We start from the raw sequence: 203,087 nt of genomic DNA on the forward strand, positions 1-203,087 counted from the left end.
GGTCGACGACCTGTGCCTGCACGCTCATGTCGAGCGCCGATGTCGGCTCATCCAGCATGACGAAACGCGGGTTGAGCACCATGGCACGGGCGATCGCGACACGCTGGCGCTGGCCGCCGGAAAACTCGTGCGGATAGCGGTTGCGGGTCGCCGGATCGAGGCCGACCTCCTTCAGCACGGCGGCCACCTTGTCGTCGCGCTGGTCGGCCGAGAGCTTCGGCTCGTGGATCTTCAGGCCTTCCTCGATGATCTCGGCGATCGACATGCGCGGGCTGAGCGAGCCGAACGGGTCCTGGAAGACGATCTGCAGTTCACGCCTGAGCGGCCTCATAGCGTTGAAGGTGAGCTGGTTGATGTCGCGCCCGTTGAACTGGATGGTTCCGGTCGAGGAGATCATGCGCGCCAGCGCCAGGCCGAGCGTCGTCTTGCCCGACCCGGACTCGCCGACCACGCCCAGCGTCTGGCCGGCGCGCACGGTGACATCGATGCCGTCGACCGCCTTCACATGATCGACGGTGCGGCGAAAGAAGCCCTGTTTGATCGGAAACCAGACCTTGATGTCCTTGCCCGTCATCACCGCCTTGGCGCCGGCATTGGCGGTCGGCGGCTTGCCCTTTGGCTCGGCAGCCAGGAGGTGACGCGTATAGGGGTGCTGGGGATTGGCGAAGATGTCCTTGGTCGGCCCCGTCTCGACGATCTTGCCCTTGGTCATCACGCAGACCCGGTCGGCGATCTTGCGCACGATGCCGAGATCATGGGTGATGAACAGCATCGACATGCCCTTGCGGCTCTTGAGGCCGGCCAGCAGTTCGAGGATCTGCGCCTGGACGGTGACGTCGAGCGCCGTCGTCGGCTCGTCGGCGATCAGGAGTTCCGGTTCGTTGGCCAGCGCCATGGCGATCATGACGCGCTGGCGCTGGCCGCCGGACAATTGGTGCGGATAGGCGTCGAGCCGCTTCTGCGGATCGCGGATGCCGACCTCGTTGAGCAGCGCAAGCGTGCGCGCCTTGGCCGGGCGGTCGGCCATGCCCTGGTGCAGTTTCAGGATCTCGACGATCTGCTGCTCGATCGTATGCAGCGGATTGAGCGAGGTCATCGGTTCCTGGAAGATCATGGTGATCTTGTTGCCGCGCACCTGGCGCAACTGCCTCTCGGTCATCGCCAGCAGGTCGGCGCCCTGGAACAGGATCTTGCCCGAGGGATGGCTAGCGCTAGGATAGGGCAGCAGCTTCAGCACCGACAGCGCCGAGACCGACTTGCCGGAGCCGGATTCGCCGACCAGCGCCACCGTCTCGCCCTTGGCGATATCGAAGGAGATATGGTCGACGGCGACGGACTGGCCGCCGCCCTGGCTGAAGGCGACGCTGAGGTCCTGTACGCTGAGCAGGGGAGCACTCATCCCTCGATTTCCGCGATCGCTTTGTCCAGGGCGGGAATCTCCGGTCGCATGATCGAAATTTCCGCTGTCATTTGAGGCGGAACGAGTCGATCCGGCGCGAGAGAATAGGCATCTTTCAACCTGGTGTCTGCAGTCAGGAATTGCGTGCAGCCGAAGTGCATGGCCGTGGCAAGATGGATCGCATCCGGCAGCCTAAGAGAGACGAATTTCGAACGAAGCTGTGCCGCGTGCCACAGAACCTCGCGAGTTACCTTTCCAACTGAGACAAAGGCGTTGCCAATCGAAATATTGTCATAGAGCTCGACAAGCGACTCGTTGCCTTTTTTCAGAGGGTCAACAATCAACTCCGCCAGCACGATCTCGCTTGTCGCGAGGAAAGGCTTCTGTCTACCCTCGTTCAGTGAAATGAGCTGAAGCAGCTTTTTTGCGAGTGCATCATTGTTTTCAAAAGCGTAGATGAAAATGTTCGTATCGATATAAAGCCGGAAGGCGGCCATCAATCCTCCCACTCATCACGGAGGGCACGAACGCGTGCGACAGCCTCTTCGAGGCTCGTTCCCGGCGCGCTGGCCTGAGCATTTTGCATAAGTTCAAGCAATTGTTCGCGGCCGAGAGGCCTTTTGGCTTCCTCTTCTATAGTAACCGTGACCGAGGCACCCAAGGCTATACCCGATCGCAATTCATCGGGGAGTTTCGATGCCGGATAATGCTCAAGGATGACCTTACTCATAGCGAGGTCCTCTCATGGGTGTGCGGCGTGGCTGCCATTTGTGATGCGCTGGTCACAGCCACCAATCGTTTCGCCAATTGACGCATACGGCCACTTTTATGCGAATTGCCACACCGAGAATATAACATTCCGAATGCCAGTTTGCCCCTCATTTGAACGTCTTGCGCGGATCGAAGGCGTCGCGCGTCGCCTCGCCGGCGAAGACCAGCAGCGACAGCATCAGCGAGATGACGACGAAACCGGAAATGCCGAGCCACGGCGCGTTGAGGTTGCGCTGTGCCTGTTTCAGTAGTTCGCCGAGCGAGGCCGAGCCGGGCGGCAGACCGAAGCCGAGATAGTCGAGCGAGGTCAGCGTCGAGATCGAGCCCGAGAGCAGGAAGGGCAGGAAAGTCAATGTCGCCACCATGGCATTGGGCAGCAGATGCCGGAACATGATGGTGCGGTTGGGCACGCCGAGGGCCCGCGCCGCGTTCACATATTCGAAGTTGCGGGCGCGCAGGAACTCGGCCCGCACCACGCCGACCAGCGCCACCCAGGAGAACAGCAGCATCAGGCCGAGCAGGATGAAGAAGCCCGGCGGCAGAATGGCGGCGATTATGAGCAGCAGATAGAGCACGGGTATGGCCGACCAGATTTCGATGAAGCGTTGGAACAGCAGATCCGTCCAGCCGCCGAAATAGCCCTGCACGGCACCGGCTCCGACGCCGATCAAGGCCGACCCTGCGGTCAGGATCAGGCCGAACAGCACCGAAATGCGGAAACCGTAAATGACGCGCGCCAACACGTCGCGCGCCTGGTCGTCGGTGCCCAGCCAGTTCCAGTTGCCGACGATGCAGGCAGGATCATCAGCCCCTTTCGGATACTGGTTGCAGCGCGTCTTGGCGTCATATTGCCACGAAGGTCTGGCGGGCGCGGCTTCGGGAATGGCGTTGTTGACGGTCTGGTAGGAGTAGCGGATCGGCGGCCAGACCATCCAGCCATTGGCGTTGATCTCGTCCTGGATCACCGGATCGCGATAGTCGGTGACGGCGTAGAAGCCGCCGAACTTTTCTTCCGGATAGGCCACCAGCACCGGAAACAGGATTTCGCCCTTGTAGGAGGCGATGATCGGTTTGTCGTTGGCGATGAATTCAGCAAACAGCGACAGCACGAACAGGATCAGGAAAATCCACAACGACCAGAAGCCGCGCCGGTTGGCCTTGAAATTCTGCAAGCGGCGCTTGTTGAGCGGCGACAGAAACGGCCGTGGGATCCGCACCGGCACCGCGCCGGCAGTAACGCTTGCCTCCGACATCAGACGTCTCTCCGCTCGAAATCGATGCGCGGATCGACCCAGGTGTAGATGAGGTCGGACAGCAATCCGATGAACAGTCCAAGAAGCGAGAAGATGTAGAGGTTGGCGAACACCACCGGATAGTCACGCTCGACCACCGACCTGAAGCCGAGCAGACCAAGGCCGTCGAGCGAAAAGATGTTCTCGATCAGCAGCGACCCGGTGAAGAAGGCCGAGATGAAGGCGCCGGGAAAACCGGCGATGACGATCAGCATGGCATTGCGGAACACGTGGCCGTAAAGCACCTGCCTTTCCGACAGGCCCTTGGCGCGCGCGGTCACCACATACTGCTTGCGGATTTCCTCCAGGAACGAGTTCTTGGTGAGCAGCGTCGTCGTGGCGAAGGCCGACAGCACCAGCGCCGTCAGCGGCAGGGTCATGTGCCAGAAATAGTCGACGATCTTGCCCGGCCATGACAATTGATCCCAATTGTCCGAGACGATGCCGCGCAGCGGGAACCAGTCCCAGAAGGATCCGCCGGCAAATAGCACCATCAACAGGATGCCGAACAGGAAGCCTGGAATGGCATAGCCGACAATGACGACGCCGCTGGTCCAGACGTCGAACGGGCTGCCGTCCTTGACCGCCTTGCGAATGCCGAGCGGGATTGAGATCAGGTAGGACAGCAGCGTTATCCAAAGTCCGATCGAAATCGAAACGGGCATTTTCTCAAGGATCAGGTTGAGCACCGAAATATCGCGGAAATAGCTGTTGCCGAAGTCGAAACGGGCATAGTTCCAGAGCATCATGCCGAAGCGCTCGAGCGGCGGCTTGTCGAAGCCGAACTGCTTCTCGAGCTTCTTGATGAATTCTGGATCGAGCCCCTGGGCGCCGCGATATTTCGAGCCGACGTCGCCTGCGGCGTCGAAATTGGAACCGCCCGCATCGCCGCCACCGCCGCCGAGGCGGTCGCTGCCGCCCTGGTTGGTCAGCTTGGCGATGACCTGTTCGACCGGGCCGCCCGGCGCGAACTGGATGACGGCGAAGGAGATCGCCATGATGCCGAACAGGGTCGGGATCATCAAAAGGATGCGGCGCAGGATATAGGCGCCCATCAGGCTTCCTGCCCTCTTTGGACTGATATCTCAGCCTTTGCCAATTTTTGCCGCCTTGCCTTTATCGACCCACCACAGCGCCTCCACCGGAAAACCGAAATCGGGCTTCTGCTCGGGAAAGCCGAACATGTCCCAATAGGCGCTTCGGTGATTCGCCAGGAACCAACTAGGAATCCAATCGCACCGCGCGCGCAAGACCCGGTCGAGCGCCCGCATCGCGACCGTCAGGCTTTCACGGTCCTTGGCTGCCCCAATCGCGTCGATCAGCGTGTCTATAGCGGGGTTTGAAACGCCTGGCAGGTTGCGCGAACCGGAAAGGTTGGCGGTTCTGGAGTGGAAGAAGACTTCGAGATCGTCGCGCGTCGGCGTGGCGCTGAACGAGAAAGCGGCCGACAGAAGATCGAAATCGAATGTCGCCTGTCTCGCCTGGTATTGCGCCGAATCCACCAGCCGGATCGTGGCATCGATGCCGATCGCCTTCATGTTGGCGACCCAGGGCGAATAGACCTGCACGAAGGTATCGTCGTCGACCATGAATTCCGCCGAAAGCCTGCCGCCCTTGTCGTTGACGACGAAATCGCCCGTCCGCTTCCAGCCCGCCGCGTTGAGAAGCTTTGCCGCCTGGCCAAGCAGCTTGCGGTCGCGGCCGGAGCCGTCGGACGCGGGCTGCGTCACCGCCTCGCCGAAGACTTCGGCTGGAAGCTGGCTGCGCAACGGCTCCAGCAGGGCCAACTCCTGCGGCGATGGCAGGCCTTCGGCACGGAAGTCGGATTTCTCGAAGCAGGATTGCGAACGCTCGTAGGAGCCGTAGAAGAAATTGCGCCGCGTCCATTCGAAATCGAAGCAGAGCGCGATCGCCTGGCGCACGCGCGGATCGCGAAACTGTTCGCGCCGCTGGTTGACCGCCGTTCCCTGCATCGTCGGCCGCTTTTCGGCGGGGAATTCGTGCTTGACGACCTTGCCGGCGGTCAGGGCTGGAAAGTCGTAGGCGGTCGCCCAGACGCGCGAGGTGAATTCCTCGCGATAGGTGATTTCGCCTTTCTTGAAGGCTTCGAAACCGGCCGTGCGGTTCTGGTAGAACTCGATGCGGATGCGGTCGAAATTGTTCTGCCCGCGATTGACCGGGAGGTCGCGGCCCCAATAGTCCGCCACCCGGTCATATTCGATCCAGGCGCCGGCGGAGAAGCGCCCGACCTTGTAGGCGCCAGAGCCGAGCGGCGGGTACAACTGCGAGGAGTCGAACGGATTGGCCGTGTAGAAGGCCTTCGACAGGATCGGGAATTCCACGACATTGAGCACGGTGCGGGCCGATTGCTTGCCGGAAAAGGTAAGCCGCAGCGTGCGGTCGTCGACGGCGACGGCATCGACCATATGGGTCAGCGACAATGACAGGTCGGGGTGGCCCTTGTCCTTGTAGAGCTTGAAGGTGAAGGCTGCGTCCTGCGCCGTCAGCGGCGTGCCGTCATGGAAACGCGCTTCGGGGCGAAGCGAGAAGGTGAAGGCGTTGCGGTCGTCGGACAGCGTCACGCCGTCGGCGATCTGGCCATAGACGGCGTCGGGTTCGTCGAGCGCGCGCACCATCAGCCCGTCGAAGCACATCTCCATGCGCGGCGGCGCATCACCCTTGTCGACGAAGGAGTTCAGCGTGTTGAAGGTCTGCGTATCCTGGTTGTAGCCCCAGTTCGGCGGCGCGAAGTTGAAGATCCCACCAGCCGGTGCTTCGACATTGACATAGTCGAAATGGGTGAAATCCGGTTTGTATTTTAGATCGCCGAAGGCGGAGAGCCCATGCAGTTTGATGCCTGTCGCGATGTCGGCGAAGGCTTTTGCGGGCAACAGAGCCGCGGCAGCGGCAGCCGCGCCAAGCGCGAGAAAGTCGCGACGGGGAAGAGCCGCCATCAATTGCCGCCCTTGTATTTGGCCGCCAGCGCCTTCTCCTTGTCGAGGTCGATCCACCACGAATCGATATCGGCACCGACATAGGCGGGCTGCTTGTCGGGGAACTTGAACTTGTCCCAATAGGCCAGCCAAACCGCGGACCGATGGTATTGCGGCACCACGTAGAAGTTCCACAGCAGGACACGGTCGAGCGCATGGGTGGCGGCGACGAGATCATCGCGGTCGGTGGCGAAGATGATGCGGTCGATCAGCGCGTCGACGGTAGGATCCTTGATGCCCATCAGATTGCGCGAACCAGGTGCGTCGGCGGCCTTCGAGCTCCAGAAATCGCGCTGCTCGTTGCCGGGTGAGTCCGACTGGCCGAACAGGCCCGTGACGACATCGAAATCGAAGTTGTTGACGCGGTTGATGTATTGCGTCTGATCGATGATGCGCAGCGAGGCATCGACACCGATCTTGCGCAGATTGGCGATGTAGGGACTGGCGATCACCTGGTCGGTTTCATTCCAGCCGAGGATCTCGAACTTGAACGGCGCGCCTGTCTTGGTGTTGACCATCTTGCCGCCCTTGATGACCCAGCCGGCCTTGGCGAAGAGATCGACCGCCTGCTTCAGATACTTTCGCTCCGCTTGCGGGGAGTCGTAGACGGGCAACTTGAATTCCTGCGTGAAGAGTTCCGGCGGCAACTTGTCGCGATATTTTTCCAGGATTTCCAGTTCCTTGCCCTGCGGCAAGCCGCTGGATGCCAGTTCGGTCCCCTGGAAATAGCTTGATGTGCGGGTATTGAAGCCGAAGAACAAGGTGCGATTCATGCTCTCGAAATCGAACGGGATAGTCAGTGCCTCCCGGACCAGCCGGTCCTGGAACAAAGGCCGCCGCTGGTTGAGGACAAAGCCCTGCATCGGTTGTGGCGACTGGGTTGGAAAATCCTTCTTGATGACGTCGCCGGCCTGGATGGCTGGGAAATTGTAGGCCGTCGCCCATTTGCGGGAGCTGTATTCCCGGTTGATATCTTCCAGGCCGCCCTTGGTGAAGGCAAGCCAGGCGGCATTGTCGTCGAGGATGTAGGTGTATCGGCGCGTGTCGAAATTCTCGCGGCCGATCTTCACCGGCAGTTTGGCGCCCCAATAGTCCGGCACGCGCTGCCAGACGATTTCCGAGCCCGGCTTGAAGCTGGCGATCTTGTAGGCCGCCGAGCCGAGCGGGATTTCCAGAGTCGGCTTGGTGACGTCGCGCTTCTTGCCGTTGGCATCCGTGCCTTCCCACCAGTGCTTCGGCAGTACCGCGAGATCGCCGATGATCTTCGGCAGCTCGCGGTTACCCTTCTGGTTGAAATGGAACTCGACCTCGTAGTCGGAGACCGCGACCGCATCGGTGACGTTCTCGAAATAACGACTGTATTGCGGGCTGTTCGCCTTCAGCACCTGGAACGACCAGATCACGTCGTCGACGGTGATCGGCTGGCCGTCATGCCATTTCGCGCGCGGGTCGAGCCTGTAGGTCGCCGAGGAATAGTCGGCCGGATATTTATAGGCGTCTGCGATCAGCGGATGGCTGGTGCTGCCTTCATCGGTCGCCTGCTCCATCAGCGTGTCGTAGAGCAGGCCGCCACCGAATCCCACCAGGCCGGCCGCTGGCGATCCCTGGACGATATAGGGGTTGAAGCTGTCATAGGTGCCGAGCAGCACCGAATTCAACGTGCCACCCTTGGGCGCGGTGGGGTTGACGTAGTCATAGTGCTGGAAGTTGTCGCCGTATTTGGATTGGCCGATCAGCGACGAGGTGGTCCGCCACTCGTCGGCCCGGGTCGTCTGCAACCCCGCCGCCATCAGGGCCGCCGACAGCAGCGCCTTGAGAAACGTTCGGCCAACCGTCATGCACCATCCTCTTCGCGATACGTGCCAGATCATCCAGAAGGGCGATCCTAGATGATTTGGCGCGCGTGAAAACCGCAATCGCCCGGCTCTGTCGCCGCACCAGGTGTTATCTCAACAAAAAAGCCGGGCTGAACCCGGCTTTTTCAAGATCATGAGATGATATTTTGGTTATTTGGCCGGCGCCGGTGCCGCCGGTGCAGGTGCCGCGGGAGCGGCCGGCTTGGCCGGTGCGGCGCCATCAGCCGGCTTTGCCGGAGCGGCTCCGCTGGCTGGCTTGGCGGGCGCGGAAGCGTCCGCGGCGGCACCGGGTGCCGGCAGCGGCTTGGGATTGTCCGACAGCGTGCGCAGATAGGCGATGACGTTGGCGCGGTCCTCGTCCTTGGGCAGGCCGGCGAAACCCATGGCCGTGCCCTTCACGAATTTTTTCGGCGAGGTGATGAAGTGGTTGATGTTGTCGTAGGTCCACTTTTCGGTGCCGCCCTTGGAGAATTCCTTCATGCCGGCCGAATAGGCGAAGCCTTCATGTTCGGCGACCGGACGGTCGACGACGTCCCACAGATCGGGGCCGACCTTGTTCGGCCCGCCCTTTTCGCCGGAATGGCAGGCCTGGCATTTCTTGAAGACGGCAGCGCCCGCTTCGACATTGGCGGTCTGCAGCAGGTCGGCGATTGGCTTGGCCTCCGCGGCCGGGGCGGCAGCGCCGCCTTCGGTGGGCTCCGCGGCCTCGATGGCGAAGCCTGGCTTTTCCGGAGCCGGCGAGGCAAACAGCGCGTCCGAGACCAGGCCGACCGAGAAGACGACGAAAATGGTTCCGAGCAATCCGGCGAGCAGTTTGTTGACTTCGTTGGAATCCATACGCCCCTTGCTCCCTTTTCCGGCGGACTGATCCGTCCACTCCGTCCGTCGGTATCGAGACCCGCCCTCCAGAGCCGGTCAAATCGCGCGGAAACTAGGTCTTTTGCTCGGGCGTTGCAACACCTATAAGGGTGCTTCCAGTGAGACCTTTTGCCACTTTTCCCCTCCTCTTTTCGAACGCCTTGCCATAGCGATGTCTACCTTGATCCTGATACCGGCCCGCATGGCCTCGACCCGCCTGCCGGGCAAGCCGCTGGCCGATATCGCCGGCGCCCCGATGATCGTCCACGTCGCCCGCCGCGCGGCCGAGGCCAGCCTTGGCCGCGTGGTGGTAGCGACCGACACGCGAAGTGTCGCCGAAGCGGTGCGCGCGCATGGTTTCGAGGCCGTGATGACACGCGTCGATCACGAATCCGGCTCCGATCGCATCCACGAGGCGCTGGTCGAACTTGATCCCCGGCTCGAGGTCGAAACGATCGTCAATGTGCAGGGCGACCTGCCGACCATCGATCCCGGCATCATCGCCGCCTCGCTTTGGCCTTTCGAGGACGCGGCCGTGGATATCGCCACGCTCTGCGTCGAGATCGTCCGCGAGGAGGAAAAGACCAATTCCAACGTCGTCAAGGTCGTCGGTTCGCCTCTGTCCGCCACGAGGCTAAGGGCGCTGTATTTCACCCGCGCCACCGCGCCATGGGGCGAGGGGCCGCTTTATCACCATATCGGCCTCTACGCCTATCGGCGTTCCGCGCTTGAGCGCTTCGTGTCACTGAAGCCATCGCCGCTCGAGCGCCGCGAGCGGCTGGAGCAGTTGCGGGCGCTGGAAGCCGGCATGCGTATCGACGCCGAGGTCGTCCAGTCGCTGCCGCTTGGCGTCGACACGCCGCAAGACCTTGAGCGCGCCCGAACCATCCTTTCAAACTGATCCCTCCGAACAGAGACACTGTGAATCGAGATCTGGGCATGCCTGAAAAGACCAACAGAATATCCTTCCAGGGCGAGCCGGGCGCCAATTCCGACACCGCCTGCCGCAACGTCTATCCCTCGATGGAGCCGTTGCCATGCCCGACCTTCGAGGACGCGTTCAACGCGGTCGAGACTGGCAAGGCCGATCTCGCCATGATCCCGATCGAGAACACCATCGCCGGACGCGTTGCCGACATCCATCACCTGCTGCCGGAATCGAGGCTTCACATCGTCGGCGAATATTTCCTGCCGATCCATTTCCAGCTGATGGTGCTGCCCGGCGTCAAACGCGACGAGATCAAGACCGTGCACAGCCATATCCACGCGCTTGGCCAGTGCCGCAAATACATCCGCAAGAACGGCTGGAAGGCGGTCGTCGCTGGCGACACGGCGGGCGCCGCCAAGATGGTCTCCGAGGTCAAGGACCGCACCATGGCCGCGCTGTCGCCGGCGCTGGCGGCGACGCTCTACGGGCTCGATATCATCGAGGAGAATGTCGAGGACACCGATTCCAACGTCACCCGCTTCGTCGTCCTGACCAAGAACAAGCAGTGGGCCGAGCGCCCGTCACCCGACGTCAGGATGATGACGACCTTCATGTTCCGCGTCCGCAACGTGCCGGCCGCGCTTTACAAGGCGATGGGTGGCTTCGCCACCAACGGCATCAACATGACCAAGCTGGAGAGCTACCAGCTGGGCGCATTCACGGCGACGCTGTTCTATGCCGACATCGAGGGCCATCCCGACGATCCGCTGGTCAAGCTGGCGCTGGACGAGCTTCGCTTCTTTTCACGCGAGGTGCGGATTCTGGGTGTCTATCCGGCCAGCCAGTCGCGCGAGCAGTGGAAAGTGGCCGATTAAATCACCGCGCCCAGTGGCACGTAGTCGATCTCGAGAAATTTCTCGACCTCCGGCACCCAGCGGTCACGCACGAAGGCGACATGGTCGGGATGATCGTTGTATCTGGTGTAGGCGGCCTGGTCGGCGAACTCCATCGAGAAGCCGAACCGATAGTCATTCTTGGGGCTCACCTGCCGCAACTGTTCGAAATCGGTGACGCCCCGGATCGCCGAGAGGATTTTCCTGGCGTCGACCAGAAAGCACTTTTCCTCCAGCGAGTGCGGCGCATGCTTCAGCGTGAAGACGACGGTGTGGCGGATCATTTGCCTCTCCTGCACTGACTTTCAGTATTCGCTATGCGCTGTCGACCCAGGCGCGGATGAGGTGATGCGCGATGGCTCCTTTCGGCGGCGTGATCAGGTTGCCAGGATGCTCGCGGGCGAGCATCGAGCGCACTTCGTCGCGCAAGAACCAGCGGCAGTCTTCCAGTTCGTTGAGATCGGCCTGGATGTCTTCGTTGAGCGGCTCGCCGAAACAGCCGATCATCAGTGAATAGGGGAACGGCCAAGGCTGGCTGGCATGATAGACGACGCGGCCGAGCCGGATGCCGGCCTCCTCAAGCGTTTCGCGGCGCACCGCCGCCTCGATCGTCTCGCCCGGCTCGATGAACCCGGCAAGCGCCGAATACATGCCCGGCGCGAAGTGCCGGCCACGCCCGAGCAGGCATTTCTCCCGCGTCGCCGTCAGCATGATCGCCACCGGGTCGGTGCGAGGGAAATGCTCGGTGCCGCAATTCGGGCAATGCCGTTTGTAGCCGCCCGCCCGCATCTGCGATTGGGTGCCGCATTTGCTGCAGAAGCGATGGCTGGCATGCCAGGCGAGCAGGGCGGCTCCTTGCGCCATTGCCCCGGCCGCCGCCTCGTCGATCAGCCCCTGCATATAGACCGACCGGTAGTCGATCGCCTTGACTGTCTCGGACAGCTGTTCGTCGTCGATGCCCGCCGGTACGGCAAGCACTGGTCCCTGTCCGGAAAAACCGAGCAGCACGCTTTGGTCGAAGAAGGGCGTGAAAGGCTGGCTTTCGGCGACGCCGAACCAGGGATCAAAACCGCTGCCATTGCCGGATTTCAGGTACAGCCGGCCGCCATTCATCAAAAGCAGCCGCGCCGTCGGATCCGCGAGAGCCCTGTCGACCGAATCGTCGGCGCGTTTCTCGGATTGCCGGTCGATCGTGTTGCCGGCAAAGCCGACAAACTGGCTCGGCTCGCGCATCGGCGCGTCAAACAGGCGGAAGCTCATGGGGACTCTGGTGCTCTGGGATGGACACGGGAAGGCTTATAGCGCCGCCCTTATCGTTTCGGCAAACCGGCGCAGATCGGACCGTTGATACGGCTCGCGCAGGCCGTGGCCCCACACCGGGCCGGGCCAGCCGGGATCGCCTTCAGACCGTGCAATGACATGGATGTGCAGCTGGCGCACGATATTGCCGAGCGCGCCGGTGTTGATCTTGGTGCAGCCGGTCACCTTCTTCAGCGCCTGTGCCACCATGTTGGTCTCGAAGGTCAGCATCGCCTGGTCGAGTGGCGTCATGTCGTGGATCTCCTCCGCACCCGGCCTTTGCGGCACTAGAACCAGCCATGGCCAGCGGCGATCGTTCATGATCCGCAATTCGCACAGCCCAAGCCACATCAACTGCTCGCTGTCCGCTTCCAGCCGGGCGTCCAGTGTGAATCCGGCCTTCAGGCCCGGCAACATCGGCGTTTCCCTTGCTTTTCTTGGTTTCCTCGGACTCGTGGACGCTAGAGCGCTGGCACGGGGGCCGCAAGCGAATCATTGTTTTCCTCACGGTTTGGTGCGTCAAATCTCATGCGCACTTGCATTTCATCGCGCAATTGCCGATATGGACAGCGGGAGGTTGGTGGTGGACGATCCACTCGCCAACCGGGTCAGGTCCGGAAGGAAGCAGCCCTAACGAGCCCGGAACGGGTCATTGTTCCAGCCTCCCGCCTCTTCGCCTTTCTCCCGCGACATTGACGGCGCCAAGCCGTACGGGCGAAACTATGCGCAGGAATCGACCGCGTTGAGACGCGGCCCTTGGAGCTTTACGGGCGAATGAGCGAAGCCGGAAATTCGGGAGCGGACAAGGCCGGCGCCTATCGCGTGCTGGCGCGCAAATACCGTCCTTCGAACTTCTCCGAGCTGATCGGCCAGGAGCCGATGGTCCGCACCCTCACCAACGCCTTTGCCACCGGCCGCATCGCCCAGGCCTGGATGCTGACCGGCGTACGCGGTGTCGGCAAGACGACGACGGCGCGTATCCTGGCCCGCGCCTTGAACTACAAGACTTCAACCGTGGACCAGCCTTCGGTCGACCTTTCGGTGCCCGGCGAGCACTGCCAGGCGATCATGGAAGGCCGTCATGTCGACGTCATCGAGATGGACGCAGCCTCGCACACCGGCATCGACGACATCAGGGACATCATCGAGCGCGTGCGCTACGCCCCGGTTTCGGCTCGCTACAAGGTCTACATCATCGACGAAGTGCACATGCTGTCCACGCAGGCCTTCAACGGCCTGTTGAAGACGCTGGAAGAACCGCCGCCGCACGTCAAATTCATCTTCGCCACCACCGAGATCCGCAAGGTTCCGATCACCGTCCTCTCGCGCTGCCAGCGGTTTGATCTGAGGCGCATCGATGCCGGTGCGCTGGTCGCGCATCTCTCCTCGATCGCGGCCAAGGAAGGCATTTCGGTCGACGACGACGCGCTGGCGATGATCGCGCGCGCCGCCGAGGGTTCGGCCCGCGATTCGCTCTCCATCCTCGACCAGGCGATCGCCCATGGCGCCGGCTCCGTCAGCGCCGAGGCCGTGCGCGCCATGCTCGGCCTGGCCGACCGCGCCCGCATCGTCGATCTGTTCGAACATGTGATGAAAGGTGATGTGGCGGCCGCACTTGGCGAATTCCGCGCCCAATACGACACCGGCGCCGACCCGGCTGCCGTGCTGACCGATCTTGCCGAATTCAACCACCTCGTCACGAGGCTGCGTTTCGTGCCGACCGCCATGGACGACGCATCGCTGTCGCAGGACGAACGCCAGCGTGGCGCCGATTTCGCCAGGGCGCTGTCGGTCAGGGTGCTGTCGCGGACCTGGCAGATGCTGCTCAAGGGCATTCCCGAAGTGCAGTCCTCCAACCGGCCCGTCAGCGCCGCCGAAATGGTGCTGATCCGTCTGGCGCACGCCGCCGACCTGCCGACGCTGGACGAGGCGTTGCGATCGCTCGAAGGGGGAGCACCGGTTCAAAACGGTGCGCCGCGCCCAAATGGAGCGCCCGCCAGTCCCGGCAATGGCGGCGGCAGTGGGGCTAGTGCGGTGGCCCAGACGCGCATGCCTGGCGGATCAGGCGGCGCGCAGACCATGCGGCTGGTCGAGGCCACGCCCGCGCCGGCCGCCTTCGTCGCGCCTCCGCAGCTGGCGCCGGAGACGCAGCCGGTACCCTTGAAATCGCTGGCCGACATTATCGCCCTTGCCGATGCGCAGCGCGACATCGCCTTCAAGGTGCTGCTCAAGAGCTGCATTCGTCTCGTGCGCATCGAGCCCGGCCGCATCGATGTCGGCCTGACCAGCGACGCGCCCAAGATGCTGCTCAACGACCTGACGACGAAGCTGCGCGCCTGGACCGGCCGCAACTGGCTGGTGTCGCTATCGAAGGAAGAAGGTGGCCAGACGCTGGCCGAGATGGAATCGACGAAGCGCGAAAACGCCTTCCTCGATGCCAGGAGCGATCCGACCGTCGCCGCTATCCTGGCGCGCTTTCCCGGCGCCAAGATCATCGACGTGCGCATTCCCGACGTGCCGGAGGTCGACGAGACCGAGGCCGAAGTGCCGGTTGAACCGCCGGCAGATGACGACGAGACCTGACAAATCAAGACAAGGATCGGACCATGAAAGATCTTCTCGGCCTGATGGGCAAGGCGAAGGAAATGCAGGCCAAGTTCCAGGCCATGCAGGATGAGATCGCCACGGTCGAATCCGTCGGCCAGGCCGGCGGCGGCCTGGTCAGCGTGACGCTGAGCGGAAAGTTCGAGATGAAGTCGCTGAAGATCGACCCGTCTCTGTTCAAGGAGGACGAGGTCGAGATCCTCGAGGATCTGATTCTCGCCGCCCACAATGACGCCAAGGCCAAGGTCGAGCAGATCATGCAGGAAAAGACCAAGGCGCTGACCGCCGGCCTGCCGATCCCGCCGGGAATGAAACTGCCCTTCTAGCCTGCGGCGGCGATGGCCCATGATCGACGAGCCGTCCGAACGACTGATCGAGCAGCGTATCCGCAACAGGATCTACGAGATCCTGGAAATCCTGGCCGATTGCGATGCCGGCGTCGATATTGTCGGCATCAAGGGCTACTTCAATCTGTTCGAGGATTTCGTGCACCGTCCGTCGATCGAGGCCGGCAGATCGGCGCTTTCGAGGGAGGAGCGCGCGATCGTGCTGGAGATCGCCGAATTCCTCGAGGCGGCTTCCGAGACAAATCCCGATTTCACCAAGGCCGAGTTCATCGACAGCGACTGGCCGGGAAAGATCGCGCCGACGGCCAGGAATGCGCGGGCACTGTTCCTCAGGCGTGGCCTGTTTTCGGAGAATGTCGAGGAGATCGAGCCGGGTCAACCGGCCCCGATTGCGGCGGGGCGATAAAAGCGATTCCGTAACGCGTTTCCATCCGGAATTGCGGCGAAATCAAGAGAGGGCGGTCATCGCATTTATGAAACGACGGCTCGATCTATCTGGAAAGCCACGAAATTGTGCCAATTTGGCAACAGTGCTTCATTAATAACGTTTTAGCCATCATTTTGCCCGAAAGTGTCTCATTCTTGCCGCAGCCTGGGGGCGGGCATCGAAGTGAGAGGGTTACCTGTTGATAGCCATGCGATGGAAGGCGCCGCTATTGCTCGGCGTCGTTACGTCTCCCCTGTTCTTGGCCGCTTGCAGTCAGACCACGTCGCACGGCATGTCCGTTGCGAGCCTGACCGACGCCATCACGCCAAGTTTCCTGAGCTCGCGGTCTTACAGCCACACGCCGAAGGAAAAGGAATGCCTGGAAAGGGCGATGTTCTTCGAATCCAACCGCTCGAGCCGTGACGGCATGATCGCCGTCGGCACCGTGGTCATGAACCGGCTGCGCTCCGGCCAGCACGGAAACACAATCTGCGAAGTGGTGGGCGAGCCCGGGCAGTTCGCCCCAGGTGTCATGACCAGGCCGATGAACTCGCGGGCGATGCCCGATGTCGAGGAAGCCGCCGCCGCCGTGCTCAAGGGCGAGCGCAAGGCCAAGCTCAAGAACACGATGTATTTCCACACCGCCGGCCTGCGCTTCCCCTACAACAACATGCATTACACCATGGTCGCCGGCGGCAATGCCTTCTACGAAAAGCGCGGCCGCAACTGGCAGCCGCTGCCCGATGAGCCGATGGTGGCCTCGGCTGAACAGCAGCAGCGCGCGCCTGCGGCGCCCGTGCTTATGGCATCCGCGGAACCGGTGGTCAGGACGATTGTCCATGCCGATCCGGCCAAGCAGGCTGGCGTAACCACCGCGCGCTCGACCCAGGCAACCGCCGTACCCGCGGGCGCCGTACCCGCGGAGCAGACCTATGTGACGGCCGCCGTGGCGCCAGCGGCAAAGTCCGCGCGCGTTGCGGTGAAGCCGACACTGGTGGCGATGCAGGAGCCGATGGAAGAGCCGGATGCTGCCCGTTTCGGCGGCGTCTTGAACACAAGGGTCATCTCCTCGGTCCAGAGCGCGCCGCAGGAAGCGGCGATGGGATTCCAGTCGACGCCTGAGAACACCGATGCCATTGGCGCGATGATCGTCAGCCAGGGTCGGCCGCTCGAAGAGAATTGATCCGCGTCCTGACCCGCAATGGCAGGTCATGCGCGAATGCGGGCTGTTTCAAAGCGCTCTAAAAAATCCTAGATCAGAGCGATGTCGAAGCGAATCGCCGGTCCCGAGATCGAACGCCTGATCCAGCTCCTGGCCAAGGTGCCGGGGCTTGGTCCCCGTTCGGCCAGGCGTGCCGCCCTTCATCTGATCAAGAAGAAGGAGCAACTCCTGTCGCCGCTCGCCGCGGCCATGGGCGAGGCGGCCGACAAGGTGCGCATCTGCTCCACCTGCGGCAATGTCGACACGTCGGACCCTTGCATGATCTGCACCGACCCGCGCCGTGATGCCGCCACCCTCATCGTTGTCGAGGACGTCTCGGATCTCTGGGCGCTGGAGCGGGCGGCGGCGATGAACGTGCGCTACCATGTGCTCGGCGGCACGCTGTCCCCGCTCGACGGCATCGGTCCCGATCAGCTCAACATCCGCTCGCTGGTCGACCGTGTCGCCGGCGGCGATGTGAAGGAAATCATCCTCGCCGTCAACGCGACCGTGGAGGGCCAGACCACCGCGCACTACCTCACCGATCAGTTGTCCGGCTTCGACATCAAGGTGACGCGGCTGGCGCATGGCGTGCCGGTCGGCGGCGAGCTCGACTATCTCGACGAAGGCACGCTGGCCGCCGCGCTGCGCTCGCGGACGGCGTTTTGACAAGATTGGCAGGAAGTGCGCGCAATGGCCGTCACAAATCCTTCGACACCTGTGCCAAGTACCCCCCTCTGTCCTGCCGGACATCTCCCCCTCAAGGGGAGAGATTGGCACTTTCGCGGGCAGCCCATTCCTGTGGATTTTGATAGCTGGCGAAAGCGGTGGCGACGTCTGATCTCCCCCCTTGAGGGGGAGATGTCCGGCAGGACAGAGGGGGGCGCCATAGAGCGCGTCCATCGCAGATTCAGCTTTGTATTCTTTCTGGCCGCACTCGTTGGGCTGTTCCTTGCTCTCCCCGCCTCCGCCGCATACGTCGACGACCAGTTCCAGGCCTGGCTCCAAACCGACCTCTGGCCCGAAGCCAAGTCCAAAGGCATCTCGAAAAAAACCTTCGACGCTGCCTTCCTCGGCGTGAAGCCGAACCTCAAGCTGCCGGACCTCGTCATGCCCGGCGAAAAGCCTGCGACGCCGCAGAAGCAGCATCAGGCCGAGTTCGGTGCGCCTGCCAACTATTTCGCCGAGAAGATCGTCCGTGCCGTCACCTTGGGCGGGCGCACACGCGAGAGCGCCAATTCAAGAGTGCTCGGGCTGATCGAGAAGCGCTACGGCGTTCCCGGCGAGATCGTCCTGGCCATCTGGGGCCGCGAGACCGGCTTCGGCGCGGCGAAGATGCCTTATGACGCCTTCGAGGTGCTGGGCACCAAGGCATTCATGTCGACGAGGAAGGATTTCTTCCGCACCGAGCTGCTTGCGGCGCTGGAAATCGTCCAGCGCGGGCTGGCCCCGGTCAACGCCATGAAGTCATCCTGGGCCGGTGCGCTCGGCCAGCCGCAATTCATGCCGACCTCTTTCCTCAAGCATGCCGTGGATTTCGACGGCGATGGCAGACCCGACATCTGGAATTCGACGCCCGACGTGCTCGCCTCGATCGCCAACTATCTCGTCCACTATGGCTGGGTGCGGGGACGCGGCTGGGGTTTCGAGGTGACGGTGCCAGAGAGCGTCTCCTGCTCGCTGGAAGGGCCGGACCAGGGCAAGAAGATCTCGCAATGGGCCGCCATGGGCATCAAACGTGTCGATGGAAAGCCGTTTCCGGCGAGCGAATTGAAGGCGGAGGGTTTCCTGCTGATGCCGGCTGGCCGCAGCGGCCCAGCCTTCATCGCCACCCCCAATTTCTATGTGCTCAAGGAATACAACACCAGCGACCTTTACGCGCTGTTCATCGGCCACGGCGCTGACCGGATTGCCCATGGCGATCAGAATTTTTCCAGCAGTTGGGGGCCGGTCGGCGATCTCCACCGTTCCGACATCGCCGCCCTGCAACGGGCGCTGGAAGCCAAAGGCTATGACGTTGGCAGCGCCGACGGCCTGCCGGGCTTCAAGACCCGACGCTCGATTGGCAAGTGGCAGACCGAGAACGGCGAGCCTGCGACCTGCTTTCCAGACGCCGGCCTGGTCGCCGCGCTGAAATAACCCAAAAAAGTAGGGGATTTGTCCCGTTTGCCAGCCCCGATTGGCCTGCGTGTGCGTCGACGCGCCGCTCGCCATTCCGGTTGAATGAGCCGTCGCGTAAAATCCTCGTCGCCCGCCCGGAGCGCCGGATATGCTGTTGACCAATTGGACAAAAACCACGACGGTAAGTGGTCGAGGGGCTGTTGCCGGCCCCGAAAAGAACACCGCAATCCTGAGCCGGGAACTCAGGTCAACAAAACAGGGAACAATCACCATGATGATGGAAAAGTTTGCTCTACGATCCCGCATCCTGCTTGCGGGCGCGGCCATGTCGGCTCTCCTTCTGGCCGGAGCGCCGGCCGGGGCGGTCACGCCCGCCGACACACTGGTCGAGGGTTTCGCGATCGACGACATCATCTCCATGGATCCGGGCGAGGCGTTCGAGTTGTCGACCGCCGAAGTCACCGGCAACACCTATGATCTGCTGGTTCGCCTCGACCTCAGCGACACCTCCAAAGTCAAGCCCGATCTTGCCGAAAGCTGGGCCGTCTCCGACGACGGCCTGACCTACACCTTCAAACTCAAGCCCGGCCTGAAATTCGCCTCGGGCAATCCGATCACGGCTGCCGACGTCGCCTACTCGTTCGAGCGCGTTGTCAAGCTGGACAAGAGCCCAGCCTTCATCATCGAACAGTTCGGCATCAGCGGCGACAACGTCGCCGACAAGGCCAAGGCCGTCGACAACACCACCTTCCAGTTTACCGTCGACAAGGCCTATGCGCCGAGCTTCGTGCTGAACTGCCTGTCGGCGACCGTCGCATCGGTCGTCGATAGCAAGCTGGTCAAGGAGCACGTCGTCAAGGCCGCGCCCACCGCCGACTACAAATGGGACAATGACTTCGGCAACGCCTGGCTGAAGACCGGCTATGCCGGTTCCGGCGCCTACAAGCTGCGTGAATGGCGCGCCAACGAAGCCGTCGTCATGGAGCGCAATGACAATTATCACGGCGAAAAGGCCAAGCTCGCCCGCGTCATCTATCGCAACATGAAGGAAAGCTCGGCGCAGCGCCTGGCGCTCGAGGCCGGCGACATCGACGTTGCCCGCAATCTCGAACCGAACGACCTCGACGCCATTGCCAAGAAGGCCGATCTCACCACCAACAGCGCGCCGAAGGGCACGGTCTTCTACATCAGCCTCAACCAGAAGAACCCGAACCTGGCCAAGCCCGAGGTTCGCCAGGCCTTCAAATATCTGGTCGACTATGACGCGCTGAGCTCGACCATCCTCAAGGGCATCGGCGAGATCCACCAGACCTTCCTGCCCAAGGGCGATCTTGGCGCTCTCGACGAAAACCCCTTCAAGCTCGACGTCGCCAAGGCCAAGGAACTGCTGGCGAAGGCAGGTCTGCCAGACGGCTTCAGCGTGACCATGGATGTGCGTACCGGCCAACCGACCACGGGCATGGCGGAATCGATCCAGCAGACGCTCGGACAGGCCGGCATCAAGCTGGAGATCATCCCCGGCGACGGCAAGCAGACGCTGACCAAGTATCGCGCCCGCAACCACGACATCTATATCGGCCAGTGGGGACAGGACTATTTCGATCCGAATTCCAACGCCCAGACCTTCGCCTCGAACCCGGACAATTCGGATGCCGGCAAGTCGCACACACTGGCCTGGCGCAACGCCTGGGACATTCCGGACCTGACCAAGCAGACCGAAGCGGCTCTGCTGGAGAAGGACTCGGCCAAGCGCGCCGCGCTGTACCAGGACCTCGAGAAGAAGGTACTCGACACCAGCCCCTTCGTCCTCATCCACCAGCAACTGGAAGTGGCTGGCTTGCGCAAGAACCTCAAGGGTTTCGCGCTCGGCCCGAGCTTCGACACCAACTTCGTGGGGCGGGTTTCCAAGGAATAGCGCCCGCGGGACACGCCGCATGAGCGCGGTTGAAAGCCAGGGGAAGGCGGGGCGCGGCAGCGCCCGCGCCTTTGCCATTCTCTCCTCGATCGGCCGGTTCCTGGTCATCGCGGTGACGACCTATCTTGGTCTTCTCGCGGTCACCTTCTTCATCGGCCGCGTCATCCCGATCGACCCGGTGCTGGCCGTGCTCGGCGACCGCGCGCCGGCAAACGTGGTCGAGCGCACGCGCCGCGAGATGGGCCTCGACCTGCCGCTGATCGAACAGTTTTATATCTATGTCAGGAGTGCGCTGAACGGGGATTTCGGCACCTCGGTGCTGACCACCAACCCTGTCATGACCGACATCCGCCGCGCTCTTCCGGCAACGACGGAACTGGCCACGCTCGGAACGCTGATCGGCGCGCTGTTTGGCGTGCCGCTCGGCGTGCTGGCGGCCGTCAGGCGCGGCAGCCTCATTGATCAGGTCGTGCGCGTCATCGGCCTGATCGGCTATTCCGTGCCGATCTTCTGGCTCGGGCTTCTGGGGCTGGTGCTGTTCTACGCCAAGCTGCAATGGGTGGCTTTTCCGGCGCGGCTCGACGTCGTCTACGAATACACCTTCACGCCCGTCACCGGTTTCTACCTGCTCGACTCGGCGATGCAGGGCCAGTGGGATGTCTTTTGGGACGCCTTCCGCCACATCATCCTGCCGGCCTCGCTGCTCGGCTATTTCTCGCTCGCCTATATCAGCCGCATGACGCGCTCGTTCATGCTCAACGAACTTGCTCAGGAATATGTCGTCGCCGCGCGCGCCAAGGGCCTGTCGGAACGCCGCATCATCTGGGCCCACGCGCTGCGCAATGCCGCCGTGCCGATGGTCACCGTGATCGCGCTGTCCTATGCCGGCCTGCTCGAAGGTTCGGTGCTGACCGAGACCGTCTTCTCCTGGCCGGGCATCGGGCTTTACATCACCAACTCGCTGCAGAATGCCGACATGAACGCCGTGCTTGGCGGCACCATCGTCATCGGCTCGGTGTTCATCGGCATCAATCTTTTGTCAGACCTGCTCTATCGTTTGCTCGATCCGAGGACGAAATCCGCATGAGCGCCGAGGCGATCCAGAGCCGTCGCGACTGGCTGCTCAGCGAGCGGCCGGCCTCCCGCATCCAGGCAAGGTTCGGCCGCGCCTATGTCGCATGGCGGCGCTTTTCCGCCAATCGGCTGGCCTTTGTCGGCCTGCTGATCATCATCGCGCTGCTGGTCATTGCCGCTCTTGCCGGCGTGCTGGCGCCCTATTCGCCGACTGTCGGCGACCTGAAGAACGCGCGGCTGCTGGCGCCGAGCGCGCAGCACTGGTTCGGCACCGACGACCTTGGCCGCGACATCTATTCGCGCATCCTCTACGGCTCGCGCTGGACGCTCTATGTGGTCATTCTGGTCGCCATCATCGCCGCCCCGATCGGTCTTCTCGTCGGCACCGTCGCCGGCTATGCCGGCGGCTGGACCGATGCCATCCTGATGCGCATCACCGATATCTTCCTCGCTTTCCCCAAGCTGATCCTGGCGCTGGCCTTTGTCGCCGCCCTCGGCCCCGGCATCGAGAATGCGGTGCTTGCCATCGCCATCACGTCCTGGCCACCCTATGCGCGCATCGCGCGTGCCGAAACGCTGACCGTGCGCAACTCCGACTACATCAAGGCGGTGCAGCTGATGGGCGCGTCGCCCGCCCGCATCGTGCTGCGCCACATCATGCCGCTCTGCATCTCCTCGCTGATCATTCGTGTGACGCTCGATATGGCCGGCATCATCCTCACCGCCGCCGGCCTCGGCTTCCTCGGCCTCGGCGCGCAGCCGCCGCTGCCCGAATGGGGCACCATGATCGCCTCGGGCCGCCGCTTCGTGCTCGACCAATGGTGGGTGGCCGGCGCGCCGGGCTTCGCGATCCTCATCGTCAGCCTCGGCTTCAACCTGCTTGGCGATGGCCTGCGCGACGCGCTCGATCCCCGCAGCGGTGACCAATGAGCGCCCTTCTCGACGTCGAGGACCTGCGCGTCACCTTCCCGACCCGCACTGGGCTGATCGAGGCGGTGCGTGGCGTTTCATTCTCGCTTGGCCGCGAACGCCTCGGCATCGTCGGCGAGTCCGGCTCGGGCAAGTCGCAGACGGGCCGCGCCATCATGGGCCTGACGCCGCCGCAGGCCCGGATATCGGCCGGCAAATTGGCCTTCGACGGCATCGACCTGCTCGGCATCTCGCCGCGCGAACGCCGGGCGCTACGAGGCAACCGCATCGCCATGATCCTGCAGGATCCGAAATATTCGCTCGATCCGGTGATGAGCATCGGCCGCCAGATTGTCGAGACGCTGCGCACGCACGAGAAGGTCTCCAAGGCCGAGGCGCGCGAGCGGGCGCTGGCCATGCTGGAGGCCGTACAGATCCGTGACCCCAAACGCGTTTTCGACCTGCATCCGCACGAAGTCTCCGGCGGCATGGGCCAGCGCGCCATGATCGCCATGATGCTGATCGCCGGACCCGAACTGATGATCGCCGACGAGCCGACTTCGGCGCTCGACGTCACCGTGCAACTCGACGTGCTCAACATCCTCGATAAGCTGGTCAGCGAGCGCGGCATGGGGCTGATCTTCATCTCGCACGATCTGCGCCTGGTCTCGTCTTTCTGCGACCGCGTCGTCGTGATGTATGCCGGCAAGGTGGTCGAGCAGTTGAAGGCCTCGGAGCTGCGTGAGGCCCAGCATCCCTATACGCGCGGCCTGCTCAATTGCATGCCGCGGATCGGCTTCGAGCGCCATCCCTTGCCGGTGCTCGACCGCAAGCCGGAGTGGGCGGCATGACGTCAGCGATTGCCGTCGACAGGCTGGAGGTGATCTTCGACCGCTTTCGCGCGCTGAAGGGCGTCAGCCTGGAGGTCAGGGAAGGAGAGTCCTATGGGCTTGTCGGCGAAAGCGGCTCCGGCAAGTCGACATTGCTAAGAGCGATTGCCGGCCTCGCACCGGTCTCCTCCGGCAGCATCGCCGTCAACGGCAAGACGCTCGGCGCGCGCCGCGACAAGGCCTTCTACCGCGAGGTGCAGATGGTCTTTCAGGATCCGTACGGCTCGTTGCATCCGCGCCAGACCGTCGATCGCCTGCTGCAGGAGCCGCTTGCCATCCACGGCTTCGCCGATGGCGAGAAGCGCATCGAACGCGCGCTGGACGAAGTCGGGCTCGGCAACGGTTTTCGCTTCCGCTACGCGCACCAACTCTCGGGCGGCCAACGCCAACGTGTCGCCATTGCCCGCGCGCTGATCCTCGAACCCTCGATCCTGCTGCTCGACGAGCCGACCTCGGCGCTCGACGCCTCGGTACAGGCCGAAGTGCTGAACCTGCTCGAAGAGGTGCGACGGCGGCGCAAGCTCACCTTCCTGATGGTCAGCCACGACCTCGCCATCATCACCCATATGTGCGAGCGGCTGATGGTGATGCAGAACGGCGAGGCGGTGGAGACGCTGACCGCCAGCCAGTTGATCGGCCACCGCGTGAATGCGGACTATACGCGGAATTTGCTCAGGGCCAGCGAGGGGTTTGTGCGGGCCTGACGTTCTCGCTGACGCCGAGTTCCCGCCTTAGACTGCTCCACCTTCGGGCACCGTTTCCCCTTGTACGCCGTTGCTTTCGGGCTCACGCTTCGGCTCCTTGATGCGGAACCACGTCACATAAAGCGCCGGCAGGAACAGCAGCGTGATCGCGGTACCCGCGATGATGCCGCCCATCATGGCGTAGGCCATCGGACCCCAGAACACTTCGCGCGCGATCGGGATCAGCGCCAGGCTGGCCGCGGCCGCGGTCAGCGCGATCGGCCGCATGCGGTGCTCGGTGGCTTCGATGACGGCCGTCCACCGGTCCTTGCCCTCGGTCACGAGGTCCTCGATCTGCACGATTAGGATGACCGAGTTGCGGATCAGGATGCCGATCAGCGCCAGAACGCCGAGGATGGCGACGAAGCCGAGCGGCGCGCCGCTCGGCACCAGTGCCGCCACCACGCCGATCAGGCCCAGCGGCGCCACCGCCACCACCAGGAACAGGCGCTGGAAGCTCTGCAACTGGACCATCAGGATCGTCGCCATCACGAACAGCATCAACGGCACAACCGCCGCGATCGGTCCCTGGCTCTTGGCGCTTTCCTCGACCGAGCCCGCCGTTTCGACCGAGTAACCCGGCGGCAGCTTGGTGATGAAGGCGTCGACCGACGGCTTGAGTTCGTTGACCACGGTTGCCGGCAACGCGTCGCCGACCAGGCCGGCGCGCACCGTGATGGTCGGGATGCGGTCGCGCCGCCACACCGTCGGCTGCTCGAGCTCGTAGCGGAAGTTGGCGACCGCCGCGAGCGGGATCGCCTCGCCGGTGCTGGTCGGCAGCTGCATGTTCTGCAATGTCTCGATCGAGCCACGCTCGGCCTCGCGTGATCGTGCCACGACATTGATCAGGTAGGTGGCGTCGCGCACCTGGGTGATCGTGGCGCCGCCGACCGTGCTGTTCAGCGCGCTGGCGATGTCGGAAGAGGTGATGCCGAGCTGGCGCGCCTTGTCCTGCAGCACGTCGACCCTCAGCACACGCTGCGGTTCGTTCCAGTCGAAGGTCGGCGCGGCGAGCTTCGGATTGACCGAGATGAGGCCGGCGAAGTGTTGCGCCAGTTCTCGCACCGTCTGGATGTCGGGTCCGCCGACGCGGTACTGGACAGGACGGCCGACCGGCGGTCCGAGTTCGAGCAGCTTGACGAAGGCGTCGGTGCCGACGAATTCCTCGCGCAGCAGCTTCTCCAGCGCGGCCTTGACCCGGTTGCGGGCTTCGATGCTCTTGGTGACGATCACGGTCTGGCCGAAATAGGGGTTGCCCGGCTGCACGTCATAGGCCAGCACGAAGCGCACCGCGCCCTGGCCGATATAGGACGAGAAATGGTCGATGTCTGGATTGCCGACCAGCGCCCGCTGCTCGAACCGCTCCATCTGGTCGCGCGTATCGGCGATCGACGCGTTCTGCGGCAGGTTCCAGTCGACGACCAGCTCCGGCCGGTCGGATGGCGGGAAGAACTGCTGCTGGACGAGACCGAAACCGGCGATCGAAGCGGCGAAGAGAAGCACCGTGACGATGATGGTCAGCCAGTGGCGGCGCACCGAGCCGACAAGGACCCTTCGAAACAGCGACGTGAGGCGGCCGGGCTTGTCGTGGTGCTTGGCCTTCATCGTCGCCGGCAGGATGGTGACGCCAAGCAGTGGCGCAAACAGCACCGCCACGATCCATGACACCAGCAGCGACACGGCGATGACGACGAACAGCGTGAAGGTATATTCGCCGGCTGCGCTGTTGTTGAGGCCGATCGGGATGAAGCCGGCGACCGTGACCAGCGTGCCGGTCAGCATCGGGAAGGCGGTCGAGGTGTAGACATAGGTCGCCGCCTTGCGCAGATTATCGCCGATCTCCAGCCGCGCCACCATCATCTCGACCGCGATCATCGCGTCGTCCACCAGCAGCCCAAGCGCGATGATCAGCGCACCCAGCGAAATGCGCTGCAGCGATATGCCGAGATATTCCATGACGGTGAAGGTGATGGCCAGCACCAGGGGGATCGACAGCGCCACCACGAAGCCGGCGCGCATGCCGAGGCTGATGAACGACACCGCGAGCACGATGGCGACCGCCTCGAACAGCGCGCGGGTGAACCCTGAAACCGCTTCCTCGACGATGACAGGCTGGTCGGCAACCAGATGCACGCCGACGCCGACCGGCAGGTCGGCCAGCACCTTGTTCATCTCCTCATGCAGCGCCTCGCCGAATTGCAGCAGGTTGGCGTTGGGCTTCATGCCGATGGCGAGCCCGATCGCGTCCTGGCCATTGAACCGGAACAGCGCCGTCGGCGGATCGACATAGCCACGTGTGATTGTGGCTACGTCGCTCAGGCGGAAGAAGCGGTCGTTGACGCGCAGGTTGATGGCGCGCAGGCTCTCCTCCGAAGTGAACTGGCCGCCGACGCGCACGCTGATGCGCTCCGGGCCGGACTGGATGACACCGGATGGCGTGATTGCGTTCTGCGCCTGCAGGCTTGCCACGATCGCCTGCTGGTTGAGGCCGAGCGCCGCGATCTGGCGGGTCGAGAATTCGAGATAGATCGCCTCGTCTTGCGCGCCGACCAGGTCGACCTTGCCGGCATTGGGCACGGTCAGGATTCTGGTCCTGACATCCTCGACATAATCGCGCAGCTGGCGCGGCGTCAGCCCATCTGACGTGAAGGCGTAGATGTTGCCGTAGACGTCGCCGAAGCGGTCGTTGAAGAATGGTCCCTGCACGCCTTGCGGAAACTGGTTCCGGATGTCGTTGACCATGTTGCGCACCTGCAGCCAGGTCGGCACGACGTCGCGCGCCCTGGTGGTCGGCTTCAGGTTGACGAAGATGACGGTCTGGCCGGCTGTGGTGACCGATTTGGTGTAGTCGAGGCTGTCGAGCTCCTCGAGCTTCTTCTCGATGCGGTCGGTCACCTGCCGCACGGTCTCGTTGACCGAGGCGCCTGGCCAGTTGGCCTGGACGATCATCGTCTTTATGGTGAAGGCCGGGTCTTCCTCGCGGCCGAGATTGAGATAGGAAAATACGCCGGCCACCACGAAGACCAGCATGAAGTACCAGACCAGCGAGCGGTGGTTGAGCGCCCAGTCGGAGAGATTGAAGCCCTTCATGAGGCCCCTCCCTTGGGCACTTTCACTTTCTGACCTTCGCTCAGGCTGTGGACACCCGCGGTGACGACACGCATGCCGGCTTCAAGCCCCTCGGCCACGGTGAAGGCGCCGCCATTCTTCGATGCGAGCTTGATGTCGCGCGCGCTCACGCTCGATGTCTGCGGATCGACGATCCACACTTTCTCGGCGCCGTCCTTTTCGAGCAGCGCCGACATGGGCAGTTCGATCGTCGGCGCCACCTTGGTTACGCGGGTTGCGGTTACCGTCGAGCCGAGCCGGAAGGCCTGCGGCGGGTCAGTCAGCGTCAGCCGCACGCGCCGGGTGCGGGTCGAGCCCTCGGCCTGTGGCGCGATCTCGCGCAGCTTGGCCTCCGTCTGGATCGTCGGCAGCGATTGCAGGATGACCTGGAATGGCGTGCCGGCGGAGAGATCGCCGGTCAACTGGTCGGGAATATCGACCACCGCTTCGCGCAGGTCCGAGCGCGCCACGGTGACGACCGTCTGCCCGGGTGAAACCGTCTGGCCGACCTCCGCGCCGACTGCGGTGACGACGCCGTCGAAATCCGAGAACAGCCTGGCATAGCCAAGCTGCTCCTGCGACTTGGCCAGCGAAGCCTTGGCCCGTTCGACACTGGCCTCGGCCGCTTTCCTTGCCTGCTGCGCGGCATCGAAGACGGACTGCGAGGTGTTGGCCGAGGCAAGCAGCTGGCGCTGGCGCTCCTCGCTGGCGGCGGCGTTGGCGAACTGCGCCTCGGCGTTGGAGAGCTCCGCCTTGGCCGCTTGCACCGCTAGCTCCAGCGCGGTCGGGTCGAGCGCGGCGATCGTCGTGCCCTTGGTGACGATGTCGCCGACCTTGACGTCGCGCGAGACAACCCGGCCAAGCAGCCGGAAGGCCAGGTCGGCGCTGACCTGTGGCTCGACCGAGCCGGCGAAGCCGAAGGTCTGGGTGGTGCGCGGCTCGATCACGACCGACAGCACCGGCCGGATGATCTCCGGCGGCTTTTCGTCCGACTTCGAGCAGGCGCCAAGCGCGCCCAGCGCAAACAGGCCAAGCAGGATGCGTACCAGCCGGTTCATTGGCCCGCTCCCGCTATCTCGATCGTCTGGCCAGGACTGAGCAACTGCCCGCCCGCGGTGACGACGCTTTGGCCTTCATTCAGTCCCTTGGCGATCACGACGGTACCGGAATCGAAAGCCAGCACCTCGACGGGCGTCGTCGCAACCGCCTTGGTCAAAGGATCGACGATCCACACCGCAGGCTTGCCGGCGCTGGATGTCAGCGCTTGCCAGGGCAACAGGATCACCTTCGCGGGCTTGGCGCTGACCGAGCCGATGACGGCCGCGCCCAGGGGCATGCCTGTGGGCGTATCGGGAATGCCGACCTTGACGCGGATCGAACCGGACGCCTGGTCGACCGCCGGCGAGATTTCACGCACCTTGCCTGTTGCCCTCACCTGGGGATCGGACAACAGCGTGATCGTCACCGCGGGAGAGGTCGGCGTCCTGGCGACCAGCGTCTCCTGCACGTTGAACACGGCGTCCCGGTCGCCGTCCTCGGCCACGGTGAAGACTGTCTGCGCCGCTTGCACCACCTGGCCGGTCTCGATCTGGCGGGCGGTGATCACGCCGGCGGCCCCTGCCTTGAGTTCGGTGAAGGAAAGGTTCTGCTGCGCATTGGCGAACGCGCTCTGCGCCGCATCGACGCTGCCTTGCGCCACCGTCAGCGCCTGGTCGGCGGTGTCAAAATCGCGTCTGGTGGTGAAGCCCTGGGCAAGCAGCGTCTTCTGCCGCGCGAATGTGGCGGCGGCCTGTGTCAGTTGTGCTTGTGCCGCGTCAAGATCGGCCTGCGCGGAGCGCAGATCGGATTCTTGTTCCTGCGGATCGATGCGGGCAAGCACCGCGCTCTGGTCGACATGCTGGCCGACATCGACAAGCCGCTCGGCGACGCGGCCGCCGACCCTGAACGACAGATTGTTCAGCGAGCGCGCCGCGATCACGCCCGTCAGCGTGGTTCTCGGCGCATAGTCGGCGAGTGCCACCGTCTCGGTGCGCACCATGATCGGCAGCTTTTTCGCCCCGGCCTCCTGCTTCTGGCAGCCGGTCAGCAGCAGGGCGACCATACAGGCGAAAAGCGCCGAGGCGACTGGAAAAGACAAAAGGCTGGAGGTTTTGACCGATGGCGGCGAGACGGAGGATGTCGCGTTCCTGCTCATGGGCTCCCCTCGACCGCGGACCGCTCGCTGACGCTCGCGGATATCTGGAGGATAATCGATCGCCGGAAAAAGGAAACCGGTCTTGCCTGCCTATCGCCCGACTGGTTAAGGGCAGGCACCCGCCGGCCGCAGGCCCAATTGCCTGCCGGTGGTGCCGACTTGAGGAAAACGTGAAATAAGGTCAGAAGACATCTGACCAAACGAGAACGGGCGCCGGCCCGATGAGGGATATTATGAAGAATTCAGCCATTTCCGAACGCAGGAACCAGTCGATTTCACGCGGCATCGGCATGACCACGCAGATCTATGCCGACCGGGCTGAAAATTCGGAGATCTGGGATGTCGAGGGCCGCCGCTACATCGACTTCTCCTCCGGCATCGCCGTGGTCAATACCGGCCACCGCCATCCCAAGGTGATCGAGGCTGTCAAGGCACAGCTCGACCGCTTCACCCATACCTGCCATCAGGTGGTGCCCTATGAAAGCTACGTGCGGCTGGCCGAACGCCTGAACGCCATGCTGCCCGGCAAGTTCGAGAAGAAGACCATCTTCATCACCACCGGCGCCGAGGCGGTCGAGAACGCCATCAAGATCGCCCGCAACGCCGCCGGCCGCCAGGCCGTCATTGCCTTTGGTGGCGGCTTCCACGGCCGCACCTTCATGGGCATGGCGCTGACCGGCAAGGTCGTTCCCTACAAGGTCGGGTTCGGCGCCATGCCGGGCGACGTCTACCACGTGCCGTTCCCGGTGCAGCTGCATGGCGTCTCGGTCGCCGACTCGCTTGCCGCGCTCGATAGACTGTTCAAGGCGGATGTCGATCCGGCCCGCGTCGCCGCGATCATCATCGAGCCCGTTCAGGGCGAGGGCGGCTTCTACGATGCGCCGCGTGAGCTCATGACGGCGCTGCGCAAGCTCTGCGATCAGCACGGCATGCTGCTCATCGCCGACGAGGTGCAGACCGGGTTTGCTCGCACCGGCAAGATGTTCGCGATGGACCACCACGAGGTCGCCGCAGACATCACCACCATGGCCAAGAGCCTGGCCGGCGGCTTTCCGCTGGCGGCGGTCACCGGCCGCGCCGAGATCATGGATGCGCCCGGCCCTGGTGGGCTCGGCGGCACCTATGGCGGAAGCCCGATTGGCGTCGCCGCCGCGCATGCGGTTCTCGATGTGATCGAGGACGAAAAGCTGTGCGACCGCGCCAACACGCTGGGTGCGCGGCTGAAGCAGCGCCTCCAGTCGATCCGCGACGACGTGCCCGAGATTGTCGACATCCGCGGCCTCGGCTTCATGAACGCGGTCGAGTTCAACGACGTCAAGAAGGGCCTGCCCTCGGCCGAGATCGCCAACGCCGTCCGGCTGAAGGCGCTCGACAAGGGACTGATCCTGCTGACCTGCGGCGTCTATGGCAACGTCATCCGCTTCCTGGCGCCGATCACCATTCAGGACGAAGTCATGAACGAGGCGCTCGACATTCTGGAAAGCTCGATCCGCGAAGCCTGCGCCGCCTGACCACTTTACCTCCCCCTCGTGGGGAGGTCGGACCGAAGGTCCGGGTGGGGGGCTTGGCGCCGACCCCCACCCCGCTGCTTCGCAGCGACCCTTCCCCGCAAGCGGGAGGGTAAGGGCGTCTAGCCCGCAGCCCTTGCCGGCTCATCCTGCTGAAACGCGGCCAGTGCTGCCTTTAGCCCTTCGGGGCCCATGGCCACCGTTTCCCGCGTCGGTGAGAAGCCGGCGCCGAGCATCTTGCGGCCGAGCATGTGGTCGCCCGGCCGATTGACGGATTCGATGCCGAGCAGCCGGTCCCCGGCGTAATGGTAGATCGAAAACTTGTTGTCGGGCAGGTCGCCCAGCACGACATGGCTGTCGCCGCCGGCGGTCAGCCCGACCATCTGCAGCTTCATGTCGCCAATGTCGGACCAGAACCATGGCACCGCGGAATAGGCATCGGCATGGCCTGATATGGTGCGCGCGGCAAGGCGTGCCTGGTCGGTGGCGTTCTGCACCGACTCCAACCGCACGTCGCCGCCGGTGAACCAGTGCCGGTAGGAGGCGGCGTCGCCGATTGCGAGGATTTCAGGCACCGAGCTGCGCATCTGTTGGTCGACGCGGATGCCGTTGGCCACGACGAGGCCGGCTGCCTGCGCCAGTTCGACATTCGGCACGGCGCCGATGCCGACGATGACCATGCGCGCCGGCAGCCTTTCGCCTGTTGAGGTGATCGCGGCCACGACATGACCGTTTTCGCCTTCCAGCCGGGCAATCGAGGTGCCGGTCAGGATGCGCACGCCGGTCGCTTCCAGCCGTTGGCGGACATGGCTCGCCACGGCGGGCGCCACGGCGCGTCCAAGCAGCCGGTCGACCGTTTCGACAACCGTCACCGTGCGGCCGGCCGCCCGCAGCGTCGCGGCAATCTCCAGCCCGATGAAACCGCCGCCGAGGATGACGACATCTTCGCTCTGTGCGCTCAACTCCCGGATCAGCCGCGCATCGGCCAGCGAGCGCAGCGACAAAACGCCGGAGAGGTCCGAGCCTGGCAGCGGCAGGGCGCGCGGGCGCGACCCGGTCGCCAGGATCAGATGGTCGAAGGCAAGCGAGCCGCCACCGGCGATGTCGAGGCTGCGGCGACCGGAATCGATGCGCTCAATCCGGATTCCCGGCCGGTAATCGATGGCGCTGCCAGTATAGAAGGCCTCGCCGCGCAGGGGCTGCGGCTTGGCTTCCGCGTCCTTGATAAAGGTCTTCGACAGTGGCGGCTTGTGGTAGGGCAGTTCGTTCTCGTCACCGACGAGGATCACCGGCCCGTCATAGCCGTCCTCACGCAGGCTTGCCGCCGCTTGCACGCCAGCATGACCCGCGCCCACAATGACCACACTGTTCTTCATCGCATTCCCATCCCGATTTTGATCCTAGGACGTCTCGCCAAGTGGCAATTGTCTGGCGCCGCCGCAAGAGAGCTTTTGCGGGTCGCACCGGGAATGGCGGCTGTCAATCGCACAGTTCGTCGAGAAAACCGGTGAAGGCAGCGGATAAAGTTGACTATCATAGTTTAGAATAATTCTAAACTATTGTTTCGATTGGATTTTCCAGCAATTTTGGTTGACTTCCGCTGGCGTCGAAGCTTTAAGGGATCTCGCGCATTGGCGCATCCCTTTGATGTCTGGGCCTTGAACCCGTTCGATTGGAGGCATTTTGGTGTCTTTCTTCCCTGAGCCGCGCGGCAGCGCGGCATATCCTGCGGCCGGTGGCATGCACACGGCCTGGTGCCGGCTGCCACGCGCGCCGTCTGCGGAATTCCCGAGAGACTGGAGAGCGATGATGACAGCACGATATGGCGGCAGGCTCGCGGCGATTGGTGCCACGGCCTTGCTGACGGCGGCGGTGTTCGTGCTGCCCGCGAAGGCGGAAACCGACCTCAAGGCGGTCATCAAGACTTACGCGGATATCGGGCTTGCCAAATATGAGGATTCCCTGATCACCGCGCAGGCGCTCGACAAGGCGATCGACGCCTTGCTTGCCAAGCCGTCGGCCGAAACGCTCAACGCCGCCCGCGACGCCTGGAAGGCGGCCCGCGTGCTCTATCCGCAGACCGAGGTCTACCGCTTCGGCAACAAGATCGTCGACGACTGGGAAGGCGGGGTGAATTCCTGGCCGCTGGACGAAGGCCTGATCGACTACGTTGCCAAGAGCTACGGCACGGAATCGGACGCGAATTCGCTCTATACGGCCAATGTAATCGCCAACAAGGAAATCGAGATCAACGGCAAGAAGGTCGATGCCTCGACGCTTTCGCCGGAATTCCTCTCCGGCACCTTGCAACAAGCTGGCGGCATCGAGGCCAACGTCGCCACCGGCTATCACGCCATCGAGTTCCTGCTCTGGGGCCAGGATATGCACGGCACCGGTCCGGGCGCCGGCGAGCGTCCCTATACGGATTACGACTCAAGAACTGCACCGGCGGCAATTGCGCCCGCCGCGCACAGTACCTGAAATCGGCAACTGACCTTCTGGTCTCCGACCTGCAGAAGATGGTCAACGACTGGAAGGAAGACGGCGCCGCGCGCAAGAACCTCGTCGATGGCGGGCCGAACACCGCGATCTCGATCATCTTCACCGGCATGGGCTCGCTGTCCTACGGTGAACTGGCCGGCGAACGCATGAAGCTCGGCCTGCTGCTGCATGATCCGGAAGAGGAGCAAGACTGCTTCTCCGACAACACATACAACTCCCATCTTTACGACGCCGTCGGTATCCGCGCCGCCTATCACGCCAGCTATATCCGCCTCGATGGCACCGTCGTTTCGGGGCCCTCGGTGTCCGATATGGTGAAGGCAGTCGACCCGGCGATCGACAAGGAACTGTCGGGGAAGCTCGAAGTCACCGTCGCCAGGATGGAAGCGATCAAGGCGCGGGCCGAGGCCGGCGAAGCCTATGACCAGCAGATCGCCGAGGGCAATGCGCAAGGCAATGCCACCGTTCAGGCGGCGATCGACGCATTGATCGACCAGACCAAATCGATCGAGCGCGCCGTCGGCTCGCTGAAGCTCAACGCCATCGCCTTCGAGGGTTCCGACAGCCTCGACGCGCCGGACAAGGTGTTCAAGTAAGGCCAGAAGCCTGCTCAGGAGCCGGGCGACCGGCTTCGGAATGAGGAGGCCCCGGCAGTAAGAAATGCCAGGCGGCGCGGGAGCCGCCGCCAGCCATCCGAGCCAAGTAATGCTGATCTGCCATTGCAACATCATCACCGAAACGGAGATCGAGCAGGCCATCGTCGGGCTGCTTGACAAGGACCCCTGGCAACTCATCGTGCCGGCAAAGGTCTACCACGCCATGCAGAAGCGCGGGCGTTGCTGCGGCTGCTTCCCAAATGTGGTCGAAACGATCATTCGGGTCACCGAAAATTACCACGGCCGCTCGGAGGCGGGCGGCGTGGATGTCGTTTCACATCTGGATCGTGTCAGAGGTCTGCGCGTCCAATACGGGAGCAGAAGCCATGAAAGGCGAACCGCGGATCATCGAGCGGCTTAACGAGGCTCTGTTCCCCTTGAGACGCAACTCGGTCTGCTGCCCTCGATCGGCGAAGAGGAGTACCGGCAGCACAACCCCCCGGCGGGCGAGGCGGAATAAGGATATGCGGAAATGCGGCGCCCCATAGCTGTCTTGCGCCGCTTGTGGCGGGCTGAACGTCCGCTGCCCGTTCGGATAACGCCGCGCTCATCGGCTGGTCGGCGTTGCATCATCGCCATGCTGGCGCTTACCTCTTCCGCAATGGCTGGCGACCTTCCCGCCGGCCTTCCCACCGCGCGTACCGACCTCAGCGCGAAAGACCAGGCGCGTGTCACCGCCGTCACCAGGGCGACGACGGATTTCTCCAGACCCGAGCCGTTCGAGCTGATGCAAGGTGGCGCCGGCACGTCCGAGAAAGACGTCAGCCGCGAATCCTTCTCGCAATCCTCGGCCAACATCACCTTCGAGGAAGAGGGGACCTTCAAGCTCGGAAACGCCCTGTTCCGCAAGAACTGGGTGTCGTCGCCATCCTCGACGCAGGCGTCGGACGGGCTTGGGCCCCTGTTCAACGAACGGGCCTGCCAGAATTGTCATCTGAAGGATGGTCGCGGCCGCCCGCCGCAAGGTGACGCCGGCACCACCTCGATGTTCCTGCGGCTGGCCCGCGAGGCAAGCAGCGCGGAAGAGAAGGCGGCTATCGCCGACCATCAGTTGCCCAACTTCCCCGATCCGGTTTACGGCACGCAGTTGCAGGAGCTGGCGGTGCCTGGCCTGCACGGCGAAGGCCGGATGCATGTCGACTATCAGGAACGTAAGGTAGAACTGACGGATGGCACGGTGGTTTCCCTGCGCAACCCCAGTTACTCCGTCACCGATCTTGCCTATGGGTCTCTCGATCCGCGCACCACGCTGTCGCCGCGCCTGACCCCGCCTATGATCGGCCTTGGGCTGATCGAGCAAATCGCGCCGACCGACATCCTTGCCCATGCCGATCCGGAGGACCGCGATGGTGACGGCATCTCCGGCAGGCCGAACATCGTCCGCGATAACCCGAGCGGTGAGTTGAGGCTTGGCCGTTTCGGCTGGAAGGCGCAGACAGCATCGATCCGCCAGCAGGCGGCGGATGCTTTTTCCGGCGACATCGGCATTTCGACGCCGGAAGAACCGAAGCATTGGGGCGACTGCACCGCCGCGCAGGCAAAATGCCTCGCCATGCCCAACGGCGTGCAGGACCGCCTCGGCCCGGTCGAGGCGCCGTCGCCGGTGATGGATCTCGTCACCTTCTATTCACAGAACCTGGCCGTGCCGGCACGCCGCGATCTCGCCGCGCCTGATGTGCTCGCAGGAAAAAAGGTCTTTTACGAGATCGGCTGCGTTGCTTGCCACACGCCGAAATTCGTCACCCGCCGCGACGCGCCAAACAAGGCGCAGGCCTTCCAGCTGATCTGGCCCTATTCCGATTTCCTGCTGCACGATATGGGGCCTGACCTTGCCGACGGCCAGGCTGTGGGCGACGCGACCGGCAACGAGTGGCGCACCCCGCCGCTGTGGGGTATCGGCCTGACCGAGATCGTCAACGGCAATTCCTTCTTTCTGCACGATGGCCGTGCCCGCAGCCAGACCGAGGCGATCCTGTGGCATGGCGGTGAGGGCCAGAAGGCGCGCGACCGCTTTGCCGCCGCCGGCGCTGCCGAGCGCGATGCATTGCTTAAATTCCTGGAGTCACTCTGATGCTGAAGCGTTCCGCGCTGCTTCTTGTTCTTCCCCTGGCCTTGCTGGATACTTTCCCCGCGTCGGCGGCCGTGAAGGCCTCCGACGTCATCCGGCGCGCGATCGACGGCTTTGTCCGCCCGGCCTATGCCGGTCTCCATGAGCACACGGAAGCCCTGGCGAAAGCGATGTACAAGCTCTGTGAGGCACCTTCGCAAGGGGAGCTCGATGCGGCGCGTGCCGAGTTTTCGGCCACGGTCTATGCCTGGTCGTCGGCCGAGATCATCGGTTTTGGGCCGATCAAGGAGAACAACCGCCTGGAGCGCATGCTGTTCTGGCCGGACCGCAAGAGTATTGGCCTGAAGCAGGTGCAGGCGGCCTTGTCGGACAAGGACGCTACCGCCACCGATCCGGCACAACTGGCCGGCAAGAGCGTTGCCATGCAGGGCCTGGGTGCGCTGGAATTCGTGCTTTACGGGGATGGCGCCGATGCGCTTACGGGCAAGGACGAGCCCTATCGCTGCGCCTATGGCGCGGCGATTGCCGGCAATGTCGAAACCATGGCAGGCGAGGTGAGCGCGGCCTGGAACAAGCCGGACGGCTTTGCAATGCTCTGGGCCAATCCGGGACCGCAAAACGCACTTTACCGCGACGGCAACGAAGCAGTGACTGAGCTGGTCGGGGTCTTCATCAAAGAGTTGGAGATGGTTCGCGATGTCCGCCTGAAGGGCTTCCTTGGAGCCGGGCCCGGGACGGACAAGCCGAAACAGGCGATCTACTGGCGTTCGCAAAACACTGCCAATTCGCTGGCCGGAAATCTCACCGGCATCGATGCGCTGTTCCAAGTCTCGAAGCTGGGCGATGCGCTGCCGTCCGATGCGCGCTGGATGGCGGAGTCAATCCATATCCAGCTGGTCAACGGCGTCACCACCGCGAAGTCCATCCAGGGTCCGATCGACAAGGCGCTCGCCGATCCGGCGCAGCGCGAAAAACTCGAGCATTTCGCGCTGATCACCTCCAGCCTGTCGCCCCTGATCGGCGCCAGGCTGACCGCCGAATTCGGCCTGACTGCAGGTTTTTCGTCGTTGGATGGAGATTGAGCGTGAGCCGGAAAATGGCGTGGGCATTTGGCGATAGGCGCAGCGGCTGCGACGCGTGGCCGGTATTTGCGAATCTCCGTCTTTGGAGATTGGTCGAAACGCTAGTCGCTTCGTCATCCTGGGGCGGAGCAAGGAGCGAAGCGACGCGGCGCAGACCCCGGGATCCATGCCGCGACTTCAGGGCGTTGCAACGGTTCGGCTTTCTGCTCCGCTGCGTTCTTCGGCTGAAATCACGGCATGGATCCTTGGGTCTTCGCGACGGAGCTTCGCTCCTGCTTCGCCCAAGCATGACGAATTCTGAAAGGCTTCGGCCAACCTCGGATGGCTGCGATAATCCGCTCGAGCGATCGGTGGGAACTGAATGCCAACTTCGACCTCCGGACATGGCGATGAGCGAGCCTCTAACCGTTGGGATGGTGTCATGAGAACATCCCTCATGGATCGCCGTGATTTCCTGAGGGCCGCGGGCATTGGCTTTGCCGCCGCGATGGCACCGTCGGCCTGGGCAAAAACGCTGGCGGCGGGTGCCGTCTTCGCCACCGCCTTCCTCAAGCGCGACGGCGGTTTTGGTGCTGCCGTCCTGTCGGAGGCCGGCAAGGTGCTGCATGCGATCGACCTGCCCGATCGCGGCCACGACGTCACCTTCGATCCCGTATCCAGGCGTTCGGTGGTTTTCGCCCGCCAGCCGGGCACTTTCGCCGTCGTTTTCGATCACACCGGGCACGATGCTCCGCTGACAATCGCCAGCATCCCCGGCCGGCATTTCTTCGGCCATGGCGTGTTCTCGCCCGACGGCGCGCTGCTCTACGCCACGGAGAATGATTTCGACAACGCTGCAGGCGTGGTCGGCATCTATGATGCGCGGGCGAAATTCAGCCGCGTCGGGGAGTTCCCGACCTACGGCATGGGGCCGCACGAGCTTCTGCTGCTGGGCGATGGCAGGACGATCGCGGTCGCCAATGGCGGCATCGAGACCCATCCCGATTATGGCCGTGCCGAGCTCAACATCGGGACCATGAAGCCGTGCTATGTGCTTGTCGACCGCGTCTCTGGTGACCTCATCGAAAAGCACGAACTGCCGGCGGCGCTGCATCAGCTGTCGATCCGCCACATGGACACCGACCAGACCGGCACCGTCTGGTTCGGCTGCCAATACAGGGGGCCGGGCACCGATCGTCCGGCGTTGGTCGGCCGCGCCACGCGCGGCAAGGATCTGCAGTTGCTCGACATGCCGGGGGATGTGCTGTCCGGCTTTCGCAACTATATCGGCTCGGTCGCCGCCAACGATTCAGCCGGCACCGTTGCCGTCTCGTCGCCGGAAGGCAATTCGCTTGTGGTGATCGATGCGGCGAGCGGTCGGGTCGTCTCGACCAGCGTGCTGGTCGAGGTCTGCGGCCTGGCGCCTGACGGATCGGGCTTCATGGCCACCACGGGCGCTGGCGAGATCATCGAGGGCAGCGGCGCGAAGCGATCGAAACCGGACTATGTCTGGGACAACCACATGCTGCGCATCGAACAGGTCTGATAGCGCGCTGGCAGAACCGAAGCCGTTTAACAAATTGTGCTTGCGGTGGCGCGCCTTGGCGGGCACAGGGAAGTGGTTCTCGGAACCGGTCGCTTCATGAAATTGCTTGCCATCGACTGTGCCGCCAGCCTCTGCGCCGCCTGCGTCTACGACGCGGCGGCAGAGGAGGAACTCGGCCGCTCGGTGCTCGATCTCGGCAAGGGCCATGCCGAACACCTGATGGCGGTCATCGCCGAGGCGATGAAGGCGGGTGCGACTGACTACGCCGGCCTTGGCGCCATCGCCATCTCCGTCGGTCCCGGTTCCTTCACCGGCCTTCGCGTCGGTGTTTCGACAGCGCGCGGGTTGGCGCTGGCGCTCAAGGTGCCCGCGATCGGCGTGACGACGCTCGAGGCGCTGGCGGCCGAAGCGGCAGCGGCATTTCCCGGCCGCGCCGTGCTGGCGGCGCTCGATGCCGGCCGTGAGGAGATCCATGCCGCATTGTACGATAAAATGTCAGCTTTGACTTACGGCCCCGCGGTGACCACGCTGGCGGAAGCCACGGCCCTGGCGGTCGAAAATGCTGCCGTGCTTGCCGGCACCGCGGCGGCGCACATCGCCGCTTCAGCCGGGCGCGCTTTCGACATCGGGCCACGGATGGCCACCGCCGACATTGTCACCTACGCCCGTCTTGCCGTCGCCAAAGGCGAGAGCGAAAGGCCAAAACCGCTTTACCTGCGCGGCGCCGATGCCAAGCCGCAGGCCGGATTTATTCTTTCAAGGCAAGAAAAATAGAATGCGCATACCTTTTCTCCAGCCGCGTCGCCGGGACTATGCACTCGAGCCACTCAGGATCACCGACAGTCCCGCGATCTCGCTGCTGCACCGCGAGGATTTCGTCCGCCCGTGGACCGATGGCGAGTTCGCTGCCTTGCTCGAACAGGACACCGTGTTCGGCTACGCCGCGCGCGAAACCGGGCAGGGCGCCAAGCCGCCGGTGGGCTTCGTGCTGGCAAGGCTGGCAGCCGGCGAGGGCGAGATTTTGACCGTCGCCGTGGCGCGATCGCATCGCCGCCAGGGGCTGGGCTGGCAGCTGATGGACGCGGTGCTACGCGAACTGCACGCCCAGCGCGCCGAAGCGCTGTTCCTGGAGGTCGACGAGACCAATGTCGCCGCGATCGCCCTCTATCGGCGGCTCGGCTTCCGCGAAGTCGGCAAGCGCCCGGATTACTACAAGGCGCCCGGGCACGGGCCGACCGGGGCGCTTGTCATGCGCCGCGATCTTCGCTAGCCAGAGGCCGCATGACCCCGAAAATCGGATCCGATTTCGGAAGGATCATGCGCCAAGATTAAGGTGTTGCAGCGTCCTTTGCGCGTCCAGGAGGACGCGCGGCACTGTAATGGTAAGGCCAAGGACGCATGATCGGAAAAATCAGGGTTTTCCTGGCGCTGGGCCTCGTCGTTGCCGGTTCGCTGGTGCTGGTGCCGTTGCAGATACTGTCGATGAAAACCGGCTGGTGGCCGGAAACCGTCGTCCTCAAAATATGGCACAGGCTGATCGTCCGGGCGCTCGGCATGCGCATCCATGTCAAGGGGACGCTGTCGGCCAAGCGCCCCTTGCTGGTTGCCGCGAACCACATCTCCTGGACCGACATCATGGTGCTGGGCTCTTTTGCCGATGTGAAGTTCATCGCCAGGGCCGACATGGAAGGCTGGCCGCTGATCGGCATGCTGTCGAAACTGCAGCGCACCGTCTTCATCGAGCGCGAACGCAAGCGTTCCTCGGGCGACCAGGCCAGCGAGATCGCCGGCCGCATGGCCAAGGGCGACGTCATGGTGCTGTTCGCCGAGGGTTCGACCGGTGACGGCAATGTCGTCCTGCCGTTCAAGAGCACGCTGTTCGGGGCCGCCTCGATGGCGATTTCGGAGGGTGCTGCCGAGCAGGTATTCATCCAGCCGGTGGCGATCGTCTATACGCGCCTGCATGGCGTGCCGCTCGGCCGCCGGCACCGCCCGATCGCGGCCTGGATCGGCGACGAGGATTTGATGCCGCACCTCAAGGTGCTGATGGCCGAAGGCGCCCTCGATGTAGAGGTGCATTTCGGCGAAGCGATTGCCTTTTCCAAGGGCTCGAACCGCAAGGAAACGGCGAAGCTGATGGAAAGCCAGGTGCGTGAGATGATGCAGGCGTCACTCGCCGATCCGCGCCCGAGCCGCTAGCCCGGCACGCTCCTGCGGGCGCATACCGAGAATCGTCTGTTTTTTGTCACGGAAAGGCGTTAGAAGCCGCCGGATGGACTTGAACACGATTGAAAGCGACGACATCGGCACTGTCGCCGGAGAGCCGGCAGCGCGCGCCACGGCAGCGAAGAAGGTCTTCATCAAGACCTATGGCTGCCAGATGAACGTCTATGACTCACAGCGCATGAGCGACGCGCTGGCCGCCGACGGCTACACCGCGACCGATGCCATCGGCGAGGCTGACCTCGTGCTGCTCAACACCTGCCATATCAGGGAGAAGGCGGCCGAAAAGGTCTATTCCGAGCTCGGCCGCATCCGTGACATGAAGGCGGCGCGCGCCGATGCCGGCCGCGAATTGCTGATCGGCGTCGCCGGCTGCGTGGCGCAGGCCGAGGGCGCCGAGATCATCAGGCGCTCTCCGGCTGTCGATCTGGTCATCGGTCCGCAGACCTATCACCGCTTGCCGGACGTGCTGGCGAGAGTCCGTGGCGGCGAGAAGATCGTCGAGACCGAATATGCCATCGAGGACAAGTTCGAGCATCTGCCGCAACCCAGGCGCGCCGAGGTCATCAAGCGCGGCGTCACCGCCTTCCTCACCGTGCAGGAAGGCTGCGACAAGTTCTGCACCTTCTGCGTCGTGCCCTACACCAGAGGGTCCGAAGTATCGCGGCCGGTCGTGCAGATCGTCGCTGAGGCCGAGCGGCTCGCGGAGGCCGGTGTGCGCGAGGTGACGCTGCTTGGCCAGAACGTCAATGCCTGGCATGGCCAAGGCGAAAATGCCGAGGAATGGGGTCTTGGTCGGCTGCTGTTCCGGCTGGCCGAAATCCCCGGCCTTGCGCGGCTGCGCTACACCACCAGTCATCCGCGCGACATGGACGACGAGCTGATTGCCGCCCACCGCGACCTGCCGTCGCTGATGCCCTATCTGCATCTGCCGGTGCAGTCGGGATCCGACCGTATCCTCAAGGCGATGAACCGCAGGCACACGGCCAAGGATTATCTGGCGTTGCTTGATCGCATCCGTGCCGCGCGGCCGGATATCGCACTATCTGGCGACTTCATCGTCGGCTTCCCCGGTGAAACGGACGCCGATTTCGAAGCGACCATGGAATTGGTGCGCCAGGTGAACTACGCCTCGGCCTTTTCCTTCAAATATTCGCCACGCCCTGGCACGCCGGGCGCCGATATGCCCGGTCATGTGCCGGAATCGGTCAAGGACGAACGCCTGCAGCTCCTGCAGGCTCTGCTTTTGAAACAACAGCAGGATTTCGGCTCGAGCCTGGTCGGCAGCACCATCGACACGCTGATCGAGAAGCCTGGCCGGCAGGCCGGCCAGAAGGTCGGCCGCTCGCCTTGGCTACAGCCGGTTATTGTTGATGAAAAGGCCGGCGAAATCGGTGACATTATCCAGGTACGAATCACGAAGACGGGCTACAATAGCCTGTTCGCCGAATTGGCCTGATGGTCTCGGCAGATGAGGAGAGACGGTTGAGCGCAGCGGAGCTGAAGAATCTGCCCCCGGTACCGGCATCTGGGGCTTCTGACATGGCGCACATCGTTCTGACTTTCGACAACAACAAGCTTGCCAGCGCCCTTTACGGTCAGTTCGACGAGAACCTCGCCCGGCTCGAGCAGAAGCTCGGCGTCGACATACGCTCGCGCGGCAACCAGCTGACCATCAAGGGGTCTGCTTCGGCCGCCGAACAAGCGCGCCGCGCCTTGGACAATCTCTACGGGATTCTGCAGAAAGGCGTCGATATCAGTCAGTCCGATGTCGACGGCGCCGTGCGCATGGCGGTGGCCGCCGACGATCAGCTCACGCTGCCGACGCTGGAGCGCAAGGGCAAGGTTTCAGCTGCCCAGATATCCACCCGCAAGAAGACGATCTACGCCCGCTCGCTCACCCAGGACGCCTATATGCGGGCCTTGGAGCGGTCGGAACTGGTGTTCGGCATCGGTCCGGCCGGCACCGGCAAGACCTATCTGGCGGTGGCGCATGCGGCGATGCTGCTCGAACGCGGCATGGTCGAGCGTATCGTGCTGTCGCGCCCCGCGGTCGAGGCCGGCGAGCGGCTGGGCTTCCTGCCCGGCGACATGAAGGAGAAGGTCGATCCCTATCTGCGGCCGCTCTATGACGCGCTCTACGACATGATGCCCGCCGACAAGGTCGAACGTGCCATTGCGGCGGAAGTGATCGAGATCGCGCCGCTCGCCTTCATGCGCGGCCGCACGCTGGCGCATGCCGCGGTCATCCTCGACGAGGCGCAGAACACCACGCCGATGCAGATGAAAATGTTCCTGACGCGTCTTGGCGAAAATTCGCGCATGATCGTGACGGGCGATCCGACCCAGATCGACCTGCCGCCGAACACCAAGTCCGGCCTGGTCGAGGCGCTCAGGATCCTTGACGGCGTGACGGGTATGGTGACGGTGCGCTTCAACGAGGGTGACGTCGTCCGGCATCCGCTGGTCGCCGAGATCGTCAAGGCCTATGACCGGGACGGCAAGCTCGCGCGCGGCATGGGGACCGAAGGCTGATTTGACCGCATGACCGAGCCCGAAAGGCCTGATGGGATAGGCCTGCTCCTTCCCGTCGACATCGATCTGATGGTCGAGGCGGGAAACTGGCCTGGAGAGGCGGTGCTTTTGCAGCTTGTCGACAAAGCCGCCGCGGCCGCTTTCGCCGAAACCGGCGCTGCAGGACATTCCGAACTGAGCGTCGTTTTTTCCGACGACGCCCATATCCGCACGCTGAACGCCGGCTGGCGCGGCAAGGACAAGCCGACCAACGTCTTGTCTTTCCCGGCTTTTCCGCATGCGAAAGGCGCTCCGCTGCCGCCGATGTTGGGCGACATTGTGCTCGCCGCCGAGACGGTGGCGCGCGAGGCGGCACTGGAAGACAAGCCCCTGGAGAACCATATCTCCCATCTCGTCATCCATGGCCTGTTGCATTTGCTGGGCTACGATCACGAGACCGACGCCGAGGCCGAGGAGATGGAAGCTCTCGAACGTACAGCGCTCGCAAGGCTTGCCATTCCCGATCCCTACGCGTAACTACATCTGACAATTGACCGGACGACGATGAACGACAAACCAGAGACTGCCGCCCGCCCCGACGCCGGCAGTGCCGCCAAGGCTTCCGATACGTCGGAAGAGGGATCAAGTCCGAGTACCGTTACCCCTGGTGTTGCCAACACCGGCAGTGTTGCCAGCGAGTCTTCGCCTGCCGGCCCCTCCCTGTTCGAGCGTGTTTTGGGCCTGTTCCGGCAACGCAACGGAACCAGCCTGCGTGAGGAAATCGCCGGCGCGCTTGCCGAGACAGCCAGCGATGCCGAATCCTTCTCGCCTGGCGAGCGCGCCATGCTCAACAACATCCTGCGGTTGCGTGAAGTGCGCGTCGAGGACGTCATGGTGCCCCGCGCCGATATCGAGGCCGTCGAAATCACCACGACGCTTGGCGACCTCCTGGGCACCTTCGAACAATCCGGCCACTCCCGCATGCCGGTCTATTCCGAGACGCTCGACGATCCGCGCGGCATGGTCCATATCCGCGACGTGCTGGCGCACATCACCAAGCTCGCGCGCGTCAAGAAGGGACGCACGACCAGGAAGACGCCGGCCGCCACGCAGCTTGATCTTGCCCATGTCGACCTCGCGCGCACCATTGGCGAGCTCAACCTGATCCGCCCGGTTTTGTTCGTGCCGCCATCGATGCTTGCCTCCGACCTGATGGGCCGCATGCAGACGACGCGCACGCAGATGGCACTGGTCATCGACGAATATGGCGGCACGGACGGCCTTGTCTCGCTCGAGGACATTGTCGAGATGGTCGTTGGCGATATCGAGGACGAGCATGACGATGACGAGCCGATGATCACCCAGGCCGGCGACGGCGTGTTCGTCGTCGACGGCAAGGCCGAGATCGACGACGTCGCCAAGATGATCGGCGGCGATTTCGCCGCTGGCGAACATGGCGAATATGTCGACACCATCGGCGGCATGATCTTCAACACGCTCGGCCGCGTGCCGGCGCGCGGTGAGGTGGTGCAGGCCATCCCGGGCTTCGAGTTCCATGTGCTCGATGCCGATCCGCGCCGCGTCAAGCGCGTGCGCATCGTGCAGAGCCAGAAGGGCGAACGCCGCCGGCGTGCCGCGGCGCGCACCGAACAGGCCTGAGCCGCTCGCTCGCCGATGACGATTGAGGATCCGTTCAAGCACGCGAGCCTGGGGTCCGGTGTCTTCTACAGGGACCCGCTGGAGGGACCCTGTTGCCGCGCTGGCGTGGCTGGAAGCGGCGTTCGGCTTCGAGCGCAGCATGGTGGTCAGTGACGCCGAGGGAAAGCTCGTCCATTCCGAGATGCGGTTCGGCGATTGCTACATCATCGTCGATTCTGAATGGGCTGATTATGTCGCCAGCCCGGCTGCGGTCTCCGGCAAGAACACGCAGTCGGTCTATGTCAGGCTGAAGGACGGCCTCGAAGCGCATTGTGAGCAGGCGCGGGCGGCCGGTGCGGTAACAATCCAGGAGCCGACGGATCAGTTCTATGGCGAGCGCCAGTATCGGGCCCGCGATCCCGAGGGTCACGTATGGACCTTCACGCAGGCGATCCGTTCCGTTTCCCGCGAAGAGGCCGAACACCTGGGCGGCCTGCGGATCGAGGGTTGGCATCGATAGAGCGGCGGTCGGGGCATCGCGGCCGTCGGCGTTTGGAGTGCAAGCCGCGGCCTGATAAATCTGGCGTCCTGATTCGCGCGACTCGGAAGTATGCATGGTGCGCCTTGCTGGCCGGATAATTCTGCTTTGGGGTTGGCGGCGCGCGCTCGTTGCCTTTCTTGCCGGAGCGCTGGCGGTGCTCGGCCAGGCGCCATACGATTTCTTCGCCGCCTGCTTTATTTCGTTTCCGTTGCTGGTCTGGCTGCTCGACGGCGCAACCGGCGAAGCCTCCGGCAGCCTGTTCCGGCGCCTGCGGCCGGCTTTCGCCGTCGGCTGGTGGTTCGGCTTTGGCTATTTCCTCGCCGGCCTCTGGTGGGTCGGCTCGGCGCTGCTGGTCGAGGCCGACAGCTTTGCCTGGGCGCTTCCCTTCGCCGTAATCGGCATTCCCTTCGCGCTCGCCTTTTTCTATGGCTTTGCGACGATGGTCGCCCGGCTTCTATGGAGCAGCGATGTCGGCCGCATCGCCGCTCTTGCCTTCGGCTTCGGGCTGACGGAATGGCTGCGCGGCTTCCTGTTCACCGGCTTCCCCTGGAATGCGATCGGCTATGCGGCGATGCCCGTGCCCCTTCTGATGCAGAGCGTCTCGGTGACCGGCATGATCGGCATGAACGCTCTTGCCGTGTTCCTCTTTTCCCTGCCTGCATTGCTGGCGGCGCGCCGGCATCTTCGCCTCGGTGCAGCCCTGTTTGTGCTGCTTGCCGCCGCCCATGTCGGCTTCGGCTATGTCAGGCTTGCCGCTCCTGAAAAGCCGGCTGAGCGCAGCCTGGATGTCCGCATCGTCCAGCCGGCGGTGGACCTGTCGGAAAAGTGGAACGCCTCGGTGCGTGACCGCATCTTCGCCACCCTGTTAGGCCTGTCCGCCAAGGCACCGGACGCCGGTCACGGAAAGCCGCAGCTGATCCTGTGGCCGGAAACCTCGGTGCCGTTCCTCTTCACCGAGCGGCCTGATGCGTTGACGGCGCTGGGCGATATGCTGGCCGATGGCCAGATGCTGATTGCCGGCGTCGTTCGCGAGGAGGGCGGCTCGGCGGCCAGCCCTGACAGCCGCTATTACAATTCCGTGGTGGCGATCAACGACAAGGGCGAAATCGCTGACGCCGTCGACAAGGTCCATCTGGTGCCGTTCGGTGAATACCTGCCTTTTGCCGATCTGTTCGGCCGTTTCGGTATCGACCAGCTCGTCGCCGGGCCGATGACGTTCACGGCCGGCAACGAGCGCCACGCAATCACGCTTCCGGGCGGCATCCATGCCCTGCCATTTATTTGTTATGAGGTGATCTTTCCCGACCTCGTGGCGGTTGACGCTACGTCAGCGCAGCTTATTGTGAACGTTACCAATGATGCGTGGTTTGGCGACACGCCGGGCCCATACCAGCATTTCCGGCAGGCTCAGATTCGCGCAGTGGAGAACGGATTGCCCTTGCTGCGCGCTGCCAATAACGGCATCTCGGCCGTCGTCGATCGACACGGACGCGTCGTCGACGCGCTGGCGATCGACGCGCGCGGAGCCATCGATGTGAAGGTGCCGATTTCCGAACAGACGGTCGTTTCCTCAGGCCAGCGACGCATTAACGGAATGCTGATTATGTTGCTGTTTGCGCTGGTGGGGGCCCTGTTGAATGTAAGGCAAAGGCTACGGGTGAATTGACAGTTGGCACATTAGAAACTCATACTGTACCGCCTGAAAATTTCTCGAAGCCAGTGGATCGTTCTGTTGGGGCAGTTCGCCTCCGGCTTTCTTTGGGCAGGAAAAAAACACGAAGCCGAAAAAATTCGGCGAGGAAAAAATGACAGAAGAAAACAAGAAGAAACCGAATCCGATCGACATCCATGTTGGAAGCCGGGTTCGGCTCCGCCGCAACATGCTCGGAATGAGCCAGGAAAAGCTGGGCGAAAATCTCGGCATCACATTTCAACAGATCCAGAAATATGAAAAGGGCACCAATCGCGTCGGCGCCAGCCGCCTGCAGGCGATTGCCTCGATACTCGGCGTGCCCGTCGCCTTCTTTTTCGAGGATGCGCCGGGTCAGGAGTCCGCGGCCAACCGCGGCTTTGCCGAGGATGCCTCGATGGCTTTTGCCGTCGAATTCTGCGGCAGCCCGGAAGGCCTTCAGCTCAACCGCGCCTTTGTCAAGATCGCCGATGTCAAGGTGCGCCGCAGGATCATCGACTTGGTGAAATCGCTCGCGGCGGACGATCTCGACTGATCCGCGATGCGCTTCGAACCGGCGGCAACCAGCCGCCGGTGGCACAAGATGTCGGCGTCGACATTCATGCCAGAACGGCGGCAACGCTTGACGAGCGGCGCTCTGCCCCGCTAACACGTGGCGCGCCAAAATCGGCAGCCCGCCGATCGTTTTCAAGAGGGGACACCCGTGACGCGGCAGAACTACTTCTTTACCTCGGAATCCGTTGCCGAGGGCCATCCCGACAAAGTCTGTGACCGGATCTCCGACGAGATCGTCGATCTGGTCTATCGTGAAGCCAAGAAGACCGGCATGGACCCATGGAAAGTCCGCGTTGCCTGCGAGACCCTGGCGACCACCAACCGCGTCGTCATCGCCGGTGAGGTGCGCGTCCCCGAGACGCTGCTGAAGAAGGACAAGGCCGGTAACATCCTCAAGGACGCGGCGGGGCACCCTGTCGTGAACCCGGCGAAATTCAAATCCGTCGCCCGCAAGGCGATCCGTGAGATAGGCTATGAGCAGGCAGGCTTCCACTGGAAGACGGCCAAGATCGAGGTCCTGCTGCACGGCCAGTCGCCGGACATCGGCCAGGGCGTCGACAACGCCGCCGACCGCCAGGGCGAGGAAGGTGCCGGCGACCAGGGCATTATGTTCGGTTATGCCTGCCGCGAGACGCCGGACCTGATGCCGGCGCCGATCTACTACAGCCACAAGATCCTCGAACTGCTGGCCGCCGCCCGTCACGAAAACAACGGCGAGGCGGGCAAGCTCGGACCGGATGCCAAGAGCCAGGTCACCGTCCGCTACATCGATGGCAAGGCGGCCGAGGCGACGCAGATCGTCCTGTCGACTCAGCATCTCGACTCGACCTGGGACTCCAAGAAGGTCCGCAAGGTCGTGGAACCCTACGTCCGCGAGGCGCTTGGCGACCTCAAGATCGCCGACGATTGCATGTGGTACATCAACCCGACCGGCAAGTTCGTCATCGGCGGGCCAGACGGCGATGCGGGCCTCACCGGCCGCAAGATCATCGTCGACACCTATGGTGGCGCGGCACCTCACGGCGGCGGCGCCTTCTCCGGTAAGGACACCACCAAGGTCGATCGTTCGGCCGCATATGCGGCGCGTTACCTCGCCAAGAATGTCGTGGCGGCGAAGCTGGCCGACCGCTGCACCATCCAGCTTTCCTATGCCATAGGTGTCGCCCAGCCGCTGTCGGTCTATGTCGACCTCCACGGCACCGGCAAGGTCGACGAGGCAAAGCTCGAAGACGTGCTGCGCAGCGTGATGGATCTGTCGCCGTCGGGCATCCGCCGCCACCTGGACCTCAACAAGCCGATTTACGCCAAGACGTCGTCCTACGGTCATTTCGGCCGCAAGGCCGGCCGTGATGGGTCTTTCTCCTGGGAGAAGACCGACCTCGCCAAGGCGCTCAAGGATGCCGTCGCGGCCTGAGCGCCACGACGACCCTGCGCCCAACCAGATGAGCCCGCAAGACAGGCCAAGCCGTACGACCGAAGCCTTTTTCGGTCGTCGGCGCGGCAAGCCCGTTCGCCCGCAGCAGGCCGCGGCCCTGGAAAGCGGCCTTGGCGCCTATCGGCTCGATCTGGCGACCGCGGCGCCGCCGGATCTGCGCACTCTGTTTGAAGCTGACGTTTCGGCCGTGCGGCTCGAAATCGGCTTTGGCGGTGGCGAACATCTCCTGCATCGCGCCGTCGAGGCGCCGACGATCGGCTTCATCGGCGTCGAGCCCTTCGTCAACGGCATGGCCAAGATGATGATGGCGGTCCGGGAAAGGCCGCTTGCCAATCTCAGGGTCTATGACGACGACGCCACGCAATTGCTCGACTGGCTGCCCTCGGCCTCGCTGGACGGCATTGATCTTCTTTATCCCGACCCCTGGCCGAAGAAGAAGCACTGGAAGCGGCGCTTCGTCAGCCAGGTCAATCTCGACCGTTTCGCGCGTGTCCTGAAGCCGGGTTCGAAATTCCGCTTCGCGTCCGATATCGACACCTATGTGAACTGGACCTTGCTGCATTGCCGGGCGCACGGCGCCTTCGCATGGCAGGCCGCGGAAGCGGCGGACTGGCATCGCCCTTACGATGGCTGGCCAGGCACCCGTTACGAGGCGAAGGCCATTCGCGAGGGCCGGCCGCCCGCCTATCTGACTTTCGTCAGGACGTGAGCCTTCCGGCAGGCTCAGATGCGGCCGATTCGGTCGAACACGGCCGGATCCAGCCAAGCTTGGGCAGGTCGTCCGCGCGCGGCTTGCGGCCGGCTTCCACGGCGCGATGCGGCGACGGCGCTGCCGAACGTTGTGAAGAGATCGCCCAAGGCGGAAAATATTCTGCGGTTGCTCATGATCTTGTCCTTTCGCGCGGCAATTCTGTTCGTGTCGTGGCTAACAGATAGGAGCATCCTGTCGGCGCTCACAGGGATTGCCGCATGGGGGCCATGCGTCTGAAGCAGCGCGGACGCCGTCTGGGCTTTTGCCGCCCCGGCACAGCGGACTTGAAACGCCGGCCCGGATCGTCTATATCAGCTTCAAATTCTTGGTCGGTATGACGAAGAGTGGGTCCACCCGGTCCCGCTCTTTTTTATTACCTGCCGATAGGTTCGAAAAGAACGACAGGGATTAGATGACTGCAACGGCAAGCGAAGGTGACGACCGCATCATCCGCGAAAGCGGCATCGATGCGCGCATCGCGCTGATCATCCAGCCCGTACTGCGCGGCATCGGGTTTCGCCTGGTGCGCGTGCGCCTGTCCGGTCAGAACGGGCTGACGCTGCAGATCATGGCCGAGCGCGAGGACGGCACCATGACCGTCGAGGATTGCGAGGCGGTCAGCCGCGCGGTGTCGCCGGCGCTCGACGTCGACGATCCGATCGAGAAGGCGTATCATCTGGAAGTCTCTTCTCCCGGCATCGACCGGCCGCTGGTCCGCAAGTCGGATTTCACGGCGTGGACTGGCCACCTGGTGAAGATGGAGACGTCGGTCGTCGTCGCCGACCGCAAGCGCTTCAAGGGCAAGATCGCCGAGGCCGGCGAAAATGACGTGCTGATCGAGCGCGACAAGGCGGCCTATGGCGAGGAGCCGACGGTGCGCGTGCCTTATGATGCGATCGCGGAGGCGCGCCTGATCCTGACCGACGACCTCATCCGCGATGCCTTGTCGAAGGACAACAGGGCGCGCAAGGAAGCCAAAAAACGCCGCGGCGAGCCGGACGACGACGTGCCGGAGGGTGCGGAAACGGACGCCACGGAAGAACACGAACAGGAAAGTTGATTGAGCTGCCGGACCCGAAAGTCCGGCAAACAGGCTCGGGAGAAAGAACATGGTTGTAAGCGCCAACAGACTTGAACTGCTGCAGATTGCCGACGCGGTCGCGCGTGAAAAGTCGATCGACAAGTCGATCGTCATCGCCGCCATGGCCGATGCGATCCAGAAGGCGGCGCGTTCGCGGTACGGCCAGGAGACCAACATCCGTGCCGACATCAACCCGAACACCGGCGAGATGAAGCTGCAGCGGCTGATGGAAGTGGTCGAAAAGGTCGACGATTATGCCACGCAGATCGCCATTTCCTCTGCCCGGGAGCGCAATCCCGACGCTCAGCTCGGCGATTTCATCGCCGAACAGCTGCCGCCGATGGATTTCGGCCGCATCGCCGCCCAGTCCGCCAAGCAGGTCATCGTGCAGAAGGTGCGCGAGGCTGAACGCGACCGCCAGTACGACGAATACAAGGACCGCATCGGCGAGATCGTCAACGGCACCGTCAAGCGCGTCGAATATGGCAATGTCATCGTCGATCTCGGCCGTGGCGAGGCGATCATCCGCCGTGACGAACTGATCCCGCGCGAGAACTACAAGTATGGCGACCGCGTCCGTGCCTACGTCTACGACGTGCGCCGCGAGCAGCGCGGCCCGCAGATATTCCTGTCGCGCACCCATCCGCAGTTCATGGCCAAGCTCTTCACCATGGAAGTGCCGGAAATCTATGACGGCATCATCGAGATCAAGTCGGTCGCCCGTGACCCGGGCTCACGCGCCAAGATCGCCGTCATCTCGCGCGACAGCTCGATCGATCCGGTCGGTGCCTGCGTCGGTATGCGCGGCAGCCGCGTCCAGGCGGTCGTCGGCGAATTGCAGGGCGAGAAGATCGACATCATTCCGTGGTCGCCCTCGGCCGCTTCCTTCATCGTCAACGCGCTGCAGCCGGCCGAAGTCGCCAAGGTGGTTCTCGACGAGGATGCCGAGCGCATCGAGGTTGTGGTGCCGGACGATCAGCTGTCGCTGGCCATCGGCCGTCGCGGCCAGAACGTGCGCCTTGCCTCGCAGCTCACCGGCTGGGACATCGACATCCTGACCGAGCAGGAAGAGAGCGAGCGGCGGCAGAAGGAATTCGTCGAGCGCTCGGCGCTGTTCATGGAAGCCCTCGACGTCGACGAAATGGTCGGCCAGGTGCTTGCCTCGGAAGGCTTCACCAGCGTCGAGGAAGTGGCCTACGTCGATTCCGGCGAAATCTCCTCGATCGATGGCTTCGACGAGGACACCGCTTCGGAAATCCAGACCCGCGCCCGCGAATATCTGGAGAAGATCGAGGCCCAGCATGACGAGAAGCGCAAGGCGCTGGGTGTTAAGGACGAGCTGCGCGAAATCCCCGGCATCACCACCGCCATGATGGTGACGCTTGGCGAAGACGGCGTGAAGACGATCGAGGATTTCGCCGGCTATGCCGCCGACGACCTGACCGGCTGGAAGGAACGCAAGGACGGCGAAACCAAGGTGTACCCCGGCGTGCTGGCCAATCACGGCGTTTCGCGCGCCGACGCCGAGCAGATGGTGCTCGCCGCCCGTCTTAAGGCCGGCTGGATTTCCGAGGACGAGCTTGCGGCCGACGAAGCATCGGCTGACGAAGCCGTTGGTGCGTGAGGTGAAACCGCATCGCACAGAACCCGCCCCTGGACGAGATGAACGATCGCACCTGCATCGTCACCCGCAAGCAGGCCGAACCGGATGATCTGATCCGGTTCGTCGTCGGCCCGGATTCGGCCGTCGTTCCCGATCTCAAGAGAAATCTGCCCGGCCGTGGTTGCTGGGTGAGTGCTGACCGCCTACATGTCGACAAGGCGGCGGCCAAAAACCTTTTTGCCCGCGCCTTCAAGGCACAGGTGGTTGTGCCGCCCGATCTGGGCGGCATGGTCGACGGGTTGCTCTCCAAATCCGCGCTGGGTATGCTGGGTCTCGCCCGCAAGGCAGGCGCGATAGCGCTGGGCGCCACCAAGGTCGAGAGCGCGGTGCGCGGCGGGCTGGCGCTTTTTGTGCTTCACGCGACCGAAGCGTCCGACGATGGTGTGCGCAAGATCAGCCAGGCGCGGCGGGCGACCGTCCATATTGGCGGCCCCTCCATCCTTGCCTACAAACTTTTCTCCGAGGCCGAGTTGAGCTTGGCATTGGGGGGTACAAATGTGATACATGCTGCCGTCCTCGCGGGAGACGCGGGTAAGGCGGTCCAGAAGCGCATGGTTGCGCTCGACCGGTATCGGGGCGGTACCCCGGACGATCTGGCAATGCTTGCGGCCGTTGCTGACGAAGATGAGGCCGCAGAGGATATGGAATGAGCGATACGAAATCGGGCGACGACAAGACGTTGAGTGTTACGCCGAAGAAGACCTTGACGCTGAAGCGCCCCGGCATGGAACAGGGCACCGTGCGCCAGAACTTCTCGCATGGCCGTACCAAGTCGGTCGTGGTCGAGACCAAGAAGCGCAAGTTCTCGCTGCCCGGTGACAGGCCGGAGCCGGTAGCCGCTGCCCCTGCGCCTGTTTTCACGCCGAAGCCGCCGGTAGCGGCTGCCGCGCCCGTCGTGCAGGAAGCGCCCAAGGCGCCGCCGCCCCCGCCGCCTCCGGTCGAGCGCAGCGGCATGGTGCTGAACGAATTGTCGCGCAGTGAAATGGAAGCGCGCCGCAGGGCACTCGAAGGCTCGAAGGTTCGCGAAGTCGAGGACCGCCAGCGCGCCGCCGAGGAGGCCAAGCGCCGCGCCGAGGAAGAAGAGCGCCGCAAGCGTGAGCGCGAGGAATCCGCGCGTCGGCAGGCCGAGGAGGAAGCGCGCCTGCAGGCCGAAGCCGAATCCCGCCGCCGCGCCGAGGAAGAGGCACGCCGCCGCGCGCCGCAGGCCGCCGAACTGGCGACATCGGACGAAGAGGAAGAGGTCAAGCCGAAGCGGGCTGGCGCCGGGGCGCCGGTACGCCGCCCGGTCACGCCCGAAGTGGCGCGTCCGGCCAAGCCGACCAAGGGCGAGGAAGACCGTCGCCGCGGCAAGCTGACGCTGAATTCCGCGCTTTCCGACGAGGATGCGCGGGCCCGTTCGCTGTCGTCGATGCGTCGCCGTCAGGAGAAGTTCAAGCGCGCGATGCACAATGAACCGCGCGAGAAAGTCATGCGCGAAGTGATCTTGCCCGAGACCATCACCATCCAGGAACTGGCGCAGCGCATGTCCGAACGTGCGGTCGATGTCGTCAAGTTCTTCATGAAGCAGGGCCAGATCCTGAAGCCGGGCGACGTCATCGACGCCGACACGGCCGAGCTGGTCGCCACCGAATTCGGCCACACGGTCCGCCGCGTCGCCGAGTCCGACATCGAGGAAGGCCTGTTCAACATCGCCGATCGTCCGGAAGACCTGGTGCCGCGTCCGCCGGTCGTGACCATCATGGGTCACGTCGACCACGGCAAGACCTCGCTGCTGGATGCGATCCGCAACGCCAATGTCGTGTCCGGCGAGGCCGGCGGCATCACCCAGCATATCGGCGCCTATCAGGTCGAGAAGAACGGTCAGAAGATCACCTTCATCGACACGCCCGGCCACGCCGCCTTCACGGCGATGCGCGCCCGCGGCGCCCAGGCCACCGACATTGCCATTCTCGTGGTGGCTGCCGACGACAGCGTGATGCCGCAGACGATCGAATCGATCAGCCATGCCAAGGCGGCCAACGTTCCGATCATCGTGGCGATCAACAAGATCGACAAGCACGATGCCGATCCGCAGAAGGTGCGCTCCGAACTGCTGCGCCACGAGGTGTTCGTGGAATCGATGGGCGGTGAAGTGCTTGACGTCGAAGTGTCGGCGACCAAGGGCACCAATCTCGACAAACTGCTCGAAGCGATCCTGCTGCAGGCCGAAATCCTCGACCTGAAGGCCAATCCGGACAGGACCGCCGAGGGCGTCGTCATCGAGGCCCAGCTCGACAAGGGCCGCGGCCCCGTCGCCACAGTGCTGGTGCAGACCGGCACGCTGATGCCGGGCGACATTCTCGTCGCCGGCAACGAATGGGGCCGGGTGCGCGCGCTGGTCAACGATCGTGGCGAACAGATCAAGGAAGCGCCGCCGGCGATGCCGGTCGAGGTGCTCGGCCTTCAGGGCACGCCGCAGGCTGGTGACCGCTTCGCGGTCGTCAACAACGAGGCTCGCGCCCGCGAGATCACCGAATACCGCCAGCGTCTGGCGCGCGAGAAGGCGGTTGCCAAGCATGCCGGTCAGCGCGGCTCGCTCGAACAGATGATGTCGCAGTTGCAGACGAGCGGGCTGAAGGAATTCCCGCTGGTCATCAAGGGCGACGTTCAGGGTTCGATCGAGGCGATCAATGCCGCGCTGGACAAGCTCGGCACCGATGAGGTGCGTGCGCGCATCGTCCACGCCGGCGCCGGCGCCATCACCGAAAGCGACGTTTCCCTGGCGGAGACTTCGGGCGCGGCAATCATCGGCTTCAACGTCCGTGCCAATGTGCAGGCGCGTGCCGCGGCCGCGGCCGCGGGCATCGAGATCCGGTACTACTCGATCATCTACAACCTCGTGGATGATGTGAAAGCGGCTCTGTCGGGCCTGCTGTCGCCGGAGCGTCGCGAAACCTTCATCGGCAATGCCGAGATCCTCGAGATCTTCGACATCACCAAGGTCGGCAAGATCGCCGGCTGCCGTGTCACCGAAGGCAAGGTCGAGCGCGGCGCGGGCGTGCGCCTGATCCGCGACAATGTCGTCATCCACGAAGGCACGCTGAAGACGCTGAAGCGCTTCAAGGACGAGGTTGCGGAAGTCCCCGTCGGCCAGGAGTGCGGCATGGCCTTCCAGAACTACGAGGACATGCGCGTCGGCGACATCATCGAGTGCTTCCGCGTCGAGATGGTGACCCGGACACTCTGAGTTCGAGTGACTTGTCGGTATTGGGCGGTGGTCGTAAGACCGCCGCCCAAAGCCTGTTGAGAACTGTTTGAGACATGCGGCACGGTCCCATCCCGCGCCTCACGCTTTCAGGATTGAGAAAAATGCCCCGTTCCACCACATCCGGTCCATCCCAGCGCATGCTGCGCGTTGGCGAGCAGGTGCGCCATGCGCTTTCCGAAACCCTGCAGCGCGGCGAGATCATCGACCCGTTGATTGAAAACTCGGTCGTTTCGGTCTCCGAAGTGCGCATGTCGCCCGATCTCAAGATCGCCACGGCCTTTGTATCCCCGCTCGGTGCAAAGGATGCCGGCGCCGTCATCGAAGCGCTCAACAAGCATGCGAAATTCGTCCGCGGCCGTGTCTCCGGCGCGCTCAGGCAAATGAAATACATGCCGGAGTTCCGCTTCCGGCTGGACACATCCTTCGACAATTTCGCCAGGATCAACGACCTGCTGAAGTCGCCCGAAGTGGCGCGCGATCTCGACGCGGACGAAGCCAAGGACAAGACCAAAGACGACAGGGACAGCGAATAATGGGGCGTCGCGGCAAGAAGAAGGGCCGTCCGGTCTCCGGCTGGGTGGTACTGGACAAGCCGGTCGGCATGGGATCGACAGAGGCTGTGTCCAAGATCAAATGGCTGTTCCAGGCCGAAAAGGCCGGCCACGCCGGCACGCTCGACCCGCTGGCTTCCGGCATGCTGCCGATCGCGCTCGGTGAAGCCACCAAGACCGTGCCTTACGTGCAGGACGGCGCCAAGATTTATCGCTTCACCGTCGCCTGGGGCGATGAGCGCTCCACCGACGATCTTGAAGGGCCGGTGACGAAGAGCTCTGACCTGCGTCCGACCGAAGCCGAGGTGCGGGCCCTGCTGCCGAAATACACCGGCGTCATCATGCAGACGCCGCCGCAATTCTCGGCCGTCAAGATCGCCGGCGAACGCGCCTACGACCTCGCCCGCGAAGGCGAGACGGTCGACATCCCCCCGCGCGAGATCGAGATCGGGCGTCTCGACGTCGTCGAGCACGGCGCCGATTACACGGTTTTCGAGGTCGAATGCGGCAAGGGCACCTATGTGCGTTCGCTGGCGCGTGACATGGGCCGCGACCTCGGCTGCTTCGGCCATGTTTCCGACCTGCGCCGGGTCGAGGTCGAGCCGTTCACGCCGCAGGATTTCGTTACCATCGCCGAACTTGAGGCGGCGCGCTTCGGCGCGCAAGGTGAAGACAAGTCAGGCTCGGACGACGGCGGCGACGCCCCGGACGCGCCGATCGACTTCGACGCGATCGATGCGCTTCTTGTCGATACGTCAGCGGCTCTCGATTGCCTGCCGCAGATCGCCATCAGCGATGACGCCGCGACCAAGATCCGTCTCGGCAACCCGATCATCATTCGTGGCCGCGATGCGCCGGTGGAGGCTGAAGAAGCCTGCGCGACGGCACGCGGCAAGCTGGTTGCCATCGGCGCGATCGAACAGGGCATGTTCAAGCCCAAGCGGGTCTTTGCCGGCTGATGGCTCTCGTCTAACTTCGGTTGGACTTTAAGATCGGGGGGCACATGGCAAAGGCCGAGGCGGTGAAAAAGCGGGCGCCGGTGAAGACGCGGCGGCCGCCGGTCGGCGCCTCGCCGGGCACGCTGATCGCCGATCCGGCGGCGCGGCGATCCGAACTGCGGCTGACCCTGATCTCGCCGCAGAAATTCAAGACCATCGACAATGCCAGCATCGACGACGTCGAGGCCAATTGCCACAAATGGCCGGTGATCTGGCTCGACTGCACTGGTCTCGCCAACATCCAGCTGATCGAGGAGATCGGCCGCATCTTCAGTCTGCACCCGCTGGCGCTGGAGGACGTCGTCAACACCGGCCAGCGGCCGAAGGTCGACTTCTTCGAGGATCATGTTTTCGTCGTCGTGCGCATGATCGACGATATCACCGCGCATCGCTACGAACAGATCGCTGTGTTCCTCGGCGAGAACTTCGTCGTCACTTTCCAGGAGCGCGAGGGAGATCCGTTCGATCCGGTGCGCAAGCGCATCGAGAGTTCGGCACCCAATCGGTTGCGCACGCGCGGCGCCGACTATCTGGCCTATGCGCTGATCGACGCCATTGTTGACAGCTATTTCCCGCCGATCGAGGCGGCCGGCGACCTGGTCGACGGCATCGAGGACCAGATGCTGCATTCGACGCACAAGCACCAGATGCGGCAGCTGCACGAATTGCGGCGCGACGCCAATGTGCTGAAGGGCATGCTTTGGCCGATGCGCGATGCCCTGGCGACGCTGATCCGCAACGACGTGGCCTGTGTCAGAGCCGAGACCAAGGTCTTCCTCAACGACACGCTCGACCATTCGCTAAGGCTGATCGAACTGGTCGAAACCCAGCGCGACATGCTGACCGGACTGATCGAGATGCATCTGTCGCTGAGCCAGGCGCGCACCAACGACGTCATCAGCTATCTGACCATCGTCTCGGTCATCTTCATGCCGCTCACATTCCTGGTTGGCGTCTGGGGCATGAACTTCGATCCCGGGAGTTCGCCCTGGAACATGCCGGAACTGAAGGCCTATTACGGCTATCCCGCGTCATTGCTGTTCATGGCTGTTATCGCGCTCGGGCTGATTGCTTTCTTCAAATGGAAGAAATGGCTTTAACCGCGATAAAACTTGGCATCTGGAGCTGAAAAGCCGGCTTCGTGAATTGGGCTGGTGTTTTGCCGGGAATTGCACTATATGCGCCGCAGCATAGCGCTAGGACGCTTTGCTTGCACCGGCCCCTGCTGGACGACATCCCGGCTGAGGGCGACCCGTTTCCTCGAACAGATAAGGAAAAACACGATGTCGATTACTGCCGAGCGCAAGAAGGAATTGATGGGTGAATTCGCTACCGCCAAGGGCGATACCGGGTCTCCGGAAGTCCAGGTGGCCATCCTTTCCGAGCGCATCAAGAACCTGACCGACCATTTCAAGGACCACAAGAAGGATAACCATTCCCGACGTGGTCTGCTCGCTCTCGTGTCCCAGCGCCGCAGCCTGCTTGATTATCTCAAGCGCAAGGACGACGCGCGCTACCAGATACTGATCGAGAAGCTCGGTCTGCGCCGTTGACGAATTGACCGGCGGGCTCCCACAGGGAGTCCGCCGGTCGCGCATTTGAGCATCGGGCCAACCCGAACTCGAATGCAGGACTGGAGCGCCGCGCAGCCCATCTGGATGCCGGACGGACGCTCCGAAAAGCTGAATTTGCGCATGACGCGTTCCGTAAGCCGTGGTTTTCGGGGTCATGCGCAGGCCAGTCGATCGATTGGCCATATCCGGCTTCGAGCGCGCAGAGGGCCACTCGAAGTCACCCATGGACGGTCATGGGGCAGGATTGCAGGACGCTCGTATGGCCACTGTGCCAGTCAAACCCGAGCTTCCCGTTGTCTTGCCCGTGGCTGCCCGAGAAAGGAAGCCAGAGGAAAGGGCACCCGCGCACGATGAAACGGCGCGGCCCTTCCTCATACAAAGGACAAGACATGTTCAATCAACACAAAGTGGAAATCGAATGGGGCGGCCGCCCGCTCATCCTCGAAACCGGCAAGATCGCGCGCCAGGCTGACGGTGCCGTGCTTGCCACTTATGGCGAGACCGTGGTTCTCGCCACCGTCGTTTCGATGAAGGAGCCCAAGCCCGGCCTCGATTTCTTTCCGCTGACCGTCAACTACCAGGAAAAGACCTATGCCGCCGGCAAGATCCCGGGCGGCTATTTCAAGCGCGAAGGCCGTCCGAGCGAGAAGGAAACGCTGGTTTCCCGCCTCATCGACCGCCCGATCCGGCCGCTTTTCGCCGACGGCTACAAGAACGACACCCAGATCGTCGTCACCGTCGTCCAGCACGATCTCGAAAATGACCCGGACATCCTGTCGATCGTCGCCACCTCGGCCGCGCTGACCCTGTCGGGCGTTCCCTTCATGGGCCCGATCGGCGGCGCCCGCGTCGGCTACATCAACGGCGAATATGTTCTCAACCCGCACATCGACGAGATGGAGGAATCCAAGCTCGACCTCGTCGTCGCCGGCACCACCGATGCCGTGCTGATGGTCGAATCCGAAGCCAAGGAACTTTCCGAAGAGCTGATGCTCGGCGCCGTGATGTTCGGCCAGAAGGGCTTCCAGCCAGTGATCGATGCCATCATCAAGCTGGCCGAAGTCGCCGCCAAGGATCCGCGCGACTTCACCGCGCCGGATTATTCCGAGCTCGAAGGCGAGATGCTGAAGATCGTCGGCGACGAGCTTCGCGACGCCTACAAAATCACTGACAAGCAGAAGCGCTATGCCGCCGTCGACGCCGTCAAGGCGAAGGTCAAGGCCGCATTTGCTCCGGCCGAGGGCGAGGAGCCCAGATACGCTTCCGAGCAGATCGGTTCCGTGTTCAAGGAACTCCAGGCCAAGGTCGTGCGCTGGAACATCCTCGACACCAGCTCGCGCATCGACGGCCGTGACCTGAAGACGGTCCGCAAGATCGTCTCCGAAGTCGGCGTCCTGCCGCGCACCCATGGTTCGGCGCTGTTCACCCGCGGCGAGACCCAGGCGCTGGTCGTTGCCACGCTCGGCACCGGCGAGGACGAGCAGTATGTCGATTCGCTGACCGGCATGTACAAGGAGAAGTTCCTCCTTCACTACAACTTCCCTCCCTACTCCGTCGGTGAGACCGGCCGCATGGGTTCGCCGGGCCGCCGCGAAATCGGCCACGGCAAGCTCGCCTGGCGCGCCATCCGCCCGATGCTGCCCAGCGCTGACCAGTTCCCTTACACGCTGCGCGTCGTCTCGGAGATCACCGAGTCCAACGGTTCCTCATCGATGGCCACTGTCTGCGGCACCTCGCTGGCGCTGATGGATGCCGGCGTGCCGCTGGCCAAGCCTGTTGCCGGTATCGCCATGGGCCTGATCAAGGAAGGCGAGCGCTTCGCCGTGCTGTCGGACATCCTGGGCGACGAGGATCACCTCGGCGACATGGACTTCAAGGTCGCCGGCACCGCCAACGGCATCACCTCGCTGCAGATGGACATCAAGATCGATGGCATCACCGAGGAGATCATGCAGATCGCCCTCGGCCAAGCCAAGGACGGTCGCCTGCATATCCTCGGCGAAATGGCCCATGCGCTGTCCGGCGCACGCGCCGAGCTCGGCGAGTTCGCGCCGCGCATCGAGGTCATGCACATCCCGACCGACAAGATCCGTGACGTCATCGGCTCCGGCGGCAAGGTCATCCGCGAGATCGTTGAGAAGACCGGCGCCAAGATCAACATCGAGGACGACGGCACGGTCAAGATCGCTTCCTCTAACGCCAAGGAGATCGAGGCGGCGAAGAAGTGGATCCACACCATCGTCGCCGAGCCGGAAGTCGGCGAAATCTACGAAGGCACGGTCGTCAAGACCGCCGACTTCGGCGCCTTCGTCAACTTCTTTGGCCCGCGTGACGGTCTCGTCCACATCTCGCAGCTCGCCAATGAGCGCGTCGCCAAGACCTCCGACGTCGTCAAGGAAGGCGACAAGGTCTGGGTCAAGCTGATGGGCTTCGACGAGCGCGGCAAGGTTCGCCTGTCGATGAAGGTCGTCGACCAGGCGACTGGCAAGGAAATCGTGCGCGAGAAGAAGGCCGAAGGCGAAGAAGACGCCGCCTGAGCGATCTGACAACGAAATCGAAGCGGGCGCGGCTGTTGTCGCGCCCGTTTTCGTTTGCAGCAATTCCAGGAAAGGTGCGAAGCGGATTTCCGTCCGGAATTGCGCAAGACACCAAAGGGCAGGGGGACATGTCTGCTGAGGCGCTGAAGACGCTTTTCCATCCGTTCGAGGCCGAGGCTCTTGCCTTGCCAGGCAAGGGCGAACGCGTCCTTTTCCTCGGCGCCGAGCCCGGCCTGCGCTTGCCTCAGGGCTTCGCCGCCACGCTACACCTCGTACAAGGCTTCCGGCCCTATTTCTGTGCACTGCAGGCGGCTGGCTTCGCGGTCACGCCGCAACCGGCGGATGATGGTTTTGAAGCCGCGCTGGTGATCGCCGGCCGCCATCGCGGCCAGAACGAACTGCGCGTCGCGGAGGCTCTCCAGCGCTTGGCGCCGGGCGGGTTGATCGTCATTGCCGGTGGCAAGGATGATGGCATTGCCAGCCTGCGCAAGCGCATCGACGAGCTTGTACCGCTCGGCGGCCATATGCCGAAATATCACGGCATCGCTTTCTGGCTGCGCCGGCCGATGGACATGCAGGCTGTCATCGCCTTACGCGCCGCCAATCCCGCCTTGCTGGTCGAGGACCGGTTCCGCACCGCACCAGGTATGTTCTCCTTCGACCGCGTCGACGCGGGTTCGAAACTGCTGGTCGACAACCTGCCTGGTGATCTGCGTGGCAGCGCGGCCGATTTCTGCGCCGGCTGGGGCTATGTGGCGGCTGAGATGGCTGCCCGCTCGCCAGGCCTGTCGGCTCTCGATCTCTACGAGGCCGATTTTGACGCGCTGGAGGCGGCCAAGGGCAACCTCGGCAACACCTTGGCGCTGGGCTTCTTCTGGACGGATCTGCTCGCGGAGACTGTCGAGCGCCGCTATGACGTCATCGCCATGAACCCGCCCTTTCACCGCAGCCGTGCCGCGGAGCCGGAGATCGGCGCCGGCATGATCCGTGCCGCAGCCAAGGCGTTGAAGCCCGGCGGCAGGCTGTTCATGGTCGCCAACCGCCAGCTTCCCTACGAGCCCGTGCTGTCGGCCGCCTTTGCCAGCCACGCCGAGCTTGCCCGCGACGGTATGTTCAAGGTGTTTTCCGCTCGGCGCTGATATAAGCGGGCGCCCTCAATGCAGAGTGGCGACGCGCCGCATGTCCTCGCCGGCGTGCCCATCGACGACCCCGACCTTCAGCGGCGCCGGCCGCCCGAACAGGTAGCCTTGCACGACTTCGCAGCCTGCCGCCCGCAGCAGCGTTGCCTGGCTCTCGGTCTCGACGCCTTCGGCGATGATGCTGACGCCGAGCGCACGCGAAAGCCCGACAATGGTCGAGACGACGGCGCCGGAACTGGAATCAGTATCGATGCGGCTGACGAAGGAACGATCGATCTTCAGCTTGCCGAACGAGAAGTCGATCAGGTAGCTGAGGTTCGAATAGCCTGTGCCGAAATCGTCGACGGCCACGGATATGCCCATCTCGGCAAGCTCTTTCAGGATGGCGGCCGCGCGGTCACGGTCCTGCATCATCGCCGTCTCGGTGACTTCCAGTTCCAGCCGTGACGGCTTGATGCCGGTGGTCCTCATCGTGTCGCGCACGATGCCGACGAAGTCCTTGGTCATGAACTGGACCGGCGAGATGTTGACAGCCACGAAGCAGTCGTCCGGCAAATGGCTGGCGTCACTGCAGGCCTTGCGCAGAACCCATTCGCCGATCGGGTTGATCATCCCCGTCTCCTCGGCGATCTGGATGAACTCCATCGGCGGGATCATGCCACGCTCTGGATGGTTCCAGCGGATCAGCGCCTCATAGCCGACGATGCGGCCGGTCGGCAGATCGAGTTGCGGCTGATAGTGCAGGTCGAAGTCTCCGCGTTCGAAGGCGGTGTGCAGTTCGGATTCGACCCATTGGCGATAGTCGGCCACCCGCCCCATCTCGCTGTTGAAGACCGACCAGTTGCCGACGCCGCTGGCGCGCGCGTTCTGCAGCGCAAGGTTGGAGCGGCGCAGGATGAGGACCGGGTCGATGCCATCCTTGGGCATGGCCACGATACCCACCGAAAGGCCCACGGATTGCTGATGGCTGCTGAGTTCATAGGGCTCCATCATCTCGTCGATGAGCCTCTCGAGCATGCTTTCCATCGTTCCCTGGATTTGGTGATCCTGAAGCAGCACGGCGAACTCGCCGGCACCAATGCGCCCGATCACTGTGCGCGCGGGAACACAGGTTTTCAGCCGCTTGGTGAAGGCGCGTATCAACTCGTCGCCCTGGGTGTAGCCGATCGCGTCGTTGATCTGCTTGAACCGGTCGATGTCGATGTCGATCAGGAACACCGGTTCTCCGGTCCGGCGCGTGGTGCATGCCGCCTCGGCGATCTTGCCGACCATCGCCGGGCGGGCCAGCAACCCGGTCAGCTTGTCGAAATGGGTCTCGTTGAAGACGAAATCCGCCGATTCATCGATGCCGGCGAAGAAAGACATTGCCGCCACCGATGCCGCCAGCGCGCAAAGCGCGGCCGTGATCGCGACCATCATGTCCACCGACATGCCGGCAAACCCGTTGCCGAGACCGTGCTTCAGGCCCCAGATGCCGAGGATGAAACTGCCGATACCCGAACTTGCTATCGTGAGCAGTCGGAACACCGGTGTTCGCTTCGGGTTGCTGACAGCAGGCATTGAAAGGTCCCCAGATTGCGGGACTCTATAGCGGGAGCCTTCTTAAAATGGCTTTCCGCGAATGCATCCAATTTTACCGGAGAGGACTATTTCTTTCCTGGAATGAAGCGATTTCCAAACGCCGGGATACATGTCGCGCAAAACGGGTGGCCGCAATCCGCTCCTCAGCCATCCGTCTGCTTCAATTCGTCCAGCGTCGGCATCGAGACGATGTGATAGCCGGAATCGACATAGTGGATTTCGCCGGTGACCCCGGAGGCGAGGTCGGAGAGGAGATAAAGCGCCGACCCGCCGACCTCGTCGATGGTCACGGTACGGCGCAGCGGCGAGTTGCGCTGCTGGTAGGAGAACATGTGGCGGGCGTCCGAAATGCCGGCGCCGGCGAGTGTGCGCACCGGTCCCGCCGAGATGCCGTTCACCCGGATGCCGCGCGGGCCGTAGTCGTTGGCGAGATAACGCACGCTGGCCTCGAGCCCGGCCTTGGCGACGCCCATCACGTTGTAGTTCGGCATGACGCGGACCGAACCGGCATAGGTCAGCGTGATCATCGAGCCGCCATCCTTCATCAGCGGCGCGGCATTGCGGGCCACCTCGGTGAAGGAATAGCAGGAGATCACCATGGTGCGGATGAAATTGTCCCGGCTGGTGTCGGCGTAAAGGCCTTTCAGCTCATTCTTGTCGGAAAAGCCGATAGCATGGACGACGAAGTCCAGCCCGCCCCAGGCCTTGCCAAGCGTCTCGAAAGTTTCGGCGACCGAAGCGCTGTCCTCGACGTCGCAGGGAACGACCAGTGAGGCGCCGAGCTTGTCGGCGAGCGGTTTGACCCGGCGGCCGAAGGCCTCACCCTGGTAGGTGAACGCCAGTTCCGCCCCATGTTCGGACAATTTCCTGGCGATGCCCCAGGCGATCGAATGATCGTTGGCGACCCCCATGACAAGCCCGCGCTTGCCCTTCATCAATCCGTCCATGGCCGCCAATCCTTCTACAAAAACCAGGCCTTATGCGGAATAGCGCTGGAAAACGAGCGTTGCGTTGGTGCCACCGAAGCCGAAGGAATTTGACAGGACGGTGTCGATCTTGGCGTCGTCGATGCGCTTGCGCACGATCGGCATGCCCTCGAATTCAGGATCAAGCGTCTCGATATGGGCGCTTTCGCCGATGAAGCCGCCCTGCATCATCAGGATCGAATAGATGGATTCCTGCACGCCGGCCGCGCCCAGCGAATGGCCGGTCAGTGATTTCGTCGAGGTGATGAACGGCATCTTCTCGCCGAACACCTCGCGGATCGCGCCCATTTCCTTGGAATCCCCCACTGGCGTCGAGGTGCCATGGGTGTTGATGTAATCGACCGGCTCGGTAACCGTCGACAGGGCCTGCCGCATGCAGCGGATAGCACCTTCGCCCGAAGGCGCGACCATGTCGTAGCCGTCCGAGGTCGCGCCGTAGCCGACGATCTCGGCGTAGATCTTGGCGCCGCGCGCCTTGGCATGCTCCAGTTCTTCCAGCACCAGCACGCCGGCGCCGCCGGCAATGACGAAGCCGTCGCGATTGGCGTCGTAGGCGCGGGAAGCGGTCGATGCCCGGTCATTGAACTTCGACGACATGGCGCCCATGGCATCGAACAGGTCCGACATCGTCCAGTCGAGATCCTCGTGACCGCCGGCAAAGACCATGTCCTGCTTGCCCCACTGGATCAGCTCATAGCCATTGCCGATGCAATGCGCCGAGGTCGAGCAGGCCGACGAGATCGAATAGTTGACGCCATGGATCTTGAACCACGTGGCCAAGGTGGCCGAGGCCGTCGACGACATCGCCTTCGGCACCGCGAAGGGGCCGATGCGCTTGGGGCTGCCGTTCTTGAGCGTGGTTTCGGCCGCTTCGACGATGGTGCGGGTGGAGGGGCCGCCCGAGCCCATGACGATGCCGGTGCGCTCATTGGTGATGTCGCTTTCGCTCAAGCCGGCATCCGCGATCGCCTGGTCCATGGCGACGTGGTTCCAGGCCGCGCCCTGCGACAGGAAGCGCATCGCGCGGCGATCGATCATGGCGGACGGGTCGAGTGTCGGCGCACCCCAGACCTGGCAGCGGAAGCCATGCTCGGCGAAGGAATCGGAAAAGCTGATCCCGGATCTGGCGTCATGCAGCGAGGTCTGCACCTCGTTGGCGTTGTTGCCGATCGACGACACGATGCCGAGGCCTGTGACTACGACACGTCTCATTCGCAACTCCTTCCAGGGATGCCGGCCAAAGGGCGGGCCAGGGCTGCGGTCAAGCGACCGCCGACTGCTTGGACAAACCGACCTTCAGGTCCGTCGCCGCATATATGGGCTCGCCATCCGCCTTCATCCAGCCATCGGCGATGCCCAGCACGAGCCGGCCGCGCATCACGCGCTTGAAATCCACGCCATACTCGACCTTCTTGACCGATGGCGTGACCATGCCCTTGAACTTTACCTCGCCGGTCGACAGCGCCATTCCCTTGCCGGGTTCGCCGAGCCAGCCGAGATAGAAACCCGTCAATTGCCACAAAGCGTCGAGGCCGAGGCATCCCGGCATGATCGGATTGCCGATGAAATGGCAGGCAAAGAACCACAGGTCCGGCTTGATGTCGAATTCGGCGCGGATGAAGCCCTTGTCGAAGGCGCCGCCGGTCTCACTGACTTCGGTGATGCGGTCGAACATCAGCATCGGCGGGTAGGGCAACTGGGCATTGCCCTCTCCGAACAGCTCGCCGCGGGCGCAGGCCAGCAATTCTTCGTAGTCGTAGCTGGATTTCGAACCCGCCATCAATCTCGTCCCCATATCGTCCGGGCGATAGCGCGCCCTTGTCGTTGGTGTCCTAACACAATCTGTTTCAGGCCGGAAACCGGCGCTTGCGCTTAACCCGCCAGTCTGCCCGGGTCAATGCGCGCTATTGATCGCATTCGGACGACAGAATATATGTCAACAGGGGTCCGGTTTCGGCAGACATTCATTTTTTTGCCATTCTGGGCGTGCCTTGAGGCGGGACAGTGAGCTTGGAAGACCAGATGGACCGGGGCTGCCGGAAGGAAAATGTCGCTGTGGACAAGCGCGTACGGGAAGCGGGGCTGAGGCCGACGCGCCAACGCATAGCGCTGGCCAACCTGCTTTTTGCCAAGGGCGACCGTCATCTCTCGGCCGAGGAACTGCATGAGGAGGCGCTGGCCGCCGGCGTGCCGGTGTCGCTGGCCACCGTCTACAACGCACTCCACCAGTTCACCCAGGCGGGGCTGCTGCGCATCCTCGCCGTCGAGGGCGCCAAGACCTATTTCGACACCAACACCTCCGACCACCATCATTTCTACATCGAAGGCGAAAACCGGATTTTCGACATCGCCAACGGCCCGGTGACGGTCACCAACCTGCCGGACCCGCCCGAGGGTATGGAAATCGCCAATGTCGACATCGTCGTGAGGCTGCGCGCCAAGCGCCAGGAATGACAGGCGAGGGCCAGACTAGTCGGCCCGGCCCGAATAATCGGCCCGGCCAGAATAATCGGCCCGGCCAGAATAATCTGCCTGGGGTGAAACCGCTCGACCTGATAGTCCGGCTCGAATGAGCTGTCGTGACCATGGCCGCTGTCGTCTTCTACGGTTCAACAGGGGTTTCCTGGTGGCTCTTCGGATTGCTCATCCTGGCGCCGGACCTGTCGATGTTGGGCTATCTCGGTGGCCCGCGCAACGGTGCCATCGCCTACAACGCCCTGCACATCGTGATCGTACCGGTGCTGCTGTTGCTCGCTGGTCGCCTGGCCGGCAATGCGACGGCAATCGCGGTCGCACTGATCTGGATCGCTCACATCGCCATCGACCGTGCGCTTGGCTATGGCCTCAAGCTGTCAACCGGTTTCCAGGACACCCATCTCGGCCGTATCGGGCGTAAACGCGAGACGCTCAGTCCTTGACCCGCTCGCCTGGATAGGCGCCCCACACCGCGGACTGGGAGAGCCAGCCGGTATGGCCGGCGAGCGTCATTTCGCACCACTGGCCGTCGCAGGCCTTGATCGTGCCCATGACGCCCGGCTCGACGATGGCCACCACCCTGGCATCCTTGTCGGGGCTCTTGAGAAGATTGACTTGGGCACCCTTGCCGCGCTGCCAGGGCGCGATGATGGCGGTGCGTCGGCCTGAGAGCAGCGATTGGTTGATCCAGCCTTCCGAACCGTCCGCATCGCGCACGCGGCGCCACGTATCGAACTCCTGGATGATCTCCATAGGCAGCCCGGCCTTCAGGTACATCCAGTCGACCGAATAGTTGGCACCCGGCCCGACGCGCGAGTTGACGCGGCCGGATTTGAGACTGACGAATCGCGGCAGTGGCAGGCCGCTCGGTCCGAGCGTGACGGCGCTCTGGGCCGGTGCCGCCGCGCTTTGCGCCGTGGCAAGCGGAGAATAAAGGAGAGCGCCGAGAAATGCTGCGCTGAGGGTCAGGCGAAGCGACGCGAAACCAGACACTTTCGTTCCTTTCGGTGCCGGCCCGGCGGCTGCGGCGCCCCTTTTTCTTTGTCTTCGGCGGCACCGCTTGTTACATGGGTAAATCGGCTACCGCGACCGGCTTTCAGTTTCGCCGGTCTTGGTTAAAGAGGTCTCAACGAGGGAAACAATGGTAGGCAAAAAGAAGCCTCTCGTGGTCATCACGCGAAAGCTGCCCGACCCGGTCGAGACCCGCATGCGCGAGTTGTTCGATGCAAGGCTGAATGTCGAGGACAGGCCGATGACGCAGCCAGAGCTGGTTGCCGCGGTCAAGGAAGCCGACGTGCTGGTGCCGACCGTGACCGACCAGATCGACGCGGCGCTGATCGCCCAGGCCGGCGACAACCTCAAGCTGATCGCCAATTTCGGCAATGGCGTCGACAAGATCGACGTGGCGGCGGCGGCCAAGAGGGGCATTACCGTCACCAACACGCCCAATGTGCTCACGGAAGATACCGCCGACATGACCATGGCGCTGATGCTGGCGGTGCCACGCCGGCTCGCGGAAGGCGCCAACGTGCTGACCGGAGACAAGAAATGGGCCGGCTGGTCGCCGACCTGGATGCTTGGCCGGCGCATCTGGGGCAAGCGGCTCGGCATTGTCGGCATGGGCCGCATCGGCACGGCCGTTGCCCGGCGGGCCAAGGCCTTCGGCCTTTCCATCCACTATCACAATCGCCATCGCGTGCTGCCGGCGGTCGAGGACGGGCTGGAGGCGACCTATTGGGAAAGCCTCGACCAGATGCTGGCCCGCATGGATATCATCTCGGTCAACTGTCCGTCGACGCCCGCGACCTTTCACCTCTTGTCGGCGCGGCGACTGGCGTTGCTGCAGCCCACGGCCTATGTCGTCAACACCGCGCGCGGCGACATCATCGATGAAGAAGCGCTGGTCAAGCTGATCCAGGACGGCAAGATCGCCGGCGCCGGCCTCGACGTCTACGAGCACGAGCCGGCCCTGAACGGCAAGCTGCTCAAGCTCGCCGCCAAGGGCAAGGTCGTGCTCTTGCCGCATATGGGCTCGGCGACGCTCGAGGGCCGCATCGACATGGGCGAGAAGGTCATCATCAATATCAGGGCCTTCGTTGACGGGCATCGTCCGCCGGACCGCGTACTGCCGCTCAGGACCTGACGGCTCGCCTTCCTTCAAGTGAAAGCCAAGGCTTATGAAATGGTTTTGCGCATGGTGATCGAGGTCGGCCTGGCGTAGCCTTCATGCGCCGTCTGTTCGGTCTCGTGGGAGCCGAGGCAGGCGAAGGCGGCATGGTTCGTGATGAGTTCGATCCGTGTCTGAAGTTCCAGCGCCGCCTTGCCGCGGTCGAGCGCAAGACATTCGACTGCCCGCATCAGTTGCCGGCCAATGCCTTGGCCCTGCCAGTCCGGTGCGACGGCGAGCTTGTCGACATAAAAGTCGTCCTCCCGTTCGAGAGCAAAGACGCAGCCGACGATGCTGCCGTCGTTGAGGGCCACGAAGCCGGCCTCCCGCCGAGCCTTGTCACGCAATGTGTCGACGGTGAGCAAATGGGCCGAGGATGGCGGGTCGATGACGCCGTCCATGGAGGCGAAGGCCTGCATGATCAGGGCAAGCACATCAGCCCAGCGGTCGAAATCGGCGGGGATGCGGGTGATGGAGAAGGGCACGGTCTGCTTCAAGGTCAGCGCCTGGTGTAGCGGATCGTTTCGAAGCGCGCGGCGAGCGCGTCGTAGAGCAGCAGCCGGCCGACCAGCGGCTCGCCGATGCCGGCGATCAGCTTGATCGCCTCCATCGCCTGCAGCGTGCCGACGACGCCCGTCAGCGCGCCGAGCACCCCGGCCTCGGCGCAGGACGGCACCAGACCCGGCGGCGGGGCTTCGGGAAAGAGGTCGCGGTAGCTCGGGTTCGGCTTGCCATCCTTGCCGTCCTCGAATGGCTTCAGCACCGTCACCGAACCGTCGAAGCGTCCGACAGCGGCATGCACCAGCGGTTTTCTTTCGCTCGCGCAGGCGTCGGCCACCGTATAGCGGGTTTCGAAATTGTCGGAACCGTCGACGACGATGTCATAGCGGGCGACGAGGGCAGGGGCATTCTCCGCCGTCAGCCGGAATGTGTGCGTCTCGACCGTGGTGTTGGGATTGATGCGGATGATCGCCGCCTTGGCGCTATCGGTTTTCAGCATGCCGACCGTATCGGTGCCGTGGATGACCTGACGCTGCAGATTGGAGAGCGACACCGTGTCGTCGTCGACAATGCCGAGCGTGCCGACGCCGGCCGCGGCAAGATATTCGAGCACCGGCGCCCCCAGCCCGCCCGCGCCGATCACCAGGACACGCGCTTGCTTGAGCTTCTGCTGGCCCGCGCCGCCGACCTCGGGCAGCACGATGTGGCGGGCATAACGTTCTATCTCGTCGGCGGTGAGCACAGTGGTCATATCAGGACCATATCGTGGCCGAAAAACCTTGTCAGGTCTTCATGCATGTCGCCCAAAAGTGTCGAGCGGTTTTGGGATGCCGACATGCATGCAACAAGATCGCGTCGCCCAAAAGTGTCGAGCGGCTTTGGGGTGCCGACATGCGTGCGACCTAGACGGTTGACCTTACCTTGCCGTGGTCGACCGTCAGGAACTGTGCCCTGCCCTGCAGGCTGGAAAACAGCGCCGCATCGGTTCCCGTCATGAAAGCCTGGCAGTTCAATTCCTCCAGGATCGAGGATAGCGCCGCCCGCCGTCCGCCGTCGAGATGCGCGGCGATCTCGTCAAGCAGCAGGATCGGCGTCATGCCGGACATTTCGCCGGTCAGCCTTGCATGCGACAGGACGATGCCGACCAGCAGTGCCTTCTGCTCACCGGTCGAGCAGAGCTCTGCCGGCATCGCCTTGGGCCGGTGCCGGACAACGAGATCCGAACGGTGCGGCCCCTCGAGCGTGCGCCCGGCGGCGCGGTCGCGGTCGCGGCCCTCCATGAGTGCCCGCCGGAACCGCTCCTCGACATCGACCGCCGGCGCGCTTGCGATCTCGGCCTCCAAATCGCCCGCGAGGCCGATGTCGGCCTGCGGGAACGGTCCCGCGTCGGGCAGCCTGTCGATCATGGCGGCCAGCAGGCGCACTATCTCGGCGCGCGCCGCGGCGATCGCCACCCCGGTTTCGGCCATCTGGGTCTCGATCGCGTCGAACCAGCGGTCGTCGCGCGAGCCTTCGGTCAGCAGACGGTTACGGCCGCGCATCGCCTTCTCGTAGTCGAGGGCGCGCTGGCCGTGGCCAGGGTCGATCGCCAGCACCAGCCGGTCGAGAAAGCGCCGGCGATCCGCCGCCGGTCCGGTGAACAGCGCATCCATGGCGGGCGTCAGCCAAACGACGCGCAGCCATTCCAGCATGTCCTCGGCCGATCGCGCGTTGGCGCCGTTGATCCGCACCCGCCTGCCGCCCTCGCTCTCGCCGCCGGAAATGCCGGTGCCGATCTCGATCTGGCCGCCAGGTCCGTCGAGCCGGGCGTGCAGCGCAAAACCGCCGTCGCCGCCCTCGCGCGCGACATCCGCGTAAGGAGCGCGGCGCAGGCCGCGTCCCGGCGTCAGAAAGGAGATGGCTTCGAGAAGGTTGGTCTTGCCGGCGCCGTTGTCACCAGAAAAGACCACAAGGCCGGGGGCGAGATCGATCGCCAGCGCCGCATAATTGCGAAAGTTAGTAAGTATTAGCTTACTTATATGGGTTTGTACCGGCAACCGCTATCCGCCTGTAGAAGTCGCCATCATTCTCGCTGCCGGCTGCGGCGGAGCCGCCTGACGACAGGTGCCGGCTATACGCGCATCGGCATCAGCACGTAGAGCGCGGTCTCGTCGGCCATGTCGTGGATCAGCGTCGGCGAACCGGCGTCGGCCAGCATGAATTTGGCTTCCGTGCCGGTCAGCTGCGCGGCGACGTCGAGCAGGTATTTGGCGTTGAAGCCGATCTCGATCGGGTCCGCCGAATAGTCGGCGGCCAGTTCCTCGGTGGCGCTGCCGGAATCCGGGTTGTTGACGGCGAGCGTCACCTGGCCTTCGCTGATCGAAAGCTTCACCGCGCGGCCCCGTTCGGAGGAAATGGTCGAGACGCGATCGACCGCGGCGGCAAAGCTCTGGCGGTCGAGGATCAGCTTCTTGTCGTTGCCGGTCGGAATGACGCGCTGATAATCGGGGAAGGTGCCGTCGATCAGCTTCGAGGTCAGGACCACGCTGCCGATGGTGAAGCGGATCTTGGTGTCCGACAGTTCGGTGGTCACGGCGATATCCGGATCGTCGACCAGCTTCTGCAGCTCACTGACCGTCTTGCGCGGAATGATGATCCCCGGCATGCCCTCGGAACCCGCCGGTGCGTCGATCTCGGCACGGGCCAGGCGGTGGCCGTCTGTGGCCACGGAGCGCAGCTTGAGCTTGCCGCCGACCTCATGTGTGTGCAGGTAGATGCCGTTGAGATAGTAGCGCGTCTCTTCGGTGGAAATGGCGAACTGCGTCTTCTCGATCAGCCCCTTCAGGGCGACCGAGTCGAGCCGGAAGATATGCGAGAAGGAGCCGGCCGAAAGCTCCGGGAAGTCGGATTGCGGCAGGCACTGCAGGCGGAAGCTCGAGCGGCCCGACGTCACCGTCATGGCGTTGCCGTCCTCATCCGTCTTCAGCATCACCTCGGCGCCGTCGGAGAGTTTGCGCACGATGTCATAGAGAAGGTGGGCCGGAACCGTCGTCGCCCCGCCGCGCTCCACCTTGGCCGGCGTCGCTTCCGTCACCTCCAGGTCTAGGTCGGTGGCTTTCATTTCGAGGCTGGCCCCCTCGGCGCTGAGCAGCACGTTGGACAGGATCGGTATTGTGTTGCGCCGTTCGACCACGCGGTGGACGTGGTTGAGCGACTTCAGGAGATTTGACCGTTCCAGGATAACACGCATGACGAAACAGGCTCGCTTGAAAGGATGAGCGGGTCTCCGGCTGGCGGCGCCCCGCGAAAGGTCTGAACAGGCTCAGAATCTGCGTAAACTGACAGGAAAAAGCCAGCAAACGCAAGCCCGCGCCACCGGTTCAGGCCGGCTGCACAGGCTTTCTGGGGATAAAGGGCGCGAAGTCCGCCGGCCGATGCGGCGAATCCGGAATCCGGATCGTCTCCCGGCAAGGCCGTGGGCCCATTTCGGGTTCACGGCCGGGCAGGCAAGCCATTGAATTCCAGAACCGTTCTGGCTTGCCTGTCGCGGTACCGGTCAGGCCTGGTCGTTGATCAGGCGCCGCAGCAGTTCTAGTTCCTGTGCCAGCGTGTTGTCGGCGCCAGAAAGGTCTTCGATCTTGCGCACGGCATGCAGCACCGTGGTGTGGTCGCGGCCGCCGAAGCGCCGCCCGATTTCGGGCAAGGAGCGCGGCGTCATCACCTTCGACAGATACATGGCTACCTGCCTGGGCTTGACGATCGTGCGCGTGCGCCGGTTGGACAAAAGTTCCGTCTTCGACACGTTGTAGTGGCGCGCCACGATGCGCTGGATGTCCTCGATGCGAACCCGCTTCGGCTCGCCCGTGCGATAAATGTGGCCGAGGATCTCGTCGATGCGGTCGATGGTGATCTGCGGCTCGAACGACTGGCGAAACAGCAGCTGATTGAACGCACCCTCGAGTTCGCGGCCGCTGCCGGTCACGGTGCGGGCGACGTGATTGAGGATTTCATCGGAAATGTCGAGCGACGCGTCGTCGGTCCTGGCCGTGGCCAGGCGCAGTTTGAGCATGCCGAGGCGCATGGCGAAATCGGGCGCCGACATTTCGAGCGCGACGCCGCCATTGAGGCGCGAACGCACCCGCGGCTCCAGCGATTCCAGCTCCGACGGTGGCCGGTCCGCGGCGACGACGACTTGCTTGGCGCTGTCGAGCAGCATGTTGATCAAGTGGCAGAACTCATGCTGGATCGACTTGCCCTGCAGGAACTGCATGTCGTCGATGATCAGGAGATCGATGTCGCGCAGCTGCTCCTTGAGCGTCAGCGCATTGTTGTCACGGATCGCCGTGGCGAAGCGCCACATGAAATATTCGGCGGTGAGATAGACGACGCGGGACTTGGGATTCTGCTTCAGCGATTCCGCCGCGATGGCCTGCAGGAGGTGCGTCTTGCCGAGCCCGACGGTCGCGTGCAGGAATAGCGGATTGAAGCGCACCGCGCTCGACTGCGATTCCGCTACGGCCTTGGCGGCAGCGAACGCCACCCGGTTCGACGGTCCTTCGATGAAGGAGCCAAAAGTGTAGCGCGGATCAAGCGGCGACCCCAGCACATTGTGGCGGAACTCGTTCTCGGCCGAAGCGCCCGGCCGCGGCACCGGAGGCCGCTCCACCCTGCCTGGGCTCACGGTGCCGGCGGCCAGCGCCGTCTGCGTCTGCCGCGTCATCTTGCGCGCCGGCGCCAATTCCGGTTCGACATGGCTGCGCCCCTGGCGGGTGGCCGTGCGGACGACGATCTCGATCTTGAGGACTTCGGGATCCTCCTGCTTCCACAGTTCGGAGATGAGGTCGTGATAATGACCGTTGATCCACGAGCGCAGGAACGCGGTGGGCACCGAGATGCGGACGATGCCCTTGGAAGCCTCCGCGACCTTCATGCGGCCGAACCAGCTCGAATAGACTTCAGCCCCCAGACGCGCCTTCAACTGGGTCTTGACCCGGTCGAATTTCTGTTCCGCGTCGCTGGAGACCACCATCTCGTTTGCTCCGATCAAAGTTCCAGGAAATAGGAGGTCGCCCGTAAGCTCCCTTTCGATGCCGCTCTGCATGATCGAGTTCCTTGCCTTTCTGTACCTGTTTTTCCGCTGGGGATGCGCCTCCTGCATCCTTTGCCAGCGACTGTATCTTCGCTACGAAGCTCCTTGCCGCCGCCGGCAATGAACGTCGCCCATTATCCGGGGAACCGGTGCCGGCCCATGGAAGCCAGTCCGCGTTGGGTATTTCAGGGCAACACAACACCGTCCGGCGAAAGAGCGCCGGCGCGCTGTCTACCTGCCATGTCTAGTTACGCCAGTCCCCTACCGTATCGAAAAAGAGCAAACCAAACCGTCCGCGGACTTGATCCGCGTCGCAAATCCCGCCAATTTAAGCTGGCCCGATTCAGGCTGGGTTAAGGGCTCAGGACCCCGTCCCTTTCGATGGATGGACATTACCGAAATCGCTGTGGATAGGGCAAGGCCACGTCTAACGGATTTTTAAGGAATCTGGTTACCTCGGGCAGGTTCAGGCGCCATGCTGCGGCGGTATGTTTTAACAAAGCCATTGTGATTCAAACCCTTTTCCCGCGAATATGAAAAAGCCGGGCCGGTTTGAAATTTTCTGAAATAATTCGCTTGACAGCCAGTTGTCCTCCCGTCCCCTCGGCGTGCTGTGGACAAGTTGTGGATGACTACCGCTAATTGATTGAAAAATATTGGTTATTTATGCTGACCAAGGATTTTGCAGCCTGCACTTTTCAAGCATGTCGACCATCAGTAGGCATGCATGTGCCGGCAAAGCATTTCGAACCTTGGACTCCGTATTGGACGCCATTTCTCAGTATTCTTTTTAAGTACTTGCCGGCAAACGAAAAAACCCGGCACGATCGGCCGGGTTTTAAAGAAGATCAGCCTGGAAAGTCGATTCAGGCCGACAGCACCTTGAGGCGCTGGGCCAGCCGCGACACCTTGCGGGACGCGGTATTCTTGTGGATCACGCCCTTGGTCGCGGCGCGCATCAATTCCGGCTCGGCGGCCTTGAAAGCGGCCTGGGCGGCTGCCTTGTCGCCGGAGGCGAGTGCCTCCTCGACCTGGCGGATATAGGTGCGAACGCGCGACCGGCGGTTCTTGTTGATCGCCGCGCGGCGGGCGATCTTACGCGTTGCCTTTTTGGCCGAGGATGTGTTGGCCATGATGCCTCTCTTCTGATCTGGTCGGCGCACGCGGCATGCCGCAGGGCGCAAAAAACAAACGGGCAGCCACGGGGCCGCCTCGGTTGGTGCGGCTTATAGTTCAGCTTTTCCGGCGCGTCAACGCTGCCCGGCGTTCTTTTTGGCCGGCGTCACAGGGTTTCGGCCCCGGCCGCCGATGCCCTACCGGTTGGTGAAATTCGGCTTCCGCTTTTCGGCGAAGGCCGCCATGCCTTCCTTCTGGTCTTCGAGCGCGAAAAGCGAGTGGAACAGGCGGCGTTCGAACCGCAATCCCTCGGCAAGCGTCGTTTCATAGGCACGGTTGACAGCTTCCTTCGCCATCATCACCGACGGCAGCGAGAAATCAGCGATCTTGGCAGCCGCCTTGACGGCCGCCTCGACAAGCTCGCCCGCGGGCACGACCCGCGATACCAGGCCCGAGCGCTCGGCTTCCGCCGCATCCATCATCCGCCCGGTCAGGCACATGTCCATGGCCTTCGACTTACCGATGAACCGGGTCAATCGTTGCGACCCGCCCATGCCGGGAATGACGCCGAGCGTGATTTCGGGCTGGCCGAATTTGGCCGTATCGGCGGCGATGATGAAATCGCACATCATCGCGAGTTCGCACCCCCCTCCCAGCGCATAGCCGGCCACCGCCGCGATAATTGGCTTTCGCGCCCGCGTGAATTCTTCCCAGCCAGCGAAGAAGTCCTGGCTGTAAGCGTCCACGTAGGAGATCGCCTGCATCTCCTTGATGTCGGCACCGGCGGCAAAGGCCTTGTCGGAGCCGGTAACAACCATGGCGCCGATCCCGGGATCGGCGCTGAAACCGTTTACGGCTGCGACGAGTTCATTGAGGATTTGGGAATTCAGCGCGTTGAGCGCCTGCGGCCGGTTCAGCGTGATCAGCCCGACCTTGCCGCGCGTCTCGGTGATGATCGTCTCATAGGCCATGGCTGCTTCTCCTCGCTCGACTCCGGTCTAACTCAGCTCTGACACGTCCGGCAATAGAAGGTCGAGCGTCCGCTCTGCACGATGCGCTCGATGTGGCCGCCGCAGCCAGGCTTGGGGCAAGGCTCTCCCTCGCGGTCGTAAACGGCGAAGGAGTGCTGGAAATAGCCCAGCGACCCGTCGGCGTGCACATAGTCACGCAGCGATGACCCGCCGGCGGCGATGGCGTCTGATATGACCGAGCGGATCGCCCCGGCGAGACGTTCGCTCTGTTCCTTCGCCTTCTTGCCGGGCTTGGCGATGGTGCCCGCCTCGCGCAGGGGCGACAGGCCGGCACGCCACAGCGCCTCCGAGACATAAATATTGCCAAGCCCCGCGATCAGCCTCTGGTCGAGAAGCGCTGCCTTGAGCGGCGATCTGCGGCCTTTCAGCAGCGAGGCGAGCAGCACGCCGTCCAGCGCATTGCCCGTGGGCTCGACGCCCAGTCCGGCCAGCATGGGATGCGTCTCCGGCAGCCCTTCTGAAAACAACATGAAACCGAAGCGGCGCGGGTCGTTGAAGATCACTCGTGACCGAGTGCCGACGGCCGATTCGACGTGGAAGACGACATGGTCGTGCACCGTGCTTTTCGAGCGTTCGTGGTGGAACACGCCCGGCATCTCGCTGTCGTCGTCGGTCTCGATACGAAAGGAGCCCGACATGCCGAGATGGCAGATCAGCACCGGACCATCCTGCATATGCATGGTCAGGTACTTCGCCCGGCGGCCGAGCGCGGTAATCGTTCGGCCAGCCAGCCGTTCCGAGAACCGTTCGGGAAACGGAAACCGGAGATCCGGCCGCCGCGCCTCGACCTGGGCCAGATGGGCGCCTTCGAGAACCGGCTGCAGGCCGCGCCGGACCGTCTCGACTTCGGGCAATTCAGGCATGGCCGCCAATCGTCGCGTGGAAAGAAGTGCCGTGGGGGCCGCGCGCCAGTCCGAGATGTTCGGCGACGGTCTCGCCGATATCGGCGAAGGTTGCCCTCAGCCCTATGTCGCCGCCTTTCAGATCCGGCCCGGTGCCGATCACGGGAATGCGTTCGCGCGTGTGGTCGGTGCCCCGCCAGGTCGGATCGTTGCCGTGATCGGCCGTCAGGATGAGAAGGTCGCCTTGCCGCAGCCTTGCGAATGCCTCCGGCAGCCGCAGGTCGAAGGCCTCGAGCGCGGCGGCATAGCCGGCGACATCGCGGCGATGGCCGAACTCGGTGTCGAAATCGACGAAATTGGCGAAGACGAGATCGCCGTCGCCGGCGTCGTCCATTGCGCCCAGAGCCTTGTCGAACATGGCCATGTTGCCGGCGGCCTTGCGCACTTCCGAAATCCCGCAATGGGCGAAGATGTCGCCGATCTTGCCGACGGCGATGACGCGGCTTCCCCGCGCCGTCAATCTATCGAGCAGTGTCGGCTCCGGCGGCGGCACGGCGTAGTCGTGACGGTTGTAGGTTCGAGCGAAGGTTGTGGTCGTCTCGCCGACGAACGGCCGTGCGATCACGCGGCCGATCCTCAATGGGTCAACCAGTCGGCGCACCACCTGACAGAATTCATAAAGCCGCTCCAGCCCGAAATGGACTTCATGCGCGGCGACCTGCAGGACCGAATCGATCGACGTGTAGCAGATCGGCTTGCCGGTGCGGATGTGCTCCTCGCCGAACCGCTCGATGATCTCGGTGCCCGGCGCATGGCAGTTGCCGAGAATGCCAGGCACCTTGCCCTCGCGGATCATCGCCTCGGTCAGATCGGCGGGGAAGGCGGGAACGGTATCCGGGAAATAGCCCCAGTCGAAGCGGACCGGCAGGCCCGCGACCTCCCAGTGACCGGAAGGGGTGTCCTTGCCGCTCGAAACCTCTTGCGCCGCGCCATGGAAGGCATTGGCGAGCACATCCGTTCCGAAATGGGCAAAACCCAGTCCTGTCGCCGTCTCGGCCGCCTTGCCAAGCCCGAGCGATGCCATGTTGGGAACAAACAACGGGCCCTGACGAAGCCCTTCACGATCGGCGCGGCCTTCCGCGCAAGCTTCGGCGATGTGCGCGAGGGTGTTGGCGCCGGCGTCGCCATAGCGCTCGGCGTCGGCCGCGCCGCCAATGCCGAAAGAATCCAGGACGAAGAGGAAAGCGCGCGCCATCGGATCATTGTTGCCAGTGTGGACGACCAGACATAGGGTTCCACGGCGGCATTGGCAAATCGGAAACCGAACGGCAACGGCTTGGCGCGATAATCCGGTGCATGTCGCCCAACAGTGCGCAGCGGTTTTGGGGGAACGACATGGACAGCAAGAGTGCATGTCGCCCAAAAGTGTGCGGCGGTTTTGGGGTGACGACATGCACCGATACGAGAGATGGCACCGATACAAGAGATGAATGTCGCGGCGCTGCGGGCACGGGTCGTCAATCAAACAGAACGCGGGGCAGTCTTGCCATGAAGGCTGCGCTGAGGACCTGGGCTACCCTCATGGTCGTGCACGGCATGTTGTGGTGCGGGCAGGCGCGGGCCGACTGGCGCGATGATATCGGCACGTTTCGCATCGGCATTGTCGCCGAGCCTAATGGCGGCAACACCGTTCCGGGTCTGGCGCAGTTGACGCAAGCCTTTACCAATGCGTTGGGCATGAAGGTGGAGTTCGTCGTTGCCCGCGACTATGCCTCGCTGATCGAGGCGCAGGCCAATGCCCGGATCGAATACGCCATCTATTCGGCGACCGCCTATGCCACTGCGCAGCAACGCTGCGCATGCGTCGAGCCGCTCGTGGCTCCGGTCGATTCCGACGGTGCGGCGGGCATCCGCTCCGTGTTGCTGACCAGGGATGGCAAGCTGCCTGGCCTGGCTGATATGGAGACCCATCGGATCGTCATGCCGCCGCCTGACAGTGTCGGGGGCTCGTTTTTGCCGCTGGCAGGGCTGGCCGCCGAGCATGTCAAGGTTGCCGAAGATGCACCGTTTCTGATCCACGCGGATTCAGCGTCGGCGGCGGAAATGATACTCGTCGACGGCAAGGCCGACGCCATGTTCGGCTGGGTCAGGGCCGCGGCCGATGGCCAGCCGCAACTATCTGGTGGCACGCGGGCAAGGCTTGAGGCGGCCGGCCTTTCGGCATCCGCTCTCCAGGTCGTGTGGATATCGGGCCCTGCTGAGATACGGTCCCCACACCGTGCGCAGCGATCTCGACCCGGAAGCCAAGCGGCGGCTGACCGTGTTCCTCACCAACCTCAAATCGACGACGCCGGATGTCTACGATCTCCTGGAAACGAAGCACTCTGGTGGTTTTTTGACCGTGGCTCCAAAGGATTATGCGACGGCGGAAGCCATCGTGCGGATGGTCTCGCCCGATGGTGGGCAGCGGTAAAAGCCCCAGCGGTTCAGTGTCTGATGGAATCGCTGAGCCGCTCCAAGCCCTTGTTTTTATGCAATTTCGGACGAAAGGCACATCGCGTGATGTCCCTGGAATTGCTCTAGCAGTCGCTGCAAGGGATCGTCAGGCTTCTGCGGGGGCGCAGATAGTAAGTCTCGCCCATCGATATGCCGTTGGCGAGGGCGGCGGTCAATCCAAGCTTCTGTTGAGTGTCCGCGGTCCAGCTGATGATCGGCTGGTAGCCCAGTGTGCTGTCGACGCGGATCAGGAAGGTACCGGCCACGTTGAGCGTTGTCGGAACCGTTGCGGCCGAGCCTGCTGCGGCGCCGACGCTGTTGACGCCGTTGGCCACCTTGCGTGACCACGCCACCAGCACTTTGGGCGGCGTGTCGGTGGTGACCTGGATTGCGGTGATGGTGATGTTTGGCGTCGAGCGGTTGTAGGGCTGAATGGTCGACGTGCCGATTTGCATGATGGCGTCGAGATCCGCCTTCACGATGGTCGGCTGTTGCGTGACGAGATCGGCCACCATGCTGCCGATACGGCTGACCTTCTTGCTGGTCTCGATAGCCTGCGAAGCCTCCATGGTCATGAAATACAGGATCAGCAGGATAGGCACGATCAGGGCAAACTCGACCGCCGCCACGCCGCGGCGATTGCACCAGAACCCAACCGTCTTGCTCCAGATCCCTGCAGTTTCCAGATGTGCCCCCGCACGCATCATACCATTGCCCTTTTTCTTGTCGGTGCTTCCGAACTCAATTGAACGGCTCGTTCTGCCAGGTCACCGACGCAAAATGCAGCGTCCTGCCGCCACTCAGATTGGCCATCGACTTGGCCATCAGATCGGTCATGACAGGCCATTTGTAGAAGACCCGCAGCATGTTCTTCGATTCCGCCGGCCCCGGGGAGTTCACGAATGTCTGGGAACTGGTGCCTTGCATCAGCACGACATCACCGTTCTGGATCTTGAAGCCAGCCTGGGCCGCGTCGGCGAAAGTCGAATACTGGCGAAGATCTACGAGCAGCTGTTGTGGGCAATCCGTGGAGACGATGATTTCCAGTTTGTTGCAGATCAGGGTCGTCAAATTGTTCCCGGCGACATCGGCCGGCCGCAACTGGCCGGTGCGCAGCTGGCGGGCAACATCGTCGGTGATGTTGGCCATCACCTCCTGCCCGGCGAATGAGATGCAGCTCTCGAGGATGGCGAACACCAGGAGAGCGAAAGGCAATGCAAGCAGCGCGAATTCCAGGGCAGTGCTGCCGCGCCGGTCGCGAACGAAGCGCCTGAAAGGCCGGGCGCGCGCCGTCTTGCGTTGATCCGTCGAACCGATTGCCTTGCCCATACCTGTTCCTGCCATCCCTGGACGGTCGCGACAGGGGTACTAACGCAAACCGATTGAGGTCCGGTTTGAATGATCATTAAAGTCGGCGCGGGCGTCTTAACCGGGCGGTAACCCGGCCGCCGGTCTGCCGCGCAGCCTATTTGCTGACGCTCATTTCAGCCTCGGAGGATTTTTCCGCCTCGCTCTTGTAGGAGCTTTCGCAATAGGGCGTGCAAGACATGGTCTGGACCTCGGCACGTCGATAAATGCGGACAGACGAGGCTGCCTGCCGCACGACGGTAACCTGCGCGTCGACGATCGGGCTACCTTCCTGGTCGAGCACGACGAGATTGGTGACGCCGAAACCCTTGCCTGTGAGCACGATCGTGGAGGCGTCCTGGACGGAGGCATCGGCGATTGCCGGGTTGCCGACGACGACCGTGTCGGCGGGGCGCGACAATTTGACGATCTTGGCCTGGTTCATGGTGACCTCGATACCGGCGCCGGCCCTGGCCGGCGTGATCAAACTCGCGGTCGCAAGGAGCACGGCAATCAGGATTGAAGGTCTCGGCAAGGCCATTATGGCGCTCCACGCAGGCGGACTGTTCAACGGAACATGAACGAGATTGGTGAACCAACGGTTAAGTCGACCGCCGCCGACCGTTGTCGCGGTCGGCATCGCTGCTCGCGTGGCCAGGTCCAGGCGCCGGGCCGCGAGCTTCGCCAAGCCCTTGCCTTCTGCGGCGTTGGCCTGGGAAATGGTGCTTTAGCCGGCGCTTAGTGCGGAGTTAACCACGCACTATGTTCGATCCGGGAAAGGAATCGGTAAGGCTGTTTATTAAGCCGATCGAAAGAGCTTCTCCCTAGATTGGCAGCATCCGATCAACCATCACAGAAGTTGACGGAAGTGCTGTAACACGTGGAGTAGGAGCTCTCGAATGTCTAATCTCATTGCACGTTTCGTGAAGGACGAATCCGGCGCGACCGCTATCGAATATGGTCTGATCGCCGCTCTCATCGCACTCGCCATCATCACCGGCGCTGGCGCGCTCGGCAATGCCATCAACGCCAAGTTCACCTCGATCGGAACCACCCTGAACTCCAGCGGCAGCTGATCGGCTTATTGCTGAACGTTCAGATCGTGTTCTGGACAGGGGCCGCCAAGTGGTGGCCCCTGTTTTGCGTTGCGTGTTCATGTCGCGGCTGACGACGGTCGTGTTTGCATTGCGGGCCTCGTCAATTGCAGGCCTCATCAATCGTTAATCGATCCATTCTAGATTGAGCCCCTGGACAATAGGCATAGCGCCGATGCTTGAAGCCCTGATCTTCGTCGTATTTCCGTTCTGCATGCTGTTTGCCGCGATCTCCGACATGCTGTCGATGACGATCGCCAATCGCGTGCCGGTGCTGCTTGTCGTCGTCTTCGCGCTGGTTGCGCCGCTGACGGGCATGGAATGGGCAGCCTTTGGTTGGCATTTCGCCGCCGGGGCCTTGGTTCTGGCCGTGACGTTCGGTTTGTTCGCGATGGGTGGCATGGGTGGAGGAGACGCCAAACTGCTCGCCGCTACGGCCGTGTGGATGGGGCTCAACGTGCATCTCGTTGAATACCTTGTCGTCTCGACATTCATTGGCGGCCTCTTGACGCTCGCCATCCTACTTTACCGGAAGTCGCCGCTGGCGGTATTTACCGGCCGCAATCCATTCCTGCGCCACTTCGCGGAAGAGTCAGCGGGGGTTCCTTATGGGATCGCGCTCGGCCTGGGCGGATTGCTGACCTATCCGGATTCGCCTTTGATGGTGTGGGCGCTGGCAAGGCTGGCCGGCTGAACACGATCTAATTTCCCCATTCCCTACCGCGTTGTCCGACCTGGCTTTGAAGGAAACCGGCCGATACTTGCACGCAAGGCGACGCAATCCATCTAATTTATGTAAACCTTAAATTAATCACGATCGTAAGCATTACATTAACCTTGTTTTGACGATTGCCGCTGCAAAGTCCGGCTTGGCTAGGTTTGCCAAGGCGAGGTTCGGACAAAATGCCAGCATCCCGACTGATTATTCTAAGCGTGGCGGTGGCCGCGGCGGGTGGCGCTGGTTATGTCGCGAAAAACATGGTCGCTGCGCCGCCGCCCCAGATCGTCGTCGAATCCGGTCCCAAGGCCCCTGCCGTACCTCTGCAGGATGTGCTTGTGCTGTCGGGCGATGTCGCGATGGGCAGCGCGCTCGGGAACAATATCACCTGGCAATCCTGGCCGGCTGACGGCATCAACGCCAATTTCATCACCAAGGCCACCGCCCCCGACGCCCTCGAGAAACTGAAAGGGTCGATAGCCCGCGTGACGATGTACGCGGGCGAGCCCGTGCGGCGTTCCAAGCTGATCGGCGAGGGGCAGAGCTTCATGTCGTCGATCCTGCCTTCCGGGATGCGGGCGGTCGCCACGACCATATCGGCTGACACTTCGGCTGGCGGCTTCATCCTTCCAAACGATTTCGTCGACGTGATCATGACCCGCAAAGCGGATGCCAGCAGCGGCAGCACCGGTTTCAACACCGAAACCATCCTCAAGAACATCCGCGTCCTGGCAATCGACCAGACCATCCAGGAGGACGAAGAAGGCAAGAAGACCAGGGTGGGCCAGACCGCCACGCTGGAGCTGACCCCCCGGCAGGCGGAAATCATCACCGTTGCCCAGCAGATGGCCGATCGCCTGACCCTGGCGTTGCGGTCGATCACGGACACCCAGGAGAAGAATCCGGGCGAGGCCGACTATCTCGTTTCTGGCAATGGCCGCAGAGGAACAGTGAGGCTGATCAAGTCGGGTGAAGTTTCCGAAGTAGGGGCAAGGAAATGAGGCTAAGCGGTAAACTCCCGGCAATCATAGCCGCGGCATTCGGCCTGCTGCTCGTCGGAATGAATGTTCAGGGCGTCGTCGAGGCGAAGAGTACGCGGGTATCGGCTACGACGGCCGCCCAGCGCGTGAAGCTTGGCCTCAACAAATCGGTCGTCATCGACCTGCCGAGCGATGCCTATGACATCCTTGTCGCCAACCCGACAGTTGCCGATGCCGTAACCCGGACCGCGAGGCGGATCTACCTGTTCGGCAAGGCGGTCGGCGAGACCAACATCTTCGTCTTCGGTCCGAATGGCGAACAGATCGCCAGCCTGGACCTGGCGGTCGAACGCGACGTCGCCGGGCTGGAGGACTACATCAAGCGCTTCCTTCCGACTTCGGCCATCAAGGTGGAATTGCTGAATGACAACGTCATCTTGACCGGGACGGTCGACACGCCGCTGGACGCCAAACGGGCGGTCGACCTGGCGACGATCTTCGTCTCGGGCGGTGAAGCGACGACAGGACAGTATTCGCAGACCGCGGCCGGCGGCTCGGCCCAGAGCGGTGTCGACATCAACAACCCGGACCAGGAGCGCCGTACCTCGAAGATCGTCAATCTCTTGCAGATCATCGGTGACGACCAGGTCACGCTGAAGGTGACGGTCGCCGAAGTGAGCCGGTCCGTGATGAAGCAGCTCGGCGTCAATATGGTCGGCAGCGGCGGCAGCAACGGCATCAGCTACGGCGCGCTCAGTGATCCTTTCGCTGGTCTCGGCAAGCCGCTATCAAACGCGGGCTTCAATATCAGCACGTCGGGGCTGCAAGCCTATATCAACGCGATGGAGCAGTCCGGGGTCATGAAGACCCTGGCCGAGCCGACCTTGACCGCCGTGTCCGGGGAGAAGGCGACCTTCAAGGTCGGCGGCGAATACAACATGGTGAGCGGGGTCAGCGCCAACGTATCCACCGACAATCAGACCGGTCTGAAGACCTATACCGTCGATAAGATCGAGTATGGCATCGGCCTGGAGTTCCAGCCGGTGGTTCTGTCGCCCGGTCGCATAAGCCTGAAAGTCAGAACCTCGGTTTCCGAACCGACAACCGAGGGGTCCGTATCGTCATCCACGGACAATAGGAGTATCGGCATGAATGCCTTGTCACTGCGCAAGCGTCTTGCGGATACGACCGTTGAACTGCCCTCGGGCGGCTCCATGATGATCGCCGGCCTGGTTCGCGACGACGTCAGGCAAGCCGTCACTGGGTTGCCTGGACTGACAAAGATCCCGGTGCTCGGCGCGCTTTTCCGCAGCAGGGACTTCGTGCGCAACGAGACCGAGCTCGTCATCATCATCACGCCCTATCTGGCACGGCCGGTTGCACGCAACGAGCTCGCCAAGCCGGACGACAATTTCAACGCGGCCAGCGATGGTGCCGCTATGTTCCTTGGCAAGGTCAATCGCGTCTACGGCACCATGCAGACCGACAGGCCCAACGGCCGCTATCACGGCGTTGTCGGCTTCATCTACAAGTGAATGAGGAAGCGGACATGTCTCAGTCAGCGTTGAAGACAACGACCACCAAGACGACGAGCACCAGCCGTTCGCGCCTGCGGGTCCTCCCGTTCCTGGCAGTTGCGGCGACGGCCTTGCTGGCCGGTTGCGCCCAGCGCGACAGCGTCACTGTCGGTGCCATTCCGGATGACTATCGCACCAACCATCCGATCGTCATCGCGGAGAAGAATCAAAAGATCGACCTTCCCGTCGGCGCTGGCGACCGCGGCATGACCGGTTCGCAGCGCGATACGCTTCTGGGTTTCCTCGACGGCTATGACAAGAGTGCCGCACCGACGCTGACGATCCAGATTCCCCGCGGATCGGCCAACGAGGTTGCCGCGACGGCGGCCGGTCGTGATTTCGCCAGGCTCGCGATCGCCAGTGGCGTCAAGCGCAACCGGATCGTCGTGGTCGCCTACCAGGCCGGATCGAGCGAAATATCCGCTCCGGTTCGCGTCGCCTATATCTCGGTAAAAGCCCAGACCGACAAATGCGGACGCTGGCCCGATGACCTGGTCGAGACGTCGGAAAACAAGCACTACGCCGACTTCGGTTGCTCCTACCAGAACAATCTCGCCGCTCAGATGGCCAACCCGGCCGACCTGATTGGTCCGCGCAAGCAGACCACAATCGACGCGGAAAATCGTGGCGCGGTGATCGACGTTTATCGCAACAGGGGCATTTCGGGTGAATTCCTCGGCAATTCGGAAGTGACCTACTGAGCCGCCCTCGGGAAAAAGAAGCCAGCGAAAGAACGGGCCACGGAAAGAGCATGACCATGAGCAACCTTGCCTATGACGCCACCGTGGACGGCGGCGATACCTCGCCGCAGGACATCGCCGCGATGCAGGCGTTGCGGCCGGTTCCGCGCATTTCGATCCAGGCATTCTGCGAGACGGAGGGCGTTGCCAATCCGGTCGAGCGTGCCGGCGAGGATCGCCGCATGGCCAAGGCACATCTCAAGGTCCATATGGGCGGCATTCCCACCGCCATCGAATTCTATCAGTCGGCGCCCACGCCGAACCTGATCCTGCTGGAGTCGCGCAGCGAACCCAAGCAACTGCTGGAACAGCTCGCCCAGCTTTCGGAATACTGCGACCCGACCTCGAAAGTGGTGGTGATCGGTCATTACAACGACGTCGGTCTCTATCGTGAGCTCATCCGGTCCGGCATCTCGGAATATGTCATCGCTCCGGTGTCGATGGCCGATATCGTCAGTGTCGTCTCGTCGATCTTCGTCGATCCGGAGGCCGAGCCGCTCGGCCGCTCGATTGCCTTTGTCGGCGCCAAGGGTGGCGTCGGCTCGTCCACGATCGCCCATAACGTGGCCTGGGCAATGTCTTCGCTGTTCAAATCCGAGGTCGTCGTTGCCGACCTCGACCTCGCCTTCGGCACGGCCAACATCAATTTCGATCAGGATCCGGCACAGGGCATCGCCGAAGCGGTGTTCTCGCCCGAACGCATCGATGAGGTCTATCTGGACAGGCTGCTGACCCAGTGCGCCGAACACCTGTCGCTGCTCGCGGCGCCCTCGACGCTGGAACGCGTCTACGACTTCGACCCCGATGCCTTTGCTCAGCTTGTCGATACCGCGCTCCGCAGCGTGCCGCTCCTGGTGCTGGACGTTCCCCATGTCTGGACGGGCTGGGCCAAGAACACGCTGGTCAAGGCCGACGAGATCGTCATCACGGCGACGCCGGAACTGGCCAATCTGCGCAACACCAAGAACCTGCTCGACATGCTCAAGCGGCTGCGCCCCAACGACCCTCCGCCGAAGCTGATCATCAATCAGGCCGGTGTTCCCAAGCGTCCGGAGATTTCGCCGTCCGATTTCGCCGAGCCGCTCGGCCTCACGCCGATGTCGGTCATCGGCTTCGATCCGGTGCTGTTCGGCAATGCAGCCAACAACGGGCGTATGCTCGGCGAGATGGATGCCAAGAACCAGGTCGTCGCCACCATCAACGAAATTGCCCATGTGCTGACAGGGCGCAGCGAAATCAGGACGAAAAAGAAGGCTGGCCTCGGTAGCCTCCTCGGCAAGCTCTCGCGCAACAAGAAGTGACGCTTTTGGGACCGGTAGTCGATCATGTTTGGTAAAAGAGGCAACGACGACGGCAACCGGTTCAAGCCGGAATTCCGCCAGCCGGCACCGGCGCCGGTCACGCCGGCGGCCGCGGGTTCGGCGGACACGGCGGTGCTTGCCCGGCCCGCGGCGGCGCCTCCGCCGAGCGCCCCTGTCGCGCCGCCGGCCCGCCGGGCGGTCGATGCGCCGCCCATCGCGCCAGAGCAGAAGCGAGGCCCGCGCGAAAAGAGCGAAACCTACTACGACACCAAGAGCCAGGTTTTCTCGGCCCTCATCGACACGATCGACCTGTCGCAGCTCGCCAAGCTCGACCCCGAAAGCGCGCGCGAGGAAATCCGCGACATCGTCAACGACATCATCGCGATCAAGAATTTCGCGATGTCGATCGCCGAGCAGGAGGAACTGCTCGAGGACATCTGCAACGACGTGCTTGGCTATGGGCCGCTCGAGCCGCTGCTCGCCCGCGACGACATCGCCGACATCATGGTCAACGGGTCCAAGAACGTCTACATCGAAGTCAATGGCAAGGTCGAACAGACCAGCATCCGCTTTCGCGACAACCAGCAGCTTCTCAACATCTGCCAGCGCATCGTCAGCCAGGTCGGCCGCCGTGTCGATGAATCCAGCCCGATCTGCGACGCCCGTCTTCCCGACGGCTCCCGCGTCAATGTCATCGCACCGCCGCTTGCCATCGATGGCACCGCGCTCACAATCCGCAAATTCAAGAAAGACAAGCTGACGCTCGATCAGCTGGTGAAGTTCGGTGCCATTTCGCCGCAAGGCGCCGAAGTTCTCAAGATCATCGGCCGCGTCCGCTGCAACATCGTCATTTCGGGCGGCACCGGCTCCGGCAAGACGACACTGCTCAACTGCCTGACCAACTACATCGACCGCGAGGAGCGCGTCATCACCTGCGAGGACTCGGCCGAACTGCAACTCCAGCAGCCGCATGTCGTGCGCCTGGAAACCCGTCCGCCCAATCTCGAAGGCGAGGGCGAGGTGACGATGCGCGACCTGGTCAAGAACTGCCTGCGCATGCGGCCGGAGCGCATCATCGTCGGCGAAGTGCGCGGACCCGAAGTGTTCGACCTGCTGCAGGCCATGAACACCGGTCATGACGGCTCGATGGGAACGATCCACTCGAACAGCCCGCGCGAATGCCTGAACCGTATCGAATCCATGATCGCCATGGGCGGTTATTCGCTGCCGCAGAAAACCGTGCGCGAAATCGTCGTCGGCTCGATCGACGTGATCATCCAGGCGGCGCGTCTGCGCGATGGGTCGCGGCGCATCACCCACATCACCGAAGTGATCGGCATGGAAGGCGACGTCATCATCACCCAGGACATCGTTCTCTACAACATCAAGGGCGAGGACGCCAACGGCAGGCTGCTGGGCGAGCACGTCTCGACCGGCATCGGCCGCCCGCATTTCTGGGATCGGGCGCGATATTACGGCGAGGAGCAGCGTCTCGCCAATGCGCTCGAGGCGATGGAGAAACGTGCTGACTGACGCATCCGCAGGCGTGAAGGTTCTGGTCGATGTTTGGAATTGACGGCACCGTATTGGCGTTTGTCGTGCTCGCCGGCTTCAGCGCCGGCGCGGTCGCCTATGCATTCCTGTTCAAACGGATCAGCAACGAGAAACAGGCCGGCAAGCGGCTGGAAACGATCAAGGCCGCCGAGACCGACCGCTCCATCGTCAAGGCCACGCGCGACCGCGCGACGGATGCGGCCAAGCGCCGTAAATCCGTGCAGGATTCGCTGAAGGAGCTCGACGAGAAGCAAAAATTCAAGGACAACGCCGTCAAGAAGCCGCCGCTCAAAGTACAGATTCGGCAGGCCGGGATGAAGGTTACGGTCGAGCGTTTCTATATCTATTCCGTGATATGCGGCCTCGCGCTGACTATTGTCGCTTTCATGCTTGGAGCGCCGCTGCTGGTCCTGCCCGGTGTGCTGATGGCTGGTGCGTTCGGCCTGCCGCGTTGGTTCGTCTCGTTTCGCCGTGCGCGCCGGGTCAAGGCATTCCTCAACGAATTTCCGAACGCGCTCGACATCATCGTGCGCGCGGTCAAGTCGGGCCTGCCGCTGAACGATGCCATACGCCTGATCGCCAACGAATCCCCCGAGCCTGTGAAGGCAGAGTTTCGCCGTATCGTCGATTCACAGCAGATGGGCCTGTCGATCCCCGATGCGACCTTGCGCATGCCCGAAACCATGCCATGCACCGAGGCGGGTTTCTTCGGCATCGTGATCCAGATACAGTCACAGGCCGGCGGCAATCTCTCCGAAGCTCTGGGCAATCTTTCGCGCGTGCTGCGCGATCGCAAGAAAATGAAGGCCAAGGTCCAGGCGCTGTCCATGGAGGCGAAGGCTTCCGCCGCGATCATCGGCGCACTGCCTTTCATCGTCTCCTTTCTCGTCTATCTCTCCAGCCCCAACTACCTGATGCCGCTGTTCACCACCAGCATTGGCAATCTGATCCTCGGCGTTTCAGGCGTCTGGATGTCGATTGGCATCTTCGTGATGCGCAAGATGATGAATTTTGAAGTCTAGGGCCGCGGCATGAGCGAACAAGTCGTCAAGTCACTGACGGATCCCAGCCTTCTGATCGCGCTGCTGGTCGGCATCGCTGTGTTCGCGACCGTGTTTACGCTGCTGCCGGCCTTGGGCGGAAACCAGCTCAAGGCGCGTATGAAATCGGTGGCGCTGGAGCGCGATGAGCTTCGCGCCAAGCAGCGCGCGCGGCTTGCGAGCGAGGCCGATCGCCGCCGCAAGGGCCTGCGCGAGCAACAGTCGATCGGCATGCGCAACATTGTCGACCGGCTCGATTTGCGGCGCGCTTTGGCCGACGAAAGCACCTTGCAGAAGCTCAAGGTCGCCGGCTTTCGTGGGCAGAATCCGCTGACGCGGTTTCTTTTCTTCCGTCTCGTGCTCCCTTTTGTCGGCTTCGCGCTGGCTCTGGTCTACATGTTCATACTCGGGGGATTGCCGGACAAGCCATTGGTGGTCCGGCTGTTCGTCTGCGTGCTCGTTGCCTATGGCGGCTTCTACACACCAGTGCTCTACGTCAACAACCGCGCCACCAAGCGCAAGCAGTCGATCCAGTTGGCATGGCCTGATGCGCTCGACCTTATGCTGATCTGCGTGGAATCAGGCATGTCGGTGGAAGCAGCGCTGCGCAAGGTGGCCGACGAGATCGGCGCGCAGTCGGTGCCGCTGGCGGAAGAGTTCATCCTGACCAACGCCGAGCTTTCCTACCTGCAGGAACGCAAGCAGGCCTACGAGAATCTCGCAAGCCGGACCGGCCTGGAATCGGTCAAGTCTGTGTCGCAGGCGCTCGTCCAGGCCGAGCGCTACGGCACGCCGGTGGCGCACGCGCTGCGCGTGCTTGCCGCTGAAAGCCGCGACATGCGCATGAACGCCGCCGAGAAAAAGGCCGCGGCCTTGCCGCCCAAGCTCACCGTGCCGATGATCCTGTTCTTCCTGCCGGTGCTTTTCGCCATTATTCTTGGCCCTGCCGGCATCCAGGTCAGCCAGCGCGGCATCTTCGGCGATCAGCACAAGTCCAGTAGCCAGTGACGTATCCGCTCGGACAGGACGATGGCCGCGCGGCGTGCAGCGCGGCGATCTTCCTGTCCAGCATGGTTCGGTGATTGGCCGCCGCGTACTTGCAGCGCCGCCTTGTCGTCATGGGACTTGCGCAAATTCGCAAAATAAAGAGATGAGGCGGCTCGGCGTTTCCGTGAAAACGATGAATCGTTGAGCAATTCTAGATCTAGTTGGTCGCGGCTTTCGCCTTGTCCTGATCCTTGAGCTGGCTCCAGGCATTCTGCTGGGCCAGCATCTGCCTGAGATAGGCGACATTGGCCTGCGCCTGTTCGGGCGAGAGTTCCTGCGAGGCGATCTTCTCGGCTTCGTCGAAACGGCCTTGCAGGCCCACGACCAACGCCAGGTTTTGGCGCACACGGCTGTCGGCATTAGGCTGCTGGGCGGCCGAACGCATATAGGTCTCGGCGGTGCGCAGATCCCCTTCCAGCACGTAGGACATGCCGAGATTGGAGAGAACCGAGGGTTCGTTCGGCTTGAGTTCGAGGGCCTTGCGGTAAAGCTGGCGCGCCTCGTCCTTCTGGCCGGTCTGATCGAGGATGGCCGCCTCCGCCGACACCAGCTTCCAGTCGGGATACTCGGGCGTCTGTGCGCGACGCACGGCGTCGAGCGCCGCCTCGAACTGACCATTGGCGGCGAGCGCCTTGCCATAGGCGGCGAGCACGTCGCGGTCCTTGGGGTAGGCGATCGCCAGCTTGCGCATCACGGCAAGCGACTGGTCGGCATCGCCGTCCATCTGCAGCGCGGCCGCGAAGTTGGTCGCTATACGCTTGTCGTTGGGGTTTCTGGCGTAGGACTGGCCAAGTGCGGCGGTGGCATTATGCAATTCTCCAGCCGACATGGACTCCAGCGGCTTGCCACTGGTGCGGCTGATCGAGCCAGTCGTGAGCTTGCTGGTTCCGCAACCGGCGACGCCCGCCGCGAGCGCCAGCATGAGGGCGGTGGTGACAAGCCGTTTTGCCCTTGCATTCACTGTGCGGTTGGTCGGCATCGGCACCTAAGCCTCCATTCATACGCGTAGCCATCGCGTGGCCATCTTCCCTCCCGCAGAAATATTCTGTTAACCCTAACGGAGAGTTAAAAACCGCCGACTCGGGACCTGAGCTCGGCATGGGAGAAGATCGAATGCCTGTTGAACTCGTCGAGAAGAAACTGGATGGCGCGTTGCCGGTGCATCTGGTCGCTCGTGATGGCCTGGAAGCCGCGGGCCTTGCGCCATCCGCGATTGCCTGGGCCAGGGCCAATGGATTTTCGGGTGAAGCAGGCAGGACGCTGGCCGTGCCCGGCGAAAACGGCGCACTTGCCGGCGCCTTGTTCGGTGTTGGCGATGGAGAGGGCGCGCTCGCTCTCGGCGCGCTGTCGAAGACCCTGCCGGAGGGGGACTGGCATTTCGCCTCGGCGCCCGCCGAGCCGGAACTCGCGGCAATCGCGTTGGCACTCGGCGGTTATGTTTTTGCCCGCTACGGCAAGAAACCGGGCAAGGCGCTGCGCTTTGACGTGCCGGCCGGTGTCGACGCGGCTCGCGTGCGCCGCATCGCCGACGGCGTCTTCCTGACGCGCGACCTGGTCAACACGCCGACCAGCGACATGGGACCGGACGACTTGGAGAAGGCGGTGCGGACCCTGGCCGGGACCCACAAGGCCGAAGTCTCGGTCATCAAGGGCGACGACCTGCTCGCGCGGAATTTCCCGATGATCCATGCCGTCGGCCGTGCCTCGACCGGCGCGCCGCGTCTGATCGACATGACATGGGGGCAACAGGGCGCGCCGAAGGTGACGCTGGTTGGTAAAGGCGTCTGTTTTGACACTGGCGGCCTCGATATCAAGCCGTCCTCCGGCATGCTGCTGATGAAGAAGGACATGGGCGGTGCGGCCAATGTCCTTGGGCTGGCCTCGATGATCATGGCTGCCGGGCTGAACGTGCGGCTTCGGGTGCTGATCCCCGCGGTCGAGAATTCGATCGCCGGCAATGCCTTCAGGCCGGGCGACGTGCTGGCGAGCCGCAAGGGCATCACGGTCGAGATCGGCAACACCGACGCGGAAGGGAGGCTCGTGCTGGGGGACGCGCTGGCGCTGGCCGACGACGAAGAGCCGCAGCTCCTGGTCGACATGGCGACGCTGACCGGAGCCGCCCGTGTCGCGCTCGGCCCCGACCTGCCGCCCTTCTATACCGGTGACGAGGCGCTGGCCTCGGAGCTCGCGGCGGCATCGCTGGCCGTCGAGGATCCATTGTGGCGCATGCCGCTGTGGCGACCTTACGATGCGAAACTGTCGTCGAAGGTCGCCGACATCAACAATGTCACCACCGACGGTTTCGCCGGTTCGATCACGGCCGCGTTGTTCCTCAAGCGCTTTGTCGAGAAGACGGCGAACTGGGTGCATTTCGACATCTTCGCCTGGAACCCAGCCGATCGTGCATACGGTCCCGCCGGCGGCGAGGCGCAAGGCATCCGCGCCCTCGAGCGGGTCATCTCGGCACGGTTTGGTTGATTCGGCGGCTACGGGCAGAGCCGGCAAATTGCTGAAACTGAAACGGAACCGAAACAATTTGCCGTCATGCTGGGCGGATGTCGATTGCGATGCGCCCCAGCCAGGCCTTGCGACTGTGGCAGCAAGTGATGCTGTCGCAGGTGCGCGAAGACGCGCCCGACCTGACCATGCGCCAGACGGCGATCCTGTTCACCATCTATCTCGATCCGCCGCCGCATACGGTGCGCGGGCTCGCCGCGCGCCTCAACGTCACCAAGCCGGTCATCACGCGCGCGCTCGACACGATGGGGGCGCTGAAGCTGGTGTCGCGCCATCGTGACGAACTCGACAAGCGCAATGTGCTGATCAAGCGCACGGTCGAGGGCGCGCTCTTTGTCGAGCGCTTCGGCGATGGTATCATCGCCAGGGCTCAGGAACTGCCGATCTGACCGTATTGCCCATACAACAGGGTTGCCGATTTTGACCGCTCACGATGCACGCCTTCACGCCTTCCGTTCCGATCTCGCCGATGCAAGGCTGAAAGGAGAGGTCGTTGCCGACCGCTTCGTTGCCGGCCGGCCGGTGCGGATTTCGGTTCCTGTGGCCGATATCCGCAAGGCGCCGCGCCCGGACGCGGGCGTCAACACGCAAGCCCTTTTTGGCGACGATGTGCTGGTTTTTGAGGATGCCGAAGGCTGGGCCTGGATTCAGGCCGAACGCGACGGCTATGTCGGCTATGTCGCCCAAACCATGCTGGGCGGACGAGACCATGCACCCACCCATATCGTCTCAGTCCCGCGCACTTTCCTCTATCCCGGCCCGGACCTGCGCTTTCCGGTCGCGGGCCAATTGTCGATGGGATCGACGGTGACGGTGACCGGTGCCGCCGAGACGCGCGGCACGCATTATGCCGTCCTGCCCTCCGGCGAGACGATCATCGCGGGACACCTGCGGCCGATCACCGAAGTCGCCCCCGACTATGTCGCGGTTGCCGAGACGTTTATCGGCACCCCTTATCTCTGGGGTGGTGTTTCCAGCTTCGGCATCGACTGTTCGGGCCTGGTGCAACTGTCGATGCGCATGACCGGCAGCAATGTGCTGCGTGATTCAGACATGCAGGCCGCAAGCATCGGCGAGCCGCTCGATCCGGGTCCGCACCATGCTGGATTGCGCCGGGGCGACCTCGTCTTCTGGAAAGGCCATGTCGCCATCATGACCGATGCCGAGACCATGATCCACGCCAACGGCCACACCATGCTGGTCTCGCGCGAAGGGCTGAAGGATGCCATCGCCCGCATCGGCTATCTCTATGGCGGCCCGACAGGGTTTCGGCGGCCGTAGGTTTCCTTCCTTCTCCCAGTCACTATACAGGGAGAAGGTGCCGAAGGGCGGATGAGGGGCGGCGCGAACCTCGGACCCGTTGGCGCTGCCCCTCACCTGCCTGCCGGCATCCTCTCCCCGTAAACGAGGCGAGGGGTGCTTTCCCCGAACATTTCGCCAATCTCTTATGGCGAAGTAGATAGCGCGATCCCCTTTTGTTCCGATTCTGCTTGGCGATTGGCCGCTGCCGCGCTACCTCTGGCGTGTGACAGAGCAGCCACGCCTCGCAGACCAGATTGCCGCGATCGCCCTGCCCGAGCCATTCGTAAAATGGTTCGGCGAGAAGGGCTGGTCGCCGCGCGCCCATCAGATCGAATTGTTGGCGAAGGCTCAAGCCGGGCAATCGGTGCTGCTGATCGCACCGACCGGCGCCGGCAAGACGCTGGCAGGCTTCCTGCCGTCGCTGACCGAACTGGCCGTCCGGCCGAGGCGAAAACCAGGGCACGCGCATCGCGGCATCCATACGCTCTACATTTCGCCGCTGAAGGCGCTGGCCGTCGACATCGAGCGCAATCTCGGCAAGCCGGTGGAAGAGATCGGGCTGCCCGTCACTATCGAGACGCGCACCGGCGACACGCCTTCCCACAAGCGCCAGCGGCAGAAACTCGTGCCGCCCGACATCCTGCTCACCACGCCAGAGCAACTGGCGCTGCTGGTCGCGGCTCCCGATGCCAGGCGCTTCTTCGAGGATCTGCGCTATGTCGTGCTCGACGAACTGCATTCGCTGGTAACCTCCAAGCGGGGCCATCTCCTGGCACTCGGCCTGGCGCGGCTGCGCAGCTTTGTTCCTGGCCTGCAGACGATCGGCCTTTCGGCGACGGTCGCCGAACCGGATGAGTTACGGCGCTGGCTGGTCAGCCAGAACCCACCCAGCGAAATGGCCGAATTGATCATCGTCACCGGCGGTGCGAAGCCCGAAATATCGATCCTCGATTCGGAAGAGCACGTGCCCTGGGCCGGACATTCGGCTCGTTATGCTACGCCGGAAATCTACCGCGAAATCAAGCGCCACAAGACGACCTTGCTATTCGTCAACACGCGCAGCCAAGCGGAGCTGCTGTTCCAGGAATTGTGGCGCGTCAACGAAGACACGTTGCCGATTGCGCTCCACCACGGCTCGCTCGACGTCGCACAGCGCCGGCGCGTCGAAAAGGCAATGGGTGAGAATGCGTTGCGCGCCATCGTCGCCACCTCGACGTTGGACCTTGGCATCGACTGGGGCGATGTCGACCTGGTCGTGCATGTCGGCGCGCCGAAAGGAGCAAGCCGCCTGGCGCAGCGCATCGGCCGCGCCAATCACCGCATGGACGAACCCTCGAAGGCGATCCTCATCCCGGCCAACCGCTTCGAGGTGCTGGAATGCCGGGCGGCGCTGGACGCCAACTATCTCGGGGCGCAGGACACGCCGCCGCTGGTCAATGGCGGGCTCGACGTCCTGGCGCAGCATGTGCTGGGCTGCGCCTGCGGTGCGCCGTTCAGTGCCGATGCGCTGTTCGAGGAGATCCGGACGACCGCGCCCTACGCTGATCTTGATCGCCAGACATTCGACCGCGTCATCGATTTCGTTGCCACCGGCGGCTATGCGCTGAAGAACTACGAGCGCTACGCCCGCATCCGCCTGAACAAGGACGGATTATGGCGGGTCTCCAACCCGCGCGTTGCCCAGCAATACAGGCTGAATGTCGGCACCATTATCGAGGTGCCTGCGCTCAATGTGAGGTACGTCCAGGCCGGCAGCAAGGGCTCGGCGTCGCGCGGCGGTCGGGTTCTGGGCAAGATCGAGGAGGCCTTCCTCGAAACGCTGACCCACGGCGATACTTTCATGTTTGCCGGCAAAGTTCTTCGTTTCGAAGGCATCCGCGAAAGCGAATGTTTCGTGTCGAACGCGCCCGGCAGCGATGCCAAGGTGCCTTATTATGGCGGCGGCAAGTTTCCGCTTTCGACATACCTCGCCGAACAAGTACGCGTCATGCTGGACGACCCGCAGCGTTGGAAGCAACTGCCCGAACAGGTGGCCGACTGGCTGCGATACCAGGCCGACAAATCGGTGCTGCCCAAACGCGGCGACCTGCTGATCGAGACTTTTCCGCGCGGCAACCGCTACTATCTGGTCGCCTATCCGTTCGAGGGCAGGCTGGCGCACCAGACGCTCGGCATGCTGCTAACCCGTCGGCTCGACCGGGCGGGTGCCAGGCCGCTCGGCTTTGTCGCCACCGACTATGCGTTGGCCATATGGTCGCTGGGCGACATGGGCGCGATGTTCAAAGCCCGCAAACCGTCTCTCGGCGCCCTTTTCGACCAGGACATGCTGGGCGACGATCTGGAGGCCTGGCTGGCCGACAGCTGGCTTCTCAAACGCACCTTCCGCAATTGCGCCCTGATTTCAGGGCTGATCGAAAAACGGCATCCGGGCCAGGAGAAGAGCGGCCGTCAGGTCACCGTGTCCACCGACCTGATCTATGACGTTCTGCGCAGCCACGAGCCCGACCACATCCTGCTTCAGGCAACGCGCGCGGACGCGGCGGCCGGTCTGCTGGATGTCAGTAGACTTGCGGACATGCTCTCGCGCATCCAGGGTCGAATCATGCATAAGAATCTGGAGCAGATTTCGCCGCTCGCGGTGCCGATCATGCTTGAGATTGGCAAAATGCCGGTGAACGGCGAAGCCGATGAAACGCTTTTGATGGATGCGGCGACACTGGTCGAGGAGGCCATGGGCCCGGGAATGAACGAGGCATGAATTTTTCGCTGGCGCGTGCATCGCTGATTGCCGAGGCCGACCTTGTCGGCATCGCCGGCGAGCGTGCGGTCTGCGATCCGCGCGGCGTGCTCTATTTTCCAGAGCTAAAACTGCTCGCGGTCTCCGACCTGCATCTGGAAAACGGGTCATCTCTGGCAAGGCGCGGCACGCTGATCCCGCCTTACGACACAGGCGCGACCTTGCTCAGACTGCAGGCCGTCATATCAGACTATCAGCCGTCGATCGTCATCAGCCTGGGCGACTCCTTTCATGACGGCGGCGGCGCTGAGCGCATGCATGCGAGCTTTCGTGAGCGGCTGGAAGCGCTGATGCGAGGTCGCCAATGGTTCTGGGTCGCCGGCAACCATGATCCGGAAGCGCCCGCCGATCTGCCGGGCGAAACGGTGCGGGAATTGGCCATCGGCTCGCTGCTGTTTCGGCATGAGCCGTCGAAGCTGCGGGTCGAAGGCGAGATCGCGGGCCATTTCCACCCTTGCGCCCGCATCGTGCAGCGCGGGCGCTCAGTGCGCAGGCGCTGCTTCGCCGGCGATGGCGGCCGCATGATTATGCCCGCCTTCGGCGCCTATACCGGTTCGCTCAACGTGCTCGACCGCGCCTATGCCGGGCTGTTCCGCCTGGAATCGCTGATGGCGTACATGCTTGGCACCGACCGCATCTTCGCTATCTCCGGTTCGATGTTGCGCCCCGGCTGAGCTTAACGTCCGTAGTACAAGGTAACCGTGTGCTTCGCTTCGGCGAAGAACAGCCAACGTTCGACCAGCATGCCGACGAATTGGACGATCGCGGCGAGCACTGATAGCGCCGCGCCGAAAGGCCAGGGCAAGGCGAAGGCGGCGACCAGCAACAGGATGGGCAATGCGAAGGCCAGTGCCTGCGTTATCCGGCGCAGCTTCGCGCTGTGCTTGCGCGCGATGCGAAAGCCCATTTCCTTGAGCAGGTAATTTTCCTCGGTATGCGGCCATTCCAACGTCCGCACCGTGCCGCCGGCAAGCCCCGTCGCGGTGTTGGCGGTGGTCGCGATTTCCAGCCGGTCGTTGTAGCGCCAGGTTGCCAGTTTCCAGATCCAGCCAAGCAGGACGAGCAGCACTGAAAACGCCAGAAGGGTTTTCGAGCCCGGGACAAAGCCTTGCAGCACCGCGTTCAGAAGCACGCTGCCGCTCATCGCCGAGAAGATGAGATAGCCGGGCAAGGTGTAGGGGCTGTGCCACTGGGCGATGGGTTTCAACGAGGCATAGATCATGCCTGTCATACAGACCGTAACGATGGCGCCAGTGGCGGCCAGAAGCCCGACGGCCGCCACCCAGCCGTCGAGGCGGCCAAGAATGACCCAGCCGATGCCGAACAGTCCTGCCGGGATGAAGGTGGCCATGGAGGCAGCACCTTCACGCGACAGCCAGGAGCTGCGCCACTGCGAAAAGGCCCGCCAGGCCCGCTCCGGCCGTCCGAGATGGCCGGTTGAGGACAACAGTCCGACCACAATCAGTCCGAGCGCCAGTCCCAGGCCGACCAAGCCCAGCCAGAAATCGTCCGGGATGAACCCAAGCGACGCCAGCACGCCAAGCAGCGCGAGCAGGCCGTAGCCGGTGCCGGTGGCGGTGGTGAAGAAGACGACGGAGAAGGCGGGATGCATGGTCTGGCGAGGCTAGTTCGAAAGCATGCGGTCGACCCAGCCAAGGAACCCGCCCTCAGCCCGTACCGGCTCCAAGGCCGGAGCGGCCACCGATGCAGCGCGCGTTGTGTGGGCGCGCGGCGGCAGGTATTTGTTGGTTGGGCGATAGCCGAGTTCCGGCATCAGGTCGACACCGCCGCGTTCTCTTACCAGCTGCGAAACCGCCGACTGGGGATCGCCGAGATCGCCGAAATGCCGGGCGCTGGTCGGGCAGGCGGCGACGCAGGCCGGCACGCGGTCCTGCTCTGCCAGATTGTCGTTGTAGATGCGATCGACGCAGAGCGTGCATTTCTTCATCACGCCGACATCGGTATCGAACTCACGCGCGCCGTAAGGGCAGGCCCAGCTGCACAATTTGCAGCCGATGCACTTATCCTCGTCGACCAGCACGATGCCGTCCGAGGCCCGCTTGTAGGAGGCACCGGTCGGGCAGACGGTTACGCAGGCCGGCGTCTCGCAATGCAGGCAGGAGCGTGGGAAGTTGACCGTGCGGCCGCCCATTTCGGTGGTGTGCTCGTAGCTATGCACGCGGTTGAACCAGACGCCGTCGACATGGCCGCCATAGGGGTCGATGTCGGTCAGCGGCGCCATGTGGCCACCGGTGTTCCATTCCTTGCAAGCGGTGACGCAGGCCTGGCAGCCGACGCAGGTGTCCAGATCGATGACAAGGCCGAGCCGTTTGTCCGTATGAGAGGGCAGGCAGGTCATTCGGCGGCTTCTCTCTCGTGGCGGAATTCGGCGCCGAAACGGAGCGTGTCGGGCGAAGGCTCGAAATGCGGCGGCTGGTGAAAACGCTCGAATTGCGGCTCGGTGAAACCGGCTTCCTCCGCCGCGCATTTGGCGATGCGCACGCGCAGATCGAACCAGGCCGCCTGGCCGGTCACCGGATCGGAATTCGAATAGCGTCTGCCACTGGCGTCAGCCGATGTCTGGTCGCCGATGATGTGGTTGAGCAGGAAGCCGCGATTGCTCTCGGCGGCATCGTCCTTAAGCCCCCAACTGCCGCGCCTTTTGCCGATGGCGTTCCAGGTCCAGACCGTGCTTTCGTTCACCCCGTCGATCAGCTTGATCTGCCCTTTGACCCTGCCATTGATGCTTTCGATCCACACCCAGTCGTCGTCGACGAGACCGAGGCTGGCGCCGGTCCGGTGATGCACGAACAGCCGGTTCTGGCTGGTGATCTGCCGTAGCCACGCATTCTGCGAGCCCCAGGAGTGATACATGTGCATGGGCCGCTGCGACAGCGCGTGCAGCGGATATTTTTCGAGATCGACGACTGCTTCCTCGAACGGCATGTACCAGAACGGCAGCGGATCCATGTAGGTCTCGATGCGCTGTCGCTCGGCGGCCTCCGAGGGCTGCACACGCCCGTGGCCGCGCGCGGCCAGCCGAAAGCGCTGCAGCGGTTCGGAATAGAGCTGGAAGACGATTGGCTCCGCCTCGGTGATGAAACCCATCTGGACCGCGAAGTCGAGATAGGAACGGTTGGCCATCTTGTAGTAGCGCTGGTCGTCCGCAAAGTCGTGATGCCAGAAGCCGCCATTGTCGATGTAGCGCTGCAATTGGCTCGGATTGGGCTCGCCCTTGCCGATCGACGTCCCATCCTTGCCGCGCCAGCCGGCGAGTGGGCCGACGCCAGGCGTGCGCTCGTGATTGATGATGTAGTCGGCATAGTCCGCATACCTGGCCGATCCGTCGTCATTGACGAAGCCTGGCAGGCCAAGCCGCGCTCCGAGCTCAATCAGCACCGACTGGAATGGCCGGACGTCGCGGTCCGGCGCGACGACGGGATGGCGGATGGCGTCGCCCGGCCCGTCGGCATGGCTGATCGGCCGGTCGAGCAGGCTGATGCAGTCATGTCGCTCGAGATAAGTGGTGTCGGGCAGCACGAGGTCGGCGAACGGCACGGTTTCGGAATAATAGGCGTCGGAATAGATGAGGAACGGGATCTTGTAGTTGCCGGCTCCATCCTGGTCGGTCAGCATGCGAATCGTCTCGATGGTGTTCATCGAGGAATTCCAGGCCATGTTCGACATGTACATCATCAGCGTGTCGATCGGGTAGGGATCGCCGGCCCACGCATTGCGGATGACGGTGTGCATCAGGCCGTGCGCGGCCAGCGGCGCGTCCCAGGAATAGGCCTTGTCGATGCGAAGCGGCGTACCCGCTTCGTCGACCAGCAGATCATCGGGCCCGCAGACGAAACCGAGCGGCATGCCGTCGAGCGGCGTCATCGGCTCGACGATCTTGCCAGCGGGCTTCGGGCCCGGCGGCGCCGATTTGGGGTAGGGCGGCTTGAAGCGAAATCCGCCCGGCACATCCACGGTGCCGAGCAGCACCTGCAGCAGGTGGATGGCGCGGCAGGTGTGAAAGCCGTTCGTATGAGCGGAGATGCCGCGCATGGCATGCATGGAAACGGGCCGCCCCTTGATCGTCTGGTGCCGGCGCCCTGCCCAATCAGTCCAGGACACCGGCAGCTCGATCGTCTGCTCGAAGGCGACATGGGCAAGTTCGGCGGCGATCCGGCGGATCGTATCGGCGGGAATGCCGCAACGCTCCGCGACCGCATCCGGCGCATAGCTCTCATCGAGGTAGCGGTCGGCGATCAGCTGGAACACCGGCGCGCAGCGGCGGCCGTCGACTTCGAAGCTGCTGGTCAGCGCCGGCTTCGCCTCCGGGTCGATTGCCTTGACGGAGGTTTTCGCCACCCTGTCCCAGGCCAGCGGATTGCCGTCGGCGTCGCGCAAGAACAGTCCGTCATCGGCGGCGTCAGTCTCCTGGATGACCAGCATATGCGCATTGGTGTAGCGCAGGAGATAGTCGAGGTCGACGCGCCCGGCTTTCATGAGTTCATGGATCAGCGCGAAGACGAACAGGCCGTCGGTGCCGGGCCGGATGCCGATCCAGTCGTCGGCAATCGCGTTGTAGCCGGTCCGGCAGGGATTGATCGACACAACCTTGGCGCCGCGCGCCTTGAGCTTGCCGAGGCCTATCTTGATCGGGTTGGAATCATGGTCCTCGGCGACGCCGAACAGCATGAAGTATTTGGTGTTGTCCCAGTCGGGCTCGCCGAACTCCCAGAACGAGCCGCCGATCGAGTAGAGGCCACCAGCCGCCATGTTGACCGAACAGAAACCGCCATGGGCGGCGAAATTCGGCGTGCCGAACTCGCTGGCCCACCAGCCGGTCAAGGATTGCGACTGGTCGCGCCCGGTGAAGAAGGCGAGCTTTTTCGGGTCGGTCCGGCGAATGGCCGAGAGCCGCTCCGTCGCGATCGACAAGGCTTCTTCCCACTCGATCTCCCGGAACTCGCCCGAGCCCCGTGGCCCGCTCCGGAGCAGCGGCTTCTTCAGCCGGGCCGGGCTGTAGTGCTGCATGATGCCGGAACTGCCCTTGCCACAGATCACGCCGCGATTGACCGGATGGTCCTTGTTGCCGTTGATGTAGCGGACCTTGCCATCCTTGACGTGCACGTCGATGCCGCAGCGGCAGGCGCACATGTAACAGGTCGTCTTGGCGATGCGGTCGGAAACGCTTGGCGAGGTGTCGACGCCGTCGCCCTCATCGGGTGCTCGCGTGTCGGCAAGCGGCAGTTGCGATGGTGCGGAATTCTGGCCGCGCGGCGGTCCGTGCATCATGGTCCGGCCGTATCCGCACGGTTCGCGGACTTGGCCCGCGTCTTCGGCCCGGGACCGCGCATGTAATGCTCTTCCGGGTGATAGGTATCACCAGCCAGCCGCCGCCGGATGCCACGGGCCCAATGGGCAAGCAGGGATCTGAATCGCCCGATCATTTTATCAGCAGCTATTCGATGGCCAATTTTTTCTAATTTCAGATCAAAAAGTAGGATAAGGCTATCGATCCGTCTAATCAGTTGTTCTTGTAAATTCGATCGATATTGGTTCTTAATGCGTCCATGACCCTGGATCAGTTGCGCATTTTCGTTGCTGTCGCCGAGCGCGGCCACATGACCAAGGCGGCGGAGCTTCTGGGCATCTCACAGTCGGCAGCATCGGCCGCCATCCGCGCGCTTGAGGAGCAGCACGGCGTCCACCTGTTCAACCGCGTTGGCCGCAACATCGAGCTTGCCCAGACCGGCCACCGATTCCTGCCCGAGGCCAAGGCCGTGCTGGAGCGGGCCGCCGCCGCCCGCAACGTGCTGGAACATGTCTCGCAGACGGTCGCCGGCAGTCTCTCGATCGCGGCCAGCCTGACCATCGCCAGCTATTGGCTGCCGCGCCGGCTGGCGTCCTTCCACGAGGCCTACCCCGCGGTGAGGCTGAGCGTCAGCATCGGCAACACAAGGCAGGTCGAGGCCAGCGTGCTCGATGGAGCCGCCGATCTCGGCCTGGTCGAGGGGCGCACCGAGTCCGACATATTGCGCCGCGCCAAGGTCGATACCGATCGGTTGATGCTGGTGGTGGCCAACTCCCATCCCGAGATATCCGAAACCGCGCCGGGGCACCCCGATATCAGGGGCTTGCGCTGGATCATCCGCGAAGGCGGTTCGGGCACGCGCGAAGTGCTGGAGGATCTGGCGCGCCGTGACGGGATTTCGCTCGCCGACCTGCAGGTATTCCTGGTGCTGCCCAGCAACGAGGCGGTTCGCCAGGCGGTCGAGGCGGGCGCTGGCGCCACCATCATCTCGGAACTCGTCGTCGGACGCGCCGTCGCCGAAGGCAGTCTGAGAGCCGTGCCGATCGAATTGCCGAAGCGCGACTTCGCCATGATCAGCCATCGCGATCGCCAGGCAAGCCTGGCCCAGATGGCGCTCAAGGCGCATCTCGGCGCCGGAACCGCGGGAAGTGGCCCGGCTTAGAGCAATTCCAGGAAAAGTGCGTGGCGGTTTCCGTCCGGAATTGCGTCAAAACAAAGTGTAGCAATTCCAGGAAAAGTGCGTGGCGGTTTCCGTCCGGAATTGCCCTGAAACAAAAAACGGTTCAGCCGAACTTCCGCTGGGCGTCGAGCGCCAGGCCAAGGCCGACCGAGCCGAACATGTCGCCTTCGATGACGGAAGCCTGCGGCACCAGCGATGGGATTTCCCGTCTTGCGAGCGGGATCGCGGTCGATCCGCCGGTGAGGAACACCGCGGTGATGTCCGCCGGCTTGACCTGCGCGTCGCGGATGGTCTGGCCGACTGTGTCGGTGACCCGCTCGATCTCCCTGGCGATCGTGGCGTTCAGCCCCTCGCGCGTGATCTCGGCGGCGAACGCGGCGCCCGGCAGCGTCACGGCGACTTCCGCCGACGACCTGTCGGTCAGCTCTATCTTGGCCTTCTCGACCAATGCCGCCAGCGCGTGCCCATAGCGATGCTCGACGATGTGGATGAAGCGGTCGACCAGATCGGCGCGTTCGGCCTCGTAGCGGATCTGGCGCAGATGCGTCATCGCCTTGGCGGTATAAACCAGGTTGATGCGCTGCCATGTGGCGAGATCGATGAAATAGCTTGCCGGCAGATTGCGCTTGCTGTCCTTGGTCGGGGTCAAATAGCCGAGCCTCGGCATCACACGAGCGATGCTGAGCAGTCGATCGAAATCCGTACCACCGATATGGATGCCACGGCTGGCAAGGATATCCTCCTTGCGGTCCGAAGATCGGGCACGCTCCGGCGAGACGCGGACGATCGAAAAGTCCGACGTACCGCCGCCCATGTCGATGATCAGCGCCAGTTCCTCACGCGTCACCTTCTGTTCGTAGTCGAGCGCCGCGGCGATCGGCTCGAACTGGAAAGCGATATTCGTGAAGCCTTGCGCGTGGGCAGCAGCTTCGAGCTCGCTCTGCGCCTTCGCATCGGCCTTGGCATCGTCATCGACGAATTGTACCGGCCGGCCGAGCACCACACTCTCGACCGCACCGCCGGCGTCTTCCTCCAGCCTTTTCCTGAGATGACCGATGAACAGGCCGACGATCTCCATGAAGCCGATCGAGCGCGCCTTGATGCGAGTCTTTTCGTGCGCGAGCGAACTGCCGAGCACACTCTTCAGCGAGCGCATCAGCCGGCCTTCGACGCTGTCCGTGTAATTGGCAATGGCCTGCCGGCCAAAGCCGATCCGGCCGTCCTCGAAGTTGAAGAACACGGCGCTCGGCAAGGTGACCTGGCCGTCTTCAAGCGTGACGAGGCGAGGTTGCCCGTTGCGGACCACACCAACGGTGGAGTTCGAAGTGCCGAAGTCGATACCGGCGAATGCTGGTCGCAAAGCAGCCTCCTGTCATTGGCGGCAGGCAGCGGATCGGCGCTCGCGGGAGAAGCGTGCGCTGCGGTTTCGGACGACCGAACCGCTCTGCCGGATTGAATTGTGCGTGCTTGCCCTTCGGGCGGGGACGTGCGGTCTATAGCATGACGCGAGAAAGGGAAACCCCTTTTGGACGTCTCAGTCCTTGCGGAAGATGAGCCTGCCGAGCCAGCCCGTTATCATGGCCAGCGATATCGCGAACACGCCATAGAGGAAGGAATAGTCATGGGCGACGCGAAAGATCGACTGTTCGAAACCGGACTTGCGGATTTCGAGCTGGGCCGAGCTTTCCTTGATGAACAGGCCGCTCTTGAACAGAAAGGCGCGCGCCTTGTGGGTGCCGACCGGAACGTTCGGCGCCAGCCGGACAGTGGCGCGGAACAGGTTCTGCGACAGGAACTGCACGCCGCCGACGTTCTCGCTGTAGAGGCCGGTCGCCGATTTGCGCTCGCGCAAGGCCGCGGTGAATTCCTCGATCGTGGCCGGGCTGTCGCCGGCGTCCGCAGGCTGCATGTAGAGATTGGAGGCGCCGAGCGACAGCTGCCTGTAGCTGTTCGGTTCGGTGATGTCCTGCAGGGGTCGCGTGGTCGCCACCGAATAGGAGACCGGCACGTTCTCGAAGGTCTCGGATTCCAGATTGATCCAGACGCCGAGCACCCGGTCCTTGCGGCGTACCACCACCGGCTTGGGTGGCCCTTCAAGCACGACGATGACATCGTAGCGGCCCTGGCGCGCGACCAGCGGGTCGGGGTTTTCCAGCGAACCGAAAATGGTCAGGTCGGCGCCGGAAAAGCCGGCGGTGATGGAGACATTGTCCGTGGAAAGACCGATCTGGATGCTTTCTATCGGCGGCGTCTGTGCCCTCGCCGGCGTGGCTGGCGCAAGCAAGGACAGGAAGATGGCGGTTGCGAGCGTCCCCACCCCCCTCATCAGTTGAGACCCGCGCCGGACAGCGAATAGAGATTGGGCGGCGTCACGAACAGATCGATGGCAAGCCGGATCGCCACGGCCAGCACCAGCAGCGCCAGCAGCGCCCTCAATTGCTCGCCGCGCAGCCTCTGGCCGGCCTTGGCGCCATATTGCGCGCCGGCCACGCCCCCGGCCATCAGCAGGAAGGCCAGCATCACATCGACGGTCTGGTTGGTGGTGGCGTGAACCAGCGTCGTGTAGGCGGAGGTGAAGATGATCTGGAACAGCGAAGTGCCGATAACGACATTGGTCGGCACTTTGAGCAGATAGATCAGCGCCGGCACCATGATGAAGCCACCGCCGACGCCCATGATCGACGACAGGAAGCCGATGGCGGCACCGAGGCCAAGCACCGGGATGACGCTGACGAACAGTTTCGACGCCCTGAAGCGCATCTTCAGCGGCAGGCGGTGGATCCAGTTGTGCTGGCCGGATTTCTTCAGCACCGGTGCCGCGCCGCTGCGCGTGGCGCGCAGGGCATTGACGCTTTCGACCAGCATCAGCCCGCCGACGGTGCCGAGCAGCACGACGTAGAGCAGCGAGATGAACAGGTCGAGCTGGCCCAGCCGGCGCAGCAAACCGAAGACAAAGATGCCGCCGGTGGAGCCAACGATGCCGCCGGCCAGCAGCACCCCGCCGAGCTTGAAGTCGAGCGTCCCCCGCTTCATGTGCGACAGCGCGCCGGAGAAGGAGGAGGCGATGACCTGGTTGGCGCCGGTGGCGACCGCGATCGCCGGGGGAATGTTGTAGAAGATCAGCAGCGGTGTGATGAGAAAGCCGCCGCCGACGCCGAACATGCCCGACAGGAAGCCCACCGCGGCGCCCATGGCCAGCAGCACGAAGACGTTGACGGAAATTTCCGCAATCGGGAGATAGATGCCCACCCGTCAGTCTCGATCAGTTTGCCTGTCGGCCAATGCTGCCGCGGCTGGCAGTCTCGCACCGAAAAGCCAATTTTTTCTTGCGCCGACGCGGTGGTAAGGTCAAACCCCGCCACCGCGCCGAAACAAAAAATATCTCAATCAGTTAACAGGCAAATGTGTGGCAAGAGCATCGCGGAAACGACGCTTCTTCCGTTATTTGCGCGCCAGCAGCGCCCTGACCAGTTTTTCATCGACGGCGCCGGTCGCCGGCAACTTGTTATCGGTCTGGAAAGCGATGATAGCGGTCTTGGTCTTGTCGCCCATGACGCCATCGGCGCCGCCGGCATCGTAGCCGTTCTTGTTGAGGATCAGCTGGATGTTCTTGACCGCCTTCTTCATGTCGATGCCGGCGGTCGTCTGCGGCGTGCCCTCCTGCCAGGATTCGGGAATGTCGGCCGAATTGGCCGCCGCGTTGAGTGGCTTGGCCTTCCACAATTCGGTCGCGGCACGGGCGCGCTCCAGCTGCTCGGGCCGCAGCGCATTGGCTATCTCGTCGCGCTTGGTGGCAGCATCCTTGTCGCCGGTCTTGGCGACCAGCGCGAACCATTTGTAGGATTCCTCGAGGTTCTGCTTCATGCCGACGCCCTTGGCGGCGAGGATGCCGAGATTGAACTGGCTGTCCTTGACACCGAGGTCGGCCGCCTCCTGGAACCAGTGCGCGGCCGATTCATTGTCGGTCACGCCATCCGCCGCCATGGCGAACAGCACGGCCAGATTGTGCATGGCGCTGGCGTTGCCCTGCTCGGCGGCGAGCTGATACCAGGTCTTCGACTTCTTGATGTCGCGCGTGACGCCTATGCCCTTCTCGTAGAAATTGCCGATGCGGTATTCGGCCGGCGCGAAGCCCAGTTCAGCCGACTTCTCATACCATTTGGCGGCCGCCGCCATGTCTTCCTTGACGCCGCGCGACTCCGCGTAGCGCGAGCCGATCTCGAACAGCGCCTTGGCGTCGCCGCCAGAGGCGGCATCGCGCAGCGCGGCCGGGCCGGCATCGGCCGGAATGTCGAACCTAGCCATGGCCGCCGCCGGCGCAACGCCTCCGGTGCCGTCCTTGACGGTACTGTCGGTGGTCGCCATTGGCATGGCGGGCGCGGTTGGCGCCGGAGCGGCCGAAGCCATCGCCTCGGAGACGGTGGCGCTCGGGCCGGAAGACGTGGTCGAGGCCGCGGATGCCGCAGTCGGTTCCGCCGCCGGCGCCGTATTCGCCATCGCGTCCGTGTCCGACGGCATGGCGAGCGCGGTCTGCGCGATCATGTCATCCTTGCTTGCCGGAACGGAGGGTTCGGCCTGCCTGATGGGGCGGGCAGGCGCGCTGTCCGTTGCCGCCGGCTGAGTCTTCGGCTGGCTCGCCGTGGCGACGGATGCCGTCTGCACCGGTTGCGCGGTGATGATCGGGGTCGCGTCGTTGCTTGCCACCTGGGCGGGATCCGAGAGAAACGCCTTACCGAGCTGCAGGCCGGCAAGCGCCAGCATGATTGCTGCCGCAGCCATCAGGATCGGCTTGCGCCGCGCCTTGAGCAGGTCGCCGATTCTCAGTGCCTTCACCGGCCCTTTCATGGTCGACTGGCGCTTCAAGGCGTCCGCCTCGGCTGCGGCGGCCTGGGCGGCGCGCCGGGCGGCCGCGATGAAATCCGATTTCGCGGCATCGCTTTCACTGGGCTTTGCCGGTTGCGCCCGCTCGTCGCGCACACGCTTCATGATGGCATTGAGGTCGGGTGCGCCGGAGCCCGGTTCCAGCGGGCGGTTGGCCATTTTCGGGTCGAGCGGTTCGTCGAGATCGACACTCGGGATTTCGGCGCTCGGCGCCGAGCCGGCCAGCGGCGGAACATCCGCCGTCTTCTTGCTCTTGAAGGCGCGTGCAAGCCCGCCGAACAACGATTTGCGGCCAGCCGGCTGATCCTTCTCGGCGATGGTGTCGGAACCGAGTGCGGCCATGGCGGCCGCGGCGGCGGCCTCCGCCGGCGTGCGGGCGCCCGGTCCGCGTGGCAGGCGCGTGTCTGCATGCACCACCGGCTCGCCGGGCAAAGCAGGTTCACCGCGCGATATGGCCGCGCCACGCGCGTCGAGATCGGCCAAGTCACCGCTCAGCGGCAGCGGTTCGTCAATGTTCATCGACGGCGCGTTCACGGCCATCTTGGGCCGCCGTGTGCCTCGCCAGCCACTCGTATCCACCGGCGCGGCATCCAGGAGCTCGCTTACCGCTTCGGACGGTTCGCTGGTTTCCAGCGAACCCAGCCTGTCGACGATCTTCAGCAGCGTATCGTGGATGGCCTCAAATGTCCGCGAATTGCGCTCGTCGGAACGCCGCGTCAGCGTTTCCAGCGTCTTCAGGTCCTGGGCGAGGCCTGAAACGGCCGTCGTGTTGGCGTTCGAACCGGCCAGCGACCGCACCGCATTCTCGGCTGCTTCGCGTGCCGCGCCGAGAATGGAATCGCGGGTTCCCGCCAGCGCCTTCTCGATTTCGTCGAGGCGCGGGCTGATGTCTTCGAATTCTGGCAGAGGCGTGCTGGGCTTGGACAGGTGAGCCGACAGGCCGGCAACCTGCGCCTCCAGACTGCGGATCAGCGCCGGATCGATGCCGGCCACTTGGGCCGCGGATGCGTCCAGCCGGCTTGAAATGTCCTCGAGCCGGCTTTCCAGTCCACGAATCGCCGCTTCGCCGGCAGGATCGGGAACGCGCGTTTCCATGCGCTGGGCGAGCGCGGTGAAGCGGGCGTCGATGGCTTCCATGATGCCGGCGCTGTCGACCTGCGGCATCATGCGCTGGTCGAGCCGATCGGCAACTTCGTCCAGCCGGCGCTCGAGATCGCGAAACAGCATGTTGCCCTGCTCGATGGCGTCACCCTGGCGGCGTTCCATCATGCCGGACAGCACGTCGAAGCGTTGCTCCAGCCCATGGAAGATATAGTCGGCGTCGGGCATGGCCGGCGCCTGGTCGATCTTGTCGGCGATGAGCGTGATCTGTTTGGCCAGCCGTTCCATCGCCTGTTCGGGCAGGTTGGCACGACCGGCCAGTTCGTCGACCCGGTTGGACAGCGTGCTCAGGCGATCCATGACTGCGTTGCCGGGGCGGTCCTGCGCCACTTCCTCGATCTGCCGGGCGAGCGAGTCGATCCGCTTCTCGATGCGCTCGAAAGCTTCATGGTCGACCGAATTGGCCTGTGCCGCGACGGTCGAAGCGACGATGGCACGGGAAATCTCGTCCAGCCGCTCATCGATCATGGCAAGCGTGTCGCCGCTGCGATTGTCCTGCTGGCTGGCGAAGTGATCGACGGCGCCGGCAAGTGTGCGGACCTTTTCCTCCAGCGAGCGTAGCGACAGCGATTCCGGCAAATTGTTGACGGCATCACTGATCTGCTCCAGCCGGTCGGTCAGGCCCGCAAGGGCGGGATCGTCGGAGCGTTTGCGCTGGTCGGCATCGACCCGGTCTTCGAAAGCCGTCCAGCGGCGGTCGAAATCGTCCCAGCGGCGGTCGACCTTCTGCACGCTCTCCTCGCGCGCCAGTGTGTCGAGCGCGGTCTTGACCTGCTCGAGCTCCAGCCGCAGCAGGTTGACGCTTCTGTCGTCGCTCTTTTCCGACAGCGACTTGATGGCACCGGAAAGCCGTTCGAATTCGATGCCGAGTTCGGCGCTGCCCTTGCCCGATGCGCCGGGCCTGGCGTTCGACTGGAAGGCACGGTCGATATCCTTGCGCAGCGCATCGAATTCGCGCTGCAGCCCTGCCGTCATCTGGTGGCGCAGCTCCTCGCGCATGCCGCGCAGTTCGCCGGCGATCTTGCCGACCATCGCGACGCTGTCTTCCTGCCCGCGCACGCGGTCGATGTCGCGCGCGATGGCCTGGTAATTCTGGTCTGGGGCAGGGGCGGGCGCCGGATTCTGCGGGCGCGGTGCCGGCTGCGGATCCTCATACCAACGCTGCTGGCCGGTTGGCTGGGCGGCTGGATAATGGGGGTCGGCGGCGGGATAGCGTGGCTCGGTCGCGGGATAGCGCGGGTCGGCGCCGTGTTGGCGGGAAGCGGGACGCGCCATCACCTCCTCGCGCGTCTGCCCTAGTCGCTGTTCCAGCGTCTCCAGCGAGCGGTTCAGTTGCTCGAGCGTGGTCTGTGGCCTGCGCTGTCTGCCGGCGTTGAGTGTATCGAGGTAGGACCGCTTGCTGTTCATCGGTGCGTCCGTCTTTCAGATTGGCCGGCTTGCGACCAGCTCTCCAAGTCCCTGCCGGAACGAAGGCGACCGCGCTTCCATGCCACGGCGGAAGACTAGCTTCCCGGGGTTTCACCCGCGCTCCGAAAAACCGTGAGAAATTCGATACAGGATAAACACGGGTAGCCGACACGCGCACATTTCGCCCAACGTGGTAAACAACGCGTTAACCAAGCTTAAGAAGTTGGAAGGAAATTGGCTGTCGCTGCCCGCAGTGCGGCATAAAGCACCGATCACAGAACGCCCTTGCGTCATCAGGCGGCTATCGGTATAGAATTGACGTAAACGTAAAGGGCGCCTTGAAGCGTGCTGTTTGCGATTTTGTTTGTCGAAACCACGGCTGGAAGCACGCCCCCGCTTCCAGTCAGGCGACGCATGGTCCGGGACCGCGACGCCAGCAACGGGGAAAGCCAGTGACCATGAAGCTTATCTCGGCCGGCGAGACCGCGGCCAATACCAACAATATACCTGTCGAAGCCGGCGAGGACCTTGCCCGCATCGGTGAGATGGCCAAGAAATACGGCGTGACGCTGCGCACGCTGCGCTTCTACGAAGACAAAGGCCTGCTCAACCCGCAGCGTGACGGTTCGACCCGCCTCTACACGCGCCGCGACAAGGCCCGGCTGAAGCTGATCCTGCTCGGCCGCAAGGTCGGGTTCTCGCTGCGCGACGTCAAGCAGATGATGGACCTCTACGATCCGACCGGTTCCAACACCAAGCAGTTGCGTCTGGCGCTGGACAAGTCGGAGAAGCAACTTGCCCGCCTGCAGAAGCAGCGGGCGCTGATTGACGACGCCATCAACGAACTGAGCGGCTCGATGACGGCGGTGCGCCAGATGCTGGCCGAACGGGCCACGCCGCAGGCGAGCGTCGCCGGCTAAGGCAATTCCAGACACGGTGTGAAGCGGCTTTCCATCCGCTTCCGATTAGTTGATCCTGACGATCAAAGCCGCGTGGCCGTGCCGCGCGGCTTTTTTGTTTTTCTTAGACCGCGCCCTGACCTCCCGAGATGTTGGCCGCTGGCCGGCATCATACCCGTCCCGCCAGGCTCATTGCTTCGCAGAGTGCGGAAATCTTGTCGCAGCGAAAGAATTGACGTTTACGCAAACGTCAATTTTTGCTATCCCCGGCTCCAACACGGGTCCGTATGCTGCCCTGACATGACTTCGGGGCTTCCGGACCAGGTCCGCAGGGTGGAGAAAAAGCATGCCGACATACAGGGCTCCGGTCCAGGATACGCTGTTCGTACTCAACGAAGTGCTGGGCTATCGGCGTTATTCGAACCTTCCCGGATTTTCCGATGCCACGCCCGATGTGCTGGAGGCGATCCTCGCCGAGGGGGCCAAGCTCGCCGAGAACGTCATGCACCCGCTCAACCGTATCGGCGACATGGAAGGCTGCGTTCGTCACGACGACGGCTCGGTGACGACGCCCAAGGGCTTCAAGGAAGCGTTCGACCAGTATCGCGAAGGCGGCTGGATGGGGCTCGCGGCACCGGCCGAGTTTGGCGGCCAGGGGCTCCCCTACGTGGTGCACCAGGCGGTCTCCGAATACATGGTGTCGGCCAACATGGCGCTGATGATGTATCCGGGACTGACGCAGGGCGCGATCGCCGCCATCATCACCCATGGCACTGACGAGCAGAAGGCCAAGTGGTTGCCGAAGCTGGTCGAGGGCGCGTGGACCGGAACCATGAACCTGACCGAGCCGCATTGCGGCACCGATCTTGGTTTGCTGCGCACCAGGGCCGCGCCGAACGGCGACGGCACCTACAAGATCTCTGGTCAGAAGATCTTCATCTCGGCCGGCGAGCACGACATGTCGGACAACATCGTCCATCTGGTGCTGGCCCGCATCGAGGGCGCGCCGGAAGGCGTCAAGGGCATTTCGCTGTTCATCGTGCCGAAGCTCAAGCTCGACGCATCGGGCAATCCGGGCGAACGGAACACGCTCTCCTGCGGCTCGATCGAGAAGAAGATGGGCATCCACGGCAATTCGACCTGCGTCATGAATTATGACGAGGCTGAGGGCACACTGCTCGGCGAGGTGAATGGCGGCCTGAAGGCCATGTTCACCATGATGAACGAGGCACGGCTCGGTGTCGCCCTGCAGGGGCTGTCGATCTCCGAGGTTGCCTACCAGAATGCCGTTTCCTATGCCAAGGACCGATTGCAGGGCCGTTCGCTGTCGGGGCCGAAGGCTCCGGACAAGAAGGCTGACCCGATCATCGTTCACCCCGATATCCGCCGCAGCCTGATGACTATGAAGGCGTTCAACGAGGCCGGCCGCGCGCTGGCGCTGTGGACGGCGATCAAGTCCGACATCGCGCATCGCTCCGCCGACGACAAGGACCGTCAGGCGGCTGACGACTACACCGGCCTGCTGACTCCGGTGGTCAAGGGCGTGCTCACCGACAAGGGCTTCGACCATGCTGTCATGGCGCAGCAGGTGTTCGGCGGCCATGGCTATATCGAAGAGCACGGCATGAGCCAGTTCGTGCGCGATGCCCGTATCGCCATGATCTACGAAGGCGCCAACGGCATCCAGGCGCTTGACCTCGTCGGCCGCAAGCTCGGCCTGAATGGCGGCCGCGCGGTGCAGGCTTTCTTCAAGGAGGTCGGCGAGTTCTGCGAGGAAAACCGTTCCGACGAAAAGATGGCGCCTTTCACCAAGGCGTTGAAGAAGGGCCTCAACGATCTGCAGGCGGCGACCATGTGGCTGCTGCAGAATGGTATGGCCAAGCCCGACAACGCCGGCGCCGCCTCGACCGACTACATGCATCTTTTCGGCCTTGTGGCGCTGGGCTACATGTGGGCGCAGATGGCCAAGGCAGCGCAGGGCAAGCTCGCGCAAGGCGCCAATGGCGCCGGTGCGTTCTACGACACGAAGCTGGTGACCGCGCGTTTCTTCATGGAACGCGTCATGCCGGAAACGGCGATGCGGCTTGCCCGCATTTCGAGTGGCGCCGATACGCTGATGGCGCTGCCGGCGGAAGCGTTCTAGAAATGCTCGGCGTCCCCCTCCTCCTTGAGGGGAGGGTGGCCCGAAGGGCCGGGAGGGGTCGCCCATGCCGCGCGCCGACCTCAATTCCGCTGATGTACCTTGGGAGGACTATCATCGTATGCCTAACCCTGCGGAAATCCTGAACCTCCCCAAACCCGCCTGGGCGGCGGACGAGGTTGGCATGCTCTACGACATGGCCTCCCGCTTCATGGCGGAGGAGATCGCGCCGCGTTACGACGAGTTCGAGAAGAACGAAATGGTCGACCGCGAAAGCTGGCTGAAGGCCGGTGCGGCCGGCCTGCTCTGCGCCTCGATGCCGGAGGAATATGGCGGCTCGGGCGGCACCTTCGCGCATGAGAGCGCCATCATCGAGGCGATCGGCCATGTCGGCGTCGACGGTTTCGGCATCGGCCTGCACAATTCGATCGTCGCCCCCTACATCCTCCACTACGGCTCGGAAGAGCAGAAAAAGAAATGGCTGCCGAAGCTGGCGACCGGCGAGTTGATCGGCGCCATCGCCATGACCGAGCCCGGCGCCGGCTCCGACCTTCAGGGCGTCAAGACGCGGGCCGAGAAGGACGGCAACCAGTACCGGATCAACGGCTCCAAGACCTTCATCACCAACGGGCAACTGGCCAATTTCATCATCGTCGTCACCAAGACCGATCCGGAAAAGGGCGCCAAGGGCACCTCGCTGATCGTCGTCGAGACCGACGAGGTCGAAGGCTTTCAGCGTGGCCGCAACCTCGACAAGATCGGGCTCAAGGCCAACGACACGTCGGAGCTGTTCTTCAACGACGTGCGCGTGCCGACCTCAAATCTGCTCGGCCATGAAGAAGGGCAGGGCTTCGTTCAGCTGATGCAGCAATTGCCGCAGGAGCGGTTGCAGATCGGCACCGGGGCGATTGCCATGATCGAGCGGGCGCTGGCGCTGACCATCGACTACGTCAAGGAGCGCAAGGCTTTCGGCAAGGCGATCATCGACTTCCAGAACACCCAGTTCAAGTTGGCCGAGCTGAAGACCGAGGCCACGATCGGCCGTATCTTCTACAATGATTGCGTCGCCCGCCACATCAATGGCGGGCTGGATCCGGTGACGGCCTCGATGGCCAAGTACTGGCTCAGCGACCTGCAGGGAAAAGTCGTCGACGAATGCCTTCAATTGCACGGTGGCTATGGCTACATGAATGAATACCCGATCGCCCGCATGTTCCGCGACGCTCGCGTCCAGCGCATCTACGGCGGCACCAACGAGATCATGAAATTGCTGATCGGACGCTCGCTCTAATGCATGTCGCCCAAAAGTGGTCCCGGTTTTGGGAGATCGACATGCATCAGTCCAAAAATGCATGTCGCCCAGAAGTAGATCGACATGCATCAGTCCAAAGCCGTTCGATAAACCCAAGGAGCAACAAAAATGAGTGACGCTTATGTCTATGACGCCGTGCGCACGCCGCGCGGCAAGGGCAAGAAGGACGGATCGCTGCATGAGGTGCCGGCGGTGCGGCTTGCCGCCAAGACGCTGGAAGCGCTGCGCGACCGCAATGGGCTGGACACCGGCACGGTCGACGACATCATCTTCGGCTGCGTCGATCCGGTCGGCGAAGCAGGGTCGGTCATTCCGCGCGCCGCCGCCTTCGAGGCCGGCTACGACACCAAGGCGCCCGGCATGCAGATCTCGCGCTTCTGTGCCTCGGGTCTCGATGCCATCAATTTCGGCGCCGCCAAGATCGCGCAAGGCGCTGACGAGATCGTCATTGCCGGCGGTGTCGAATCCATGTCGCGCGTCGGCATGGGCGCCTCCGGCGGCGCCTGGTTCATGGACCCTTCGGTCGGCCTGCCCGGCTGGTTCGTGCCGCAAGGCATTTCGGCCGACCTGATCGCCACCAAATACGGTTTCAGCAGGGACGACGTCGACGCCTATGCGGTCGAGAGCCAGAAGCGCGCCGCCAAATCCTGGACCGACGGCCGCTTCAAGAACTCGGTCATCCCGATCAAGGACCAAAACGGCCTGACCATTCTCGACCATGACGAACACATGCGGCCTTCGACCGACATGCAGTCGCTGGCCTCGCTCAACCCGTCCTTCGTCATGCCTGGCGAAATGGGCGGCTTCGATGCCGTCGCCGTGCAGAAGCACCCGGAAGTGGAAGAGGTCAATCACGTCCACCACGCCGGCAACTCGTCGGGCATCGTCGACGGCGCGGCGGCCGTGCTGCTCGGCTCCAAGAAGGCCGGCAAGGCGATGGGCCTCAAGCCGCGCGCGCGTATCCGCACCTTCGCCAATATCGGTTCCGAGCCGGTTCTGATGCTGACCGGCCCGGTCGACGTCACCGAGAAGCTGTTGAAGCGCGCCAAGATGAAGCTGTCGGACATCGACCTGTTCGAGCTCAACGAAGCCTTCGCCTCGGTGGTGCTGCGCTACATGCAGGCGTTCGACATCGATCACGACAAGATCAACGTCAATGGCGGCGCCATCGCCATGGGCCATCCGCTCGGCGCTACCGGCGCGATGATCTTCGGCACGGTGCTGGACGAACTCGAGCGCCGTGATCTCAACACCGCGCTGGTGACACTGTGCATCGGTGCCGGCATGGGCACCGCAACGATCATCGAACGCGTCTAACGGGGAGAGAACAATGAGCTACACCAATTTCACCCTCGACATCGACGCCGACGGCATTGCGCTGGTCACCTGGAACATGCCGGACCGTTCGATGAACGTCTTCACCGAAGAGGTCATGCGCGAGTTGAACGCCATCGTCGACAAGGTGGCGGGCGATGCCGCCATCAAGGGCGCGGTGATCACCTCCGGCAAGGATACCTTCTCCGGCGGCGCCGATATCACCATGCTGCAGAAGATGCTGACGACCTTCGCCGCCGAAAAAGGCAAGGATCTCGAAAAGGCCACCAAGGCGCTGTTCGAGAACGCAGGCTATATGACCGGCCTGTTCCGCAAGCTGGAGACCTCCGGCAAGCCCTGGGTTTCGGCAATCAACGGCACCTGCATGGGCGGCGCTTTCGAGCTTTCGCTCGCCTGCCATGGCCGCGTCGCCGCCGACTCCGACAAGGTGAGGATGGCGCTCCCCGAAGTGAAGATCGGCATCTTCCCCGGCGCCGGCGGCACCCAGCGCGTGCCGCGGCTGACCGATCAGCAGCAGGCATTGCAGATGCTGACCTCCGGCCAGAACCTGTCGCCGCAGAAGGCGAAGTCGATGGGCCTGATCCATGAGATCGCCGAACCGGCCAAGCTGGTCGAGACCGCCAAGGCGATGATCAGGAACGGCCTGAAGCCCGTCGCGCCGTGGGACGAGAAGGGCTTCAAGCTGCCCGGTGGCCAGATCTATTCGCCCGCCGGCTTCAATCTGTGGCCGCCGGCCATCGCCATCCTGCGCCGCGAGACCTATGGCAATTATCCGGCCGCCGCCGCGATCCTGAAATGCGTCTACGAAGGCTTGCTGGTGCCGTTCGACACGGCCTTGCGCATCGAGCAGCGCTATTTCACCGAAATCATGCAGACCAAGGAAGCGGCGGCGATGATCCGCTCGCTGTTTGTCTCTCTGCAGGAACTGAATAAGGGCGCGCGCCGCCCGGCCGGCGTGCCGGAAACCAAGTTCAAGAAGATCGGCATCCTCGGTGCCGGCTTCATGGGCGCCGGCATCGCCTATGTCACCGCCAGGGCCGGCATCCCTGTGGTGCTGCTCGACCGTGACATGGAGTCGGCTGAGAAGGGCAAGGCGCATTCCGACAGTCTGGTTTCGGATCAGGTGAAGAAGGGGCGCGCCAAGCCGGAAGAGAAGGACAAGCTTTTGTCGCTGATCACGCCGACCGCAGACTATGCCGACCTCGCCGGCTGCGACCTGGTTGTGGAAGCCGTGTTCGAGGATTCGGCCGTCAAGAAGAGCGCCACCGAACAGGCGGAAGCGGTGCTGAAATCGTCGGCGATCTTCGCCTCCAACACGTCCACCATCCCGATCACCGCACTGGCTAAGAATTCCGCACGGCCGAAGAATTTTGTCGGCATCCATTTCTTCTCGCCGGTCGACAAGATGATGCTGGTCGAGATCATCCTGGGCAAGAAGACCGGCGACAAGGCGCTGGCCACCGCGATCGATTTCGTCCGCGCCATCAAGAAGACGCCGATCGTTGTCAACGACACGCGCGGCTTCTACGTCAACCGCTGCGTGTTGCGCTACATGTCGGAAGCCTACAAGATGCTGATCGAAGGCGTGCCCGCGCCGATGATCGAGAATGCGGCGAAGGCCGCCGGCATGCCGGTGGGGCCGCTGGCGCTGACCGACGAGACGGCGATCGACCTTGCCCAGAAGATCATGAAGCAGACCATCAAGGACCTTGGCGACAAGGCTGCCGTCGACCCCAGGCAGATGGCGCTGATCAACATCATGGTCGACGACCACGGCCGCTTCGGCCGCAAGAACGGCAAGGGCTTTTACGATTATCCCGCCAAGCCCGCCAAGAAGAAGCTCTGGCCCGGCCTCAAGGACCTTTATCCGCAGCTTGCGCCCGGGAAGGTCGATTATGAGGAGTTGCAGCAGCGCCTGCTCGTCACCATTGCGCTGGAGGCGGCACGTGTGATGGAAGAGGGCATCGTCACCGATCCGCGCGAGGCCGATGTCGGGTCGATCCTGGCCTTCGGCTTCGCGCCCTACACCGGCGGCGCGCTGTCCTACATTGACGGCATCGGCGCCAAGCGTTTCGTCAAGATCGCCAAGGGTCTGCAGAAGAAGTATGGCGCCGAGTTCAAGGCGCCCAAGCTGCTCATCGACCTGGCCGAGAAGGGCGAGACCTTCTACGAACGCTTCAATCCCTACGCCAAGGGCGACGTCAAGCAAGCCGCCTGACGCGGGAGATGTATGTCTGGGCGCGTATGGCGCGCATGCTGGCCATGGCACGCAGCCGTGGTCCCTATGTGGTAGGCGGTGAAAGCCGGCTGGCCTTTCGCTGCCTGTCGACCGACATCGCGGCGCTCGGTCGCGCCGCGGACCCGCGACCGCCGACGCAGGCGGAACGGATTTTCATGATATCGCATCTCTGCGCGGCCTCGCCACGGCGGCCAATTGATCGCCGCAAGCCAATTTCCACGGCCGGCGGCAAGGTGCGGCGCGCCTGCGCCATCGGTGGACAAACCGGTGTTCGCGGACTAGAAGGAAAAGGCATTTTTTCCTGTCTCGAAGGAGAGCACGACATGCTCTCGCACGACCGCGTCTGGGCCGCCATCGATGCTCTTGCCGAGCGCTATTCGCTTTCGGCCTCGGGCCTGGCAAGGCGCGCCGGGCTCGATTCGACCGCCTTCAACAAATCGAAACGTCTGTCCTCCGACGGCCGGCCGCGTTGGCCTTCGACCGAGTCGCTCGCCAAGATCATCGAGGCGACGGGTGCTTCGCTCGACGAATTCACCGGGCTGATCGAAGGCCGCATCGGTGCCGCGCCCACGCGCAGGCGCTCCGTGCCGTTGCTTGGTTTCGCCCAGGCCGGCGCCGGCGGCTTCTTCGACGATGCCGGCTTTCCAGCGGGGCAGGGCTGGGATCTGGTCGAAGTGCCGGCGCAATCGACCGAAAGCTCCTATGCGCTTCAGGTGCAGGGCGATTCCATGCTGCCGCTCTACCGCAATGGCGACGTCCTCATCGTCGAGCCAGGCGCGGCCACCCGCAAGGGCGATCGCGTCGTCGTCAAGACAACGGCCGGGGAGGTGATGGCCAAGGTGCTCGAACGCCAGACCGTCAAGTCGATTTCATTGGTCTCCCTCAATCCCGATCACCCGGACCGCGACATTCCGATGCGCGATGTCGAATGGGTGGCGCGGATTGTCTGGGCAAGTCAGTAGGCCGGACTGGTGCGGCTCCCCCATCTTGTCCTGGCGGTCCTGATGGTCCCGGTGATGGCGGCGTTGGTCGTTGCCGGCGGCCATAAGCTGAAAGGCGGCGAAAGCGCGGTCACAGTGGATCAGATCGATCCTGATACCGATACGGTCGCACAAGATGACGCTGGGACAGTTCCTGAAGAACCGGCCACCTCCGCCATACCTGCCGCCCAGCCGCCAAAGCCGGCGGTGCATTCGCGGGCGATCGACCCGGAAATTGTCGCGCCGCCGGAACTGCCGACCGGAGAGCTTGAGCGGGTCGAGCCGCGCCAGCCCTTGAGCAAGCTGGCGCTCGCCATGCCGCCCAAGCCGAAGATGCCTGACGACTGGAACGGCACGAAGCTGTTCCAGCCGGTGGCGCCGGCTGCCGGGCTGATCGAGGCGAAAGGCTATTCTGTCGCGGTTTCCGGTATCGATGTGGTCCGGCAGGACGAGACCTGCACCAGCGACGGCAAATCCTGGCCGTGCGGCATCCGTGCCCGCACGGCGTTCCGCGCCTTCCTGCGCGGCCGCGCTGTGGTTTGCATGGTGCCGCCTGAAGGCGGACGCGACCGGGTCGCGGCGGAATGCCGGATCGGCAAGCAGGATGTCGGTCAATGGCTGGTCGAAAACGGCTGGGCGCGCGCCACAAAAGGCGGGCCCTATGTCGATGCCGGCGAAAAGGCGCGCAGCAGGAAGAAGGGTATCTTCGGATCGGCGCCGAACCTTGCCGGCATGCCGGCGGAGCCCGCCGCGTCGGCCCCGGCGCCTCAGGCGCCGGGCTCGATCCTCGAAGAGGACGGTGGCGCCCTCAAACCAGCTGGCCAGCCAACGCCTTCTGAATGAGCGCGCGGGTTTCGGCGACGCCGTAGAGCGCGGCGAACGACCCGAAGCGCGGACCGCGTTCCTGGCCGATGAGTATCTGGTAGATCATCTGGAAGAAGGCACCCGAAACGCCGGGGCCGCCTTCCGGGCTCTGCTTGGAGTGATCCTGATAGCGTTCGATCTTGCGCGCCACGTTGAGCGAGGCGTTCTGGATCGCTTCGCCGCTGGCGTCCGCCGGCAGCGCGCCAAGTGCCGCTTCCAGGGCCTCCAGCGCCTCGCGCTCGACATCGTCGGCGGCGCGAAAAGTCTTCGTCGGCTTCACGAAATCGTCGAAGTAGCGGATCGCATAACCCGTCAGCCTGTCGAGTTCGGGGTGGGTCGCCGGCGTCACGCCCGGCACGTGGCGCGAGATGAAACCCCACAGCACGCTCTTGTTCTGGGCGTTGGAGGCGCTGACCAGGTTGAGCAGCAGCGAGAACGGCACCGGCATGTCGATGGCAGGCGGGTTGCCGTCATGCATGTGCCAGACCGGATTGCCCAGCCGCTCCTTCCAGTCCTGCCGCCGATAGGCGGCTAGGAAGGTGTAATATTCGTCCACCGCTCTCGGAATGACGTCGAAATAGAGCTTCTTCGCCTGCCGCGGCCGCTGGTACATGTAGAGCCCAAGGCTCTCGGTCGGCGCATAGGTCAGCCATTCGTCGATGGTCAGGCCGTTGCCCTTCGACTTCGATATCTTCTGGCCGTTCTCGTCCAGGAACAGTTCATAGACGAAATGCTCCGGCGCCCGTCCGCCCAGTATGTTGCAGATGCGGTCATAGACCACCGCATTGGTCTGGTGGTCCTTGCCGAACATCTCGAAATCGACGCCGAGCGATGCCCAGCGCATGCCGAAATCCGGCTTCCACTGCAGCTTCACCCTGCCGCCGGTGACCGGCAGCGTGGTTTCGGTGCCTTCATCGTCGAAGGTGATGGTGCCGGCCTTGGCGTCGACGTGCTTCATGGGCACGTACAACACGCGGCCGCTCTTCGGTGAAATCGGCAGGAACGGGCTATAGGTCGCCTGCCGCTCCGGCCCGAGCGTCGGCAGCATCACCGCCATGATCTGGTCATAGCGTTCGGCGGCGCGCAGCAGCATCGCGTCGAAGCGGCCGGCCTTGTAGTATTGGGTCGCGCTGGCGAATTCATAGTCGAAGCCGAACGTGTCCAGGAAGCGGCACAGCATCACGTTGTTGTGGTCGGCGAAGCTCGCATAATCGCCGCCGAACGGATTGGGCACCGAAGACAGCGGCTTGTGCAGGTACGGCTCCAGCGCTGCGCGATCCGGCACGTTGTCGGGTATCTTGCGCATGCCATCCATGTCGTCGGAAAAGCAGAGCAGCTTGGTGGCGACCTTGTCCTGCGTCAGCACGCGGAAGGCGTGGCGCACCATCGAAGTGCGCGCCACTTCGCCGAACGTGCCGATATGCGGCAGGCCGGACGGGCCATAGCCGGTCTCGAACAGGATCGTTTCGGGAAAGTCGGCGCCTTTATAGCGTTCGATGATCTTTTTGGCTTCCTCGAACGGCCACGCCTTGCTCTCGGCCGCCGCCGTCAGCAGTTCGGGATTGAGATCGATGATGTTTGATCCCGCCATGGTCCTGTTTTCCAGTTATTGCCGGCCCAGCAAATTCGAAGAAGACGGGCCGGAGCAAGGGGTTTTCAAACCGGTCTCTAGGCGCGCGTGGCCGGAGCGTCAACGATTGCGGCGCTTTTTCCTTGCGGCCTTTGGCCCCCTTTCCTACCTTCGGAGCCCGTTCAAGGAGCAAAGAATGCCATCGCCGACCCCGCATGAAGCCTTGATCTACCTGATGGTGATCACCTCGGCCTCGGATCGCGACATGACCGACGTCGAACTTGCCAGGATCGGCGATGTCGTCCGCTCATGGCCGGTGTTCCAGGATTTCCAGCAGGACCGGCTGGTTTCCGTTGCCCAGGCTTGTCAGAAATTGTTGCATGAAAAGGATGACCTGGAGGGCGTGCTGGCCCAAATTGCCGAGGCCCTGCCGGAGCGCCTTCGCGACACGGCTTACGCGGCTGCTTTCGAAGTCGCCGCCGTCGATCTCGAAATGCGCCTGGAAGAGGTGCGGGTGCTGCAGCTGATCCGCCGTGAGCTCGATCTCGATACGCTGACCGTCGCCGCAATCGCGCGGGCAGCCAAGGCAAGGCTGCGAACGCTCACCTGACGGCAAGCATCACGGATCAGAAGAAGCTGACCGGGACCGGATCAGAAAAAGCTGACCGGGAAATAGCGCAGGTAGAATTCGGCGAAGGTGCCTTTCATCGAAATCTCCTGCAGCGCGTAATCGAGCGCTGCCGCCAGCGCCGGATTGTCCACCCGGGTGGCGATGGACATCCCCGTGCCCAGATATTCGGGAGCCAGATAGGGGCCGCCGGCAAAGCGGCAGCAACCGGCTGCGTCCGAACCGCCCAGCCAGAAGGCGAAGCGCATGCCGTCGCCGAAGGCGGCGTCGATCTTGCCCGCCTTGAGATCGTTGTAGAGCTCTTCGGGCTTGTCGAACGGAACGATCTGAACGGTATCGAAATAGTCGCGCAGCATCCGTTCATGCGCCGAGCCTGCAAGCACGCCGACGCGTTTGCTGCGCAGCTTGGCGAAGACCGGTTCCGAGAGCGCCTTGGTCTTCGGCGTGATGAAGCGTGCCGGAAACTGCAGATAGGATCGCGAGAAGGCGTATTTGGATCGCGATTCCGGTGTTGCGGCAATGCCGGCTATGATCGCTTCGCCTTCGCCTTTCTCGAGCGCCCCTTCGAGCTCGCCCCAGGGCAATGCCTGGATCTGGCATTTGTCGACGATGTCAAGTTCCGCGCAGATGGCCCGGGCCAGATCAATGTGGAACCCGGACAGTTTTCCCGCGCCGTCGAGGAAATTGAAGGGTGGAAAATCCGTGGTCGTCAGGAACCGCAGCCGTGGCAGCGACGAAAGGTCAGGCTTGGGCAAACGTTCCTTGGCGTCCCACAACATCGGCACCTGCGGTTCCGCGGCGCGCGCGCCGATACTCCCGACGCCCAACGGCAACGCTGCGATCAGCATCGAAGCCAGGACCGGGAACCTCCATTGGAACGCCACGATAAAACTCCGCCGCACTCTTCTCGCGCCGGTTCTGGTACGAAAATCATGCAGGCACAATGGTTTTTGATTTCAATGCGCCGATTTCGGGATATGATTTGAAGCGTTTGCAAACAGCGGTGGCTGCCCTGGTGGGGGACCGGAGTCGAGAACCACAACCGTAAAGGAGCGCGTTGCAATCCGTGGTCGGTGGCAAAGTGCGGATAAGGCACGGACTATCGACATCAATGCATAAGGCAACATGGGGTTGATGTTGCGATGGGTCAGTTCGATCGTACGCTGGAATACATAGACCAGCTGCAGCACGCCGGAACGGCGGCTGCGGTCTGCGAAAAGCTTTTGGGAATAACCTCGGACTACGGCCTGACAGCGCTGATGGCTGGCACAGTTCCGCAGCCGGGCACGCCGACAGGCCAGCAAAAGCAGCATGTGCTGCTTTGCGACTGGCCCGTCGAATGGCTGGAGCGCTACGTCGCGCGCAACTATGTCGATCACGATCCCGTGGTCAGCCACATGAAGCAGTTGCAGGCGCCGTTCCAGTGGCGGGAAGCGGCCCAGGACATCCGCATCGACAAGAGCAGCGGCGAAGTGATGGGCGATGCCGGAGCTTTCAAGCTGCGCGATGGGCTGGCCTTCCCGCTGATTACGCTTGATGGCCAGATCGTCATGGTATCGCTGGGCGGCGAGGCCGTGGAACTGTCGGCGGCACAGTTCGGCCTGGTGTCGCTGGTCTCGACCTATGCCGTTGGCCGCGCCATGCAACTCCACACCATGGCCGGCAAGACCATCGACCATATCGAATTGACACCGCGCGAGCGCGAATGCCTGCAATGGGCCGCCGTCGGCAAGTCCGAGTGGGAGATTTCGCAAATCCTCGGCATCTCCGAACACACCTCGGAGAAACATCTTCTTAACGCCAAAAGCAAACTCGGTGCCGTCAATAGAGTTCAAGCTGTCGCCGAAGCGATAAGACGCGGCTACATTAGCTAGATCGGCCGTGCCGACCTAGAACTTCCCGCCTACGTGATCGAACTTCCGCCTACGTGATCACGCAATTTTCTCATTGAAGCACGGCCGTATCATCCTTCTGAACACAGGAGACGGCAGATGCTTTTTTGTCTTACAACCCACGAATTGATGGAACGTCCTGACCTTTGGGAGGCCGTCCATCGCCTGCGCTACAAGATCTTTGTCGAGGAGATGGGATGGGAGGACCTGCGGCGCCCGGACGGATTCGAGGTCGACCAATTCGATCATGACGAGGCAGTGCATCAGATCGTCATCAGAGGCAACGAAGTCGCGGGCTATCAGCGGATGTTGCCGACCACGCGGGCGCATCTGCTGACCTCGGTTCTAACAGATCTTTCCGAAGGAACGCCGCCATCGGGTCCCAACATCTGGGAGTTGACCCGTTATGCGGTGGCTCCCGGATTCCGCGATGGCCGTCGCGGCGTATCGACCGTCGGCACCGAATTGATAGCCGGATTCGTCGAATGGGGGCTGAAGCGCGGCATTGACAAGGTGATCATCGAGTTCGAGCCGATGTGGGTCCTGCGCGCGTTGCAACTGCATTTCCTGGCGACGCCGCTGGGCTATCAGCGCACCTATGGCAATCAGCAGGTCGTGGCGACGCTGCTCACCTTCAATGAGCACACGCTGAATGTGGTGCGCTCGCGCCGCAACCACCATGCCCCGGTTCTTGCCAGGGGATATCCTGACATGTTCGGGCAAAGGAGGGCGTCATGAGATCGGAAACGGCCATGGACCTGCACCCGCAACCTGAACTGCGCAACCACACGCTGATCGTCACCGTGTCGTCGAATGACGGTCGGCCCGTGCTCGACAGAAGGGCCTATGAAAGCCTTGCCAGGACGTTCCACGAAGCCGTCGACAATGACGAGGTGCGTGTCGTCGTGCTGCGAGGCCTCGCAGGCTGCTTCTGTCTCGGCGGCGACTTTTCCGAATTTCTCGATGCTACCAAGCATCAGCAGCTGATCGCCGCCGTCACCGACATGTTCCGCACGCTGGCGACGTTTCCCAAGCCCATCCTGGCCTGCGTCGATGGCGATGCCGTCGGCGTCGGCTGCACCATCCTGTTCCATTGCGACATGGTGATCGCCTCGGGCCAAAGCACGTTCCGCGTGCCGTTCGTCGATTTCGGCCTTGTGCCGGACGCGGCGACCAGCATCCTGGCGCCACAGAAGCTCGGCTATGCCGGCGCCTTCCGCTTCTTCTGCCTCGGCGACACGCTTCATGCCGAGGACGCCAGGGCGCTTGGTCTCGTCGCCGAGATCGTGCCTGACAGCGTGGAGGAGGCGGCGCTTGGTCGGGCAAGGCAACTCGCCAAGAAGCCGGTTGCCGCCTTGCTGCAAACACGCGGCCTGCTCAAGGGCAACACCAACGCGCTGTGCGATCGCATCGACCAGGAGATATCGCTGTTCCAGCAGGCGCTGCAGGATGACGCCACGCTGCGGCGCCTGCAGCGCATTGCACGGCTCGCGGCCTGATCGATCGCACCCGGAAATTGCGCCGCGCAGACAAATATCCGCGCGGCGCGGAAGCGTCAGTCCTGTTTTCCAAGGAATGACGGTCCTTCACCGATGATCTTCTTGTCTTCCTTGCCGACGACATCGAGATCACGCCCTTCATAGGGCAGCGACAGAAGGATGCGCCGCATTACCGCCAGCCGCGCGCGGCGCTTGTCGTTGGCGCGCACGATGATCCATGGCGCGAATTCCTTGTGGGTCCGCTCGAACATGGTGTCGCGCGCCTTGGTGTAGTCGTCCCATTTGGTGATGCCGGCAATGTCGATCGGCGAGAACTTCCAGTTCTTCAACGGACTATAGCGGCGATCGTGAAAACGCTCGAGCTGCGTTTCCTGACCGATATTCAGCCAGAATTTGAGGAAGTGGATATCGTCATTGACGATCATCCGTTCGAAATGCGGTGTCTCGTCGAGAAATTTCTCGTGTTGTTCGGGCGTGCAGAAACCCATAACCGGCTCGACGCCGGCGCGGTTGTACCAGGAACGGTCGAAGGTGACGAATTCGCCCGATGTCGGGAAGTGGTCGACATAACGCTGGTAGTACCATTGCCCCAGCTCGGTCGGGGTTGGCTTGGTCAGCGCCACATTGCGCGCCGTGCGCGGGTTGAGGTATTGGCGCACCACGAAGATGGTGCCGCCCTTGCCGGCAGCGTCACGGCCCTCGAACAGCGCCATCACCCGCTTGCCGGTCGCCTGCAGCCATGCCTGCGCCTTGACCAGTTCGATCTGCAAGTTCTCAAGCGTCTGATCGTACTCCTCGCTTTTCATCTTCTTGTCGTAGGGATAGCCGCCCGCGGTCAGCTTGTTGTCCTCAACCCAGTCCGGAAGCTCGGGATTCTCGATATCGAACTCCCGCTCCTCGCCCCCGATCCTGATTTTCAGCGGACCTGAAGTCGGCGCGGCGGAATCTTCCTTGGCTTTTTTCATCGAGACGAACCCTTTTAACCATCCGGACTCATGCTATTGGGAGCCACCACAGCGCCGTGCATCCCGTTTGGACGCGCAAAAAAACGCTGTAGCACTTTTGATTTTGCACATGATCCTCTCCGAAAATCGATTCCCGATTTTCGGGATCATGCGCGGGAGCGGTCCGGCGGAAGTTTCCGCCACCGCCCGGTGGGAAGGCATGGGGCGCAGGCGTGCGAGCGAATGACTGAGCTGGACGCGGAGCAGAAAGGTGTGATGCGAACCATGGCGATCCGGCTGTGGAACGGCCGCTGGCTGTTTGCGGCCGGTGTCGTCGCGGTTCTGATCGCCTTTGCCTTCGCCGGTCTTTCCGCCTACGTGCTGGTGCCGGCGCTGCTGCTGTTGCTCGCGGCCGCGATCCTGCCGGCCGCAGGCATGCGCCAGTCCGACGACAATGCCGCTGCAATCGAGGCGATCGGCCTGCAGCGCCTGTCAGGCGAATATCTGGCGGCGGCCGTCGCCGACCCGCTGATCATCTTCGACCGTGCCGCCACCATCGTCCACGCCAATGCCGCTGCCTTTGCCGCGTTTGGCGGCATCGCGCCGGGCCTGTCGCTGCCGCTGAAATTCCGGGCGCCGGAAATGCAGGCCCTGCTCGATAGCGTGCTGTCGGGCACGATCGCCTCGGATGTCGTCGACTATACCGAGAAGCTGCCGGTCGAGCGGGCTTACCGGGTCAGCGCGTCCTCGGTCGGGCATGGCACCGACCTCTATGTGCTGGTGTTCAAGGATCAGAGCGAGGCGCGACGCATCGATCGCATGCGCGCCGACTTCATCGCCAATGCCAGCCATGAATTGCGCACCCCGCTCGCCTCGATCGCTGGCTTCATCGAAACGCTGCGCGGACCCGCCCGCAACGATCCGGCGGCGCGCGAGCAATTCCTGCAGATCATGCAGAACCAGACCGGGCGCATGGCGCGCCTGATCGACGACCTTCTGTCGCTGTCGCGGCTGGAGATGAAGCCCTATCTGAAGCCGGGGACCGAAGTCGACCTGCGCCAGACCGTCGACAGCGTCATCGATTCGCTTGGTCCGCTTGCCGGGGAAACCAGCGTCGCCATCGAGCGTGACTTCGCCGCAGGCCCCCTCAATGTGCCGGGTGATCGCGACGAGTTGTTCCAGGTCTTTGAAAACCTTCTGGAAAACGCCTGTAAATATGGCCAGTCGGGCGGCCGCGTGGTGGTGTCGATCGCGCACAGCGATGACGGTGCCGAGCCCGGCATCGACGTGACCATCAGGGATTTTGGCCCCGGCATTCCTGAGGAGCACATTCCGCGCATCACCGAGCGTTTCTATCGCATCGATGTCGAGACGAGCCGGACCCAGAAAGGCACGGGCCTCGGCTTGTCCATCGTCAAGCACATCCTGACGCGTCATAACGCCAGGCTGACGATCAAGTCCGAAGTCGGCAAAGGCGCTGCTTTCTCGGTCCATTTGCCGACGGCCTAAATCGCCCTAGTTTTCCACAAGAGCATTTCTTTTTTCTGTCATCCCGTTAGCGTATCAGCGGGGATTCGAGGAAACGACTCAAAATCAAGACACCGTGGGAAGGCATTTCGTCCATGCAGTCCGTGCACATAATGAGCGCCTATGACGAGGAGCTGAAATATCTTTCGAAGCGTATCGCGGCGATGGGCGGCCATGCCGAGCGCATGGTCGAGCAGGCGGTCGCCGCTCTGGTCAATGCCGATCCGGGATTGGCCCAGAAGGTGATCCGCGACGACGTTGTATTGGACGAAGGGCAACGCGAGATCGACGACAAGGCGATCGTCATCATCGCCAAACGCCAGCCTATGGCGACGGACCTGCGCGAGATCGTCGGCGCCATCCGCATTTCCGCCGATCTCGAGCGGGTCGGCGACCTCGGCAAGAACGTCGCCAAGCGGGTCGTTGCCGTCACCGATGGCCGCCAGCCGAACAGCCTGTTCCGTGGCCTGGAGGCCCTGGCCAACCTGGCGCTGACCCAGCTCAAGGAAGTTCTCGACGTCTATGCCTCGCGCTCGGTCGACAAGATCGGCTTCGTGCGCGACCGTGACGACCAGATCGACGCCATGTACACGTCGCTGTTTCGTGAATTGCTCACCTACATGATGGAAGATCCGCGCAACATCACGCCCTGCACGCATCTCCTGTTCTGCGCCAAGAACATCGAGCGCATTGGCGACCACGCCACCAACATCGCCGAGACCATCTACTACATCGTGACCGGCGATCAGATGCCGGCCGAACGGCCCAAGGGCGACAAGACGGACAAGATCAGCCTTTCCGCAACGCAGCCGGTGAAGTGACCGCTCTTCCTCTCGAACGCTTGATCATATTGCGCTAAACTATCCCAAGGTAAGCCTGTTGGTTCCCAATGGAGGCAACGCTTTCGGGAGGCTGTGATGGAATATGTCCGGGCGTTCAAGCCCGCGCCGCCGACGTCGGGCATCATCGCCTGCAGTGTCTATACCGCTGGGCGCCGTATCGCGGACATCCCGATCGAGGAAGCTGGCGAATGGGCCAGGAAATCCGGACACGTCGTCTGGATCGGGCTGCTCGAACCCGATCGCGACCTCCTGCTGCGCGTCAAGGCGCAATTCCATCTGCATGAGCTAGCGATCGAAGATGCCGAGCATCCACACCAGCGGCCGAAGCTTGAGCAATATGGCGACGCGCTGTTCATCGTCGCCCGCACGGCGCAGTTGATCGACGGACGGGTTACCTTCGGCGAAACGCATCTCTTTGTCGGCTCAGGCTACATTGTCAGCGTCAGGCATGGCCCGTCGACGTCCTATGCCGCCGTGCGTCAGCATTGGGAAAGCTGCCCGCACTCGCTGGCCAAGGGTGAGGATTTCGTCCTCTACGCCATACTCGATTTCATCGTCGACAATTACATGCCCGTACTCGAGCAGATCGAGGACGAGGTCGAGGCGATCGAGGACAAGGTTCTTTTGAAGCCGATGACAGGCCCTGACATCGAACGGCTCTACATGCTGCGCCGCGATCTCCTGCGCCTGCGCAATGCCGCGCTACCGCTGGTCGAGGTCTGCCGTCGGCTGACCAGCTCCGATCTGCCGCAGATCCATTCCGCCATGCACCCGCTGTTCCGCGACGTGACCGACCACATCCGCACCGTCCAGGAAAAGATCGACAGTTTGCGCGAGGTGTTGGCGTTCGCCTTTGAGGCCAGTCTTCTGGTGGGTCAGAGCCAGGAAACGGCGATCTCCAAGAAACTCGCCTCGTGGGCGGCCATCCTGGCCGTGCCGACCGCATTCGCCGGCATCTACGGCATGAACTTCACCGACATGCCGGAACTGAAGATGGAATATGGCTATCCCGTCGTGCTCACCGTCATCGCGCTGATCTGCGCGGTTCTCTACTGGCGGTTTCGCAAGAATGGGTGGCTGTGAAAGTAGGGCAGTAGGGCAGTAGGGCAGTAGGGCAGTAGGGCAGTAGGCTAAGACAAAGCCTCACGAGCGCAGTTCAAAAACATATTGCCCTACTGCCTTACTGCCCTATTCCCCTAATTTACCGACTGCGCCGCCGCTCCGCCGCCGGCTGGAACGCAACGCGGGCGTGGTATTTGCAGTAGGGACCGGTTTCGGCGGCCTCGTTGCCGCAGAAGTTGAAATCCTCCGAGAGCGGATCGCCATTCGGCCATTTGCAGGTGCGCTCGGTCAGCTCGACGAGTTGCAGATGCCGTGAGATCGGTATCACGACATTCTCGACCGGGCGGATATAGTGCCGCGCCACCGGTTCGGCGTCGAATTGCGTCTGAAGGGCAGTCGCGCCGATCGATGTCGTGACATGGCGAGCCGCGGTCGCGGCGCGCGCCACTGATTTCTGGATGGTCGAGCCTTGCGTCGCCTTCTTCTGGCGTGCCGGCGTCGCCGTTGCGCGGCCGCGGCCCGACAGCTTCAGCCGATGCACCTTGCCGATGACCGCATTGCGGCTGACCCCTCCAAGCTGCGCAGCAATCTGGCTTGCGCTCAGACCCTCCGACCACAGTTTTCTGAGAAGTTCGACCCGCTCGTCAGTCCAGTTCATGAGACCGCGCTCCTGCTAAGCGTGCGGCATTCAGAATCCATTCCCGACCCAGCACCACTGCTGGGGCAGACACCACATATATCTGGTGATTAGGTCCGCCGCACGAAATCTAGTTATTTCTCGACTACAATTACCTTATGCGCTGACTCGGTGACAAGAGTCCCAAGTGCAACACGAATCGGTTTTTTCGGTTTTCCCCAACTTGCCCGGTCGCTTATGAGCCGGCATCTCGTCAGGGGGCTTGCCGCGTGCCACTACGCGACGTTTTCGTTGACTTCATGGCCGAAAAACCCGATAAGCCGCAAAGGCCGCCGCTTTGGCGGCTTTTTTGATTTTCCGGTACCGGAGACGCATATAATGAGCGGTTCGGCGCTTTTCGAGACCTTTTCTCGCGCACCCCTGGCTTTCGATCACGGGGAAGGCACCTGGTTGGTTACGGACAAGGGCGAGCGATATCTCGATTTCGCCGGCGGCATCGCGGTCAATTCGCTGGGCCACGGCCACCCGCGTCTGGTCGCAGCCCTCACCGAGCAGGCGGCAAAACTCTGGCACGTCTCCAATCTTTATGAGATTCCGGAGCAGAGCCGTCTTGGCGAGCGGCTGGCCGATGCCACCTTCGCCGACAAGGTGTTCTTCACCAATTCCGGCGCCGAGGCGCTGGAATGCGCCATCAAGACGGCGCGGCGCTACCACTTCGTCAAGGGCCATCCCGAGCGCTTCCGCATCATCACCTTCGAAGGCGCCTTCCATGGCCGCACGCTGGCGACCATCGCGGCAGGCGGCCAATACAAATATCTCGAAGGGTTCGGACCCAAGGTCGAAGGCTTCGACCAGGTCGGCTTCGACGACATCGATGCCGCCGAAAAGGCGATTACGCCGGAGACCGCCGCGATCCTGATCGAGCCGGTGCAGGGCGAGGGCGGCATCCGCCCGGTGCCGGTGCAATCACTGAAGCGGCTGCGTCAGCTTTGCGACCAGCACGGGCTGCTGTTGATCTATGATGAGGTTCAGTGCGGCATTGGCCGCACCGGAAAACTGTTCGCGCATGAATGGTCAGGCGTCACCCCCGATATCATGGCGATCGCCAAGGGCATTGGCGGCGGCTTCCCGATGGGTGCCTGCCTTGCCACCGACGAGGCGGTTGTCGGCATGACCGCTGGCGTGCACGGCACGACCTTCGGTGGCAACCCGCTGGCCATGGCGGTCGGCAACGCCGTGCTCGACGTCGTGCTGGAAGACGGCTTCCTCGAGGACGTCCAGCGCAAGGCGCTGCTGATGAAGCAGGGACTTGCCGCGGTCGCCGACGAGTTTCCCGAAGTCATCGAAGGCATTAGGGGCACCGGCCTGATGCTCGGCATCAAATGCGCCATGCCCAACACCAAGGTCAACATGGCGCTGCGCGACCAGCATTTGCTGGCGGTTCCGGCCGGCGACAACGTCATCCGCCTGCTGCCGCCGCTTACCGTCACAGACGCCGAGATCCACGACGCGCTCAACCGCATCCGCGCTGGTGCCAAAGGCCTGGCGGATGCCATTGCCGTGGCCGCCGCGAAGTAATCCCGGAACCATTGCTGATGTCAGTTCGCCACTTCACCGACCTTTCCGCCGTTTCCGAAGGCGACCTGCGCTTCATGTTGACGGATGCGGTGGCGCGCAAGGCGCGCCTCAAGGCGGGCGATCGGTCGAAGCCGCTCGAAGGCAAGGTGCTGGCCATGATCTTCGACAAGCCGTCGACGCGCACGCGCGTCTCCTTCGATGTCGGCATGCGCCAGCTTGGCGGCGAGACGATCATGCTGACCGGCACCGAGATGCAGCTCGGCCGTTCCGAGACCATCGCCGACACCGCCAAGGTGCTGTCGCGCTATGTCGATGCCATCATGATCCGCACCACCTCGCATGAGCGGCTGCTGGAGTTGACCGAGAATGCCACTGTTCCGGTGATCAACGGCCTGACCGACGACACCCATCCTTGCCAGCTGATGGCCGATATCATGACCTTCGAGGAGCATCGCGGTCCGGTTGCCGGCAAGACCATCGCCTGGACCGGCGACGGCAACAATGTGCTGCATTCGCTGCTCGAAGCGTCGGCGCGTTTCCGCTTCAATCTGAATATCGCAGTGCCCGAGGGCAGCGATCCGTTCGAAAGATATGTCGACTGGTCAAAGGCCAATGGCGGCAGGATCAGCTTCGCCCGCTCGGCCGAAGAAGCCGTCGACCAGGCGGATTGCGTGGTCACCGACAGCTGGGTGTCGATGGGCCAGGAGCATCGTGCACGCGGCCACAACGTCTTCCTGCCCTATCAGGTCAATGCGGCGCTGATGGCCAAGGCAAAGCCGGACGCCCTGTTCATGCATTGCCTGCCGGCGCATCGCGGCGAGGAAGTTACCGACGAGGTCATGGACGGGCCGCATTCGGTGGTCTTCGACGAGGCCGAGAACCGGCTTCATGCCCAGAAGGCCGTGCTCGCCTGGTGTCTTGGTGCTTGAAGTGTCTTGGTGCTCGAAGTGTCTGGACGTTTGAAGTGTCATGGCGCTGGTCTGGGCGCTTGATCCGCGGGGGCGCGATCCCTATCTGCGCCGCATCACGCAAATCAAGCGCGTTTGGACGCATGTGCCCACCGGGGCCGCATGGCCGCGCCCTGGAGCTTTGTCATGTTGGAAACCCATCAAGTGACTGAACATCACCCCAAACTCGGCGAGTTCGGCTACGCTGGCGACGACCATGTCGTGCCTTTCGAGGTCGGTCCGCTCGACGTACGCGGCCGCACGGTGCAACTCGGGCCGATGCTCGACGCCATCCTCGGCCGCCATGACTATCCCGAGCCGGTTGCCCGCCTGCTCGCGGAAGCCTGTGTGCTCACGGTGCTGCTCGGCACCTCGCTCAAATTCGAGGGCAAGTTCATCCTGCAGACCCGCACCGACGGGCCGGTCGACATGCTGGTGGCGGATTTTTCCACACCCTCGGCGCTGCGCGCCTACGCGCGCTTCGATGCGGATCGGCTCGAGGCACTGGTCGCGGCAGGCGAGACGTCCCAGCAGACGCTGCTTGGCAGCGGCGTGCTGGCGCTGACCATCGACCAAGGCGCCCATACGCAACGCTATCAGGGCATCGTCCAGCTCGACGGCGAAACGCTGGAAGACGCGGCACGCACCTATTTCCGCCAGTCGGAACAGATTCCGACCGACATCAGGCTCTCCGTGGCCAAGCTGCTGACGCCCGGCGTCGGCGGCGCGCGCGAGCAGTGGCGTGCCGGCGGCATCCTGGCGCAGTTCCTGCCGCAGGCGTCCGAGCGCATGCGCGTCCCGGACCTGCATGGCGGCGATGGCGATCCGCGCGAGGAGATCCATGATCCCACGGACAATTCCTGGCAGGAATTGCTGGCGCTGCTCGGCACCATCGAACCGACGGAACTGATCGATCCCACGATCGGCGCCGAGCGGCTGCTTTACAGGCTGTTCCACGAGCACGGCGTGCGCGTCTTCGGCGGCGTCCCCGTCGCCGACCAGTGCTCATGCTCCAGGGACAAGATCCGCGGCATCCTCGAGGGCTTCTCCGCGCAGGAGATCAGGGACAGCACCGAGGACGGCGGCATCCATGTCGCCTGCGAATTCTGCTCGAAGCAATATGACTTCGACCCAGCGGAATTCGCGGCGGCGAAGTGAAATACCGGCCTTCTCCCCTTTCACGGGAAGAAGGTGCCGGCAGGCGGATGAGGGCAGCGCAACCTTCGGCAGTGATCGCGCGGATCCACTCAGCGCTTGTATGTTCTCACGAGCCGCCGCCCTCATTGCCCTGCCGGGGATTTCTCCCCGTATAGCGACGCCATCGCAGCGGACCTCGCCAATCGCCGAGGTCTAATTCACGGTCCGCTTTGTCCCCGGCAGGTCGAGCGAGAAGGCGGGGATGGCGATGTCGAACGTCTCGCCGCGTTTGTTGCGCATCGTGTAGTGCCCGACCATGATCCCTGACGGCGTCGAGAGCGGGCAGCCGGACGTGTATTGATAGCTGTCGCCGGGGTTGAGTTCGGGCTGGTCCCCGACAACGCCCGGCCCGCGCACCTCCTCGACCCGGCCCGCTCCGTCGGTGATGTGCCAATAGCGCGACAGAAGCTGCACGAACTCGTCCGACTGGTTGTCGATCGTTATCTGATAGCCCCAGACGTAGCGGTTCTCCGAAGGGTCCGAACGATCCTCGAGGTAGAACGGCCTGACCTGCACTTCGATGTTGCGCGTGACGGCGCGGTACATGAGCGGCTCCAAAACAATCCGGTACCTTTCGGCGCTCCCAGCGAGCAGGTCAACGTGCGCGTCTTGTCGCGCGTGACCCTGAAAGGCAGGTGGCGGCAAAGAATGTCATTTAAGTGACACATGACAATGGTGGTGTGCGCGCACGGGCGACTCGGCGCTCTGCCGACCTGTTGAAACGGCCGTCACGCGGGCCGTCCTTTCTGGAGTGACCAGATATCGATGGAACTCACTCTCATAGCCGCCTCGCTCTCGACCGCACTCATCCTTTCAAATGCCGCCAGCATTGCGCTTGCCACCTCACAGCTGAAACGGCGCACCACGATCGCACCGCCAGCCGGCAAATCGCTGCCGGTGTCAATTGTCGTACCATCGCGTGGCGTCGAGCCGTTCACGCACGAGACACTGGAGCGCGCCTTCTCGCTCGACTGGCCGCGCTATGAACTGATCTTCTGCGTCGCCCATGCCGACGATCCGGTGGTCACGCTGATCCGTGCCGCCATGGGGCGCTTTCCCAAAGTGCCAGCCCGCCTGTTGATCGGCGATGATCGGATCAGCGCCAATCCCAAGCTCAACAATTGCGTCAAGGGCTGGGAAGCGGCGCGCCACAACTGGGTCATTCTTGCCGATTCCAACGTGCTGATGCCGAGGGACTACATTCAGCACTTGATGGCGGCATGGCGGCCGGATACCGGCCTTGTCTGCTCGACGCCGATCGGTTCGCGGCCCGATGGCTTCTGGGCTGAGGTCGAATGCGCCTTTCTCAACACGCTGCAGGCGCGCTGGCAATATGCCGGCGAGGCGCTTGGGCTAGGCTTTGCCCAGGGCAAGAGCATGCTGTGGAACAAGCCCATGCTGGATGCCAATGGCGGCATTCGCGCGCTGGCCGCCGAGATCGCCGAGGACGCCGCCGCGACCAAGCTGGTGAACGGGCTTGGCCTGCGCGTCAATCTCGTTGCCGCGCCTTTCGAGCAGCCGCTCGGCCGGCGCACGCTTGGCGAGATCTGGTCGCGCCAGGCCCGCTGGGCTCGCCTGCGCCGCGTCACCTTCCCGCTGTTCTTCGCGCCTGAAATCCTGACTGGTGCCGTGGTGCCGCTGCTGCTTGCGCTGGCCGCGGCGGCAAGCGCCGGCTTCAGCCTGCCGCTCACGGCCATCGCCGTTTTGGCGGCCTTCTACCTTCCGGAATGTGCCCTGGCCTGGTCCAAGGGCTGGTACCTGTCATCGCGCATCGTCGCGGCGATCATGGTGCGCGACCTCATCCTGCCGGCGATGTGGGCACGTGGCTGGCTCGGCGGCGCCGTCGACTGGCGCGGCAATGCGATGACCATCGGCACCAAGGCGACCGAACTGGAGGAGACGCCGTCGAGCGCCTGATAGCCCCGTGCATGAAGCCCCGCGTAGGCAGGCCTTACTTGGCCGCCTGCAACGCCTGCGCGATGTCTTCCAGAAGGTCGTCGGTATCCTCAAGGCCGACCGACAGCCTGAGCGTACCTGGCCCGATGCCGAGTTCGGCGCGGGCCTCGTCCGTCAGGTTCTTGTGGGTGGTCGTCGCCGGATGCGTGATCAGGCTCTTGGCATCGCCGAGATTGTTCGAGATCAGCACGATGTCGAGCGCGTTCTGCAAGGCGAAAGCCGCCTGCTTGCCGCCCTTGACGTCGAGGCAGATCAGCGTCGAGCCGCCCGACATCTGCTTCTTGACGATATCCGCCTGCGGGTGGTCGGCGCGGCCGGGATAGATCACGCGGGCGATCTGCGGCTGCTCGGCGAGGAAGTCGGCGATCTTGCCGGCGCTTTCCGTCTGTTGGCGCACGCGCAGCGGCAGCGTCTCCAGGCCCTTCAGCAGCGTCCAGGCATTGAAGGGCGACAGGCTGGGGCCGGTATGGCGGAAATAGTCGTGCAGGTTCTTGTCGATCCACTCCTTGTCCGACAGGATCACGCCGCCCAGACAGCGGCCCTGGCCGTCGATGTGCTTGGTCGCCGAATAAACGACGATGTGGGCGCCGAGCTGCAGCGGCTTCTGCTGCAAGGGCGTGGCGAAGACATTGTCGACGACAAGCCGGGCGCCGATCGAATTGGCGAGCCCGGCGACAGCCGCGATGTCGACCACTTCCAGCGTCGGATTGGTCGGGCTTTCCAGGAAGAACAGCTTGGTGTTCGGCCTGACCGCCTTTTCCCAGTTGGCGATCTCGGTGCCGTCGACCAGCGTCGCCTCGATGCCGTAGCGCGGCGCCAGCGTCTCGACCACCCAGCGGCAGGAGCCGAACAGCGCGCGCGCCGCCACGATATGATCACCAGCCTTGACGCTGCACAGAAGCGCGGCCGTCACCGCCGCCATGCCGGATGCCGTGGCACGCGCATCCTCGGCGCCTTCCAGCGCGCACATGCGCTTCTCGAACATGTCGACGGTCGGATTGGCGTAGCGCGAATAGATGAAACCCGGTTCCTCGCCCTTGAAACGGGCTTCGGCGGCCTGTGCCGTCTCATAGACATAGCCCTGGGTCAGGTACATCGCCTCGGAGGTCTCGCCGAAGCCGGAACGCAGGGTCCCGCCATGCACGAGGGCTGTCTGAGGCTTCCAGTTGCGCTTCTTGGTGCTCATCGCTTTTGTTCCAGACACAAAAAAACCGGCCGCGAAAGTCGCAACCGGTCCATACGGCCTTGCGGCCCGACGGTCCTTTAGCGACTTGTTTAACGTGGCTGCAAGCCGACCGGCCAAATCACCACGGGATAACGACCCTTTAGACCCGCGCCACGCTTGCGTCAATTGCCGGCTTCATTAAGAGGGTTGTACCAGACCTCGCCCGGCCTTCGAGCGGAGCTAGACTTTGCGGCAGACAGGCATTCTTCCCGATCAGGACATTTCGGCGCTGTTCCAGTCCGGCGCGCTGAAGTCGCCGCGCGCGCTCGATGCCGATCAGATCCAGCCGGCGAGCCTCGATCTTAGGCTCGGCGACAAGGCATGGCGGGTACGGGCCTCCTTCCTGCCTGGTCCAAGCCACAAGGTTTCGGAAAAGCTCGATCGGCTGCAGCTTCACGAGATCAACCTGACCGAGGGCGCGGTGCTGGAAACCGGCTGCGTCTACATCGTGCCGCTGCTCGAAAGCCTGGCATTGCCAGCCGACATTTCGGCATCGGCCAATCCGAAAAGTTCGACCGGGCGGCTGGACATCTTCACCCGTGTCATGACCGACCGAGGGCATGAGTTCGACAAGATCGCCGCCGGCTATACCGGTCCGCTCTATCTGGAAGTCAGCCCGCGCACCTTCCCGATCGTCGTGCGCACCGGCTCGCGCCTGTCGCAGATCCGTTTCCGAACGGGCAATGCGCTGCTCTCGGAAGCCGAACTGCATGAATTGCACCGCGCCGAGATGCTGGTCGCCACCGAACCGCCGAACATTTCGGGCGGGGGCATCGCGCTGTCGATCGACCTCAATGGCGACAGTGACGGGTTGGTCGGCTATCGCGGCAAGCATCACACCGGTCTCGTCGACGTCGACAAACGCGCGGCACAGGACGCCCTCGATTTCTGGGAGCCTATCCACAAGAGCGGCGCCGGCGAACTGGTGCTCGATCCCGATGAGTTCTACATCCTCGTCAGCCAGGAAGCGGTACATGTGCCGCCGCTCTACGCCGCCGAGATGACGCCGTTCGACCCGCTGGTCGGCGAGTTCCGCGTCCACTATGCCGGCTTCTTCGATCCGGGCTTCGGCCATTCGGCGGCCGGCGGCACCGGCAGCCGGGCCGTGCTCGAAGTGCGCAGCCACGAAGTGCCGTTCATCCTCGATCATGGCCAGATCGTCGGCCGGCTGGTCTATGAGCACATGTTGAAGCGGCCGCAGGCGCTCTACGGCACCGATCTCGGCTCCAACTACCAGGCGCAGGGCCTCAAGCTCTCAAAGCATTTCCGCGCCGCGCGCTGAGGTTTGCACTGCCAATCTCCCCCCTCGTGGGGGAGATGGCCGGCAGGGCAGCGGGGGGCGCGAAGGAACGCTGCCTTCGTGTTTTGATACACAAATGAAGACTTCCGAAGTCTGAACTTTGATAAAGTTGATAGGTCGGCGGGACAGCGCCCCCCTCTGGCCTGCCGGCCATCTCCCCCACGAGGGGGGAGATCACACTCTTACAACGCCTTCACCGCCACCTTCACCGGCTGCTCGATCTCCAGCGGATTGCGCAGCGGCAGTCCGAAATCCCCGGCCTCGATCTCGAACACGTCGCCGGCCTCGGTCTTGATGCCATCGGCGAAGGACAATGTCGCCGTGCCGAACATATGCACATGCACATCGCCCGGCTGGCGGAACGCCGAATATTTGAAATGATGGTGTTCGAGATTGGCGATGGTGTGCGACATGTTGGCTTCGCCCGACAGGAACGGCTTTTCCCACAGCGTCTTGCCGTCGCGCACGATGCGCGATGTGCCGCGGATGTCGGAAGGCAGCTCGCCGATCAGGATCTCCGGCCCGAACGAGGCGTTGCGCAGCTTGGAATGAGCGAGGAAGAGATAGTTCACGCGCTCGGTCACATGGTCGGAAAACTCGTTCGACAGCGTGAAGCCGACGCGGAACGGCGCGCCGTCGTCGCCGATGACATAGATGCCGGCGATCTCGGGTTCCTCGCCGGCGTCCTTGGCGAACGCCGGTGACTGGAGCGCGGCACCCGGCGCCACCGCCATCGTGCCGTTTCCCTTGTAGAACCATTCCGGCTGCACGCCGACCTGGCCTTTCGCCGGTTTGCCGCCTTCCAGGCCCATGCGGAACATCTTCATGGAATCGGTGAGCTGCTCCTCGCCGTCGGTGCTGAGCTTCCTGTGCATGGAATCGCGCGTCGCCGCCGAGCCGAGATGGGTCAAGCCAGTACCCGTCAGATGCAGGTGCGCCGGATCGGGGTGATTGATCGGCGACAACAGCCGCCCCTTCTTGTAGGCGGCGTCGAGATCGACCGTCTCGCCGAGCCCCTTGCGATCGATCAGGGTGGCGAGGCCGACGCCGGTGCGGGCAGCCTCCATTGCCAGCGAATAGACGCTGCGGGCGCCGTTGATGATCCGGGTCTTGCCGCCGCTGCGGGCAACGACACGGATGGTCTCGGCGTCATCGAGAATTTGCGAGATCAGCATGATCAGTCCTCTCTCATGTGCCTTGGCATGGCTCCCAGCTGGGCAAACCTTCCCAAGCGCGGCTGGAACGTTGTCCATGCCACGGGTGAAATTCTCGTTCGGATTGCGCTCGCGGGCCTGTCCCTTGAGGGAACTTCTTCGTGCCAGTCGGTTGCCGGCAGCGCCGCGGTGTGACCCGTATGCCTTCCTGGTGCCCTCAGCCCTTGTTCTTGTTGTAGACGTCGAACACCACGGCACCGAGCAGCACCAGGCCCTTGACGACCTGCTGCCAGTCGACATTCACACCCATGATCGACATGCCGTTGTTCATCACGCCCATGATGAAGCCGCCGACCACCGAACCGATGACCTGACCGACGCCGCCCATCGCCGAGGCGCCGCCGATGAACACGGCGGCGATGACGTCGAGTTCGCTGCCGAGGCCTGCCGCCGGCACCGCCTGTCCAAGGCGCGCCGCGATGATCAGGCCGCCAAGCGCCGACAGCACGCCCATGTTGATGAACACGTAGAGGGTCAGCCGCTCGGTGTTGATGCCCGACAGGAGTGCGGCCTTGGGATTGCCGCCCATCGCATAGATGCGGCGGCCGATCGTCATGCGCTTGGTGACGAAGACGAACAGCGCGATCAGCGCAGCCATGACCGTCAGCACGACCGGAAAGCCCTTGTAGGTGGCGAACTGATAGACGAGGAACAGGACAAGCGCGCTGATCACCAGCGTCTTGATAGTGAAGAGCGAGAACGGCTCGGCCTGATAGCCGTGCCGTTCACGCGTGCGTCGTGCCTTGAGGCCAAAGAAAATATAAGCCGCCACGCCTATGACCCCGATCACCATGGTCGTCATATGCAGCGTCAGGCCACTGCCGATGATGGTCTTGCCCGCCGCGTTCACGGTTGGTGCAATCAGCGTCAGCGGGCCGATCAGGTCGGGAATGAAGCCGGAACTCAGCTTGTTGAAGCCATCCGGCAGCGGGCCGACCGAGGAGCCACCGCCGAGCAGCGCCTGGCACATGCCGCGAAAGATCAGCATGCCGGCCAGCGTGACGATGAAGCTCGGTATTCGATGGTAGGCGATCCAATAGCCCTGTGCCGCGCCGATGGCACCGCCGATAATCAGGCAGACGATCGACACGACCAGCGGATTGCTGAGCGGGCCTAGGTTCCACGTCACCATCATGTTGGCCGCGAGCGCACCGATGAAGCCGGCGACCGAACCGACGCTGAGGTCGATGTAGCCGGAAACGATGACCAGCAGCATGCCGAGCGCCATCACGATGATGAAGGAGTTCTGCTGCACGAGGTTGCTGAGGTTCAGCGGCTTGAACAGTGTGCCCGACGTGGTGAACTGGAAGAACACCATGATGGCGATCAGCGCCAGCACCAATCCGTAGTCGCGCAGATTGGTGACCAGTGCCGAGACCGCGAAGCGTGGCGTGTCCGTCCCGCCATCGGCAGTGGCGGATTGCGGTACGGGAGCGCTCTCTGTGCTCATGATGCTTTTCCTTCTCCCCGAACGATGGCGCGCATGATCTTTTCCTGGCTGGCGTCGCTCGCCGCCATTTCACCGACGATGCGCCCTTCGTTCATCACATAGATACGGTCGGTGATGCCGAGCAGTTCGGGCATTTCCGACGAGATGACGATGATCGCCTTACCTTCGGCGGCCAGGCGCGCGATGATCGTGTAGATTTCGTATTTGGCGCCGACATCGATGCCGCGCGTCGGCTCATCGAGGATCAGCACTTCCGGGTTGGCGAACAGCCATTTCGACAGCACCACCTTCTGCTGGTTGCCGCCCGAAAGGTTGCCGGTCATCTGGTAGACGCTCGACGCGCGGATATTGGTCTTCTTGCGATAGTCATTGGCGACGTCGAGCTCGCGCAGGTCGTCGATCACGCCGTGGCGCGACACGCCGCCAAGATTGGCGAGCGTGGTGTTGTGCTTGATATGGTCGATCAGGTTCAGCCCGTAGGTCTTGCGGTCCTCGGTGACGTAGGCGATGCCTTGCTTCACCGCCTTGCTGACCGAGGACAGGTCGACAGGCTTGCCGTTGAGCAGCACCTCGCCGGTGATGCGGCGGCCATAGGAGCGGCCGAACAGGCTCATGGCGAATTCGGTACGTCCGGCGCCCATCAGCCCGGCAATGCCCACCACTTCGCCTTTGCGCACATCGATATCGATGCCCTTGATCACCTGTCGGTCGGCATGGAGCGGGTGATAGACCGACCAGTCGCGGATCTGCAGCACGACATCGCCGATCCTGGGCTCGCGCGGCGGATAGCGGTCGTCGAGCGAACGACCCACCATCGAAGTGATGATGCGGTCTTCCGAAATGTCCTTCCTGGCAAGCGTCTCGATGGTGCGCCCGTCGCGGATGATGGTCACCTTGTCGGCGACCCGGTTCACCTCGTTGAGCTTGTGCGAAATCAGGATCGAGGTCATGCCTTGCCGCTTGAATTCGAGCAGCAGGTCGAGCAGGGCCTGGCTGTCCTTTTCCGACAGGCTCGCCGTCGGCTCGTCGAGGATCAAGAGCTTCACGTCCTTGCTCAGCGCCTTGGCGATCTCGACCAGTTGCTGCTTGCCGACGCCGATATTGGTGATCAGCGTATTGGGATCTTCCTTGAGGCCGACCTTCTTCAGCAACCCGGTCGTGCGCGCCTCGTTGGCATCCCAGTCGATGATCCCGCGCCTGGCATGTTCATTGCCAAGAAATATGTTCTCGGTGATCGACAGCATCGGCACCAGCGCAAGTTCCTGGTGGATGATGACGATACCCTTGTGCTCGCTGTCGTGAATGCCCTTGAAATGGCACTCCTCGCCGCGAAAGATGATCTTGCCGTCATAGCTGCCTGACGGGTAGACGCCCGACAGGACTTTCATCAGCGTCGACTTGCCGGCGCCATTCTCACCGACCACGGCGTGGATCTCGCCTTCCTCGACACGCAGGTTGACGTTCGACAGCGCCTTCACGCCGGGAAACGTCTTCGTGATGTCCTGCATCTCCAAAATCGTCGAGGCCATGGGCAATAATTCTCCTGCGAGGTCCGCAACAATACCGGGATCGCTGGTGAACGAAAAGGGGCCCTGCGTTGCGCAGGACCCCTCGCTTTGCAACGGGAATTACTTCAGGTCTTCGGCTTTGATGTAGCCGGATTCGACGACCAGCTTCTGGTAGTTCGACTTGTCGACTTCATGCGGCGTCAAGAGGATCGAGGGCACGACCTTGACGTCGTTGTTGTAGGTCTTGGTGTCGAGACCGTCCGGCTTGCCGCCCGACAGCACCTTGTCGACCAGTTCGACGGTCGCCTTGGCGAGGTCGCGCGTATCCTTGAACACGGTCGAATACTGTTCGCCGGCGATGATTGCCTTCACCGAAGCGGTTTCGGCATCCTGGCCGGTCACCACCGGCCACGGCTGATCGGCAGTGCCGTAACCGACGGCGCGCAGCGAGGCGATGATGCCGCGCGACAGGCCATCATAGGGCGACAGAACGCCATCGACGCGGGCGCCGCTGGAGTAATTGGCCGAGAGCAGATTGTCCATGCGGGCCTGTGCGGTCGCGGCCAGCCAGCGCAGCGTGCCGACCTTGTCCATGCCCATCTGGCCGGACTTGATCTTGATCGAGCCGTCGTCGATCATCGGCTGCAGGACGGACATCGCGCCGTTGTAGAAGAAGAAGGCGTTGTTGTCGTCGGGCGAGCCGCCGAACAGCTCGACGTTCCACGGCTTGGTGTTCGGAAAACGCTCCTTGAGGCCCTTGACCAGGGAATTGGCCTGGATTACGCCGACGCCGAAATTGTCGAAGGTGGTGTAATAATCGACATTGGCCGTCTTCTTGATCAGGCGGTCATAGGCGACGACGACGACGCCTGCGTCATTGGCCTTCTGCAGCGCGGCCGACATCGTCGTACCGTCGATCGAAGCGATGATCAGCGCCTTCGGACCCTTGGTGATCTCGTTTTCAAGCTGGCTGAGCTGGTTGGGGATATCGTCCTGCGCGTACTGCAGGTCGACCGTATAGCCCAGGGCCTCGAGCTGGGACTTGACGGCGTCGCCGTCATTGATCCAGCGCTGCGAGGTCTTGGTGGGCATCAGCACGCCCACGAGGCCCTTGTCGGCTGCGTAGGCGGTGGCCGACATGGCCGCTATGCTGACCGCCAAGGCGGCGACTAACGTCTTGATGATTTTCACTTAACTCTCCCTGGTTGATGGACGCGGCACCCCGGGGGGTCGCGGGCCGCGCAATCGTGCAGAAGCGCCAAGGCACTGCTGCCGTCATATCGATCTCCGGTATCCTCCCATGGTCCCGAGACGCTGATTTCAATCGATACGATTTTCATCGTCGCCGATCGTCGCATTTCGGAACGAACTGACGTTGCGACCCTTTTGCCATAACTGTCAAATGCGATCTTTGATGTTTGCTATATCGTGGTTGGTATGAATTATTGGAACGCGGCAGGTCGGCACGAATGCCGGCCGCCAGGAGAGAAAGCGGGGAAAGCATGGCGGCGCTGCGAAATCCGGCTGCGGTTTCAAACGGTCACAGTGAAAAGCCAGGCGATGGCGAAACCTTGCTGCGCAGTGGGCTCAGCCTGCGTCACATGCGCATGATCGTCGCGCTCGACGATCATGGCCGGGTGAGTGCCGCCGCGCAGGTTATAAACATTTCGCAGCCGGCGGCGTCACGCATGATCGGCGAGATGGAGGCGGTGCTGGAGGTCAAGTTGTGCGAAAGGCTGCCGCGCGGCATCACGCTGACGCCCTACGGCAAGGCGCTGGCACGGCGTGCGCGTTCGATCCTGCTGGAGATGCGCGAAGTCGATCGCGAGATCGCCGAGCTCAAGGCGGGCAAGGGCGGTTCGGTGTTCCTGGGTGCCGTGACCGCGCCGGCTATCGAACTGGCGGTCCCGGCGATCCGCGAAATCCGCCGTATCTATCCACGCATAGAGATCACCATGCAGGTGGAAACCTCCAATGTGCTGGCGCGCGAGCTGATTGCCACGCGCCATGATTTCATCATCGCGCGCATTCCCGACGACCTTAACCCGAGACTGTTCGAATCCCGTGTCATCGGCATCGAGAAAGCTTGCCTGATCGTGCGCCGCGGGCATCCGCTCACCCGGGGCAGCGTGGTGCGGCTGGAAGATACCGCCGCCTATGACTGGGTCTTCCAATCGGGCGGCTCGCCCTTGCGCCAGGCGATGGAGAGTAATTTCCTGAACCGCAACATCGCGCTGCCGGACAGGATCCTCAACACCAGTTCGCTGCTCTTGACGCTGGTCATGGTCGCCCAATCCGACGCCATCGCACCGGTTTCGGTCCAGGTGGCGAAATTCATCCAGAATCCCGACGGGCTGGCCGGTGCCATCGACGTTGTCCAGACCGAATTCGACATCGAGGTGAGGCCTTACAGCCTGATCACGGTCAAGAACCGGGTGTTGTCGCCGGCCGCCAAGATGCTGCACGATTTCATCCTGCGCGAAGTGGGATGAGGGAACAACAATCGCGACCGCGCGTTCAGGCACGATCGGCATGCCCGCGGAAGCCCATTTCGGCGAGGGAATGAGATGCCGATGATCAACTTGGAGGAGGGTTCGATGGAACGTCGGTTGTTTCTTACTGGAATGCTTGGCGCCGCGGGGGTGGTGGCCTTTGCGAGTGTGGCCGGACCCGGCCGCGCGGTTGCCGGTATTCCACAGGGCAACGGAATTCTCGATGAACTGGACAAGCCGGATCCGGCTGTCTCCGAAGGGGATGACGAGGCCGGATTGGAGCAGGTTTCCGATCGTCGCTGGCATCGCTACGGCGAATGGCGTCATGGTCGCCGCTGGCGCCGCCGCCATGGGCGCCGCCGTGTCTGGCGCAGGGTTTGCCGCCGGACCTGGCGTCACGGCCGCCGCCACGTGCGCTGCTGGCGCGAGCGCGTATGGGCCAGGGTCTGGCTGTAACCGGCTTCTGCCTGACCCAAGGACCGGCCACGTGCTGGCCGGTCTCTTCACAACAAATCTTGTGCGGCCTGGCGTCGATCGCTCAATGCGACGGATTTCGCATTCATTTTAGCTTAGCGACGGAACGATATCAGCCTCTGGCCGTTGCAGCGCTGTTTAGGTGGAGCATGCCGAGGGGCCATCAAGAAGAACCGTATTTTGTGATGAGGATCATGCGTTTGCAGGCAGCGGGCAATCAGCACGCATGAAAGGCGTGGCGATACTGACTGAGGCCCGTAGCGGCTCCGAATGGCTTGGCAGCCTGGCAAACAGCGCGGGATTGTTCGGTAAGTCGGCAGAATGGCTTGATACGGCCAATCTGGGATGCAAGCCGAAATCCTTCGACGAACTCATGTCCGCGGTGATCGATCGCGGCGGGACGGCAAATGGCAGGTTCGCCGTAAAGCTGTTTCCCCGGCACCTTCACTGGTCGCAGGCGAAATATGGAGCCGACTTCCTTGCGGAATGCCTCCGACGCCATGCCATGGGTTTGGTCCTGCTGGAGCGGCGGGACCGCCTTCGCCAAGCGATTTCTTACTGTCGGGCGAAGGCATCAGGCCGTTGGAGAAGCACGGACGGCGCGGATTTGGTTCCGCAATATGACTTCGCCGGTATCTGCCAGGCCTATTTCCTGATCGAACAGAGCTATGCCTTCTGGGAAGCCTACCTGCGCATGGCGGACCTGCCCTACGATCATTTCTTTTACGAAGACCTGTTGGACGACCCCCGCCCTTATGTGGCATCGGTGGCCCGGCAATTGTCGATTGAAATGCCGAACCGCGAGTTCAAGACGAATTTGCGGCTGCAACGGGACAATCACACCGAGGACTGGGCAGAGCGATTTCAAAACGACGTCAAATCCCAGGGCCTGCTGGCACATCTCCCCAAAAGGGTGGCGCCGCGAAATATCAACAACCTCGCCCGGTTCCTTCTCAAGAAGCAGATGCGAATTGGCCAGGCCTGACTTGACCAATGTCATGTCGGCCCCATCACGTGGGCGGGGTTCGTCGCTCAGTGCGGTTGGCAACAGCACATAATCGTGACGGCCGCACTGCGCCTCATACCGGACGTTCTGGACTGTTGTGATTGCCTAAAGGCAGACGTCACCGCCCGCAATGCATTGTCGGCCCGACGCTCTAAAAGTCATTATGCGACGGGCTGCCTCGCGACAGTGTGTAAAACTGGCGCCGCTACTGCCGCGCCAGCACCTGAATGTCTGAAGGTCTGACCTACGATCCTTCAGTACGGCGAATCGGGAAAATAGAATTCTTCCGCGTTGTCCTTGGTGATCAAGGGGCTGTCCAGGATGTAGCGCCCCCGAATTGGCGCCTGCGTCGCGGTGCGCATGGTAGTAAGCTCGATCGCCGGGATGATCAGGGTTGGCGGATAGAAAATGTCGGCGTCGACGGCGCCGCCGCCGTCCTTGACCATCTTGACAACTTTGTTCATGCCGGAACCGCCCAAAACTACGATCTGTTTCGGCCTATTGGCCTGCTTGATTGCCTCCATGGCGCCGAGCGCGGCATCGTCGTCGCCCGCCCACACGCCGTCGATGGCGTCGTATTTCTGCAGGAAGTCCTGCATCACCTCGAAACCCTTGTCCGGATTCCAGTTGGCGAACTGCATGTCGAGAATCTGGACCTTCGAGCCCCCCAACTCCTTTTTGAAGGCATCGATGCGGACATTGTCGATCGTGGTTGGAATGCCCCTCATGACGACGATCTTGGCACCATCGGGAAACTTCTTCTTGAAGTAATGCCCCGCGATCACGCCGTATTGCGGGTTGTTGCCGCCGACATAGAGGTCCTCGATGCCTTCCTCCGACAAGCCGCGATCGACGGTCGTTATGAACACGCCTTTGGCCTTGGCCTGCTTCACCGGTTCGGTCAGGGGCTCGGATTCAAACGGCAGGATCACCAGCGCGTCGATGCCTCGCGCGACGAGATCCTCGACGTCGTTGACCTGCTTGGAAGCGTCGTTGGCGGCAGCGACCACGAACTCGATGTCAGGGAAGGCCTTTTTCATCTGTTCGACGGTACGCTTGGTCTGGAAGTTGAGACCGCCGGTCCAGCCATGGGTTGCCGCCGGGATGGAAATGCCGATCGTCTTACCGCCCGCTGCCAAGGAAGTTTTCGGCATGCCTACGGCGCCGAGCGCGAGCGCGATCGCTCCGCCCTTTAGGAAAGTTCTCTTCTCCACGGTGTGCTCCTCTCTAGGATAGCGGGTCAGACCTCTCGGCGACCCTTCTGCAGATAAACGGCGATGATGATGATGACCCCCTGGAACGCGCCGTTGAGATATGGGCTGGCGAGCGCCGTGAGGTTTAGGATGTTGTCGATCAGGCCGAGAATAAGGACCCCGACGATCGACCCCCAAATGCGGCCGAAGCCGCCTTTGAGCGCGGTCCCGCCGATGATCACGGCGGCGATAGCTTCAAGCTCCCACAGGAGACCGGTTGATGGCGTCGCGGCGCCGAGCCGCGGAACATAGATCATCGTGGCCAGGGCAACGCAGACCCCTTGGAACACGTAAGTCAGGATCCGCACGCGGTGGACGCGGATGGCCGAATATCTGGCTACTTCCGGATTTGACCCGATGGCGGTGATGTGGCGGCCAAGCCGGGCGCGGCGCAGGACCAATTCCGCCCCTATCGCTAGAACGATCATCGCGATCAACGGGTAGCTTACGCCGGCGACTGAGCCATAGTAGAGTGGTCGCGCGATCCCCTTGAGGCTGCTTGAAAGCGAGATCGAACCACCGTCCGAAAGCCAGGTGATGACGGACCGGAAAATGCCCATCGTGCCCAAGGTGACGATGAAGGCATCGATGCCGCCCTTGACGACGAGGACGCCGTTAAGCGAGCCCGCGACCACGCCCAGCGCCAATGCCAGGACTATGCCGATCAGCACGACCAGCCAACTGTCCCCGAGCGACGAGCCTGCAGCGTTCATGCCCATGATGACTAGGCCAGCGATCAGCGCCGACATTGATCCGACGGAAAGGTCGAGGCCACCAGCGGTGATAACGTAGGTGGCGCCAATGGCGATGATGCCGACGATTGCCGAGCGGGTCAGCAGATTGGATAGGTTGCCGGCAGACAGGAAACTGTCGCTCAGCATGCTGCCGATGAAGATCAGCGCCAGCAGGGCCATGATAGGTCCCAACGCGCTAAGTCGCTTGGTGGCGCCAAACCACGAACGGTGTGGCATGGCGTCGGCGGGGTTGGCGGCGGCGTTCATTTTGTGCGGCCTCCTTGGTCAGACCCATAGCGAGGCGAACGATGGTGCCCTCGTTGATGTCGTTGCCGGTCAAGTCGCCGGCGACGCTGCCTTTGCGCATCACCAGCACGCGATGCGCCAGACCGATGACTTCCTGCATCTCGGAAGAGATCACCACGCAAGCGGCGCCTTGCGCGGCGAGCCCGGCGATGACCCGGTAGATCTGCTGCTTGGAGCCTATGTCGACGCCGCGCGTCGGTTCGTCGAAGATGACCACTTCCGGTCGGCTCGCTAGGGTCTTGGCGATCAGGACCTTCTGCTGGTTGCCGCCGCTGAGCGACCGCGCGATTGCGTTGGGGGCGCCCCTTCGTATGTCGAACTCGCGAACAGCCTGGTCCAGCCGTCCGCGTTCTTCCGCTCTATTGATCCAGGCTCGGCCTCTCAGCGCGCCGACGGTAAGGGAAACGTTCTCATCGAGGCCGGCATCCAGGAGAAGCCCTTTACCCTTGCGATCTTCGGTCAGATAGGCCAAGCCGGCGGCCCATGCCTCGCGCGCCTTGGGCAGGTGTCCGCTTGCGGCTTTGGCAAAAGCGAAGTTCCGGCATTGCGCGGGTCTCAGGCCGGCGAGCGCTTCAAATGCTTCGGTCCGGCCGGAACCGACCAGTCCGGCAATTCCAAGAATCTCGCCGCGGCGCAGTCGGAAGCTGACTCCACTGACATGAGGCGGGCTTTGCAGATCGTCGACGCTGAGCACGACGTCGCCCGCGGGCATTGCACTCTTTACTGGATAGAGTTGGCTGAGTTCGCGGCCGACCATCAGCGCCGCCATCTCGTCTTCCGTCAGTTCCGACGCCGGTCCAACATGCCGGATGCGCCCGTCCCGAAGAACAGCCACTCTGGAGGCGATCGCCTTCACCTCGTCGAGACGATGAGAAGTGAAGATGATGGAACCTCCGTCCGACACGAATTGCCGCATCCGCCGGAATAGGGCTTCCACTTCGCGAGCGCCCAGCACGGCGGTCGGTTCATCCATGAGCAGAAGTTTCGGGTTCCTCGCGAATGCCTTTGCCACTTCCACCATCTGCCATTCGGTGTTGGGCAGGCCGGAAAGCTTGGCGCGGGGATCGGCTGACGAGCCCAATGCGTCCAGAAGCAGGCGGGAATCTCTGTGTATTTTCGGATAGTCGACGAGAAGGTGGCGACGAGGTTCGCGGCCGATGAAAATATTCTCGCCGACGGTCAGGTCCGGCGCGAGGCAGAACTCTTGGTGGATAAGGACGATCCCAGCATCCTCGGCACTTTGAACGGTCGCGGGGAGGGGACGTCCGCAGATCAAGGCCGTGCCGGCCGTTAGCGGCACATAGCCGCCAACGATGCGCATCAAGGTAGATTTCCCGGCGCCATTCTCGCCCACGAGGGCAAGAATTTCCCCACGATCGACCGACAAGGTGAGATCCTCGAGAACAGGATTCAGCCCATACGTCTTCGCGACGTCGCGCAACTCGACAAACGCCGTCATGAGATTTGACCTTCGGATTGTGATGAAGTCAGACGCCTACGCGCTGCTTCCTGCGAGCTTGAGCCTGTTCCATATGCGCTTCCTGCACCTGCGGCCTGGCGCTAACCTCGGGCACACCCACATCCCACCAGGCATCACCAGGCGTCCAGGTGAAACCATCGGACACCAGCGTGATGACCGTTGTCCGGTCCGTTCCGAGGGCCCAATCGACGGCTTGCGCGAGGTCCGCCAGACTGTCGACGCGCCGAGTGAGCGCGCCCATCGATTCGGCGTGCTTCACAAAATCGACGCTGAACGGCTCCTTCACGCGGCAATCCTTGATCAGGTTGTTGAAGGAGGCAGCGCCCTTGGCATTCTGGAGACGATTGATGACGGCGTAGCCGCCGTTATCGCAGACGATCACCACCATCTTATGGCCCGACAGGACCGTGGAATAAATGTCCGAGTTCATCATCATGTAGGTGCCATCGCCGATCATCACGATCGGCGTTCTCGTCGGGTCGGCCATGGCGGCACCCCAGCCGGCGGCAATCTCGTAGCCCATGCATGAGAAGCCGAATTCGCAGTCGAACGTATTGGGAGCCTTGACGCGCCAGTTCTTCATGACCTCACCCGGCAGTCCGCCCGCAGCCGTGATGACCAGGTCACGCTCGCCTGCGCGCGCATTCACGATGCCGATGACCTGGGCGTAGGTGGGAACGGGCTGATTGGTCGGCTGCTGGTACCCATCCAGCGCTTTGTTCCACTTGGCGAACTCGACGCGGCCCTTCTCGGTCCATTCCCTTGGCGCCTGCCACTCCTCCATCGCCGCCCCCAACTCGTTCAGCGAGGCCAGGGCATCGCCCACCACCGCCAGGGCACGATGCTTGGTCGCGTCCCAACGGGCCGCGTTGATGGAAATGAACTTGGCGTCCTGCGCGAAAGCGCTCCAGGAGCCGGTGGTGAAATCCATCAAGCGCGTGCCGACGGCAACGATCACATCCGCTGACGCGGCAAGCGCGTTGGCCGAAGTCGAGCCAACGATGCCGATCGGGCCGACATAGGCCGGATGATTGTGGCTGACCGTGCCTTTGCCGGCGATCGTCTCACACAACGGAATGCCGTGGATGAGGGCAAGGTCGGCCAACACCTGCTCGGCGCCTGAGTAGCGTGTGCCGCCACCAGAAATGATAAGCGGGCGCTTGGCAGCCTTCAGCAGCTTCACCGCTTCTGCAAGCCGGTCGGCATCAGGCCGTGGCCGCGGGATCGCGTGCACCGTCTCGGCGAAGAATTCCTCTGGGTAGTCCCAAGCCATCTCCTGGACATCCTGCGGCAGTGCGATGAATGCCGGGCCGCAATCAGCCGGATCGAGCATAGTGGCGACTGCCTGGGGGAGGGAGGAGATTATGCCTTCGGGATGAACGATGCGGTCCCAATAGCGGGTTACCGGCCTGAAGGCGTCATTGACGTTAATGGTCGGATTGCCGAAGTGCTCGACCTGCTGCATGACCGGGTCGGGGCGGCGATTGATGAAAGTATCGCCGGAGAGCAGCAGCACCGGCAGACGGTTCGAATGGGCCACCCCGGCGGCGGTGACCATGTTGAGGGCGCCGGGACCGATCGAGGTTGCGGCCACCATAATCTGGCGGCGGCGCTTGGCTTTGGCGAAACCGATTGCCGCGAGTGCCATCGACTGCTCGTTTTGCCCGCGCCATGTTGGCAACCTATCCTGGACCGCTTCCAGCGCTTCCGACAGGCAGGTCACATTGCCGTGCCCGAAGATGGCGAAGACGCCCGGAAAAAGCGGTACCCGCTCTCCGTCGACGATCGTGAACTGATTGCAAAGATAGCGGACCAGGGCTTGCGCCATGGTCAGACGGACCACTGACATTTGACTCCTCCGGGCATCGCGGCAACATCATGCCGAATGATGAATTCAATTCCTATTGCGGAACTGACTTTTTTGCAAGTGGCATTGCAGCAGAATGCAACGACAAATCCGGATCACCGGTTTTCGAGCCGGAATTCTCCGCTGGTAAACCAAGTGCAAAGAAGCCATCATGCAACAAAAATTGCAAGGATGTTGGCCGTGGATGAGAAAGTGAAAGCCCCAAAGGACTACGAGGAACTCATCCGCGTGATCCACGATCGGTATGAGCAGATGAGCAAGTCATACCAGAAGATAGCCGTATATCTCACGCAGAACCCAAATGATGTTGCGGTGCGATCCGTGAACGCGATCGGGGAAAGCAGCGGTGTTCACGCATCGAGCTTCGTGCGCTTTGCCCAGGCGCTAGGCTATGAGGGGTTCAAGGATCTTCAGACCCTTTTCCAGAAGCGATTGTCCACCGCGGCGCCCGGCTTTGAAGCGCGCGTCAAGGCGCTGGAGACGGAACTGGGGGCGCGAACCGACCGCAGCGAGTTCGGCCTGATGCACGATCTGGTCGTTCGTGATATCGCCTCGCTGCAGGAGATGCTCACAGCTATCCCGCCGGCAGATTTGGCCGAAGCCGTCAACCTGCTCGAGAAGGCCGACGTCATCTATCTGATCGGGCAATTGCGCTCGGCGCCAGTGGTCGAACTCCTGCGTTACATACTGACGATGCTGGGCAAGCGATGCACGTTGCTGGACCCTGGCGGCGGGCTCGCCACGCATATGGCTCGCGTGATCCGCCCACAGGATGTGCTTTTCGCGGTATCGTTCCGGTTCTATGCAAACGAGGTCGTGAATGTCGTGGAAGAGGTTGCCAGCAGGGGCGTCCCCATCGTGGCGATTTCGGACAGCACCTTGTCGCCGCTGACCAAGAGCGCACGCGTGCTTTTTGCGGTGCCCGAGCACGAATACACGTTCTCAAGATCGCTTGCGGCCCCGATGTGTCTTGCGCAGGCGCTAACAGTAGCGCTGGCAGCGCGCTTGCAGAACAATGGCGTTGACCCGCGGATCCCGACAGTCACAGGGCAATAGCTCTTCTGTGCCGCGGGCGGTGAGCATCATGCCGAGGGTGGCGATGAAGGGGGAGGAGCGGCGCAGCCTTGTGCTGCTCCGTATTGAAGCGAAAATCGACTGGTTGCGATCTACCATGAAATGTCTATTGACAAACCAATAGATGTTGCAATGATTGTTGCAATACGGTTTTAGGGAGGATTGCGCCAGCCTGCGCAGGGCTCGCGATCCATCGGCCATGCCGAGGATCAGCGCAGCCGGAGGTTGCTCCGCAGGGAGCGGAACGCTCATCCCACCATGCCGGAATCTTGTGACCGTTGCGCTGCCGCGTGGCGTGTCTCGTGCTGCATTCGGGGTGCTCAGATGTATAGCGACTACGGACTTTTCATCGACGGAGCCTGGCACTCAACGGGCGGGGGAGGCTTCACGCCGGTCCTCAGTCCGGTCACCGAACGGGCGCTTGGCGAGGTACCGAACGCGAGTGGGGAGGACACGCGCGCCGCGCTTGAGAGCGCTGATCGCGGATTTCGTTCCTGGAGAGCCAAGTCCGCCTTCGAGCGGGCCGACGCCCTGCATCGGATAGCCGACGAAATGCTGCGCCGCAAGGACGAAGGGGCACGGATGATCTCCAGCGAGACCGGCAAGCCGCTGGCGCAGTCGGAGCGGGAATGGGCTCTCGCGGTCGATCAATTCCGCTGGCATGCCGAGGAGGCGCGTCGCATCTACGGACGTGTCATCGAGAGCCGTGTCCCGGGCGGGCGTTTCGAGGTCCTGCATGAGCCTGTCGGCGTCGCCGCGGCCTTCACGGCCTGGAATTTCCCCGCAGCACTGGTGGCCCGCAAGGTCGCGCCAGCGCTGGCCGCCGGCTGTTCGATCGTGGTGCGCCCCTCGAGCCAGACCCCGGGCACGGCCATGGTCATGATTGACTGCATGCGAGCGGGCCTGTTGCCTGCGGGCGCGGTCAGCCTGCTGGTCGGCCCCACGGAAGCCACCTACACGCCGATCATGGCGTCGAAAGTAGTCCGGAAAGTGTCCCTGACCGGCTCAACGCGGGTCGGTCAGCAGATGATCCGCGATGCCGCCGATACGGTCAAGAAGGTCTCGATGGAACTGGGCGGCAACGCGCCGCTGATCGTCTTCGATGATGCCGATATTGAGACCGCGCTCGGTGTGGCGGTGCCGACCAAATATGCCAACGCCGGCCAGGTCTGCGTTACGCCCGACCGCTTCTTCATCCATGAAAGCCTGCATGACAAATTCGTCGAGGGCTTCGTCTCCCGGGCGAAGTCGCTAAAGCTTGGCGATGGTCTCGACCCCTCGGTGCAGATGGGGCCGCTGATCAACCGCAAGCGGCTCTCAGACATCGAGGCCGTGGTCGCGGAGGCCGAACGGCAAGGTGCCACGGTCGCCGCCGGCGGCCGCCGTGCGGCGGCCTTCAATGCCGGGCATTTCTTCGAGCCCACGGTGCTGACCAATGTCAGCGACGACATGGCGGTCTTCGCCGAGGAGAATTTTGGGCCGGTGGCGGCGATCAGCTCGTTCTCCAGCGACGACGAGGCGCTGCAACGCGCCAACACCTCCGACATGGGGCTTTCGGCCTACGCGTTCACACAAAGCCCGAAGCGTGCACGCCGGGCGGTTGCCGAACTGAAGGCTGGAATGGTCGGCGTCAACAGCTTCGCTCTTGCAGCCTCGGAGGCGCCCTTCGGCGGCACCAATTTTTCGGGCATGGGCAGGGAAGGGGGTATCGAGTCGATCAGGGACTACCTCGACACCAAGCTAGCCCAAGTCGTGTTCTAGGGCTGCCGCCATGATCCCCAACATCCTCAGGAAGCTCTGGGCCGATGGCCGTCCGACCATCAATGGTTGGCTCTCGATAGGCAATTCGTTCACCGCCGAGATCATGGCCGCGCAGGGCTATGACAGCATCGGCATCGACCTGCAGCACGGCGCGCTCGACTACAACGCCATGCTGCCCATGCTGCAGGCCATGCGCGCCTCGGGCGTCACCCCGCTGGTGCGTGTCCCCTGGCTCGAGCCGGGCATCATCATGAAGGCACTGGACGCCGGCGCCTACGGGATCATCTGCCCGATGATCAACACTGCGGAGGAAGCCGCACGATTTGTCTCCTGTGTGCGCTATCCGCCGGTGGGTCAGCGCTCCTTCGGGCCAACCCGCGCCAATTTCGCGGTCGGCGCCAACTATGCGGCGGAAGCCAATGGCGAAATCCTCGCCTTCGCGATGGTCGAGACCGCCGACGCGATGGCTAATCTCGATGCGATCGCGGCCACGCCAGGGCTCGACGGCATCTATGTCGGGCCGGCCGACCTGACCTTCAGCCTGCACGGCGGTCGCCTGCCTCCGGCCTTCGACCGCGAAGAGCCGGAAATGATCGAGGCGTTGCAAACGATTGTGCGGGCATGCCGCAATCATGGCATTCGCGCCGCGCTGCATTGCGGCACTCCGGAATATGCCGGCCGCGCAGTGGGGTGGGGCTTCGACATGACCACCGTCTCCAACGACGTGCGCCTGCTCGCCGGCGCCGCCGACGCCGCCGTGAGGCGGTTCCGGGCGCTGACGGCCGGAGTGTCCGCCAAGAGTGCCGACGCCAGGGGAGGCTACTGATGCCGCATGTGCTTGTCGCAGGCAAACTGCATCCTAGCGGCGTCGCCCTGCTCGATCGGGCTCCGGGTGTAACCTACGACTATGTCGAGGAGGTTTCCGAGCCAAGCTATGCCTCGCTGATCGGCAAGGCCGATGGGCTGGTCATTCGCACCCAGCCGCTGTCGGCTCCGACCATCGACAATGCACGCAACCTCCGCATCGTCTCGCGGCATGGGGTCGGCTACGACTCTGTCGACCTGCCGGCGCTCAACAAACGCGGTATCGCGCTGGCAGTCGTCGGCGATGTCAATTCCGTCTCCGTGGCCGAGCACGCCATCATGCTGCTGCTGGCAGCCGCCAAGCGCACGCTGCGCGCCGATCGGGCCGTTCGCGAAAAAGGCTGGAACTGGCGCAACAAGCTCGAGGCGTCGGAACTAGCGGGCAAGCGGCTGCTCATCATGGGTTACGGCCGGATTGGCCGGCATCTGGCCCGTATGGCCGCTGGCTTTTCCATGGAGGTCGAAGCCTACGATCCTTTTCTTGAGAAGGTTGGCTGGCCGGATGGCCAGGTAAGGTCGGCCGGCGACCTCGACGCGGCGGTCGGTCGTGCCGACGCGATTTCCGTGCACGCGCCCAAGGGTGAGAGGCCGTTGCTCGGCGCTCGTGAATTCGGGCTCATGAAACGCGGCGTCATACTGATCAACACCGCACGCGGCGGCGTGGTCGACGAGTCTGCCCTGATCGAGGCGCTGCGCGGTGGCGCGGTGGCGGCCGCGGGACTAGATGTTTTCGACCACGAGCCCCCTGACCCGGATAATCCGCTGCTGGCTATGGATCAGGTGATCCTGACGCCGCACATCGCCGGTCTCACCGCCGAATGCGGGGAACGCATGGCGGTGTCCTCGGTCAGGAACGTCCTCGATTTCTTCGAAGGCAAGATCGACCCTACGCTCGTCGTCAATGGATCAGAAATCAATGGGAAATGAGAAACCCAAGCTGCGGGTCGGGCTGATCGGGACCGGCTTCATGGGCAAGACCCATTCGTTCGGGTTCGCCGCGGCGGAACGTGTTTTCGATCTGCCCTTCGAGCTCGAGCTTCATACCGTCGCGGACCGCACCGAAGAACTTGCCCGCGCAGCTGCGCGTGGGCTCGGCTTCAAGAACGCTACCGGCGATTGGCGCCGACTTGTCAGCGAACCGGATATCGATCTTGTCGACATCACCGCGCCAAACGCGTTCCACCACGAGATGGCGCTGGCCGCGATCGCCGCCGGCAAGCATGTCTATTGCGAGAAGCCGCTTGCACCGCGCGCAGCAGAGGCCGCCGAGATGGCAAACGCTGCCGTGTCTGCCGGCGTAAGCACACAGGTCGGGTTCAACTATCTATGCAATCCGATGATGGCGCTGGCCCGTGAACTCATCGCATCCGGCGAGCTTGGCGAAATCCGTAGCTATCGCGGGATTCACGCCGAAGACTACATGGGCGACGCGGACGGTCCCTTCACCTTCCGCCTCGACCCGGTAGGTGGCGGTGCGCTGGCCGATCTCGGCAGTCATGCCTTGGCGACCGCCGAGTTCCTGATCGGCCCTATCGAACGCGTTCTTGGCGACGAGGTCACCGTCATCAACAGTCGCCCGGACGCCAAGGGCGGCCGTACCGCCGTCGAGGTCGACGACATCGGCCGCGCATTCTTGCGCTTCGCCAACGGCGCCACGGGCAGCATCGAGGCGAGTTGGGTGGCGACCGGCCGCAAGATGCAGCATGACTTCGAGATCTACGGTTCCAAGGGCGCGTTGACGTTCAGCCAAGAGCGCTTCAACGAGCTTCATTTCTACGTCGCGGCGGATGCTGGCCGTGTCCGTGGTTTCCGTCGGATTGAAGCAGGGCCTGATCATCCGCCCTACGGACTGTTCTGCGTCGCCCCAGGCCATCAACTTGGCTTCAACGATCTCAAGGCGATCGAGATAGCGCTGTTTCTTGAGGCCATCGCGGGCCAGCGCTCCGAGCCGTTCGGCTTCAAGTCCGGGCAGCGCGTTCAGGAACTCGTTGAGGCCGTTCACACGTCGGCGGTTGAGACTCGCTGGGTCTCCACCCTAAAGCATGTCGCGTGAAAGAGGATTCACGCAACCTGCTTCAGGTCTTTGATTTAAAGCATGCCTCCCGAAACCGCTGCACACTTTCGGGAGGCATGCTTTAGCGAGCAACTAAACTCTTGGGTTATCCCGAAGGTAACGGCGCGCTATAAGCCGCGTTGGGACGACCGCCCCGGCACTATTGCAGGCTGACGCGCTAGCTAGCCAGCCGCCATCGACCGGCAAAATCGCGCCGTGCACGTATTCGGAGGCTGGCGAGGCCGTATGCACCCGCTTCGGGCAGGCGGAGAGCGACCCCGCGGCTCCCAGGCCGGAGAGTGTTCCGGCTACGACGCAGACCTTCCATCCACACGGTTCATTGCACGACCTCATATCCGGCGGCGGCCATGACCCTCATCAGTTCAGCATGTCCCTTGATCGCCATCGCTATTGGGGGAGAAACCTTTGGATCCTGCTCGGCTTCGACCACGAACCATCCTTCATAGCCATATCGCGCCAAGCGCTTAACGATCGCCCCGAAGTCGAGGTCGCCGTCGCCAGGCACCGTGAAGGCGCCTTTGACGACGGCGTCGAGGAAGCTTTCCCTGTCGCGATCAATCGCCTTAATCACGTCGAACCTGACATCCTTGGTGTGTACATGGGAGATGCGCGCGCTGTGCCTGTCGATGACGCCCAAGACGTCGCCACCGGCGAAAGCCATGTGCCCAGCGTCAAACAACAGCGGCAGGGCCTCGCCTGAGTGCTTCATCAGGAGATCGACTTCCGCCTCGGACTCGATCGCGGCGGCCATGTGGTGGTGGTAGGCGATAGGCATTCCTTGTTCGGCGCACCATTCGGCAAAGTCGGTCATTTTCGCGCCGTATGTCCGAATGTCCTCCTCGCTCAGCTTTGGCTTGGTTGCCAACGGTTTGGCGCGGTCGCCCTGGATAGAGCGCGCCACCTCGCCATAGACGATGCAAGGAGCGTTCATAACCTTGAACAGCTCCATCTGCGGCGCGATCCGGTCTTTCTCGCGCTCAATATCGCCGTCGAGAAGTGCCCCGGAAAACCAGCCCCCGCATATCGAGATGCCAAACTTATCCAGGATCGGACCGAGCTCAGCGGGGTCGAGCGGGAACCGTCTGCCGGTCTCCATGCCAGTGAAGCCTGCCACAGACGCTTGCCTCAGGCATTCATCGAGACTGACATCGTCGGATAATTCTTCCAGATCGTCGTTCCACCAGGCGATGGGCGCGATTCCGAGCCTTGCTTTCATCTACAACTCCCGAGCACGTTGGACGAGCATTCAGTGTTTGCCGAAATGAGCGAGAGGCCGGCTGTCCATTCTGGACTATCATGGCGCATCATATACGTGCTGCTCCCCTGCAATCGCACAGGGCCTTGAGCATCGTATCAGCAGGTGAACGGGTCTTGCCCCCGTACGTCGCCAATTCTCCCTCCGGCGCTTTCTCCCGTTGGCAACGACAATTCCTATTGACAATTTGGCTGGAGCGCAACAAACATTGCAGGCTTTTGCAACGAAATTTGTTGCGATCGATTTCTGGGAGGAATTGTTGCAACGAATCGCTGTGCTCGGCTGTGGCCGAATTGGAGTGATGCATGCCGCAAACGTTGCGGCGCATTCAGGAGCAAGACTGGCCGGCGTCTACGATGTGAACCTAGACGCGGCCTCTGCCTGCGGCGCCAGGTACGGCGTGCCGGTATTTCAGTCTTCCGACGCCGTGTTTGCAGCGGACGACGTCGATGCCGTGCTGATCGCTACTTCTACCAGCACCCACTCAGATCTGATCGAAGCCGCGGTCAGGGCCGGAAAGCCAATCCTCTGCGAAAAGCCGATAGATCTGGATTTGAAGCGGGTCGAACTCTGCAAGCGCCGCATTGGCGCTAGCGATGTGCCGATCATGCTGGGCTTCGTGCGTCGCTTCGACCCCGGTCACCGGGCCGCGCGCGAGGCGATGCTGGCTGGCGAGATCGGCGACCTGCACCAGGTGATCATCACCTCGCGCGACCCCGGCATGGCATCTTCCGCTTACATCGAAGTCTCCGGCGGCATCTTCCGCGACATGACCATCCACGACTTCGACCTCGCCCGCTACCTCCTGGGCGAGGAGGTGGTTGCGGTCTCGGCCAGTGGATCGCGACTGGTGGACCCTCCGCTGATGGAACGCTGCAACGACTACGACACCATCGCGGCTGTCCTATCCACTGCTTCAGGCAAGCAGGCAATAATCACGAACTCGCGACAGGCAGCCTACGGATACGACCAGCGGGTCGAACTACTTGGCAACAAGGGCATGCTAATTTCGGAAAATCGTCGCAACAACCATGTCACCAAGCATGTCCGCGACGCGACGAACGTCTCCGCGCCGCTGCTGAATTTCTTCATCGAGCGCTATTCCGAAGCGTTCAATGCCGAGATCAGCGCCTTTGTAAATTCCATCGAGGCCAAAAAGCCCGTCGAGGTCGGGTTCGAGGATGGGAGGCTCGCGCTCGTCCTGGCCGAGGCCGCGGCAAAATCCGTGACCGAACACCGGGTCGTTGCGGTCAAAGAGATCGGCTGACGAGTACAGGCGAACTGGCCGATCGGGTGATGCGGGGTCACGCGAGGTCTGGGCTGCGGCTCACCGCAGAAAAACGTTCGCGCCATCGAGAGCGCGAAAAGGTCTTCGCCCCCGACTACTAGGCGCCTGTGTGCCTGTCGGTTGCGCAGTTGGACGTCACAGGGGTCCACAACAGGAGTGATTAGGGATGTTTGTGATGAATGGATCCGATGAATTCCTTGGCGCGATACAGCTGGATGACTTTCGATCCCAGGTAGAAGTGGCCACAGCCGACTATCCTCGAGCGGCCGAAATCACATCCAACATCCCGATCTACGACGGCCGCGAGGTGGACGAGGGCATCAAGCGGGAATGGGCCGATGTAATTGGAAAGGGGCCTGGTGTTTTCGTCGTCCGCAGTGCGTTCAGGGACCTTTCCGCCGTCGATGCGGCGACCGAGATATTTCGGGAGATTATCGCGGATGAACGAGCTGCCGGTATCTCGGGCGGCGACCACTTCGCGAAGGCCGGGGCCAACGACCGCATCTGGAACAGCCTGCAAAAGCTGTGCCTGCGCGCTCCTGAAGTCTACGTGCGATACATGGGCAACCCAATTGTCGATCTGGCCTGTCGTGCCTGGCTGGGTCCGGATTACCAGCTGGCAACGCAGGTTAATCAGGTGCGTCCGGGTGGCAAGGCGCAGGCCCCGCACCGTGACTATCATCTGGGCTTTATGACGCCTGACCAGATGGCACTTTACCCGCCGCACGTTCACCTCATGGGACCAACGCTGATCCTCCAAGGCGGGGTAGCTCATGTCGACATGCCTGCTGCGAGCGGCACCACAAAGCTGCTTCCCCACTCGCAAAAGTATCCTCAGGGCTATGTCGCTGCACAGCTTCCAGAATTCCGCGACTATTTCGAAGCGAACTGCGTCCAGCTCCCGATGGCCAAGGGCGATGCGATCTTCTTCAGCCCGGCGCTGTTCCACGCCGCGGGCGAGAACAAAACGACCGATTTCGTCCGAATGGTGAATCTGCTGCAGGTTGCCTCGGCGTTCGCCAAGCATATGGAGAACATCGACCGCCTAGCGATGGTGAAGGCTATTTTCCCATATCTTGGCAGTCTCTCGGCGCAGGAAAGGGCGGGAGTTATCGCGGCAACCGCGGATGCCTACCCTTTTCCCACCAATCTCGACACCACTCCCCCGGTCGGCGGCCTGGCGCCCGAAAGCCAGAAGGCGCTGCTCGCACGGGCCATCGCCGAGGGATGGGACTACCCGCGTTTTGAAGCTGCGGCTGACCAACAAGCGCAAAGACGCCGCGCCTGACCGGCATACCGCGCCTGCTTCCGGCGGTTGCAAACTGGAAGCGCCCCTAAGGGAGGATAGCAAAATGAAGAAGATCCTGAAATCAATCATGCTTGGCGCGATGATCGCCACGTCGGCGATCTCAATGGCCTATGCGAAAGGCGAGAAAATCGTCTTCATCAGCTTCGCGCCCGACAGCGACACCTGGTGGAACGTGATCAAGAATGCGCTGAAGGAGACCGGCGACGAAATGGGGGTGCAGACCACGTACCAGAACCCTCCGACGGGTGACCTTGCGGATATGGTTCGCCTCATCCAGCAGGCGACCGCCGCGCATGTCGACGGCATGATCGTTGCGTTGGCCGACTACCAGACGCTCAAGGCGCCGCTTGAGGCGGCGATCTCGGCCGGCATCCCAGTTGTCACCGCGAACTCCGGTACGCCCGAGCAGTCAAAGGAACTCGGCGCTCTGATGCATGTGGGGCAGGCGGAATACGATGCCGGGCATGCCGCCGGCGAGCGTGCGAAGGCAACCGGCGCCAAGACGTTCCTTTGCGTCAACCACTATATCCAGAACCCATCGTCAGTCGAGCGCTGCCAAGGGTTTGCCGATGGCATGGGCGTCGCGCTGGGTGATCAGATGATAGATTCGGGCATTGATCCCGGCGAGGTGAAGGGCAAGGTAATGGCATACCTGACCAAGCACGCGGACACCGGCGCAATTATCACCTTAGGTCCCAACTCGGCGGCTCCCACGGTCGAGGCGGTGAAGGAGATGGGCATCGCCGGCAAGATCAACTTCGGTACATTCGACCTGTCGCCCGAAATCACTGCCGGCATCAAAGACGGCACCATCAACTACGCCATCGACCAGCAGCCTTACCTCCAAGGAGCCGTTCCCGTCTTTGTCCTGACGAACTTCATCCGATACGGCATCTCGCCTGCCAACTCGGTGAAGTCGGGACCGTCCTTCGTGACCAAGGACAATGTGGAGAAGGTCGAGAAACTCGCCGGCGAATATCGCTGAGCACGGTCAGCGAGGGCGTGTGAGCGCCCTCGCTCTCCTTGGATCATCAAATGGGAAGGCAGACATGACCGACGAACGCATCAAGAATGTGTCGCCACTTCGTCAGGCTCTCATCCGGCCTGAACTTGGAGCGATGGTGGGGACAATCCTTGTCCTCGGTTTCTTTCTCGTCATTGCGGGCGGCAGCGGCATGTTCGCGCCGGAGGGTATCTTGAACTGGTCGATCGTTTCGGCGCAGTTCATGATCATTGCCGTTGGCGCCTGCATGCTCATGATCGCAGGCGAATTCGATCTTTCCGTCGGCTCGATGATCGGCTTCTCCGGAATGATACTGGCGCTGCTGATGACGGTCGGCGGTGTACCCTGCTGGGCTGCGATTCTGATAACCTTCGCGTTGTCGATGGCGCTCGGCGCGGTGAATGGCTTGCTGGTCATCAGGACTGGGTTGCCCTCCTTCATTGTCACGCTGGCTTTTCTCTACATCCTGCGCGGAATGACGATCGCCACTACCGTTTTTTACACGCGCAAAACAACCATAGCGGGGCTTGAGCCCTACACGCAGAACGATTGGCTCGCCCCCCTTTTCAGCGGAAAGATCCTCTCGGGTTTTTTCGTCTGGCTCGGCCATGTGGGCTGGCTGAGAACCTTCACGGCCGGCAACAGGGCGGGCCAGCCCGTTGTCGATGGAATACCTATGTTAATCATTTGGGCGATCGCATTGGTTATCTTTGCGCAATGGTTGTTGACGCGAACGCGTTTTGGCAATTGGGTTTTCGCCGCGGGCGGCGACCAGCAGGCGGCACGCAACATGGGCGTGCCAGCCAATCGCGTTAAGCTGCTGATGTTCGTCTTCTCCGCTTTCTGCGCATGCCTTTTTGCCACGTCGCAGGTGCTTGAATTCAACTCCGCCTCAGCCGACCGCGGCCTCTTGAAGGAATTCGAGGCGATCATCTGCGTCGTTATCGGAGGTGCGTTGCTAACCGGTGGGTATGGCTCGATCATCGGCGCTGCTCTGGGCGCGATCATCTTTGGCGTGGTTCAGCAGGGGCTGTTCTTCGCCAACGCCGAGAGTTCTCTCTTCCGCGTGTTCCTGGGCGGCATACTGCTCGTGGCCGTGATCATGAACACCTACATCCGTCGTGCGATTACAGGAGAGCGATAATGACCGCCCCTATCGTCGAGATGATCGACATTAAGAAGCACTTCGGTTCCGTCATCGCGCTGAACGGCGTTTCCTTCGACGTCAGGCCAGGCGAATGCCATTGCCTTCTCGGCGACAACGGCGCCGGAAAATCGACTTTCATCAAGATCATGTCGGGCGTGTTCAAACCAAGCGGGGGTGAAATTCGCGTCGCCGGGCAGATGGTCGGTTTTGCCACGCCCCGTGACGCGATGGGCGCTGGCATCGCAACCGTCTACCAAGACTTGGCGATGATCCCGTTGATGAGCGTCACCCGCAATTTCTGGATGGGCCGCGAACCTCAACGAGGCATATGGCCATTTCGCAATATGGATTTCGAAAAGGCAAATACGGTCACCCTGCAGGAGATGCGTAAGATGGGCATCAACCTACGCGGTCCGGATCAGGCGGTCGGCACGTTGTCGGGCGGCGAGCGTCAGACTGTGGCAATCGCGCGTGCCGTCTATTTCGGAGCCAAGATCCTTATTCTGGACGAGCCGACATCGGCTCTTGGCGTCCGGCAGACGGCCAACGTGCTTTCCACCGTCGATCGGGTGCGCAAGCACGGCATCGGTGTTGTCTTCATTACACACAACGTTCGCCATGCCTTGGCCGTGGGTGACAGGTTTACCGTTTTGAATAGAGGACAGACCTTGGGAACGGCCGAGCGCGGAAAGGTCCGTGCGGAGGAACTCCAGGAGATGATGGCTGGCGGCGGGGAACTGGCGGCGCTCGAAGCCTCACTCGGCGGTACGATCTGACAGCGCAAACATTTCACTCGCAGCTTGGGTACCGCGTCTCGATCTCGCCAGCAGAGCGAAGGGACTAGCATGAGCTTCACCGACAAAAGTTGTCTGCGAACCCCGCCGCTTGCGCGGCGTCAGCGCCTTGGCTTTGTGGGAGGCGGTCGGGGTGGCCTTGTAGGAGATTGGCATTTCGCCGGAGCGCGTTTGTCAAACCACTGGGACGTCGTCGCCGGCGCCTTGTCTTCGCGACCCGACAACGCTGTGGCTTCCGCCCGCGACTGGATGATCCCACCGCAACGCTCCTATTCCGACTTTCGCCAAATGGCGCAAGTAGAAGCCGCGCGCGCCGACGGCATCGAGGCGGTTGCGATCTGCACGCCAAACTGGAACCACGCCGAGATCGCCGCGTGTTTCCTCAAGGCGGGAATCGACGTCATTCTCGACAAGCCGATGACGACAACGATGGCCGACGCCAAGATGCTTGTTGCGCTTCAGCGCCAGACAGGGGTGTCGCTCACGATGACCTATCCCTACGCGCACCACGCCATGGTTCGACAGGCGCGCGCGATCGTCGACAGTGGTCTTCTGGGGACCATCAATCAAGTCCACCTCGAATATCTGCAGGAGTGGAATTGCGGGGCCCAGCCGGTCGATACGGCTGTGTGGCGTCAGGATCCGTCGAAGGTCGGGCGGTCCTCGATTGTTGGCGATATCGGAACGCATGCCTATCACCTGCTCAAGACGATGACCGGCCTGGACGTTTCCGACGTGAGGGCTGACATGTTCGTTTGTGGTGGCAGGAAACCACAGCCCGACACGGCACACATCAACTTGCGACTGTCCAACAGCGCCCCGGGGTTGATGCACCTATCCAACGCTACGCCTGGGCAATATTGCGGCCTGCGCATTCGCATCTGGGGCAGCGGGGGAGCTGTGGAATGGGATCAGGAGCGGCCCGAATACCTGAAGTTTACGCCTTTGGAGCAGCAGGAGCAGACCTTCGTTCGCGGCGTCGGCAATGGCGTCCTTGGCGAAGCCGAGCAGCTTGTTCATCTGCCCCGAGGCCATGGCGAGGCGCTGACCGACGCCTGGGCCAACCTCTACGCTGAAGCGGCTCTCGTGATCGCGGCGCGTCGCGCAAGACGTCAGGCCCCTGCAGGCGTGCGGCTTGCTGGAGCGGCAGAGGGATTGGCCGGTATGCGCTTCATAGACGGCTGCGCGGACAGCTATGAGGCCGGCGGCGCATGGATCAAGCTTCAACACGACGAGTGATCGACATGCAAAGCGCGATCCGTTTTGGGCTCAACCGGATGTGTCTGCCGCATAGACCGCTCTCTGAGTTCCTCGATCTGGCGGTCGAGGTCGGAGCGGAAGCCGTTGAACTTCGCAACGATCTGCCAGGGCTCGAGATCGCCGATGACCGCCCTCTTAGCGAGGTCAGGGATCTGGTGCAGCAGAGCGGTTTGGCGATTGCCTCCGTCAATTGTCTAGAGGATTTCAATGCGCTTGTTGACTTGAGCTATGCCGAGAAGTTGATCACTAGCACGGCTGAGTTGGGCGCGCCGTTCCTGGTGTTGTGCCCACTCTTTTTGGAAGGCCATGGCTGGAGCGAAGCGGAGGCGGCGCGCAATCTGAGGCGCGGCCTGAAATCCCTGGCCCCCATACTTTCCGACCATGACGTCGTTGGGCTGGTGGAGCCGCTCGGCATGCCGACCAGCACCCTCCATAGCCAAACTGCGGCCGTCGATGCAATCGAGGACGTGAACGGTTGGCAAAACTTTGCCATCCTGCACGACACATTCCAGTTCTGGCGCGCGGCGGACACGGTCATCCACTATGACCGCATCGGCTTGGTTCATGTTTCGGGTATCGCGCCCGGGACCAAGGACCATTCCGACCTGCGCGAGCCGGATCGTGGTTTCGTGTTTGCCGGCGACAGGGCGCGCAACCGCGCACAGATCCGGGACCTCCGAGATCACGGCTATGACGGCGTGGTATCGATGGAGCCCTTCGACCCATGCGTTCACGACGATCCCGCCATTGCTCGGCGCCTGAAGCAGAGCTTCGATTTCCTCAATTTGGAGGCCGGTGGTTCAAGGTCGGAATAACGCGATATCCAGAAGGGGAGCGAACGTGTTGCTAAATGGCAGCGCGCTTGCTGCCTTCCGAGGCTACCGACCAGGGCGGCATCGGAGCAGTGCCTGCGCGATGGCCGCTTGACCTGCCAGTACCTCATCGAGCAATAGCCACTAGGTCACAATCGACGAGTCCGTGCGATTTTGCAAGGAATATTGCGTAATCGCAAAGTTCCAGTATGGTCGTCATCGAAAAGGATCGACCATGCAGTTTTCGCGATCAAAGCCTCGCTCTGCCAGCGAGCTGATGACTACTTTGAATTCGGCTCAGGACAATATGGGCAAGGGCGGACGGCGCGTTGCAAATTTTTTCATCGCGAACCTTGGAGAGACTGCCCTTCTATCAAGTTCCGAGGTCGCGACCCGCTGCGGCGTGAACGCATCCAGTGTTGTACGATTCGTCCAGACTTTGGGATTTTCCGGCTACCGGGAATTCCAATCGATTCTGCATCAACATTTGTCCAAGTCGATGGTCGACGCCAGGCACTCAGGCGTCGGCGGGATTTCGTTGCCCGAGATTTCGAAGCCGCTGCGTCTTTATCTTCTCGCCGATTCCGGGCGATCGTTCAACGAGGCCGCGGAAGCCGCCGCGAAGAACTTCAGCGCGCAAAACCCGTCGGTCGAAATTGAAACAGAGTCCCATGTCTCATACGCTGTCGAACCTGAGGACTTCGCGGGCCGGATTAGGAGCGCGGCCGAAAAGTCCGATGGCATTATCCTGGTCGCCAGAGAGCATCCGGCAGTCAACGACGCAGTGAGGGCAGCCACGGGACGGGGCCTCCCGGTGATCTGCCTGACCACCGATCTTCCCTTGTCGGGAAGGGCAGCTTACGTCGGTTCGGACCAATATGTCTCGGGGGCTACGGCAGCCTGGCTTTGTGGGCGAATGCTTCCGCGCGGGACAACCGGCAAAGTCCTATTTGTTTGCAGCGTGCCATTTCGCTGCCAGCAAGACCGCGAGCAGGGGTTCAGACACGTCCTGCGAACAGAATTCTCATCCTTGGCCATCGATGAACGGGTAAGTTCCAACGAGAGCATTGAGGTCATCTATGAGGCTGTCCGGCGATACATGGGAAAGAACGGCCCGCCGGCGGCTATCTACAATGTATCAGGCGCCAACTTGGGAGTTGGGCGCGCACTTGAAGCTGAAGGTCTTAGTCATTCGATCGTGTTTATTGGCCATGAGTTAAACACGAACTCGCGGTCGTTGCTCGAGCGGGGCATCATGGATGTGACGATCGGTCATGACTTCGATCGCGAAATCGCGCTGTCGGTAGAGTGCATAAGGATGGCGCGGCAGGGGGTTCAACCCGTCAATCGCATAACGCAAAGTCAGGTATTCACTCGCTTCAATTGCGCTATCTTCTGATTGCCTGAAGCATTCTGCGGTGAGGCAGGATCATTGGCGACTAAAATGGTTCCGCGCTTCAGTCGCCCGTCAGTCCCTCTAGATCGCCAGCTTCGAGACCGGGGTCGGAGGGGCGAAGGGGTAGGCGCCCCAGACTGACTGGTCGAAATTGATTACAGAGCCCGTCATCATCCCGGCATCCTCCGAAGCCAAAAATGTGACGGCCTTGGCCACTTCCGTGGGAGCCAGCAGGCGCTCGAAAGGTTGTTCGGCCGCAGCCTTTTCGAGCCAGTTTGCGTCCGCGCCGTGATACTCGCGCTGGATGCGATCCTCGCCGTCGGAAGCCATCCAGCCGATGTTCAGCTGATTGACCCGGATCTTGTTCCGCATCGTTGCAAACGCGGTGTTGCGGGTAAGCGTGGCAAGAGCACCTTTGGAAGCGCAATAGGACGCGATGAACGGTTGCCCGGCAAGCGCCGAGGTCGAGCCAATGTTCACGATCGCTCCTTCGACGTTGTCCCGAATCATCCGGCGAATTGCTTCCTGCATCAAAAAGAAGGGGGCGCGCGTATTGATCGCAAACATCCGGTCGAACAGCTCTTCGCTCGTATTGAGGATGTCGCCTCGGTCTGTGAGACCGGCGGCATTCACTAGAACATCGACGCGCCCAAAGGCCGTATCCGCGGCCCCAATCACCGTCCTACAATCGGCTACGCTCGCCAGATCGGCTTGGACGAAGCGAACGACGCAGCCTGTCTTAGCCTCAATCGCCTCGGCGACGGCGCCGCCCTTGTCGGCGTTGCGCCCGCAGGTGATAATTCCGGCGGCGCCCGCGTCTGCGAAATGCATGGCGATCGCAGCACCCAATCCCTGTGTCCCGCCGGTGATCACCGCGAATTTCCTATCGACTCTGTTCATTTTTCAATGCTCCTCAGGTCTGCAATGAAATTTGCAGAAGAAATCAATGCGGAATTTGTATTGACACGCATGCAAAAATGCAAGATGCTTTGCACAATGCACGCAAAGAATAGTGCCCGGCTTGCATGACAGGCCGCAGGGGAGGAAATTGATGTTGCGTATCGCCGTGCTCGGCTGTGGCCGGATTGGTCAGATGCATGCTGCCAATGTCGCGCGGCATCCGCGATCCAAGTTGGCGGCGGTATTTGATGTCAATTCAGAGGCGGCCGAAAAGGTCGCGGCGGCTCAGGGCGTTAAGGCCGCGGCCAGCGCAGAGGAGATTTTCGCGTCCGACACGGTGGACGCCGTTCTGATCGCCACGGCAACTCCCACCCACGCCGACTACATAGAAATGGCCGTCGCTGCGGGTAAAGCGGTTCTGTGCGAGAAGCCGATCGACCTTAGCCTGGCCCGCGTCGAGGCTTGCGCCGCCAACATCGGCGATACCAAAATCCCGATCCAGCTCGGCTTCAACCGTCGTTATGATCCCGGGCATAGCGCAGCGCGAACGGCGATGCTGGCTGGCGATATAGGCGAATTGCACCAGGTCATTATCACGTCACGCGATCCGGCGCTGCCGCCGCGAGCCTATCTGGAGGCGGCGGGCGGACTGTTCCGGGACATGACGATCCACGACTTCGATTTGGCTCGCTTCATGCTCGGCGAAGAGCCGACCGAGGTCTTCGCGCTAGCCAATGCACTCATCGATCCGGCACTTGGAAGGGAACTCGATGAAGTCGACAGTGCAATGTTCATCCTGAGGACCGCGTCGGGCAAGCAATGCCACATCAACAACTCGCGCACGGCGGTCTACGGCTACGATCAGCGCGTTGAGCTCATCGGGAGCGCGGGCATGCTTCTTTCCGACAACCGCAAACCTCACGAATTGCGCCGCTTTACAAGCACGGCCGCCGAGGCGAGCCAGCCGTATCAGTTCTTCTTTCTCGAGCGCTACCAGGAAGCCTTCATGGCGGAGATCGATGGGTTCGTGGACTGTGTGGAGAAAGGCGCCGTTCCGCTGGCGAGTTTCGAAGATGGGCGCCGTGCGCTCATCCTGGCGGAAGCGGCTTACAAATCCATGAAAGAGGCACGCTTGGTGCGTGTCTCCGAGGTGGCTGCATAAAGCATTCGGCGGCGGATCCGCAGGAGGAAGAAAGATCCGCGCAGTGGGAGGAGTGGCGTTTGGTGAAGTCTGGGCTCGCACGGATCGCTGTGTCGGGACATGACCGAGACCGGTCCCGCAATGGCGCCGGGCATCTTGGCTGTGCCTTCCTTGCGATCACGATCGAAGGAGAACCGCGAAAGCGTGCCCTCACTGCCGACTTCTCCGCAGGGCTCTTTTAATGCGGCCAGGCAAGCACTGCAATTGCATTTGCGGGTGACGACATCGCGAACGATGTCTCATCGCAAGGTCGAACCTTTCTGTGGTGAGCACAGAAGGCCCAAGCGGCGTCAAGCCCGGCTCAACGGGCGGTCGGACCGCGCAACAAAAGGAGGATTCAATGAAATTTCCAACTCTCCCCATTTCTCGCCGCAGAGCCGCCAGCACGGTTGCTTTCGGCGCGCTGTTCCTTGCAATAACCGCCGGGACCGCGCTTGCCGAATACAAAGCCGCGGACGTGAGGATCGGTTTCACCCCGAAGTTTCTCAAGGATGATTTCCAGACCCTGATGCTGGATCTCTCAAAGAAGGCCTTCGATGCAAAGGGTTTCACCCTGGTCGGTGCTCCTGATCCGAATGGCGATATCGCCGCCGAAGTCGATGCGCTCCAGAACATGATTGCCAACGGCGCAAATGTCCTGGTCTTCGCGCCCATTGACGCCGCGGGAATCGTTCCGGCGGTCAAAAAGGCGAACGACGCCAACGTCCTCGTCTTCTCGATCGATGATGCTCCCGCGGGCGGCAAAGTGACGGCGACGGTGCGCGCGGACAATGTCGACGCAGGTGTTCAAGGCGCCAAGGAAATGGTCAAGCGCCTGCAGGCAAAGCCGTGCTGGACCGACAACAGCTGCATCGTGCTCGAGCTGCAGGGCGCCCTGACCACCCCCAACGGCCGCGATCGCTCCGACGGTTTTTCCAAAACGTTGCACGAGCTCGCGCCCAAGGTGAATCTGATACAGCGCCCGACCGAATGGACTGCCGACATGGCGGCCGACGCTGCGCAGAACGTCCTCACCCAGAATCCTTCATTGAGCGGTATCTTCATGGCATCCGAACTCATGGCATCGGCCGTGAACGCCCAGCTCACCAACGCCGGCAAGGGCGCTCCGGTGGGGGACCCGAACTCGGTGATCCGCATCGCAATCGATGGAACGCCTCAAGGACTGCAGCTGATCCGCGGCAAGGCCCTCGACGCGACGGTGTCGCAGCCCCTGAGCGCCTATGCGAGCAAGACGGCCGACCTGATCGAACTCGTCTCCAAGGGTGGCAAGATCGAGATCGGACCGCGTGACGACGGCCAGGTTATCGATACTCCCGTCGGACCGCAGTACCAGCTCAAAGCGACGCTGGTGACAACCGACAATGTGGACTCCCCTGATCTGTGGGCCAACAAGGTCGGCAAATAAGTTCAGGAGGAACCAAGCCGTGGAGCCGAAGATCATGGACAAGGCGCGACCCATCGTCGAGATGCGTGACATCGCCAAGACCTTTGGCTCGACCCGGGCTCTTCGCGGCGTGAATTTCACCGTCATGCCCGGTGAGGTTCACGCCCTGTTGGGCCGCAATGGCGCGGGAAAGAGCACGCTCGTTTCCACCTTGAGCGGATACGTTTCGGCCGATACTGGATCGATCAGAATTGGAGGGGTCGAGGTAGAAGCGGTCGGCCAACACTATGCGCCTAGCATTCGCAAGTTGATCGCCCACGTTCAACAAACGCCTCAGCTGTTCAACCTGCTCACTGTGGCGGAGAACCTTTTTGTCGAGAATCCTCTCGTGCGCAGAGGCTTCGGCGTGGTGAGCCACAAGCTGATGTTGGAGCGCGCGACGGACCTGCTGAGCGAATGGAATATGGACATCCAACCCCGCTCGCTTGCAGGGGAGCTGGGCGCCGGGACGAGACAGCTGCTCGAGATCATGAAGGCTCTTAGCCGGGGCGTGCCCGTCATGATCCTGGACGAGCCAACCGCGGCGCTGAGCAATGCGGAAAAACGCATTCTGTTCGAGCATGTGAGGGCGCTCAAAGCCAAGGGGGTCTCGTTCGTCTATATCTCGCACCACCTGGATGAGGTTTTCGAGATTGCCGATACAGTGACGATCTTGAGGGACGGGAAGGTCGTAAAGGAACGCGAGCCCGTGGAGCGTCTCGACGTGGAAACCATCGCCGACCTTATGATGGGCGAAAAGACGGTTCGAAGCACGCGACAGGACTTCGTGACGGATGAAGCCCCTGTTCTGCTTCAGGCCAAGGGAATTCGGCTCGACAGCTTTTCGGAAAAGGATATCGACTTTGAGATAAGGGCGGGCGAGATCGTGGCCTTGGCAGGCCCGGTGGGTGGCGGGAAGGAAGCCCTCGCAATGGTCCTTGCTGGCCAGCAAAGGCCTGAAAAAGGTGAGGTGATCAGCCCGCGTGGAAAGCTGCCTACCATCGGCCTGGTTCCCACCGACAGGCATGCCAGCGGCTATGTCGGCATCCTGGGTGTGCGTGAGAATGTAGCGATCGGCGGCCTTGACGTCCTGTCCGGCAAACTGGGTTTTATCAACAAAGGCAAGGAAGCCAGGCATGTCGGGCACCTTGCCCAACAGACGAACGTAATAGCTTCGTCTCTGGAGCAAGCGGTGAGCCAGCTCAGCGGTGGCAATCAGCAGAAGGTCGTTTTCGCGCGCGCGCTTTGCCGAGCTCCCGAGGTCATCGTCGCCCTTAGCCCAACCCGCGGTGTCGATGTGGGCGCCAAGGAACAGCTCTACTCGCTGTTGCGGGATCTTGCCGGCAAGGGGCTGGGGGTGGTGGTTGTCTCGGACGAGGAAGACGAAATTGATCAACTGGCCAACCGGGTCGTGATCGTGTTCGAGGGGCACGTCGTCGATGAACTGGTGGGTGGATACACAATCAAAGATCTAATCCTGCGGATGGAGGGTGTCGTATGAGCACCGATATCGTGAGCAAATCATCGCCACAGAAGGAAAATTCCGGGCCGTCACGACTATCTTCTTTCGGAAGCGCTTTCGTGGCCGGCGGATTTACGATGTACCCGGTCCTTCTCATACTGGTGATCGTTGGCGCCATCATTGCTCCGCGGTTCGCCACGGCGGCCAATCTGCTAAATATCCTCGACCAGGTAAGCGTTCTGGGTTTGACGACGATCGGACTGACTTTCGTCGTTCTGATAGGGCGACTGGATCTCTCGCTCGAGGGAATTGTCGGTTTCGCTCCGATGTTGGCAGCCGTCACCTTGGTGCCTGTGGCGGCCGGCGGGCTTGGATTAGAGCTGCCGAGCTGGGCTGGCCTATTCATTGCGCTGGGCACTGCGGGGCTAATTGGCTTTTTCAACGGTTTCATGGTCGTCAGGGTCGGTCTCAACCCGTTCATTTCGACGCTCGGGCTGCTTGTGCTGCTTCGGGGCGGAGTGCTGATCGTTTCCAACGGGCGTTCGATCTACTCTCCCGGCAAGGCGCTGACCTATCTCGGTTCCGAGAGCTGGTTCGGTGTTCCTGTGTCGGTGGTTATGTTCATTGTTGTCGCGGTTATGGTCGGCCTTGTCTTCCACTACCACCGCTATGGCCGTGCCTTATATGCGATCGGCGGCAATGAAGACGCCGCGAGAGCAGCTGGCATCAACGTGGACGGGGTCATTTGGTCGGCGTTTGTCTTTGCGGCTCTCTTGGCGGGCCTGGCCGGCGTTCTGATGACCGGGCGCCTCGATTCCGCGGTGACAACCCAAGGGCAGGGGATAATTTTCTCCGCTTTCGCGGCTGCGGTAATCGGTGGCGTAAGCCTTGGCGGCGGTCGAGGGACAATCGTCGGAGTTATTAGCGGTGTGCTGTTGATCGGCGTCATCAACAACTTGCTGACGTTGGCGCAGGTTCCGTCCTTTTACGTGCAAGCATCGACCGGCGCCGTCATCATAGTGGCCGCGGTGCTGACGACGATTGCCAGCCGACGCTCAAGCGGTGTGCGGACTCGAACCTGAGGTAGTATTCCGGCTGACTTGGCTCTGCCGGCGTCAATTCCGGGCTCGCTGATGGGCCGCGTAGTTCGCTCTTTTTGCCAGCCCTGGGTGGAGGTGGCGATGAAACGGCATCCAATCGGACAGACCGGATTGGAAGTTACGGAGATCTGTTTCGGAACAGCTCCCCTCGGCGGGATGCCGGACACTTATGGCTACAACGTCGACGAAGCCACCGCACTTGCGACCATCCGAGCGATTTTCGACGGCCCGGTCAACTTCATGGACACGTCCCGCAACTACGGTTTTGGCCGCAGCGAGGAACGGATTGGATCGGTCATCAGAGAGCGCGGAGGCCTACCTCCGGGATTTGTGCTTTCGACGAAATTAGACCGGGACATGGGTACGGGCCGCTTCGACGCCGGTCGCGCCAGACAGTCGCTTGAGGAGAGTCTTCTGGCGCTCGGTCTCGATCGCGTTCACATACTGCACCTTCACGACCCTGAGCATTCCGCCGATCTCGACGAGATCACGAGGCCAGGCGGGGCGCTCGATGAATTGATTCGAATGAAGGAGGAAGGTCTGGCGACCGCCGTCGGGCTGGCAATGGGCCGTCTCGATATCATGCTGCCGATGGTCAGAGACTGGCCGTTCGATGTCCTGCTGAATCATAATCGCTTCACGCTTTTGAACAGGTCGGCAAGTGACCTCTTTGACCTTGCCAGCGAAAGAGGAGTAGCTGTGCTCAATGCGGCTCCTTATGCCGGTGGCGTTTTGGCAAAGGGAAGTTCCGCTGTTTCTCGGATTACATATCAAGAGATTGACGAAATTAGACTGACGCCTGTGCGTCAGGTCGAGGCTGTATGCAAAAAGCATGCCGTGGCTCCCGGAGCGGTGGCAATTCAGTTCTCGCTGAATGACCCGAGGATAACCTCGACCGTTGTAGGTGTTTCCAAGCCCGAAAGAGTCGCTCAGACCATCGACTGGGCGACCGCGAAGGTGCCGGACCAGGCTTGGGCTGAGCTGGGGGAGGTAGGCTATTCCGTGAATGATCCAGAAGCTGAGCGAATTTACAAACCAGGCTAGCTTCGTGGACTAACTCGGTCCAAACGTCCTTGCGGCTCGCGATATGACGGTCGCTCCCAAGGACTGAAGGTCCACTATCGCTCTTCGCACACTAGAAGCTGCCGTTCCGCTTGCGGCCCGAAGAAGACGACAGTACGGCTAAAGTGCGTCGAAGCTTCAACGCGCGCAACGGCATTGGCGATAGTGCAAGCCTGCCGACCCTAGTTGGGCTCCGCGACGATCCGGCCGCCGGCGCCGGTTTGGCCGAGCGTGTGAGCAGGTTCACCGCGCCGTGAAGGATCTGATGCCTTGAGCAGGAAGCCCGCTTTGAGGCGGGCTTCCCGGAGCACGTTATCCCAATGCCAGGTCTGCAAGCAGGCGACGGATCGACGTGATGCGGTCAGCATCGGCCGACTTGTCGTCCATCGTTTCAAGATCGAACCTCAATCGATCCAGGATCGCAATGGCGGCAAGCCCATTGCCGCGAACGAGCTTTTCCTCGTCGGTCAGTTCGTCCCAGTCATCGAATTCAGGGAGGATATTGCCGCTCCCATCACGTTCGAACGGCATATGAGGGCAATCATCGATATGAGGCCAGTGGGAGGCGGACTCGAGGAGGCGCCCCGCAAACTGCGGATTGTCGTCCTCATGGATCCTCGCAAAATGCTCATACAAATCACGGACCCTGGCTAGACCGCATCGCCGACCATTTCGGCGAGTTGCGGATCGCGCAGTTCGATCGGCCTGAGAGGATCAGGCCGATCATTCGGCAATGGCGAGCCAAATATGCCGAGAAGCCGCGGACGGCGGACTATGGCATGCAGGTATTGTCCCGCTTGCTCTCCTACGCTGTCGATCCGCTGGGTAAGATCGCTTCCAACCCATGCGAAGGGATCAAGCAGATTTACAACCATTCGGACAATAATCGCTCCGAGATCATCTGGACGGATGGCGACATTGCGCATCTGAAGAAGACCCGCTCGGTCGAGATTGCGCACGCCGTCGACCTGGCTGCCCATACCGGTCTGCGCGCTGGGGATCTCCTGCGCCTGTCCTGGTCCCACATCGGCGAGGATGCGATTGTGATTCCCCGCCGGCAAGAGCGGCCGCCGCCGCGAGGCGATCATCCCGCTTTACCAGGCATTGCGTGACGTGCTCGCGCGCATACCGAAGCGCACTCCCGTCATCCTGACGCACAGCAAGAAAGAGCCTTGGGCGCCGGGCAGTCTCACCAACGCGTTCGACAGGGCCAAGGAGGAGGCCTGGCCGAAAGGCGGCAATCTGCACTTCCACGATTTGCGCGGCACTGCCGCGACAAAGTTCTACCTTGCCGGTCTCACCGCGCGCGAGATCGCCGAGATCATGGCATGGGAGGAGAACACCGTTGAGCGGATCATTCGTCGCTACATTGGCCATGGCGCTGCGCTCAAGGAGAAGATCCGCAGGCTCAATGAGGCCAGATCGAGAACATAGGCTGTAAAACTACCTGTAAAACCGCCACCTCGATCACGGACAGACAAGAGGCTCAAATCTTTGTGCGCAAGGTGGAGCGGGTAGCGGGAATCGAACCCGCGCGTTCAGCTTGGGAAGCTGACAAGCTACCATTACATCATACCCGCGCGTGCCCTCGTTACCATGAGGTTCGGCCTTCGGGCAATCGCAAAGCTGCCGTCTCCCATGTTTCGTCGGCGCTGGCCTGCGATTCCTATTTTATCTTCGCGACCTTGTTGCTGGCGACAAAGCTTGGCCGGTATTTCGAAATGGCGAGCGTCGCGCCGGACAGGTTCGCGCGGGCGCGGTAAAATCAGGCGCCGGGAGGCAGGTAGATCACGGCATAGTCGTCCGCATAGGCGCGCTTCCAGCCCAACTCCGCGAAGAAGGGGATGCGGGTGTCGTCGGCTGTGAGGAGCGCCCAGCCGATGGCGTATTTCTTCAGCTGGGTCTCGAGCAGTGGTTTTCCGTCGCTGTGCCCCGTCGCCTCGTCGGTTTTCGTGAACCCGTTGAGGAACAGCTGGTCCGTCCTGCCGTCAATGTAGGTCTTGATGCCGTGGAAGATCAGCGTGCCGCCGAAATTGTACGAATTCAATACGTTGCCCGACAGGCGATGATCCCTGGCGAATGCGAGGGCGCCGTTCGCCGCTGTCGTCGGGCTTGGCGCGACCTGGTATGTGCTGCCGAGAACCGAGACGATGCCGACCGCCAGGACAGCCATCGCGCCGCAGATTGCATAGAACCGGCCGGCGAAGATCTTCTCCAGCCCATCACGCTTTTCCGTCAGCCATGTGGTGGCCGAGAGCGCAGGATATTGCCGTGCGATCTCGGCCGAGATTACCAACGGAATTAACAGGAAGGGCAAATATACAAATCGCAGATGGGCGAGATAGACGTGCAGGGTGAAGATAATGAACAGCGCCCTGGCCCAGCCGATCCGGAACCTCGATACCAGAAGTCCGAAAAACGCCAACAGCATTACCGCTTCCTGGAAGAGCTGTTCTTGGGCGTTGAACGGCCGCCATTCCAGGATGAGTGGTACCGCCTCGTTGCCATAGGCCACGGTGAGTGTGGCCAGGATGGCCTTCACGCCATAGGGATGCATCAGGCTGACCAACGGGCAGAGCAGGCCGAAAGCCGCCCATTTCGCCAGCAGGGCGGGTTTCGACAGGCCCGAGCGTGCCAGGAGATCGAGCCCGGCAAAGGCGGCGATGACGAAGCTCAGGGTGAACGTGGCATGCAGGTTAGCCCACAACACGACAAGCACGAGCAACCACAGGGGCGGGGCTCGCTCTTCCTGCGCGGCACGAAACAGCATTGCCGCCCAGACGACGATGATCGGCAAGGTGAAGACGTGTGGGCGTGCCGTGTAGATCGGGGCGATCAGGAAGGCCGCGACGAAGGCCAGCGCTACCGCCAGTATCGGCTTCAGCCATGCGCTGAGGAACCATCCCATCAGGAAGACAGTCAGGCCGACCGTGGCGATGATCAGTGCGACGACGCCGTTCCAACCGCCCGCGCTGTAGGCAAGGGCCAGAAGAACCTGCCCCAGCCATTCCTTGGCGATCCAGGGCTGGCCTGCAAAAGTATAGGAATAGGGGTCGACGGCCGGAAACGTCAGGCTCGCCAGGAAGTCCAGGCCGACCTTCACGTGCCACCAATTATCTGGATCCTGCAGGATCGCGCCGGCAAAGTCCGCCAGCACATAGGCCACGACACAGGCGCAGAGAAGACAGAATACCAGCCTGATGCGTTGCTCGTCCCCGAGCGACGGAGTGGCCGTGATGATTGTGGCGGCCCGGTTCATGTCGCGGTTCCGGTCCATGTCGCATTCGTTCCGGCCAGGGCGTCCCGGTCATCGGCGACGAAGACGAAACGGGCCGAGCCGAGATAGCAGATGACCGAGTAGAGGCAGTTGCCAGCCAGATGGACGAACGGGTTTTCGATGAAACCGGCGGACATGGCGGCGATCACGATTCCCAGATTGGCGCCATAGGCGACAATGAAGGTGATCGCGTACCGAACGACCGCGCCGGAGCGAAAACCGCCGGCACGTCCGAACGTCCATCGACGGTTGAGGAAGAAGCCAAGGGTGAGGCCCGCGGCATAGCCTGTGGCATTGGAGACGATGTCGCCGAGCCCCAGCGCCAACGCGGTCAGGATGAGCGTATATCCAAGCGCGGTGTTGAGAAGCCCGACGGCGCCGAAGCGCAGCATCCGCGAGAGATCAGACGGAAGAGCCGACCGCATCCTGCCCATGACGTTCCCGTTGCATCCGGTGAACCTTCGCCTCAGCCACGCGCGGCTCGTTTCGCCATCTCCTGCAGGCGGTGGACGGGCAGTTCGCTGTTCTTGGCCGGCTGGTCGCGCGAAACGATTTCGTTGACGAAGTAGAGCGGCCGCCGCTTCGTCTCCATGTACATGCGGCCGAGATACTCGCCGAAGATGCCGAGCACCAGGAGCTGGACGCTGCCCAGGATCAGCATGATCGCGGCAAGGCTCGTCCAGCCGGGCAGCACATTGCCGACGGACCATTCCAGCAGCGTATAGCCAAGCACGACGAGGCCGAGCAGGCCGAACATCATCCCCAGCAGCGAGGCAAACCGCAAAGGCAGGATCGAAAAGCTGGTCATCGCGTCGACCGCCAGAAGAACCATCTTCTTGAGCGGATAGTGGGTGGTGCCGGCAAAGCGCCGGTGCCGTTCGTAGGGGAAGGCGACCTGCCTCAGCCCGATCCAACTCACCATGCCGCGAATGAACCTGTAACGTTCGGGCATCGCGTTCAGATGGTCGAGCGCACGCCGGCTCATCAGCCGGAAGTCGCCGGAGTCCGGTGCGATGTCGACATCGACCATCCGACCAAGCAGGCGATAGAACATGGAGGCGGAAGCCAGTTTGAACCAGCTTTCGCCGTCGCGCTTCACCCTTTGGCCGTAGACGACGTCGAAGCCTTCATCCATCTTCGCCATCATCGCGCCGAGCAGTTCAGGCGGATCCTGGAGGTCGGCGTCGAGAATGAGGATGCGCTGGCCGCGGCAGAACTCAAGCCCCGCGCTGAGCGCGATCTGGTGGCCGTAGTTGCGGGCCAGGTCGATGGCAACCACATGGTCGTCCTTTTCGGCCAGTTCGAAAATGGCCTCGCGGGTGCCGTCGGTCGCCCCGTCGATGACAAGGACGATCTCGTAGGAAGGGCTATGCTCAAGACACACGGCGCTGACGCGCCGGTGAAGCTCGGCCACGCCGTCGCGCTCGTTGTAACATGGCACGACGACCGACAGCATGACTGGGCGGCGCGCGCCGATTTTTCCCGTTCCCACCAAAGCCTGGCTCCCGCTATGGCAATGGCAATAACGGCAATTGGTTAGAAAACAGATAAGCCCGACATGGGCCACCGACACTGCGCGTCTTGCGCCGTCCGTGGCTGCCATTACGAACGGACGGGTAACTCCATGCGGATGCGGGCGCCGCGCCATGAGCCCGTCAGGATCCGGATCGTTCCATCATGCAGCAGCGCGATCTGCCGGGCGAGGTTCAGTCCCAGCCCCGCCCCACGCGACTGCGGCTGCAAGCGATAAAAAGGCTCGAAGACATTCTCGCGTTCTTCGTCGGGAATGCCCGGGCCCTCGTCGCGCACTTCGATGCCTCCGGTCCCGTCGATGGCTATCGTGATCGTGCCTCGGCCGCCGCCATGCTCGATGGCGTTGCGCACCAGGTTGGCGAGCGCCCGCTCGATCTGCAGCACGTTGACCTCGACGTGCGCCTTGTTCGGCGACGGCTCGAAGGCGAGGTCATAGCCGGCCTCGATGGCGAGCGGGGCGAAATCGGCGGCGACCCGGCTGACGAGATCGTCGAGATCGACGATCTGGCGCTGGTCGGACGGGCGGTCCAGCGATTGATGATCGAGCAGTTGCTGAGCAAGGTGCGACAAGCGCTCGATGTCATGCAGCAGGCGCACGCTTTGTGGTTCCTGCTTCAGCAATTCGGCGCGTGTGCGCAGGATGGCGATCGGCGTGCGCAATTCGTGCGCGGCGTCGGTCAGGAAACGGTTGTGCCGGTCATAGCCCTGCGCGAGCCGGGCCAAAGCCTCGTTGAAGGCGTTCACCAGCGGCGCGATCTCCTGCGGCACCTGCTTGACCGGAAGTTGCATGGCCCGGGTGCCGATATCGATGCGCGCGGCCTGGCGCACGGTGTCGACAAGGCCGGCAAAGGAGCGGCGCACGACGGTCGGCGTCGTCACCAGTGTCGTCGCGCCCATGACGAGGATGACGGGCAACAGCAGGATTGCGATGACGACCGCGAGCGCCGGCAGGGCGCGCTCCCAATTCCTGCTGCCATCCGGATTGCGCGCGACTTCGACGGTGGCCGAGATGTTGATTTCGAGGCCGTCTGTCTGCTGGCGCGACGACTGCGTCGCGGCGACGATCTGCACCGTGCCGGCCTTGGTCGAAGCGTTTTCCAAATAGGCTTCCGGCTGCATGTCCTTGTCGGAGAATCCGATCGTGGCGTGGTCGGCCTCGCCAAGCAGATCGCCCAAGTTCTGGGTGTAGACGTCCGGTATGGTGCCGGAGCGGACGCTTTCGCCGCTGCCGCCGCGAACGATGTACCAGACATTTGGAAAACTCTCGCGAAACGCTGTGAGTTCTTCCGTTTCACGCACGATCAGCCTACCGTTCTTGTCCCGGTCGACGGCATCCTTGACGGCCGCGACGGCAGCCTCGTTGTCGATCAGCAGGCGCGGATTGGCGATCCACAGTGCTGCCGCGCAAAGCACGATGAAGATAAGCAGCGTCGCTGCCTGCAGCAGGATCAGCCGGCGGACCAGGATCCATTGCAGCGAACGCGCGCGCGCCTTCTTCACGAGGCCGCCCGCAAGAGATAGCCGAGATTGCGGATCGCCCGGATCTCGATGCCGGCGGCGACATCGTCGAGCTTGCGGCGCAGCTGGGAAATATGCGCGTCCAGCGCATTGGAGCCGATCTCGTCGTCCAGGGCGTAGACGGCCTCTTCGAGCGCGCCGCGCATGATGGTTCGGCCCGGCCGGCGAATGAGGGTTTCAAGCACCAGCCTTTCGCGCCGCGGCAGATCCAGGGCCTGATCCTCGACCAGCGCCTCGCGATGGCGGAAATCATAGATGAGGCGGCCGACCATCGTCTGGTTGGCGCGCGAAGTGAACGAGCGCCGGTGCAGCGCATGGAGCCGCGCAACGAGTTCCACCGTGGCGAAGGGCTTGACCATGTAATCGTCGGCACCGGCATCGAGCCCGGCGACGCGGTCGTCCAGCCCGCTCATCGCCGTCAGCGCGATCACCGGCACGTCCAGGTGCAAGGCACGCAGACGCGGGATCAGGCCGAGACCGTCGCCATCCGGCAGCCGGCGGTCCAGCACCACCGCATCGTGATAGCCAAGACGAGCCACCGCCTCGCCGTCGGCCAATGTCGCGGCATGGTCGACGATGATATCCAGACGCTCGAGAGCGGTCTTCAGCACGGAGGCCATTTCCGGTTCGTCCTCGATCAGCAGGACGCGCATACGTATTCTCCTTCACCCACGGCCGGTCGGGATCCGCCGCGGCAATTCATTCGCATTCCAGCTTTGGCTGGCGGAAATTGGTGACGAACCAGCGGCCGCCCGAAGCGCGTGCGTAGAATGTGTAGAAGCATTCCTGGCGCTCGATATAGCCGGGCGTTTCGGTCTCTTCATAGACGGTTCCGTGTTTTGTGTGGCGAACCTCGCCGCTCGATGTCCCGGAAACCGCGTTCGTCGACACCTTGCGCCATTGATAGGCGCGCTCGCCCTGGCCGAGGTCGACGACCGCTATTGGCGGACCATAGTCCAGAATGACCGATTCGACCGGTTGCCCGACATAGTTCTTCATGATGTCGGAGGCGCAGCCCGCGAGCGCGATTGCGATGGACACTATCTTCAGGGCTCGTAGGAAGTAGCCGGCTCCATGCATGGACATAACAGATTCCCATCGTGAATTTCACGCGCGGGACCTAGATCGCGAAGATTACATCGACATTGCAGCGAAGTGCCGGATCGGGGTCTATTGCGGAAAAGCCGTCGTCCAAAGGCTCGGGCGCATATCGAAACACGCGATCGCGCGACGCCCGGCGGGCTTCGCGCGATCCGATGTGCACCCTCCTAGAACCGATAATTGATGCCGGCCTTCAACTCATGACTGCCGATCGTGGTCTTGGCCGCACCAAGGGCCGATGTCGTCTCGACGCCGGGAGTGCGGACATAGTCGTACTCGACCTTGGCCGACAGGCCGCCGGCGAAGCCCTGCTCGATACCGGCGCCGACGAGATAGCCGACCTTCCATCCGTCGCTGCTGCTCAGATTGTCAGCCTTGTCGAATTTGGTCAGCGCAACGCCTCCGGTTCCGAACAGCAGCGTCTGGTCGAAGCTCAGGCCGGCCTTGGCCTTGGCCGCACCACGCCATTTCTCCTTGATCTTGCCGCCCTGGACGTTGTGTTCGGCACCGCCGAGATAAGAGCCTTCGATCTCGGCGCCGAGAACGGCGGGGCCCATCTGCTGGTTGTAGCCGGCCTGAACGCCGCCGCTGAAGCCGTTTCGGTCGGCGAACGGATTGGGCATCTTGGTGAACGCCGTACCGCCATGGACACCGACATAGGCGCCGCTCCACTGGAAGGCGGGGGGATCGTTGTAGGTAGGCGAGAGGTCGGCGGCTATCGCCGGTCCGAGAAGGCACAAGGCGAGGGTTCCCGCCGTCAGGACGATCTTTGCTCGAGAGGACACTGCATTACTCCAACACAGACGCGCATCCGACAAATCGATACGCAGGTTAATTCCCGGGAGCCTGCCCGTTGGGCGGCCATGCTCCGATTGGTGTCTTTCAGGGATGGTCGTGCGGTTCTGGGGACCGGCTTTCGCCGGCTGTTGTAGGGGGGCAGGGCGCCGCGCGGTCCATCACCTGAAAGACGCCTGATATCTCGCAGGTGAAAATTGCACGCACATTGCGCGACATTCGAAAATGATGATTTTGCGCTTTATTTTCAATAAATTAAAATAATCTTGTTTACCTATGTTTAAGAAATGCGGAGCCTCTGAATCCTGAGTCTCGATCATCCGGATGAAGGGCCGCACCGTTCCGGCTCGTTCGCCGCTCGGATGCTCGAGCGGTGACGGCTTCCCGCGGCACGTTTCCCGCGTACGGACCGCTCTAGCTTGATGGATGGCCGCCAAGCACGTATCTCTGGGCCGTGCCCGTGAGTCCGGGCATCTCAATCGGGAGACGGCCTTGTCGGCACTGACACGCATTCTCGGCGACTCGCGGCTCAGGGTGATCCTGAAGCTGCTGGTGGTGTCGTTTCTCGTCGGACTGGTCATGAATGCCTTCGGCTGGTCGCCGTTGGATGTCTTCTATGGCATCCAGAAGTTCTTCATCGATCTGTGGAATCTGGGTTTCCACGCCATGGACCGTTTCCTTGGCTACATCATGCTCGGCGCCGCGATCGTCGTGCCGGCCTTCGTCCTGCTCAGGATCGCCAACTACCGGAAATAGCTTTCCTGATCAGGCGTAGCCCGACGCGACCTCGAACAGGAGGGCGTGGCGGGCGGCAAGTGCCGGCACATCCGTGGAATAGCCGCCACCGATCACCCCGCAGACCGGAATGCGGCGCGCGCGGAAATGACTGATGACGGTCTCGTCGCGGGCGCGAAGTCCGTCATTGGAAAGTGCCAGCCGGCCAAGCCGGTCCTCGGCATGGACGTCGACGCCGGCGTTGTAGAAAACGATGTCCCAGTGCGCTCTGGCCGACAGCTCCGGCAGGATCGTGGCCAGCCTTTCAAGATAGGCGGCATCGCCCGTGCCGTCGGGCAGTGCGATGTCGAGGTCGGAAGCGATCTTGCGCGCGGGGTAGTTGCGCTCACCATGCATGGAAAAGGTGAACACGCGCGGCTCGTCGCTCAGAATATCCGCCGTGCCGTCGCCTTGATGCACGTCGAGATCGACGACCAATATGTTGTGTGCCGCACCCTCTGCGAGCAGCATCAGCGAAGCGACCGCGACGTCGTTGAAGGTGCAGAAGCCGGCGCCCTGCGCGCGCCGTGCGTGATGGCTGCCGCCGGCGGTGTTGCAGGCAATGCCGTGGCGCAAGGCAAGCCGCGCCGCAAGTGCTGTGCCGCCCGTGGCAAGCTGTGCGCGCAGCGAAACGCGCGGGCCGACCGGAAAGCCGATCTCGCGCTCGATCTTCTCCGGGACAGAGCAGGTGATGACCTGGTCGACATAATCCGTCGCGTGAGCAAGCTTCAGCCATGACGCTGGCGCGGGTTCCGCAGTGTTGAGCGCATTGGGTCCGACCAGGCCGCGGGTCCGCAAGGCCTCCATCAGCAAGGGGTACTTGCTCATCGGAAAGCGATGATTGACGGCAAAGCCGGCGTCATAGTCGGGGTGGTGGACGATCTGCAGGGGCATGAACGGGAACCGGCGGCTTCGCGCCAGAGCGGGATTTCGGTTGGCCGTCGCGTGAAGAATGATTGCGCGGTGGCCGGAAAATGGGGCACATCGGCTCTCCGATCAAGCAGCAATCAGCAAGGCAGTGATCCCTTGGACAAGGGTGCAACCTCGGCCGACGCCAGATATTTTGTCGTCACCAACCGTTCCGTGCTCGCCATCGCGGTGCCGATGACGCTTGCCTACCTGACGACGCCAATGCTCGGCCTGGTCGACACGGCCGTGGTCGGCCAGTTCGGCGACGCCGCCTTGCTCGGCGGCCTTGCGGCGGGCGCGCTGGTCTTCGACGTCGTCTTCACCTCCTTCAACTTCCTGCGCTCGGGCACCACCGGCCTCGTCGCCCAGGCGTTCGGGCGTGGCGATGCGCTCGAGGAGCAGGCGGTGTTCTGGCGCGCCGTTCTCATCGCGATCGTCGCCGGTATCGTGCTGGCGGCACTTTCGCCAGTGCTCGCCGTCGGCGGTCAGCGGTTCATGGATGCCGGGCCGCGCGTCAGCGAGGCGATGGGCATCTACATCAGGATCAGGCTCCTCGCCGCCCCCTTCTCGCTGATCAACTACGCCATCCTCGGCTATGTCCTGGGGCGCGGCGAGGGAGGGCTGGGGCTGGTGCTGCAACTGGTGCTGAATGGCATCAACATCATACTCTGCTTCCTGCTCGGCCTGGAGCTTGGCTGGGGCGTCGCCGGTGTCGCCTGGGCGACCGTCACCGGCGAATTCCTGGCCATGCTGCTGGGTCTTGCCATCGTTGTCAGACGCTTCCGCGCGACGCCGCCCCTACCACGCCATCGGCTGCTCGACATGGCCGCCTTCCTGCGCATGCTGTCGCTCAACCGCGACATCATGATCCGCTCCTTCTCTCTGCTTGCGGCTTTTGCGCTGTTCACCCGCCAGGGCGCGCAGTTCGGCACGGTGACGCTCGCCGCCAATGCGGTCCTGATGAATTTCTTCCTCGTCGCTGGCTATTTCCTCGACGGCTTCGCCACCGCCGCCGAACAGCTCGCCGGCCGAGCCGTCGGCGCGCGTGCCGAACGGCCCTTCCGGCAGGCGGTGCGGCTGACCTTGCTCTGGGGCCTTGGGTTGGCCGGTGCCGCGACGCTGGTGCTGCTCCTGGCCGGCACCAAGCTGGTCGCCATCGTCACGACGTCGCAGGAGGTCCGCGCCGTGGCCGACATCTATCTGCCCTGGGCGGCGTTCACCGCTCTGAGCGGTGTGCTGGCGTTCCAGATGGACGGCGTTTTCATTGGCGCGACCTGGTCACGCGACATGCGCAATATGATGCTGCTGTCGTTCCTCGTTTTTGCCGTCGCGCTGCTCACGCTGGCGCCTGCCTTCGGCAATCACGGCCTTTGGGCGGCATTGCACGTGTTTCTGCTGGCGCGCGGCTTCAGCCTGCTGACAATTCTGCGGCTACGGGTGCGGACGGCCTTCAGCTGAGCGGCTTCGATGCCCATTGATCGAGATGGCTATCGCGCAAGTCGCGAATGGACTTCAGCCGCTCGGTCTCGGCAAATCGCGCCATCCCGGCGACGATCCGGCCCGGCAGCGCCGGTCCGGCATAGATCATGCCGGTGTAGAGCTGGACGAGATCGGCCCCTGCGCGGATTTTTTCCAGTGCCGTATCGGCGGAATCGATGCCGCCAACGCCGATAATGGCCATGTCCGGCCCGAGCAATTTGCGCATTTTTGCCAGCGCGATGGTCGATCGATCGAACAATGGCCTGCCCGAAAGCCCACCGGTCTCGCGTGCAGTGTCGCGGCTGCGCAGCGGCGGCCGCGAAATGGTGGTGTTGGAGACGATGATGCCGTCGACCCGATTCCCGGCGGCTTCGGCGGCGATATCCTCCAGTTCGGCCTCGATCAGATCCGGCGCGATTTTCAGGAAAACGGGTGGCTGCGCGGATGCCGCGGCACGCGCGGCCATGACCCGGTACAGCAACTCGCCCAGTTGCTCGCGCGCCTGCATGTTGCGCAGGCCCGGCGTGTTCGGCGACGAGATGTTGACCGTGAGATAGCTGGCATAGGCAGCGAAGCGGGAAACGCCGCGCTCATAGTCGCCGATACGGTCGCTACTGTCCTTGTTGGCGCCGATGTTGACGCCGACGATGCCAGGGCGCCCCTTGCGCGCGGCAAGGCGCTTCTCGGCCGCCGCATGGCCTTCATTGTTGAAGCCCAGCCGATTGATCACGGCTTCATCCGCCGTCAGCCGGAAGATGCGCGGCTTCGGGTTGCCGGCCTGCGGCAAAGGCGTGACCGTGCCGACCTCGGCGAAGCCGAAGCCGAGCCCAAGCAGCGCGTCGGGCGCCTCGGCGTTCTTGTCGTAGCCGGCGGCCATACCGAGCGGGTTCGGGAAATCGAGACCGCAAAGCCCGACCTTCAGCCGCTCGTCTTGTATCGGCCGCCCGGCGACCGGCAGGCCGCAACGCAGCGCCGCGATCGACAAGCCATGCGCGGTTTCCGGATCGAATGTGAACAGCAGCTTCTGGCCAAGCCGGTCGAGCACACTCATTGCCCCTCCAGCACCGGGAACTGGTGGGTGCCGTCGGCACCAAGCCGCAGCGGCTTGACCCACAGCACGGCGCTCAGCTCCAGCACGCCATAGAGATGCGGAAACAGGGCGCCGCCACGCGACACCTCGTATTTCAAGGCGTCGCCCAGGCTGGCGCCGTCGACGGCGACCAGCAGAAGGTCGGTCTGGCCCGAGAAATGCTTGGCCGCCGTTTCCCTGGCTTGCGCTGCCGTCGAAAAGTGGATGAAGCCGTCCGCGATGTCGATCGGCGCTCCGGTGAAGCGGCCATTGGCTTCGGCCTCGCGCCAAGGCGCTTCCGGAGTTATCTTGTAGATAATCTGTGACATGGCTGCGCTATAGTCCGAACCAGTCATGCGGGGAAGGCCACGCCAAGGGGTCTTCCCCATTTCCGGCGCAAACATGCGATATTTCAGGCTTTGGCCATGGAGGACAACATGCGTCTGCAGCACATCTTGATCCCCGCCGCGCTCGCTTCACTGGTCGCGGCCTCAGCTTATTCGGAAGAAACCGACCGCTACCGGCTGGAGAAGTCTGGCAACGGCTATGTCCGCATGGATACGCAGACCGGTGCGATGTCGCTCTGCGAGGAGCGCTCCGGCCAGCTGGTCTGCAAGATGGCGGCCGACGAACGCGCCGCTTTCCAGGACGAGGTCGACCGCCTGCAAACATCGATGAAGGCAATGGACGAGCGCGTCACCAAGCTGGAGAATTCGCTCTCCGCCCGTCTCGAATCGAAATTGCCCAGCGAGGAAGATTTCAACAAGACGATGAGCTACATGGAGCGCTTCCTGAAGGGCTTCATGGGTATCGTCAAGGATATGGACAAGGACAGCGGCGACGGCGTCCAGCCCAACTCGCAGAAGACCTGAGCGCCAAAGGCAAGAGAAAGTGCGGCGCGCTGGTTTTGCCGCTTGAAAACGGCGCGCGGCCCCTCATAATCGTCCGACTGATCCCGAAAAGCCTTGAAATGATCGATGGGATTCGGGGAGGAATATTTGCCGTCAGGCTACACGTTCGTCATCGCCGACGATCACCCGCTGTTTCGCGGTGCGCTGCGCGAGGCGCTTGCCGGCATCGGCAATGTCGCCGCCATCCACGAGGCTGGCGATTTCGAAAGCGCCAAGGCGCTGGTCGTGGCCAATGAAGATGTCGATCTGGTGCTGCTCGACCTTTCGATGCCCGGCGCCAGCGGCCTCTCCGGCCTGATTTCGCTGCGCGGCGTGCATCCAGGGGTACCGTTGGTGGTGGTGTCGGCGCATGACGATCCGGCGACCATCAGGCGCGCGCTCGATCTTGGCGCGTCCGGTTTCATCTCGAAGTCGGCCAGCATGGAGGAGATCCGCGGCGCTGTGCAGACGGTGCTTGCCGGCGACATCGCCGCGCCGGTTGGCGTCGATCTCGGCGTCGAGCGCGATCCCGAAATATCGGACCTGATCAAGCGGCTGCAGGCGCTGACGCCGCAGCAGACACGCGTGCTTGGGATGCTCGCGGAAGGCCTGCTCAACAAGCAGATCGCCTACGAACTCGGCGTCTCCGAGGCCACCATCAAGGCGCATGTCTCGGCCATCCTGCAGAAGCTCGGTGTCGACAGCCGCACCCAAGCGGTGATCCTCCTGTCCAAGATCGGCAGCGACCCGCTGCAGACGAGCGGCTGATCCGCTCTTGTCGTCGCATCAAGAGACACGATGCCTTATTCGGCAGCCGGTGCCAGCGGCCTGACCCTGGCCATCATCGAGCGCAGCACCGCCGGCTTCAGCGGCTTGTTGATCACCGGCACGTCGAGCTCGCTTGCCGCGGCGCGCACCTCGTTGGAACGGTCGGCGGTGACCAGCACGCACGCCAGATCCTGGCCGTAAGCCGCGCGCAGGGTCCTGATCGCGTCGAGCCCGGTCGCACCGTCCAGATGATAGTCGGCAAGCACGATGTCGGGCCTGCGCGCGCCAGGCCGCAGGAGATCCCCAGACCCGGAGGCGGTATCGACGCTGCACCCCCAGCCTTCGAGCAGCAACCGCATGCCGTCGAGGATACGCGCGTCGTTGTCGATGCAAAGCACTGCGAGCCCGGCAAGCGAGGACGCCGTGCGCGCTGGTACTTTCTCGGTCTCCCGCCTGGGCGCCGCCAAAGCCGCCACCGGCAGGATGACGGAAAAACGCGTGCCTTTGCCCGGGTTCGAGAAAATGCGGATTTCGAGCCTGAGCACCCGGGCGATGCGGTCGACAATGGAGAGGCCGAGGCCAAGGCCTTCGGCTTCGCGCGCCCCTTCGTCCAACCGCGTGAACTCATGGAAGACAGTGTTCAGCTTGTCGCCGGCGATGCCAATGCCGGTGTCGATCACCTGGATCTCGGCCAGTTCGCCGCGCCGCCGCACGCCGACCAGGATGCGGCCGTGGCGCGTGTACTTTATCGCATTGGAGACGAGATTCTGGATCAGGCGGCGCAACAGGTTGCGATCGGTCATCACCGTCAGAGACGACGGCATGATCGTCAGCCCGAGCTTTTTCTCGGCCGCCATTGGCCGAAAATCATTGCCGATCTGGCGCAGCAATCCGTCGAGGCTGAAGGCAGTGTCATCAGGCTTCATCGCGCCGGCATCGAGACGCGAGATGTCGAGCACCGCGCCCAAGATGGTCTCGACCGATTCCAGCGAGGATTCGATGTTGACCGCAGCCTTGCCGGCCGGCCCCTTGCCGGCCTTCTCGATCAGTGATGAACAATAGAGCCGGGCGGCGTTCAGCGGCTGCAGAATGTCGTGACCGGCGGCGGCGAGGAAGCGCGTCTTGCCGAGATTGGCCTCCTCGGCCAGCATCTGCGCCTGCGCCAGTTCCTCGTTGACGCGGGTCAGTTCGATGGTGCGGGTCTTCACCCGCTGTTCCAGCGATTCATTGGCGCGCTTCAGCGCCAGGTCTTGCTCGACGCGTCCGGAAATGTCGGCATAGGTGGCGACGATGCCGCCATCCGGCATCGGGTTGGACCGCAGTTCCAAGATGCGGCCGCTGGTCTTCAGCTCCATCTGCCAGGGGCTGACGAAACTGGTCAGCCGGTTGAGCATCGTCACACGCTGGTCGGCGGGAATATCGCCGCGCTCGGCCAAATGGCGCAGGATCTGGTCGAGCGAGACGCCGACCTGCCCCATCTCGTCGGGCAGGTCGAACAGCGCCCGGTACTGGCGATTCCAGCAGATGAGCCGGAAATCCCGGTCGAAGACGGTGATGCCTTGTTCCATCTGGTCGAGCGCGATCTGCAACAGGTCGCGGTTGTGCTGCAGCGCTTCGGTCGCGTCGTCGAGCAGGCGGAAGGCATCGCGGGATTCGCGATCGTGGCGGCGGAAGAGCAGCGACAGGATCAGCCGCGCCGAGGAGGAGCCGACGGCGCTGGCCAAAAGCTGCTCCGAAAAGCGGATGACGTCCATGCTCGCTTGCTCCTTGCCGTGCAGCGAGGTGCCGGTGTTCTTCTCGAACGACTGGAAGGAGCGCTCGGTGCGCTCGACGCCGAGATAGCGCCCGATCGTGTCCTTGAGGTCGTTGACGGTTATGGCGGTGCGGAAGCGGCGCAGGCTGGGCATCGGGCCGGCGTCGCGCGGCACGAAGATGGAGGCCTGGATGCGCTCCAGCGGCACCGACGCCCGTGACAGCGAGCCGAGCACGAAGAACAGCGCGTTGATCGACAGGCTCCACAAGACTCCATGGTTCAGCGGCTCAGCGATGGTGCCGAACAGGGCCTGTGGCCGCAGCGCATCGAAGCCGAACAACCCATGCATGATGATGTCGGCATCGGGCGCGGCGAACGAAGGCAAAAGCAGCGTATAACCCCAGACGAGGATGCCGGCGACCATGCCGAGCGCCGCGCCCCGGCCATTGGCGCCGCGCCAGATCAGCCCGCCGATCAACGCCGGCGCGAATTGCGCGATGGCCGCGAACGACATCAGGCCGATCGACGACAGGCGCGCGCTGTTGGTGCTCTCGCGGTAGTAGAGGAAGGCGATGAACAGGAGGATGAAGATCGCTCCGCGCCGCACGTTGAGGATCAGCGTCGACCAGTCTTCGTTCTCCGAGGTCGAGCTCTTGAGCAGGCGGCGCACGAACAGCGGAATGACGAGGTCGTTGGAGATCATGATCGACAGCGCCACGCTTTCGACGATTACCATGGCGGTTGCCGCCGACAGCCCGCCGATAAAGGCCGCCATGGCGAGCACGTCATGGCCCATGAACAGGGGCAGCGACAGCACGTAGAGATCGCTGCTGGTGCCGGCGCCGACCAGCGACAGGCCGGCGAAGGCGATCGGCAGCACGAACAGGTTGATCGCCACCAAGTAGAGCGGAAACACCCAGGTCGCGGTGCGCAGTTCGGCCTCGCCGCGGTTCTCGACGATGGTCACGTAGAACTGCCGCGGCAACAGAATGATGGCGAAGCCGCTCAGCCCCGTCAGCACCAGCCAGGTGGCGAGCGAGGTGTTGTAGCCCATGGCCTGGCGGACATGTGCGTTCTCAGCGAGCTTTGCGAACATGTCGCCCGGGCCGCCGAAGATCAGGAAGGTGACCATGAAGCCGATCGCCAGGAAGGCGGCGAGCTTGACCACGGTTTCGACCGCCACCGCCAGCACCAGCCCGTCCTGGTGTTCCGTGGCGTCGGCATGGCGGGTGCCGAACAGCACCGCAAAAAGCGCCAGGAGCATGGCGACGACCAGCGAGATGTCGCTGACGAACGGATCGAAGGAGGGCGGCGAGCCCGTATAATGCTCGACCATCAGGCTGACCGTGCCGGAGATCGCCTTCAGCTGCAGGGCGATGTACGGCACCGCGCCTATGGTGGCGATCAGCGTGGCGATCGCAGCAACGGCAAAACTCTTGCCGTAGCGCGCGCCGAGGAAGTCGGCGATCGAGGTGATCTTCTCGGTCTTGGCCAGCCGCACGATGCGGTTGAGCAACGGGAAGCCGAACACGAACACCAGCACCGGCCCGGTATAGATGCCGAGGAATTCGAGGCCGCGCTCGGAGGAGAGGCCGACCGAGCCGAAGAAGGTCCAGGATGTGCAGTAGATGGCGAGGCTGAGCGCGTAGATGAAAGGCCGCGCCCGCCCCGGCCCGGAGATGGCCGAGCGTCGGTCGCCCAAGCTGGCGATGGCAAACAGCAGCGTCACATAGGCGATCGCGATGATGACGATGAACAAGCCCTGCACGGCTCGCAATTCCTCCCTGGCCGGTTTGACGCCCGGCCCTCCTGCACGCAACCACAGCTTGGAAGCCGAGTCCATCGCGGCTTTCGGCGCATCGGTGTCTGATGACGTTGGGCAAAAACAAAGCGGTGCTTTCACCCTTTTTCCGGTTTTGCAACCGGGGGTTTTTGTTATTGTGAGCTCGGGCCGGGGCCGAAAGACATTGGTGAGGCGGCAGCGCGGCCGGTCATGACAAGGAGGGTCGCATGCTGAAAGAATTCCAGGAATTCATCTCCAAGGGTAACGTGATGGACTTGGCCGTCGGCGTCATCATCGGCGCGGCCTTTGGCAAGATCGTCGATTCTCTCGTCAACGACATCATCATGCCGATCGTCGGAGCGATTTTCGGCGGACTGGACTTCAACAACTATTTCATCGGGCTTTCCTCGGCCGTCAACGCCACCTCACTGGCGGACGCCAAAAAGCAAGGCGCCGTTTTTGCGTATGGCAGCTTCATTACGGTGGTGCTGAACTTCATCATCCTCGCCTTCATCATCTTCCTGATGGTCAAGGCGGTGAACAATCTGCGCAGGCGGCTTGAGGCCGAGAAGCCCGCGCCCGCGGCAGCGCCTCCACCCGCCGATGTGCAGCTTCTGATCGAAATCCGAGACCTGCTCGCCAGGCGATAAACGGGTCAGTTCGTTCTGGACCAAAACCCCGGTCGCTCGCGGCCGGGGTTTTCTGTTTTCGCATCTGGTAAAGAGCGGCAAACCCGGAGAGAAAGCGGACCTGTTATGAGCCTGATCGAGACCTTGCGCGCCGAAGCCCGTGCGGCGCCGGAAAGCGGTATTGTCGCCGTCGTCAACTACGGCCGGCTGCGCGACGGCCTGATTCCGCTTTGGGCCGGTGAGGGCGACCTGCCGACGCCGGCCTTCATCACCGATGCCGCGTCGAAGGCACTGGCCGGCGGCGAGACATTCTACACCTGGCAGAGGGGCATTCCCGATCTCAGGCAAGCGCTTGCCCGCTACTACACCAGGCATTTCGCCAAGACGTTCCCGGAGGAGCAATTCATCGTCACCGGCTCCGGCATGCATGCCATCCAGCTGGCGCTCGCGGCACTCGCCGGCGCCGGCGACGAGGTGATCTATCTGTCGCCGGCCTGGCCGAATTTCGACGCCGCCGCAGCGATATCGGGCGCCGTTCCGGTGCCGGTCACGCTCGATCATTCCGGCAATGGCTGGTCCTGCGACGTCGAGAAGGTGGCAGCGGCGATCACGCCGCGCACCAAGGCGCTTTTCATCAACACGCCGTCGAACCCGACCGGCTGGACCGCCGATCACGAGACCTTGCAGGCGATCCTCGATCTTGCCCGTGCGAAGAACGTGTGGATCATCGCCGACGAGATCTATTCACTGTTCCACTACGGCCACGGCCGCGCGCCGTCCTTCCTCGACATCGCGACGGCGGAGGACCGCATCCTGTTCGTCAATTCCTTCTCCAAGAATTGGGCGATGACCGGCTGGCGCGTCGGCTGGATCAAGACGCATCCGAGCCTGCAGCAAGTGTTCGAGAACCTGATCCAGTATTCGAACTCGGGCGTTGCCCAGTTCATGCAGCGCGGCGCGATCGCCGCGCTCGACGAGGGCGATGATTTCGTTGCCGAACAGGTCGAGCGGGCGAGGAAGGCGCGCGATCTGGTCTGCGGCATCCTCGGCGTTACCGGCCGAGCCCGGTTTACCGTGCCGCAAGGCGCTTTCTACCTGTTCTTCACGGTCGACGGCATCACGGATTCGCGCAGTGCGGCTTTCGAAATTGTCGACAAGGCCAATGTCGGCCTGGCGCCTGGCACGGCTTTCGGTCCCGGCGGGGAAGCGTTCCTGCGCCTATGCTTCCACCGCCGCCTCGACCAGGTCGAGGAAGCGGCGCACCGGCTGGCGAAATGGATGAAAATAGGCTGAGTCGGTTGGGATGGCCGGTCAGCGTGCGCCAGCAGCTTGGACCGCGACATTCTCCAGTTGATGTCCCGGCATGGATCCTAGGGTCTGCGCCGCGTCGCTTCGCTCCTTGCTACGCGCTAGGATGACGAAGGGACGAGTAGCTTGCGGCCAGTCGCCAAGGCTTACGAGGCCAATCTGCTGCTTCCGCGATTTGGCCAAAAAACACCCCGGTCTTCGTCATCCTGGGGTGGAGCAGGAGCGAAGCGACGTAGCGGAGACCCTAGGATCCATTCCATGACTTGCAAGCGACGCAGCATTGCAGAACCACGGCACTTTCTGGATGACGGCTTTCAGCCGCCCGACTTGGGCACCAGCAGCGGAATGATGCGGTCGCTTTTGGCGACCGAGGGCCGTCCGGCCGAGCCGTAGGGAATGCCGAGTGCATCCCAGGTCTCGACCAGCGCGTCCTGCAGTTCGGCGATCAGCGCGTCCGAATGGAACGGCGTTGGCGTGATGCGTAGCCGCTCCGTGCCGCGCGGCACGGTCGGATAGTTGATTGGCTGGATGTAGAGGCCGTGGACGCCGAGCAGGCGGTCGCTGGCCATCTTGCACAGCTCCGGATCGCCTACCAGCAGCGGCACGATGTGGGTCGGAGAGTCCATCACCGGCAGGCCGGCGGCCGACAGGATCTGCTTGGTGCGGCTCGCCTGCTGCTGCTGGGCCTCGCGCTCGGTCTGCGATTGCTTGAGATGGCGGATCGAGGTGGTGGCCGCGGCGGCGATCGCCGGCGGCAGCGCCGTGGTGAAGATGAAGCCCGGCGCATAGGAGCGCACCGCGTCGACGACGGCACTGGTGCCGGTGATGTAGCCGCCCAGCGTGCCGAACGCCTTGGCGAGCGTGCCTTCGATGACGTCGATGCGATCGGCCAGCCCCTCGCGCTCGGTGATGCCGCCGCCGCGTGGGCCGTACATGCCCACGGCATGGACCTCGTCGATATAGGTCATGGCGTTGTAGCGCTCGGCGAGCTCGACGATCTCTCTGATCGGCGCGATGTCGCCATCCATCGAATAGACGCTTTCGAAGACGATCAGCTTGGCGCGTTCGCGCCCCGCCGCCTGCAATAGGCTTTCCAGATGCGCGACGTCATTGTGGCGGAAGATCTTCTTCTCGGCGCCCGAGCGCCGCACGCCCTCGATCATCGAGGCATGGTTCAACTCGTCCGAGATGATCAGGCAATTGGGCAAGAGCCGCGCGATGGTCGAGATCGACGCTTCGTTGGAGACGAAGCCGGAGGTGAATACCAGGGCCGCTTCCTTGCCGTGCAGGTCGGCAAGCTCATGCTCGAGCTCGACCAGCGGGTTGGAGGTGCCCGAAATGTTACGGGTGCCGCCGGCGCCGGAGCCCATCTTGCCGGCCGCGTTCTGGAACGCGGCGATGACGTCGGCGTGCTGGCCCATACCGAGATAGTCATTGGAACACCAGACGGTGATTTCCTCGGCGCGGCCGTTGGAGCGCCAGATGGCGCGCGGAAACTTGCCCGCGATACGCTCGAGGTCGGCGAAGACGCGGTAGCGACGCTCGGCATGGAGTTGGTCGATCGCTTCTTCGAAGAACCGCTGGTAATTCATGTCGACTTCCCAATTTTGCGCGGGATCATAATCATTGGCCGATTGGTCGTCCACCGGGCCATTTTGGTCAAAATGCCACGCCCCGCACCTGTTCCTAACGAGGGCGGATCGTGGCCTATTCTCCATTCACGATACGCTCTGTGGATCACGTTTGTTTCAGCACGATGCCACATCAAGTGAACGCCGGTTACCAAGGGTTCTAATGGCCATCCGGCAGGCTTTCCAGTAAGGCGGTGTTTGAGACAGTTTCCGATAAATCTTGGGTAAGCGAGGACTTGGGATGACGGTTTTGGTGACAGGTGGTGCCGGCTACATCGGCAGCCACATGGTCTGGGAATTGCTGGATGCCGGCGAGAGCGTGGTCGTTCTCGACCGGCTTTCCACCGGCTTCGAATGGGCGGTTGCGCCAGAAGCAAAGCTGGTCGTCGGTGATGTCGCCGATAGGGAATTGGTAGGCTCGATCATCCGGGACAACAAGGTCGACGCGATCATCCATTTCGCCGGCTCGATCGTGGTCCCCGAATCCGTCGCCGATCCGCTCGCTTATTACGAGAACAACACCTGCAAGACACGCACGCTGATCGAGACCGCTGTGCGCGAGGGCGTGCCGAATTTCATCTTTTCCTCGACAGCCGCCGTCTATGGCGGCGCCGGGCTGGAACCGGTGCGCGAGGATGGCCGCCTGGCGCCGGAATCGCCCTATGGCCTGTCCAAGCTGATGAGCGAATGGATGCTGCGCGATGCTGGCCAGGCGCACGGCCTGCGCTATACCGCGCTGCGCTACTTCAACGTTGCCGGCGCCGACCCGAAGGGCCGCACCGGCCAGTCTACCCCTGGCGCCACCCACCTCATCAAGGTCGCTTGCGAAACCGCGCTCGGCAAGCGTCCGTTCATGCAGGTCTTCGGCACCGATTATCCGACGCCTGACGGCACCTGCATGCGCGACTATATCCATGTCAGCGATCTGGCCGCCGCGCATCGGCTGGCCCTGCAGCGGCTGCGCGCCGGAGGACAGAGCCTCGTTGCCAATTGCGGCTACAGCCATGGCTATTCGGTGCTCGAGGTGATCGACAGCGTGCGCCGCGCCTTCGGCCGGGATTTCGAGGTGAGAATGGGCGACCGGCGTCCCGGCGACGCCGCGGCCGTGGTCGCCAATTCGGACCTCGCCCGCGCGGAACTCGGCTGGACGCCGGAACGCGACGATCTCGACCAGATCGTTGCCGACGCGCTCGCCTGGGAACGCATCCTGACCGGCAAGAACTCCGCGCGGGGCTGAACGACAGCCCTCCTCTTGGACGCGCAAAGGACGCCGCACACCTGATGATTCTGCGCGTGATCCGTTCCGAACTCCGGTTCGGGGCATGCGCGGGGAGCTGTTGGGCCAAGGGCTCGCGGGGCGCATTCATACGCGGTATTGAGGCTCATCGGGAGGCGGCGCGCGGAAGCTTCCGCCCCGGCATGATCTTTGGGGAGGCGCATGAAGATTTTGGTGCTCGGAGCCGGCGTCGTCGGTACGGCCGCCGCCTATTACTTGGCAAGGGACGGGCACGAGGTGACGGTGATCGAGCGCCATGAGGCGGCGGCGCGCGGCACCAGCCGGTCGAACGCAGGTCTGGTCTCGCCAGGCGACGCCACCGCCTGGGCCTCGCCTTCCGCGCTGAAGACCTTCCTGCGGGGGCTCTGGAACCATGATCTCGGCATCAAGGTCAGGTTGAGTCTCGATCCCTATTTCTACGCCTGGAGCCTGCGCTTTCTGCGCGAATGCACCGTGGCGCGCATGCGCGCCAACACCAGCGTCAAGCTGCGGCTCGCGCTCTATTCGCGCGATTGCATCAACGCCCTCTCGGAGACCACCGGCATCCACTACGACGAGCGCAAGCGGGGTATCCTGTACTTCTTCCGCACGCAGAAGAGCCTGGACACAGGCACCGACAATTACCGCTATCTTGGCGAGCACGGCCTTCCGATCGAGATCGTCGGCCGCGACCGGCTGGTCGAACTGGAGCCGGGGCTGGCTGGCGTCAAGGAAAAAATCGCCGGCGGTGTCTACTCCCCGATCGACCAGACAGGCGATTCCAAACAACTCGCCGACAAGCTCGCCGCCTATGCGGTGGAAAAACTCGGCGTCAAATTCCTGTTCGGCACGACCGTTCAGGGCCTCGACATCGAGGGCGACACCGTGCGCGCCGTCATGACGTCGGCCGGCCCTGTCACGGGCGACGCCGTCGTGATCTCGATGGGGCCGGAAAGCGGCCTGCTCGGCCGTCGTTACGGCATCGATCTGCCTGTCTATCCGGTGAAGGGCTATACCGTGACCGTCCCGCTCGAGGACGAGAACAAAGGACCGACCATGGGCGGCGCCGACGAGGACAGGCTCATCGGCTATTCGCGGCTCGGCAACCGCTTGCGCATGTCGTCCACCGCGGAGTTCACCGGCTTCGACCGCAGTTTCAAGCCGAGCGATTTCAGCTCCATCCTGAACACCGGCAAGGATCTGTTTCCGGGTGCCTTCGACGAGACAAAGGCGCTGCTTTGGGCAGGCCTGAGACCGATGATGCCGAATTCGGTGCCCGTCTTCGGCCAGGCGAAATACCGCAACCTCTATCTTGACACCGGTCACGGCCATCTCGGCTGGACCATGGCCTGCGGTTCCGGAAAATTCCTGTCCGACCTCGTCGCCGGGCGCAAGCCGGAGATCGATCCGCAGGGCTTGCTTTACGGGACGGCGCCGCGCTGAAGTGTCCTCATTGCCGAGGTTGGTGCCGCCCCTCATCCGCCTGCCGGTGTCCAGCCGATAGATGGGTAACACTTTGAACCGGATAGATAGGTAACAGTTTTCTCCCTCATGATGGG

At 62.8% G+C, this 203,087-nt stretch carries 177 protein-coding genes, 1 tRNA gene, 1 other RNA gene, 3 pseudogenes and 1 riboswitch (1 of these 183 running past the window's edge); of the genes and pseudogenes, 111 read left to right on the forward strand and 71 right to left on the reverse strand.

Translation table 11 applies throughout. The features are described from left to right. The 8 genes from FJ938_RS03800 to FJ938_RS03835 form a co-directional block, all read right to left on the reverse strand. A protein-coding gene (locus FJ938_RS03800; RefSeq protein WP_140691255.1) for an ABC transporter ATP-binding protein crosses the window boundary here: on the reverse strand, positions 1–1,399 show its 5' portion. 230 nt of this gene lie to the left of the window's left edge; only the first 1,399 of its 1,629 coding nucleotides appear in the window; its start codon is at positions 1,397–1,399; its stop codon lies beyond the left edge, outside the window. Next, positions 1,396–1,896 carry a type II toxin-antitoxin system VapC family toxin gene (locus tag FJ938_RS03805; protein WP_140691257.1) on the reverse strand — a complete coding sequence of 167 codons (501 nt, stop codon included), beginning with the start codon at positions 1,894–1,896 and terminating at the stop codon, positions 1,396–1,398. Before FJ938_RS03805 ends, FJ938_RS03800 begins: the two co-directional genes overlap by 4 nt. Next, positions 1,896–2,129 carry a hypothetical protein gene (locus tag FJ938_RS03810; protein WP_140691259.1) on the reverse strand — a complete coding sequence of 78 codons (234 nt, stop codon included), beginning with the start codon at positions 2,127–2,129 and terminating at the stop codon, positions 1,896–1,898. The genes FJ938_RS03805 and FJ938_RS03810 overlap by 1 nt, the downstream gene beginning before the upstream one ends. 148 nt (positions 2,130–2,277) lie before the next feature. Then, the gene (locus FJ938_RS03815) at positions 2,278–3,423 is read right to left on the reverse strand and encodes an ABC transporter permease (protein WP_140691261.1); all 1,146 of its coding nucleotides are present in this window, start codon (positions 3,421–3,423) and stop codon (positions 2,278–2,280) included. After that, complete coding sequence (locus FJ938_RS03820) at positions 3,423–4,517, reverse strand: microcin C ABC transporter permease YejB (protein WP_140691264.1); 1,095 nt, start codon at positions 4,515–4,517, stop codon at positions 3,423–3,425. Before FJ938_RS03820 ends, FJ938_RS03815 begins: the two co-directional genes overlap by 1 nt. Positions 4,518–4,547: 30 nt before the next feature. After that, on the reverse strand, positions 4,548–6,416 hold the full coding sequence (locus FJ938_RS03825; protein WP_140691266.1) for an extracellular solute-binding protein: 1,869 nt from the start codon (positions 6,414–6,416) through the stop codon (positions 4,548–4,550). After that, the gene (locus FJ938_RS03830; protein ID WP_140691268.1) at positions 6,416–8,293 is read right to left on the reverse strand and encodes an extracellular solute-binding protein; all 1,878 of its coding nucleotides are present in this window, start codon (positions 8,291–8,293) and stop codon (positions 6,416–6,418) included. The genes FJ938_RS03825 and FJ938_RS03830 overlap by 1 nt, the downstream gene beginning before the upstream one ends. A gap of 168 nt (positions 8,294–8,461) precedes the next feature. Next, on the reverse strand, positions 8,462–9,148 hold the full coding sequence (locus FJ938_RS03835; RefSeq protein WP_140691270.1) for a cytochrome c family protein: 687 nt from the start codon (positions 9,146–9,148) through the stop codon (positions 8,462–8,464). Positions 9,149–9,341: 193 nt separating this feature from the next. Between FJ938_RS03835 and FJ938_RS03840 the strand changes: the two genes are divergently transcribed. Together FJ938_RS03840 and FJ938_RS03845 are read left to right on the forward strand one after the other, a co-directional pair. Then, on the forward strand, positions 9,342–10,070 hold the full coding sequence (locus FJ938_RS03840) for a 3-deoxy-manno-octulosonate cytidylyltransferase (RefSeq protein ID WP_140691272.1): 729 nt from the start codon (positions 9,342–9,344) through the stop codon (positions 10,068–10,070). Between the two features lie 38 nt (positions 10,071–10,108). Next, positions 10,109–10,972, forward strand: coding sequence for a prephenate dehydratase (locus FJ938_RS03845; RefSeq protein ID WP_140691274.1), 864 nt, complete (start codon positions 10,109–10,111; stop codon positions 10,970–10,972). Here FJ938_RS03845 and FJ938_RS03850 read toward each other — a convergent pair. The 3 genes from FJ938_RS03850 to FJ938_RS03860 are packed head-to-tail and all read right to left on the reverse strand — an operon-like array spanning position 10,969 to position 12,706. After that, positions 10,969–11,274: a Dabb family protein gene (locus FJ938_RS03850; protein WP_140613266.1), complete on the reverse strand. Its 306-nt coding sequence runs from the start codon at positions 11,272–11,274 to the stop codon at positions 10,969–10,971. The genes FJ938_RS03845 and FJ938_RS03850 overlap by 4 nt on opposite strands. Positions 11,275–11,305: 31 nt before the next feature. Further along, positions 11,306–12,250 carry an NAD(+) diphosphatase gene (nudC, locus tag FJ938_RS03855; RefSeq protein ID WP_140613267.1) on the reverse strand — a complete coding sequence of 315 codons (945 nt, stop codon included), beginning with the start codon at positions 12,248–12,250 and terminating at the stop codon, positions 11,306–11,308. Between the two features lie 36 nt (positions 12,251–12,286). Continuing rightward, complete coding sequence (locus tag FJ938_RS03860; RefSeq protein WP_140691276.1) at positions 12,287–12,706, reverse strand: HIT family protein; 420 nt, start codon at positions 12,704–12,706, stop codon at positions 12,287–12,289. Positions 12,707–12,861: 155 nt separating this feature from the next. Here FJ938_RS03860 and ffs point away from each other — a divergent pair. The 12 genes from ffs (at position 12,862) to FJ938_RS03925 (ending at position 24,481) form a co-directional block, all read left to right on the forward strand. Then, an RNA gene (gene ffs, locus FJ938_RS03865) (signal recognition particle sRNA small type) lies at positions 12,862–12,958 on the forward strand. 105 nt (positions 12,959–13,063) lie between these two features. Further along, positions 13,064–14,872 (forward strand): DNA polymerase III subunit gamma/tau, encoded by a 1,809-nt coding sequence (locus FJ938_RS03870; RefSeq protein ID WP_140691279.1) that lies wholly within the window; start codon positions 13,064–13,066, stop codon positions 14,870–14,872. A 23-nt stretch (positions 14,873–14,895) separates the two neighbouring features. Then, entirely contained in the window at positions 14,896–15,219 is a 324-nt protein-coding gene (locus tag FJ938_RS03875; protein WP_019863040.1) for a YbaB/EbfC family nucleoid-associated protein, read from the forward strand. Positions 15,220–15,238: 19 nt separating this feature from the next. Beyond that, a complete protein-coding gene (locus FJ938_RS03880; protein ID WP_140691281.1) occupies positions 15,239–15,646 on the forward strand; it encodes a hypothetical protein in 408 nt (135 codons plus the stop codon). A 220-nt stretch (positions 15,647–15,866) separates the two neighbouring features. Then, on the forward strand, positions 15,867–16,850 hold the full coding sequence (locus tag FJ938_RS03885) for a cell wall hydrolase (RefSeq protein ID WP_140691283.1): 984 nt from the start codon (positions 15,867–15,869) through the stop codon (positions 16,848–16,850). Between the two features lie 81 nt (positions 16,851–16,931). Next, positions 16,932–17,537: a recombination mediator RecR gene (gene recR / locus FJ938_RS03890; protein WP_140607812.1), complete on the forward strand. Its 606-nt coding sequence runs from the start codon at positions 16,932–16,934 to the stop codon at positions 17,535–17,537. Between the two features lie 192 nt (positions 17,538–17,729). After that, positions 17,730–19,007, forward strand: a complete 1,278-nt coding sequence (locus tag FJ938_RS03900) for a lytic murein transglycosylase (RefSeq protein WP_140691285.1) — start codon at positions 17,730–17,732, stop codon at positions 19,005–19,007. A gap of 253 nt (positions 19,008–19,260) precedes the next feature. Then, positions 19,261–20,904, forward strand: coding sequence for an ABC transporter substrate-binding protein (locus FJ938_RS03905; RefSeq protein ID WP_140691287.1), 1,644 nt, complete (start codon positions 19,261–19,263; stop codon positions 20,902–20,904). A 19-nt stretch (positions 20,905–20,923) separates the two neighbouring features. After that, a complete protein-coding gene (locus FJ938_RS03910) occupies positions 20,924–21,991 on the forward strand; it encodes an ABC transporter permease (RefSeq protein ID WP_140691289.1) in 1,068 nt (355 codons plus the stop codon). Next, complete coding sequence (gene nikC, locus FJ938_RS03915; protein ID WP_140691292.1) at positions 21,988–22,908, forward strand: nickel transporter permease; 921 nt, start codon at positions 21,988–21,990, stop codon at positions 22,906–22,908. Before FJ938_RS03910 ends, nikC begins: the two co-directional genes overlap by 4 nt. Continuing rightward, a complete protein-coding gene (locus FJ938_RS03920) occupies positions 22,905–23,738 on the forward strand; it encodes an ABC transporter ATP-binding protein (protein ID WP_140607802.1) in 834 nt (277 codons plus the stop codon). The genes nikC and FJ938_RS03920 overlap by 4 nt, the downstream gene beginning before the upstream one ends. Beyond that, complete coding sequence (locus FJ938_RS03925; RefSeq protein ID WP_140607800.1) at positions 23,735–24,481, forward strand: ABC transporter ATP-binding protein; 747 nt, start codon at positions 23,735–23,737, stop codon at positions 24,479–24,481. The genes FJ938_RS03920 and FJ938_RS03925 overlap by 4 nt, the downstream gene beginning before the upstream one ends. A 27-nt stretch (positions 24,482–24,508) precedes the next feature. On the opposite strand, the gene FJ938_RS03930 is transcribed toward FJ938_RS03925, so the two are convergent. The 3 genes from FJ938_RS03930 to FJ938_RS03940 are packed head-to-tail and all read right to left on the reverse strand — an operon-like array spanning position 24,509 to position 29,822. Next, positions 24,509–27,610 (reverse strand): efflux RND transporter permease subunit, encoded by a 3,102-nt coding sequence (locus FJ938_RS03930; protein WP_140691295.1) that lies wholly within the window; start codon positions 27,608–27,610, stop codon positions 24,509–24,511. Beyond that, a complete protein-coding gene (locus FJ938_RS03935) occupies positions 27,607–28,686 on the reverse strand; it encodes an efflux RND transporter periplasmic adaptor subunit (protein WP_140691298.1) in 1,080 nt (359 codons plus the stop codon). Before FJ938_RS03935 ends, FJ938_RS03930 begins: the two co-directional genes overlap by 4 nt. After that, a complete protein-coding gene (locus FJ938_RS03940; RefSeq protein ID WP_140691301.1) occupies positions 28,683–29,822 on the reverse strand; it encodes an efflux RND transporter periplasmic adaptor subunit in 1,140 nt (379 codons plus the stop codon). The genes FJ938_RS03935 and FJ938_RS03940 overlap by 4 nt, the downstream gene beginning before the upstream one ends. Before the next feature lie 233 nt (positions 29,823–30,055). Between FJ938_RS03940 and FJ938_RS03945 the strand changes: the two genes are divergently transcribed. Continuing rightward, entirely contained in the window at positions 30,056–31,333 is a 1,278-nt protein-coding gene (locus FJ938_RS03945; protein WP_140691304.1) for a 4-aminobutyrate--2-oxoglutarate transaminase, read from the forward strand. A 119-nt stretch (positions 31,334–31,452) separates the two neighbouring features. On the opposite strand, the gene FJ938_RS03950 is transcribed toward FJ938_RS03945, so the two are convergent. After that, positions 31,453–32,706: an FAD-dependent oxidoreductase gene (locus tag FJ938_RS03950; protein WP_140607790.1), complete on the reverse strand. Its 1,254-nt coding sequence runs from the start codon at positions 32,704–32,706 to the stop codon at positions 31,453–31,455. Between the two features lie 433 nt (positions 32,707–33,139). Here FJ938_RS03950 and FJ938_RS03955 point away from each other — a divergent pair. From FJ938_RS03955 to FJ938_RS04035, 17 genes and pseudogenes are all read left to right on the forward strand, one after another. Further along, positions 33,140–34,428: pseudogene (locus FJ938_RS03955) on the forward strand (imelysin family protein). A gap of 109 nt (positions 34,429–34,537) precedes the next feature. Further along, entirely contained in the window at positions 34,538–34,849 is a 312-nt protein-coding gene (locus FJ938_RS03960; RefSeq protein WP_140607847.1) for a (2Fe-2S)-binding protein, read from the forward strand. 216 nt (positions 34,850–35,065) lie between these two features. After that, positions 35,066–36,559 carry a di-heme oxidoredictase family protein gene (locus tag FJ938_RS03965; RefSeq protein WP_246673186.1) on the forward strand — a complete coding sequence of 498 codons (1,494 nt, stop codon included), beginning with the start codon at positions 35,066–35,068 and terminating at the stop codon, positions 36,557–36,559. After that, the gene (locus FJ938_RS03970) at positions 36,559–37,638 is read left to right on the forward strand and encodes an imelysin family protein (protein WP_140691310.1); all 1,080 of its coding nucleotides are present in this window, start codon (positions 36,559–36,561) and stop codon (positions 37,636–37,638) included. The genes FJ938_RS03965 and FJ938_RS03970 overlap by 1 nt, the downstream gene beginning before the upstream one ends. 421 nt (positions 37,639–38,059) lie before the next feature. Next, complete coding sequence (locus tag FJ938_RS03975; protein ID WP_140691313.1) at positions 38,060–39,163, forward strand: DUF1513 domain-containing protein; 1,104 nt, start codon at positions 38,060–38,062, stop codon at positions 39,161–39,163. A gap of 96 nt (positions 39,164–39,259) precedes the next feature. Continuing rightward, positions 39,260–39,937 carry a tRNA (adenosine(37)-N6)-threonylcarbamoyltransferase complex dimerization subunit type 1 TsaB gene (gene tsaB / locus FJ938_RS03980; RefSeq protein ID WP_140691316.1) on the forward strand — a complete coding sequence of 226 codons (678 nt, stop codon included), beginning with the start codon at positions 39,260–39,262 and terminating at the stop codon, positions 39,935–39,937. A 1-nt stretch (position 39,938) separates the two neighbouring features. Next, complete coding sequence (gene rimI / locus FJ938_RS03985) at positions 39,939–40,433, forward strand: ribosomal protein S18-alanine N-acetyltransferase (protein WP_140691319.1); 495 nt, start codon at positions 39,939–39,941, stop codon at positions 40,431–40,433. Between the two features lie 128 nt (positions 40,434–40,561). Further along, positions 40,562–41,362 carry a 1-acyl-sn-glycerol-3-phosphate acyltransferase gene (locus FJ938_RS03990; RefSeq protein ID WP_140691322.1) on the forward strand — a complete coding sequence of 267 codons (801 nt, stop codon included), beginning with the start codon at positions 40,562–40,564 and terminating at the stop codon, positions 41,360–41,362. Between the two features lie 73 nt (positions 41,363–41,435). Further along, entirely contained in the window at positions 41,436–42,845 is a 1,410-nt protein-coding gene (miaB, locus tag FJ938_RS03995; RefSeq protein WP_140691325.1) for a tRNA (N6-isopentenyl adenosine(37)-C2)-methylthiotransferase MiaB, read from the forward strand. A gap of 83 nt (positions 42,846–42,928) precedes the next feature. After that, positions 42,929–43,921: a PhoH family protein gene (locus FJ938_RS04000; RefSeq protein WP_226890477.1), complete on the forward strand. Its 993-nt coding sequence runs from the start codon at positions 42,929–42,931 to the stop codon at positions 43,919–43,921. Between the two features lie 9 nt (positions 43,922–43,930). After that, positions 43,931–44,437 carry an rRNA maturation RNase YbeY gene (gene ybeY / locus FJ938_RS04005; RefSeq protein WP_140691328.1) on the forward strand — a complete coding sequence of 169 codons (507 nt, stop codon included), beginning with the start codon at positions 43,931–43,933 and terminating at the stop codon, positions 44,435–44,437. Positions 44,438–44,464: 27 nt separating this feature from the next. After that, positions 44,465–45,559 (forward strand): hemolysin family protein, encoded by a 1,095-nt coding sequence (locus FJ938_RS04010; protein ID WP_140691331.1) that lies wholly within the window; start codon positions 44,465–44,467, stop codon positions 45,557–45,559. Positions 45,560–45,617: 58 nt separating this feature from the next. Beyond that, positions 45,618–46,058 (forward strand): VOC family protein, encoded by a 441-nt coding sequence (locus FJ938_RS04015; protein WP_246673169.1) that lies wholly within the window; start codon positions 45,618–45,620, stop codon positions 46,056–46,058. A gap of 94 nt (positions 46,059–46,152) precedes the next feature. After that, positions 46,153–47,745 (forward strand): apolipoprotein N-acyltransferase, encoded by a 1,593-nt coding sequence (gene lnt / locus FJ938_RS04020; protein ID WP_140691334.1) that lies wholly within the window; start codon positions 46,153–46,155, stop codon positions 47,743–47,745. Positions 47,746–47,884: 139 nt separating this feature from the next. After that, a complete protein-coding gene (locus FJ938_RS04025) occupies positions 47,885–48,304 on the forward strand; it encodes a helix-turn-helix transcriptional regulator (protein WP_140607758.1) in 420 nt (139 codons plus the stop codon). A 168-nt stretch (positions 48,305–48,472) separates the two neighbouring features. After that, positions 48,473–49,738: a methionine adenosyltransferase gene (metK, locus tag FJ938_RS04030; protein ID WP_140607756.1), complete on the forward strand. Its 1,266-nt coding sequence runs from the start codon at positions 48,473–48,475 to the stop codon at positions 49,736–49,738. A 28-nt stretch (positions 49,739–49,766) separates the two neighbouring features. Beyond that, positions 49,767–50,468, forward strand: coding sequence for a tRNA (guanosine(46)-N(7))-methyltransferase TrmB (locus FJ938_RS04035; RefSeq protein WP_140691575.1), 702 nt, complete (start codon positions 49,767–49,769; stop codon positions 50,466–50,468). A gap of 14 nt (positions 50,469–50,482) precedes the next feature. Here FJ938_RS04035 and FJ938_RS04040 read toward each other — a convergent pair whose 3' ends face one another. Continuing rightward, the gene (locus FJ938_RS04040) at positions 50,483–50,716 is read right to left on the reverse strand and encodes a hypothetical protein (RefSeq protein ID WP_181169005.1); all 234 of its coding nucleotides are present in this window, start codon (positions 50,714–50,716) and stop codon (positions 50,483–50,485) included. 206 nt (positions 50,717–50,922) lie between these two features. On the opposite strand from FJ938_RS04040, the gene rimP reads away from it, so the two are divergent. The 10 genes from rimP to FJ938_RS04090 all read left to right on the forward strand — a co-directional run bounded on the left by rimP (position 50,923) and on the right by FJ938_RS04090 (position 63,300). Beyond that, on the forward strand, positions 50,923–51,570 hold the full coding sequence (rimP, locus tag FJ938_RS04045; RefSeq protein WP_140607752.1) for a ribosome maturation factor RimP: 648 nt from the start codon (positions 50,923–50,925) through the stop codon (positions 51,568–51,570). Between the two features lie 49 nt (positions 51,571–51,619). After that, positions 51,620–53,215 (forward strand): transcription termination factor NusA, encoded by a 1,596-nt coding sequence (gene nusA, locus FJ938_RS04050; protein ID WP_140691336.1) that lies wholly within the window; start codon positions 51,620–51,622, stop codon positions 53,213–53,215. 38 nt (positions 53,216–53,253) lie between these two features. Continuing rightward, positions 53,254–53,904: an RNA-binding protein gene (locus FJ938_RS04055; RefSeq protein WP_140691339.1), complete on the forward strand. Its 651-nt coding sequence runs from the start codon at positions 53,254–53,256 to the stop codon at positions 53,902–53,904. Beyond that, positions 53,901–56,480 (forward strand): translation initiation factor IF-2, encoded by a 2,580-nt coding sequence (gene infB, locus FJ938_RS04060; RefSeq protein WP_140691342.1) that lies wholly within the window; start codon positions 53,901–53,903, stop codon positions 56,478–56,480. The genes FJ938_RS04055 and infB overlap by 4 nt, the downstream gene beginning before the upstream one ends. Before the next feature lie 122 nt (positions 56,481–56,602). Continuing rightward, positions 56,603–57,034 (forward strand): 30S ribosome-binding factor RbfA, encoded by a 432-nt coding sequence (gene rbfA / locus FJ938_RS04065; RefSeq protein ID WP_140691344.1) that lies wholly within the window; start codon positions 56,603–56,605, stop codon positions 57,032–57,034. Beyond that, positions 57,034–58,011, forward strand: a complete 978-nt coding sequence (gene truB, locus FJ938_RS04070) for a tRNA pseudouridine(55) synthase TruB (protein WP_140691347.1) — start codon at positions 57,034–57,036, stop codon at positions 58,009–58,011. The genes rbfA and truB overlap by 1 nt, the downstream gene beginning before the upstream one ends. A 44-nt stretch (positions 58,012–58,055) precedes the next feature. Continuing rightward, the gene (corA, locus tag FJ938_RS04075; protein ID WP_140691350.1) at positions 58,056–59,150 is read left to right on the forward strand and encodes a magnesium/cobalt transporter CorA; all 1,095 of its coding nucleotides are present in this window, start codon (positions 58,056–58,058) and stop codon (positions 59,148–59,150) included. A gap of 78 nt (positions 59,151–59,228) precedes the next feature. Next, on the forward strand, positions 59,229–59,603 hold the full coding sequence (gene rpsO, locus FJ938_RS04080) for a 30S ribosomal protein S15 (protein WP_281409090.1): 375 nt from the start codon (positions 59,229–59,231) through the stop codon (positions 59,601–59,603). A gap of 410 nt (positions 59,604–60,013) precedes the next feature. Continuing rightward, entirely contained in the window at positions 60,014–62,161 is a 2,148-nt protein-coding gene (gene pnp / locus FJ938_RS04085) for a polyribonucleotide nucleotidyltransferase (protein ID WP_140691356.1), read from the forward strand. Positions 62,162–62,289: 128 nt separating this feature from the next. Further along, positions 62,290–63,300 (forward strand): class I SAM-dependent methyltransferase, encoded by a 1,011-nt coding sequence (locus FJ938_RS04090; protein WP_140691358.1) that lies wholly within the window; start codon positions 62,290–62,292, stop codon positions 63,298–63,300. 15 nt (positions 63,301–63,315) lie between these two features. On the opposite strand, the gene FJ938_RS04095 is transcribed toward FJ938_RS04090, so the two are convergent. The 4 genes from FJ938_RS04095 to fabA form a co-directional block, all read right to left on the reverse strand. Continuing rightward, positions 63,316–64,860 carry a bifunctional diguanylate cyclase/phosphodiesterase gene (locus FJ938_RS04095; protein WP_140691361.1) on the reverse strand — a complete coding sequence of 515 codons (1,545 nt, stop codon included), beginning with the start codon at positions 64,858–64,860 and terminating at the stop codon, positions 63,316–63,318. 164 nt (positions 64,861–65,024) lie between these two features. Further along, positions 65,025–65,828 (reverse strand): enoyl-ACP reductase FabI, encoded by an 804-nt coding sequence (gene fabI, locus FJ938_RS04100; RefSeq protein ID WP_140607732.1) that lies wholly within the window; start codon positions 65,826–65,828, stop codon positions 65,025–65,027. 30 nt (positions 65,829–65,858) lie between these two features. Further along, positions 65,859–67,079, reverse strand: coding sequence for a beta-ketoacyl-ACP synthase I (fabB, locus tag FJ938_RS04105; RefSeq protein ID WP_140607730.1), 1,221 nt, complete (start codon positions 67,077–67,079; stop codon positions 65,859–65,861). Positions 67,080–67,128: 49 nt separating this feature from the next. Further along, complete coding sequence (gene fabA, locus FJ938_RS04110; RefSeq protein WP_127276870.1) at positions 67,129–67,647, reverse strand: 3-hydroxyacyl-[acyl-carrier-protein] dehydratase FabA; 519 nt, start codon at positions 67,645–67,647, stop codon at positions 67,129–67,131. A 242-nt stretch (positions 67,648–67,889) separates the two neighbouring features. Here fabA and irrA point away from each other — a divergent pair, with 242 nt between their 5' ends. Next, positions 67,890–68,321: an iron response transcriptional regulator IrrA gene (irrA, locus tag FJ938_RS04115; protein WP_181165535.1), complete on the forward strand. Its 432-nt coding sequence runs from the start codon at positions 67,890–67,892 to the stop codon at positions 68,319–68,321. Between the two features lie 131 nt (positions 68,322–68,452). Continuing rightward, positions 68,453–68,785 carry a DUF4260 domain-containing protein gene (locus FJ938_RS04120; protein ID WP_181169002.1) on the forward strand — a complete coding sequence of 111 codons (333 nt, stop codon included), beginning with the start codon at positions 68,453–68,455 and terminating at the stop codon, positions 68,783–68,785. On the opposite strand, the gene FJ938_RS04125 is transcribed toward FJ938_RS04120, so the two are convergent. Further along, entirely contained in the window at positions 68,775–69,335 is a 561-nt protein-coding gene (locus tag FJ938_RS04125; protein WP_140607724.1) for an SH3 domain-containing protein, read from the reverse strand. The two genes, FJ938_RS04120 and FJ938_RS04125, sit on opposite strands and share 11 nt — an antisense overlap. A 148-nt stretch (positions 69,336–69,483) precedes the next feature. Between FJ938_RS04125 and FJ938_RS04130 the strand changes: the two genes are divergently transcribed. After that, positions 69,484–70,485 carry a D-glycerate dehydrogenase gene (locus FJ938_RS04130; RefSeq protein ID WP_140607722.1) on the forward strand — a complete coding sequence of 334 codons (1,002 nt, stop codon included), beginning with the start codon at positions 69,484–69,486 and terminating at the stop codon, positions 70,483–70,485. 32 nt (positions 70,486–70,517) lie between these two features. On the opposite strand, the gene FJ938_RS04135 is transcribed toward FJ938_RS04130, so the two are convergent. From FJ938_RS04135 to FJ938_RS04175, 9 genes are all read right to left on the reverse strand, one after another. Beyond that, positions 70,518–71,006 (reverse strand): GNAT family N-acetyltransferase, encoded by a 489-nt coding sequence (locus tag FJ938_RS04135; protein ID WP_246673172.1) that lies wholly within the window; start codon positions 71,004–71,006, stop codon positions 70,518–70,520. 2 nt (positions 71,007–71,008) lie between these two features. After that, positions 71,009–71,761 (reverse strand): molybdopterin-synthase adenylyltransferase MoeB, encoded by a 753-nt coding sequence (locus FJ938_RS04140; protein WP_140691364.1) that lies wholly within the window; start codon positions 71,759–71,761, stop codon positions 71,009–71,011. A gap of 151 nt (positions 71,762–71,912) precedes the next feature. Next, positions 71,913–73,046: a DNA replication/repair protein RecF gene (gene recF / locus FJ938_RS04145; RefSeq protein ID WP_140691367.1), complete on the reverse strand. Its 1,134-nt coding sequence runs from the start codon at positions 73,044–73,046 to the stop codon at positions 71,913–71,915. Between the two features lie 74 nt (positions 73,047–73,120). After that, on the reverse strand, positions 73,121–74,239 hold the full coding sequence (gene dnaN, locus FJ938_RS04150; RefSeq protein ID WP_140607718.1) for a DNA polymerase III subunit beta: 1,119 nt from the start codon (positions 74,237–74,239) through the stop codon (positions 73,121–73,123). Positions 74,240–74,545: 306 nt separating this feature from the next. Beyond that, on the reverse strand, positions 74,546–76,090 hold the full coding sequence (dnaA, locus tag FJ938_RS04155) for a chromosomal replication initiator protein DnaA (protein WP_140691370.1): 1,545 nt from the start codon (positions 76,088–76,090) through the stop codon (positions 74,546–74,548). Between the two features lie 854 nt (positions 76,091–76,944). After that, positions 76,945–77,211: a 30S ribosomal protein S20 gene (rpsT, locus tag FJ938_RS04160; RefSeq protein WP_140607716.1), complete on the reverse strand. Its 267-nt coding sequence runs from the start codon at positions 77,209–77,211 to the stop codon at positions 76,945–76,947. A 180-nt stretch (positions 77,212–77,391) separates the two neighbouring features. Then, complete coding sequence (locus FJ938_RS04165) at positions 77,392–78,165, reverse strand: enoyl-CoA hydratase (protein WP_140691373.1); 774 nt, start codon at positions 78,163–78,165, stop codon at positions 77,392–77,394. Between the two features lie 32 nt (positions 78,166–78,197). Then, positions 78,198–79,088, reverse strand: coding sequence for a bifunctional DNA-formamidopyrimidine glycosylase/DNA-(apurinic or apyrimidinic site) lyase (mutM, locus tag FJ938_RS04170; RefSeq protein WP_140691376.1), 891 nt, complete (start codon positions 79,086–79,088; stop codon positions 78,198–78,200). Then, positions 79,081–80,322 (reverse strand): phosphopentomutase, encoded by a 1,242-nt coding sequence (locus tag FJ938_RS04175; RefSeq protein WP_140691379.1) that lies wholly within the window; start codon positions 80,320–80,322, stop codon positions 79,081–79,083. The genes mutM and FJ938_RS04175 overlap by 8 nt, the downstream gene beginning before the upstream one ends. A 293-nt stretch (positions 80,323–80,615) precedes the next feature. Here FJ938_RS04175 and FJ938_RS04180 point away from each other — a divergent pair. Then, positions 80,616–81,540 (forward strand): annotated as a pseudogene (locus tag FJ938_RS04180) (phosphate/phosphite/phosphonate ABC transporter substrate-binding protein). A gap of 106 nt (positions 81,541–81,646) precedes the next feature. On the opposite strand, the gene FJ938_RS04185 reads toward FJ938_RS04180, so the two are convergent. The 3 genes from FJ938_RS04185 to FJ938_RS04195 all read right to left on the reverse strand — a co-directional run bounded on the left by FJ938_RS04185 (position 81,647) and on the right by FJ938_RS04195 (position 83,451). After that, entirely contained in the window at positions 81,647–82,270 is a 624-nt protein-coding gene (locus tag FJ938_RS04185) for a TadE/TadG family type IV pilus assembly protein (RefSeq protein WP_140691382.1), read from the reverse strand. Positions 82,271–82,304: 34 nt separating this feature from the next. Continuing rightward, a complete protein-coding gene (locus FJ938_RS04190; RefSeq protein WP_140607710.1) occupies positions 82,305–82,892 on the reverse strand; it encodes a TadE/TadG family type IV pilus assembly protein in 588 nt (195 codons plus the stop codon). 136 nt (positions 82,893–83,028) lie between these two features. Then, the gene (locus FJ938_RS04195) at positions 83,029–83,451 is read right to left on the reverse strand and encodes a pilus assembly protein N-terminal domain-containing protein (protein WP_140607709.1); all 423 of its coding nucleotides are present in this window, start codon (positions 83,449–83,451) and stop codon (positions 83,029–83,031) included. Positions 83,452–83,809: 358 nt separating this feature from the next. Here FJ938_RS04195 and FJ938_RS04200 point away from each other — a divergent pair, with 358 nt between their 5' ends. The 9 genes from FJ938_RS04200 to FJ938_RS04240 all read left to right on the forward strand — a co-directional run bounded on the left by FJ938_RS04200 (position 83,810) and on the right by FJ938_RS04240 (position 92,922). Next, a complete protein-coding gene (locus FJ938_RS04200; protein ID WP_140607708.1) occupies positions 83,810–83,986 on the forward strand; it encodes a Flp family type IVb pilin in 177 nt (58 codons plus the stop codon). Positions 83,987–84,179: 193 nt separating this feature from the next. Continuing rightward, a complete protein-coding gene (locus FJ938_RS04205; RefSeq protein ID WP_140607707.1) occupies positions 84,180–84,698 on the forward strand; it encodes a prepilin peptidase in 519 nt (172 codons plus the stop codon). Between the two features lie 209 nt (positions 84,699–84,907). After that, positions 84,908–85,723 carry a Flp pilus assembly protein CpaB gene (gene cpaB, locus FJ938_RS04210; protein ID WP_140607706.1) on the forward strand — a complete coding sequence of 272 codons (816 nt, stop codon included), beginning with the start codon at positions 84,908–84,910 and terminating at the stop codon, positions 85,721–85,723. After that, positions 85,720–87,237 (forward strand): type II and III secretion system protein family protein, encoded by a 1,518-nt coding sequence (locus tag FJ938_RS04215; RefSeq protein ID WP_140607705.1) that lies wholly within the window; start codon positions 85,720–85,722, stop codon positions 87,235–87,237. The genes cpaB and FJ938_RS04215 overlap by 4 nt, the downstream gene beginning before the upstream one ends. A gap of 14 nt (positions 87,238–87,251) precedes the next feature. Next, entirely contained in the window at positions 87,252–87,980 is a 729-nt protein-coding gene (locus FJ938_RS04220) for a CpaD family pilus assembly protein (RefSeq protein ID WP_140607704.1), read from the forward strand. Positions 87,981–88,030: 50 nt separating this feature from the next. After that, positions 88,031–89,320 carry a CpaE family protein gene (locus tag FJ938_RS04225; RefSeq protein ID WP_140607703.1) on the forward strand — a complete coding sequence of 430 codons (1,290 nt, stop codon included), beginning with the start codon at positions 88,031–88,033 and terminating at the stop codon, positions 89,318–89,320. Positions 89,321–89,344: 24 nt separating this feature from the next. Continuing rightward, positions 89,345–90,853: a CpaF family protein gene (locus FJ938_RS04230; RefSeq protein WP_140607702.1), complete on the forward strand. Its 1,509-nt coding sequence runs from the start codon at positions 89,345–89,347 to the stop codon at positions 90,851–90,853. Between the two features lie 29 nt (positions 90,854–90,882). Further along, on the forward strand, positions 90,883–91,896 hold the full coding sequence (locus tag FJ938_RS04235; RefSeq protein WP_140691385.1) for a type II secretion system F family protein: 1,014 nt from the start codon (positions 90,883–90,885) through the stop codon (positions 91,894–91,896). Positions 91,897–91,905: 9 nt separating this feature from the next. Further along, the gene (locus FJ938_RS04240) at positions 91,906–92,922 is read left to right on the forward strand and encodes a type II secretion system F family protein (protein ID WP_140607700.1); all 1,017 of its coding nucleotides are present in this window, start codon (positions 91,906–91,908) and stop codon (positions 92,920–92,922) included. 196 nt (positions 92,923–93,118) lie between these two features. Here the strand turns inward: FJ938_RS04240 and FJ938_RS04245 are convergent, their stop codons facing one another. Beyond that, complete coding sequence (locus tag FJ938_RS04245) at positions 93,119–93,940, reverse strand: tetratricopeptide repeat protein (RefSeq protein ID WP_140607845.1); 822 nt, start codon at positions 93,938–93,940, stop codon at positions 93,119–93,121. A gap of 134 nt (positions 93,941–94,074) precedes the next feature. On the opposite strand from FJ938_RS04245, the gene FJ938_RS04250 reads away from it, so the two are divergent. The 5 genes from FJ938_RS04250 to pdeM all read left to right on the forward strand — a co-directional run bounded on the left by FJ938_RS04250 (position 94,075) and on the right by pdeM (position 100,251). Continuing rightward, positions 94,075–95,439 carry a M17 family metallopeptidase gene (locus tag FJ938_RS04250; protein ID WP_140691387.1) on the forward strand — a complete coding sequence of 455 codons (1,365 nt, stop codon included), beginning with the start codon at positions 94,075–94,077 and terminating at the stop codon, positions 95,437–95,439. A 77-nt stretch (positions 95,440–95,516) separates the two neighbouring features. Next, complete coding sequence (locus tag FJ938_RS04255) at positions 95,517–95,867, forward strand: MarR family winged helix-turn-helix transcriptional regulator (RefSeq protein WP_140607698.1); 351 nt, start codon at positions 95,517–95,519, stop codon at positions 95,865–95,867. Between the two features lie 31 nt (positions 95,868–95,898). Next, positions 95,899–96,759, forward strand: coding sequence for an NlpC/P60 family protein (locus FJ938_RS04260; protein WP_140691390.1), 861 nt, complete (start codon positions 95,899–95,901; stop codon positions 96,757–96,759). 244 nt (positions 96,760–97,003) lie between these two features. Then, on the forward strand, positions 97,004–99,538 hold the full coding sequence (locus tag FJ938_RS04265; RefSeq protein WP_140691393.1) for a ligase-associated DNA damage response DEXH box helicase: 2,535 nt from the start codon (positions 97,004–97,006) through the stop codon (positions 99,536–99,538). Further along, a complete protein-coding gene (gene pdeM / locus FJ938_RS04270) occupies positions 99,535–100,251 on the forward strand; it encodes a ligase-associated DNA damage response endonuclease PdeM (protein ID WP_140691395.1) in 717 nt (238 codons plus the stop codon). The genes FJ938_RS04265 and pdeM overlap by 4 nt, the downstream gene beginning before the upstream one ends. Positions 100,252–100,253: 2 nt before the next feature. On the opposite strand, the gene FJ938_RS04275 is transcribed toward pdeM, so the two are convergent. Genes FJ938_RS04275 through FJ938_RS04285 form a run of 3 tightly spaced genes read right to left on the reverse strand, consistent with a single transcriptional unit; the run spans position 100,254 to position 104,866 of the window. Beyond that, complete coding sequence (locus FJ938_RS04275) at positions 100,254–101,189, reverse strand: DmsC/YnfH family molybdoenzyme membrane anchor subunit (protein ID WP_140691398.1); 936 nt, start codon at positions 101,187–101,189, stop codon at positions 100,254–100,256. A 12-nt stretch (positions 101,190–101,201) separates the two neighbouring features. Then, on the reverse strand, positions 101,202–101,936 hold the full coding sequence (locus FJ938_RS04280) for a 4Fe-4S dicluster domain-containing protein (RefSeq protein ID WP_140691401.1): 735 nt from the start codon (positions 101,934–101,936) through the stop codon (positions 101,202–101,204). Continuing rightward, positions 101,933–104,866, reverse strand: a complete 2,934-nt coding sequence (locus FJ938_RS04285) for a molybdopterin oxidoreductase family protein (RefSeq protein WP_181168999.1) — start codon at positions 104,864–104,866, stop codon at positions 101,933–101,935. The genes FJ938_RS04280 and FJ938_RS04285 overlap by 4 nt, the downstream gene beginning before the upstream one ends. A 278-nt stretch (positions 104,867–105,144) precedes the next feature. Between FJ938_RS04285 and FJ938_RS04295 the strand changes: the two genes are divergently transcribed. Continuing rightward, a complete protein-coding gene (locus tag FJ938_RS04295; protein ID WP_140691406.1) occupies positions 105,145–106,047 on the forward strand; it encodes a LysR family transcriptional regulator in 903 nt (300 codons plus the stop codon). 121 nt (positions 106,048–106,168) lie between these two features. On the opposite strand, the gene FJ938_RS04300 is transcribed toward FJ938_RS04295, so the two are convergent. From FJ938_RS04300 to FJ938_RS04315, 4 genes are all read right to left on the reverse strand, one after another. Further along, positions 106,169–107,425: an Hsp70 family protein gene (locus tag FJ938_RS04300; protein ID WP_140691409.1), complete on the reverse strand. Its 1,257-nt coding sequence runs from the start codon at positions 107,423–107,425 to the stop codon at positions 106,169–106,171. A 174-nt stretch (positions 107,426–107,599) separates the two neighbouring features. Further along, positions 107,600–108,391: a TIGR02186 family protein gene (locus FJ938_RS04305; RefSeq protein WP_140691412.1), complete on the reverse strand. Its 792-nt coding sequence runs from the start codon at positions 108,389–108,391 to the stop codon at positions 107,600–107,602. Continuing rightward, entirely contained in the window at positions 108,391–109,314 is a 924-nt protein-coding gene (locus FJ938_RS04310) for a sulfite exporter TauE/SafE family protein (protein WP_140691415.1), read from the reverse strand. The genes FJ938_RS04305 and FJ938_RS04310 overlap by 1 nt, the downstream gene beginning before the upstream one ends. A gap of 192 nt (positions 109,315–109,506) precedes the next feature. Next, positions 109,507–113,514, reverse strand: coding sequence for a peptidoglycan-binding protein (locus tag FJ938_RS04315; RefSeq protein ID WP_140691418.1), 4,008 nt, complete (start codon positions 113,512–113,514; stop codon positions 109,507–109,509). Between the two features lie 458 nt (positions 113,515–113,972). On the opposite strand from FJ938_RS04315, the gene FJ938_RS04320 reads away from it, so the two are divergent. From FJ938_RS04320 to FJ938_RS04350, 7 genes are all read left to right on the forward strand, one after another. Beyond that, a complete protein-coding gene (locus FJ938_RS04320; protein ID WP_140607842.1) occupies positions 113,973–114,434 on the forward strand; it encodes a MerR family DNA-binding transcriptional regulator in 462 nt (153 codons plus the stop codon). Between the two features lie 325 nt (positions 114,435–114,759). After that, positions 114,760–116,556, forward strand: coding sequence for an acyl-CoA dehydrogenase (locus tag FJ938_RS04325; protein WP_140691421.1), 1,797 nt, complete (start codon positions 114,760–114,762; stop codon positions 116,554–116,556). A gap of 118 nt (positions 116,557–116,674) precedes the next feature. Further along, positions 116,675–117,844 (forward strand): acyl-CoA dehydrogenase family protein, encoded by a 1,170-nt coding sequence (locus FJ938_RS04330; RefSeq protein ID WP_140691583.1) that lies wholly within the window; start codon positions 116,675–116,677, stop codon positions 117,842–117,844. A gap of 129 nt (positions 117,845–117,973) precedes the next feature. Next, positions 117,974–119,182, forward strand: a complete 1,209-nt coding sequence (locus tag FJ938_RS04335; protein WP_140691424.1) for an acetyl-CoA C-acetyltransferase — start codon at positions 117,974–117,976, stop codon at positions 119,180–119,182. A 13-nt stretch (positions 119,183–119,195) separates the two neighbouring features. Continuing rightward, complete coding sequence (locus tag FJ938_RS04340; RefSeq protein WP_140691427.1) at positions 119,196–121,418, forward strand: 3-hydroxyacyl-CoA dehydrogenase NAD-binding domain-containing protein; 2,223 nt, start codon at positions 119,196–119,198, stop codon at positions 121,416–121,418. Between the two features lie 344 nt (positions 121,419–121,762). Next, positions 121,763–122,401: a helix-turn-helix transcriptional regulator gene (locus FJ938_RS04345; protein WP_140607838.1), complete on the forward strand. Its 639-nt coding sequence runs from the start codon at positions 121,763–121,765 to the stop codon at positions 122,399–122,401. A gap of 9 nt (positions 122,402–122,410) precedes the next feature. Next, complete coding sequence (locus tag FJ938_RS04350) at positions 122,411–123,262, forward strand: thermonuclease family protein (RefSeq protein ID WP_348642269.1); 852 nt, start codon at positions 122,411–122,413, stop codon at positions 123,260–123,262. Here FJ938_RS04350 and FJ938_RS04355 read toward each other — a convergent pair. After that, positions 123,228–124,874, reverse strand: a complete 1,647-nt coding sequence (locus tag FJ938_RS04355; RefSeq protein ID WP_140691429.1) for a lysine--tRNA ligase — start codon at positions 124,872–124,874, stop codon at positions 123,228–123,230. The genes FJ938_RS04350 and FJ938_RS04355 overlap by 35 nt on opposite strands. 175 nt (positions 124,875–125,049) lie before the next feature. Between FJ938_RS04355 and FJ938_RS04360 the strand changes: the two genes are divergently transcribed. Beyond that, positions 125,050–125,463 carry a tellurite resistance TerB family protein gene (locus tag FJ938_RS04360; RefSeq protein WP_140691432.1) on the forward strand — a complete coding sequence of 138 codons (414 nt, stop codon included), beginning with the start codon at positions 125,050–125,052 and terminating at the stop codon, positions 125,461–125,463. Between the two features lie 41 nt (positions 125,464–125,504). Here FJ938_RS04360 and FJ938_RS04365 read toward each other — a convergent pair whose 3' ends face one another. Next, positions 125,505–126,329, reverse strand: a complete 825-nt coding sequence (locus tag FJ938_RS04365; protein ID WP_140691589.1) for a transporter substrate-binding domain-containing protein — start codon at positions 126,327–126,329, stop codon at positions 125,505–125,507. Between the two features lie 294 nt (positions 126,330–126,623). On the opposite strand from FJ938_RS04365, the gene FJ938_RS04370 reads away from it, so the two are divergent. From FJ938_RS04370 to FJ938_RS04380, 3 genes are all read left to right on the forward strand, one after another. Continuing rightward, on the forward strand, positions 126,624–127,355 hold the full coding sequence (locus tag FJ938_RS04370) for a LuxR family transcriptional regulator (RefSeq protein WP_140607680.1): 732 nt from the start codon (positions 126,624–126,626) through the stop codon (positions 127,353–127,355). Between the two features lie 117 nt (positions 127,356–127,472). Beyond that, the gene (locus tag FJ938_RS04375) at positions 127,473–128,111 is read left to right on the forward strand and encodes an acyl-homoserine-lactone synthase (RefSeq protein WP_140691435.1); all 639 of its coding nucleotides are present in this window, start codon (positions 127,473–127,475) and stop codon (positions 128,109–128,111) included. Continuing rightward, on the forward strand, positions 128,108–128,872 hold the full coding sequence (locus FJ938_RS04380) for an enoyl-CoA hydratase-related protein (protein WP_246673176.1): 765 nt from the start codon (positions 128,108–128,110) through the stop codon (positions 128,870–128,872). Before FJ938_RS04375 ends, FJ938_RS04380 begins: the two co-directional genes overlap by 4 nt. A gap of 56 nt (positions 128,873–128,928) precedes the next feature. Here FJ938_RS04380 and ppk2 read toward each other — a convergent pair whose 3' ends face one another. After that, positions 128,929–129,837 (reverse strand): polyphosphate kinase 2, encoded by a 909-nt coding sequence (gene ppk2 / locus FJ938_RS04385; protein WP_140691438.1) that lies wholly within the window; start codon positions 129,835–129,837, stop codon positions 128,929–128,931. On the opposite strand from ppk2, the gene FJ938_RS04390 reads away from it, so the two are divergent. The 4 genes from FJ938_RS04390 (at position 129,824) to FJ938_RS04405 (ending at position 133,268) form a co-directional block, all read left to right on the forward strand. Beyond that, a complete protein-coding gene (locus FJ938_RS04390) occupies positions 129,824–130,063 on the forward strand; it encodes a hypothetical protein (RefSeq protein ID WP_140607677.1) in 240 nt (79 codons plus the stop codon). The genes ppk2 and FJ938_RS04390 overlap by 14 nt on opposite strands. Next, positions 130,060–131,325, forward strand: a complete 1,266-nt coding sequence (locus FJ938_RS04395; protein WP_140607676.1) for an ATP-binding protein — start codon at positions 130,060–130,062, stop codon at positions 131,323–131,325. The genes FJ938_RS04390 and FJ938_RS04395 overlap by 4 nt, the downstream gene beginning before the upstream one ends. Positions 131,326–131,438: 113 nt before the next feature. Further along, positions 131,439–132,164, forward strand: coding sequence for a phosphate signaling complex protein PhoU (gene phoU / locus FJ938_RS04400; RefSeq protein WP_140691441.1), 726 nt, complete (start codon positions 131,439–131,441; stop codon positions 132,162–132,164). A 96-nt stretch (positions 132,165–132,260) separates the two neighbouring features. After that, a complete protein-coding gene (locus tag FJ938_RS04405) occupies positions 132,261–133,268 on the forward strand; it encodes a magnesium and cobalt transport protein CorA (RefSeq protein WP_140691444.1) in 1,008 nt (335 codons plus the stop codon). A 118-nt stretch (positions 133,269–133,386) separates the two neighbouring features. Here FJ938_RS04405 and FJ938_RS04410 read toward each other — a convergent pair whose 3' ends face one another. Next, positions 133,387–133,905 carry a GcrA family cell cycle regulator gene (locus FJ938_RS04410; protein WP_140607673.1) on the reverse strand — a complete coding sequence of 173 codons (519 nt, stop codon included), beginning with the start codon at positions 133,903–133,905 and terminating at the stop codon, positions 133,387–133,389. A gap of 357 nt (positions 133,906–134,262) precedes the next feature. Between FJ938_RS04410 and FJ938_RS04415 the strand changes: the two genes are divergently transcribed. From FJ938_RS04415 to FJ938_RS04425, 3 genes are all read left to right on the forward strand, one after another. Then, complete coding sequence (locus tag FJ938_RS04415; RefSeq protein ID WP_140691447.1) at positions 134,263–135,462, forward strand: aspartate aminotransferase family protein; 1,200 nt, start codon at positions 134,263–134,265, stop codon at positions 135,460–135,462. Between the two features lie 17 nt (positions 135,463–135,479). Next, positions 135,480–136,391 (forward strand): ornithine carbamoyltransferase, encoded by a 912-nt coding sequence (gene argF, locus FJ938_RS04420; RefSeq protein WP_140691450.1) that lies wholly within the window; start codon positions 135,480–135,482, stop codon positions 136,389–136,391. A gap of 141 nt (positions 136,392–136,532) precedes the next feature. Continuing rightward, positions 136,533–137,567: an Hsp33 family molecular chaperone gene (locus FJ938_RS04425; protein WP_140691453.1), complete on the forward strand. Its 1,035-nt coding sequence runs from the start codon at positions 136,533–136,535 to the stop codon at positions 137,565–137,567. Positions 137,568–137,759: 192 nt separating this feature from the next. On the opposite strand, the gene apaG is transcribed toward FJ938_RS04425, so the two are convergent. Beyond that, positions 137,760–138,152, reverse strand: coding sequence for a Co2+/Mg2+ efflux protein ApaG (gene apaG / locus FJ938_RS04430; protein WP_140607669.1), 393 nt, complete (start codon positions 138,150–138,152; stop codon positions 137,760–137,762). A 219-nt stretch (positions 138,153–138,371) separates the two neighbouring features. Between apaG and FJ938_RS04435 the strand changes: the two genes are divergently transcribed. Then, on the forward strand, positions 138,372–139,523 hold the full coding sequence (locus FJ938_RS04435) for a ceramide glucosyltransferase (RefSeq protein ID WP_140691455.1): 1,152 nt from the start codon (positions 138,372–138,374) through the stop codon (positions 139,521–139,523). A gap of 34 nt (positions 139,524–139,557) precedes the next feature. Here FJ938_RS04435 and FJ938_RS04440 read toward each other — a convergent pair whose 3' ends face one another. Continuing rightward, positions 139,558–140,748, reverse strand: coding sequence for an O-succinylhomoserine sulfhydrylase (locus tag FJ938_RS04440; protein WP_140691458.1), 1,191 nt, complete (start codon positions 140,746–140,748; stop codon positions 139,558–139,560). Positions 140,749–140,805: 57 nt separating this feature from the next. Continuing rightward, positions 140,806–140,883, reverse strand: a riboswitch (SAM riboswitch). Positions 140,884–140,974: 91 nt separating this feature from the next. On the opposite strand from FJ938_RS04440, the gene FJ938_RS04445 reads away from it, so the two are divergent. Then, the gene (locus tag FJ938_RS04445; protein WP_140691461.1) at positions 140,975–142,069 is read left to right on the forward strand and encodes a 2'-deoxycytidine 5'-triphosphate deaminase; all 1,095 of its coding nucleotides are present in this window, start codon (positions 140,975–140,977) and stop codon (positions 142,067–142,069) included. 200 nt (positions 142,070–142,269) lie between these two features. Here the strand turns inward: FJ938_RS04445 and araD1 are convergent, their stop codons facing one another. The 4 genes from araD1 to chvE form a co-directional block, all read right to left on the reverse strand. Then, the gene (gene araD1, locus FJ938_RS04455) at positions 142,270–143,262 is read right to left on the reverse strand and encodes an AraD1 family protein (protein WP_140691464.1); all 993 of its coding nucleotides are present in this window, start codon (positions 143,260–143,262) and stop codon (positions 142,270–142,272) included. Positions 143,263–143,458: 196 nt separating this feature from the next. Then, positions 143,459–144,751: a multiple monosaccharide ABC transporter permease gene (mmsB, locus tag FJ938_RS04460; RefSeq protein ID WP_140691467.1), complete on the reverse strand. Its 1,293-nt coding sequence runs from the start codon at positions 144,749–144,751 to the stop codon at positions 143,459–143,461. After that, the gene (mmsA, locus tag FJ938_RS04465) at positions 144,748–146,280 is read right to left on the reverse strand and encodes a multiple monosaccharide ABC transporter ATP-binding protein (RefSeq protein ID WP_140691470.1); all 1,533 of its coding nucleotides are present in this window, start codon (positions 146,278–146,280) and stop codon (positions 144,748–144,750) included. The genes mmsB and mmsA overlap by 4 nt, the downstream gene beginning before the upstream one ends. Before the next feature lie 99 nt (positions 146,281–146,379). Further along, entirely contained in the window at positions 146,380–147,450 is a 1,071-nt protein-coding gene (gene chvE / locus FJ938_RS04470) for a multiple monosaccharide ABC transporter substrate-binding protein (protein WP_140691473.1), read from the reverse strand. Positions 147,451–147,761: 311 nt separating this feature from the next. Here chvE and FJ938_RS04475 point away from each other — a divergent pair, with 311 nt between their 5' ends. From FJ938_RS04475 to FJ938_RS04485, 3 genes are all read left to right on the forward strand, one after another. Continuing rightward, the gene (locus FJ938_RS04475) at positions 147,762–148,751 is read left to right on the forward strand and encodes a LysR family transcriptional regulator (protein WP_140691476.1); all 990 of its coding nucleotides are present in this window, start codon (positions 147,762–147,764) and stop codon (positions 148,749–148,751) included. 75 nt (positions 148,752–148,826) lie between these two features. Further along, entirely contained in the window at positions 148,827–149,207 is a 381-nt protein-coding gene (locus tag FJ938_RS04480; protein WP_140691479.1) for a protamine-2 (modular protein), read from the forward strand. Between the two features lie 244 nt (positions 149,208–149,451). Next, complete coding sequence (locus FJ938_RS04485) at positions 149,452–150,210, forward strand: Stf0 family sulfotransferase (RefSeq protein WP_140691595.1); 759 nt, start codon at positions 149,452–149,454, stop codon at positions 150,208–150,210. A gap of 275 nt (positions 150,211–150,485) precedes the next feature. Here FJ938_RS04485 and FJ938_RS04490 read toward each other — a convergent pair whose 3' ends face one another. Genes FJ938_RS04490 through iolD form a run of 4 tightly spaced genes read right to left on the reverse strand, consistent with a single transcriptional unit; the run spans position 150,486 to position 155,853 of the window. Beyond that, on the reverse strand, positions 150,486–151,445 hold the full coding sequence (locus tag FJ938_RS04490; protein WP_210240604.1) for a substrate-binding domain-containing protein: 960 nt from the start codon (positions 151,443–151,445) through the stop codon (positions 150,486–150,488). A gap of 26 nt (positions 151,446–151,471) precedes the next feature. Beyond that, on the reverse strand, positions 151,472–152,485 hold the full coding sequence (locus FJ938_RS04495; RefSeq protein ID WP_246673178.1) for an ABC transporter permease: 1,014 nt from the start codon (positions 152,483–152,485) through the stop codon (positions 151,472–151,474). Continuing rightward, the gene (locus tag FJ938_RS04500; protein ID WP_140691482.1) at positions 152,415–153,983 is read right to left on the reverse strand and encodes a sugar ABC transporter ATP-binding protein; all 1,569 of its coding nucleotides are present in this window, start codon (positions 153,981–153,983) and stop codon (positions 152,415–152,417) included. The genes FJ938_RS04495 and FJ938_RS04500 overlap by 71 nt, the downstream gene beginning before the upstream one ends. A 28-nt stretch (positions 153,984–154,011) precedes the next feature. Further along, positions 154,012–155,853: a 3D-(3,5/4)-trihydroxycyclohexane-1,2-dione acylhydrolase (decyclizing) gene (iolD, locus tag FJ938_RS04505; RefSeq protein WP_140607657.1), complete on the reverse strand. Its 1,842-nt coding sequence runs from the start codon at positions 155,851–155,853 to the stop codon at positions 154,012–154,014. Positions 155,854–155,889: 36 nt separating this feature from the next. On the opposite strand from iolD, the gene FJ938_RS04510 reads away from it, so the two are divergent. From FJ938_RS04510 to FJ938_RS04530, 5 genes are all read left to right on the forward strand, one after another. Continuing rightward, positions 155,890–156,927, forward strand: coding sequence for a MurR/RpiR family transcriptional regulator (locus tag FJ938_RS04510; protein WP_246673180.1), 1,038 nt, complete (start codon positions 155,890–155,892; stop codon positions 156,925–156,927). Positions 156,928–157,269: 342 nt separating this feature from the next. Then, complete coding sequence (locus FJ938_RS04515) at positions 157,270–158,706, forward strand: NAD-dependent succinate-semialdehyde dehydrogenase (RefSeq protein ID WP_140607656.1); 1,437 nt, start codon at positions 157,270–157,272, stop codon at positions 158,704–158,706. 10 nt (positions 158,707–158,716) lie between these two features. After that, a complete protein-coding gene (locus FJ938_RS04520; protein ID WP_140607655.1) occupies positions 158,717–159,532 on the forward strand; it encodes an aldolase/citrate lyase family protein in 816 nt (271 codons plus the stop codon). After that, the gene (locus tag FJ938_RS04525; RefSeq protein ID WP_140607654.1) at positions 159,532–160,497 is read left to right on the forward strand and encodes a hydroxyacid dehydrogenase; all 966 of its coding nucleotides are present in this window, start codon (positions 159,532–159,534) and stop codon (positions 160,495–160,497) included. Before FJ938_RS04520 ends, FJ938_RS04525 begins: the two co-directional genes overlap by 1 nt. Continuing rightward, positions 160,487–161,623 carry a Gfo/Idh/MocA family oxidoreductase gene (locus FJ938_RS04530; protein WP_140691486.1) on the forward strand — a complete coding sequence of 379 codons (1,137 nt, stop codon included), beginning with the start codon at positions 160,487–160,489 and terminating at the stop codon, positions 161,621–161,623. Before FJ938_RS04525 ends, FJ938_RS04530 begins: the two co-directional genes overlap by 11 nt. A gap of 337 nt (positions 161,624–161,960) precedes the next feature. Here FJ938_RS04530 and iolE read toward each other — a convergent pair whose 3' ends face one another. Continuing rightward, a complete protein-coding gene (gene iolE / locus FJ938_RS04535; protein WP_140607652.1) occupies positions 161,961–162,860 on the reverse strand; it encodes a myo-inosose-2 dehydratase in 900 nt (299 codons plus the stop codon). A gap of 295 nt (positions 162,861–163,155) precedes the next feature. Between iolE and iolG (FJ938_RS04540) the strand changes: the two genes are divergently transcribed. The 8 genes from iolG (FJ938_RS04540) to FJ938_RS04575 all read left to right on the forward strand — a co-directional run bounded on the left by iolG (FJ938_RS04540) (position 163,156) and on the right by FJ938_RS04575 (position 171,911). Beyond that, a complete protein-coding gene (gene iolG, locus FJ938_RS04540) occupies positions 163,156–164,166 on the forward strand; it encodes an inositol 2-dehydrogenase (protein WP_210240605.1) in 1,011 nt (336 codons plus the stop codon). A gap of 187 nt (positions 164,167–164,353) precedes the next feature. Further along, positions 164,354–165,475 (forward strand): phytanoyl-CoA dioxygenase family protein, encoded by a 1,122-nt coding sequence (locus FJ938_RS04545; protein ID WP_140691488.1) that lies wholly within the window; start codon positions 164,354–164,356, stop codon positions 165,473–165,475. A gap of 64 nt (positions 165,476–165,539) precedes the next feature. Continuing rightward, on the forward strand, positions 165,540–166,481 hold the full coding sequence (locus FJ938_RS04550) for a sugar ABC transporter substrate-binding protein (protein WP_140691491.1): 942 nt from the start codon (positions 165,540–165,542) through the stop codon (positions 166,479–166,481). 64 nt (positions 166,482–166,545) lie between these two features. After that, positions 166,546–167,643 (forward strand): ABC transporter permease, encoded by a 1,098-nt coding sequence (locus tag FJ938_RS04555; RefSeq protein WP_140691494.1) that lies wholly within the window; start codon positions 166,546–166,548, stop codon positions 167,641–167,643. After that, positions 167,643–168,422, forward strand: a complete 780-nt coding sequence (locus FJ938_RS04560) for an ATP-binding cassette domain-containing protein (protein WP_140607649.1) — start codon at positions 167,643–167,645, stop codon at positions 168,420–168,422. Before FJ938_RS04555 ends, FJ938_RS04560 begins: the two co-directional genes overlap by 1 nt. Before the next feature lie 69 nt (positions 168,423–168,491). After that, a complete protein-coding gene (locus FJ938_RS04565; protein WP_140691497.1) occupies positions 168,492–169,679 on the forward strand; it encodes a Gfo/Idh/MocA family oxidoreductase in 1,188 nt (395 codons plus the stop codon). A 5-nt stretch (positions 169,680–169,684) separates the two neighbouring features. Further along, on the forward strand, positions 169,685–170,515 hold the full coding sequence (locus FJ938_RS04570; RefSeq protein ID WP_181169000.1) for a TIM barrel protein: 831 nt from the start codon (positions 169,685–169,687) through the stop codon (positions 170,513–170,515). A 232-nt stretch (positions 170,516–170,747) separates the two neighbouring features. After that, positions 170,748–171,911 (forward strand): substrate-binding domain-containing protein, encoded by a 1,164-nt coding sequence (locus FJ938_RS04575; protein ID WP_140691503.1) that lies wholly within the window; start codon positions 170,748–170,750, stop codon positions 171,909–171,911. Between the two features lie 78 nt (positions 171,912–171,989). On the opposite strand, the gene FJ938_RS04580 is transcribed toward FJ938_RS04575, so the two are convergent. Beyond that, positions 171,990–172,808 (reverse strand): SDR family oxidoreductase, encoded by an 819-nt coding sequence (locus FJ938_RS04580; protein WP_140691506.1) that lies wholly within the window; start codon positions 172,806–172,808, stop codon positions 171,990–171,992. A 148-nt stretch (positions 172,809–172,956) separates the two neighbouring features. Between FJ938_RS04580 and iolG (FJ938_RS04585) the strand changes: the two genes are divergently transcribed. The 5 genes from iolG (FJ938_RS04585) (at position 172,957) to FJ938_RS04605 (ending at position 179,038) form a co-directional block, all read left to right on the forward strand. Continuing rightward, the gene (gene iolG / locus FJ938_RS04585; protein WP_210242641.1) at positions 172,957–173,970 is read left to right on the forward strand and encodes an inositol 2-dehydrogenase; all 1,014 of its coding nucleotides are present in this window, start codon (positions 172,957–172,959) and stop codon (positions 173,968–173,970) included. Positions 173,971–174,349: 379 nt separating this feature from the next. Further along, the gene (locus FJ938_RS04590; RefSeq protein WP_140607643.1) at positions 174,350–175,414 is read left to right on the forward strand and encodes a sugar ABC transporter substrate-binding protein; all 1,065 of its coding nucleotides are present in this window, start codon (positions 174,350–174,352) and stop codon (positions 175,412–175,414) included. A 19-nt stretch (positions 175,415–175,433) separates the two neighbouring features. Further along, positions 175,434–176,933, forward strand: coding sequence for a sugar ABC transporter ATP-binding protein (locus FJ938_RS04595; RefSeq protein ID WP_181169001.1), 1,500 nt, complete (start codon positions 175,434–175,436; stop codon positions 176,931–176,933). After that, positions 176,930–177,976 (forward strand): ABC transporter permease, encoded by a 1,047-nt coding sequence (locus FJ938_RS04600; RefSeq protein ID WP_140691515.1) that lies wholly within the window; start codon positions 176,930–176,932, stop codon positions 177,974–177,976. Before FJ938_RS04595 ends, FJ938_RS04600 begins: the two co-directional genes overlap by 4 nt. 99 nt (positions 177,977–178,075) lie before the next feature. Further along, on the forward strand, positions 178,076–179,038 hold the full coding sequence (locus tag FJ938_RS04605; protein WP_140691518.1) for an aldo/keto reductase: 963 nt from the start codon (positions 178,076–178,078) through the stop codon (positions 179,036–179,038). A 330-nt stretch (positions 179,039–179,368) separates the two neighbouring features. Here the strand turns inward: FJ938_RS04605 and FJ938_RS29795 are convergent, their stop codons facing one another. Further along, a complete protein-coding gene (locus tag FJ938_RS29795; RefSeq protein WP_140691521.1) occupies positions 179,369–179,587 on the reverse strand; it encodes a hypothetical protein in 219 nt (72 codons plus the stop codon). 116 nt (positions 179,588–179,703) lie between these two features. On the opposite strand from FJ938_RS29795, the pseudogene FJ938_RS30370 reads away from it, so the two are divergent. Beyond that, positions 179,704–180,490, forward strand: a pseudogene (locus FJ938_RS30370) (tyrosine-type recombinase/integrase); the annotation flags it as partial. Positions 180,491–180,562: 72 nt separating this feature from the next. Here FJ938_RS30370 and FJ938_RS04620 read toward each other — a convergent pair. The 8 genes from FJ938_RS04620 to FJ938_RS04655 all read right to left on the reverse strand — a co-directional run bounded on the left by FJ938_RS04620 (position 180,563) and on the right by FJ938_RS04655 (position 187,270). Continuing rightward, a tRNA-Gly gene (locus FJ938_RS04620) sits at positions 180,563–180,636 on the reverse strand. A 185-nt stretch (positions 180,637–180,821) separates the two neighbouring features. Beyond that, the gene (locus tag FJ938_RS04625; protein WP_140691524.1) at positions 180,822–182,315 is read right to left on the reverse strand and encodes a hypothetical protein; all 1,494 of its coding nucleotides are present in this window, start codon (positions 182,313–182,315) and stop codon (positions 180,822–180,824) included. After that, a complete protein-coding gene (locus FJ938_RS04630; protein WP_140691527.1) occupies positions 182,312–182,767 on the reverse strand; it encodes a GtrA family protein in 456 nt (151 codons plus the stop codon). Before FJ938_RS04630 ends, FJ938_RS04625 begins: the two co-directional genes overlap by 4 nt. 32 nt (positions 182,768–182,799) lie before the next feature. Beyond that, positions 182,800–183,825, reverse strand: coding sequence for a glycosyltransferase family 2 protein (locus FJ938_RS04635; protein ID WP_210241978.1), 1,026 nt, complete (start codon positions 183,823–183,825; stop codon positions 182,800–182,802). 110 nt (positions 183,826–183,935) lie between these two features. After that, the gene (locus FJ938_RS04640) at positions 183,936–185,366 is read right to left on the reverse strand and encodes a HAMP domain-containing sensor histidine kinase (RefSeq protein ID WP_140613299.1); all 1,431 of its coding nucleotides are present in this window, start codon (positions 185,364–185,366) and stop codon (positions 183,936–183,938) included. After that, the gene (locus tag FJ938_RS04645) at positions 185,363–186,037 is read right to left on the reverse strand and encodes a response regulator transcription factor (protein WP_140691530.1); all 675 of its coding nucleotides are present in this window, start codon (positions 186,035–186,037) and stop codon (positions 185,363–185,365) included. Before FJ938_RS04645 ends, FJ938_RS04640 begins: the two co-directional genes overlap by 4 nt. Before the next feature lie 46 nt (positions 186,038–186,083). Beyond that, entirely contained in the window at positions 186,084–186,470 is a 387-nt protein-coding gene (locus FJ938_RS04650) for a hypothetical protein (RefSeq protein WP_140691533.1), read from the reverse strand. Between the two features lie 182 nt (positions 186,471–186,652). Beyond that, a complete protein-coding gene (locus FJ938_RS04655; RefSeq protein ID WP_140691536.1) occupies positions 186,653–187,270 on the reverse strand; it encodes an outer membrane protein in 618 nt (205 codons plus the stop codon). Positions 187,271–187,772: 502 nt separating this feature from the next. Here FJ938_RS04655 and FJ938_RS04660 point away from each other — a divergent pair. After that, positions 187,773–188,036, forward strand: a complete 264-nt coding sequence (locus FJ938_RS04660) for a DUF6460 domain-containing protein (protein WP_140691539.1) — start codon at positions 187,773–187,775, stop codon at positions 188,034–188,036. A 9-nt stretch (positions 188,037–188,045) separates the two neighbouring features. Here FJ938_RS04660 and FJ938_RS04665 read toward each other — a convergent pair whose 3' ends face one another. Beyond that, on the reverse strand, positions 188,046–188,948 hold the full coding sequence (locus tag FJ938_RS04665; RefSeq protein WP_140691541.1) for a histone deacetylase: 903 nt from the start codon (positions 188,946–188,948) through the stop codon (positions 188,046–188,048). A gap of 132 nt (positions 188,949–189,080) precedes the next feature. On the opposite strand from FJ938_RS04665, the gene FJ938_RS04670 reads away from it, so the two are divergent. Further along, the gene (locus FJ938_RS04670) at positions 189,081–190,421 is read left to right on the forward strand and encodes an MATE family efflux transporter (protein ID WP_140691544.1); all 1,341 of its coding nucleotides are present in this window, start codon (positions 189,081–189,083) and stop codon (positions 190,419–190,421) included. Here the strand turns inward: FJ938_RS04670 and FJ938_RS04675 are convergent. Together FJ938_RS04675 and FJ938_RS04680 are read right to left on the reverse strand one after the other, a co-directional pair. Continuing rightward, on the reverse strand, positions 190,414–191,493 hold the full coding sequence (locus FJ938_RS04675; RefSeq protein WP_140691547.1) for a quinone-dependent dihydroorotate dehydrogenase: 1,080 nt from the start codon (positions 191,491–191,493) through the stop codon (positions 190,414–190,416). The two genes, FJ938_RS04670 and FJ938_RS04675, sit on opposite strands and share 8 nt — an antisense overlap. Further along, entirely contained in the window at positions 191,490–191,840 is a 351-nt protein-coding gene (locus FJ938_RS04680; protein WP_140691550.1) for a DUF952 domain-containing protein, read from the reverse strand. Before FJ938_RS04680 ends, FJ938_RS04675 begins: the two co-directional genes overlap by 4 nt. A gap of 108 nt (positions 191,841–191,948) precedes the next feature. Here FJ938_RS04680 and FJ938_RS04685 point away from each other — a divergent pair, with 108 nt between their 5' ends. Then, on the forward strand, positions 191,949–192,383 hold the full coding sequence (locus tag FJ938_RS04685; RefSeq protein ID WP_140691552.1) for a hypothetical protein: 435 nt from the start codon (positions 191,949–191,951) through the stop codon (positions 192,381–192,383). A gap of 126 nt (positions 192,384–192,509) precedes the next feature. Then, positions 192,510–193,169: a response regulator transcription factor gene (locus tag FJ938_RS04690; RefSeq protein WP_140691609.1), complete on the forward strand. Its 660-nt coding sequence runs from the start codon at positions 192,510–192,512 to the stop codon at positions 193,167–193,169. Between the two features lie 35 nt (positions 193,170–193,204). On the opposite strand, the gene FJ938_RS04695 is transcribed toward FJ938_RS04690, so the two are convergent. After that, the gene (locus FJ938_RS04695) at positions 193,205–196,690 is read right to left on the reverse strand and encodes a PAS domain-containing hybrid sensor histidine kinase/response regulator (protein ID WP_181169004.1); all 3,486 of its coding nucleotides are present in this window, start codon (positions 196,688–196,690) and stop codon (positions 193,205–193,207) included. 242 nt (positions 196,691–196,932) lie between these two features. On the opposite strand from FJ938_RS04695, the gene mscL reads away from it, so the two are divergent. Together mscL and FJ938_RS04705 are read left to right on the forward strand one after the other, a co-directional pair. Further along, positions 196,933–197,355 (forward strand): large conductance mechanosensitive channel protein MscL, encoded by a 423-nt coding sequence (gene mscL, locus FJ938_RS04700; RefSeq protein WP_140613288.1) that lies wholly within the window; start codon positions 196,933–196,935, stop codon positions 197,353–197,355. A 105-nt stretch (positions 197,356–197,460) separates the two neighbouring features. Further along, positions 197,461–198,627 carry a pyridoxal phosphate-dependent aminotransferase gene (locus FJ938_RS04705; RefSeq protein WP_140613287.1) on the forward strand — a complete coding sequence of 389 codons (1,167 nt, stop codon included), beginning with the start codon at positions 197,461–197,463 and terminating at the stop codon, positions 198,625–198,627. A gap of 329 nt (positions 198,628–198,956) precedes the next feature. On the opposite strand, the gene hemA is transcribed toward FJ938_RS04705, so the two are convergent. Then, positions 198,957–200,234, reverse strand: coding sequence for a 5-aminolevulinate synthase (gene hemA, locus FJ938_RS04715; RefSeq protein WP_140691561.1), 1,278 nt, complete (start codon positions 200,232–200,234; stop codon positions 198,957–198,959). Between the two features lie 280 nt (positions 200,235–200,514). Between hemA and galE the strand changes: the two genes are divergently transcribed. Beyond that, on the forward strand, positions 200,515–201,510 hold the full coding sequence (galE, locus tag FJ938_RS04720; protein ID WP_140691564.1) for a UDP-glucose 4-epimerase GalE: 996 nt from the start codon (positions 200,515–200,517) through the stop codon (positions 201,508–201,510). 201 nt (positions 201,511–201,711) lie between these two features. After that, entirely contained in the window at positions 201,712–202,971 is a 1,260-nt protein-coding gene (locus FJ938_RS04725) for a D-amino acid dehydrogenase (RefSeq protein WP_140691567.1), read from the forward strand. Positions 202,972–203,087 lie beyond the last annotated feature (116 nt).

The organism is Mesorhizobium sp. B2-4-14 (assembly GCF_006442155.1).
Lineage (GTDB): Bacteria > Pseudomonadota > Alphaproteobacteria > Rhizobiales > Rhizobiaceae > Mesorhizobium.

Excerpts from the sequence above, each read along its gene's own strand:
- FJ938_RS03805 (WP_140691257.1), bottom strand. The coding sequence starts at position 1,896 with ATGGCCGCCTTCCGGCTTTATATCGATACGAACATTTTCATCTACGCT.
- FJ938_RS03810 (WP_140691259.1), bottom strand. The coding sequence starts at position 2,129 with ATGAGTAAGGTCATCCTTGAGCATTATCCGGCATCGAAACTCCCCGAT.
- FJ938_RS03815 (WP_140691261.1), bottom strand. The coding sequence starts at position 3,423 with ATGTCGGAGGCAAGCGTTACTGCCGGCGCGGTGCCGGTGCGGATCCCA.
- FJ938_RS03820 (WP_140691264.1), bottom strand. The coding sequence starts at position 4,517 with ATGGGCGCCTATATCCTGCGCCGCATCCTTTTGATGATCCCGACCCTG.
- FJ938_RS03825 (WP_140691266.1), bottom strand. The coding sequence starts at position 6,416 with ATGGCGGCTCTTCCCCGTCGCGACTTTCTCGCGCTTGGCGCGGCTGCC.
- FJ938_RS03830 (WP_140691268.1), bottom strand. The coding sequence starts at position 8,293 with ATGACGGTTGGCCGAACGTTTCTCAAGGCGCTGCTGTCGGCGGCCCTG.
- FJ938_RS03835 (WP_140691270.1), bottom strand. The coding sequence starts at position 9,148 with ATGGATTCCAACGAAGTCAACAAACTGCTCGCCGGATTGCTCGGAACC.
- FJ938_RS03840 (WP_140691272.1), top strand. The coding sequence starts at position 9,342 with ATGTCTACCTTGATCCTGATACCGGCCCGCATGGCCTCGACCCGCCTG.
- FJ938_RS03845 (WP_140691274.1), top strand. The coding sequence starts at position 10,109 with ATGCCTGAAAAGACCAACAGAATATCCTTCCAGGGCGAGCCGGGCGCC.
- FJ938_RS03850 (WP_140613266.1), bottom strand. The coding sequence starts at position 11,274 with ATGATCCGCCACACCGTCGTCTTCACGCTGAAGCATGCGCCGCACTCG.
- nudC (WP_140613267.1), bottom strand. The coding sequence starts at position 12,250 with ATGAGCTTCCGCCTGTTTGACGCGCCGATGCGCGAGCCGAGCCAGTTT.
- FJ938_RS03860 (WP_140691276.1), bottom strand. The coding sequence starts at position 12,706 with ATGTTGCCGGGCCTGAAGGCCGGATTCACACTGGACGCCCGGCTGGAA.
- FJ938_RS03870 (WP_140691279.1), top strand. The coding sequence starts at position 13,064 with ATGAGCGAAGCCGGAAATTCGGGAGCGGACAAGGCCGGCGCCTATCGC.
- FJ938_RS03875 (WP_019863040.1), top strand. The coding sequence starts at position 14,896 with ATGAAAGATCTTCTCGGCCTGATGGGCAAGGCGAAGGAAATGCAGGCC.
- FJ938_RS03880 (WP_140691281.1), top strand. The coding sequence starts at position 15,239 with ATGATCGACGAGCCGTCCGAACGACTGATCGAGCAGCGTATCCGCAAC.
- recR (WP_140607812.1), top strand. The coding sequence starts at position 16,932 with ATGTCGAAGCGAATCGCCGGTCCCGAGATCGAACGCCTGATCCAGCTC.
- FJ938_RS03900 (WP_140691285.1), top strand. The coding sequence starts at position 17,730 with ATGTCCGGCAGGACAGAGGGGGGCGCCATAGAGCGCGTCCATCGCAGA.
- FJ938_RS03905 (WP_140691287.1), top strand. The coding sequence starts at position 19,261 with ATGATGATGGAAAAGTTTGCTCTACGATCCCGCATCCTGCTTGCGGGC.
- FJ938_RS03910 (WP_140691289.1), top strand. The coding sequence starts at position 20,924 with ATGAGCGCGGTTGAAAGCCAGGGGAAGGCGGGGCGCGGCAGCGCCCGC.
- nikC (WP_140691292.1), top strand. The coding sequence starts at position 21,988 with ATGAGCGCCGAGGCGATCCAGAGCCGTCGCGACTGGCTGCTCAGCGAG.
- FJ938_RS03920 (WP_140607802.1), top strand. The coding sequence starts at position 22,905 with ATGAGCGCCCTTCTCGACGTCGAGGACCTGCGCGTCACCTTCCCGACC.
- FJ938_RS03925 (WP_140607800.1), top strand. The coding sequence starts at position 23,735 with ATGACGTCAGCGATTGCCGTCGACAGGCTGGAGGTGATCTTCGACCGC.
- FJ938_RS03930 (WP_140691295.1), bottom strand. The coding sequence starts at position 27,610 with ATGAAGGGCTTCAATCTCTCCGACTGGGCGCTCAACCACCGCTCGCTG.
- FJ938_RS03935 (WP_140691298.1), bottom strand. The coding sequence starts at position 28,686 with ATGAACCGGCTGGTACGCATCCTGCTTGGCCTGTTTGCGCTGGGCGCG.
- FJ938_RS03940 (WP_140691301.1), bottom strand. The coding sequence starts at position 29,822 with ATGAGCAGGAACGCGACATCCTCCGTCTCGCCGCCATCGGTCAAAACC.
- FJ938_RS03945 (WP_140691304.1), top strand. The coding sequence starts at position 30,056 with ATGAAGAATTCAGCCATTTCCGAACGCAGGAACCAGTCGATTTCACGC.
- FJ938_RS03950 (WP_140607790.1), bottom strand. The coding sequence starts at position 32,706 with ATGAAGAACAGTGTGGTCATTGTGGGCGCGGGTCATGCTGGCGTGCAA.
- FJ938_RS03960 (WP_140607847.1), top strand. The coding sequence starts at position 34,538 with ATGCTGATCTGCCATTGCAACATCATCACCGAAACGGAGATCGAGCAG.
- FJ938_RS03965 (WP_246673186.1), top strand. The coding sequence starts at position 35,066 with ATGCTGGCGCTTACCTCTTCCGCAATGGCTGGCGACCTTCCCGCCGGC.
- FJ938_RS03970 (WP_140691310.1), top strand. The coding sequence starts at position 36,559 with ATGCTGAAGCGTTCCGCGCTGCTTCTTGTTCTTCCCCTGGCCTTGCTG.
- FJ938_RS03975 (WP_140691313.1), top strand. The coding sequence starts at position 38,060 with ATGAGAACATCCCTCATGGATCGCCGTGATTTCCTGAGGGCCGCGGGC.
- tsaB (WP_140691316.1), top strand. The coding sequence starts at position 39,260 with ATGAAATTGCTTGCCATCGACTGTGCCGCCAGCCTCTGCGCCGCCTGC.
- rimI (WP_140691319.1), top strand. The coding sequence starts at position 39,939 with ATGCGCATACCTTTTCTCCAGCCGCGTCGCCGGGACTATGCACTCGAG.
- FJ938_RS03990 (WP_140691322.1), top strand. The coding sequence starts at position 40,562 with ATGATCGGAAAAATCAGGGTTTTCCTGGCGCTGGGCCTCGTCGTTGCC.
- miaB (WP_140691325.1), top strand. The coding sequence starts at position 41,436 with ATGGACTTGAACACGATTGAAAGCGACGACATCGGCACTGTCGCCGGA.
- FJ938_RS04000 (WP_226890477.1), top strand. The coding sequence starts at position 42,929 with ATGGCGCACATCGTTCTGACTTTCGACAACAACAAGCTTGCCAGCGCC.
- ybeY (WP_140691328.1), top strand. The coding sequence starts at position 43,931 with ATGACCGAGCCCGAAAGGCCTGATGGGATAGGCCTGCTCCTTCCCGTC.
- FJ938_RS04010 (WP_140691331.1), top strand. The coding sequence starts at position 44,465 with ATGAACGACAAACCAGAGACTGCCGCCCGCCCCGACGCCGGCAGTGCC.
- lnt (WP_140691334.1), top strand. The coding sequence starts at position 46,153 with ATGGTGCGCCTTGCTGGCCGGATAATTCTGCTTTGGGGTTGGCGGCGC.
- FJ938_RS04025 (WP_140607758.1), top strand. The coding sequence starts at position 47,885 with ATGACAGAAGAAAACAAGAAGAAACCGAATCCGATCGACATCCATGTT.
- FJ938_RS04035 (WP_140691575.1), top strand. The coding sequence starts at position 49,767 with ATGAGCCCGCAAGACAGGCCAAGCCGTACGACCGAAGCCTTTTTCGGT.
- rimP (WP_140607752.1), top strand. The coding sequence starts at position 50,923 with ATGACTGCAACGGCAAGCGAAGGTGACGACCGCATCATCCGCGAAAGC.
- nusA (WP_140691336.1), top strand. The coding sequence starts at position 51,620 with ATGGTTGTAAGCGCCAACAGACTTGAACTGCTGCAGATTGCCGACGCG.
- FJ938_RS04055 (WP_140691339.1), top strand. The coding sequence starts at position 53,254 with ATGAACGATCGCACCTGCATCGTCACCCGCAAGCAGGCCGAACCGGAT.
- infB (WP_140691342.1), top strand. The coding sequence starts at position 53,901 with ATGAGCGATACGAAATCGGGCGACGACAAGACGTTGAGTGTTACGCCG.
- rbfA (WP_140691344.1), top strand. The coding sequence starts at position 56,603 with ATGCCCCGTTCCACCACATCCGGTCCATCCCAGCGCATGCTGCGCGTT.
- truB (WP_140691347.1), top strand. The coding sequence starts at position 57,034 with ATGGGGCGTCGCGGCAAGAAGAAGGGCCGTCCGGTCTCCGGCTGGGTG.
- corA (WP_140691350.1), top strand. The coding sequence starts at position 58,056 with ATGGCAAAGGCCGAGGCGGTGAAAAAGCGGGCGCCGGTGAAGACGCGG.
- rpsO (WP_281409090.1), top strand. The coding sequence starts at position 59,229 with ATGCGCCGCAGCATAGCGCTAGGACGCTTTGCTTGCACCGGCCCCTGC.
- pnp (WP_140691356.1), top strand. The coding sequence starts at position 60,014 with ATGTTCAATCAACACAAAGTGGAAATCGAATGGGGCGGCCGCCCGCTC.
- FJ938_RS04090 (WP_140691358.1), top strand. The coding sequence starts at position 62,290 with ATGTCTGCTGAGGCGCTGAAGACGCTTTTCCATCCGTTCGAGGCCGAG.
- FJ938_RS04095 (WP_140691361.1), bottom strand. The coding sequence starts at position 64,860 with ATGCCTGCTGTCAGCAACCCGAAGCGAACACCGGTGTTCCGACTGCTC.
- fabI (WP_140607732.1), bottom strand. The coding sequence starts at position 65,828 with ATGGACGGATTGATGAAGGGCAAGCGCGGGCTTGTCATGGGGGTCGCC.
- fabB (WP_140607730.1), bottom strand. The coding sequence starts at position 67,079 with ATGAGACGTGTCGTAGTCACAGGCCTCGGCATCGTGTCGTCGATCGGC.
- fabA (WP_127276870.1), bottom strand. The coding sequence starts at position 67,647 with ATGGCGGGTTCGAAATCCAGCTACGACTACGAAGAATTGCTGGCCTGC.
- irrA (WP_181165535.1), top strand. The coding sequence starts at position 67,890 with ATGGACCGGGGCTGCCGGAAGGAAAATGTCGCTGTGGACAAGCGCGTA.
- FJ938_RS04120 (WP_181169002.1), top strand. The coding sequence starts at position 68,453 with ATGGCCGCTGTCGTCTTCTACGGTTCAACAGGGGTTTCCTGGTGGCTC.
- FJ938_RS04130 (WP_140607722.1), top strand. The coding sequence starts at position 69,484 with ATGGTAGGCAAAAAGAAGCCTCTCGTGGTCATCACGCGAAAGCTGCCC.
- FJ938_RS04140 (WP_140691364.1), bottom strand. The coding sequence starts at position 71,761 with ATGACCACTGTGCTCACCGCCGACGAGATAGAACGTTATGCCCGCCAC.
- dnaN (WP_140607718.1), bottom strand. The coding sequence starts at position 74,239 with ATGCGTGTTATCCTGGAACGGTCAAATCTCCTGAAGTCGCTCAACCAC.
- dnaA (WP_140691370.1), bottom strand. The coding sequence starts at position 76,090 with ATGCAGAGCGGCATCGAAAGGGAGCTTACGGGCGACCTCCTATTTCCT.
- rpsT (WP_140607716.1), bottom strand. The coding sequence starts at position 77,211 with ATGGCCAACACATCCTCGGCCAAAAAGGCAACGCGTAAGATCGCCCGC.
- FJ938_RS04165 (WP_140691373.1), bottom strand. The coding sequence starts at position 78,165 with ATGGCCTATGAGACGATCATCACCGAGACGCGCGGCAAGGTCGGGCTG.
- mutM (WP_140691376.1), bottom strand. The coding sequence starts at position 79,088 with ATGCCTGAATTGCCCGAAGTCGAGACGGTCCGGCGCGGCCTGCAGCCG.
- FJ938_RS04175 (WP_140691379.1), bottom strand. The coding sequence starts at position 80,322 with ATGGCGCGCGCTTTCCTCTTCGTCCTGGATTCTTTCGGCATTGGCGGC.
- FJ938_RS04185 (WP_140691382.1), bottom strand. The coding sequence starts at position 82,270 with ATGATGCGTGCGGGGGCACATCTGGAAACTGCAGGGATCTGGAGCAAG.
- FJ938_RS04190 (WP_140607710.1), bottom strand. The coding sequence starts at position 82,892 with ATGGGCAAGGCAATCGGTTCGACGGATCAACGCAAGACGGCGCGCGCC.
- FJ938_RS04195 (WP_140607709.1), bottom strand. The coding sequence starts at position 83,451 with ATGGCCTTGCCGAGACCTTCAATCCTGATTGCCGTGCTCCTTGCGACC.
- FJ938_RS04200 (WP_140607708.1), top strand. The coding sequence starts at position 83,810 with ATGTCTAATCTCATTGCACGTTTCGTGAAGGACGAATCCGGCGCGACC.
- FJ938_RS04205 (WP_140607707.1), top strand. The coding sequence starts at position 84,180 with ATGCTTGAAGCCCTGATCTTCGTCGTATTTCCGTTCTGCATGCTGTTT.
- cpaB (WP_140607706.1), top strand. The coding sequence starts at position 84,908 with ATGCCAGCATCCCGACTGATTATTCTAAGCGTGGCGGTGGCCGCGGCG.
- FJ938_RS04215 (WP_140607705.1), top strand. The coding sequence starts at position 85,720 with ATGAGGCTAAGCGGTAAACTCCCGGCAATCATAGCCGCGGCATTCGGC.
- FJ938_RS04220 (WP_140607704.1), top strand. The coding sequence starts at position 87,252 with ATGTCTCAGTCAGCGTTGAAGACAACGACCACCAAGACGACGAGCACC.
- FJ938_RS04225 (WP_140607703.1), top strand. The coding sequence starts at position 88,031 with ATGACCATGAGCAACCTTGCCTATGACGCCACCGTGGACGGCGGCGAT.
- FJ938_RS04230 (WP_140607702.1), top strand. The coding sequence starts at position 89,345 with ATGTTTGGTAAAAGAGGCAACGACGACGGCAACCGGTTCAAGCCGGAA.
- FJ938_RS04235 (WP_140691385.1), top strand. The coding sequence starts at position 90,883 with ATGTTTGGAATTGACGGCACCGTATTGGCGTTTGTCGTGCTCGCCGGC.
- FJ938_RS04240 (WP_140607700.1), top strand. The coding sequence starts at position 91,906 with ATGAGCGAACAAGTCGTCAAGTCACTGACGGATCCCAGCCTTCTGATC.
- FJ938_RS04245 (WP_140607845.1), bottom strand. The coding sequence starts at position 93,940 with ATGCCGACCAACCGCACAGTGAATGCAAGGGCAAAACGGCTTGTCACC.
- FJ938_RS04250 (WP_140691387.1), top strand. The coding sequence starts at position 94,075 with ATGCCTGTTGAACTCGTCGAGAAGAAACTGGATGGCGCGTTGCCGGTG.
- FJ938_RS04255 (WP_140607698.1), top strand. The coding sequence starts at position 95,517 with ATGTCGATTGCGATGCGCCCCAGCCAGGCCTTGCGACTGTGGCAGCAA.
- pdeM (WP_140691395.1), top strand. The coding sequence starts at position 99,535 with ATGAATTTTTCGCTGGCGCGTGCATCGCTGATTGCCGAGGCCGACCTT.
- FJ938_RS04275 (WP_140691398.1), bottom strand. The coding sequence starts at position 101,189 with ATGCATCCCGCCTTCTCCGTCGTCTTCTTCACCACCGCCACCGGCACC.
- FJ938_RS04280 (WP_140691401.1), bottom strand. The coding sequence starts at position 101,936 with ATGACCTGCCTGCCCTCTCATACGGACAAACGGCTCGGCCTTGTCATC.
- FJ938_RS04285 (WP_181168999.1), bottom strand. The coding sequence starts at position 104,866 with ATGATGCACGGACCGCCGCGCGGCCAGAATTCCGCACCATCGCAACTG.
- FJ938_RS04295 (WP_140691406.1), top strand. The coding sequence starts at position 105,145 with ATGACCCTGGATCAGTTGCGCATTTTCGTTGCTGTCGCCGAGCGCGGC.
- FJ938_RS04305 (WP_140691412.1), bottom strand. The coding sequence starts at position 108,391 with ATGAGGGGGGTGGGGACGCTCGCAACCGCCATCTTCCTGTCCTTGCTT.
- FJ938_RS04315 (WP_140691418.1), bottom strand. The coding sequence starts at position 113,514 with ATGAACAGCAAGCGGTCCTACCTCGATACACTCAACGCCGGCAGACAG.
- FJ938_RS04320 (WP_140607842.1), top strand. The coding sequence starts at position 113,973 with ATGAAGCTTATCTCGGCCGGCGAGACCGCGGCCAATACCAACAATATA.
- FJ938_RS04325 (WP_140691421.1), top strand. The coding sequence starts at position 114,760 with ATGCCGACATACAGGGCTCCGGTCCAGGATACGCTGTTCGTACTCAAC.
- FJ938_RS04330 (WP_140691583.1), top strand. The coding sequence starts at position 116,675 with ATGCCTAACCCTGCGGAAATCCTGAACCTCCCCAAACCCGCCTGGGCG.
- FJ938_RS04335 (WP_140691424.1), top strand. The coding sequence starts at position 117,974 with ATGAGTGACGCTTATGTCTATGACGCCGTGCGCACGCCGCGCGGCAAG.
- FJ938_RS04340 (WP_140691427.1), top strand. The coding sequence starts at position 119,196 with ATGAGCTACACCAATTTCACCCTCGACATCGACGCCGACGGCATTGCG.
- FJ938_RS04345 (WP_140607838.1), top strand. The coding sequence starts at position 121,763 with ATGCTCTCGCACGACCGCGTCTGGGCCGCCATCGATGCTCTTGCCGAG.
- FJ938_RS04355 (WP_140691429.1), bottom strand. The coding sequence starts at position 124,874 with ATGGCGGGATCAAACATCATCGATCTCAATCCCGAACTGCTGACGGCG.
- FJ938_RS04360 (WP_140691432.1), top strand. The coding sequence starts at position 125,050 with ATGCCATCGCCGACCCCGCATGAAGCCTTGATCTACCTGATGGTGATC.
- FJ938_RS04365 (WP_140691589.1), bottom strand. The coding sequence starts at position 126,329 with ATGCTGATCGCAGCGTTGCCGTTGGGCGTCGGGAGTATCGGCGCGCGC.
- FJ938_RS04370 (WP_140607680.1), top strand. The coding sequence starts at position 126,624 with ATGGGTCAGTTCGATCGTACGCTGGAATACATAGACCAGCTGCAGCAC.
- FJ938_RS04375 (WP_140691435.1), top strand. The coding sequence starts at position 127,473 with ATGCTTTTTTGTCTTACAACCCACGAATTGATGGAACGTCCTGACCTT.
- FJ938_RS04380 (WP_246673176.1), top strand. The coding sequence starts at position 128,108 with ATGAGATCGGAAACGGCCATGGACCTGCACCCGCAACCTGAACTGCGC.
- ppk2 (WP_140691438.1), bottom strand. The coding sequence starts at position 129,837 with ATGAAAAAAGCCAAGGAAGATTCCGCCGCGCCGACTTCAGGTCCGCTG.
- FJ938_RS04395 (WP_140607676.1), top strand. The coding sequence starts at position 130,060 with ATGACTGAGCTGGACGCGGAGCAGAAAGGTGTGATGCGAACCATGGCG.
- phoU (WP_140691441.1), top strand. The coding sequence starts at position 131,439 with ATGCAGTCCGTGCACATAATGAGCGCCTATGACGAGGAGCTGAAATAT.
- FJ938_RS04405 (WP_140691444.1), top strand. The coding sequence starts at position 132,261 with ATGGAATATGTCCGGGCGTTCAAGCCCGCGCCGCCGACGTCGGGCATC.
- FJ938_RS04410 (WP_140607673.1), bottom strand. The coding sequence starts at position 133,905 with ATGAACTGGACTGACGAGCGGGTCGAACTTCTCAGAAAACTGTGGTCG.
- FJ938_RS04415 (WP_140691447.1), top strand. The coding sequence starts at position 134,263 with ATGAGCGGTTCGGCGCTTTTCGAGACCTTTTCTCGCGCACCCCTGGCT.
- argF (WP_140691450.1), top strand. The coding sequence starts at position 135,480 with ATGTCAGTTCGCCACTTCACCGACCTTTCCGCCGTTTCCGAAGGCGAC.
- FJ938_RS04425 (WP_140691453.1), top strand. The coding sequence starts at position 136,533 with ATGGCCGCGCCCTGGAGCTTTGTCATGTTGGAAACCCATCAAGTGACT.
- apaG (WP_140607669.1), bottom strand. The coding sequence starts at position 138,152 with ATGTACCGCGCCGTCACGCGCAACATCGAAGTGCAGGTCAGGCCGTTC.
- FJ938_RS04435 (WP_140691455.1), top strand. The coding sequence starts at position 138,372 with ATGGAACTCACTCTCATAGCCGCCTCGCTCTCGACCGCACTCATCCTT.
- FJ938_RS04440 (WP_140691458.1), bottom strand. The coding sequence starts at position 140,748 with ATGAGCACCAAGAAGCGCAACTGGAAGCCTCAGACAGCCCTCGTGCAT.
- araD1 (WP_140691464.1), bottom strand. The coding sequence starts at position 143,262 with ATGCTGATCTCGCAAATTCTCGATGACGCCGAGACCATCCGTGTCGTT.
- mmsB (WP_140691467.1), bottom strand. The coding sequence starts at position 144,751 with ATGAGCACAGAGAGCGCTCCCGTACCGCAATCCGCCACTGCCGATGGC.
- mmsA (WP_140691470.1), bottom strand. The coding sequence starts at position 146,280 with ATGGCCTCGACGATTTTGGAGATGCAGGACATCACGAAGACGTTTCCC.
- FJ938_RS04475 (WP_140691476.1), top strand. The coding sequence starts at position 147,762 with ATGGCGGCGCTGCGAAATCCGGCTGCGGTTTCAAACGGTCACAGTGAA.
- FJ938_RS04480 (WP_140691479.1), top strand. The coding sequence starts at position 148,827 with ATGCCGATGATCAACTTGGAGGAGGGTTCGATGGAACGTCGGTTGTTT.
- FJ938_RS04485 (WP_140691595.1), top strand. The coding sequence starts at position 149,452 with ATGAAAGGCGTGGCGATACTGACTGAGGCCCGTAGCGGCTCCGAATGG.
- FJ938_RS04495 (WP_246673178.1), bottom strand. The coding sequence starts at position 152,485 with ATGAACGCCGCCGCCAACCCCGCCGACGCCATGCCACACCGTTCGTGG.
- FJ938_RS04500 (WP_140691482.1), bottom strand. The coding sequence starts at position 153,983 with ATGACGGCGTTTGTCGAGTTGCGCGACGTCGCGAAGACGTATGGGCTG.
- iolD (WP_140607657.1), bottom strand. The coding sequence starts at position 155,853 with ATGTCAGTGGTCCGTCTGACCATGGCGCAAGCCCTGGTCCGCTATCTT.
- FJ938_RS04510 (WP_246673180.1), top strand. The coding sequence starts at position 155,890 with ATGATGAATTCAATTCCTATTGCGGAACTGACTTTTTTGCAAGTGGCA.
- FJ938_RS04515 (WP_140607656.1), top strand. The coding sequence starts at position 157,270 with ATGTATAGCGACTACGGACTTTTCATCGACGGAGCCTGGCACTCAACG.
- FJ938_RS04520 (WP_140607655.1), top strand. The coding sequence starts at position 158,717 with ATGATCCCCAACATCCTCAGGAAGCTCTGGGCCGATGGCCGTCCGACC.
- FJ938_RS04525 (WP_140607654.1), top strand. The coding sequence starts at position 159,532 with ATGCCGCATGTGCTTGTCGCAGGCAAACTGCATCCTAGCGGCGTCGCC.
- FJ938_RS04530 (WP_140691486.1), top strand. The coding sequence starts at position 160,487 with ATGGGAAATGAGAAACCCAAGCTGCGGGTCGGGCTGATCGGGACCGGC.
- iolE (WP_140607652.1), bottom strand. The coding sequence starts at position 162,860 with ATGAAAGCAAGGCTCGGAATCGCGCCCATCGCCTGGTGGAACGACGAT.
- FJ938_RS04545 (WP_140691488.1), top strand. The coding sequence starts at position 164,354 with ATGTTTGTGATGAATGGATCCGATGAATTCCTTGGCGCGATACAGCTG.
- FJ938_RS04550 (WP_140691491.1), top strand. The coding sequence starts at position 165,540 with ATGAAGAAGATCCTGAAATCAATCATGCTTGGCGCGATGATCGCCACG.
- FJ938_RS04555 (WP_140691494.1), top strand. The coding sequence starts at position 166,546 with ATGACCGACGAACGCATCAAGAATGTGTCGCCACTTCGTCAGGCTCTC.
- FJ938_RS04560 (WP_140607649.1), top strand. The coding sequence starts at position 167,643 with ATGACCGCCCCTATCGTCGAGATGATCGACATTAAGAAGCACTTCGGT.
- FJ938_RS04565 (WP_140691497.1), top strand. The coding sequence starts at position 168,492 with ATGAGCTTCACCGACAAAAGTTGTCTGCGAACCCCGCCGCTTGCGCGG.
- FJ938_RS04570 (WP_181169000.1), top strand. The coding sequence starts at position 169,685 with ATGCAAAGCGCGATCCGTTTTGGGCTCAACCGGATGTGTCTGCCGCAT.
- FJ938_RS04575 (WP_140691503.1), top strand. The coding sequence starts at position 170,748 with ATGCAGTTTTCGCGATCAAAGCCTCGCTCTGCCAGCGAGCTGATGACT.
- FJ938_RS04580 (WP_140691506.1), bottom strand. The coding sequence starts at position 172,808 with ATGAACAGAGTCGATAGGAAATTCGCGGTGATCACCGGCGGGACACAG.
- FJ938_RS04590 (WP_140607643.1), top strand. The coding sequence starts at position 174,350 with ATGAAATTTCCAACTCTCCCCATTTCTCGCCGCAGAGCCGCCAGCACG.
- FJ938_RS04600 (WP_140691515.1), top strand. The coding sequence starts at position 176,930 with ATGAGCACCGATATCGTGAGCAAATCATCGCCACAGAAGGAAAATTCC.
- FJ938_RS04605 (WP_140691518.1), top strand. The coding sequence starts at position 178,076 with ATGAAACGGCATCCAATCGGACAGACCGGATTGGAAGTTACGGAGATC.
- FJ938_RS29795 (WP_140691521.1), bottom strand. The coding sequence starts at position 179,587 with ATGCCGTTCGAACGTGATGGGAGCGGCAATATCCTCCCTGAATTCGAT.
- FJ938_RS04625 (WP_140691524.1), bottom strand. The coding sequence starts at position 182,315 with ATGAACCGGGCCGCCACAATCATCACGGCCACTCCGTCGCTCGGGGAC.
- FJ938_RS04630 (WP_140691527.1), bottom strand. The coding sequence starts at position 182,767 with ATGGGCAGGATGCGGTCGGCTCTTCCGTCTGATCTCTCGCGGATGCTG.
- FJ938_RS04645 (WP_140691530.1), bottom strand. The coding sequence starts at position 186,037 with ATGCGCGTCCTGCTGATCGAGGACGAACCGGAAATGGCCTCCGTGCTG.
- FJ938_RS04650 (WP_140691533.1), bottom strand. The coding sequence starts at position 186,470 with ATGTCCATGCATGGAGCCGGCTACTTCCTACGAGCCCTGAAGATAGTG.
- FJ938_RS04665 (WP_140691541.1), bottom strand. The coding sequence starts at position 188,948 with ATGCCCCTGCAGATCGTCCACCACCCCGACTATGACGCCGGCTTTGCC.
- FJ938_RS04675 (WP_140691547.1), bottom strand. The coding sequence starts at position 191,493 with ATGAGTGTGCTCGACCGGCTTGGCCAGAAGCTGCTGTTCACATTCGAT.
- FJ938_RS04680 (WP_140691550.1), bottom strand. The coding sequence starts at position 191,840 with ATGTCACAGATTATCTACAAGATAACTCCGGAAGCGCCTTGGCGCGAG.
- FJ938_RS04685 (WP_140691552.1), top strand. The coding sequence starts at position 191,949 with ATGCGTCTGCAGCACATCTTGATCCCCGCCGCGCTCGCTTCACTGGTC.
- mscL (WP_140613288.1), top strand. The coding sequence starts at position 196,933 with ATGCTGAAAGAATTCCAGGAATTCATCTCCAAGGGTAACGTGATGGAC.
- FJ938_RS04705 (WP_140613287.1), top strand. The coding sequence starts at position 197,461 with ATGAGCCTGATCGAGACCTTGCGCGCCGAAGCCCGTGCGGCGCCGGAA.
- hemA (WP_140691561.1), bottom strand. The coding sequence starts at position 200,234 with ATGAATTACCAGCGGTTCTTCGAAGAAGCGATCGACCAACTCCATGCC.
- galE (WP_140691564.1), top strand. The coding sequence starts at position 200,515 with ATGACGGTTTTGGTGACAGGTGGTGCCGGCTACATCGGCAGCCACATG.
- FJ938_RS04725 (WP_140691567.1), top strand. The coding sequence starts at position 201,712 with ATGAAGATTTTGGTGCTCGGAGCCGGCGTCGTCGGTACGGCCGCCGCC.